A 230,686-nucleotide genomic window follows, 5' to 3' on the forward strand; every position below is an offset into this window, starting at 1 on the left:
CCGACTCAAATCACCATAAGCCAACACATAGCCTAAGGATGGCTGACCATGCTCTTCAGCCTTTAACCGCGTGCGGCCGAGACTACCACGCTGAGAGATGTGAATCGTATTGATTGGCGTAGCCTTTGCTTCAAGCTCACCCCATAGACCAAGACGGTCCAAGATCATGCGGCTGCCATATGAAAGTGCCAGCGCTCGTTGATCATCATGCGCAGCCCCTTGAGTACGGGCTTCCAGCATCGTCACGCCGATACCCTGCATCTGCAAGGCGAGTGCCAAGGTCGCTCCGACAGGGCCACCACCGACGATGACAATATCGTCACTCAAATTCATGACTGTGCCATCAATGCTTCAATATCCATAACAGATTTTGGCGCAGCGGCTGTAATCACTTCACAGCCTTGGCTCGTGACGACAGCATCATCTTCTATGCGAATACCAATATTCCAGAAATGCTCGGGCACATTCGCTGCAGGGCGCACATAACAACCAGGCTCAACCGTCAGCACCATACCGGGCCGTAAATGACGCCATTCTCCATGCTGTTTATACTCACCCACATCATGCACATCCAGCCCCAGCCAATGCCCTGTTCGGTGCATATAGAACTGACGATAATCGCCTGACTCAATTACGGCATCAACAGTGCCTTTACATAGGCCAAAATCTATAAAACCTCTAACCAAAGTGTGCAAAGCGGCTTCATGTGGTTCATTCCAGTGACATCCTGGCCGGACTTTTTCAATAGCAGCAAATTGCGCCGCCAGCACTAATTCATATAGGTCTTTTTGCGCGGCACTGAATTTTCCGCTCACAGGGAACGTACGGGTAATATCCGAAGCATATCCATGCAACTCACACCCTGCATCAATCAATAGAAGATCACCATCTTTCAGCACGGCATCATTGGCAATATAGTGCAACACGCAAGCATTAGAACCGCCTGCGACGATACTTGTGTAGGCTGGCGCACGACTGCCGTGCCGATAGAACTCATGCAGCAACTCTGCCTCGACTTCATACTCCATCATTCCGGGGCGAGTCACTTGCATCGCACGCTGATGTGCGCTGGCTGAGATTTCTGCAGCAGCACGCATAGCGCATAACTCATACTCCGTCTTGAATAAGCGCATTTCATCCAGCAACACACGAATATCAATCGTTTTATGCGGTGCGGTAATGCCACTTCGCGATTGGCTACGTACATCGTTTAACCAGCCTGCCACCCGTTGATCTAATGAGGTATCTGCACCTAGGCTATGAAACAACTGTGTCTGGTTTCCTAAAAACTTGGGCGCAAGCTCATCCAAACGAGAGATCGGATAGGTTTCATCGAAACCAAAAGTTGATAATGCCGTTTCAGGCCCGTAGCGAAAACCATCCCATATCTCACGTTCGATATCTTTATCTCGACAAAACAAGATACTTTTGGGATGCTTACCCGCGATCAATATGACAAACGCCTCAGGCTCCTGAAAACCTGTCAGATAGTAAAAGTAACTATCAAATCGATAGGGATAATGGCTATCGCGGTTGCGTGTCACTTCCGGTGCATTCGCGATGAATGCGACACCTTCTTCCATCTGTTCAATCAGCTGTTGTCTTCTTGCGCGAAACTGTTCCACTTCAAACATAGATAGCGTTTATTCCCTAGTTTGATAAATTAGTCTGATACATTATTTTGATGCATTTAATTGCCTATCCAGCTCGAAAAGACGCTGTGGGGTACCGATATCATGCCAGATACCTTGATAATGTGTGCCACTCATCAAATTCTGGCTAATAGCATCTTTAAGCAACGGTGCCAGCTTTGCTGGTTCACCAACGCCCACTTTAGCAAAAAGCTGGGGATGGTATACCCCGATACCTGAAAAAGTCAGCATGTGTTGGCCACTTAGGGAAAGTAACCCGTCATTAAAAGCAAAATCACCGTTTGGATGCTGAGGTGGATTATCCACTAAAACCAAATGGCCAAGATGGTCTCCGGTTATTCCGTTACTTAAGACTGAAAAATCATAATCCGTGAATACATCACCGTTCACAACGACAAAAGGTTCGTTTCCTAACAACGGCAATGCTTTTGCGATACCACCAGCGGTTTCAAGCGCAATCAATTCTGCGGAGTATTGAATAGACACGCCCCAAGCATTGCCGTTCCCCAGATAAGCCTCGATCAACGTGCCTTTGTAAGCATGATTAATCACAAGCTCGGTAAATCCGGCATTTGCCAGTCGCTCAATATGCCATACGATCAGGGGCTTGCCACCCACCTCAAGCAGGGGCTTGGGTTTATGGTCAGTCAGGGGTCGCATACGCTCCCCGCGACCAGCTGCAAGTATCATGGCTTTCATCAAAAAGTGTAGCCTGCCTGCTGCTGCTTATTCTCAAGCTGATCCAACAACCTGAGCAAAGGGATCAACTCCACATAGCGAGCGCATACCCGGCGCAGATAATCCATGACCAGCGGCATATCCTTCAAGTACCCACCTTTACCATCGCGATGATAAAGTCGTGCGAATATCCCTAAGACCTTGATATGGCGTTGCGCACCCATCCATTCAAAATCGCGGTAAAAATCAGCAAAATCCTCCTGTATTGGCAACCCTGCAGCTTTTGCTGATTGCCAATAGCGGATGGTCCAATCCAGCACTTGATCTTCATCCCAAACGATATAGGCATCTTTCAACAATGAAACCAGATCATAGGTAATCGGCCCATAGACAGCATCCTGAAAGTCAAGAATGCCGGGGTTGTCGTCACAAACCATCAGGTTGCGCGAGTGATAATCGCGATGCACATAGACTTTTCCCTGCGACAAAATATTGCGACTCAGTAATGCAAACGTCTTATCCAACACCGACCGCTGAGCATCGGTCAAATCAGCCCCCAGATGCTTGGCAATATACCAATCAGGAAGCAGCATCATTTCACGATGCAACAACGCCTCATCATATAACGGGAAAACACCTTGTCGGCTGGCAAGCTGTAGCTTGACCAATGCATTGCTCGCATCACTATAGAGGTCTGCAGCTGTATTCTCGTTAAGCGCACTTAAATAGGTTGTATCGCCCAAATCACTTAACAGCAAGAAACCTTGATCCAAATCCTGCTCAATCACACGAGGAACATTCAACCCTGCTTTTAGCAGTACCTCTGCAACTTGCACAAAAGGCGCGCAATTCTCCTGAGGTGGAGGCGCATCCATCGCAATCATTGTCTGACCATCTAACCCAATACGGAAATAACGACGAAAACTCGCATCCGCCGAAGCCGGCACGATATCGTATTCATGGCTATCGAATATATTTCCCAACCAGACATTAAGCTCTTGTAACCGCGTCACGATTTGCACCTATTCAAAATACTTAAAAATAAATCCTGTATCAATTTGCAGTCATAAAATAAATCTTATTAAGATTCAAAGACAAAGCATAAAGCACCTGATTTTATGGATTGCTTAAATAGCGAATTTATGCGATTTTATCACCCATAAAAGAAACACGCGCCTACACTTTAAAAGTCTGTAAAAATATTCATTGTGAAAATCCGTTTAATAAGTTTAAGCCTAGCATTCATCTCACTAGCTTACAGTTTGGCGCAGGCAGCAGAAGTCCCAGCTAAACCTCAGTCTTCGGAGAATATCGCCTCAACAAATTCATCTGATGAAGTTGTGATCGAAGGCGACAAGCTTCAAGTCCAACTGGATCGCAGATTCAAATCTATCGGCAATGCAGCCTTGCACCGTGAAAAACAGGATATATACGGTGACAGCATCGAATATGATGTTCAGAATCAGGAATTATTTGTCATTGGCAACGCACGTCTTGAGTTTCAGGGGAGCACGATTACAGGCCCAGCATTAAGAATGAAGCTTGATGACAATACAGGCGAAATGAAAGATGCATCCTTCAAGATGAAAAGTCAGTTCACCAATCTCCCGCAAATGGGCGTTGCCAAGGCAACCGATGCTTTAAACAAAGGCTATGTTGACCCGAATGATGCACTGGTAGGGGCAACACAACAGCTATCGAGCACGCAAGCACTGGATAATGATTCATACACGCCGAGTCTTGGCAGACAAACAGGTAACTCTCGTGGAAATGCAGAAGAGATTCTATTTGAGGGGCAAGATAGAAAGCACCTCAAGAACGCCCGTTATACAACATGCTCTGCCGACTCAGATGATTGGTACATCAAAGCCAAGGACTTAGAACTGGACGACTACACAAAAACAGGGACTGCAACCCATGCTCGGGTTGAATTCATGGGATTGCCCATCCTATATACACCATGGATCAACTTCTCTTTCGTTAATCAAAGAAAATCTGGCCTTTTAGCGCCAACTTGGGGAGCAACATCCCGAAGCGGTTTCGAAATATTGACACCGTTTTACTGGAATATCGCACCAGACATGGATGCAACATTTGCAACACGTTATCTAAGTAAGCGTGGCCTACAATACCAAGCAGAGTTACGGTACATTGGTGAAACATATAGTGGAATTAATAACGTCGAATATCTTGAAAAAGATATAAATACAGAAAGAGCACGTTATTACGCAAAACTGAAACACGACCAGAACTGGGGTAATGGCTGGACCGCTGGATACAATCTGGAAAAAGTATCCGATGATAAATACTTCTCTGAAATGACAACCAGAATCACGGCAACCAGCCGAGTAAACTTACCCCAAGCTGGTTTTGTAAGTTATACAGGTGATGTATGGCAATTCAATGCGTTAGTACAAAAATATCAACATTTACAGAATACCAGTTCCAGCGTGGTAACGAGTGCGCCTTATGAAAAGCTACCTCAACTGACATTATCAGGAAATGATGACTTTGGCCCATTCAATGCAAACCTATATACGCAATGGGTCAGCTTTGATAGAGATCAAAATAACCCGAAAGTAATTACTACCGACAATGGTGGCCTGCTCACGACAAGTGTGACTGGTAATCGCATGACCGCATATCCAAGCGTTAGCTTACCTATGGCGCAACCCTACGGCTATATCACTCCAAAAATTGGCGTGCATTACACCAGCTATGGGCTTGATAATCCCGAATATAATTTAAATGGCGTAAATGGTAGCTATCAACCTGATAACCGCACATTACCAATCATGAGCGTAGATAGTGGGCTGTTTTTTGATCGCAAAGTGCGTGTAGTGAAGAACTCTTACACACAAACGCTTGAGCCTAGGCTGTTTTATGTCTATATCCCCTATAAAGACCAGTCGATGCTACCGGTATTTGATACCGCGCAATCAGATCTCAGCATGAACACCCTGTTCCTAGAAAACCAATTTACCGGCAATGACAGGGTCAATAATGCCAACCAATTGAGCCTAGCAGTGACAAGCCGCATGATTGACAGCAGAACGGGCGAACAACGTATGGCAGCGACTGTAGGGCAACGCTTCTATTTTGCCGACCAAAAGGTTGGCGTTCCCGGTGCAACTCTAAGAACAGGTGACTCATCAGACATTATTACAGCAGTGACAGCACGCTTACTTAACAAGTGGAACATTGATGCTGCCTACCAATACAATACCGATACGGCAGAGACAATCAAATCGAACATTGGCGCACGATACAGCCCTGAGCTTGGCAAGGTATTCAACCTGAGTTATCGCTATACACAAACCCGCCTTGAGCAGATCAATGTATCTGGGCAGTGGCCTTTGGGTAGCGGATTCTATGGTCTTGGGCGGTGGAACTACTCGCTTAAAGAAGGTCAGCCAATTGAAGGTCTTGCAGGTTTGGAATATGATGCAGGTTGCTGGCAGGCACGCACCGTCATGCAACGCGTATCAACGGCGACTGCAAATGCCAACTATGCATTGTTTTTCCAGCTTGAACTAGGTGGTTTGGCTTCCATCGGCTCCAACCCCTTGACACTACTTAAACGCGGCATTCCCGGCTACACCAGTAGCGGATTAATTCCTGACAGTAATCAGCAACTATCTTACGAGTAACAAGTCCTAGCGCTATGCTTTCTAAATATTCTATTCCCCTATTTTTTTCATTGCTCGGCTTGATGAGTTTTGCGCATGCGCAAGTGAACGATACGGCAAAGATCGACCGCATCGTGGCCGTCGTCGACCAAGCCGTCATCACTGAGAATGAGCTCGCTGACCGTATTCGTGTTGTTAGTAACCAACTCGAAAAGCAAGGCACGCAGCTACCTCCGCATGCAATCCTTGAAAAACAGATACTCGAACGCTTAATCAACGACACCTTGCAATTGCAATATGCCGCGCAGACTGGATTGCGCGTGGATGATAACCAACTGGATAAAACCGTTGAGCGCATTGCCGAACAAAACAAGATGACCGTGCCAGAATTTCGTGAGGCACTTAGCAATGAAGGCATCACCTATCGTAAATTCCGTGAAGATATCCGCACCGAGATATTACTGGCACGCTTACGTGAGCGTGAGGTCGATAATCGGGTGAACGTCACAGAAACTGAGGTAGACAATTACTTTACGACACAGTCCTCACGTACGGATTCACAGGATGAATACGAAGTTTCTCATATATTGATTCGCGCCCGTGAAGAAAGCACCCCGGAAGAACTGCAAAAGCTAAAGACCAAAGCCGAGCAGGCGATGAAACAACTGCAAGCAGGAACAGATTTTGCGCAAGTCTCCGTCAGCTTTTCAGATGCCCCTAATGCTATCGAAGGCGGCAGTTTAGGGTGGAAAAAATCCGGGCAACTTCCCGCGTTATTCACCGAAGCATTGCAAAAATTACAACCGGGACAATTAACACCGATATTACGCAGCCCGAATGGTTTCCACATTTTGAAATTGACGAATCGTCGTGGAGGCACGTCCCCATTGGTTATCGACCAGACACATCCACGCCACATTCTTGTCAAATTAAGCGAAGTCGTATCCGAAAGTGATGCAAAACATAAAGTGGACAGTATTAAAGAGCGCTTAGATAATGGCGCGAATTTTTCCGAGTTGGCACGCCAATATTCCGAAGATGGTTCTGCAAATAATGGCGGTGATTTAGGCTGGGTCAACCCTGGCGATACCGTACCACAATTTGAACAAGCCATGAATGCGCTCAAAATCAACCAGATCAGCGATCCGATTCGCACGCCATTTGGCTGGCATATTATTCAGGTCGTGGAGCGGCGTACCCAAGACATGTCCAGAGAGTCTGCAAGAATGAAGGCACGTCAGGAGATTCGTTCTCGCAAAGCAGATGAAGCTTATCAGGACTGGGTGCGTGAACTCCGTGACCGTGCGTATGTTGAGCTGCGTCTGGAAGATAAATTCTAATCAGGATTCATCTTGATTAGTGCAAACCTCCCGCGCATTGCAATCACTGCAGGTGAACCCGGTGGCATTGGCTTAGACCTATGTGTAATGCTCGCTGCTCGCCCCATCAATGCGAAAATTGTGATCATTGCAGACCAACATGCCTTAACGCAACGCGCAGAGGCGCTAGGCCTGCATATTAATATTAAGCCAGTCAATATCACAGAGCCGTTGACCGAACATCTGGGCAATAATCAATTGCTCGTCATCCATGCACCGACAGATCAAGCCGTGATTGCCGGGAAACTGAACCCAGCCAATAGCGCTTATGTTCTAAAGACTTTATCCTTAGCGACCCAGAGCTGCCTCAATGGAAATTTTGATGCGATGGTGACGGCACCCGTCCATAAAGGCATCATCAATGAAGCGGGAATCGCATTTAGCGGGCATACCGAATTTCTGGCAGAGCAGACAAATACACAACATGTAGTGATGATGTTAGTAGGTGGCGGCATGCGTGTTGCGCTTGCGACTACTCACCTCCCACTGAAAAGCGTTAGCGCTGCCATCACACAAGAAAACCTCGAAAACACGATACGGATATTGCATCACGATCTAGTCGCTAAGTTTGGTATTGGTAACCCGAAAATTCTTATCGCAGGTCTTAACCCTCATGCCGGTGAAAGTGGCTACTTGGGGCGAGAGGAAATCGATGTCATTGCCCCTGTCATCGACAAGCTCAAAAAAGAGAATATGAATTTATCGGGTCCACTTCCTGCCGATACATTATTTACACCGCACCATCTACAGCATGCCGATGCTGTGCTTGCCATGTATCACGACCAAGGTCTACCTGTCCTTAAGCATGCAAGTTTTGGCGAGGGCGTAAACGTCACATTAGGATTGCCGATCATCCGCACCTCTGTCGATCATGGCACAGCACTCGACTTGGCAGGTAAAGGCAATATTGAAATAGGTAGCCTGATAGCGGCCATCAACCTTGCCATCGACTTGGCTCATACGAATAAACAATGATGAAGCATATAGCGAAAAAAAGATTCGGGCAGAATTTCCTGACTGATCAAGCGATTATTGGCAGTTTAGTGCAAGCGATATCCCCAAAACCAGAAGAGTTGCTGGTCGAGATTGGGCCAGGGTTAGGCGCGCTCACTAAGCCTCTATTGCAAAAAATCCCGCACCTGCATGTTGTAGAAATTGATCGTGACATTATCAGTTGGATGCAAAATCACTATGCACAAGCCAGTTTGACGATTCATAACACCGATGCCCTGAAATTCGATTTTTCCACCTTGGGTCAGCATATACGCGTTGTCGGCAACCTGCCATACAACATATCAACCCCCATTCTTTTCCACCTGTTAGACAATATTGCCAACATCATCGACATGCACTTCATGCTGCAAAAAGAGGTCGTCGAGCGCATGGTGGCAGTGCCATCTACTTCTGCATACGGTCGCTTATCCGTCATGTTGCAATATCGACTACAGATGGAATATCTCTTTACGGTGCCGCCAGAAGCATTCGACCCTGCACCCAAAGTAGAGTCTGCATTTGTCAGGGCGATACCGTATGCAACCTTACCGTATGTTGCAAAAGACGAATCGCTATTCGCAAGAGTTGTCACAAGTGCATTCGGTCAGCGCCGCAAGACCTTACGTAACACCCTGAAAGGTCTGCTGGATGACGCAGGTTTTGAGGCATTGGGCATCAATCCACAATTGCGTGCAGAAAATCTGTCCGTTGCCGAATTCGTTACCATTGCCAATCATTTAGCCTGATATAATTCTGGTTTTTATCAATCACGAACCCCGTTACATGCGAATCATCCTATTAGGCGCTCCTGGCGCTGGCAAAGGCACACAAGCCACGCACATCAAAGAAAAATTCAATATCCCCCAGATATCCACCGGCGACATGCTGAGGGCGGCGGTTAAAGCAGGCACACAGCTCGGGCTAGAAGCTAAGAAGTTCATGGATGCAGGCGGCTTGGTACCGGATGAAGTCATCATTGGCCTCGTTAAAGAGCGCATCAAAGATGAAGATTGCAAAGCCGGCTTCTTATTTGATGGCTTCCCCCGCACCATCCCGCAAGCGGAAGCGATGAAGCAAGCTGGTGTAGATATAGATTACGTTGTAGAGATCGATGTGCCTGATGAAGCGATTGTAGAGCGCATGAGTGGTCGGCGTTCACACCCGGCATCTGGCCGTACCTACCATGTGAAATTCAACCCGCCCAAAGTTGAGGGTAAAGATGATATTACGGGTGAAGACTTAGTTCAGCGTGAAGACGATAAAGAAGAAACTGTACAAAAACGCTTGCAGGTTTACCATGAACAGACCAAACAGCTGGTTGGTTACTATTCCAACTGGGCAAAATCAGGTGTAGGCGGCGCGCCAAAATATATCATGGTGAATGGCTTAGGTGAAATGGAAAAAATCCGCGACAACATATTTGCCGCCCTGAAGTAAAAAACTCAATAAAACACCAAGAAAAAGCCCGCAATGCGGGCTTTTTCTTTTGCGGCCTTTAGTGCATGTTTTTAGACGTTGTACTCAACATGCCCAGCCGCTTCAAGGTATAATTTTATCTTTATAAATCATTACAAAAGCACAATCGGTCATGCAGCAGCAGTATCCATTTCGTGAAATAGAACAACAAACGCAAGCGTTCTGGGAATCCAACAACACTTTCGCCGCTTCCGAATCAAGCACCAAGCCTAAATACTATTGCCTATCGATGTTTCCTTACCCTAGCGGCAAGCTACATATGGGGCATGTGCGTAACTATACGATAGGTGATGTGCTTAGCCGTTTTCACAGGATGCTAGGCTATAACGTCATGCAACCGATGGGCTGGGATGCCTTCGGCTTGCCTGCTGAAAATGCGGCGATCAAGAATGAAACTGCGCCTGCTGCCTGGACGTATAGCAATATCGAGCACATGAAGACGCAGCTCAAACAGCTTGGGCTAGCGGTAGATTGGCAACGTGAAATTGCGACATGCAAGCCTGAGTATTACCGCTGGGAACAATGGTTGTTCACTGAGCTTTTCAAAAAAGGCCTGATCTACAAAAAAACGGCTACCGTGAATTGGGATCCGGTCGATCAAACGGTACTGGCCAACGAACAAGTGATCGATGGTCGAGGATGGCGCTCTGGTGCTGTTGTCGAGAAAAGAGATATTCCGCAATACTTCATGAAGATCACGGCCTATGCCGATGAGCTGCTCGATGACTTAGATAAACTGGATGGTTGGCCTGATCAAGTCAAGACGATGCAGCGCAACTGGATAGGCAAAAGCTACGGCTGTGAAGTCGAGTTCCCTATCGTCGATGGCGAAGGCACACTCAAAGTCTATACCACGCGGCCTGATACTTTGATGGGGGCAACTTACGTAGCTATAGCTGCTGAGCATGCACTTGCCACTAAAGCAGCGGAGAATAATCCGGCACTGCAAGCATTTATCCAAGAGTGCAAAATGGGTAGTGTCGCAGAAGCTGATGTTGCAACAGCCGAAAAGAAAGGCATGGCAACGGGGTTATTCGTTAAACATCCACTCACTGACGAGCAATTACCTGTCTGGATCGCCAATTACGTATTGATCAGCTATGGCGAAGGCGCAGTGATGGCTGTACCCGCTCATGACGAGCGTGATTTTGAGTTTGCACAACGATATGAACTGCCAATCAAACCAGTTATCGTACCGACGGATTGGCCCACAACAGAAGTAGAGCTTGCTAGTGGAAAATTCTATAGTAATGATGGCACTGGAGAAAAGTCAGGTCCCGTTTTAACTGCTCCTGGTTTGGAGATTGGGGATGATGGCATCCCTAAAAGAGACCGAACGATTCAATGGGCCACATGGCAACCTAATCATAATCTGTATGGAAAATGCGTATTCAGTGGACCCCTAGATGGCCTAACAAGCGAGCAAGCATCAACTAAAGTTGCTGAATTACTAAACGCTCAAAACCTAGGCAAACGCCGTACGCAATATCGCCTACGCGATTGGGGAATATCACGCCAGCGTTACTGGGGCTGCCCTATTCCTATTATTCATTGCGCTAGCTGTGGGGAAGTCACTGTTTCTGCAGACCAGCTACCTGTGGTGTTACCCGAAGACGTAGTGATGGATGGTGTTGGCTCACCAATCAAGAAAGATCCATCGTTCTACGAAACGACTTGCCCGCAATGTGGTGGCAAGGCGACACGCGAGACAGATACACTGGATACCTTCTTTGAGTCATCCTGGTATTTCGCACGTTATGCCAGTTTTGACGCAGATAAAGCCATGTTGGATGAACGAGCCAATTATTGGCTGCCAGTCGATCAGTATATCGGCGGTATCGAGCATGCGATCCTGCATCTGCTCTATGCGCGGTTCTTCAATAAACTGATGCGAGATGCTGGTTTACTGAAGAATGATGAGCCTTTTACCAACTTGCTGACACAGGGCATGGTGCTAAAAGACGGCGCGAAGATGTCAAAATCCAAAGGCAATACGGTTGATCCGCAGGAGTTGATCGACCGTTATGGTGCAGATACTGCACGCCTGTTCATGATGTTCGCAGCGCCCCCAGAACAAAGCTTGGAATGGTCAGATGCAGGTGTCGAAGGCGCTCACCGATTCCTGCGCCGCTTATGGAAAGCTGTGGCTGACCATGTTGCGCTGGGTATCACAACCAATCAAGTCACAGGTGAGTTGAATACAGATTTGAAGAATCTACGTCGCCAGTTACATCAGACGATTGAAAAGATCACGGATGATTATGGTCGTCGCCATACGTTCAATACGGCAATCGCCTCCGTCATGGAACTGATGAATGCCTTAGCGAAGATCGAAGGTGTAGATGAAACAACGCGTGCCTTACGCCAAGAAACCCTTGAGGCCGCGGTGATATTGCTGTCACCTATCGTGCCGCATATCAGCCATACGCTATGGAGTGAGCTGTCACCAAATAACAGCTTGTTAGATGCAAGCTGGCCTGTTGCTGACAAAGCGGCAATGGTGCAAGACGAAATCGAGATGGTCATCCAAGTGAACGGGAAACTTCGCGGCAGTATTACGGTAGATGGCACGACGACAAAAGATGTGATTGAGAAACTGGCACTTGCGCAGCCTTTTGTTCAAAAATATCTCGAAGATGGCGCAAGTGTGCGTAAAATCATCGTGGTGCCAAACAAACTTATTAACGTAGTAGTGGGATAAGCAGATATGCCAATTTTCAGCTTTACGCGACTTTGCATTTTACTTTGCTTGCTTAGCCTAGCAGCTTGCGGCTTTCAGATGCGGGGGATCGAGAACCTCAAGTTCCATAACCTATACATTACGGGAAGCAAGCTTTCTATATCGAAAGACTTGAAAAAATCGCTCGCAATCAATGGCGTTACTGTAGTGACTGATCCTGCAAAAGCTGAGCTCATGTTAGAACTCATGAGCGAGTCTAAAGAGAAGCGCATTCTCTCATTGAGCGGTAGAGGTTTGGTACGTGAATTTGATCTCTACTATCGCCTCAATTTCCGTTTGCGCGACCCGAGTAGTGAAACATGGAAAGAAGTCCAAACCATAGAACAGCGACGCGATTTTTCATATGATGATAATGAGTTATTAGCTAAGCAAGGCGAAGAAATGCGTCTTTATGATGACATGAACAAAGAAGCAACCAAGGAGCTGATAAGACGCCTGATTGTACAGAAGCCTAAAGCCAAAAGAACCATCACTGAATAGACACATGCGTTTACAGCCACAACAACTAGCAAAACATCTTGAGAGTGGGTTAAAGCCACTGTATGTACTAGTTGGTGACGAACCATTGGCACAACGGGAAAGTCTGGATGCGATTCGTACAGCCGCACATAAATTTGCGATAGACGAACGTAACAGCATGACAGTCGAACGTAACTTCAACTGGCAACAGTTAGCAGCCTTTGGCCAATCCATCTCATTATTTGCCAGCCAACGTTTGCTTGAATTGAATATCCCTTCAGGAAAACCCGGGACTGAAGGCAGCAAAGCCTTACAGGCACTTGCAGAAAAACCTATTGTTGATACGGTAGTCATCATCATCCTGCCTAAGCTCGATCGTGATGGAAAAAATAGCGCATGGTTCTCAGCTATTGAAACTGCGGGTGTGACACTCCATTTACAAGAGATTGATGCGGCGCAGTTGCCACAATGGATTGCTGCCCGACTAGCGCTACAGAACCAGCGGACAGACGATGAGACCTTGGCTTTTTTGTCGCATCAGGTAGAAGGCAACCTGCTTGCAGCTCATCAAGAGATACAAAAATTAGGCTTACTTTATCCTGAAGGCGCGCTTGCCGGAGACGCTGTTCGTGAAGCCGTGTTAAATGTTTCGCGCTATGATGCTTTTCAATTAGGCGAAGCGGTACTCGCTGGGGATACAGACCGTACAGTCAGGATCTTGCAAGGTTTGCAAGATGAAGGTGCGCAGCCTATCGCCGTCATGAATCCATTGCTTTGGGTGATACGGCCCCTTGTCAGGATCAAGCAAGCAGAGGCGAATGGAGAGAATCTGGCGAATGCGATGCAGCAGGCAAGGATATATGGCGACAGGCAAAACTTGGTGCGGCGTGCCGTTGCGCGCCTAAGCTTACGCCAGTTACAGGCAGCTCAATTAAAACTGGCTGAAATCGACAAAACAGCAAAAGGTCTTCTACGTGGAGATGCATGGCTCGAGATATCAAGACTTTGTTTCGGCCTATCCAAAGTGAATAACCGCGCAAGAACGTAATGGAAAACATCATGGAAATCAAAGCGTATATGCAGACATTGGGTAAAGAAGCACGAAGCGCTTCTCGACTCATGGCAAAGGCTGACACCAATACCAAAAACTTGGCATTGCTGACGATCGCTCAGGCGATTCGCCGACATCAAGCTGCACTATTGGCTGCGAACCAGGCCGATATGGAAAATGCACGCGCCAATGGTTTAGACGCAGCGATGCTTGACCGACTCGCCTTGACAGAAAAATCCATCACTAATATGGCAGAAGGCTTGGAGCAGATTGCAGCGCTTTCTGACCCAATCGGCGAGATATCTGATTTGAAGTATCGCCCTTCTGGCATACAGGTCGGCAAGATGCGTGTACCACTCGGCGTCATCGGCATCATCTATGAAGCCCGGCCTAACGTGACCATTGATGCTGCCGGACTATGCATAAAATCCGGCAATGCGGCGATTTTGCGCGGTGGCTCAGAAGCTATCGAATGTAATCGCGTACTCGCCAAGATCGTGCATGAAGGTCTGCATACGGCAGGACTGCCAAGTGCGGCTATTCAAGTGGTTGAAACTACTGATCGTGCAGCGGTGGGTGAATTGATCACCATGAATCAGTACGTCGATGTCATCGTACCGCGCGGTGGCAAAGGTTTGATCGAGCGTATTTCAAAGGAAGCGCGCATTCCTGTGATCAAACACCTTGATGGTAATTGCCATGTCTATGTCGATGAAAGTGCAGATATGGAGAAAGCCGTACGTATTCTGGAAAACTCGAAGACGCAACGTTTAGGTACCTGCAATACGGCCGAGTCTTTATTAGTCGCACGCAACATAGCAAAAACAGCGTTGCCAAAACTTGCAAAAATGCTGCTAACAAAAGGCGTAGAGATTCGCGGTTGCGATGAAACACGCGCATTAGTGCCTGAGACAAAAACCGCGACAGAAGAAGATTACTACACCGAGTATTTGGACAATATCATCTCAGTGAAAGTCGTGACAGACGTAGATGAGGCGATTACGCACATCAATCAATATTCATCGCAACATACTGAAGCGATCGTCACAGAGAACTACACGCATGCGCACCGTTTTTTGCGTGAGGTTGATTCAAGCTCGGTACTCGTGAATGCATCCACCCGCTTTGCAGATGGGTTTGAATTCGGTCTAGGCGCGGAGATTGGCATCTCAACAGATAAATTGCATGCCCGTGGTCCAGTTGGTTTGGATGGACTGACTTCGCTTAAATATATCGTATTTGGCAATGGGGAAGTGCGAAGCTAAATTGGCAGCGATTGGCATTCTGGGTGGCACATTCGACCCTATCCATTTTGGTCACCTGCGCATGGCGCAGGAATTGGCTGACGCAGTATCGCTAGACCAAGTAAGATTCATCCCGAGCGGCAACCCGCCTCATCGATCACAACCACAAACCTCGGCAGAGCATAGGGCTGCGATGGTCAAGCTCGCCATCTCAGATAATCCACGATTTATGCTGGATGAACGCGAAATTCTACGCAATGGCACCTCTTACACGATAGACACCCTGATTGCTTTGCGCGAATCGTTGGAGGCAAACACTTCCATCAATTTTATGGTGGGTAGTGATGCATTCCTTAATATCGACACTTGGCATCGTTGGGAAGCGTTGCTGGATTATGCCAACCTTGTGGTGGCACATCGTCCGAATACACCGCCGAGCCGTGAGAAAATGTCGACAAGGTTAAGGTCTGTACTCGACCAAAAAATATCTCCTAGTGCTGAAACGTTAAAAAACCAACCTGCGGGACTCATCTGGTTACAAAACGTCACCTCCTTGGATATTTCAGCGTCTAAAATCCGCATGCTCCTCAATATGCAGACCTCCCCGAAATACCTAACACCAGACGCCGTGATTGACTATATCAAGTCAAACCAACTTTATGCCACCGCTCAGCTATAATACTTGCCCACCTTCGAACGCTATTTACAGTACCCATATACCATCCTGATGTTTTCAGGATATTCATTCCCATATAAGACCTGATATGACATCAAGTAATCAAACTGCATCCCAACCAAAATTCTTTTGGTCAGCGCTGGGCTGGCAATATTTGTTCTTCTGGTATTTTTCAGGCGTTACACAACTGATTATCCAACTAACAGGAGCTTCTGGTTTTGTAGGCTTTCGCCAAGCATCGGTCATGAGTTTGCTATGGCTTATCCCCACTTTGCTTTTTCCTCATCGTACTCGCGTAATATCTGCGGTAATCGGTATCGCTCTTTGGGCATTCTCTCTAGCGAGTTTAGGCTACCTGTTTATATATCATCAGGAGTTCTCCCAAAGTGTGATGTTTATCATGTTCGAGTCGAACATGGCAGAAGCTGGTGAGTACCTCTCCAATTATTTCAGTTGGTATCTGATACTTGGGATACTGATCTATAGCGCGGTCGCCTATCTGCTTTGGAAGCGCATACGTCCAGTCTATTTACCGTTAAATCGGTCGATCGCTGTAAGTGTTACCATATTAACGATATTGTTCATCTATCCAGTGTTCAGCCAGAAAATTTCAAAGAACCTATCTTTTGAACAAGCGATAGAGAAAGTTCAAGACCGCATGGAGCCAGCGGTACCTTGGCAGATAGTTGTGGGTTATCTAAATTATCGCCGACAACTCAGTAACATGGAGGTGTTGCTGGAAAAGAATGCCAAGATACCTCCCCTGAAAAACCTGACCAATGCAATGGCAGATACGCCCGCGACACTCATACTCGTCATCGGTGAATCAACCAATCGTCAACGCATGAGCCTGTATGGGTATGGCAGAAAAACCACGCCACATCTGGATAGTATGCGTGATGATCTCGCTGTGTTTACCGATGTGGTTTCGCCTCGTCCTTATACCATTGAGGTTTTGCAACAGGTACTGACTTTTGGCGATCAGGAACATCCCGATCTATACCTGACGCAGCCATCTTTACTTAACATGATGAAGCAGGCTGGCTACAAGACATACTGGATCACCAATCAGCAAACCATGACTAAACGCAATACCATGCTGACTACATTCTCCCAACAGACGGATGAACAATACTATTTGAATAACAACCGCAATCAGGATGCAAAACAATATGACGAATCGGTATTGGCTCCGCTAGAAAAAGTATTGCAACAGCCAGCCCCCCATAAATTTATCGTGGTGCATCTATTGGGCACGCACATGAATTACAAATACCGCTATCCAGACACCTACAAAAAATTCGAGGATAGAAACGGTGTACCGGAATGGGTAAAAGATGGCGATCAACTGGCGTTTTACAACAGTTATGATAATGCCGTTTTATATAATGATTTTGTTATTTCCAGCATCATCAAACAGCTTGCAGCAGATGCGCCTAATAGTTTGCTTCTCTATCTATCAGACCATGGGGAAGAAGTTTACGACACACTAGGACTTAATTTTCAAGGTAGAAACGAGGCCTCACCTTTAGCGACGATGTACACCATCCCCTTCATAATCTGGACATCGAAAGCGTGGAAAGAAAAACACCCTTTCAATGATCCGGCAATATTAAACCGCCCTTATGGCAGTGCAGATTTGATCTATACCTGGGCAGATTTGGTCGGTTTGAATTTTGAAGAGTTCGATGCCTCAAAAAGCATCATCAATAGCAAGTTCACGGAGCACCCGCGTCTGATCGGTGACCCTTACGCAAAGAAACCACTGGTAGACTTTAAGTCACTTGCTATGCCAAGCAACAATAAATAGGCTGCAGCAATAAGTTAGAGATTAAGCAACGTAGATACCGTGGCAGGCGCTATATCCAACTGCCACGGCACGAGCCCGATGCAAGGTGCATTGATACGCTGCTTGAGGGCTATGAGATTTTCTTCAAACACAGGCATTTCAGGGTCAAGCTGATTTGCAACCCAGCCAACCAAATTGAGCCCTCGGGATTCAATGGCTTGCACGGTAAGCATGGCATGATTGATACAGCCTAGCCGCATAGCGACGACCATGATCACCGGAAGGTTTAATTGAACTGCCAAATCCGCTGTGTCAGCATGCGCGTTCAATGGCACACAAAACCCGCCGACACCTTCAACTATAACCACATCTGCCTGCTGCTTTAACTGGTGATAGGCTGTGACGATGTTATCTAACGATATCTCGATGCCCGCATTTTCTGCGGCGATATGAGGCGCGATCGCTAGCGCAAAAGCGTATGGATTCACTTGGTCGATTGGCGCTTCAATATTACTGGCAGCTAATAGACTCGCCACATCTTCAGAAATCAGTCGTCCATCTTTTAGCTCACACCCGGCAGCCACTGGCTTCATGCCGACTGATTTTAACCCCTTCGCAGCAAACGCCATGACCAACGCAGACGATATAAGGGTTTTACCAACGCCTGTATCTGTACCGGTAATAAAATAGGATAACGTCATGTTCGTTTATAGAAAGTGACTGGCACAGCAGCATCCGTTGCCACCTTGGCCTCAGACTTCCAAGCATGGCCGTAGACAACTTCAAATGTGGCGGGCAATTTACCTTGAACCCTGAATTGCTCGTAAGCTGAGGTTAGTTTTTTCAAGAACCCTTTACCTTCAAGACCGCGTCTCCGGCCTTCAGTGGCGTTATGTGCCCCTATCGCTTTTAAATCGCGCATGACTCCCATGACATCATCATAGGTCAGCACATACCGCTCGACATCCAGCACCGGCGCCGAATACCCTGCACGGACAAGCGCATCCCCGATATCATGCATGTCGATGAACCGGCTGACATGTATATGCTCGGCATCCACATTAGATGCTGCGCGCAGCTCTTTCAGGGTATCAGGGCCAAAAGTGCTGAACATCAACAATCCACCTGGCTCCAGTACCCGCGACATCTCGCCAAATGCAAGATCGAGATCATTGCACCACTGCACGGCAAGGTTGGACCACACGAGGTCAACACTATGATCAGCAAGCGGCAAATGCTCGATATCGGCACAAATAGCCTCATGCGAGACCAGGCCCAGCATACGCTTAAATAATGATTGTCTGGACAACGTCTTTTTGAGCATGCTCATGGCGATATCCAGCGAAATGATACGGGCTTGCTTATAACGCTGGCCTAACTCGATACTTGCAGGGCCTGTTCCACAGCCAGCATCCAGAATCACATTGGGTGATATCTTGACGAGCTCCAGACGCTCGAACATACGTTCACGTACTTCTTTCTGTAGCACAGCCGCTGCATCATAACTATCAGCAGCACGGTCAAATGAAGCACGAACGCGCGCTTTATCTATTCGGTAAATATCGTTCATACTTAATCAACGACCACAGCTGCTGGCTCCAAAAACTGTACCAAAGCATCAACAAATTGTTCCGAATGAGAGAGAAAAGGCGCATGTGATGCACCTGCAATCACCCTCAACCGCCCAAACGGCAGACTTTGCGCAAGCCATTGTGCCGCTTGCAGTGGTGCCAAAGTATCGCGATCACCATGAATCAATAGCGTTGGTTTCTTTAATTCTTGCAGCTCGGTGCGTAAATCACTCTCCAGCAAAATACGTAAGGCTTTTTGCAATGAACCCAATGTTGGTACAGGACGCTCAGCGAATGTAGTGCGTAACTGCTTCACCGTAGCGCGCGCATCATCAGACCGCATGCACTGAAGTGTTAAGAACTTGATCAAGGTCGTTTGGTAATCTTGCCCGATATCAGCAGCAAACTTTCTAAAAACATCGGCATCCATACCATCATGCCAATCCTCGTCGTCCACAAATTTTGGGGTAGCGCCGATCAATATCAGGCGACGCAATCTATCTGGATGTGTAAGTGCGATACGCATGGCAATCAGGCCACCGAGCGACCAGCCACAGACATCTGCATTTTCAGGTAATACATTGGCTACCGCTTCTGCAACGCTATCCAAACCAGCCGGCTCGATCGGTCTGCTAAAACCCATACCCGGCAGATCAATCACATGGACACAAAAATATTTGGCGAGCTTTTTCACAATCGGTTGCCAAACACCACCATGCATGCCCCAGCCGTGAATCAACACAAGATTCGGTGCAGCTTCATTTTCCTGACCGAATTTTTCTACATATAAACTCATGCCGCCATCTCGCTTTCGGCATCGTTCAATGATTGAATCAACTGCGCAACGTCATGCTCGCTATGCGCTGCAGAGAGGGATATTCTCAAACGGGCTGTATCTTTAGGCACCGTTGGTGGTCGTATCGCAGGAACCAATATATTCTTTGTTAGCAAATACTCACTTAGCGCCAAAGCCTCTTCATTAGAGCCAACAATCAATGGTTGTATCGCAGTGACAGATTCTTCCAGCTTCCATCTTTTTAATTGCAAACCGGATTTAAGCAAGCTAATTAAGCCTTGTAAATGCACTCTTCTCGACTCATCTCGCTTGATGATTTCCAGCGCTTTGATCAATGTTGCAGATATTGCCGGAGGACTTGCCGTCGTATAGATATAAGTACGCGCATTCTGCAAAAGATAGTCGATGACGATCTGGTCGGCAGCGACAAAAGCGCCAAATACACCAGCAGCTTTACCTAGTGTCGCCATGTAGATGATGCGTGGTGAGGTCAGATTGAAATGACTTAAGGTACCGCGCCCTTCTTTACCCAATACACCAAACCCGTGTGCGTCATCCAACAACAGCAAAGCATCATACTTTTCACACAGGGCAAGCAAAGCTGGAACTGGTGTCAAATCTCCATCCATACTGAATACGGCATCTGCCACAACAAGTTTACGCGGCGCATTGCTTGTTTTAAGCATGGCTTCTAAGGCACTGAGATCATTATGTGGATATCGGTAGAGCTCAGCACGCGAGAGCACCGCCGCATCATTCAAGGAGGCATGATTTAAGCGATCGGCAAACACTGCATCCCCTCGACCGAGCAGCGCAGTCATGATGCCGAGATTCGCCATATAGCCAGTTGAGAAAAGCAAGGCAGCAGGCAATCCGATGAAATCTGCCAGCGCTTTTTCAAGCAACTCATGATAATGGTGGTGACCAGTAATCAAATGGGATGCGCCACTACCGACACCAGCAATATTCGCAGACTGTTGCCATGCATTGATAAGTTCAGGGTCGTTCGCCAACCCGAGATAGTCGTTACTACAGAAAGATAGTACCGTTTGGCCGTCACATTTGATGTGTACGCCCTGAGCGGTTTCAAGCAAACGGCGGCGGCGGGTCAACCCCGCTGCATCACGCTCTTGTAATTGAGCCGCTAGCCCGGCAAATAGTTTGTCTGACACTGAAACGTTTTAGGGAGAGACTTAAGCTGGGTGGATGCCCAGTTTGGCAAATAACTTCTTATCTGTCTCTGCCTCTGGATTACCTGTAGTCAGTAGCTTTTCACCGTAGAAGATCGAATTGGCACCCGCGATGAAACATAATGCCTGTATACCCTCATGCATGCTTTGTCGACCGGCTGACAAGCGCACATAGCTCTTCGGCATCGTGATACGTGCTGCCGCGATAGTACGCACGAACTCAAAAGGATCCAGCTCATCCGTACCATGTAATGGCGTACCCTCGACTTGGGTCAGCAGGTTGATCGGCACACTTTCTGGTGGGCGTTCCATATTGGCTAGTTGCGCAAGCAGGCCAGCACGTTGGTTGCGTGATTCCCCCATGCCGATGATACCGCCACAGCACACATTGATATCCGCATCGCGCACACGATCCAATGTATCCAAACGATCCTGATAAGTACGGGTGGTGATCACATCACCGTAGAACTCAGGCGCTGTATCCAGATTATGGTTGTAGTAATCAAGGCCAGCATCCTTTAACTGTTCGGCCTGACCATCTTTCAGCATGCCTAGCGTGGCACAGGTTTCTAGGCCCATGGCTTTGACTTCGGCGATCATCTTCAATACAGGTTCAAGATCCCGCTGTTTAGGGCTACGCCAAGCTGCACCCATACAGAAACGGCTAGCGCCATTTTCTTTCGCTGCACGAGCAGCACTTAATACTTCATCCAACGGCATCAAAGGCTCAGCCTCAACCTCTGTATGATAGCGAGCCGCTTGCGGGCAGTAGCCGCAATCTTCAGAACAGCCGCCAGTTTTGATTGAGAGTAGCGTACTTACCTGTACCGCGTTAGGATCAAAATGCTCACGATGCACCGTCTGTGCTTGATGTATCAGATCGCTAAAAGGCATTTCAAAAAGCCCCACGATCTCTTCTACACTCCACCGCTTCTCGATTTTAGATTCACGGATTGTACGTTCGATGCCTCGAATATCAATGACGGAATTAGCGACTTGCTCAAGCATGTATGATCTCCATTAATCAGTTTCTACCTGCATATCTTGCCAGGGTTCTCTTTTCGCACGCAAAATATCACGCACACCAAAAGGCACTACAATCAAAATACTTACAATCCATACGATCAATATCAAATTGAGCGTACCACCCGCTAACTTCGATAACTGCGAACTAAAATTAAGCAAAGCCACTAATCCGCCGACTACACCGTAAAAACGATATCCCGAATACTTTACGTAGTCGCAGATTTTTGCATTAGGATGGCAAGCCAAGGATGCATAGACAAAAATAGAAGCGGCGATCCATAAGAACATAGGAAAGATTGTCGGTAGTAAAATCACCGATACGCTGGAAAAAAAGGCAAAACTTTGTGCGGCATGCATTTGCTGCTTGGCAGTAATCGTTTTAGTCGCCATTATTTACCAACCTTAACTGGGCATTTTTGAGATGCCCTTATTGAGAATAGTGCTAATTATACCTTGTCAAACAGAAAGACAACAAATGGTTAACAAGTGGTTAAAATTTAATCAGTTGTTATTTCCACAAAAATGTATGTTGTGCGCAACAATGGATGGCGGCGCACTAGGTATATGCCAGCCATGCGGAGATGCATTGCCTTGGCACAACACCATACCCCAATGTCCGCAATGTGCTTTACCGTCTATAGACAGCAATGTATGTGGGCATTGCCTCACCGCTCCACCAGCATTTGATCGTATCCATGCGCTGTTCCGCTATGAGTATCCGATTGATGCGATGCTACAACGTTATAAATACCAGCATTTACTCACGATGGCCGCGTTATTTGGCGAAATGATGATGACTGAATTACCACGCGCCAATCTGCCCGACCTGATCATCCCCATGCCTTTACACCCGCAACGGCTGAAAGAGCGCAGCTTTAATCAATCCCTTGAAATTGCACGCATCATTGCCAATCGCTTAGATATCAGATTAGCTGCACAAAGTTGCTCACGCACGAGAAATACACCACCACAAGCCAGCCTGCCAATGAAAGAACGTACTAAAAACATGAAAGACGCTTTCGCTTGCAATGAAAACTTGAGCGGATTACATATCGCGGTCGTGGATGACGTGATGACAACAGGCGCAAGCCTGAATGCATTGGCAAAAACACTGAAAAAAGCAGGGGCGGCAAGTGTAGAATGCTGGGTTGTCGCAAGAACCTTACCCAGATAGCCCAAGCATGTTCGATATTATTCTTTATGAACCGGAAATCCCACCCAACACCGGGAATATCATCCGCCTGTGCGCCAATGCAGGGGCGGGACTTCACCTCGTCAAGCCTTTAGGGTTCTCACTAGAAGATAAACAACTGAAACGCGCCGGGCTTGATTACCATGAGTTCGCCACACTAAAGGTATATGAGAGTTGGGCAGAGTGCCGTCAGGCATTTATTGGCCGAAGGATGTTCGCGCTGACCACCAAAGGCAGTACACGGCATAGTGATATCCAATTCAAATCTGACGACGCTTTTCTATTCGGCCCTGAAACACGGGGATTGCCTGAAGAGATACGCACAGAATTCACACCCGAACATCGCGTACGTTTACCGATGCTGCCACACAGCCGCAGCCTGAATCTATCAAACTCGGCAGCTATTTTGCTTTATGAAGCATGGCGACAAACAGGATTTGTTGGCGGCGCATAATCTGGCGGGAGATGTTGATCGATCAACATCGATACAGGAATTAATTAGTTTTGAATTAAAAATTTTAAAGCTAAACAAATTCATCAATATGATTGCCAATATTGTGATCGCTGAGTCTTTTAGGCGTTTCAATCGATGAAGCATCCGGCTGATTTTTCTTCGCGGCATCTTGCTGTTTTGCAGCTTCTTGCGCTTGCTCTCGAACCAATTGATCAATTTGAGCTTGGACCAGTTGAATCTGCATTTGAATGAGTTTCGCTTTTTCTATGCTTTGCTCGTCTGGGGCACCTAGTACAGTCTTTAATTCTTTTACCAAAGCCATCAGTTTTTTCTTCAAACCAGCGATCGTATTGCTATTGCCTCCGCCACTGCTTGCATCTGAAGCCTGACTGACAACTGTCGCGCCACTTACTGAAACCGGACTGGCCATTTTATTTCCCTTAATTGCAGAGTCTTAACCTTTAACGGAAAACAAGCCACTTTTCTTAAGGAAATAACTTCTCGCGCATCAAAGATTATTTTTACCTACAATTAAACCGCTTCTGATTTTTGTTCTCGACTCAGTAGATTTTCAACCGCTGTTCTTGGTGACTTGCCATGAGAAAGTACTTGGTCTACTTCATAGGTGATCGGCATATCAACGCCTAATTGCTCGGCACGGCGAATCACTTCACGCGTGGTATTCACGCCCTCAGCGACATGCCCCAAGCTTTGCAGGATGTCACTTAAAGATTGGCCGGATGCCAGACGGATACCCACCTCGCGATTACGCGAATATTGCCCAGTACAGGTGAGAATCAAGTCGCCTGAACCAGCCAAACCCATGAATGTTTCTTTCTGACCGCCCAATGCCACCCCAAAACGTGTCATCTCAGCCAATCCGCGTGTGATCAGTGCTGCACGGGCATTGTTACCGAATTCCATCCCATCGCTGATACCAGAAGCAATCGCCATCACATTCTTCAGTGCGCCACCAACCGAGACACCAGCCACATCTGTACTGGTATAGACCCTAAAATTTCCACCATGCAACAACGCGCCTGCATCACGCGCAAAAACTTCATCATTGGCCGCCAAGGTAATGGCAGTAGGTAGCCCGCGCACTAGCTCAGCGGCAAAACTCGGGCCTGAAAGCGCACCCCAGTGGCGGCCATTTCCCAGCTCCTCCAAAGCAACTTCGTGCGGTAGCTTTGCTGTTTCAGGCTCTAGTCCCTTATTCGCCCAGATGACTGGCAATTGACTACCAAGCGCATTGATCTCTTTAAGGATGTTACGGAAACCTGCGGTTGGCACAACAGAGAGAATCAAATCCGCATCTTGCAGCGCCGCTTCAAGCTCACTCTCGATCGAAAGATGATCATTAAAACGGAAATCTCCAAGGTACAAAGGGTTGGAGCGCGCTTTACGCATACCGGATACATGCTCGGCATTACGCGCCCAAAGCGCCACTTGATGCCGCTGACTGATTTGCATGGCAAGTGCAGTACCCCATGCACCAGCACCTAATACGGCGATCTTCATAAATTCAGGATTTCATTCGAGGCTAGGAAAATTAAAGACTAACAAAATTCGAACAGGAAACTTAAAGTCCCCAAACAGAAGATGCAGGCACATAGCCGACTAGGCCATCACGATGGTGGACTTTTGCCCAGCCATTTGTCACTGGCTCCATCAAATCAAGCACTACATCTTTTTCAGCACGGAAGACGATCGCGGCGGCGGCATCACCAGACTGCCTAACCTCAGCTTGGTCGGCGATGACAATCACCGTGCGCTTGTTAGTGAGCTGCTTGGATTCTACCCAGTTCAAACCACCTTGACGGTCCCGTACTTTGATCCAGTCCCCCAAGTTAACGATAACTTCAACCGGATAACCCTGCCCTACTACAAATAGTTTTTTACCTTGTGCCGATGGCGCATCATAAAAAATCGCCTTAGGCACTGAGACAGCGCGATACTCAAGCGCCGAAGCCATTGCTGGCATCAGCGCAAGTAATACTGCGCCAATCACGAAATAGTAGAGGCGGATTTGAATCATTAATGTGTGATCGCGCCATTAGGCGCAACAGGCTCTTCTTGCTGCTGCTTTTGTTGGGCATAAAGTGCTTCGAAATTGATCGGGTTCAGCAATACAGGCGGGAAACCTGCACGGGTAACCGTGTCAGAAACTGCTTCACGTGCATAAGGGAAGATGATATTCGGACAAGTAACGCCAAGAATGATATCAAGATTCTCTTTTGGCACATTGCGTACTTGGAATATACCGGCCTGTGCCACTTCAACCAGGAACACGGTCTTATCTTCGATCTTGGAAGTCACGGTCACGGTGACCAGCACTTGATAGATACCCTCTTCAAGCTGTGTCGCTGTATTTGCCAGCTCAACGCTCACTTGTGGGGCTTCACGCTGGATGAAAATCTGTGGTGCATGTGGAATCTCTAAAGAAAGATCCTTGATGTAAATCTTCTCAATACCAAAAGCCGGTTGTTGATCCTGTGGTGCTACTTCGTTCTCTGCCATGTCTCTTCCTAATTGGCTGATGTTTGTACATCAGCTCGGTAATTAATTATTAATAAAAAGCGCCACTGGATTATCTGCAATCAGGGCGCTTTACTTCCTCTTACATATTCTAACTGCTTATGGCATGTTTTTAAACAACAAAGGTTCCAATTCACCAGCAACATCTAATGCGCGCAGCTCATCAAAACCGCCGATGTGTTTTTCATCGATATAAATCTGCGGCACTGTCCTGCGTCCGGTTTTTTCCATCATGGTGACACGCAGCTCGGGTTGAAGATCGACACGGATCTTATCGATATCGGTCACCCCTTTACGTAATAGTAGCCGTTCTGCATTCATGCAATAAGGGCAACTTGCTGTAGTGTACATCACGACATTCGCCATGTTTAGGCCTTCACGGTAGGTAATTTAGCTTCTATCCAAGCCTTTAAACCGCCGCGCAAGTTATATATCTTAGAGAACTCGTTTTTCTTGAGGATATCGCAAGCTTTCGCCGAACGAATACCACCCTGACAATTCACTAGGATTGGCTTTTCTCTATATTTGGCTAATTCTTTCAATCGCTCAGGTAGTTTAGCCAACGGAATGTGCTTGGCGCCCGTCACATGTCCGGCTGCGAACTCTGCGTCATCACGCACATCAAGCACAAGTGCATTCTCACGATTGATGAGCAGCACCGATTCGCCGGGGCTCAAGTCGACCACACCACCAGAGCTTTTCTTGAGTAAAGGCCAAAGCAATAGAAAACCAGACCCAACAGCGAGACCCAGCCAGATGACATTTTTTGCGATAAATTCCACTACTTGCCTTTCACACACACCAAATTAGGGATTTTACCCAGAAATGAAAGCGTACAGATGATTAATATACATAGACCAATATGAAGGCCTCTTAAGCATAATTCAAGTGGCACATATTTCAAGTTAGCAAACCGCATTAGAGACAAAAACCATCAAATCCACAAAGCGGTAAATTAAGAAGATTTATTAGTGAAATATCTCTAAAATATAAATCTAATAGATATTTACCAAAACCACCTGGAACAAAGCCAAAAATGAAAGTAACACCCGTCATATTGTTAATTCTGGATGGCTTCGGCTACCGCGAAGAAACCACGGATAATGCAATTGCTCAAGCGTATACACCAAACTGGGATCGATTGTGGAGTCAGTATCCTCATACGCTGATCAATGCATCGGAGAAGTTTGTCGGGCTACCTTGCGGGCAGATGGGTAATTCAGAAGTAGGTCACCTCACAATGGGGGCAGGCCGAGTGGTATATCAGGATTTTGAGCGCATCAATACCGCCATAGAAACGGGGACATTCTTTACCAACCCGACATTACTTGAGGCCGTAAACAAGGCCAAAAACGCAGGTAAGGCACTGCATATATTCGGCCTGCTATCGGATGGCGGCGTTCACAGTCACCAGGAACATATCTACGCCATGGTAGAAACAGCCGTCAAAGCTGGGTTAGACAAAATCTATGTGCATGCATTTCTGGATGGTCGCGATACGCCGCCCATCGGCGCGACTGCTTACATTCAAAAACTGGAAGAAACATTCGTAACATTAGGCGCGGGTAAGATCGCCTCTGTCACAGGCCGCTATTATGCGATGGACAGGGACAAACGTTGGGAACGTGTTGCACCAGCTTATAAAGTCATCACCGAAGGCATTGGTGAATATACGGCATCGACCGCACTTGATGCACTCAACGCGGCTTATGCGCGGGATGAAAAAGATGAGTTCGTAAAAGCGACTGCCATCGTCAACCCCGGCGAAACGCCTGTGACGATGGAAGATGGCGATGTCGTCGTATTTATGAATTTCCGCTCAGACCGTGCACGCCAAATTACACAAGCATTCCTAGAGCCGGATTTTGATGGTTTCGCACGCACAGTCGTGCCTAAACTCGGTGGCTATTACACACTGACGACTTATGACAAAAATGACAAAGTAGCCAAAGCGGTATTTGCGCCACAAAGTCTCTCCAATAGTCTAGGGCAATATTTATCCGCTCAGGGCATGACGCAGTTACGCATTGCCGAGACTGAAAAATATCCGCATGTCACTTTCTTCTTTAATGGTGGCGAGGAACAGGTTTTCCCTGGGGAAGATCGCATTCTTGTACCGTCACCCAAAGTAGCAACCTATGACCTGAAACCCGAAATGAGCGCCTTTGAGGTGACCGACAAACTGGAAGCCGCTATCCTGAGTCAAAAATATGATGCCATCATCTGCAACTATGCCAATTGCGATATGGTAGGTCATAGCGGAAAACTGGATGCTGCCATCAAGGCCGTAGAAGCAATCGATATCTGTATTGGGCGTGTCGTCAGCGCCATGCAGCAGATCGGGGGTGAGGTGATCGTTACAGCAGACCACGGCAACGTAGAGTTGATGCAGGACAGAACCAATAACCAACCACATACCCAGCACACGACAAATGTTGTACCGCTATTGTATGTTGGTCGCCCGGCAAAACTTGCAGCAGCTGGCACTGGCGCGCTATCAGACATATCACCCACCTTGCTTAAAATGATGGGCTTACCCCAGCCGACAGAAATGACCGGGCACACCCTAGTCAACTTTGAATCCAACACCATTGCCAACAATGCTTGATAAGAAGGGGGTTAGCTACAAGCTAGCCGTAACCCTTTTTGCTATGCTGATGACTTTTTCGCAAAGTACATCGGCTGCGACAAAGGTCGAGAAATCAAAAGATGACTTGAACCAGATTCATGAGCGCATTGAAAAACTCAAAAAAGAACTGGATAGCAATACCGAAGCTCATGCAGATGCGACCGATGCACTCAAAGAAAGCGAAAAGGCGATCAGTGAGACAAATCGCAAACTCTATGAGCTAAGCCTGCAACAGAAACAGAACCGGGCAAATTTGCAATCGCTGGAGCAACAGAAATCGGGCCTGGAATCGACGATACAACAGCAAAAGCAGCTACTCGGTGCGCAATTATATGAGCAATACCTGCATGGTCAGCAAAGCTATATTCAGGTGGTATTGCAGCAACAAGACCCGGGCGCGATTGCACGGCAACTGCAATACTTTGCCTATGTCTCACGGGCACGGGCGAAACTCATCGATGCCACCCAACAAAATCTGGGCAAGGTCGCAAAACTGAATGACCAGACAGCGGTCGCCCTGAAAGAAGTCACTGATCTTAAAGCCAATCAGGAAAAAGAGCGCCGTGAACTCCAATCGCAGAAAAACGAGCGCGGCACCTTACTCAAGAAACTATCCGCAAAGATCACAGCGCAACGTGGCGAAATCAATAAACTCAAGCGCGATGAAAAAAGTCTTTCGGATTTAGTTGAGCGTTTAGCGCGTGCCGCTGCCGCAACACCTCCGCCGAAACGCACACCACGCAAGACTGATAAAACGGACACATCAAAACCTCAAGTGCCAGTGGGGCGTAATGACACATTGCCGAGCAACGCATTCGATGGCAGCAATTTTGCAGCATTGAAAGGTAAGCTGAATCTACCTGTTCGAGGAGAGATCACGAATCGATTCGGCGCGGCAAGAGAAGATACCGGTATTTCCTGGAAAGGCTTGTTCATCAAATCAAGTGAGGGCTCGGACGTGAAATCGGTCGCTAGTGGGCGTATCGTATTCGCTGACTGGTTACGTGGTTTTGGCAACCTGATCATTGTGGATCACGGTAACGGCTATATGAGTTTGTATGGCAACAATCAGGCCTTGCTTAAAAAAGTGGGGGATACGGTCAGCGGTGGCGATACGGTCGCCGAGGTTGGCAATAGCGGTGGCAATGACGCGAATGGCGTGTATTTTGAACTACGCTACCAAAGTAAACCGTTTGACCCACTAAGTTGGAGCAGCATCAGATAGTACGTAGAATCACTCACCTATCAGGTGCAGGATAACGCGACGATTGCTTGCAACCAGCCGATGTTCATATAGAAATATACCCTGCCATTGCCCTAAAGCCGCGCGGCCTTCAATAAGTGGAATAGATAGATTGGTTTGCGTGAGCGCGGTTCTCACATGCGCGGGCATATCATCAGGACCTTCTACTGTATGGATAAATAGCGAATCACCATCAGGCACAAGGCGTGCGAAAAAACTTTCCATATCTACTAGCACATCTGAATCATAATTCTCGTTAATCAACAGGCTTGCAGAAGTATGCTGTATATAAAGCGTCAGCAAGCCTGTACTCAGCCCGCTATCGGCAGCCCAGCGGGTGACCTCGGATGTGATATCGTAAAGTCGACGCCCATTGGTTCTTACATTGATCTGGCTGGTACGTTGATTCATATCGCTTGATCCATTAGTTTCGATCCATCATTTTTAAAATTATAATGCTATTTATATTCAGTCACTTGATTTAAGTAATGGTAGGATTACTACCATTACTGAATCTATAAAAACAATACCCTCATGCTATTACGTTATTTCCGCCAAGATATAGAGCCCGCCCACTTGGCTTTGCTACGTGCGATACCTCTATTTGCCGACTTGAAAACGCATGAACTTGCCACGCTGGATGATGTGCTGCATCAGCGTACTTATGTAAAGAACGAGATCATCTTCGATCAGGATGAAGAAGGTCAGGCGGTCTATTTTATTGTCACTGGCAAAGTGCAGATAAGCCGTCATGGCATGGCGGAACCATTAGCCGAAATGGATGCGGGACAATTCTTCGGTGAGCGAGCGTTGCTCGAAGGCAGCCCGCGATCAGCGCAAGTCAAGGCCATTGAAGACTGTACGATAGCCGTGTTGTTTCGCGATGATTTTCTGGGCTTGATGCATACCCATCCGGATATTGCAGCCTCGATCACAGAACATTGCAGCCTCATCAACGCGCTCTATCGCGATATTGATACCACAGCGATCAACCCAGCCACATTGGCAACACATCGCGATATCCCCGGCCCGATCACTTGGGGTTGCATCATTGCGGCCACTTGTTTGCTGCTGCTGATATTCAAGAAAATACTCTGGCTGGTCTTGCCATTCCTGTTGGCACTCATGCTCTATTATTCGCTTGCACCGATAGCAAAAAAGATGGTGCAGTCAGGATTTAGCCATCGTCTTGCAGCAGTATCACTCAGTGGTGCCTTTCTGCTCGTAATCGGCATCGGGCTGATTCTGTTCTACCCATTGGCTATCGCACATGCAGAGAAATGGCAGGCTTCGCTGATGCATTATCTCTCTGGCGGGGTCACGCTGCTAGAAGAGATCATTCACGGATTACAGCATCGGTTTAAGTTTTTACAAAACTCGCAATTCGGTAACGACCTGTACCAGCAGTTCCGCGATTTCTCCGAACACTTTTCAGATAAATATATAGGCAGTATCGCATTAGGCGTCGCGGCTTGGTTACCCTCTCTATTGCTCGCCCCTATCATCAGTTTCTTTTTGCTGAAAGATGCAGCCTATCTGCGCAAAATGATCGGCGGAGCCGTGCCGAATGCGTTTTTTGAAAAAACGCTATACCTGATTCATGCCGTGGACCGTACCGCAAGATTGTATTTTGTTGGCCTGCTCAAGATCGCAGTGATAGATACTGTATTGGTATCCGCGGGCCTATGGGCACTAGGTGTATCACCTGCTTTTTTACTCGGCATACTGGTAGCCGTGCTTTGCTGGATACCTTACCTGGGCCCATTGCTTGGCTTTGCAATCGTCATGATGGTGGCAGCATCTGACTCACCGGGTAACCTGCCGCTATTTTATAGCATCATCGGTTTATTCATCACGATGCGCATACTGGATGACTTTCTATTCTTGCCTTTAATCGTTGGCAAGAGCCTGCGCATCCATCCATTACTCACAGTCATGATGTTCCTGATCGGTGAAGCGATCGCAGGCGTTGCAGGGTTGATGCTGGCGATCCCAATTCTCGGGGTAGTGATGGTATTGGGTGAAACGCTAGAGATCATCCTCACGGATAAACGGTTGCAGGCGCGCCACCGCTTCTCGCAAAAGCTGCGCTGGCGCTCAGCTAATCGAGACCTGACTCAAAGCTGAGCTTTCTTATACCTAAGTCTTACCAGCCGTACCCGTAACGAAAGCTTGGCCCATAGGGACGACGCCAAGCGGGACCATAGCTATAACCCCACCAAGGGTCATAATAAGGTTGTGAACGCCATAGATACTCGCGTTTCAGGCGCTCTTGCTCCAGTTTCTTTTCTTTTTCGCGCTTATTGATCTCATCAGCAAAGCCATCTCTCACTGCCTGCTCACGTGCGGCGTAAATAAAATCAAGCACCTTACCATCGACACCCTGCTTGCTTAAATCAACAGCTTGAGATGGCGTGATGTCATAGCGAGAGTTACTTGCCTTGATCTTTTCAATGATCTGGTCAGCAGGTACCTTTTGCTTGGACAGATTAACGATTTCATCCAATGTCAGGTTAGGCACCGGCTTGGGCATAATGCGCTCAAGCTCTTCTGGAGAGATGCGCTGTATCTGCGGCTCCTGCACCGTATTTGTGGCGCAGCCAGAGACGCTCACCAACAAACCAGCCACTATAATGATCGATAGCTTATGCATCTTCTCTCCGAGTCCGGGTGCATACCCGGTACAAATATAATCAAATTCAATCAGGATGAACCATTACCGATTATGACTGCTTATTTCGGTAAAGATTCATCCGTCGTACACTCTTTATCAGGCCTTGCTAAACAGCATCTTACCGCCTTTAAAATCTACTTTGATCGTATCTTTAGGGGCAAAAACACCACCCAGTATCTCGCGAGCCAGCGGATTTTCGATCTCCGACTGTATCGCACGTTTCAATGGGCGTGCACCATAGACGGGATCGAAGCCGGCATTGGCAATCTCGGCCAAAGCAGCATCTGTCACTTGCAATTTCATATCCATCGCAACAACACGTTTGGTCAGATTCTGTAATTGAATACCCGCAATCGACTTCACATGTGACTCGCCCAATGCATGAAAAACGACTACCTCATCGATTCGGTTGACAAACTCCGGACGAAAATTCGCTTTTACCTCGCCCATCACCGCAAGTTTGATGACCTGATAATCGTCACCGGTCATATTCTGGATCATCTGGCTGCCAAGATTGGAGGTCATGATGATGACCGTATTCTTGAAATCCACGGTGCGTCCCTGACCATCCGTCAAACGACCATCGTCCAGCACCTGCAACAATACGTTGAATACATCGGGGTGGGCCTTCTCAACTTCATCAAGCAGGATGACGCTATATGGCTTCCGGCGAACGGCCTCAGTCAAGGTACCACCTTCCTCGTATCCCACGTAACCAGGTGGCGCGCCGATCAAACGAGATACAGAATGCTTCTCCATGAACTCACTCATATCGATACGAACCAAATGATCTTCCGAATCAAACAAGAACCCTGCCAGCGCTTTAGTCAGTTCTGTTTTACCGACACCCGTAGGCCCCAAAAACAGGAATGAGCCATATGGGCGATTAGGATCTGACAAACCTGAGCGTGAACGGCGAATTGCATCAGATACCAAGCGCACTGCTTCATCCTGCCCAACCACGCGCTCATGCAACCGATCTTCCATGGTCAGCAATTTATCGCGTTCTCCCTGCAACATCTTGGAAACCGGGATGCCCGTTGCACGGCTGACGACTTCAGCGATCTCTTCTGCACCTACTTGCGTACGTAGCAATCGGTGCTTACCAACAGCGACTTCCTGACTTGAATCGGCACTTTTAAGTTGCGCTTCAAGCTGTGGCAATTTGCCATATTGGAGCTCGGAAACCTTTTGCCACTCACCTTTACGAGTAGCCTCTTCCATTTGTAATTTAAGCTTTTCTATGGCTTCGCGAATATGCGATGAACCCTGCAACTGGGCTTTTTCCGCTTTCCAGATTTCCTCAAGGTCAGCATATTCCTTACTTAAACGCGCAATCTCTTCCTCGATTAACTCAAAGCGTTTTTTGGAAGCTTCGTCTTTTTCACGACGCACAGCCTCACGCTCGATCTTCAACTGAATCAAACGACGATCAAGTTTATCCAGCACTTCTGGTTTTGAGTCGATCTCCATCTTGATGCGCGATGCAGCCTCATCAATCAAATCAATGGCTTTGTCAGGCAGGAATCGATCCGTAATATACCGATGAGATAACTCTGCCGCAGCCACAATGGCAGGGTCAGTGATATCCACGCCATGATGCAGCTCATATTTCTCCTGCAAACCACGTAGTATCGCAATGGTCGCCTCCACACTCGGCTCATCGACCATCACTTTTTGGAAACGGCGCTCAAGTGCTGCATCTTTTTCGATATATTTACGATATTCATCCAGTGTGGTCGCACCTACACAATGGAGCTCGCCACGCGCTAAAGCAGGTTTGAGCATATTGCCTGCATCCATCGCGCCTTCAGCTTTGCCAGCACCAACCATGGTATGCAGTTCATCGATAAAGACGATGGTCTGACCTTCATCCAATGCCAGCTCTTTTAATACATTCTTCAGCCGCTCTTCAAACTCACCTCGATACTTGGCACCTGCCAATAACGAGGCCATATCAAGCGAGAGCACTCGCTTGTTCTTGAGGCTATCCGGCACCTCACCATTGACGATACGTTGCGCAAGCCCTTCAACAATCGCAGTCTTACCAACCCCCGGCTCACCGATCAGCACAGGGTTATTCTTTGTCCTGCGCTGCAATACCTGAATCGCACGGCGAATCTCATCATCTCGACCAATCACAGGGTCGAGCTTACCGCTACGCGCCCTTTCAGTCAGGTCAAGCGTATATTTCTTAAGAGACTCACGATTACTTTCAGACTCTTGACTATTCACATGTTCACCACCACGCACAGCCTTGATAGCTGCCTCAAGTGCGCTCTTACTCAAGCCTGCCTTTTTAAGCAACTTGCCGGTTTCACCTTTATCTTCAGCCAGCACCAGCAAGAACACTTCGCTAGCAATAAAGCTATCGCCGCTTTTTTGTGCCTGTTTATCTGTGAGGTTAAGCAGGTTATTCAAATCACGTGAGATGCTGACATCGCCAGCATTATTCTCGACCTTGGGTAATTGATTGATGGCCAACTGCAATGAGGCCTTTAACGGCTCAAAATTAGCGCCCGCACGTGCCAGTAAAGACTGTGTACCGCCATCTTCCTGATTCAACAAAGCAGCCAAAAGATGTTGCGGCTCGATGCTTGGATTATCGTTGGCAACAGCCAAGCTCTGAGCATCATTCAGGGCTTGCTGGAATTTGGTTGTAAGTTTGTCAAAACGCATTGCGCTCTCCACATTAAAAAACTGGTTACCTCTAAGGTGGGGGAAGGCTTCAAGTATTTCAAGATTTATTACTTTTTGCCGATAATTTATTACCAACAAACCGAAATAAAATGGCATTATTTACAACTAGATATAAAGCAATCATCGCTAAGGCTGAATAAATTGGCGGGTTTATGCGGCATAAGGCTTTGTTGCGAGAATATCTCCTAGTAGAATTCGGGATGTTATGCCTTTGTACGTAACGCCAGATGTGAATAAGAATACGAAAAACGATCTCACGACCAAGGGAATGAGTACCAAAGCATATGCAGCCAAGCAATACATCATTAATGCAACGACTGGTCAACAGTCTCAAAGATGTTGCACTTATTGCTACTGATGCAAAACTTAATATTCATTACGCCAACCCCTACGCTTGCGAGTTATTCGGTTTATCCAATGCAGAGATCGAATCCGGAAAAGGCCATTTACCGGTCACCGTGGTCAAGCGAATATGGATAGAACTCAAAAAGTCTAATGAAACCTTCACCCTTCAATATGCAGTAGCGCGCAAACTCAAAACCCTCAAGATATTCATCTCCAATCTGGAAGATGTTCAGTTGGAAGGCAACATTCAAAAACTGGGTTATGTCATCCATGTGCATGACATCACTGACCACCAGATCACAGAAAGCACGCTGCATGACCGCAGTGCAATATTAGATGCGCTGATCTCTTGTGATTGGCTTTTGCACTCGGCCGAAGCCTGGCAAAAAGTAGCGCCGAGCGTTTTGGAACTCTTAAGTCTTGCATCACACTTTAGCCGCGCGACATTATTGAAAAACAATGTCATTGATAATGGCAAGGCACTGAACTCCATCATGCTGCATCAGTGGGTCAGCCCTGATCTAGTCGTGACCAATAGCAGCTATGAATCGATCAACTACCTGAAGAACGGTTGCAATCGTTGGGTAAGTACGCTTCGACAAGGCGAGGCGCTGTATGGTGATATAGACGAATTCCCCGCAGATGAACAAGCGTTTCTTAATCAGCACGGCACCCAATCTATCGCTGTAGTCCCTGTGTTTGCTGGCAACCAATGGTGGGGCGTCATCGTCATCGAGCGGAGTAAAGACCTGCCTGAGATATCATCCCACGAACTGGATGCACTCATGGCCATTGGCAGATCATTTGGTGTCGCGATCCAAAGAGAGTCAGCAGGCAATCGTTTACATCAAGCCAAGATAGCATTCGAAAGTGCTGTCGAGGGCATCATGATCACCGACGAGAATACGCGCATCATCGCCATCAACCAGAGCTTCACCGACATTACCGGTTATTCAGAAGAGGATGTCATCGGTAGCGTGCCTAACGTGCTGCATCATGAGACGCATGACTCAGAGTTCTACAAGGAGTTATGGGATACGCTGGCACAGGATGGTCGCTGGCGTGGGGAAATATGGAATACCCGCAAAGATGGCGAACAATATGCGGAATGGCTGACGCTGACATCAGTAAAAGATGAAGAAGGTCAGATCATCAACTACGTGGGCGTATTCGCCGACATATCTGAAATCAAGCACTCCCAGAATCGCCTCAACGAGTTGGTCAACCGCGACCCGCTCACAGGCCTACCCAATCGCCGTCTGCTCAATGAGCTATTAGATCACGCGATCAAACGTGCAGAGAGAGAGCAGAACCAGATCGCACTCCTGTTCGTTGATTTGGATCGATTCAAAGCCATTAATGACACCTTGGGACATCATGTCGGCGACCAACTTCTTTTTGAAGTTTCTAAACGCATCAGTCAGGCAGTCCGTGAAAGCGATGCCGTCGCCAGACTGGGAGGCGACGAGTTCCTAGTGATGATGGATCTGTTGCGCAAGAATGAAGATGCGGAAACCGTTGCAAGAAAGATCATCAACTCATTGCAAACTGAATTTGTCATTGATGGGCGCGAGCTCTTCATCGGGGCAAGTGTCGGCATTGCAATTTACCCCACTGATAGTACTGATGTAGAGGGACTAATCAAAGCCGCCGACATTGCGATGTATCACGTAAAAAGTCGCGGAAAGAATAATCTTTGCTTCTACTCAGCAGACCTGAGCAAAAATGCCGTTGAGCGTTTCACTTTAGAAAACCACTTGCGCAAGGCACTTGAACGCAACCAGTTTGAAGTTTATTATCAGCCGCAAGTATCAATCAAGACTGGCGACATCATCGGTGCAGAAGCACTGCTACGCTGGCAACACCCTGAATTAGGCATGGTTTCACCTGCGAAATTCATCCCGTTAGCAGAAGAGACCGGGCTGATCGTCCAGATCGGCGAATGGGTATTAAGACAATCGGCCCTACAAGCCGCCGCATGGGAAAATGCAGGGCTCGTGTTAAATCGGCTCTCGGTGAATGTCTCCGGCGTACAGATTCAACGCAGTAACTTTGCGGACACGGTATATGGCATACTGATTGAAACAGATTGCCAACCGAGTTTGCTAGAGCTTGAAATCACCGAAAGCACGGTGATGCATAATACCGAATACGTGATTAGCGTATTTGACCGTATTAAACGTTTAGGATTAAGGCTGGCGATCGATGACTTTGGTACCGGGTATTCATCGCTTTCTCATTTAAAACGGTTACCATTAGATAAAATAAAAATTGATCAATCGTTTGTTCGCGAACTACCCCACAACACTGACGATGCCGCGATTGCCAACGCAATCTACGCAATGGCAAACAGCCTAGGTTTTAAAGTCATCGCAGAGGGGGTGGAGACCACGGCACAGGCAGACTTTCTGCTCGACATGGGATGCGAAGAAGCACAGGGGTACTTATACAGCAGGCCAGTGAATGCATCTGATTTCACGCAATTACTGATCGCTGGTAAGTTGGGGAAAGAAAAAAATGCAAACTAAGCATCACTTTATCGATATCGACCAATTGCGCGTTGGTCTATATATCCATCTAGACTTGGGCTGGATGGATCATCCGTTCACTTTTAGCAATTTCAAACTCAAAGATGAAGGGCAGATTGCAAAAGTCCGCAAAATCGGATTGAAACAATTGCGTTATGACCCGAAGCGCAGCGACTGCGAACCCTTACCACTCAATGAAACCGTGAATAGCAGATCCGTCATCTCAAAAGCGCAAGCCAGTGCCGAGATCGCATTGCGTCAGGATAGCGAGAAAATATATACCGATAGGCTGAAAAAACTTCACGAAGCGATGGAAGAGAGCGAGAGAAAATTCATCCTCGCGTCAGATATCTCCAAAAAAGCCATCGCCAATATTGAAGATAATCCACAAGCATCCATCCATCAGGCAAAGCAAATGCTCGATGACATGGTGCATACCACATTGACTGAGCCAGATATCGCGATGCACGCCATCAATGGCAGCAATTCGGATGATAAACATCATCTGCACCCGCTCAATGTCACCGTGCTTTCACTCATGCTTTCAAAATCAATGAGCATGACAGCTGAAGATACCCATACCCTAGCGTTAGCAGCCCTGTTCCACGACACAGCCAAGGCAAACTATCCTGATATCCCACTGGAGGCAAGCCATCTCACTCCGGTTGCGTTACGCTTTACAGAACAACATACCGTCCATAGCGCAGAGATCGCGAAGAAGTCGGGATTATCGGAACATATCGAAAAAGTCATCCTGCAACACAATGAGTTCATCGACGGCTCCGGTTATCCTAGCAAGTTGAAGGATGGCACCATAGACCCGCTCGCCAGAATTGTTTCTGTTGTGAATGTGTATGACAGTCTTTGCAATCCGGCAGATCATGCGCACGCAATGACGCCCTATGAAGCGCTGAAATTCATGTTTAGCAATATGAAATCTAAATTTGATGAAGGCATCCTGAAACAATTCATCAAATGTCTCGGCGTCTATCCTCCGGGGAGTGTCGTCCAACTATCGAGCGGCATGCACGGCATTGTCGTCTCGGTGAACCCGGGCAAACCGCTTAAGCCCTTTGTGATGGTGCACGAACCCATTGCAAAAAGAGAGAAGCCATTAGTGCTTGATTTGCGTACTGAAGCTACTTTGACCATCGGCGCTTGCATCAGACCCCATCAATTACCACCAGAAGCATTGATCTACCTGAACCCGCGGCGACATGTCAGCTATTTTTTGGATACCGACCTAGCTAAAGACAAATAAGCCACTCACTTGTTAAGAGGCTGAGGTGTTTGCCAGCTTCTGCCTTCATCATCAGAGATAGCGGCATAGTGTTTGTCGTCATTCATATCCAGCCAGTTGATCGTTACTTTGCCAAGCTCAGCAACGAGTGCCACTTCGGCGATAGAGGAGACACTTAAACGCTTGACGGGAGAAGACACCCATGCATCACCATCCATGCGCGCATAATACAAGCCCGGCTTTTTGGCGGAACTCCACACCAGATGCCAGCCCCAATCACCGCCACGTGCAATGGCAAGGTTACTAAAATTGCACGCATGTCTTTCACCGCCGAAAGTCACGCGTTTTAAGGTCTGCGATTCAACACTTAATCCTTGTGTACTATCTTGCGCGTAGGCAATTGCCAAGTCATGCACACCATCTGCGAAAACATGCTCAAAAAATAATAATGTCTGCCCGTTATCAGCTTTAATTTGAGTCACTGGGCAATGATCATCCAACAGCTCCGCAAGTGCATCGCGTGGTAATAATGGGGATATTGTGAGGAAAATAACGAGTTTTAGAAAATTCAGTCGCATCGCAATCTTAAAAGTTACACATGTAAATTCTAGTTAAAAAAACCAGCTTACACTGCTATCATGCCGCATGGAATTTTTCAGGCAAAACCGTGGTGTATTATCGCAACGCTTTATCGCGTGGCTAAGCTGCTTTGCTATTCTACTTGGCTCCCTTGCTCCGGCAATTTCGCACGCGATAGCCAACATCAAAGGTCAGCCTGCCCCCTGGTCTGAGATATGTTCAACGTCTGGGAATAAATTCGTACCTTTCAATATCGCTCTAGCCGCGAGTAATAAAGAGTCAAACGACAATGACTCTCGACCCATGAAGATGGAACATTGCGCTTACTGTACGATGCATGCATCAACGTTTGCATTGAATGATCAGCGCCTGCTTGCGCTACAACCTGCCAATCTGTCTTACTCACTCCCCAAACTTTTCTATCAGGCGCCGTACCCACTATTTGCATGGGCATCGGCAAATCCACGCGCCCCGCCCTTAAACCCCTAATCGTTCAAAGCCATACGCCATTCATTGGCATTTATCGAACTTAAGAGCATCTGCAATGCAGCATACAGTGCTATCTGTAGCCGCTCTTAAAGCTATTAGGGAAATAACATGCAATTTAATTACAAAGCTATTTACATGTGCCTACTTGCCGCTTCGGCGAGTAATGCCTACGCGGACCATATCGAAAAAAACGAGACCCAAACATTGCCTACCGTGACGGTAACGGAAAAGAAAATAACTACGAGCGCATCTCTCACTCAAGCAGATATGCAGGAAGCAATAAAAGAGATTAATAAGACTGCTGGTGGTGTCACGGTGGTAGATGCCGAGAAAGTGCGTGAAGGTCGCGTTTCAAACTTCAACGACACACTGGGCATGGCAACGGGAGTCTTCGCACAGTCACGTTTCGGCGCTGAAGAATCTCGCCTATCGATCCGCGGTTCTGGTTTGCAGCGCACATTCCACGGACGTGGTATTCAATTGATGCAAGATGGCATCCCAGTTAATTTGGCAGATGGAAGTTTCGATTTTCAAGCAATAGAGCCTTTATCCACACGCTATATCGAAGTGTTCCGTGGTGCGAATGCGATGAAATTCGGTTCTAGCAATTTAGGTGGGGCAATTAATTTCGTCTCGCCTACAGGCTATGATGCTCCACAACTAGAAGCACGGGCAGAGTTTGGTAGTTTTGGTTATCGACGCTTTGGTCTTGCAACTGGAGGCGTAGTTGGCAATCTTGATTACTTCGTTAGCACCAGCACATTTGATCAAGATGGGTTTCGTGACAATGCCCAACAAAGTGCAGAACGGACGAATGCAAATATCGGCTACCGCTTTAATGAAAATGTAGAAACCCGCTTTTTCCTTGGTTACGCCAACAGCAATTCTGAACTACCAGGCAATCTCACAAAAGCTCAGCTTAAAGATGATCCTAGTCAGGCAATTCTTAGCGCAACTACTGGTCAACAAAGACGGAACATCGATGTATGGCGCATAGCCAACAAGACAACGATATTACTGGATAACGGCAGGCTAGAGTTAGGTGGATATTATTCAGATAAAACATTATTCCACCCTATATTCCAGATTCTGGATCAAGATAGCCAAGACTATGGCCTATCTGTGAGATTAGTACAGGAAGGCAAGCTGTTCGGATTACGCAATGAGTTCATCACTGGCTATACACCTAGCTATGGCGAAACCGAAGAAACTCGTTGGCAAAATCTGCAAGGCTCGCGTGGCGTGATGAGGAATAAAACAAAACAGGTCGCAAGCAACAATGTGCTGTATGCAGAGAATAGGCTGTTCGTGTTACCTGATTTAGCCCTTGTTACAGGCCTGCAATACACCAATAGTAAACGTGAGTTAAATGACAAATTTATTACTGGTACAGAGGGTGATGAAAGCTTCAACACCAGATATGTCCAGACAAGCCCTAAAATAGGCTTGCTCTATCAATACACGTCACAAATCCAAGTATATGGCAATGTTTCACGCAGCTATGAACCTCCTTCATTTGGCGAACTTGCTGGCGGTCTGCGCCCCAATATCGTCAGCGCCCAAGGCGGCACTACATTTGAGATTGGTTCTCGCGGAAACAGTACTAATGTAGATTGGGATATATCAGCTTATTACGCAAAATTACAAGATGAACTTCTGCAAACGGCTGTATTCGTTGCAGGTAATAGTGCGGCCCCGGCCTCACAAACAACTAATGCTTCGCATACTATACACGCGGGTATTGAGATGGGGATGACTGCTCGTTTACCCGGCAACCTAGAATGGCGACATAACCTTCTAATCAACGAATTTAGATTCGATAACGATGATGTATACGGCAATCGCAACTTGGCTGGCGTACCTAAGTCATTACTCAGAGGCGAGCTCTTGTATCGGAAGAATGGCTTTTATACAGGCCCGACTATCGAAACATCTCCGCAACGATATGCTGCCGATTTCGCAGAGACTATCTATGCGGATAGTTACACCATTTTTGGTTGGAAGATGGGTCAGCAAATCAACAAGCAAGTCTCTTGGTTTATTGAAGGGCGTAATCTTACAGATGTAAACTATGCGGCAACGACTGGTGTAGTACGCGCATTAAATACCACACCCGGCCCAAACAACAATGAGGCACTATTCCTTCCCGGAGATAGTCGCTCTGTTTATGCAGGCATGCAATGGCGTTATTAAAATAAATTAAACGTAAGCTACATCAAAAGCCCAAAGCCGTCATAAAATAACGGTCTTGGGCTTTTTCCATAATACCCATATTTTTTTTATGGGATTATGTTAGTATAGCGAAATGTTGATTAGGCAAAGCTTAGACCACATCAGATTCCTGAAAAACTCAGGGAAGATGGGGCGGCTTGCTGTTGAGATCACCATTATCCTGATCATCAAGATCATACTGATCTGGTTGCTTTGGTACTTCTGTTTTTCCCATCCAGTCAAAAAACCTGATCGCCAAGAAGCGGTTACCCGCATCATTTTGAATAATCCATCTGAATAGGCTCCATTCATATGCTTCCATCCGCAGAAGTCGTTGACCTTTCCCGACTACAATTTGGCGCTACGGCGCTTTACCACTTCCTGTTCGTGCCGCTAACGCTTGGCATGACGTGGATATTAGTCATCATGGAATCTGTCTACGTGATGACGGGCAAGCAAGTTTATAAGGACATGACCAAGTTCTGGGGCAAGCTATTCGGCATCAACTTCGCCATGGGGGTGACCACTGGCATCACGATGGAATTTCAATTCGGCACCAACTGGGCTTACTACTCACATTATGTGGGCGACATCTTCGGTGCACCGCTCGCGATTGAAGGCATGATGGCGTTCTTCCTCGAATCAACCTTTGTCGGGCTATTCTTTTTCGGCTGGAATCGCCTATCAAAAGAAAAACACTTGATGGTCACATTCCTAGTTGCGATCGGCTCGAATCTTTCGGCGCTATGGATATTGATCGCCAATGGCTGGATGCAAAATCCGGTGGGTGCTGAGTTCAACTATGAAACCATGCGCATGGAGCTGACCAATTTTGCCGAGGTGATCCTTAACCCTGTAGCGCAAGTCAAATTCGTACACACAGTAGCCGCAGGCTACACAACAGCGGCCATGTTCGTACTTGGCATCTCATCTTGGTATCTACTTAAAAAACGCGATACAGGCTTTGCTTTGCGCTCTATTGCCGTCGCCTCAGGTTTTGGTTTGGCTTCTGTCATCTCCGTCATCGTATTAGGGGATGAATCAGGTTATACCACTGGCGAAGTGCAGAAAGTAAAACTAGCCGCTGTAGAGGCGGAGTGGCATACCGAACCAGCACCGGCATCGTTCACAGTCATGGGCCTGCCAAACCGTGATGCCGAACGCACGGATTATGCGGTCAAGATCCCTTATGTCATGGGCATCATCGCAACGCGCTCGACCACTGAAGAGGTGATGGGGCTGATCGACATCAAGAATGAGAATGAGCAGCGCATCCGTAACGGCATGACGGCTTATGCTGATTTGCAAAGAATAAAAAGCGGTGATAAAAGTGACGAAGCCATCGCTGCATTTAAAAAATCCAAAGACGACCTAGGCTTTGGCTTACTACTGAAGAAATACACGCCGAATGTCACCGATGCAACTGAGGAAGATATCAAGCATGCCGCCAAAGATACGATCCCTAATGTGTTTGTGCTGTTCTGGTCTTTCCGCGTGATGGTCGCGATGGGTGTGTTGATGTTGTTTATCTTCGCAGCCTCGTTCTACTTCACGGCAAAACGCACGATCTCGAAACAAACATGGCTGCTTCGGCTGGCGTTATTCGCGATACCAGTGCCATGGATCGCGGCTGAAGCAGGCTGGATAGTGGCCGAGATGGGGCGTCAGCCATGGACGATCTCTGGCATATTGCCAACGCATCTTTCGACATCGTCTCTTGGTGCCGGGGAGCTCTACTTCAGTATCGCCGGTTTCATTGGTTTTTACACATTGCTGCTGATTGTCGAGATGTTCCTGATGTTCCGTTACGCACGACTTGGCCCTTCCAGCCTGCATACCGGCCGCTATTACTTCGAGAGAGCAGGCGCTCCTGCGGGATTAACGAGTCACTAAAAGAGATCCATCATGACATTTATTGATTATGAAACACTCAAGCTCATCTGGTGGTTATTCATCGGCGTATTGCTGATCGGCTTTGCCGTCATGGATGGCTTTGATATGGGCGTTACTACATGGCTACCTTTTCTGGGCAAAACCGACGATGAGCGTCGCGTCATCATCAACTCGGTCGGCCCGGTTTGGGAAGGCAATCAGACATGGTTCATCACGGCTGGCGGTGCCATCTTTGCTGCATGGCCATTCGTTTATGCAGCAGCATTCTCAGGGCTATATATCGCGTTGCTATTAGTATTATTTGCCCTGTTCTTCCGCCCTGTCGGTTTTGATTACCGCAGTAAGCTCGAAGACCCTCGCTGGCGCAATATGTGGGATTGGGGCTTATTCGTCGGCGGTGCCATTCCTGCAACCGTCTTCGGTGTAGCTTTTGGCAACCTGCTGCTTGGCCTACCTTTTCACTATGACGATACATTACGCTCTTTTTATACAGGCAGCTTCTGGGCATTGTTGAATCCATTCGCCTTACTTTGCGGGCTGACCAGTTTGAGCATGCTAATGATGCACGGTGCGATCTATCTCCAACTACGTACCGATGGTGAAGTACAGACGCGTGCAACTAAAGCAGCGGTGGCCGCCGGTATTATCTGCGCTGTATTGTTTGCCATCGCAGGTATCTGGATCGCATTCGGCATTGAGGGCTATCGCATCACGAGCATCCCCGATGTCAACAGTGCAGTGAACCCTTTAACAAAGACGGTCGAGAAATCCATCGGCGGCTGGCTATCCAATTACCATACATACCCATGGATGATGTTGGCGCCTGTGAGCGGTTTTGCAGGGATCGCGATTGCATTATGGGCGGGTAAACAAAAATATGAACGCACGGCATTCCTGTTTAGTAGCATCGCTATCGCTGGCATCATATTAACGGCAGGATTCTCCATGTTTCCATTCATCATGCCATCAAGTACTGATATGACAAGCAGCCTGACTTTATGGGATGCCGTATCAAGCTATAAAACCTTAGGCATTATGTTTATCGTGACATTGATATTCCTGCCGCTGATTACCGTTTATACCTCTTGGGTTTATCGTGTGATGCGCGGCAAGGTCACGATCCAGCAGATTCAAGATAACACGCATACTTCATATTAGGAGAACACAATGTGGTATTTCACATGGATTCTAGGTGTCGGCTTGGCACTCGCTTTTGGTATTATCAATGTCATGTGGCTTGAGGCTGAGTACCCTTTTGATGAGCAGGCGGAGAATTCAGAGACATAAATAAATGGTTGCTAACACCTAATTTATCTATCCTGTAAGGCTATACCCATCTACCCGCCATCCCTCAGATGGCGGGATTATTGTAATAACCATCTCGTTCGTCTTTCCCCTACAAGCGATGACTAAACGCTACTAACTCTACAGCACTGAGCGCATTAGGCTATAATTCCATCAAACTGTTTCTGTTGGACCACTCTCAGGCAACACTTATCAATGATTAAAAAACTGCTACAGCGCGTTTTTAAGACCTCTTCAAAATCAACACCCAATTCTGGCAAAAAAGCCAAGCCCTCTTATACGAATGCAAAACGCATTCATAGCAAGATTCATCGTATCGACCGAAAACTGCTGAGTACAGGGGCTCTTAAAACTACCGAAGGTTTACAAAAAGCGGGCTTCGAGGCATTTGTGGTCGGCGGTGCAGTACGTGATCTCTTATTAAAGAAGCGCCCCAAAGATTTTGATATCGCCACCAATGCCACCCCGGAACAAGTAAACCGGGTATTCAGGCGCTCACGCATCATCGGTCGCAGATTCAGGCTGGTACATGTGATGTTTGGCGATGAGACAGTAGAGGTCTCTACCTTTCGTGGCAGCCATATTGGGGACGACATCGATGCCAAGACGGCAGAGAGCGGGCGTATCCTGCGTGACAATGTATTCGGCAATCAGGAGGAGGACGCTGTAAGACGCGATTTCACTGCGAATGCGCTGTATTACGACCCTTCTACAGAAGAAATCCTTGATTTTCATGATGGTGTCGCCGACATACAGGCTGGCATCTTACGCATGATCGGCGACCCGCTTACACGTTATAAAGAAGACCCCGTCCGCATGCTACGGGCGATCAGGCTTTCAGCGAAACTAGGATTGACGATCGATAAATCGACAGAGGCTCCGATACCAAAACTTGCTGAAGCGCTTCACGATGTACCGGCTTCGCGCCTATTCGATGAGATGCTGAAACTATTTCTCTCTGGCCATGCCATTGAGAGTGTGAACTCACTACGCAAACATAAACTGCATCATGGCTTGCTGCCAATGCTGGATGTCGTACTCGAGCAACCTATGGGTGAACGATTCGTCAAGCTGGCATTAAAAAACACAGATGATCGCGTGCTGGCAGATAAACCCGTATCACCTAGCTTTCTATTTGCTACTTTGCTGTGGCATGAAGTACTTGTTGCATGGCAAAAAATCCAAGATCAAGGCGAAAACCCTATCCCGGCCTTACATATCGCCATGAACGATGTGTGCGACATACAAGCGGAGAAACTAGCGATTCATAAACGTTATAGCATCACGATGAAAGAGATTTGGGGCTTGCAACCGCGTTTTGAACAGCGCGCGGGCCGCCGCCCTTACGCTTTGCTGGAGCATCCCCGCTATCGTGCAGCTTATGATTTTTTATTGCTGCGCTGTGAGTCTGGCGAGATACCGAATGAGCTTGGTAAATGGTGGACCGATTTTGCCAATGTAGATGCTGACAAGCGACAAACGATGTTGCTACCCGATACTGCGCCGAAAAAACGTCGCCGCCGCACCCGCAAAAGATCCGCCAGCAGTAAGGCAACGGAGCAGGCATGAGTCGTGCCTACATCGCGTTGGGCAGCAACCTGAAATCACCTGAAGAACAAGTCTCCAATGCCCTCGCGGAATTAGATAGCATCACTGGCACCAAGTTAATCAAAGCATCATCACTCTATCGTACGGCACCCATAGGCTACGATAATCAGCCTGATTTCATTAATGCGGTCGCCGAGATCGAGACATCATTACCACCCTTGGATTTGTTACATGCTTTACTTGCGCTGGAAACGACTTATGGCCGTGAGCGGCCTTTTCCCAACGCGCCAAGGGTATTGGATCTAGATCTGCTGACCTATGAAGACATCGTGCTAAACAGTGAAACATTGACCCTGCCTCACCCGCGTATGCACGAACGCGGATTTGTCATGATACCGCTTGCCGAGATAGCACCTGACTTGGTCATCGGCCAACATGGTAAAATAACCAAGCTTGCCCAAGATTATGCCAATCAAGGTGTGGAAAGAATCTAGAGAACTTGGAACAGATAGAGAACTGGAACCGTCAGTAGCATGAGTATTTTTGACAAATTCCCCTACATTGTCGTTGAAGGCCCGATCGGCAGCGGAAAAACAACGCTAGTCCGTCAGTTGGCCGATATGTACTCGGCTAACGTGTTACTTGAAAATGCCGAAGCTAATCCATTCTTGCCGCGTTTTTATCAGGATGCGCCACGCTACGCGTTACCTACGCAGATATTCTTTTTGTTCCAGCGTGCAGAACAGATTCGTGAGCTGACACAGCGCGATATGTTCCACCACCACATCATTGCGGATTTTTTCCTTGAAAAAGATCCGTTATTTGCTCAACTGAACCTAGATGATGAGGAGTTCTCCCTTTATCGACAAATGTACAAACATCTACAGGTACAGGTTCCAAAACCAGACCTTGTCATTTACCTGCAAACGCCTGTAGATGCGCTTGTCGAGCGCGTGAACCAACGCAACATCCGCTATGAACAAGAGATTCCCAGAGAGTATCTGGCAAGATTGGCGGATGCCTATAGTGAGTTTTTCCACCAATATGATGGTGCGCCGGTATTGATTGTGAACAACGAAAAGCTCAATATCACCAGCGATGAAGAATCACTCAAACTACTCATTGAACGCATCATGCAGATTCGCGGACGCCGCGAGTTTTTTAACCCTAATTTCGAATAAACCATGAATCTCGTTAGTCTTCAGCAAATGGCCGTCAAAGGCGAAAAGATCGCTGTACTTACTGCATATGACGCAAGCTTTGCCACTTTATGCGATAACGCAGGCGTGGATGTCTTACTAGTGGGCGATTCCCTTGGGATGGTATTACAAGGCAACGACAGCACGCTATCGGTCACGATGTCGCAGATGGTGTATCACACAAAGTCCGTCGCAAAAGGCACAAAACAGGCTTACATCGTTGCTGACATGCCTTTTGGCAGCTACCAGCAAACCCCGCCACAGGCCTTACGCAATGCCAGCCGTTTAATGGCCGCTGGCGCGCACATGGTCAAATTGGAAGGCGGCGCAGTCATGGCGGATACCGTCAAATTCCTCGTTGATCGTGGCATCCCGGTATGCGGTCATTTGGGACTTACCCCACAATCTGTTCATCAACTTGGCGGCTATCGTGTGCAAGGTAAAGATGATGTCTCGGCACAACAATTGGTAGCTGACGCACAGGCACTGGAGAGCGCTGGTGCTGGCATGCTGGTCATCGAGATGGTACCTGCAAACCTTGCAAAGCAAGTAACCGAATCACTCGACATCCCTATCATTGGCATAGGCGCGGGTGCTGATTGTTCAGGTCAGGTATTGGTGCTGCAAGATATGCTGGGCATCTACCCCGGCAAATCCCCTCGTTTCGTCCGCAACTTTATGCAGGGTGCCAGCAGTATACAAGAAGCCGTAAAACACTATGTTGAAGCGGTAAAAACGGGGAGCTTCCCTACAACAGAGCATAGTTTCTAATGCAAATAATCCATACCATTGCCGAATTACGTGCACGGCTAGCACAAGAACCCAATATCGGGTTCGTGCCCACGATGGGTAATCTGCACGCAGGCCATATCCATCTGGTGAATTTAGCAAAACAGCAAAGCCAATGTGCAGTCGTGAGCATTTTCGTCAATCCATTGCAATTTGGCGTGAACGAAGATTTGTCCACATATCCACGCACGCTGGATGCCGACTGTAAAAAGCTAGAAGCCGCTGGTGCCGATATTGTTTTTGCGCCCTCCGTTGCCGAGATGTATCCCTCGCCACAAACGATGCTGATCTCGCCACCGCCGATTGCCGATGAGTTATGCGGTGAAGTACGCCCTAGTCATTTCGATGGCGTAGCAACCGTGGTAATGAAGCTATTTAACATCGTGCGCCCTCATATCGCGATATTTGGCAAAAAAGATTTTCAGCAGCTATTCATCATTCGTGAGCTGCTGAGGCAATTCAATCTCCCGATCAAGATTATCGCGGGCGAAACCGTGCGTGAAGAAGATGGCCTAGCCATGAGCTCACGCAACGGCTACCTGAACCCGGCGCAGCGCATTGAGGCAAAGCGCCTTCACCGTACCTTGCAGCAGATCGTGCAATCTGTACAAAAAGGGCAACGCGATTACCCTGCGATCGAATCGCAAACCACCCAATATCTGACACAATTAGGCTGGATAGTCGACTACATCTCCATCCGCTCAGCCAACAGTTTGCAACATGCAGCACCTGAAGATCGCGAACTTGTCGTACTTGGCGCGGCAAGGCAAGGCAACACACGCCTGATCGATAATATCGAATTCAACTTCTAAATCGGAGCAATGTCATGCGGTACGCACTGATGATTCTTACATCCCTGTTACTTCTGGGGTTTCAGCCAGTTCAGGCGGGCCCTTTATTGGATTTACTCGAAGGTGATGGTAGTGAAGTCTCCACGCCACTTAGTGCAAAAGACCTGCCAGAAGGCATCAAACTATTAAAAGATGTCAGTTATGGCAATGCCAAGCTACAAAGCATGGATGTGTATGTTCCCGTAAACGCTACAAATGCACCTATCATACTGATGGTGCATGGAGGCGGCTGGAAACATGGTGACAAAAACAATAGCCGAGTCGTGAAAAACAAAGTCGCTCGCTGGGTAAATAAAGGGTTTATCTTCATCTCAGTGAATTACCCCATGCTGCCTGAATCGATGGCACTACAACAAGCGCAAGATATCGCTCTGGCATTAGCCACCGTACAGAAAAAAGCCGTGGATTGGGGTGGTGATGCCAGCAAGCTTATATTGATGGGGCATTCCGCAGGGGCTCACCTTGTAAGCCTGATATCGTCGCAACCGTCGCTCGCTTCAAGTTTTGGTGCAAAACCCTGGCTTGGCACTATCTCGCTTGATAGTGCAGCTCTTGATGTGCCGTTGGTTATGAATAAACGCCATCTTGGTTTTTACGACGAGGCATTCGGTAAGGACATGGCTTATTGGAAAAGCACATCGCCCATCGACCAAGTGACAAAACAATCACTACCACTCTTGGCCGTGTGTTCTACAAAAAGAAGAGATAAACCGTGCATTCAGGCCTATGCCTATGTCGCAAAAGAAAAAGTATTGGGCATAAAAGCCGCAGTTTTGGAACAAGACCTAAGACACAGTGAAATCAACGAACAATTAGGCTTGGACAGTCCATACACTGCATCTGTAGAAGGCTTTATGGCCGAGCTGGATAGTACCGTTGCAGAAAAGCTGGCCGTAACCAAACATTGATAAGCCCAAGAAGTTTTATACAAATGCAGGTTTACTTTATAATTAGCTCTTTACTGAACTAAGGCGTACAAGCAATCATGCAAAGAACCATGCTCAAATCCAAATTGCATCGCGTGCGCGTAACGCACTCGGAGCTGGACTATGAGGGATCCTGTGCGATTGATGATGCATTGCTTGAGGCTGCTGATATCCGTGAATATCAACAGATTGACATCTACAACGTCAGCAATGGTGAGCGTTTTACCACCTATGCGATCCGTGCCCAACGCAACTCGGGCACGATATCGGTTAATGGTGCGGCCGCCCGCAAGGCCAGCCCTAATGATCTGCTGATTATTGCAAGTTACGCCAACTACACTGAAATAGAACTAGAGAAGTTCAAACCGCAATTAGTATATGTCGATACAGAGAACCGTATCAAAGCCCAACGCCAAGAGATTCCGGTACAAGCTGCATAATTGAATGTCTTTACGAATTCAGCTGCCCCATATATCGCCTTAGAATCAGGCATCTATAGAGAACTCAATGCTAGAACTTGAAGAAATTAAACTGGCCGTCATTGACGCGCTGGAAGATATTAAAGCCTTTGACATTACCGTCATGGATGTACGCAAGATGACCTCCATGACCAGTTACATGATCGTCGCCAGCGCCAACTCAAGCCGTCAGGCTAAAGCAGTCGCCGATAACGTACGTGAAAAGCTCAAGGAAAAAGGCGTCCCACTGCGTGGCACCGAAGGTGAAAAAGAAGGCGAATGGGTATTGGTAGACTTGGGTGATATCGTTGTGCATGTGATGTTGCCAACGACACGCGCCTATTACAACCTCGAACAGCTTTGGGGCGCAGCAGACGCTCGCCGCAAGACCCCAGGCGCTGCCACAGCCTAAACACCCCTTCAAGAAAAAATGAAGCTCCGTATACTCAGTGTTGGCCACAAAATGCCAAACTGGGTCGAAAGCGCTTGCAGCGAATACATCAAGCGCATGCCGCGCGAAATGGTCATCGAGATCGTCGAGATCAAACCGGATAAACGTGCCGCAGGTAAAAACGCACAGCAGGTACAAGAAGCTGAAAGTAAGAGAATTCTTGAAACCGCAGGCAAAGACTACCTAATTGCCTTAGATGAACATGGCGCCACCGTAACGACCATCCAACTGGCTGACCGTATGCAATCATGGCAACGTGAGGGGCGCGATGTCTCACTTGTTATCGGCGGCGCTGATGGATTGCATCCCGATATAAAAGCCCGTGCACATTGGATGTGGAGCCTTTCAGCCCTAACTATGCCTCATGGCATGGTACGCGTGATGCTCACCGAACAACTCTACCGTGCTTGGTCTGTCATCAAGAACCATCCTTATCATCGCGAGTAAATCGACTCATGCGACCAGATACGCAGACATCATTAGTATGGTTTCGTCGAGACTTACGCGACTATGACCATGCAGCGCTCTACCATGCACTTAAGAGTTCGACAGCAGTCCACTGCGCCTTTGTATTCGACACTGAAATTCTCGATTTACTTACAGACAAGGCAGACCGCCGTGTCGAATTCATCTGGGAAAGCGTACGTGAACTCAAAGAGGCGTTAATCAAGCAAGGTGGTGATCTCATTGTGTTACACGGCAAAGCGCGGGAAAAGATACCTGCACTGGCAAAATCTCTGGGCGCGTCCACCGTTTTCACCAACAGAGACTATGAACCACAGACGATTGCGCGAGATGCTGATGTAGCGACAGCATTGGTCAAAGAGAATATCGAATTTCAGCAATTCAAAGACCAAGTGATCTTCGAGCAGGATGAAGTGCTCACGCAAACCGGAAAACCTTATAGTGTCTACACACCCTATAAGAACGCACACCTTAAAAAACTCAATGATTTCTATCTTACAGCCTACCCAGTTGATAGATACATCGAAAATCTAGCCAAAACAAAATCTACAGCATTGCCCGATCTCAATACTTTTGGCTTTCAGCGTACGAATCTAAAAACACTCAAACTACCGACAGGCATGGCTGGCGGCTTGGCACTGTTCGATGATTTTAAAGATCGGGTGGCAAAATATAAAGATACACGCGACTTTCCTGCGATCAAAGGTCCTTCTTATCTCTCTGTACATCTAAGATTTGGCACCGTCTCAATCCGGCATTTAGCCCGAGTCACATGGCAAACAAATGGCTATGGCGCAGAAACCTGGTTGAATGAATTGATCTGGCGGGATTTTTATTTTCAGATACTGCACCATCACCCACATATCGCCCATGGCAAATCTTTCAAACCGGAATTTGATGCCTTACCATTCCCTAACAATGAAGCCTTATTCAAAGCATGGTGCGAAGGCCAAACTGGCTATCCGTTGATTGATGCCGGTATGCGACAATTGAACCAGACTGGCTATATGCACAACCGCTTACGCATGGTGGTCGCAAGTTTTCTGGTCAAGGATCTTTTAATTGATTGGCGCTGGGGAGAAGCCTATTTTGAAAAGCAACTCATCGACTTCGATTTCTCTGCCAATAATGGCGGCTGGCAATGGGCAGCCTCGACAGGCTGCGATGCCCAACCTTGGTTCAGGATTTTCAACCCGATCACGCAATCTGAGAAATTCGATGTGCATGGAAAATTCATACGGAAATATGTACCTGAACTTGCATCTTGCGATGACAAAGAAATCCATGCGCCTTGGCTGATACCTGCATTACGCCAGCAATCAATTGGTATCAACATCGGCACCGACTATCCCCAGCCAGTGGTAGACCACGCGACACAAAGAGAAAGAACCCTCGCCCTCTACAAGTCAGCGAATCAGTAGACTTAATTAGTCCTGTTGTTGGTGGTGATATGCCACCACGCGCTCGACCTCAACTTTTGAACCTAATATGACCCCCACTCGCTGATGCAGCGATAGCGGCTGGACACCCATCATCGGCTCATAACCCGTGGAGGCCAGCCCACCCGCCTGCTCTATAATAAAAGCCATTGGGTTAGCTTCATATAACAAACGCAGCCTGCCGCCGCGCTCACGTGTTTTTTCATCTACCGGATACATGAATATCCCACCACGTACCAATATTCGATGCACTTCTGCCACCATTGAAGCCACCCACCGCATATTAAAATCTTTGCCGCGCACACCTTCAACACCAGCCAGGCACTCAGCAATATATCGTTGCACTGGCAACTCCCAAAAACGCTGGTTCGACATATTGATAGCAAACTCTTTTGCCTCATGAGGAATAGCCATATCGGGATGGGTCAGCACAAATTCGCCCAACGCATCATCCAGCGTAAAGCCATTTACGCCCTGCCCTGTAGTGATGACCAACATTGTCGATGTTCCATACAAAGCATAGCCTGCGGCTACCTGCTGGCTACCTGGCTGTAAGAAGTCCTGAAGTGCCGGCACCTCAACACCATCAGGGCAGCGTAAGATAGAGAAAATGCTACCAACACTCAGGTTCAGGCTGATATTCGATGAGCCATCCAAAGGATCAAAGACCAGCAAATAACGGCCTTTTTGTTGGTGGTTTTCGATAAAAGGCTGCTCCATCTCTTCTGAAGCCATGCCTGCAATAAGCCCGCTGATTTGCCCCGCTTCCAGAAATATCCTGTTACTTTCCAGATCAAGCACCTGCTGTGTTTCACCGTGGGTATTCGTCGATGCTAAACTACCGGAAGTGCCTGCTAGTGCACCTAGCCTGACGATGGAGGATATCTTGATGCATGCACTCGCTACATCATTAAGCACACGCGGTAATCCATCATGATCGGCGGACGAAAAATACCGCTGCGTTTTAGCCAAAAATGTCGAGAATGTCTGGGCTTGCATAGTGCCCCTGCCTAATAAATAACGATTAAAATATAATACGTAGCTGATGATGCAAAAACACCCGCTCTTTACTTGTTTCCTTTTTACAACATGTCTTTAATATGTCAGAATTAGTGAAATGGGTCATAGACAATACCAAGTCGCTCAGTTAAAGTTCGGCTTACTGGCTTGCAGTTTAAGCTAAAAACTAAATAGCAATAAAAAATTTGGATCATTCATGTATAACAAGACATTAGGCTTAATTGCCACGATATTCTTAGCGCTTTCTATTACTGGTTGCGCTACGCAGAATAACAAAGACCCACTTGAAGGCTTTAACCGCGGGGTGTACAAATTCAACGACACTGCTGATAAAGCAGTGATCAAACCAGTTGCAGGCGCGTACAAGGCTGTATTACCTAGCCCGATTCGAACAGGTGTTGGCAACTTCTTCAGCAACTTGAATACATTCGTCTCTGCCATCAACAACTTGTTGCAAGGCAAAATTAATAACGCGACCAGTGAAGCTGGCCGTTTTGTGATCAATAGTACATTCGGTATCGCTGGTTTATTCGACCTTGCTTCTAAAGATGGTATCGAGAGACATCCTGAAGACTTCGGCCAAACACTAGGCTACTGGGGTGTTGGTAATGGCGCCTATCTGGTTCTACCGATTCTTGGCCCAAGTACTGTGCGTGACACAAGTGGCTTGGTCGTCGACACGATGGCATTTGACCCGATCAGTTATGTAGACAACCCAAGGGTTCGTAACTCATCAAGACTGCTGTTCCTGATTGATAAGCGCGCTCAGTATCTTCCAGCAAGTGATTTGCTTGATGAAGCCGCATTAGATCCATATGTATTCATGCGCGATGCTTACTTGCAACGCCGCGCCAATTTGGTAGCGGATGGCGTAGTGACAAAAGATGATTACGAAGATGACGTGCCTGCAAATAGCCCTCCTCCGTTGACTAAATAACAAGCAAGTTAGTCAGGAAAAAAAGCCTTAAATAAAAAAGCCTCGATATTCGAGGCTTTTTTATTTTCTAACTGCATAAAACACAGCGATATGATCAGTAACTAACCGGCTGCCACCGTCATGCGTTCGATCAAGATGGAGCCAGTCTGTTTGGAGCCTTGTACCAAGACATCGCTACCTACCGCAACAATCTGTTTAAGCATGTCTTTTAGATTGCCAGCGATCGTGATTTCTTCAACAGGGTAAGCAATCACCCCATTTTCAACCCAGAATCCTGCTGCACCGCGTGAATAATCACCAGTGACCATGTTTAACCCATGCCCTAACAACTCTGTAACGAGCAAACCAGTCCCCATCATTTTAAGCAGGCCGTTAAAATCTTCACTGCCATGGCTTATGATGAGATTATGATTACCGCCAGCATTACCCGTTGTCGTCATGCCCAGTTTGCGCGCCGAGTAGCTTGAAAGCATATAGCCTTGTAATACACCATCTTTGACCAAATCACGTGCATGCGTTGCCACACCCTCGTTATCAAATATGCTGCTGGCCAATCCGCGCTTCAAATGCGGCTCTTCATAGATGCTGATATTTGACGACATGACTTGCTTGCCTAAGCTATCAAGCAGGAATGAAGACTTACGGTATAAGCTGCCCCCGGAAATCGCAGATATCAGGTTAGAGATCAACCCTGAGGCTAGTGGCGCTTCGAATAATACAGGCACTTGTGCAGTCTTGATCGGGCGAGAACCAAGACGCCTAACCGTGCGCTCACCTGCTTTATGGCCGATCATCACGGGACTATCCAAGTCTTGAGATGATCGCGCACTGCTATACCAATAATCGCGCTGCATGGATTCGCCTTCTTCCGCGATCACCGAACAACTGATGCCGTGACGCGTACTTGGGTAGCCTCCAACAAAACCGTGACTATTCGCATAGGCGAAGATACCTTGCGATGTCGATACGGATGCCCCTTCAGAATTATTGATACGTGTATCTACTGCACGCGCAGCGGCTTCACATTCTTTTGCTAGCTCAATGGCTTGGTCAACCGATAGATTCCACGGATGATCAAGATCAAGATCAGGGAAGTCCTTTGCCATCAACGCACTGTCAGCCAAGCCACAGAAGGTATCTTTTGCTGTGTACTTTGCGATATTACAAGCAGCGGCAACGGTATCGTATAAAGCTTGCGGAGATAAATCCGAGGTGCTGGCATTACCCCTTTGCTGGCCGAAATAAACCGTGACCGACATGCCCTTATCACGGTTGTATTCAATGGTTTCGGTTTCACCTAAACGCACCGATACATTCTGCCCCACACCTAAACTAACATCGGCTTCGGCGGCACTGGCACCAGCGGCTTTGGCAAGCGCCAGCACTTTGGTACTGATGTCTTTTAATTCATCTAGGGAGTAGCTAAAATTTGAATCTGAATCACTCAATGACTTAGTCCTTTTAAGGGTGCTTGTTAAGGTACTTTTGGCAAAAACTGTTATCATACCTCAGCATGAAACCTAATGAGACAACCAAAGACGGCATTTCAGACGATCTGGAGCCCATCAGCAAAACCAAGCGCAAGGCGGAAATGGATGCGTTGCAAGATATTGGCGTTACGCTGGTCGGCTTGCCTAAAGATAAGCTGACAAAGCTTGCTCTGCCAGAAAGCCTGCTTGATGCAGTCAATGAAGCCAAACGTATTACTGCAAATGGGGCCACGCGTCGCCAAATGCAATACATAGGCCGATTGATGCGTGATATCGATACGGCGCCCATCGTCGACCAACTACAACGTTGGGAAGGCAAACACACTGCTGAGAATGCCCACTTCCATCAACTGGAACGCTGGCGTACCCGCCTGATCAATGATGAAGGCGCTATCGCCGAGTTCATGCAGGCATACCCGCATACAGACAGCCAGCAAGTGCGTGCTCTGATACGCAACGCAAGGCGCGAAGAAGCTGCAAGCAAACCACCCAAAAGCAGTCGCGAACTATTCAAGCTATTACGCGAGATCGTTGAAGCCGAATCAACGACTGAAGATGCAACTGACTAGATCAACACTAGCCTCTTGATAAATTCGAGAGGCTAATGATGACCTGCATCGGTTTCCTCAGCAGGGGCAACACTCGCTTTTGGTGGTAGAAAGAATCTAGCAGGCTCTTTGTATAGCCTTTTCACCAAGCTCACCAGCAGCCTGCGCCATTGCACTAACCCGACTTTTCTTGATTTCATCGCAACATACAGCGCGAGGCCAAAGCTGACCGTCAGGTTCACGAACCCGATCAATAAGACGCTTAATCCGGCCATGAAGCCTAGTTGCCATGTGATGTCAAAATCCAGCCCGACGAATGAAAAACCGACAAATGCTGAAGAGAACGCGATGTGGCGAATATCAATTGGCAAACCCAGCAATACGCCCAATGCGGACATACCACCTAACAGGCAGCCGAAATAGAAATTACCCGCCAACGCGCCCAAGTTGTTCTCTATATATCGCGCCACACGATCCAGACGCGGCGCACCCAGTAGTTTCTTAAGCCAGCCAAGCGCTCGTAATCGGGCAGGAATCTTGTTATAGACCGCAAGATTATCGTGATAGCCCGCAATCAATCCAGATAAGAACAAACATACGCCAGCAACACCAGCATAGATGAGCGCCGCACTTTGATAGGGGTGGATATCAGCTAACAGGTGATGTGCTTTATCTACCGAAACAAAATGCTCGCCAGTCGCCGTATAGATTAGCCAGCCAATTAGCATCGCAGTTGGCACAGCCAGACTGACGTTACCGATGATCGCAATGATCTGGCTTCGCACCGTCTGTGCAATGATCGCGATCAGGTTATCCATCTCCTTCGTCTTGCCATCACTCGCATCAATACTTGCTGCGATTGCGGCAGCGGTCATCGCAGGCTGTTTAGTGGCAACAGTAAAATGCAGAATGTGGATAAGCACAAATCCCAGACCATAATTGAGGCTGAATAATATGCCTTCAGTAAGTGGCGCGAAATGATGTTTGGCGGCAATAATCTTGATCATCGCCATCACGGCGATAATCAGCCCGGCACCCATCGCTGACCGCATCAAGGTAAAGTATTCGCTACGGGTTTCGGTGATGTAATGTTCGCCGGTGCGGCTGGCATTTTCGGTCACGCGTAATGCCAATAACTCCATATTGGAACGCCAATGCTGGCTGACATCATTCTTATGGCTTTCGGCAGAAACCAGCGTCTTGAATAAGCGGATGATGGAATCAGTTGCGTGCTCTTCCACACGAAAGCTCACAATGATGCTCAACAGGTTCTCAAGACGTTGTATCTGCTGCGTCATGCGTTGCAACAGGAATGTGAGGTGAATGCTGGTACCAGTCTGCGAACTATTGCGGCGTATCTTGGTAATGACCTGACGGCATTGATCCAGCATCACTAAAATATGTTTGGCATCTGGCACGATATCCGCAGGCGAGTTAAGGAAGACACCAAGCTCAATATTTTGCGTGATAAATGGGGAAGCGTGGTTCTCCAACTCAGGATGATTACGAATCAGCTCAGGCTCAAGGCCGGATGCTGAGAGCCGATATGAAAGCACTTGCACCGCATCCAGCAAGCCGCGCTGAGAAGCCGCGACCAATGCTTGATCTGAATCTTCAAACCGCAAGGCATCGATCAACTGCCACCAGACATCATCGGGCACAGCAAGCACCCACTGCTCATCACTTGCCTTAGGAAATATCAGCGAGAATAAATCTTTTAAATAAGCAGGATTGACCGCATCTGGCAATAATTTATGCCCGATACGCCGGGACATCTCAGTGAAAAAACCACTCCCAGGCTGAATGCCAGAATCAACAAATAGAGACACTGGCTTATGATCACCGAGCAGTTTGAGAATCGCCTGACGCAAGGTAACCACATACTCCGGATTTCCATGCAGCACATGGCAAAGTGCCTGAATAGCGTGGATGGCATATTCATCTTGGCTCACCTTGGGCGGACGAATATGACTTACCAGATCCGCCAGCAATCTGGCCGGATTATTTTGAAGCAATGCGTAATCCCGTAATACTTTTTCCATCATGCTCTTATTGGTTTTAATCGATTACCGATTTAATCACGGTTGGCCGGTAAATGCCAATCGTTAGCCATTAAGCGCTATATAGAACGCCAGAAATATCGCGTTTTACTCACTACTGATTCAATGTGATAGAAGTATCTCGAGAAACCCCAGCACGACTAAAACTCAAGGCAACCGTCTTACCAGCATACAGCTGTGCTGCGCTGGTTAGCTTTTCAGGCGCATCAAGCACCACATCACCAATCTTGGTGAGGATATCACCATTGGCAAGCCCGGCTTTATCGGCAGGTGAATGCTGGATAACGGCAAGAATAGGCAATCCGGCTTTCTCACTACCCGCTATTGGGCCATTCACATGTACACCGATGAGTGGTGGTGCTAACTTTATCCAATAGGATGCAAAATAAGCATAATGATGCGTATCCTGATCTATCACCTTGCCATCAGCAGTAAGTCGGGCATCACCGGCCCCAGTAGGGCTTAACGCACGCGCATTCGTTTTATCGACCTTCACTTTTGATACATTGGGATCACTCACATTGGTATAAACAAGCACCATATCTGCTTTGATCAACTTCGCCTGTTCTGCCGCCAGCTCAGGCGCTACATTACCAGCCTCAAAGCTAGAATAGCCGACCATATCGTAACCTTGCTGCAACATACTGTTATAGTCGTTCTCTTTGGTGGTGCCTCGGAATATCTTTGGCCCAGTAGGGTCAGGCTGCAAACGCACGCTAGGGGTTGTATGCAGCACAAATGTGTCTGTATAGGGATTTCCGATTCGGGCAAGCGTGTCTTTCGCGGGAATTGGTTTTGACTGATTATCCGCGCACGCGACAAGGCATAACATAAGTACCAAGCTGATTAAGATACGCATAACGATCCTCCATCTATTAAGCCTAATGCGAGCGCATCACATTTAGGGTGTTATGATTGAAATATGGTGTAATGATTTCATCCAAGCTTCTCAGTAGACAACGAACATGCCCGAACAATTCCTTAAAATCGGTTTAGTTTCAATCAGCGACCGCGCATCTTCAGGCGTTTATGAAGATAAAGGCATCCCCAATCTGGTCGATTGGCTGGAAAAAACCCTGATAACGCCTTGGGAAAAACAAGTACGCATCATCCCTGATGAGCAACCCGAGATCGAAGATGCATTGCGTGAGCTTGTCGATGAATTGCAGTGTGATCTTGTATTGACTACTGGTGGCACAGGCCCGGCACTGCGGGATGTCACACCGGAAGCTACGCTTGCGGTAGCGGACAAGGAAATGCCCGGCTTTGGCGAGCAAATGCGCCAGATCAGCCTCAATTTCGTGCCTACAGCGATTCTTTCAAGGCAAATCGCGGTTATCCGCAAAAAAAGTTTAATCATCAATTTACCCGGGCAACCAAAAGCAATCGCGCAAACATTGGAGGGCCTTAAAGATGAGGCTGGCAATACCATCGTGCATGGTATCTTTGCTGCCGTCCCCTATTGTTTGGACTTGATAGGTGCGCCATACATAGAGACCAATGAAGAGGTGGTCAAAGCATTCCGCCCGAAATCTGCTACTACTAGCAAATAGTCATTAAAGATGTCGCCAGAATTTAACCTGATCAAGCAATACTTCACCCGCCCTACAAACCACACCTTACTGGGCGTAGGAGATGATGCTGCATTGGTGCAAACCCAAGTAGGCATGCAACTGGCGATATCTGCCGATATGCTGGTTTCGGGGACACATTTTTTTGCCGATACCGATGCCTATAAGCTGGGCTGGAAAAGCCTAGCCGTGAATATATCGGACATGGCGGCGATGGGCGCGCAGCCAAAATGGGCAACGCTGGCAATCGCCCTGCCTGCAATCGATGAAAAGTGGCTCGCCGCATTTTCCCAAGGTTTTTTTGCATGTGCAGATACATTCAATGTCGACCTCATCGGTGGCGACACAACACGCGGCCCCTTAACCATCAGCGTACAAATCATGGGCGAAGCGGGTGTAGGTAAATCACTGCGTCGTGACCACGCAAAAGTCGGCGACCAGATATGGGTATCAGGTGAGCTAGGGACTGCTGCACTCGCATTAAATGCGTTGATGGATAAACTAACGCTTGATGAGAAACAACTTGAAACCTACCGCAAGTCACTTGAGCAACCCGAACCACGTGTCGCCTTAGGGTTGGCATTACGTGACATCGCAAACAGTGCCATCGATATTTCAGATGGCCTACTTTCAGACCTCGGACATATTCTCGAACAGTCAGAAGTCAGCGCTGAAATATACTTGAATGACATTCCCTGCAACGAGTATGTAAGTAGTCACTTGCATGAAGAGCCTGTCCAGAAGATGCTTCTAGCTGGTGGGGACGATTACGAACTCTGCTTTACAGCGCCTATCGAGATGCAATACAAGATCAAAGAACTTAGCAAACAACTCTCCCTGAAACTAACGCATATTGGTCACATAATCCCCCAGAAAGATGGCGCAAGCAAAGTAGTGGTGAGTGACGACAATGGCAATATCATCGAGATCAAGGAAACAGGATTTGATCATTTCGCCTGATTATAAATTCATGCTCAAACATCCCGCGCATATCCTCGCGTTAGGGTTTGGCAGCGGATTATCTCCAAAAGCACCGGGCACATTGGGTACTTTATTCGGCATCCCGTTGTTTATGGCATTGATGTACTTCCCCGAAATCTACCACTACTGGACGATTGGCATCCTTTTCATCATCGGCATTCCTATTTGCCATATCACAGGCCGTGCACTGGGCGTATCTGACCACGGCGGCATCGTCTGGGATGAGATCGTCGCATTCATGTTAGTGCTCGAATTCACACCATTATCTTGGACATGGTGGCTCGCAGCATTTCTGTTATTCAGGCTCTTTGATATCTGGAAGCCATTCCCCATCAAGCAAGCTGACGCCAAACTGAAGGGTGGTTTCGGAGTGATGTTTGATGATCTTTTGGCAGCAATCTATGCGATTGCATCACTGAAAGCCCTGCAATGGTTAATGATGCATTATTAGCATTGGCAAACACGCTCGCGAAAGTCCTCATAAGCAACAAGCGAGTGCTTACGCTAGCAGAATCTTGCACTGGCGGCCTTGCTAGTGGATTGCTAACTGCGCTTCCCGGTAGCTCAGCATGGTTTGATAGTGGCTATATCACCTACAGCAATCAAGCCAAGGTAGACATGCTGGGCGTGTCGAAAGATACCCTAGAAAAATTTGGCGCAGTCAGTGAAGAAACTGCGGCTGAAATGGCGATTGGTGCGCTAAATCACAGCACAGGCCGCGCAAATATCGCAGCATCTATCACAGGTATTGCGGGTCCATCAGGGGGAAGTAAGGAAAAACCTGTGGGTACAGTATGTTTTGCGTGGGCGATTAGCAATCAACCGGTCACCACCCAAACAAAACTATTTCAAGGGAACCGCCACGAGATCCGTCAACAGTCCATAGAGACACTACTCAATGGACTGCTCACTATTCAGAAAACCCTCTCTCAGGATTAACGCCACCCGTGGTGGAAGCCACGCGGGCCTGAATCATATCGACCAGAATCATGCCTATAGTAACCATGTGGCGCAGGTGCTTGACGGTAATATAGAGGTGGGGGGCCGTAATACATCACAGGCGGTGGCGCGTAGTAAACGACTGGTGGTGCATAATATCTCACGGGAGGTGGCGCTCTGTAATAACCTGGCCCACCGATATTGATGCCAAAGCTAAATGAGTCATGCGCATAAGCACTTGAGCTGGCCGCAATCATTAATCCTATTGTAAGCAGTATAGATTTTAATATTTTCATGATGCTCTCCTCTTCAACCGAACCTATCGGCATATCTCCATTAACGTACCCATTACAAATAAGATGACAAACATCTGAATTATTTTCTTTTACGCAACATTCGCCTTCGCCATCAAAACCAGAAAATAAACCCGTGCAATCCACACTTATGGCATGCATCAGGCTTACCTTAAGTACTGATTTATGAAATAATTAGTGGTTTACAAAGCATGTTGTATTTCCCGGCTTAAATAGTGTTTCCCACAAGAATATAAGCCCGATATACAGCGTGTTTCAGTTCATATTTTTAATACCCGCGATACTACACAAGGCACATTAATGGACGATAACAAAAGCAAGGCACTGGCAGCCGCCCTCTCACAGATCGAGAAGCAATTCGGCAAAGGCTCCATCATGCGTATGGGCGATACCGATGTCGCGAGCGACATTCAAGCCGTATCGACTGGTTCGCTGGGTCTTGATATTGCGCTTGGTATTGGTGGCTTACCCCGCGGTCGTGTCATTGAGATTTATGGCCCTGAGTCTTCAGGTAAAACCACATTGACCTTGTCAGTGATCGCCCAAATGCAAAAGCTTGGCGGCACCGCGGCCTTTATCGATGCTGAACACGCGCTTGATCCGCAATACGCGCAAAAGCTTGGCGTGAATGTTTCTGACCTCTTGATCTCACAACCAGATACTGGCGAGCAAGCATTAGAGATCGCTGACATGCTCGTGCGTTCCGGCTCTGTAGATATCGTCGTCGTCGACTCTGTTGCGGCATTGGTACCAAAAGCTGAGATCGAAGGCGAGATGGGCGACTCACACATGGGCCTGCAAGCCCGCCTGATGTCACAAGCGTTGCGTAAATTGACAGGTAACATCAAGCGCACCAACACCATGGTCATTTTCATCAACCAGATTCGCATGAAGATCGGCGTGATGTTCGGTAACCCGGAAACAACCACAGGCGGTAACGCATTGAAGTTCTATGCATCCGTACGTCTTGATATCCGCCGCACTGGTGCCATCAAAAAAGGTGATGAAGTCATCGGCTCAGAAACCCGCGTTAAGATCGTCAAGAACAAAGTCGCGCCGCCATTCAAACAGGCTGAATTCGATATTCTTTACGGCGAAGGTATCTCACGTGAGGGTGAGATTATCGAGATGGGCGCAAACCTGAAGTTGGTTGAAAAGGCCGGTGCTTGGTATAGCTATAAAGGCGAAAAGATCGGCCAAGGCAAAGACAATGCGCGTGAGTATCTACGTGAGCATCCAGAAGTCGCTGATGAGATCGATGCAAAGATTCGTGCGAATGCAAAAGGCAATCTGGACGCTATCGTGAAGACCATCGGCCCGGATGACGCAGCAGACTAAACGGTCAAAACCGAAAGCCCCAAGTCTTAGAGAAAAAGCGCTGGGTTATCTGGCCCGGCGCGAATACTCCTATCAGGAGTTGAAACGCAAGTTACGGTCACAACTCCCGATAGTCGATGACGGCACAGAAGTAGATATAGAAGCACATTACGCCGCGGTCGATGCAGTTCTTGAAGATTTCAAAAAGCGTGGCTGGCTTTCAGAAGAACGGTTTACCGAGCAGATTGTGCATGCGCGGCAGCACAAATTTGGCAGCCTGAAAATCGCCAATGAATTACGCGAAAAAGGCATAGACGAAACATTAGTCGAAAAAGCGATAGAAGAAGTAAAACAGAATGAGCTGGCAAATGCGCTGAGCATCTGCCGCAAGAAATACGATGCTCCACCAAGTACACGTGAAGAGTGGGCCAAACAGGCAAGATTCTTACAAAGCCGCGGTTTTGGTTTTGATGTGATTAAACGCGTATTAAAAAATAATCCTGATGAAGATATCTAATCAGGCATTTTGTTAAACCTAAGCAATAAAACGCTCGGTTTATAAGGTTGATTGAATGAAAAGCAAAGAAATCAGACAGCAGTTCTTGGACTTTTTTGCCTCCAAAGGGCATCAGGTCGTTGCGTCCAGCTCGCTGGTACCGCATGGCGACCCTACCCTGCTATTTACCAATGCAGGCATGAACCAATTCAAGGATGTCTTCCTCGGCTTTGATAAACGCCCTTATACGCGCGCGACCAGCAGCCAGAAATGTGTTCGCGCTGGCGGCAAACATAACGATCTTGAAAATGTCGGCTATACCGCTCGCCACCATACATTCTTCGAGATGTTAGGCAACTTCAGCTTTGGCGATTACTTCAAGCGCGATGCCATCACCTTTGCATGGGAATTGCTGACCGAAGTATTCAAACTGCCTAAAGATAAATTAATCGTCACTGTGTATGCAGAAGATGACGAAGCTTACGATATCTGGACCAAGGAAATGGGCGTACCACCAGAAAAAGTCATTCGTATCGGTGACAATAAAGGCGCACGCTACGCATCAGACAATTTCTGGATGATGGGCGACACTGGCCCATGCGGCCCCTGTACCGAGATATTCTACGATCACGGCGACCACATCTGGGGTGGCCCTCCGGGAAGTCCTGAAGAAGACGGCGACCGTTTTATCGAGATCTGGAACAACGTGTTCATGCAGTTCAATCGCGATGAAAATGGCGTGATGCATCCGCTACCCAAACCATCTGTAGATACAGGTATGGGGTTGGAGCGTATCTCCGCAGTATTGCAAGGTGTACATGCGAATTACGAGATCGATCTCTTTCAGAATCTGATCGCAGCAGCAGCGCGTGAAACCAGAACTACTGATCTGGATAGCCCCTCACTCAAAGTATTGGCAGACCATATCCGCGCCTGTGCTTTCCTGATCGCCGATGGCGTCATCCCGGGGAATGAAGGCCGTGGCTATGTGTTGCGCCGTATCATCCGCCGTGCCATACGTCATGGCTATAAACTGGGTGTTCGCAGTGCGTTCTTCCACAAAATCGTACCTGATCTCGTCTCCGAAATGGGCGAAGCTTATCCTGAGCTGATCATTGAACAATCACGCATCAAAGATATCTTGAAACTCGAAGAAGACCGCTTCTTTGAAACTATTGAAAACGGCATGGCGATTCTTGAGACCGAGCTATCCGTCATGGCGAATGCGGGCAATAAAGTGTTCAACGGTGAAACAGCATTTAAGCTGCATGACACTTACGGGTTCCCATTAGACCTCACGGCAGATATCTGCCGTGAACGCAGCTTTACTGTAGATGCAGATGCATTTGACGCTGTCATGGCATGTCAAAAAGATCAAGCACGTGCCGCTGGTAAGTTCAAGATGGCAAGCAATCTCGAATATGAAGGTCAAGCAACCACATTTCACGGTTATGACAAGCTGGAAACCAGCGCCAAGGTACTCGCACTTTATAAAGATGGCACTTCAGTCAATGAGTTGAATGAAGGTGATTTAGGTATTGTCGTGCTTGATGAAACCCCATTCTATGCAGAATCAGGTGGTCAAATCGGTGATAACGGTGAGTTACGCGGCAGTGATGGCATCTTTTCCGTAGAAGACACGCTCAAGATTCAAGCCAATGTATTCGGTCATCATGGCGTTGTAAAAACTGGAAAATTGAACGTAGGCAGCTCGCTCAGTGCACGTGTAAATACCCATGCACGTGCTGCTTCCAAGCGTAATCACTCAGCAACACATTTAATGCACAAAGCTCTACGCGAAGTATTAGGCCCACATGTGCAGCAAAAAGGCTCGCTGGTCGATACAGAAAAGACACGCTTCGACTTTGTTCACAACGCACCGATGACAGATGAAGAAATTCAACGCGTAGAGTCGATTGTAAATGCTGAAATTCTTGAGAATACTGCAACACAGGCCCGCATCATGGATATTGAGTCTGCGCAGCAAACAGGTGCCATGATGTTATTTGGCGAAAAGTATGGCGACGAGGTACGCGTACTTGATATCGGCACCAGCCGCGAATTATGCGGTGGTACTCACGTGAGCCGCACTGGCGATATCGGGCTATTCAAGATCACCTCAGAAAGTGGCGTCGCGGCAGGTGTTCGTCGCGTAGAAGCCACTACGGGTGAGAATGCACTAAAACTGGTTCAGTCACAACAAGCATTGCTGAACCAAGCGGCTGAAGAGCTGAAAGCCCCAGTATCCGAATTGCCGACCAAAATCTCGCAGATATTGGATAACGTCAAATCTCTCGAAAAAGAGCTGGCAAGATTGAAGTCCAAACTTGCGTCATCTCAAGGTGATGACCTAGTCAATCAAGCCTCTGATGTTTCAGGCATTAAAGTGCTAGCAGCAACGCTCGAAGGTGCAGATGCGAATACTCTACGCGAAACAATGGATAAGCTAAAAGACAAACTCAAATCAGCAGCTATCGTACTAGCTTCTTCCAGCGATGGAAAAGTCAGTATCGCCGCTGGTATCACCAATGACCTGATCACCAAGATAAAAGCTGGTGATCTCGTCAACCATGTAGCGAGCCAAGTGGGTGGTAAAGGCGGTGGTAAGCCAGATATGGCGATGGCTGGTGGTACGGAGCCTGCTAAGCTACCTGAAGCGCTCGCCAGTGTAGAAAACTGGGTAAAACAAAAGCTAGGTTAATCTTAATTAACTGACTCATTAATCAACTAATCAATTAAATCATGGCATTAATCGTACAAAAATACGGCGGCACATCCGTCGCAAACCCAGAACGCATCCGCAACCTTGCGCGCCGCGTCGCACGCTGGAAAGCAATGGGGCACCAGATCGTCGTCGTCGTTTCAGCGATGTCTGGCGAGACTAATCGTTTGATCGCATTAGCCAAAGAGATCATGCCAGAGCCTGATCCACGTGAGTTAGATGTGATGGTCTCCACTGGTGAGCAAGTGACCATCGGTCTAACAGCATTGGCATTGATGGATCTTGGCCTAAAAGCAAAAAGCTATACAGGCGCGCAAGTTCGCATCGTGACTGATAGCGCCTTCACAAAAGCACGTATCTTAAATATCGACGATGCTCGCATCAGGGCTGACCTCGATGCAGGCAATGTCGTGGTGGTTGCAGGCTTTCAAGGTGTAGATGAAGCAGGTAACATCACAACCCTTGGCCGCGGCGGCTCAGATACTACAGGTGTTGCACTAGCGGCTGCATTAAAAGCTGACGAATGCCAAATCTATACCGATGTAGATGGTGTTTACACGACAGACCCACGCGTTGTACCAGATGCAAGGCGCTTAAAGTCGATTACATTTGAAGAGATGCTTGAGCTTGCAAGCCAAGGCTCCAAGGTATTGCAGATTCGCTCTGTTGAATTTGCAGGTAAATATAAAGTAAAACTCCGTGTGCTATCCAGCTTTGAAGAAGAAGGCGAAGGCACACTGATCACATTCGAGGAAGATGACAACATGGAACAACCTATCATCTCTGGCATCGCATTCAACCGTGACGAGGCCAAAGTAACCGTACTCGGCGTACCTGACCGCCCTGGTATCGCTTATCAGATTCTAGGCCCTATCGCTGATGCAAATATCGATGTGGATGTCATTATCCAGAACGTCAGTGCTGACGGCACGACTGACTTCACATTTACTGTCCATAAGAACGAGCTAAACAAGACCTTAGCTCTCTTGCGCGAAAAAGTACAAGGCCATATCAACGCGCGTGAGATCGTCGGTGATGACAAGATCGCCAAGGTATCCGTAGTTGGCGTAGGCATGCGCTCCCACGTTGGCGTTGCGAGCCAGATGTTCCGTACGTTAGCTGAAGAAGGTATCAATATCCAGATGATCTCGACCTCTGAGATCAAGATTTCAGTCGTGATCGATGAGAAATACATGGAACTGGCAGTTCGCGTACTGCATAAAGCCTTTGAGCTTGAAGAAGCCTAAGACTTTGCATTGATTTTTATGGCGTAATCAAGTATTGTTACGCCCTCGTGCGGAGAGCTGGCCGAGTGGTCGAAGGCACTTCCCTGCTAAGGAAGCATACGGGCTTAAACCTGTATCGAGGGTTCGAATCCCTCGTTCTCCGCCATCTTTTACAGGCAATCGTTATAAACCCTAGATTTAAACTGGGAATTAAATCCCGCATCTAGTATAATGCACGCCTCACGCGCCCGTAGCTCAGCTGGATAGAGTACTTGGCTACGAACCAAGGGGTCAGGAGTTCGAATCTCTTCGGGCGCACCAAACATATCAAAGGGTTAGCTTAGGCTAGCCCTTTTTTATTTTATGACATGTAGGATCACGCGCCCCGCATTGTCGCAGGAACAAACCAGATAACCAATCTACAACACCACTAGATGTTCACTAATAAATGAGGCTTGAGTCAACTATGACCTGATTGTAGTTTTATTCTCCATCATCAACGTCAAAGTATTGTCGTAAATCAAGCTATCTTTTAAGACTTAATCTCAAAGCCTTACTAACTGTATTTATATTGCTCGGCTCTACACCGATATTTTTTGCAAGATTAGTCCATTTAGAAAACTCATCAATTACTTGATCTAAAATGAATGCTGGATTATTGATATCAAAATTAATTCCAGTATCCAAAATGAGCTTACGTGTAAAATCATCTGAATGGCCACCCAGTGTCATTTGATGACGCAAAGTGTATCCAGCCCCAGCTGCAAACGTTAAGTCATATGCAGGTGCTAATTCCCATTCTTTTGTCTCATTTTTCATTAAAAATGAGATGTTCTTAACATGGTCGTCTTGATTCCTACCTACTATATTAAAAATCATTCGTTTGTAAGCTTGCTCTAGAGATTGATACCCCAATTTAAGCTCAAGTATTAATCTGAACCAGGCCTCGTAACTATAAGATTGTGGACGATTGAAATCGACATGCGTCATTCCACCAAGACTATGCATATGATGTTGTTGAATACCTTCTCTATCAAATCGCTTAGTCATAAAGTGAAACAAACCCAAGTCATCTTCTTGATAGTCGACTTCAGCCATTTCAATCCCCAATGACTTTGCAATCGTCGCATAGGTATATTCGATGCGATTGTATGGCTTGGCTTTCATATCCAAAGTATTAGCCGATCCTATACCATCAAACTTTATTAACCAGGCCTCATCCGTCTTATTTGGCCTCGCATAACCGGATCTCACATTGTTGTTTTTCTTATCCCAAAGTATTAATGCTTTAGCACGCGCACCACCAGCAGAGCCGCCTACTCTCATGATTTCTTGTATTGCATCAGATGTATCGCCTTCAATCAACTTTCTGGCAGATTCGACCAACTCTTTTATTTCCAGCGCTTGCTCTTCTGCTGCAGTTTTTCTTTGAAGATGCGGGGAGTACTCTAGAGCACCCATTGCCCTGTTGCCCACATATAAAAGACGTTGCACAGGACTTAGAGCCTTATCTGGCTCGCCTTTAGCCTCAAAATAACTTCTAATTATGAGATTCCCAAATGAGTCTGGCAGGGAGTCGGCAAACACTCCTGGTAATCCTAAAAACGCATCTAATGAGCGAAGTTCTGGAAATTCAAATGTCCGCAACTCTAAAGGCAATTGCTTAGGGGATAGTGCGATACCGTTCTGAATGTATTCTTTGTTATACGAGAACCCAATACGCCCATTTTCATATTGGATCACATCGCCAACTGGATTACCCCATATGGCAACTTTTGCTTTTGAAGATATATCTTTGTCTGTTTTTTTTTGTTTTTTAACAACCATGCTTAACTCTTCAGTTTACGATACGCATTCTTACGAATCGTACCTCTAGTTGAAATTGCCTCGCCTGACGGCAAACTGTCTGGCAGCAAACCTTCCAATAAGCCAAGAAGGTTCATCACTCGCAGCACTTTAATAAAAGAAGATAGCCTTACATCTTTTCCAGATTCCATATCAAGTATCGTCTTCACATTCAATCCACTACGATTTGATATCCAAGCCGCGGTGAGATTCTGCTCAAGCCTCTTAGCTCGCAAGCGAGCTCCGATTACCTGAGCAATTTCGGTATTTGTCAAAAAATCCGCTATAGTGGTCATAATGAACATTATTAATTAAATTAAACCATTATAATAATAAAATTGAAATTTTCAATATGTTATTTCAATTAACCCTTTAATATGGATATATTGTATATATATCAGTCATTTTAACCATATAGATGGATATATTGATCATATTAATTAAAATTTAATAACTCTTAGTAAAGCTTAATATTAGAGATTTCTTCAAACTTAACTGATTGTTACTATAGGAAAAATGCAACACACGCCAAATCGCCCATCTTCCGCGACATATGAAAGCTCTTTCATAAATCTCGCTATTCCTCTTAAGGCCTCTCTAAATAACAAGCTCGGCGGATTTCTTGTGCGACTATTCTTACTTCGCTTTCAGCAGTTTTGACCTAGTGACCATTGGATAAATCAGAGATGATGAAATACACCACCATTTCTGGAGAATGTCATGAAAGCGAATATGAATAGTTTAAAAGAAAAAAATCATATGGGGCATGACCTAAGTGAAACGCACCCTGCCAAGTATTTGATGGGTAATCATGAATTGGTGAAAGAGCTATTTAAGGAGTACGGGATTCTTGCGGATAGAAATGTGACTGAAGGTAAGATGTTGGTTGCAAACCAAATATGTGCAGAATTAACAGTTCATACTGAAGCCGAGGAAGCGCTCATATATCCATTAGCCGAAACCGTGATCAATAACGAAACCGTACTTAAAGAAGCTAAAGTGATGCACTTGTCAGCGGGTGACTTGATCGCGCAGATTCAATCTATGGATCCTGAAGATCCGTTACTTGATGCCAAAGTATTTGTATTGGGTAAATACATCGAATATTGCTTTACCCAAGAAGAAAGAAGGGTTCTTCCAACAATACTAGAGACATCTGCCGTAGTAGAGCTTGGGATAGAGCTTAAAGCTAGGGAAGCGGCACTTCTAAATTCTCTCTCAGATGCTGATGGATCTACAGGCCCCAAGAAACTCAAAGCAGCCACAGCTAAAATGATTAAGCATTAAGCTAGGACTGATATGCGAGTGATAAAAGAAGGAAAACCTTACCCGAGGGGTGCAAGTTATGACGGCAAAGGGACAAATTTCGCCTTGTTCTCAGACCATGCAAAAAGCGTCACGCTTTGCTTATTTAGCGCAAATGGCAGTAAAGAAACTGAGCAAATAAAATTCAATGAATGTACGAATGGGGTCTGGCATGCATATCTTCCAGATATCAAGCCGGGTCAGCTTTATGGTTATCGTGTGGATGGCCCTTGGGCTCCATTGGAAGGACAGCGGTTCAATGCGAATAAATTGCTGCTAGATCCTTATGCAAGAAAGCTTGCAGGTCAGATAAAGTGGGATGATGCGCTTTATGGGTACACAATCAGTACAGATAAAGATGCCGATCTGCAAATGGATGAACGTGACAGTGCCGCATTTATACCCAAAGCTATCGTCGTAGACCCCGGCATTCTCGTTAAATCACCAAAGCCCAATATCCGCTGGCCTAAGACCATCATTTACGAAGCGCATGTCAAAGGCCTCACTATGCGGCACCCGCTGATTGCTAACGATATACGCGGGACTTTTGCTGCGCTTAGCGACTCAGCCATAATCAGTCATCTTCAAAAAATAGGGATTACCGCTATAGAGTTGTTACCTATCCATGCATTCTCTCAAGATCGTCATCTTGTAGAAAAAGGATTGGCCAATTACTGGGGATACAACACGCTATCTTATTTTGCCCCAGAACCTGCTTATTCCAGCTCCGGTGAGTTGGAAGAGATCGCCAAGACCATCGATACACTGCACGAGGCGGGCATTGAGGTGATTCTAGATGTGGTTTACAACCATACCTGTGAGGGTAGCCATCTAGGGCCTACTTTGTCATTCAGAGGCATTGATAACCTCAGCTACTACAGAGAACTGCCAGGCAACCCGCGGTATTACGATAACCTCACGGGCTGCGGCAATGCCTTGAATACCTCGCACCCTAAAGTACTACAAATGGTCATGGATAGCCTGCGCATGTGGGCCACTGTTTATGGAATAGATGGATTCAGGTTTGACTTGGCCTTGACCCTCGGGCGCAATGAAAATGGATTTAATCGCGATCATGCATTATTCCACGCCATGCTTCAGGACCCTGAACTGGCAAAATGCAAATTGATCGCTGAGCCATGGGATGTTGGCCCTGGAGGATTTCAGTTGGGCTCATTTCCACCAGGATTTTCTGAATGGAATGGTGATTATCGTGATGTCACACGCGAGTTCTGGACGGGCAAAGAGGGGTTGATTTCCAAATTTGCAAGTCGATTCGCAGCATCGAGTGATTTATTTAATGAAAGCCACCGTAGGCCTTGGTCGAGTGTTAATTTCATCACGGCGCACGATGGTTTTACATTGCATGATTTAGTCTCTTATAACGACAAACATAATGATGCTAACGGCGAAGATAACAATGATGGCGCAAACGATAATCGCAGTTGGAATTGCGGCGCTGAAGGTGAAACAGACTCAGAAGAGATCAATGGCTTAAGGCGGCAGCAAAAGAGGAATCTATTAGCGACGTTGTTCATGTCACAAGGTATTCCTATGGTGCTGGCCGGTGATGAGCTGAATAACTCCCAGTCAGGCAACAATAATACCTATTGTCAGGATAACGAGATCGGATGGGTGAATTGGGATAACGCTGATGATGGGCTGATTGACTTTGTGGGAAAGCTAGCCGCAATCCGTAAGACGCATAACGCGATATCCAGAGCTGAATTCGTCACCGGGAAGCTCAATGAACATGGCAACTCTGATGTGACGTGGTTCAATGTCAATGGCGAGATCATGTCGAGTGATCAGTGGAATGATGTAAACGCTAAGTCTATGGTGGTTAAGTTTATTTCCCCCAACAAAAGCGATACGGCCATCTTAGTTTTGCTCAATGCATCGCATGTAGCAGTACATTCAAAAATCCCTGCTTGCGACACATATAAATGGAAACAGATTTTGAATACGGTAGCAGACACTGTCATGGAAATAGCTGAAGACTCAATAGAGTTAGCGCCTAGATCTGTTTATATATTCCAAGGCACTTTTGTGCCGTCGAACAATTAATCAGCAAAACCTCATCAGGAAAACTCATATTATGAATGTCGTGACACTACTTCAAGTTGTTCCCTGGGTAGATCTAATTACCAACGCTCCCAAAATTGCACTCAAAGCAAAAGAGTTTTGGAATACGGTGCAAAACAAGCCAACTATTACGCCAGAAGGGGTAATCGAAAACAAATCAAGGTTCAATCTTGAAGCTCAGAAGACTTTTGCTTTTGAAGCCAGAATAGATGCGTTAGAGACTCAATTAGCAGAACAACATAAGGACATTCTCACATCAGCAGCTTTACTCAATGAACTCGCCACCCAAAATGCAGCGCAGGTTCAGCGTATCAATTTATATCAGACCAAATTAAAACATCTGGGTATATTGACTATTGTGATGAGCATTCTCGCTGTGACTAGTTTTATCATTGCAATAGCTAGTCATCTATAAAGCCAGATCATTACAAAGATTTGCCTCTAAGCAGTTTCAGCATATATTTTTCGACCTTATCCAGCTGCTCTTTATCGTCACCCTTATCAGTCGGTAAGATGTCTAATATTTTTCCCGCTAAATATGTTTCTATGATGGTGGGATGCACATAGCTTTTCTTACAGATAGCAGGCGTATTGCCTAATTTTTTCGCAGCAATGGCAATCGCTTGTACAAGGTTCTTTTTAGCTTCTGTTTCTGTAGAGAATGGCGCTAGCGCATTGAGTGTATGCAAAGTGCCCGCCCATGTACGAAAATTTTTGGCAGTAAAATCTTGTCCGCTGATTTCCTTTAAATATTCATTTACATCCGATGAGCCTATCGCATGACGGTTTCCATCTTCATCTAAATATTGAAAAAGATCTTGCCCTGGTAGCTCCTTGATCTTACGAATGATTTTAGCTAACCGTCTGTCATTCAGGCTGAGCTCATGCTCAATACCACTTTTGCCACGAAAGTGAAATTTGACTTCACTACCCTCAATGGCAACATGTCGATTACGAAACGTGGTTAAACCAAATGACCTATTCTTTTTGGCATACGCATCATTTCCGATTCGTATCATGGTGTGTTCGAGTAAGTAGATGATCGTAGCCAGGACTTTTTCTCTGCTTAATCCGGGTTTGGCTAAAGCTAAGTTTACTCTCTGCCGAATGGTAGGCAGGCTCAGACCAAACTCGATCATATTTTCGTATTTTTCTTTTCCCCGAGCAGTTTGCCATTGCTTATGATAGATGTATTGTTTTCTGCCTTTGGCATCGTTTCCTGTTGCCTGAATATGACCATTTGAGAAACTACATATCCACACTTGGCTCCACGCAGGAGGAATCTTTAATAACGTAATCCTTGCTAAATCATCTGAACTCTTCAATAGCTGTTGATCTCTATCCCTATATTGAAATTTTCCATTTACAACGTGTCTAGTAAACCCTATGCAGTCGGCATTGATGTGACGTAATTTAGTAGACTTCATTTAAAGGTTAATGACCTAGTGGGATAGGTAGGGGAAATCCCAAGTAAAGCTTTTAAACTTATCTATCGCCTCTTGCCCACGCTTTGTATTCATCGGCACTTGATTCGTTGATGCACAATCGGGGCAATTAATCGTGTTCTTTGATAAAGTTTTTTTGGATATGTTGTAGTGATTGATGCATCCACAATCGGTGCAAATATATAAATTGTATTGAAGTGAATTTTTCAAGATTCAATGCTTTCACTATAATTTTTCTTGAATTTTTGTTCTGGGAAAATTAGTCATTCTCACCACATATATTTGGACTTATGATCAAAGCCTTTACGTTGCATGAAGCATCCGAAATAGAACAAATAAAAACAATAGAAATAACGTTACCGTTGAAAGTGAGCTCAATAATTTTGATGAAAGCATCACACACGCCTTGAAAAGATAAATATGCCCTCAGAATAGCGGGGATTACATCGTTCTTTTATAGGCAATCGGCTTATTTATTTGTAGGAATGATTAACCGGAGGGGCTTTCCTATAAACAGATAGCTCTGAGGAAATAGAAATTTATTTTGATGTATATACCATTGTGTACGTAAGAGTACATACACGCCTTGAGATTGGGTATAAAGTTAACCCAGTTCCTCCCTCACTGTGTCTAAAGTCCTCCTTGAGTCAGGCCATTCAGATTCAAGAAGTCATTAAGCAAGGATTCCAATCATGGACGATGATATTCATCAACGTGATCAATTGGAAAATAGGGAGCTATTCCCAGTTTTTGACCGTTCGTCCCTTATTCTATTTGATTATTTTGTTTACGGTGCAATCGCAGTCTCTTTAATAGCTGGCGTATTGTTTTATTTCTTTTTTACGTAGTTTTGGTGTTGTAATCCAGTGTGGCTAATCACTGACATCAAGAAAAAAGGGGCTAAATGCCCCTTTTCCATGTTAAACGAACTCCAAAACTTTTCTTCTCGCAAATTCCATAACCCTAATCAGGCTATCGTCTACCCAACCGCCCGTAAAGCTGGTGCACTATCGTGACCACGCACGAGAGGCAAGACTTCTTCACCGACTCGATAGGCCTCTTCAAGATGCGGAGTACTTGCAAGAATAAATGCATCAGCGCCAAGTTTAACTAAATCATCCAAACGCTCGGCCACTTGCTCATAGCTACCGACGATACCTTGGGTTTGGCCACCACGCAGGAGACTTAAACCAGACCAGATATTAGGGTGGATGATGAAATTACGGTAATCATCGAAGCCTTTTGGTGTTGTGCCACGCTGGCGATTGGCGCCAACAGAATCTCCGCTAATACCTGTGAATTGCTTGTATCTTTCAATTGCTGCGGCATCCAGATTTTCAAATCCACGTCTCACTTCTCGCCATGCTTCTTCTTCTGTACGGCGTGCGATGATATCTACCCGCACTGCGCATTTGATCTTACGACCAAGTGCATCAGTACGTTCTTTTACGCGGTCGAATTTCTCGCGCAACTGCTCAAACGGTTCAAGCCATGAGAGGTAGTATTCTGCGTGTTTTGAGGCAGATGCCAAAGCTGCATCTGATGAGCCTGAGAAATATATCTCGGGAAATTCCTGACCTAGCAACTGCTCAGGCAACCCGCCATCTTCAATATGGTAGAACTTACCATGATGGGAGAATGAACCACCTTTCCATAAACCTCTCAATACATCGAGAAATTCTGTGGTGCGTGCGTATCGATCATCATGTGGCGCAACATCGCCCCACCATAGTTGCGCGGGGCCACCGCCACCAGTAATCACGTTATATAGTGCCCTGCCCCCTGTAGCCCTTTGCAGGCTAGCCGTCATGCGGGCAGCGACTACTGGATTCAGGAAGCCTGGTTGAAAGGCGATCATGAAACGAAAGGTTTTAGTCTCACGCGCAAGAAATGAGGATATCGCCCATGGCTCATCTGTCATCGGGAATGAAGGGATGAGGCCGCCATGAAAACCGGATATCTCGGCTGCTCGCGCAACTTCAGCAATGTAGTCAAGGCTGGTAAAGCCATCATCTCGACCACTGCTTAGGCCATGTTGAACGACATGATCGCCATGTTGCTGCGACCAGTCTCCACGGTGGTAGTCTTTGCTGCGTAATGAGCTTGGCTCACCGTGCGTTGGGATTCTCCAAAAAATATCAATCGCCATGATGTACTCCTAAATTTATGCGGCGCGCTGCTCGGCGCCTGAATGATTTGAACGGACGGCTGGCAGAATGTATTCGCCAACGCGATAAGCTTCTTCTAGGCTAGGCACTGCGCCGAGGATGAAATGCGTAATACCTGCACTTGCATAGTCAGATAACGCCTGAATCACTTGCTCGTAATTGCCGACTAAACTGGCATCGGCTCCCGTTTGATTGGTAGAAAGGCTCTTCCACAACAATGCACCACCGATAGCACTGGTATGACGACCAGACTGCTCGATAAAACGTTGCGCATCGAATCTTGCCTCTTCCTCTGTCTCGCGTGCCAGCACATCGATACGCAGGCCAACATCCAAAGATCTATTTTCGGTAGCAGCCAATGCTTTTAATTTGCTAACCTCTTTCGTGACGTCTTCTACTGGCTGGGCGGCTAGCACATGCACATCGCCTAGTCTGGCTGATAGCCGATACGTCTCATCACTATGACCGGAGAGATATACCGTAGGTACTTTTTGACCTGATAACGGGCCTCTGAAACCACCTTCTAGGACTTCAAAAAACTGCCCTTTGAAGCTGTATGCTGTTTTGGTGATGACATTACGTGAGACCGTTAAAAACTCTTCGATACGGGTTTGTATATCTTTGGCATCGATAAAGTCACCATCATGATGACGTTGTTTCTCGTCACCACCTGTACTGATCTGCCATGCAAACCGGCCACCACTAAAACGTTGGTAACTCACTGCATTTTTGGCAGCATAGACAGCTGATCCGCGTGATGCATCAAACTCGGTAATCACCGTTAGATATTTTGTACTACGGGTGAGATACCCAGCTACGATCCAGGATTCATCGCCTTGGGGATCATTAGGGATTTGTATGCCATCGAACTTGGCCAGTTCCGCTGCTTTTGCGATCTGATGCAAATGATCAAAATAGTTGTAGGTATTACCACGTGGGTCGGTCACACCAGCAGTGAAATACGCTGAATCAGTATGGTCGCGCTCCCCACGTTTGCGCTTGGCAGCATCCGCATAACGGCCATCACCACTTGTTGGCACTTGCCAGAAAAATTCAATCGCCATCGTTATCTCCTCAATATGTTAGCTGGCTTATCAACTTTGTATGGCAGAAATCGTGCCATTGCTTGCCATTACATCGATAAACAAAGATGAGTAAATATAGGCTTATGAATTTAAATGATTTATTTACCATGCGTAGACATTAATCTGTTTAATGATAATGTCTGTGAACAACAAAAATATTGCTCTAATGTTGCCAAAGCAACAGCAAACCCCAAGAAAATGCTGCTATAGCAACTACAACTTTTATTGCTGAATGGATACCTTATTTATATGATCATTTTCATTAGGTAATAATGGAATATCTGACAACAAAATATATCGTTCTGCAGATGTTGTCAGTGCAACATAAGTGAGAAAACCATACATGTCAGATGTTGGATTAAAAACATCTGCCTTCTTTTCTAGACATGGTCGTATAAATTATTTTTCATTTATAAACAATTACTTGAATTCCAAAAAACCCTAAAAACTTGATTGGCATAGTTCCTGCCATATAGCTACGAGCACCAAATGGTGAGTTGAAGCTTTTAAATCAAATCATAGGGAATACCATGTCTAGAAAAAAACTATATGAAAGCGGCGTTATACCAAACGCATCGCTTTTCATCAGGCGTCCACTAGTAACCGCAATCATCGGTACGCTGGCTGGCAGCCTGATAATGGGGAATGTATTGGCAGCAGAGGAAACTACCAAATCCACAGCCGCAACTACACAAGAAAAACCAACAGAAGACAAACCGGCCGAGAATGCTGCGACAGAAAAATCTGAAGCATCCGCAACGGCTGCAACCACTAATGCTACGCCAGCGAATGAGAACAAACTCAGCAGCGTAGTCGTTACCGCGCAAAAGCGTGAAGAAAGCGCGCAGACAGTGGCCACGGCTATTAGCGTGCTTGATGGCAAGGACTTACTCGATAGAGGGGCTGGACGTTCGGCAAGCGAGATATTGAACTATGTGCCTAATGCCTCTGCTGGCACACAGCAGCATGGCCGCCCTCGCTGGTGGATACGTGGCGTGGGTTCTGGTCAACAGCAGATCGATTTTCCTAGTCAGGTCGGCATATATCTTGATGATGTATACATCAGCAATGCAAGCGCTACTGGTGGCCCGCTTTTCGATATTGACCGTGTAGAAGTCTTGCGTGGCCCACAAGGCACACTGTGGGGTAAGAACACCACAGGCGGTGCGATCAATATCCTCTCCAAGAAGCCTACTTTTTCTGGCAATGATAATTATGTAAAAGCAGATTACGGTTCTTATAACGACCGTATCGTGCAAGGCGCGGTCGGCGGGGAGCTCGTCAGTGAACGAGTAGCCGGGCGTTTGTCATTCTACGATCAAGATTACGGCGGATCATTCAAGAATCTGTTCACCGGTAAAACAGATGGCGGTCTGACTGACTCAGGGATTCGTGGTCAATTATTGTTCGAGTTGACCCCTAATCTGGAAGCGTTGCTAAACGTGAATTACCGTAATTATAAAACCGAGGGAGCAATCTACACGGTACAAGGCACTGGGCCTGGTGGCGCCTATGTCAATGGATATAGACCCAGCAAAAGCAACCGCGATGTCAGCACCAATGCAGAAGATAGCAGCGAAAGCTCACAAAATGGCATCTCTCTTAACGTGAAATGGCAATTGGGTAAACTATCGTTAACATCGATCACTGCCTACCAAGATTGGAAATCAACCATATTGACGGATGGTGACTACACACCTCTGGAAATCAGCCGTAGCTACACCGATGCAGATAGCAAGCAGGTATCGCAGGAATTTCGTTTGGCTTCTCCACGTGAAGACCGCTGGAACTGGTTAACCGGTTTCCATTACTTCAAAGAAGATATCGATTCATACGCGGCAACGGCAAGATTACCTAATGGCACCGTGCCAGCCTTAGCTGGTAGCACCGCACCCACAAGTTACAACTACACAAACTTCTCTCACAAGGCCGAAAGCTATGCGATCTTTGGTAGTACGACTTTTAACTTCACTGAGAAGTTAGATTCTACGTTGGGTGCACGTTGGAGCACAGAAGAGAAGACCCTTGACCTGACCCGCCGTGTGGGCGCGGGACCTACATGGAGCAACCTGTCTTCATGGTGGGATTCATACAGCGGCGGCTTAGCTGCATTGGGAACAGCCGGATCATTCTCTAAAGACCTAACCAAGCGCTGGGATGCGTTTACTTATGACTTCACCCCGCAATACAAGATCAATGAGACCAATCGCGTTTATGCAAAATATGCGCACGGTATCAAATCAGGTGGGTTCAATAGTGCAGCTACGCTTACCGAAGCATTGATCGTCGTGAAACCTGAAACGCTGGATTCCTATGAACTTGGTTATAAGTCTGAATGGCTGGATGGCAGGTTGAATTTCAATACCGCCATTTTCTACTATGACTACCAAGATGTGCAGGTGAATGTGGTGGGTCTTGTACCTGGTACAGCAAGCTCTGCATCTTATCTGCGCAACGTAGATAAAGCTGCGGTCAAAGGTATTGAGTTTGAAGCAGAAGCTTTGCCTACTAACAGATTGCATCTGGTAGCGAATGTTGGATTGCAGGATAGTGAGTTCAAGAATTTCACTGTGGATACAGCAGGCGGTACGGTTGATTTATCAGGTAACGAGTTGGTACGTACGCCAAGATTCAATAGTTTTGTCGCAGCAGATTATCGTATTCCATTGGATAACGGTAAGAAAGTCGTGTTCGCGGCCGATTGGCGCTATGTAGGTGAACAGCACTATTTTGTGAATGCCCAAAACACTGCGCAGAACACGAACTACAAATTATTGGGAGAGGATGCTTACTCACTCGTCAATGCACGTGTCAGCTTTACCACCAAGGGTGACAAGGTAGAAGTGACGGGTTATGTGAACAACATCTTCGATAAAGAATATCTCAACCATGCATTACCGGGCGGAAGGTCTGGTGCACAGGTCGCAACCGGTACGGTAGCGCAGTGGGCGACACCAAGAACTGCTGGCGTAGCCCTTACTTTGCGTTTTTAATCTGTTATACCGATCCCACAAGGAGCGGTGTCACATTGGGCAACTTGGCAGATTACCTTCTGCCAAGTTGTTTTTCGTTTCACGCTACACATTGTTAACGATACTGATCATATGACTAAATCACACCCTTTACTTCGTTGTCTGGCTTTATACCGATTCATGCCTTATCAGTTCTCGGTGACGGCACTTTTATTTATCCTGGTGAATATCGGCGTGGCATGGCAGCTTTGGCTGGTCGGCAAGATCATTGATGATATTCGTCAAGATCGAGCCATCAGTAAACTAAGCGATGGCACTATTGATCTTTCACAGATCAAATACTGGCTTATTCTGTTGGTCATAGTAGCTTCCATACGTGGGGTTTTGCAGTACATCGGCGGCATTATGTCGCTGAGTATCGGCCAAAAACTACTCACTATCTTGCGAGACCGCATCTTGACCCAAGTGCAAAGGCTGGACTTGGCCTACCACTGGCAACATGGTATGGGCGAGATCATCACGCGCACTACCCGCGATGCAGATAAAGTGCGCGATGCGCTCATCAACTTCTGGCGTCAGGTGTTTGAAGCCAGCCTGTGGGTCATTATCTCAGTAGCATTACTGTCTTGGTACAACCCTTGGCTCGGAATCGGCACCCTACTATTCACCTTATTAGGTGTATCAATATTCGTCGCACAAACTGACCGACTGGTTCAACTTGACCGTGCTGTCGGAGATGCATACGACAAGGTCAATCAGGAACTAAGTGAAGGCGTAAATGGCGTGCGTGTCATCAAATCGTTTGGGCTTGAACAGCAACGCATCATCGTATTCACTGATTTGGTCACCGTGTTTGTAAATAATGCAAAGGCGGCTCTCGCCTATGCTTCTTCACGCATACCTGTCCCACAGATCGTCATCGCGTTTAGTTACGTATGGATATTGGCATTTGGCGCCTATCTCATCCAACAGGGAAAATTAAACGTAGGCGAACTTGTTGCAGCATTACTAGTTGCCAACACATTGGTTTTCCGCATCGAAGGGATTGGCCGTGTGATTCAAGTGTTTGCAGATGCGCGCTCATCAGCGGCGCGCATATGGGATCTATTAGACGAAAAACCCGGCATCATTTCAGGCAAACAATCCATTTCAGATGGCGCTCTAGGATTGCGCCTGAATAACGTCAGCGTCACTACGCCCAATAAGGGCAACACTATACTCCAGCATCTGGATTTTGAAGTATCCCCCGGCGAGATTGTCGCTATCGTTGGTGTTACAGGGTCTGGTAAAAGCACATTGGCAGGGCTGATACCCCGTCTATTAGAAGTGAACTATGGTGAGGTCTTGATAGGCTCAGCCTGGGCCGGCTGGAAGAATGTAAAACATCTTGAGTTGGATGCATTACGTAAAAAGGTCCATGTCGTACCACAGGAGAGTTTTTTATTCTCAGACACCCTAGAGGCCAACCTCAGACTGGCAAAACCCAATGCCACCGAGGCAGAGCTAAAACGCGCCATCGCGCTGGCTTCAGCAACTGAGGTCCTTGATAACCTAGCACATGGTCTACAAACAAAGATAGGTGATAGAGGCATCACTCTTTCAGGTGGGCAACGTCAGCGCATCAGCCTGGCTAGAGCTTTTCTGGCGGAGCCTGAGATTCTGATACTGGACGACTCGACCAGTGCACTTGATGCGATCACCGAAAGCCGTGTGTTGGAGAACATACGTACATTACGCAATGGCTCGGGGCAAGGTATCACTGTCATCCTTATCGCCAGCAAACTATCCACCATTCTCTTGGCAGACCGTGTCGCGATGCTGCACAACGGCAAGATACACGCACAAGGCACGCATGAGAATCTGGTCTCTAACAATGCAGAATACCGCGATCTAGTAGGAGTCGAACATGGCAAATGATATTCGCGGCCCAGCGCATCTTAATGATATAGAGATAGAGCAAGCTTTGGCCAAACAGAAGCTAGACCGCAATATGTTCTGGCGCATCTTGCCTTTATTGAATCAGGTAAAAGGCAAGATAGCCGCCGTCATATTGCTTGAAATCATTTTAGTCGGTGTGATCTTCATACGTCCATGGTTCCTGCGGGAGATCATCGATTATGGTTTCATCACTACAGCACAGGGCATTATCCTCAATACACCGCTCTTAACTTGGATGGCATTGGCTACTGCGCTCACGTGGGTGATACGCTTTGGTATCGCAGGCGGATCACAATACTTGGCCGGAAATGCGGCGATCACAATATTGAATGACCTACGGATAAAAGTGTTCAGCCATGTGCAAGCACTGAGCGTTAGGTATTTTGATCAGACCAAGGCTGGCCGCATCATCTCAAGAGCTGACCGCGATGTGGATATGCTCGAACCTCTATTGATACAAGGGCCACCAGAAGTACTTTCAGCAGTTCTACGCTTGGTCGTGGCTTCTGCTGCCTTATGGTGGATATCGCCAAAACTGTTTCTGGCACTTGCCAGCATCGTGCCATTTCTCGTGATTGGCACATGGCTATTCAAGCGCATATCAGAAAAGAATTGGGCAAAGGTCGCTGAAGCACGTGCGAGATTCACGGCACATCTGGTTGAGACTGTCTCCGGTGTGCGTATCATCAAACAAACCGTGAATGAAGCCGCGAATGCAAAACGATATCGCGTGTTGCTGGATGATTTCAATACCACGTTGATCAAGGGCAATATCCGCTCTAGCTGGTTCTTGCCTCTCACACAGGTACTCAGTGCTGTAGGCATGGCACTTTTACTGTTAGTTGGCAGCATAGGCATCGCATCACATGAGATGTCGATAGGGCAACTAGCGCAAAGTCTCTTCTATGTGCAGCTTTTTCTCGGCCCCCTACAGGAGTTAAATGACCTATTCGAGCGTTACTCATCGGGCGCATCTTCGGCACAACGTATATTTCTGCTGCTCGATACCAAACCTGAGATCAACGACCCTGATTATCCAAGTGAGCCCAAACAAACATCCGGTGAAGTGGAGTTCTCTAATGTGGTATTTGGTTATGGAGCCAATAGTGATAAACCGGTCATCAAGAATCTCAGCCTGCATATTCCCGCAGGTGAGGTTTTAGCGATTGTCGGGCCAACAGGCCATGGCAAAAGTACCTTGGTGCAGCTACTCACCAGATTCTACGAAGTGCAGGCTGGTAGCGTATTGATCGATCAACAGGATGTGCGCGAATATGCACAACAGACATTGCGGCGCAAAGTCGGTGTCGTATTGCAGGATAACGTACTGTTTTCAGGTAGCGTATTGCATAACCTGCGGATGGCAGCTCCTGATGCCAGTGATGATGCCTTAATTGCAGCAGCTCGTGAGCTTGGCGCAGATGAGGTACTTGAACGGCTATCAGATGGCTACCAGACAGAAGTAGGACCATTGGGTGCATTTTTAAGTCATGGACAGCGGCAACTGGTTTGCCTTGTCCGCGCTTATTTAGCCAACCCATCAGTATTAGTCCTGGATGAAGCGACATCTGCAGTAGACATCCATACGGAGCGGCGCATACAAGCTGCATTCCGACGACTATGCGAAGGGCGTACAGCAATCATTATCGCGCACAGATTGGCAACGATACGTGATGCAGATCGTATCGCCGTGATCTGGAATGGTGAAGTCGCTGAACTAGGCAACCATGATCAATTAATACGACAAGGCGGCGCATATTCAAGGTTGTATCAGGCCTATGAGGAAGCTTCTGTGTCAGCGCAACCAACATAGCCATCTACGTCAGATGTTTCAACGGCAACAGTGTCATTCATCTGGCATGTTGCCGTTGAAACAGCATTTACCTCAAAAGAATCTCAAGACAGATACTACCAAGATTAAGATATTGAATATAAACATATATTAATTAATCACCATGCCGCTCGTGATTGGCATGGAATCTGCCAAATATAAAGAGCTAGCCCGGTTGATACCGTGCAGAAAACCTACAATATTTCGGAGACTTCCATGTCAGAAAATACAAAAATCGAGAATCTTTGGTACACAAGATGCCCTGTACCGACACCACTAGGCCTTGCCGCACGTGAAGGCTGGATCGAAAAAGAATTCGCCCCCGATAACATCGGCATCAAGACGCTACAAGACACACAAGACCCTGAACTGCGCGAATCTCACTATGATCATCGTCTTCCCCACTCTTTCCGTCAGGGTGGTAATGTGCCTGCGATCTGGGCACGAGCCAACGGCACAGATACACGTGTTATCGGTCTTAACTGGGTTGATGAAGCACAACTTGTCGTTACTCTACCGAACTCTGGTATCTCACGGCCTGAAGACCTTAAAGGCAAAAAGATCGCACTGCCATTGAATGACATCAGTATCGACCATCAACGTGCTAGTGCATTGCGCGGCATTGTCGTCACACTTGAATCAGCAGGATTATCAGCCAAGCACGATGTCGAGTTGGTAGACCTACCAGTTCCTGTCAGTGAGATCGGATCTGGCTGGTCTTCTCAACGTGTGGCTTATGAAACAGAATTTACAGCACTCAAGAACGGAACAGTCGATGCGATCTATGTCAAAGGGGCACGTGGTGTAGAAGAAGCGTATAAACACGGTGTGACTATCGTTTACGATGTGCGCAACCATCCTGATCCTATCGCACGCTCAAATAACAGTGCTCCACGCCCGATCACGGTAGATGGCGCATTGCTTCGTGAGCGCCCTGATCTGGTCGCGCGTTTTCTTAGCCGGGTGTTAGATGTGAGCGACTGGGCAGCGAGCCATGAGGCTGAGACTGTGGCTTATATCGCACGTGAATCGCACTCACAAGATGAATGGGTGCGTAAGGCGTATGGCAACGACATCCATTTGAAACAGGGCACCGATCTCGATCAAAAATCGATCGCAGCGCTATCTGCTTATAAGGACTTTTTGCTTGAATGGGGATTCCTAAAAGCGGACTTCGACGTGTATGCATGGATCGATCCTAACCCGCTGAATGATCTACTGAAAGCACGCAATAAAAAAGCTGCTTAATCAAGCTTAAATGCTGCAGGCCTGCTTTAATAAGCGGGCCTGTTTTTTTGTTATCTTACAGAAGCTTTAACTCAATCCCTTATTTGTCTAGGTCTAGGCGATTCTTCTGACATTATCTTGCACAGCTTGTAGTGGGCGCGAATCGATCCATGACGCCGTATCAAAATCTTTGGGAATAAATTCATGTGCTAACAAGAAGTCTTTGGCTATATTTAAACCCTCTATCGACTCTTCAGCCAGATTAATCGTCATGTTGAGATGAAAATCCGCGCCTAGGACCCTTAGCAACCATGCTTCAGACCATCCTGTTTCACGCGCAATCAGCCTTAGACTTTCCTCCTGATTCTTTTTGGCCCACAACCCTGCTTCCACAACACGTTTAAGAAATCGATTGACGACATCGGGATGTTTTTCAAGCGTATCCGCATTGACGGTCAAGGGACGAGGTGCACAGTTGCTAATACGAACGTAAGTATCAGGATGAAACCCCAGGTTGAATATGACTTTTGCGCCTAACAGGTGTGTGATTTCGGCACCTCGGACATCTTTGACATAGATGGCATCCACTTCACCTCGCACTAAGGCATACACCTCGTTCACGTAACCATGCCGCGCCTGCCCCCATCCGCCTGGGCGAGCCACTTCATTGACCGTGATATAGGCAGAATCAGGGAGATCTACCAGCTCAATATCTTTAAGACCCAATCCATCATGCTCTAACGCAACATAGAACGCGCGAACGGCCGCAGCACGGTTATAGTCGTTGCTGACCTTTGCTTCATTATCATGTTGGGGTATACCGACCTTACGACCACGCAGGTCTTTGATGGTGTTGATGCCTGAATTAGGCAAACTGATGATGGCCTGAAACTCATCCGTCCAGGTTAGCCCAATCACACGTGTATCACTGCCATTCGACTTGGCCCAGATTGCAGGGGTATTACCACCCTGCCGGAACGAGTTAGGCAAGTGATGATCAAAATGTGAAAATAGCTCAGAAGGCTTATCTGACTCATGCAGTGATTTTATGGAGATAGCATCTGATTTGAACTCCTGTTCAATCAAGCCCAACTGAATCGCCAAACCTAAAGGCGTCGGCACGGGTGAACGTGTATAGATGAATGTCTCAGTTGTATGATTATTGCCACTCAACTGATTGCCGACTAATTTCATGCATGTCCCCTATGTTTTTATTATTAAACGTTGCGGTCTAAGCAGCACGAAGATTACGCCAGCGGAAAAGATGCCGCCCCACCCTGCTCAACAAGAGATTCATACCAAAACCAACGATACCGATAAGAATGGTAACAACGATCAGGATATCCATACGTGCTGCGACTTCTGCATTCATCATCATATTGCCTAACCCACTCCCCGCATTGAACAATATCTCACTGCCGATAGTAGATAGCCATGCGAAAGCCAGTGCAAAAGCGACACCGGTGAATATGTTGGGCAAGGCGGCGGGTAATAATATCCTGAAAAATAGCTGCACTCGTCCTAATTTCAGCACATCACCTACTTCACGATACTTGGTTTCAACCTGACGTAAACTCTCATAGGTAGCCAATACCAATGGGTAGAATGCTGCCAAACATACGATAAACAGTTTTGCCGTATCGCCATTACCCAGCCACAAACCAAACAGGGGAACCAGCCCCATGAGCGGCACTTGCCTGAATATGTGGTAGATAGGGCCAATAGATACATCGACGATCTTTGATGTAGCCATCAATGCGCCTATCGTAAATCCTAATACACCACCGATCGCTAAACCGGTCAGTGCGCGTAGCAAACTCGCTACCAGGCTAGTCTGCAATTCTTGCGTAGCGATAACTTCAAGTAGCGCGTGATACATCTGCTCAATGGATGCAAAGGCATAGGCATTCTCCACACTCTGACGCGACATATATTCCCAGAAAATCAGCAGCAATACAGGCACCACTGCACCTTTTGCGAGCTGAATCAGCTTTTCCTGATTCAATAGATTCTTATTGATAGATACTGACATCTGCTTCAACCCCAAACAATCATGCGACACGCCACGGGATAAGATTAGCCTCACCCCATTTGAATAAACGATCTATCGTAAAACCTATCGCGCCAGTCAGTACGACACCCACCAAAACGATATCAAGCCGGAACATATCACGCCCCATCTGCATCATCTGCCCGATACCGCTATCTGCCACCAATAATTCAGAGGCCACCAGAATAGTCCACGAGCGGGCAAAAGCGATACGCAACCCAGTCAACACAGGTGGCAATATCGCTGGGATAACAAGTTTTCTATACACCGTCAGTGTCGGCAATTGGTATGCCTGCGCTACCTCAAAATAAGGTTTAGGCACACCTTTTGTTGCTTCATATGAAGCAAGTGCCACAGCAAGAAAAGCCGCATTGATAACGATGGCGATCTTGAATATCTCATCGATACCGAGCAACAAGATAAAGATAGGAATAAGCGCGATGATAGGCACTTGCCTCACTGCCTGAAACAGGGGGTGAAAGTAATCTTCCACATTTTTAGATAATGCCATCAATATGCCAAATAGCAGCCCGGCAAATGCCCCTATCGAATAACCAAAAACCAGACGTGAAAGACTTTTAAGCAGATGCTCTTGCAGATCTCCCGATGCCACCAGCTCTTGAAAACTATCCAATATCTGCAACGGTGAAGCCAGAAGCTGAGGCGAGATCAACTGAAGGTGCGTAACCCAAGCCCAAACCAGCAGCAATATGATCGGCGAGATAAAGCTCACCAAACGCAACCTGTTGTAGATGACCTTGCCCGCCACGCGATTCAGTCCGATCGCTGCCCGTATTCCTATACTCACAATATCTCTTTCTCAGCGGCTTTTATTATTCAGCATTCGTGATCACAGCAAGCCTTGTAATGCCAGCCCGCTCAATAGCCGCCATAACTTTAGCCACCGTGCCGTAATTGACCGCTTCATCTGAGCTCAGGTGGAGTGTTAAATCAGGATTGGCCGCATGCAACGCTTTAAGTTCTGCTTCAACACTCGATACCGGTAACTCCTGCTTATCCAGATATACCTTGCCAGCAGCATCTACACTCACAGTCACCGGTTTTTTCGGTTCAGCCGGTTGTGTCGCTGCTGTCTTAGGCAAATTGACGGTAATCGCATTATTCAATACCGGGATCGTCACAATGAATGCCACCAGCAATACCAGCATCACATCGACAAGCGGCGTAATGTTGATCTCGCTCAGCACTTCATCACTATCATTACTGGAAGAGAAAGCCATTATGCGAACGCCTCTTTTTTGAGATTAACGACGGAAGGAGACTGATCCACCCCTTTATGGCGGAATGTCACTTTGCGTGATAGGTTGATCAAGTCTGCAGCAAGATCATCCAGATCACCACTGGCAAGCTTCAAGCGTCGAGTGAAGAAGTTATAAGCCAATACCGCAGGCACAGCCACTGCAATACCTAAACCAGTCGCCACAAGCGCTTCACCGATGGGGCCAGCTACGACTTCAAGACTAGCAGAACCAAGTTTGCCGATATCGGTAAGCGCATGCATGATGCCCCATACCGTACCGAACAAGCCAACGAATGGGGAAGTGCTGCCGATACTAGCAAGCACAGCTAAGCCACTCTCAAGACTACGACGCTCTTTAAGGATTTGCTGGCGCAATGAACGTTCCAGTAGATCTTGGCGATCACCGCTATGCTCAAGATCATGTGGGCCTTGAGTATCAGCATCACGCAATGCATTAAAGCCAGCAGTCGCAACGCGTGCAGCTGGACCATTGAATTCATTGATAGAAGATGCCGTCAATAGATCAGGTGCACTCCAGAATGCTTTTTTATAGCGCTTATTCTGATAACTGGCACGCAGATTCTGTATCCCCTTGACCAATAGCAGCGTCCAAGTCACGACAGAGAATGCGATCAGCGTCCACAAGACACTATCGACGATTAAAGAGGTTGAAGAAGTAATATTAGACATGATGATTTCCTTAAAAATAGTTATCTGGATAACCTGAATTCGATGGGTACGGTTGCCCATCCATCAACAGGCGTACTGCCACGTTTCGCAGGGGCGAATACCCAACCCTTAACGACCTCCAACGCTGCTTCATCCAACGTTTTTCGGCCACTTGATTCTTTGAGCTCTATAGTGCCGGGCTTGCCATTTGCCAACACACGCACACGCAATATCACTTTGCCCTCCCAGCCCTGCCGCTGTGCGAATGCAGGATATTCCGGTGCAGGATTATTCAAATAACCCGCATACCCTGAAGCCTCTGTCACAGGCTCCTCTTTCGGTGCAGGCGGTGCTGGTGGGGGCGTTGGTACCGCTGCTACAGGTTCGCTGGTCTTTTGAGCCGTTGTATTTTCGTGGACAGTCACATCCTGCGGTGTCACGGTTTCTGCTGGTGGTGTACGCAGCGCAGACACAGGTTTCGCTGGCTGGGGTTTAGCCTCAAGCTTCTGTGGCAATGGTTTTGGCGGTTCTATAGGTTGTGGCGGAACTACGACCGGCTTCACGAACTCAACGATCACTTCATTTTTCTTAGGCGGTGCAATGGGCTCCGATGATGAACGAAGATACCCTTCAACACCGGCAAAATGGGTTACGACAACAAGACCTATCAACACTGCGTAATCCCGTTTTTTCAACCCAGCAGTTTTGACTTCGCCCTCTACCTGCCTGTGTTTATAACTTTCAAATAAGTCCGTTGCGCTATAAATCGTTTTCGCCAAGGCTTGCTTAACTGGTGTAAAAGCCTCTCCGGAAAAATCCAGTGATGGGCTCAAGCCGGAACTCAGTCTTTGATTCAAAACACTAGACATGGCCTACCTCCTTCCAATCATTAAACTTATACATATAAAATCAAACGAAATCTGTCAGCAGATCTTCTTTGATGCACTGAAAATCTGGGTTCGAGCGTATACGTGGCCGCGCCAATCTCACTGGCACGATACGTTTAATACGACCAGGATGAGACTGCATGACCACCACGCGATCACCTAGAAAAACGGCTTCTTCTACATCATGAGTCACGAGTATCGTCGTCAGCCCTTCGTGCTCCCAAAGCCGCTCTAGCTCTTGTTGAAGCTTCAGGCGTGTCAATGCATCCAACGCTGCAAATGGTTCATCCAGCAGCAGCAATTGTGGTCTTAATACCAATGCCCGCGCGATAGCGACACGCTGCGACATCCCACCAGATATCTGGTGCGGATAAGCGTGCTCAAAACCGGTCAGCCCTACTAACTCGATCTGCGCCTTTACGCGTTCTTTTCTTTCCGCTTTCGGTACATTGGTCGATGCAAAAGCCAGCAGGATATTTGCCTCAACGGTCAACCAGGGAAATAATCGATGCTCCTGAAACACGATGCCACGGCTAAGGTCTGTACCTTCGATGCGCTTGCCTTGATATACAATCGCACCTTCATAACCAATATCCAAACCAGCAATCAAACGGAGCAATGTCGACTTTCCGCAACCACTAGCCCCCACAATAGAGATGAACTCACCAGACTGCACATCCAGATTAATCGCCTCAAGCACCTTTAATTCACTACCACTCAAAGCATAACTTTTAGCCACAGACTCTATTTTTAGTGCAACGGGTTTTGCATGCAGCTCAGGCACACTATTACCCTCAAAGACATTGCCTCGGGTAATCGCACTTTTCCTAAAATCCAACACAGTGTTCGATGAACTCATCATTTCCTTCTTTTCTACTTTTGGCAGTACTTATTTTGGTAGTACTTACGAATGGCAACTAAAAAAATCGATTACACAAATCAGATATGCATATCACCACTCATCATTAATCTGATTAGTTATATATTGGCAATAGCCGTGCCAGATTTAAAAATGATTTTTTATCAATTAAATTCAGCGATTTAATACATTTACACGGAATATTTAGGTTAACCTCTGTTGCTGATGCAACAACATCCGGCTTTTAAATTGCTGCACTTGCAACAGGGTGATGTACTTGCTTCTAATTCATGTGGCCGCTGTCATCCGATGACAACTAATGTTTTTCACCGGATGACAGGGTGATTGCTGAAACTACTTTTGAGCGGTAGCTACTTTCGCATCTGGTGCTTTAGAGGCTGCCCAGAAATTCTCAATATTCAGATCTTTGAGTGCCTGATTAACAAAACGTGGATTAAGCAGCTTTTGTACATCGACATCATTACGAATCAAACCTGAGCTCTTGGCATAAGCGATCGTGTGTTTATAGTGTTCGACCATGGCATCGTCATATAAAGGTGACCACCGATTCTTCCAAGACACCTCATCTGCTTCATAATCACGACGTATGACACTCTCAGGTTGTACTTTGCTTGCATAATCCCTAATGTATTGATCGCGGTTCTTATCTTGCGCTGTCCAGTAGCTGGTCTTCACATAAGCGTTAACGATCACCTGCGTAATCTCAGGATACTTTTGGACAAATTCATTGTTTGCCCATAATCCACCTCTTAGCTTCTGATCGGTTAATGCAGTTTTGGTTGACCAGATGATCTTGCCAACCCCTCTATCTTCAAGGTTATAAGCGTCATTCAAGCTAAAGAATGCATCCACGGTACCGCTAGCAAGCGCTGCCGAACCTACCTGAGGATTAACATTGACGATCTTGAAATCTTTTAATGTCAATCCATTCGCTTCCGCCAAACTGGCAAAGGTAGCTTCCCAAGGGCGGCCACGATGCAAGGCGACACGCTTACCTTTCAAGTCCAGAATAGTCTTGGCAGTAGAGTTCTTAGGCACCACAAGATAAGAGTTACCATTACTCCCCCAAGGTGCTACCAATTGTACGGTGGGCTGTGCCGAATTAAGAATGATGGGCGGCAAGTCACCATAAGCAGCAAAATCGATCGCTTTATTAACAAATGCCTCATTGATGATAGGCCCTACCGCAGCACCGGATGCAGGTACCCATTCGACCTTGATACCTTTTTTGGCGAGCGCTTCTTCCAAGCCACCTTGAGCGTTCAACGCATCAACACCCATATACGTTGTTTTACCCGCAATGTTATAAGACACTGCACCGATACGCACAACCTTAGGTTGCTCTTCAGCCGAATAGGCATTTGCCGCTAATACTCCTATTAACGCAAATACCCCGAGAAAAATTTTCTTAACCATATGCTACCTCTTCAAATAAATTAACGCTTTAAGCATCAAGTAGATCCAGATACTCAAAAGATCATGCAGCTTGCGCTTCTTCATGCAACCATCTGTTTGCTTCGTCCAATGCTGAGCTGTCGACCCATGCATCGAGATCGAAATCCCTATCCAGCAAGCCATGCACCAACATGAAATCCTTTTGCTGACGGAATAATTCGATACGTTCGGCAGACAATGTCGGCGCCAGATCCAGATGGAAATTATCCCCATAAGCGGTGGTCACTCCATCGGACCCTGCATAGGTCTCACTTTCCAATATCTCTCTCACACCGGTGACATTAGTCTTTGCCCACTCCGCTGCACGTAGTGTTTGGTATAAGAATCGCACAACTAGATCAAAGTGGTTTTCAAGCAAATGCTCATGCACAGTGATTGGTCTTGGCGTTCCATTATTCACACGAGATGACAAATCAGGATATTCATCGAGATTAATGCCGACGACTGCACCAAGTTGCTTTGCACGATCAACAGCCGACGCACCTTTCACATACACTGCATCGACTTTCCCCGATATCAGGTAATGAAGTCCTGACCAAAGACCACCCAGATCACGTCTGGCACCTTGGCCCGAGCCAACCTCAACAAGCTTTACATTATCCAAAGTCAGCCCCGCTACTTTTAAAGCCCCCTTGTATCCATGCAAGCTCATACCACGTGCAATACTGCTCCCACGCGTATGATCTTTTAATGGATGATCAACGAATGCCGGAAGTGCAAGCCTTAAGCCTTTCAAATGCTCGGGTTTTGTAATCCCTGAATCAGGACGCACAAGGATTGCCTGCCATTCATCGATCCATGTCAGACCAATCAAGCGCGTAGGTGCTGCCTGCGCACGTGCAGCAATTGCCAGCAGATTGCCACCCTCACGGATCAGGGTAGGTAATTGATGGTCATAATGATGGCGCGCCAGATCATTGTTATCTTGCAATGTCGAAAGCTTGATGCCATCTTTTGAGAACTCATCGCCCAACCAACCTAATTTATAGGCTATCCCCGTTGCTGTCGGCACCGGGCAACGGGTGAACCATATCTCATCTAATTTCGCTGGATTAGTCATTGTGTATCTATCAATAACTATCGTTAGCAGGCACTAGACCAAGTGCTTGAGCCTGATCATAGATCTTGGCCATCTTCCACTGCTGAGTCAGCACGCCAGGACCATAATCACGAGAACCCCCTAATGAGTCAGCAAGGTTCTGTATTAACGCACCCTCTTCCAACAGCAAAATAAATTCCGCCGTCTTACGCAAACCTTGTTTGCCCCAAACAGTAGAACCCCCGTTAGCTTCAAGAATCGCAGTGTTATGCGGATTCAATTTGATCTGATCGAGAATAAACTCTGCTTCTTGCTGGCGACGATCAATATAGATCGGTATTTCGCGGATCAGGTTATATCGCTGCACAGGTACATAGCGAATAGGCAATGGGCGATGCGCTTGTGCCCAAGCACCTAGGTAGGGTGAATGCACATGAGACACAGTGGTAATATCAGGATGTTGTTGGAATATCTTGATATACCGCGCAGAACCTGCGCCGCCACTACCTTGGTATACCGTGCCGTCAAACCCCACAACAGTGGCTTCAAGCTTTTTATGTTTATTGAACGGACCGGGATAATTCACAATCACTACTTTATCCTCACCCGGCACTCTTTCCACAAAACCAACAGTGCCGTTAGCTGTGATGGTATTGGTCTCTCTAAATACATCGAAGGCCAATTGTGATTCTTCCAGTACATTGGCAACAAAAGCATCCAGCCCGTTTTTTGCATCAATCGCAGTCACACTCATCTTTAACCCTTTCATCTTTATTTATATTGATTACGTATTCGCTTACCTACGTATAAAGATGACTTGGCAAAAGGTGTGCCAGCGCCATAAAAACACCATACCAAGAAATTAATAATTAAAAATCATAGTGTTAAGTTAACAACTGTTTATTTATAAATCTTAACCAATACGCTGAATGTTTCTAGCTAAACAGTTCTTACAGAATAACTGCTGATTTCAATTCAGTAGAATTGCCAAATAAGGGCTGCAAGCGTGGTATGCCACAGACGAAAACAAATATTTTAAAAAATGAATAAATGACGACAGCCTTTTATTACTTAATCATAAGACCTTATATTCAATAATAGAATATAAATATAATTTATTATTCATGGACGTTATAAAAACTATTCCGTATATTGCGTCGGCTTACACATAAGTAAATGAGTGACTTCCCAAATATGCGAACTCAACATTGGAATTATGATTACCATGATGATGATCACAGACATGCTGCCGAAAGTGCAGAGCATGTGATCACGCATCCCAATCCATCTGCCGTCAGCCTATCGATTCGGGCGAGCGCACTGGTATTTAGCGACCCCAAATCGCAAAACCTACTCAGCCTGATCGAGAAGATAGCCGCCAGCAATGCCACTGCATTAATCATTGGCGAGACGGGCACGGGCAAAGAGCTGATAGCTCGGCATATACACGCTTTAAGCAATCGCAAAAGCGGCCCATTTCAGGCAATCAATTGCGGCGCATTTTCTGAAACATTGGTAGAGAGTGAGCTGTTCGGCTATGAGCGCGGCGCGTTCACAGGTGCAACGCAATCTAAAATAGGCTGGTTTGAAACCGCGAATGGCGGCACACTGTTTCTTGATGAGATCGGCGACTTACCGCAATCCACACAAGTAAAGCTATTACGCGTGCTACAAGAAAGAGAAGTTGTGCGTGTTGGTGCTCGCAAGGCCACACCAATCGACGTGAGACTTATCGCCGCAACCAATGTCAATCTTGAAGAAGCCGTAAGAGCCGGGCGTTTCCGTGAAGACTTATACTATCGAATAAAAGTCATCCCAATCGACCTTCCACCGTTACGTGAGCGCCGTGGAGACATCTTACCGCTAGTAGAGCATTTCTTGACTGTCTATAAGAACAGGTTGCAGACATCAACGCCACAACTAGCGCCTGAGACTATCCGGTTGATGCTGGAATATCCATGGCCAGGCAATATTCGCGAACTGGAAAATGTAATCCACCGTGCCCTACTGGTGGCCACATCCTCTACGCTGCAACCACGCGACCTGAATTTGCCTGCGATATACAGCTTGCAGTCAAAAGAGGTCGCATCTGCCGAGACACCAGAAATTACCGTATCGGGCAGCAGCCAGAGTGCGACAACATCGCGGCTAGAGCATGTTTTGAACGACCTATTCGAGAATACGCCACCGAATCTCTACGAATTGATCAATGCCATCACCGTGCAAAAAGCGTATCAATTTTGCAATCACAACCAAGTCCATACCGCAAAGCTACTAGGCATTAGCCGCAATATCCTGCGCGCCCGCTTAAAAGAACTTAACCTAATCGCTTAAGGCTATGGCTGTGTTAATCCCACTGTTAAATCCACAGTGAGATTAAACACATCCCTTATGCCACCAATGCTTGCGATGTTTCCCTATTTAATAAATACACAGCCTGATCAACCGCAATATCGATACGAGCCTTGATCGCATCACTTGTAAGTTGATAATCAGTAAACTCCGTATCTTTTGCGTAAATCGCAGTCGGCACTGTGTAGATGCCAAAGAAACTAGCTAATGTTCGTAGTTGAAAATCCAACACCAGCGCATGCTGGTCACTCCCACCAGTTGCAGCAAGAATCGCCGTTTTACCAGCCAGACTTTTAGGGTCCAGCAAATCAAAAAAGTGTTTCAGCAATCCAGTATAGGAAGCCTTATATATCGGGCTGGCAATCACGATCAGATCAGCACTGAGCAGTTTTTTATACTCAACAGCCAGTGCCTCAGGAAATTGATTGTAAGAAGTCGTGCTACCCAGCACGGTAGCAATCTGCGCAATATCAATGATTTCTGCAGGCGCATGCAGTTTTTGCGAAGCCTTAGCAACGATAACTTCCACTAACGCTTTGGTGCGCGATGGTTGCGTGATGCTCCCCGAAACCCCAACAATATGTGTCATACATTATTCCTATTCATTATTGATTCTGGAGCTATATCAGCAAAAACAATGCCACGAAATAATATTTATATTAATCAATCAGTTATAATTTATTGGTGTAATAAAAACGGCGCATTGCCTGAATTAACATAGGTGATCTGCTGAACATCTGTTGCCAGAACAACAGTTGATACGGCATGATGAGTAAAGACGTTTTACCATCCGGCACTACACCATGCAGTACGGTAACCATACATGAGGAATATCGTTTGCAACTTACGCATGCTGCATTACATCTGGATCAGTTTTTAAACGCCATCATCACTCAATATGGCATGGCTATCTACGCCGTATTGTTTGTCATCGTAGTATGCGAAACAGCAGTCTTGGTCTTATTCTTTCTACCGGGAGACCCGTTAATTTTTATCAGCGGAGCCTTATGCGCAACCGGTGCGATCAATTTCTGGATAACGGCAGCGCTGATCTGTTTAGCAGGCATCATCGGCAGCAACATTAATTACTGGCTAGGCAATACACTTGGTAAAAAGATAGCCCTGAATGATTACCCGTGGCTTAACCGTTCATCACTTAATAGCGCCCACATTTTCTACGAGAAACATGGGGCAGTCACTTTCATCGTGTCTTTATTTATCCCGGTTATCCGTACTTTTGCGCCCTTCATTGCTGGGCTATCAAATATGACCTATCGAAAATTCCAGCTGTTTAGTACAGCGGGTGCCGCTCTTTGGACAATCACGTTGATTTCAGCAGGTTACTTCTTCGGCAATATCCCGGTCATTCGCGACCATTTGAATATGATTGTATTACTCGGTGTGGGATTAGGCGTGGCAATACCACTACTGAGCGGAGGACTCAGGTATATAAAGAAACGACAGCTGTGAATTGATACTTTAGTACTAGATTCGTTACCGAGTAGTACGGCGAGCGTATCGACAGTAAGGAGAAATAAAAAAAGCCCAATAAAGGGCTTTTTTTACGATATCTCGAGAGACTAAGCCTTCTGGATGTTAGAAGCTTGCTTGCCCTTAGGACCATCTGTAACATCGAATGTTACACGATCGTTCTCTTTCAAACTCTTGTAACCGCTATCTACGATTGCGGAGAAGTGTGCGAATAAGTCGTCACCACCTGCGTCAGGAGTAATGAAACCAAAACCCTTAGCATCGTTAAACCATTTTACTAGACCTGTTGCCATTATCTTACTTTCTTACTTAAAAAGGAGGCGCCCTAAAAATTTGACTTTTTAACATCTTATTAGTCTTAGAGACTTACAAATTTAAAAACTTCAAATGCCCGAAATAACGTTTTACTTACAATTAATCGTAGTGTCAAGCAATTCTTTTACATTGTTTTATATGGTGTTTCAAAAGCATTACTAATTAAGGTCATGTTTTATATTGCTAAATAACGTCTGAGAGGCTATAGTGCGTGTGCGCACGCAAGTGTATGCACCCTGCGTCACAAGCCTTCGCAACTATTCCCACGCTTTACAAGTGCTTCAACCTCCTTGAGATTGTCACTTCAATATGGGTCTCAAACTATTTAACGGAGAAGCAAACTTGGCTAAAGAAGAATTAATTGAAATGAATGGCGAAGTCATGGAAATACTGCCAGATTCACGCTTTCGTGTGACGCTGGATAATGGTCATAAGTTGATCGCCTATACTGGCGGCAAGATGAAAAAGAATCACATCCGCATTCTGGCAGGTGATAAAGTCACTTTAGAGTTATCCCCCTACGATATCAATAACGGCCGTATCACTTTCCGGCATATTGAATCAAAAGCATCTTATACCCCGAGAAAACGTACGTACTAGACACCCTAGCTCGTCGGAGTACCGAATAAATAATAGATAAGGCCCGAGATACTTAAACAAGTACTCGGGCCTTATCTTTTCAAGCTTGATGTATGCCAGTTAAATCAGTTAAAAATTAGAATTTTAAGAATAATTTAATACGGCGGGCGATGCGCCCGACCAACGTACCATCCAAATGGTAATGTTTATGCAATGGCTTACGTACATCCCATGTACATGTCATGCCCGCAGGGAATGTGACTAGATCGCCCTTTGCAAAAGTCACAGGAGCTCCACCACCATCGGGGGTGATCACAACCTCACCTTCAAGGATATAGGCGATCTCTTGCTCAGGGAAAACCCAAGGAAAGACTGAAACCTCTTTTGACCAAGTTGGCCATTTTGAAACGCCTAATTCCTTAAGGCGTGCCTCATCTGGATGATGGTCGATTACAATCGTACTCATAGATTTATAACTTTCATGAAAAAAATACATTAGCGCCGCCCATACTGCAGGGCGAGATGGTTAAAAAAATAAGGTTTAACTTAGCAAGAGTTAGCTTAGATTGTTGTTAGCCCTTGGATATCTTTAAATTCAAGCCCTCAGCAGGTGCTCGATGATTGATCTCGACAAGTTTAGGCCAACGATCATGAACCCACCCATAGTTCTCAGGAATCTGGTCAGTGACAATATACAGGCGTTTATGATTATTGACGGTAGCAATCACGGCCTCTATCGCATAGCCACGGGGAATATCGATCCAATTCTCTCTTTGCAGGGCATCTTTCACGGCAAATGCATTACCGGCAATGGATACGATTTCCGGGGAGTATTGATTCCACTTTCCTGCATTGATCGATGCATCACGCGCCCAACCTAATGGGAAAAAGCCTGGATCCACTTCATCGGGCCGCTTTCCCCATGTCATCCATTGAATATGGCCTTTGTCACGGCGAATAGGTAATGCCGCAAGTTTCTCCAAGAAAAGAATCGTTCTTTCCTTACCATCTGTCTCTTGATACTTAATACCCAAACACATCATGGCCCTCCTATATTTATTATCATCTTCTTGTAATAAATATTATTTATGGGGAATCAATACATATCAAGATATTTTTTAGCTTTTACCTACATCAATCAGAAATAAGGAATTGATTATGATCAGTCTTAATGTAAAAACGCCCATCTGGATCGATCTTAATTGCGCGTATTCGGTATCCATTCAATACGGGTTCGGCATAGACGATACGCTCACCTTCTTTTTTCATTCGGTATAAGGTCATGGAGGCCATACCAGCGACAAAAAAATCATTCTCCCAATATTCATTCCTGCCAGTTTTGGGATATTTTACTATCGGGCCAATGCCTATGGATGGCACAAAAGTGAAGATCGGTTTTTCATAACCTTCATGGTTATTGAATTTGTGCCCGTAGTAGTTACCCATGCCGTCGCGCTCATAAAGCGTGCCGTAGCTGACGATAGGCCAGCCATAGTTCTTGTCACGCTTGAGCAGATTCACTTCATCGCCACCTTTGGGTCCATGTTCTGACTCCCATAACTCGGCCGTATCTTTGTCAAAATACAAACCACCTGAGGGAGAGCGTAACCCAGTCGCATAAATCTCACTCTCAAGTGTCTTCAGGTTGATCTGAATGAGTTTACCCAGCGAGGTTGCCATATCCTGAACACCATCTGGCTTGGCAAAATCACCAACCGCAAGATAAAGCGTCTGGCTATTCTCACCGATCACCAAACGTCCGCCAGCCTGATGTCCAAGAAACGGCTCCTTGATTGCAGGTTTGCTCAGGAATATCTGGCGCTTAAAGGAAAGTTTAAGATTATCGCGGTCAAGATCAAACTCGCTAACCGCAAGTCGCGCGCCATTACTCTCGCTATCCCAGATCGTATGTGATACATACAAAACGTTATTTACAAGCAATGAGTCCTTAACGCCTGACATGTCTTTGCAATAGACGAGATCATCTGTCTCATCCTGCCCAGACACAGTATTTCTGACCAGACCTTTATCTCGATTGATTAGACGAAGATGATCATTCTCTAATTGCGTAAAATAGACACCGCCGCATTTGGTGATGAACAGGAAGCGATCATTGCCTAATATCTCGAATGGACCAGAGGGAAAGTCGTCATCACTTGGAATATCGAAGACTTTCAGATCAAGTGACCCGAAGACGGATAATATCTTCGCCGTTTTAGAGTCGGGAATCACCTCTTCCATATCCAGCGTATCAAAATAACCTTCGCCAAACGGCCAGAACTGCATCCTGTAATGGTTAGCGCCAATAAAAAACACCACAACTGCGATGATGATGGCGGCTAACCATTTAATGAATACACGAAGCTTTCCTGAAATGCTCATTACCCTATTTACCCAGATTTAATTAGTATCAGAAATCTTCACCAGCCATAAAGCAACGCGGACTTAATTTTGTCCGGTCGTCCTAATCTTTTGCAGAATGGTCGTTGCCAACTCTTCGATCGAACGACTTGTAGAATCTATCCAGGTAACGCCAGCACGCTCCATTAAAGACTCGGCAAGACGCACCTCTTCCCTGCAGTTCTCAATCGATGCGTAGAAGCTATCAGGACGGCGCTCGCTTCGTACTGAGTGCAAGCGCTCGGGATCAATCGTCAAACCATAGAGTTTCTCAGGATATTTATCGAGTACCGCAGGCAATGTCATGCGCTCGAAGTCTTCAGGAATCAATGGATAGTTGGCCGCTTTTACACCGAACTGCATCGCCAGATATAAACTAGTAGGCGTCTTACCGCAACGTGACACACCAATTAATATAACTTGCGCTTCTTCAAGACCTGAATTCGTCTGACCATCATCATGACCCAATGAGAAGTTAATGGCATCCATGCGCTCGTGGTAGCTATTGCCCAATACACCATGGGTGATACCAACTCCTAAGGAAGGTGGCATATCCAGCTCAGCGGATAAAGGATCGATAAATGCGCCAAACATATCAAGGCACAATGCATCAGTAGATTTTAGCAGTGTGCGAAATTCAGGCGTTACCAACGTCATCACAATGATGGGACGGGCATTATCTTCTTCTTTTGCCTGTTCGATACGTTGCACGACACCCTCGACTTTTTGAATCGAGTCGATAAAAGGGTAGCGAAACTGGCGAAAGGTCACATCGGGGAAATGGGCCAATAGATGACCGACGGCTTCAGCCGTGATGCCGGTACTATCTGATACGAAAAAAACGGTGCGTTGCTGCATGGCTTGCCTCTCTTCACTCGCTAAAAAACAAAAGCCATATCAAACGCAGAATTTCAATAGCATGCGTAAGATATGGCTGAGATATTTTTGTGCTTTAAGACTTACAGCTTTAATTTATTCAGACGTTGCCATGTAGTGACAACTGTATCAGGATTCAACGAAATAGACTGAATACCTTCAGCAACGAGCCATTCGGCGAAGTCTGGATGATCTGAAGGACCTTGACCACAGATACCGACATATTTACCAAGGCGGTTACAGGTTTGGATCGCCATACGCAACAATACCTTAACCGCATCGTTACGCTCATCAAAGCCATGTGCCATTAAGCCAGAGTCACGATCCATACCCAAAGTCAGCTGTGTTAAGTCATTTGACCCGATCGAGAAGCCATCAAAATACTCAAGGAACTCTTCAGCAAGTAAAGCGTTAGATGGAATCTCACACATCATGATCAGGCGCAAGCCATTCTCGCCGCGCTTCAGGCCATGCTCAGCAAGGATTTCAACAACCTGCCGTGCTTCATCGATGGTACGGACGAAAGGCACCATCAGCTCAACGTTAGTCAGACCAAGCTCGTCACGCACCTTGTGCATCGCGAGGCATTCAAGCTCGAAACAGTCCCTGAAGTCTTCTGCAATGTAACGTGCCGCGCCACGGAAGCCCAGCATCGGGTTTTCTTCATCAGGCTCATAGATATCGCCACCAACCAGTTTTTTGTACTCGTTAGATTTGAAGTCTGAAAGACGAACGATCACTGGTTTACCCCAGAAAGAAGCCGCGATCGTCGCAACGCCTTCTGCCAGCTTATCGATATAGAACTGGCGTGGATTGGCATAGCCTTGGGCACGCTTTGTGATCTCAGCCTGCATGTCAGCCGGAACGCTATCAAAATTCAGGATCGCTTTCGGGTGGATACCGATCATGTTATTGATCACGAACTCAAGACGCGCAAGACCGACACCGCTATTCTGAATCTGGGAGAAACTGAACGCCATGTCAGGGTTACCCACGTTCATCATGATCTTCACCGGTGCTGCCGGCAATGATGCAGCGGCTTGGCTAGTGACCTCATACTCCAAAGCCCCTGCGTATACGTTACCTGTTTCACCTTCAGCGCATGAAACGGTGACGATATCACCCTCTACCAAGACTTCTGTTGCGTTCACACTACCTACAATCGCTGGAATGCCAAGTTCACGTGCGATGATCGCAGCATGACAGGTACGGCCACCACGGTTAGTCACCAAGGCAGAAGCACGCTTCATCACTGGTTCCCAATTCGGGTCTGTCATATCGGCAACTAATACATCGCCTGGCTGCACACTATCCATTTGCGAAGGATCGCTCACGATACGCACACGACCGACACCGATCTTTTGTGTAACGGCACGACCCGTAATGATCGCGTCACCTGAGCCATTAAGCTTGAATTTCTCGATCGTGCTACCAGCCTGCGATTTCACAGTCTCTGGGCGTGCTTGAAGAATATACAACTTGCCATCTACACCATCTTTACCCCACTCGATATCCATCGGGCGAGCGTAATGTTTTTCGATGATGGTTGCATAACCTGCTAGCTCGAGTATTTCAGCATCGCTCAGTGAATAGCGATTACATTCAGATTTATCTACATTTTCAATCACCGTGCTCTTACCGGCTGCATTTGCATTGGTAAAGATCATCTTGATGAGTTTTGAACCCAAATTACGGCGAATGATCGCTGGGCGACCTTGTGCCAATAAAGGTTTATGCACATAGAATTCATCAGGGTTAACAGCGCCCTGCACAACGGTCTCGCCCAAGCCATAAGCTGAGGTGATGAATACAACATCATTAAAACCGGATTCGGTATCCATCGTGAACATCACACCAGAACTACCGATATCACTGCGCACCATACGCTGCACACCAGCAGACAAGGCAACATCGGCATGGATAAAGCCTTTGTGTACACGATAGGAAATCGCACGATCATTATAAAGCGAAGCAAAAACCTCTTTGATCGCATGCATGATGTTATCCAGCCCACGAATATTGAGGAAGCTCTCTTGCTGCCCAGCAAAAGATGCATCCGGCAAGTCTTCTGCTGTAGCGGATGACCGCACTGCAAAGCTCACTGCATCGCCCATCTGAGCGGTCAGTGTCTTGTAATGCTCAGCGATAGCATCTTGCAAAGCCTGAGGGAAAGGCGCCACCATGATCCACTCACGGATCATCGCACCACAGGCTGCTAGCGCGTTGACATTATCCACATCAAGTTTATCTAGTTCCGCATTGATGCGGTCAGCCAAGCCACCTTGTGCGAGAAACTCACGATAAGCATCGGCGGTTGTCGCAAACCCGGTTGGAACGCGCACACCTTTAGCGGTTAGTTGGCTGATCATCTCGCCTAGCGAGGCGTTCTTACCACCAACAGAAGGCACATCTGCGATGCGTAGTTTCTCAAAAGCAATGACGTATTCCGACATATTCTTCCCATCCGTTCATACACCCGTTATAAATGGGGCATGAATTTTATTTTCCAATGTATTTATAAAGCATGAAGGCGAAGGTTAAAGCCCGCAGACACTTCATCAATGTTTTTATACAGGCTTTTAAATCACCTTAAATAATGCTTAATCTCGATAGCAATCATGAAGTTACTCAGAGTGTCGGGTATCAAATACGCTTTACGCCGCCTTGAATATTGCCTGCGTAAGCTTTAAATTGAATCGCCCACTCAATCCAAGTTATTCTTCTTTTGAGGGCGTATTTTGATTAGTTTTGCTTAATTCTGTTAAACGTACCGCGCTGAATTAAATGTGAAATAATAAATCATGCGCCCACTAAAATCTACGCAAGATTCACTCTTTGCATCATTTTAGTTCATATTAGTTAGCGCAAATCGCATGCTTTATCAGGCCATTACCCTAAAAATAATATTTTCCCATGGCGAATCAATGCTATAGCCTTAATTCCGAAAAGCGCTATAAATCAGGCTTAGTCTATGGAATTGAATATTAGAAATGTTTGTCATGATGTTGTAAAACAGGTTGCGTAAAGTCGCCATCGGCTCAATATAGAAATTTGGCGTAAATCTTGCTAAAAATACCTTGTTAAGAACCCTTAACAGAATAGATGCAGCACAAAGTTATACCGAGACGAAAGGAGAAACCATGATACTGATATTTTTAGGTCTGTTATTAGCGTTAGTACCCCTGCTCTATACAACCTCACTATCTCATTTGATGCTGGTAAGCATATACGCAGGGCTTGCCCATATAGCCGCGTTTGCATGGGCACTATTCATCCTAACGATTATTGTACGTAGACAGCGAATAGCTGAATGGCGACATGCCAAGCTACGAAAAGCTCAGCCACTCACACGCCAATAGAAGTTGTGTCCGCAAAAATAAAGCCAGCATTGCTGGCTTTATTTTTTTACCATCCGTAACCGACGTTGAACATCAGGGTCGAATCCGCCTTTTCACGACCGGGAGCTGGCGATTTATCCCAATTAAGATTTAACTGAGTTGATGCATTCAAGCGGCTGGTTAGCGGGAAACGAAAACCCGTTTTTGAAAATACCAATATCTCATCGGTACGCGTCAGACCAACAAAAGCTTCATGCTCGTGAAAGAACTGGGTAAGCCCATTGAGCAGCATCTGGTCATACTTCACAGCCCAGCGCACAGATGGGTAACTTTCATCATCGGCCTCATAGTGGGTTTCGTTGATATAGTTCAAGCCGCCTTCAAGTGCCAGATTCAGATTAGGTGATTCAAACATCTGGTAACCGTTACCGCCACCGACCGTGGTACGTAGGCGAATATCCTGAAATCGATCCTGCGCTACCGAACTATTGGCATATAGATACCATTTTTCACTGACGAAGTGATCGTACTTCGCATAGCCACGACTATTGAATTGGGTGTTATCTCCACGGTCTTCTGCCCGATTGAACACGGCTCCTACGGTATAGCGATTTTGTAGGGTTCTTACGATGCTTTCCGCATCTGCTCTAAGTGCACGCGTCTCTGTATTACCTTGTGTCCAGGTGCCGCCCACATTGAAGCGGCCGGTCCATTTCATACCACCACGCACAAGTTCGGGAGAGGGATTGATATATTTCACCTTTTCGAGATCAGTTTCTGCCACTTCTTTTGCATCGGCCGCTTGAATGACGACTTTCCCCGACTCAGTTGGTGCCAAGGCGCCATTGAATTTTTTCCTGTCTTCTAACACGACAAATAAGGGATTATCCGATTTGATGCTGGCAACTTCCAGCCAATTGATATTGATGTCACCCGCATAGGATGTCCTGAATATCACGGTGTTGGTTTCTTTTTTAATGACTTGACCAGTGAGCACATCACCATTCTTTAATCTTATTTCGTCGGCTTGTGCTTGAGAAACCAGGCCAAACAAAGATAAAAACATCATGATGCTTACGCGATATATAGACCGCATAGTGAATCTCCTCTGAACATATAACACGCCGTTTGATACGCCACCGCGACCAATCAGATTTAACAACGACAATCAGCTTAAGTTGGGATGAAAAATCACAAAAAACGCTTACTTAACGATAGATTGAAAATAACTTAACGAATGGTGTTCTTGATGAATGACTACACAATAGGCAAAAAATTTCGTGACCAGGGCGATTTCAGAGCATATCCGCGAAAGAAATGTCTGACCTAATTGCGTTAAACCTACTCAAAATAGTTTTAAAGATCAAAACAACGCCACTAGCACACAACAGATTCCCGCCATTGAGATCATCCAAACAATAGTACGAACGACTGGAACACCAAAAGCATAGAGAGGAAAATAAATCACGCGCGCAATCAGGTATACAATCGCTCCTATATAAGTCAGTGTGCCGGTACGATCTGCAATCATGGCAATTAAAATGGCCACCGCGAATATTGGGAATGTCTCAAAAAAATTGGCTTGCGCGCGAAGCAAACGTGCCGGAAGCGGATTTAGCGGAGGCTGCTCGCCATCACGTGCGCTTACGTTCCACTTGGGTCCGTATTGATTAGTTCTCGCTTGTGCCGCCACTAGGATATGCACAAGGCCCAATATCAATGCATAGGTCAAACATTGGAGTTCAAAAGCCATGATTTATCCCTTAAAGTTTTTTATGAATATACACCAGCTTAATTAATAGCATGCGCGATATAAATGACTTAATTAACTTTCACTACTTTTTTACTACTTACTTTTCTGAGCGCAACCTCATTGACAGGCATATCCAAGGTCATAGTGGGATATGCGAATTCAGCATCAATGGCTTTGAATGCTTTGATCAGATATAGATTAATGGCTTGCTGGATATCCATATATAAATTGAAATCACTGCTATCAACAAAATAAACCACCTCAAAATCCAGTGAGCTTGCACCAAACTCTTTAAAGTGCGCTCTATCGAATCGGGTATGTTCAGATTGCTCGATGGCAGCTCTGACTATCTGCGGAATCTTTTCAATGGATTCTGCTTCTGTGGCATATGTCAGCCCAAACTTGAAAACGACCCTGCGATCAGCCATGCGCTTATAGTTATGAATGGTGTTCTTAAGCAACTCTGTATTGCTACACACGATTTGCTCTCCACTGATGCTTCGGATATGTGTCGTTTTAAGACCCACTCGCTCGATGCTACCAGCCACATCGCCAAAAACGATGAAATCGCCTATCACAAATGGCTTATCTAGCCCGATAGCGAGTGATGCAAATAGATCGCTTAAGATATTCTGAACGGCCAGTGCTACTGCTACTCCGCCCACGCCAAGACTTGCCACAAAAGCCGTAATGTTTACCCCGACATTAGCAAGCATGGTGAGCAGTACAACCGTCCAGACAATGGTTTTGAATATCCAGGAAAGCATCGCGGTGATGACAGGATTTTCAGCAGTTCCATCCACATGGACCAACTTTCCGCTAGACCAGATCGTAATACCTTTATTGAGCCACAGCGCTATCTGGACGCCAATAATCACGAATGAGACATGATCTAGCCTTGTTACCCATTTGTCCGGTAAGTCCAGAAAATGGATACCCATCAATACGGCAAACAATGCAATCGTAAAGCGGTTCGTTTCCCGCATCACTTCAAGCAGGATGTCATCTAGACGTGTTGAGGTTCTTTGCGATATATCGCTCAGTTTCCTGACGATGAACCCCAATAATGCAAAGATAAGTAAGTAGGCAATTGCGGCAACAAGTGCAGCATATATCCATTGCTCGATTGGCAATCCAAGAAATGTATCGAAATGAAGCCAGCTATTCATTGTTTGTCCTTTTTGATGGGAGAAGAATGACTAGTCGGTATTACACAAAACCTTAAGTACAGCGACGATTCAATAATTGAGTGACGATGATGAGACTAAGCCATTTCTCTAAAATAATTCTCAACCTTGTATTGTTAGGAACAGGAGACACTCTCGAAGTTCATTTGCTCTAAGTTCATTTGTAAGCTGAGACTTACTTAATCCATGTTGCAGTGCTAATCTGTGTCATCTGAATATTGGGGATATAGGATGCAATTGAACCGGGAAATTCTCAAAGAGGCCGAAGATAAAGGCTTGGTCTCTCACCAGCAGGCAGATGCGCTTTGGAATTTTCTATCTGATCGTTCAAGAGACCAGCCCAGCTTTCGATTCACCCACATTCTGTATTACTTCGGTGGCTTAATCGCGATAGGCGCAATGACGCTGTTCATGAACCTTGGTTGGGAACAATTCGGTGGATGGGGATTGTTTTTTATCGCCTTGGCCTATGCTGTGGCAGGTCTTGTACTGACGCACTATTTCCTCAACCTCACGCTGCCTATCCCCGCAGGCATCACTGCCACATTCGTGGTGGCACTTACACCCCTTGCGGTCTATGGCCTGCAAAGTGCCTTAGGATTATGGGCGGATGGTAAAGTCTACCGCGACTATCACGTCTATATTGACTGGCGCTGGATCTATATGGAACTCGCGACACTGGTAACCGGGACGATCATGCTATGGCGTTACCGATTGCCATTTCTGGTCATGCCAATTGCTGCCACCCTTTGGTATATGAGCATGGATCTCACGCCTTTTCTAATCGGAAATCCACATTACGACACAGATTTGTATGCCTTTGTCTCCTTATGGTTTGGTTTAGTGATCACGCTCTTGGGTTTTTGGGTAGACCTACGGACAAGGCACGATAAAGATTATGCGTTCTGGCTATATATATTCGGTGTCACCGCTTTTTGGGGTGGTATGTCGATGATGCATTCAGATAGCGAACTCAATAAGTTTATATACCTATGCATCAACTTACTCATGATTGCAGTGGGCTCTGTACTCTCGCGCAGAGTGTTTGCAGTATTCGGCGGGCTTGGCGCGGCAGGGTATCTAGGGCATCTCGCCTATGACGTTTTCAAGGACAGCATGTTCTTCCCGCTGGCTCTGACTATCATCGGTCTTGGTATGATATATCTCGGCATCGTTTGGCAAAAACATGAAGCCGTGGTCAGTCGCCAATTAAGAGCACTGTTGCCTATACAAATAAGGGAGCTAATCGAGAGGCGCCAATAAGTGACGCTCTTAAATATTTTAGTGTGAGACCATGCGTAGACATTCGTCCATACATGCATAACATGCTTTGGCACATTCCTGACAATGATCTGCGGGGTGTTTGATACATTCATCAGCGCATTCGCGGCAAATCTCTGCACAGTCTTCGCAGATCAGGTCAACAAATTCGCTTTCTCGCTGCATAAACCTAACCGCCATCCTACAGAACTCGGCACAATCTGTATCAAGCGAGACGCAGCGCTGCATCATGGGAGAGTGTCCTTCACTACGGCAAGCATCTGCGCAAACCTCTGATGCCAGAATCGCCTTTTTACAGGCATCAATACAGCGTTGATACTGTTCATTTACCATTGAAACTCTCCTCGATTAAGCGATTGATTAATGACTTTAATCACTTAATGTCCGAGCGCCAAGTAATATATTAGTTCATAAATATAAGGGTGCCCGGTATAAAGCGCTTCAATAGATCAGATGAAATCAGACAGGGTAAATACGCGGATGTATGGCAATTAAAGCTAGTGCCGAGCCTTAAGAGCATCGACTAATAGCTGAAAAAAATCATTGCCAATATTTGAGTAACTAATGACGCTCTTCAGCATTAGTTCACGATCAGGCGATTCATTTAATGATGCCGCAGTTTGAATCAGTTCAAACCCATTACCGGAGCAAGCAATAACCTTCTGGGCTTCATACGCATTCTGTATAAACTCGAGCGCTTGCGAATCACTGCAAAGGGCATCAATACCTAAACTTTGTGGGACAAAAACTGCATCAAATTCAAATGCCTCATTAAGCGGCAAGGGATAATCTACCATGATAGGCAGCCCCTGAGAGCTTGTGATTTCATCAGGATTAGGGGCAGCGACTCCAACTTTGGCAACTATATCTTTCAAGGCAAGCCGCACAGCGACGACGGAGTCAATATCCACCCCATCTGTCGTTAATATGATAACAATAGAGCCAGCAATATGATTCGATACAACAGCCACGTTGATATACCATTTCTTAGAGTTTTTATCATCACCAAAAGACTGATGACGGTCTTATCCAAGATAATTGCATACCCACATCGGATAAATCTGTCCGCTACCGTACAGATTGAGTCCATTCAGCTATTTAAGCAATGCATCAAGCTCCGTTTTTATGACCTGATAACATTCACACACCCGACTTTCAAGCGCCTCTCTATTCAGTACAGTCACACATCCGCGATGGTATTTTATATAACCCGCCCTAGCCAAGCTGGCTGATACTTCTGAAACACCAGCGCGCCTTACGCCAAGCAGGTCTGCAATACGCTGATGTGTCAAACTAATACGATTTGTACTCCACCTATCCAAACTCGTGAGTAAAAAACGACAGACCTGCTGGTCTATGTTATGAAAGCGATTGCACACCGCGAGTTGTGAAGACTGGACAAATAACGAGTGGATATATTGAAGCACTAATTCTCTGAAGTCAGCTTCTGCATCAAATAGCTTTTGTGCAGTAGTAGCTTTTACGCGATAGGCGAACCCTGCGCTCTGCACGATCACCTTATTGGTCAGTATGTCGGTGGAGCCCATAAACAAATTAGCCCCAACTAGCCCATCGTTACCAATCGCCGCCACCTCCGGCGAGGCCCCATTCTCTAACACCCGCACCATCGCGATAATGCTGCTAATAGGGAAATAAATGAAGTCGATTTTTTTCGTATGATGATAGATATCGCAATCTCTAGGCAGTGATACGATCTCCAGCTCCGGCAAAAGCTTTGCATAAAGCGACTCATTAAGCTTGGCAAGCAATCGGTTATTCTTCGGACTACGACGACCAATCGATTTAGTCTTTTCCATTGGTATTATTTCCCCTGTTTATCATTATCCGTTTTTTCGTACTACACTGATTGAGCCGTCAGATTCCAGCAGCATCTCTTTTACCTGTGAGAAGTCATCCATTCCCTCTTCGCGGAGTTTGCTTAACAAGTCGTCTTTGGTAATAAATTCACGCCTAAGATTACGCCACTGAAGCCGTCCATTTTTAACGAGCGGGATAATAGAAGCCTCGGCAAATTGGCGAACCAATGGAAAACGGTAACTCAAGTAATCCAATAGAAAATTCCAGAATACTAAGGTGCCCACCAACAACATCCCATCGGCCACATTTTTAGCATCACCACTCATAGCATTCTGCGAAGCATCCGCGACGATCACCACGAAGAGAAAATCGCCGATGCCCATACTGCCGACATCACGCCTTAATATGAACCGAAATATCAGAAAAAGAAACCAGTAGATAACAGACCCACGAAAAAATATTTCTAATGGCGGACTACTAAAATTGAATAAACCCAGTAAATCAAACATCATGATTTTTCTAAATATAACTATGATGATGCCAGTTTATCTATACTGGGTTCGATCATCATGTAGGCATGCCACCGAACTTAGTGTAGGAAAACAAGACAAGACAAGACAAGATATGCATGATATGTAGCAGTTATCCTACATAGAAATCAGATTTTTACTCTAATCAAAATGTAGATAATCCACTAAGATGACTACGTACAAACATAAGGAAAAATAAAATGGATCGTATAATTTACTTATTAATTCTGGCTTTAGATATTTTTGCCATTATTAAAATCATCCAAAGCTCAGCATCGGGCGTAGAAAAAATACTATGGATATTAGCCGTTCTGCTCTTCCCAGTCGTCGGCTTGATTATCTGGTTCTTTGCGGGGCCTGGCGGTAAAAAAGTATAACTAGGCATCGAAAATGAAAAATCCGGGTTACCTTAATATCTGGTCACCCGGATTCTCGTAAATCTTAACTACTCAGTAAGACCATCGTTTACTGATGCGGATGCCTCCCTGTTTTTTCTTAACTCCTCAATCACCTCTTCAATTGATGTATTCATCTCAAAGCGATTTTTCACTAGTTGTTCCTCGTCTACATTCAAAGGCTCGAGCCCCGTAGCCTGAATCTGTAGTTTAAGTTTATTTAGATTGATTATTAAGGTATCGGTAGATAAATCCATAGGAAGTTACCTTGATTTTATGTGCGGATAAAAGAAATACTGGCAGCTCCTGCAGCCGCCAGTATGTGCCAGCTTTTGGAGATTGAGATTTAACTCATGGCAGTGAATCAATTCTATATCTCTACTGATTGACTCACTATCAACGTTTGGCCTATTTAACCGTAGGATTACCCTTACATGCCCCAGCATTCTTCTCTAGGATTTTAGCTACATTCACTTCAGATTCGTCGAACTCTAAAAGCAATTCAATCAATATTAAGTCGGTTTAATTCCTACACGCCAATCGGACAAAATCGGATGAATATTCATCTCTCTTCGCTTTATTCTGAACGTACTGATTCATCTTAAGGTTGTAGTTAAATGTCAGGATTAAATCTTACGGAACTACAACTTGCTGCGCTAAATGATATCAATGAAGCTCAATTTAATCATTATGTAGAAGCCGATGTATCTCAGTCGATTCTTGAGGAGTTGGTAAGTAAAAAGCTTCTTCATTCGGATATGTTCGAAGGCTGGGTGCTCACGGCCAAGGCTTATGACTATCTAGAGAAGCTTAGACAAAAAAGGAAAGAAGATGAGAAAGCACGCGAATATGAACTACGAAAAAAACAGCCTTAGATTTTAGTAATCTTGAATTTTCAAAGTAATTGGATTGGAGCCATCATGAGACTAGCATTCACCAATAAAGAACATTACAACGCCATTATTAAAGATAATACTGAGATAGGCCGCTATGAATACAAAGCTGAAAAAGAAGGTGTAATTCTAAAACTACGATCGCAAGAGAAACTTGAAACCATAGACCATGTGTTTACCAATGAATATGACGTACAGAAATTTATCTACGAACATATCCACTCATAAAAATTGATACATTGATTAGGCTAAGCTAAAAAAGTGAGACGATCTGGAATCATCTAAAGAAATAAAATCAGAAAAGGTTATCTGAGTGGTATAAAGAAATCCTAAAGTTTGCTTTAGTCTACTATAGGACTACTAAAAATGAACAAGGGGCTACGATTTCTCGTAACCCCTTGATTTTATGGCGGCTGTTCGGGAATCGAACCCACGAAGAACGGATTAAAAGTTATCCCAATAGTCTGATTACTAAAATTAACACTCGCCATCACTCGCACATGATCGCCCAGAACTTAATATTACTGTCACATAGGCAACCGGACCTGGATTTTATGACCTCTATAAACTATCTACCCTAGTTCCGCATTTTTAAGAACAGCTGTGTACATGAATAAATAATCGCCTTCCTCAAGCAAGCCATGTTTGGATTTCATATGTACATTGAAATTCATTGGAGTACCACATCCTGAACTAACTCCAATTACTGAATTATCTGAATAGGGAGAGTTTATAAGATCTATACTAAATTTAGGGATAGATGCAAAAGCTGGAAGAAATTTCCCTGTTCCCGTTGCATACTTCATAGGACCAGTTAAATGAACGTTTAGAAATCCTGTTTGCTCATCTTTTTCAGAATCTAATACTTCCTGTGAAACTTCTATATGACTTTTGTCAAAAGTGTCTATTTTTGTATGTAAACTTACTTGAATGATTTCAGCAATTACATCATCACTTACTTCCGATTTAGATATTCGAGCTGACTCTTGAATAAACTTATCAACTGTATACATCCAAAACTTTTGTTTAGTCTCTTTATGAAATTCTTCTATCAATTCAGGTCTAGGACCTATAGTCCTTCCTGATTGCTCAGTCCACCAATCTTCTTTTTTATCATCAGTTATAAAAATAACAGGCTTTCCGAGAGATTTTGCTTGCTCAATGATCTGTAACCATAAAATTAAATCGCCATATTTTCTATAAGGGTCATCTACACCATCTTTTTTTCCATCTTTATATCCTGGAGGGACTTCATTTTGATATCTGATATCACCCAGCTTCGCAATTTCATCAAGCTTGGTATTGCTAAAAGGTCCCCCGGTTTTCCCTTCAAATAGAGTTTCAGCAAAATCCAAAACTTCATCATCCGTAAGTTTTTGCAATAGAGTGTGCTGCTGATTCTCAAGGGTTTTAACCAAATCTTGAGAGTATTTAGCGAAAGCTGGTAAGTCTGAATCAGGTAAAAAGGGATGCCTGTCATTACTTGATAAGTTTGCAAGTAAATCATTTATAGTTTTTATAGCTTTAGTGTATTCAGAAGCTTGTCCAGCAGTGACAGTAGATCTATTTTTTAAGAATTCTCTAGCAGCTTGGTGAGTAATAAAGGCTTTTTCTTTAACTGAAGTCAGAGCTTTTTCGAGTTCCTGCCGAGTATTAATGGAGTACCTGTAAAGGTTTAAGAGGACGTTGGCATCTATTGCGAAAATTGCCTCATTCCAGAGAATATTAAACTCATCGTTGGTTGGTCTAAAATGCCCAATGAATATCGATCTCATTCACATCCCCTTGTTATTGATTTTATAAGATCAAACTAAATTTAAATGCCTGATTTGAGTCTATTATCATGCTTACATAACATCTGACAGTTTGCAGAAATACTTTTTCCTCCTTCATGCCATGGAGTTAAATGATCTGCTTCCATTTCGTCTATTTCAAAAAATACTTTGCATTTCGTGCAAATCCCCTTTTGCCTTTCGTAGGCTTCCCTTTTATTTTTATCTGTAAAACCCCTTATACTAAGATATTTTTCTTTTCTAGTTAGTACATACTCATAAATCCCGGATTTTTTAGTTACATCCTCATCCATCATTAATTCAGTAATCTCGCTTTCCAACTTTTTAGAATCAAAATTTTGATCTTTAAAATTGTTATATAGAAGCCCTAGTGCTATCCCCTTCATTTCTTTCCGATAGTTCGGAAATACAACCTTCGTCCAATTAATGACACTTGTAAAATAAAGCCAAAGCTCATTTGCATTCGCGTCATGTTGATGAATTGCCATATATTCTTCAATATTTTGATGGCTTAACCAGTCAATAGCAGTTTCTAAATAGTCTTGCCTTATTGGCGAACCAACCATATATTGACTTGCTATGTGGTAAGCGGGACAAGAAGATTTACTAAAATATTTCTTAGCATCTGACAACCACGTGCCGGTGTAAATGGCATTCCGCAACTCTTGTTCATATAACTTCTCACCTGCAATGTTTATAGTTTTGAACCAATCAAGCTTTTCTTTATCGTTGCCCTCACAAAAATAAATCATCAATTTGTAGTCAAGCAGCTTATTTTTTTCAACCTCGGTTAGATTGTGAAAATACATTGCGTCAATAGAATAATTACCAATCACGTATTCACATATGCTTATAGTCCTTTGCTGGCCATCCAGAACCTCAAAAGATCCATCCTCATTTTTAACCCAATACATGACATTCAAAGGGAAGTTCTTCTTGATGGTTTCTATAACAGCATCTCGCTGCTTATCTTTATAAACAAATTCACGTTGATATTTAGGTCTGATATTGAGTAATCCACCGTAACCAATGACGCCTTCCTCATCATCATTAGAATATCCATTCGCGATATCTCTGATTAAAATTTCTTTGAGCTCAATGATCATATTTTTTATTTCTAATGAGAATTCGTTTAAATATTTTTCTTCCACCAATATAGATGGCTGAGCTTAAGGAATAGCCATCAGGAGCGTATGATCCAAGATTCCCAAGAATTTCAAATTGGTCAGGATTATATTTTTCAATAAATGTAATAGGTACACCCATAGGGCCCTCATAATCCATTGGGATATCTTTAGTTTTATCTACATTAATAGCATCAAAATTGTCATATTTTGGATATTCACTCTCATTACCTTGATATTTTTTGAATAAAATTAGGTCCTCGTGACGTTTCTTGGTTTCTATATTTGTAAACCAAGCTACACCTGAAACCCTGATCATCCCATCCTTGTGATCTGCATCTGAAGCATAGTCAACGTAATGTTTATTTACAAAATGCGCCATATTTCGGGTAAATCCGTACCCAAGCCAAAGCCTGTTATCTTTTATTAGTTTAAAAATTTCTTTGTAGGTAATTGAGTTCTGATTCCCAACAATAAGAAACTTTTTATCATATTCAATCAGCTGTGCTACATATTCTCGGAACAATGAAAACGGGGGATTGGTTACAACAATATCCGCACTTTTCAATAGTTCAATACATTCAGCACTCCTAAAGTCTCCATCACCCTTTAAATGAATAATCCCGATTTCCTCGGGATTTGGTATTTTGTCTCCATTTTTATCACCCGTGTATTCTAGATAAATGGCTTTTTCAGATGTGTTCTGAGTAAATAAGTCCATATTCTGATTTTTGTAGCAAGTCGCAATAAGTTTTCTCAACCCCAAGCTTTCAAAGTTATAGGAGAAATAGTGAAAGAAATTACTAACTCTCGGATCATCGCAATTACAAAAAACAACCTTATCTTTGAAGTTAGCTCTGTAATGCCTTAACTCTTTTTCGATATCTGATAATTGTGTATAAAACTCGTCATTTTTTTCCTTATTTGCTTTCTGCAAAACTTTATTTGAAGCTTTTTTAACCATCTAATTTGGACCTATGTAATATCTTAGAAATCTTATAAATCAACTCCAACTTCACTCAATTGGTAATTGCTTTGGCTTTTTTTACAATGATTTGATTATCGTAAATACTAATAGAGCCAGCCTCGGCAGAATCAGTTTTTTTCTTAGAAAGAGGAATTGCAATTTGATTGCTGGGGCTTTTCTTAAATCTTTCTAGGACTTCGCGTACAGCCGTGACTTCATCAATTGCGTTAATTTGTTCGATGTCACATAGCATCCTCGATCCCCATCTAGTCGAACCGACATGATTAATCAATGAATAGTCTTGATACGGAACAATTACAGTAAATCCATTCTCAGGTGCTGCAGGCTTAATAACTGGTTTTATTAGCATCAAAGGTAAAAAAGCACAAAAAATTGAAACCATTAACACTAAAAAATTTACAAAACGTTCTAGAGCTTCAGGCTGCCACTTTATGAATTCATTAATTTTTCCAGTTTTCCACGAATGTCTAATAGCTATGATGCTAAACAAAAGTAAGGCAAAATTTATTAATAAGAGAAACAAGATATGCGAAAACTCAATGAAATAATTAGAGTTTAAAGCAACTACGCCAGTCTGCATGTAAGTGACAATTGCCCAAGTGACAAAACTAAACAACCCCAAAGTCATGTCACCATGTACTTTTAAAAGATCATTAAAAGTTAAGTTGATCTTGCTTGAAGCTATTCCCGCAATGATACTTAAGAGCGCAAAAATAAAAGGAAGATATACGGGAAGATAAAAACTGAAATTTTCTGCGATGCTAAGAAACATACGTCCCCTCTTTATGATTTTTATTATTTATATAAACAATATGTTACAAATAATTCAAAAAAGCAATTTCTATTAGCTTTGTAAGGGATTTCCTTTCAAGTTCCTAATTAGTTTTAACCAAGAACCTAAGCATCTGCAGTCAACATGACCTCTATATCTATCAAACTTTCTGCTATCGAAAAATCATTAAATTTGTTTCTTAGAGAAGCTTCCGGTGTGCTATCTATGTTGCGTGAGACAAAGCCTGGGGATGGAATTTCTCTACGATTACGAAAACTGCTTATCCACTACAAAACAAGTGGCTGGGCTAAACACTACCTTGTTCCAGACGACTCATTTAAAGCCAAATTACTTACCTACATGCAACCTGACGAAATCAATGCGCTAGGTAAAGCATTTGAATCCATGTCATCGGTTGAACATCAAGAATGGGTTGATCAGCATATTAGTGAGATTGTTGAAGAAGCAGATTCAGATACTGATCCTTTGACCGAAGAAGAAATTGCAGCCTTAAGTGAGGATGAAAAAGCAGATTTATATAAGCGAGCTCAATTCGCCATCCACTTTTCGCTTGTAACACTTTTTAATCATTTTTCTTACGTTGCATATAAGAAACCCATCTATCAACTCGTAAATGAAGCTATTAAAGGCAATGATGAATCTTTCTTACAAGCCATACAAATTGATAAGACAGTTTTAGAATTCATTCCTTATTTCAATGAACGAAACCTGAGGGCAGCTACAGAATTGGATTTCAATTTCCAGCGGCGAATTAATACCTATCGAAACAAACCTATTCTTCAAAGCCGAATTAAGCATCATCAGTTATGGCTTGTATTTGCATACCTGGATGAAATGAATGTTTTAGATCAGTTTGAAAATTACAAAGAAGAATTGCTAGGCATCTGTCAACGCTTAGGCATCTACGGCCCACCGCCAGATAAAGATTTTGCTGACATAGACAATTTCAATAAACTTCTCAGCGAATTTAAGAAAAACCAATCCGGCATCATGCCTAAATACGGAAATTATGTCCTTGTCAATGACGTAACTTAGTCAAGGTGGCATCCGTGTTCTAAGTTCTCTCAATGCATAGTATCTGTGTCGCCCATTCAATTTTGGACGACACAGGGCAGTCGTCCTCCCACTTGGAGGATATTATGCAAACCAACCTTAAGCCAGATTCCGGCAATCAATCTCTTTCTGTAGACAACAAAAACGGTGACAGCCTATCCGTCCCCGCCCGCACGGCGCAGCCGGCGGACGGAGTCGGTGGGATGGAACCGGATGCGCCGCCTACTAACAGAGCATCCTATAACAGCAATCAAGTAGAAGATAGAACTGAGAACCCGAGTGATTGCAGGGATTATTTTCAGCCTTTAAGGTGGGGTGTTGATACGCTTTACCTCTCCTATCATGGCTCAATCCATAACACAGTCGATAACGAGCTTAAGGATTTAAAGGCCTTAGCCCAATCTCAAGACGATCAAGAACTAGCCCGCGCGCAATACGAGATAAATGACCATATCTTTGAAGTTAAAGATAAAGGCGCGGGACGTTTCCCCTACATCCTCGAGGACAAGTCCTTTCGGCTTCAGATAGCCCGTAAATTACTCCTTCCGCTGCTCTATGGCAGAGTTTCCAGCTATTTCCTAGCCCATGCCTCACCTCGGCAAGCAGAAGCCTCCCTACGCTCTATAGCAACTCATTTAGGCCAAGTCGAACCGGACGAAAGCACTAGCCGTATTGATCTGTACGTAGATTTTGTGTCATCTGTCCGTATGGATGGCTGGACGCGTGAAGCTTGGGTGACCCGTGCCAGTGCCATCGATAACTATTCACGGGATCAGAAATTCACGGGCTGGGCCATTGGTGCAGGTGGCAATATGATTGCAAGGCTTTATAACAAGACCGAAGAGATCAAAAAAAGCGGTAAGACCTATTTATTTGAATTATGGAAAGCCCAAGGCTGGGACGGTGAGTCCGATGTATGGCGATTGGAGTTTGAATTCAAGCGTGAAATATTAAGCCAGTTTCGATTGAGTACGCTGGACAGTGTCTTAAAGAACCTAAATGGCTTATGGAGCTATGCCACGACCGAATGGCTAAAGCTGACCGAGCCTAATCCCGACGACAAGACCAGATCACGCTGGCCTATCCATCCGTTATGGGCTTATCTGTCCACTATTGATTGGGAAACGGACGGAGGCGTACTGCTTAGAAAGTTTAACCACCAGCGCACACCTTCTGACGAATACCTGTTCGGTCACATGCAAGGTCTTTTAACGTCTTTTATGGCAAAGTCTGGTGTAGTTGACCTAGATGCCTGGCTAGATGAATATAAGCACTGCGAGGGATGGCGGGCTGGAAAGGAAACATTATGGCCCAACATCAAGAAGGACTCTACAAAAGGCCTGACTCTAGGTACTGGTGGATCAATGCAACCCTCCCGAACGGCAAACGAGTACGCGAGAGTGCTGGGACTGAAGACCGGATCGAAGCGGAAGCGTATCTAGCGAAGTTAAAACTGGATGCCTACCGTGAACATCACTTTGGGATTAAACAGCAACGCTCGTGGCAGGAAGCAGTCGTCAGGTTTCTTGCGGTCAAGGCAACACTGCGTGATGTGAAAGGGTATTACGGCATCTGCCGACGTCTGGATAACTACCTAGGCGACAAGATGCTAAACCAGATCAATGGCGACATTATCTGGAACATCATTCAGGGTGAAATGAAACGTGGCAATGCGATTGCAACTATTAACCGTCATCTGGCGGTGACTAGGGCAATTATGCGGATGGCACGCGATGAGTGGCAGTGGATTGATAGCATGCCCAAGATAAGACTGTTATCGGGTGAAGTAGAACGCGACCGCTGGCTGACTAGAGAAGAAGCAGACAAGCTCATTGCAGCAAGTCCGCCTCACTTGGCAGCGCTTATTAAATTTGCTTTGGCGACCGGATGCCGTGCGAGTGAGATCACTGGTCTGGAATGGAACCGTGTTGATCTGGAACGGCGGACAGCATGGCTAGACAAGACCAAGAACAAAACGCCGCGAGGTGTACCCCTGAACTCGGATGCCATTGAGGTATTGGAATCTGTAATGGGTCAAAGTACTCGTTATTGCTTCACGTACAAAGGTGAGCCGATTAAGCGGGCGATTACCAATCATGCTTGGTATGGTGCAGTGGAACGTGTTGGGCTGTCGGATTTACGATTTCATGATCTTAGGCACACATGGGCTTCATGGCACAGGCAGGCAGGAACCAGTTGTGATGAACTGAAAGATTTAGGCGGATGGAAGTCACGGCAAATGGTGGATCGTTACGCGAAATTTGCAACCGAGCATTTAACCGCTGCGGCCTCACGAATCGAGTCTGGGCGTGAAGGGAAAGTGATCAGTCTTGTCACGTTCAAGTCACGTTTAGATGAAACAAAGGCCTACGCATAATGCGTAAGCCTCTGTTTTTATTGGTGGGCTGTGCGGGGATCGAACCCACGACAAACGGATTAAAAGTCGGTCTCATTGCGTTACTAAAAATCACTGTCCGCGCCAGATAAGGCTCTTAGAGATGGTAGTACCACTAAGAAGTACTAAAAACGACTATTGCGTTGACACTTGGTTGACAGTTTTTTAGGCGTCTTTTTGATTCAATTCTTTAAATTCAAGAGGTCGATTGGGTTTATGTCGTTAGTAGGAAATAACGCAAAGAAATAGGTATCGATTATTCTAAATAACACATAAAAGAGAACCACAAACAACAATAATGTGACGATGAATCTCGTCAGTGACGATTTGCTTTTTCTGAATGTCTTTATCGTCTTTCACAATAAATCCTCCTGAATTTTTCAGAAGAATATCAAAAAATATATCGAATGTCAGCACGACTTATTAGAGTGGAAGCATTCCGGTAATTCGCTAAAATCGCAACGCGCTATAGATCATTACTTATCGATTTTCTTTGGCTCAGGGCAAGGATATGCCTCATGAAAAGCAGTTATAGCAAAGAAAATCGCAGGTTTTTGGTGTTGGTGAGGATTCATTTCAAGACCATCTTTGAGAACAGAAATTAAATCATCAAGCGGAGTCTTGGGAGGAATACAAAAATTGTATTTATTATTCATACCTCCCACATCTTGTATGACGGCAGAGAATTCAGAGAGGGCCCTAATATAAGCTGGCAACTTACCAAATACGATCGCTTCTTGAAGACTCCCCTTTCCGGTTTCTTTAACTCTCTTAAAAGTATAGATGTCACTTAATAAGTTAGCTCCTAAATAATCAGTCTGTATGTTTTCAGTAGGTTGAGGTTTGTTGGCTGATTGCTCTTCAGCGAATAGCATCGTAGGTGCTATCAAAATCAGTAAAAGCAAATACTTCATGATTATTCCCCTTTAAGTGGTTTTTGCTATGACCTAGTTTTTAACGAGACTTTATCACTTCATAGATACATTTCGGTAGTTCGCTAGAATCACAAAGCACAAATAGCATCAAGAGGCGGCATAAAGCCGCTTTGCTATTTATACGCCCGCTTGCAGCGGTTTCACTCTTGACCCTATTTCCACTTTGTTATGTGTGTCGGCCATGCCGTATGGCGAGGGCTGAACCCTTCTGGTTCGCCTTCCCATACAGCAGACCTTAAACGCATATAGGAGAAATTAGATGTTGAAGATCAGGAATGTGAACGATGAGACGAAGTGGAAAGACTACAGCAGGGTCGATTACGTTTGTAATCAGGCAAACGTCCGTATCACTGCGATCAGTGATGATCAGAAGCGAAGGGAGTATGCATTGAAGCAGATCAGGGCATTGGGATTCAAATGTCAGGTGATCTGGGAGAGAAAGGAGATACAGGTATTCAATCAGACTGTGGATGGAAAAAGGATTTTCATCTGCTCTATCGAAGATGAGAGGAGATGAGGATTTTATGTGACAGTGGATCAGATGATTAAGCCCCGAGAGGGGCTTTTAATTTGGTAGACTATATGAATATATCTGTGACTGAGACAATAAACCTGTATAGCATTATTTAACGAAAGTAACTCTATGCCAATTACAAAAAGCACCATTATCTTAGTTGTTGATGACTTTGAGTCTATGCGCAAGGTAACAAGGAGTCAGCTTGAAACGTTAGGGGCTGCCGCCAAAAATATTCTGCAAGCAAAAGATGGTGCTGAGGCTTTGCGTATTTTGCAAAATCACCTAGTTGATATAGTCATAACAGATTGGAATATGCCTGTAATGACAGGACTTGATTTGTTAATTGCTATGCGGGCGAATGCTAAGTTGAGCCGACTTCCCGTTCTAATGATTACAGCCGAAGCTGAGCGTGCCCGTGTTGAGCAAGCTATATCTTATGGCGTGAGCGGTCTTTTGGTTAAACCTTACACTCCCGGAGCCTTGCTTGACCGAATTGAACGAGCAATGACTTGGCGGCCTAGGAAAGTTGATGGAATTGAACCAGCTATTGATGCTCCCGTTTCTTTATCCAAAGAAGCTGTACGCTCTACGATTCTGGTAGTCGATGATACTCCAGACAATTTGCATCTTATATCGCAATTGTTTAAAGATGAGTACCGAGTGCGTATCGCTCATAATGGAGAGAAGGCTCTGGAAATATGCACTTCCAATAACCCTCCAGACATTGTGCTGCTTGATATTATGATGCCTGGGATTGATGGTTTTGAAGTGGCTAAGCGTATGCGAGAGCACCCTAACTCCGAGAATATCCCAGTAATTTTTGTGACGGCAATGACCGACCAAGATGCCAAGTTGAAGGGCATGGAACTTGGTGCTGTAGATTTTGTAACAAAACCTATTGACCCTACTGCACTAATACCGCGTGTACGCAACTTCATGCGCTTTGTAGAGCTACGTAAACAGTTACAAGCAGATTATGATGGTATGTTAGAAATGGCGCGCTTAAAAGAAGATGTTGAGCATATTACACGGCATGATTTGAAGGGGCCGCTGGCGGGGGTAATTGGACTAATTCAAGCGATGGAGGAGGATGACTCAACGAGTCGTAAACAATTTGAGCAGCTAAGGCTCGTAGAAGAAACAGCATTGCAATTGCTTAATATGATTAATCTTTCTTCAGAATTATTTAAAATTGAGACTGGCCGATTTAAGCTTGATGCTCAGCCCGTTAAAATTAGTGATATTTTGCGACGTATCGTTGAGGTTTCACGCACAACATATAATGAAAAGCATTTGACCATATCTGTAGATACCGATATTACGGTTGTTGGCGATAAACCGCTTCAGATACTAGGCGATTCAATGTTTTGTTATTCTTTGTTTCAGAATTTAGTTAAAAATGCATGTGAAGCTGCACCGGAAAAAACACGTGTCATTGTCTCGTTGGTTGATGAGGATCCGGTTCAAATTAAAATTCAGAATAAGGGTGCTGTCCCAATAGCAATTCGTAATAGTTTTTTTGAGAGGTTTGTGACGCAAGGTAAATCTGGTGGTACTGGCTTGGGCACTTATTCAGCAAGGTTGCTAGCAGAAGCGCAAAATGGACACATTTCGTTGGACGTATCAGATGAGGATAATCTAACCATTGTTACAGTCAGTCTACCTAGATTGTTAGAAGTCGATGCTAATGTGGTAGTTTAATAAAATATTTCTTTTAATACTTAAAAAATAAAAAAAGGCCCCTGACTGGGGCCTTCTTCACTGGCTGATGTGTATTCGTAGTTGATCAGGCACTTGAGTGTGTCTGGTCAGCTTCGAATAGAGCGCCTGCGGCATTGCACCGCGATGAACCAGTGGGAGGGGTGAACCGGTTGTGCATGCCCTACTCTCTCTTTATCGTCTTATCGCGATAGCCATGAGGTATAGGATCAGTGCGGTGAGGTAGGTGATCATCATGCTTATTTCCTGTAGCCATGTTTAGCCCCGAATCTGGGTTGGCCCTTCTCGTACTCGGGTAAGGTGTGGGTGACCCAGTGGATGTAATCCGCACCGGTCATGGCGTTAGTGGTTTGGGTGAGTTTCCCCATCTCGACCAGCTTGGCCCGTACCTTGTCGAAGGTCTCGGCACTCAATATGGTGGCCTGCGGATGCGGAGCCCGTCCGGTGTTGAACCTTAAGATGGCATTCATGACCGTGACCTGATTGTTGCGTCCGGTCTCGCTCTTCATCTGTGCCCTCACCCGCTCTCTTATCTTGTCGCCGTCGTACTGCATGCGTTTGTAGTAGAAGGCACGTGCATAGTCCTTCTGACGGCTGGCACTTAATAGTTCGTTGAAGTAATAGCCATCCATGTCGGCTGCGATGTCGTAGACACGGTCTATCTCCTGTTTACGCCAGCCTGTGATGGTTCGGGTCTGTATGATCTGCATAAGGTGTTCTCCTAAGAGGATAGGAACGAGAGGGATACCGGCATGTGTTCCAACTTATCGTGATGGAGCTGATGGCCGGTGTACTTGAATGAAGGTGGCAGGACGCCTTTGGGTAACTTGCCTTCACGGATGATCATATCGAGGACGGCCTTGGGGGAGCCTTCGATATCGAGCATGAGGTTGAGTGCGGGACCGCACTGGCGTTTGAGCCAGCGTTTGGTCCGCTCATAGGAGATCTGGGTGGTCTTTTGTATCGTGTGGATACGCTTCAGGTCATGACTGAAGGTGGCGAGTATCGGATAGGCGGCAGCGTAGTAGTCCTGCGGACGCTTCAATATGTCGAAGGGCACGATACGGTCGACGGATTTGAACTCGACTTCCATGCGTACCCATGGGGAGTTGGGGTCCCCTAGCTGCTTGCCCTTCTCATAGCCACGGAAGTAACGGCCGTTGTTACGGTTACCGATGTAGATGGTGCGGCCTTTGCCATTGGGTTTCTTCCAGTTGCCGCGATGTTCGATGTTGGGGTCACGGCCACCGTTATTGAACTTGCCATCGTCATAGGCTTTATCTAGGTCATCGACGGTATAGAGTTCACCCTTGATATCGTCATGGGCGAGGTCGATACGGGTGATACCGGCATTCATGGAGGATTCTAGGAAGTCAAAGAGTCTTCTTTCCCACCCTCTCCTTGCAGCGGCACAGCCTGAACCATTGAGGACGAAGTGGACGGTGTTGCGTTGGCCGCCGTAACAGACGAAGCCGTACTTGTCGCCTAGGTTATAAGAGGTACGGTAGAAGTGCATGCCCTTGTCACGCTTGGACGTGATACCGAAGCCGAAGATGGATTCACAGGCGAGGGATGCGGCCATCATGATCTCTTGGTCCACTACCCCACCCTCCAGTATCTGGAAGGTATCCTCATGGACGGTGAACTGGACCCAGTCCACAAAGCAGTGTTCAGAATCATAATGACTACGGGGAATGACCTGCTTTATCTTTCCGTCGTCACACACCAGTTCAATCTTTCCCCCCGTGTTACTAAGGGGGGCACAGCGACTGCGGTGCGTCCTCGCTCCGCTGCGGGCGCTCCTCGGCGCTGTGGTGTGGGCGTTGATGGCGTTGATATGATCGGGGACCGAAGCATCTATTGAGTCGAAGTCTTCAGGGGTGAGTCTGGCTCGGGCGAGCACATGGGCGTCGGCGTGGAGGTAGGGGCGTTTTTTCAAAGAAAGAACTCCTGCTCAAGGGCTAGCTTGTTGAGGAGTGCGAGGTTGATGAGGCGATGTTTGCCGATGAGTAATGTCGGCAGATATCCCCTGTTCATCCAGCCTTCGATGATGCCTTCACTCATCCCTATCATCTCTGCGAACTTCTGGCGCGAGATGACGGGTAATGACGGCATTTGACTTAAATCAATATGAGTGTCCATAATCCCTTTTATATGCGCCTCTGTGCCTCAAAGTAAGTCAATGTAAGTGTTCTTATAAAACTATACTTTTATACAAACACACTGAATGGAACTGTACTCGAATAAAAACACACATGTCAATATCTCAAGGAAAAAAAATCAGACTTATTCGCGAAAGTGCCGGTATGGGACGGCAGGCATTTAGCGATACAACAGGAATCCCTAAAGACAGTTTGATTGGTTACGAAATGGAACGAATCAAGCCAGGCGGAGAAGTGTTATCTGCAATTGCAGGAAAATGGCCAGAATACGCAGCCTATCTGCTAACAGATGAAACCGACGTTAAGCAGCGCAATCCAGAAGTGGAATCAGTAGCGCGAGAATTGGAAAATCAGAAAAAGGCGAGTTGATCGCTCGAAGCGTTTTAAAGCGGTGGTTTAAATAAGGGGAGTTATTGTTATGTACGAGAACTCAAGAAATAGTTTGTATAGAATGCAAATGCAGAACTGATGCGCGTGGCTACTTTGACCTTTTACGACATATTGGAATTAGCAACTAATAATTAGTTGCAATTATATAAACTTTAACTAATAATCCGATGTCCAAAACTAAAACCCATCTAGACCGATTAATATTAATCCCAACTGATTACAGGTGGGATGAAATGGTTGGCCTTTTGAAACTCTTAGGCTATGAGTCAAAAGCAGGTGGAAAAACAGGTGGTTCACGCAGAAAATTTATTAATGCTGATGGACACATAATCAGCTTGCACGAACCACATCCAAATAAAATCGTTAAGTGTTATGTTTTGCGACAAATAGTAATAACGTTCAAGGAAAGAGGAATATTGTAATGACACCAACCGTGATGACTTATCTAGGCTATCAAGGTACCGTCGAAGTTAGTCTGGAGGATAATTCCATACATGGAAAAATCCTTCACATAAACGATCTCATTACTTATGAGGCCGAAACACCCGCTCAAGTTGAAGCTGAGTTCAAGGCTGCTGTGGATGATTATCTTGAATTTTGTGCGGCTGAAGGAAGAGCAGCTGACAAGCCATATAAAGGCTCATTTAATATTCGAATTGGTGAAGATCTTCATAAGGAAGCTACTTTACTTGCAACCCAACTTGGCTGCGCACTTAATGATTTTGTTAAGGAAGCTATAAGGGATCGTGTTTGCCGTGGCGCAGGTAATGTGGCGCAAACTATAGTGCAGCATCAGCATGTGCAACATGTTAACCATTATTCTGTGCAAGCTGGATTCTCTGAATCTTATAGTGAGGAGGGGCAACAGTGGAATCAAAAAGCAGAAGCCGCAAAAGCAACCCTTCAATAACTCCACTGCGTCTTGTTCTTCAAGATGTAGCTATTATTAAATTTAAAGCGGAGCGCTACGTATCAAACGATGAAGCACCTAAGGGTACGCTCCAAAGTTTAATTGGTATGAATATTGCACCTGTTACTCAAACTAGCTCTAAGGGTGTAAATAGGTTTGGGATTAATGGTGAACTAAACGTCGTTGTTAAAGCAAAAAATATGAGTCCAAAGAAAGAGGGGATTGAGCATCTTCCCTTTGCTTTTATGATTGATATTACTATTGCAGGTATTTTTTACATCCCTAGCCTTAAAAAAGAAATTCTTCCAGATCAAATGGATGATTATGTTGCTACTGCTGCATTAGACTCACTATTCCCTGTAGCTGTAACCCATGTGAATCACTTTATTACATCTATGGGCTATAAGAATGCGAGGATGTCACTTAGTGGAATTGGACCACCAAAAGAAATTCTAGAGGAAGATTTCAAAGCCAAGAAATCGAAAACTGCTACTGGCTTAGGTTGAGGTCCGAGCCCTTTTCTGGGCATTTTTGTGACATTTCCAAAAACCACCCTTCATACAAAGTGATTTAAGCCATTATTTTAAGTCCGCCTATATAGCCGCGATGATTTTCCTTATGAAAACTTAGGGATTAATGAGCGCTATGGGTCGACAACGGCCATTTATATTAAGAACAAAGCATAAGTGGTTCAAGAAAAAGAAAGTGAATTAACTGTCAGAGTGTAGTCCTTTGGGACGGAATAAAGAGCAATAGGACTACATACAGGCTTTTCTTACAGGACTATGCTGGGGTCTCAATAGGAGAACCAATATATGACTACCTTAGAAAGCGATATCATCCAGTACTTGACCGACTATCAGCAGATCACTGCTTTTAAAGCTCATACATATGAGATGCAAGGTCGATTAACAAGATGCGAGAGCGCGAAGCATCAAGCCGAGTCCATAGCACATACACTCGTGGATTTTGAAACTCTTTGCGAGGTGAACAACCTTACGCATTAAGCTTTAGCTATCGACTATGATCAAAGGGCCTTTATGGGCCCTTTTGTTTTTATAGCGACTGGTTTTAAAATCGACGGGTCACATCATTTTAAAAACAATATGGCTATCAACAAGGGAAACAAGGGCTGGGTCGTAGATATCCAACCGGCAGGTAGGTATACCAAGCGATACCGTAAATCATTTGCTACGAAAGCGGAGGCGATGGCTTGGGAGGCTTGGTTAAAGACTCAGGTGAATACCTCACCTGAGTGGACTCCTGCTAAGCGTGATAGTCGGAAGTTATCTGATCTGGTGGAGATATGGTTCGAGAATCATGGCCGGAGTCTTAGATCAGGGATGGATACGCATGCGCGATTAGTCGCTTTGTGCCAGATGCTGGGAGATCCATTCGCTGATAAGTTCGAGACGAAGGCATTTACTGAGTACCGCAATGCGAGAGTGGCAGCAGGTGTATCTACTGCGACGATGAATCGTGAGCATGCTTATCTTAGAAGTGTGTTCAATGAGCTTAAGCGATTGGGCCAGTGGAAGGGTGAGAATCCTTTATCGCATGTGCGGCAGTTCAAAGAACGAGATATCGAGTTGAGTTATCTCTCTAAGGATGAGATCAGGATATTGTTATCTGCTTTGGAAGCATCAAAGAACATCGATGCTTTGTTGATAGCCAGGGTATGTCTATCAACAGGTGCACGATGGAGTGAAGCTGAGAGTCTTAGACCTTCTCAAGTGCGGGATGGCCAGATTCATTTTACGAATACGAAATCAGGTAAGAATCGTTCTGTGCCTATCGACCCGATATTGTTCGATGCGTTAAGTGATCAGATAAAAACCAGTAAGTTGTTTGGCCGATTGTTCCGGCCAGCGTATATGGCTTTTAGTGGTGCGTTGGATAGAGCTGGCATCGAGCTGCCTAAGGGGCAGATGACGCATGTATTGCGTCATACCTTTGCGAGTCACTTCATGATGAATGGCGGGAACATCCTTGCACTGCAAAGATTGCTCGGTCATAGCAATCTGACTATGACGATGCGTTATGCGCATCTGGCGCCTGATCATCTTCAGGAGGCAAGACGTCTTAATCCCCTTAGCAATCTGAATTGATTTTTTACGGCGTTGACACTTTGTTGACAGTTTGAATGAACAAGGGGCTACAATTTCTCGTAACCCCTTGATTTTATGGTGGGCTGTGCGGGGATCGAACCCACGACAAACGGATTAAAAGTCCGCTGCTCTACCAGCTGAGCTAACAGCCCGTGATGTATTTAGTTGTACATCGGAAAGCGCGCAATTATCCCGAAAAGGCACCTCTGCGTCAACCTAAAATGTCGACTGGGAAGATAAATAATCAGAAATGGTGCGGGTTTAGCGCAGGCCGGGGAATCTGCCTTGCATGGCGCGCATCATTTTGCTCATGCCGCCTTTTGAAAACATCTTCATCATCTTTTGCACTTCTTCGAACTGGTTAAGCAAGCGGTTGACTTCCTGTACCTGCACGCCTGCACCAATAGCGATACGGCGTTTGCGGGTGGCCTTGATGAGGTCTGGTTTACGGCGCTCTAATGGCGTCATGGAGTTGATGATACCTTCCATACGACGTACGGCTTTATCGCCTGCCTCACCGCTCATCTGGCCTGCCATACCTGCCATTTGCGCAGGCATTTTGTCCATTAATGCGCCCACGCCACCCATGTTACGCATCTGCTGTATCTGGGCTTTAAAATCTTCAAGATCAAAGCTCTTACCGGATTTGATTTTGTCGGCAAGTTTTTTGGCTTCATCGATATCGACACTTTTCTGTGCTTGCTCGATCAGGGATAACACATCACCCATGCCCAGCACACGAGAGGCCATGCGTTCAGGGTGAAATGGCTCGAGACCATCCACCTTTTCGCTTACGCCGATGAACTTGATCGGTTTGCCAGTGATATGGCGCACAGACAATGCTGCACCACCACGTGAGTCACCATCCAGCTTGGTTAATACGATGCCTGTCAGTGGCAAGGTCTCGCCGAAAGCGCGCGCCGTATTGATGGCATCCTGCCCTTGCATGGCATCTACTACAAAAAGTGTCTCAATCGGATTGAGCAGATCATGCAGATGCTTGATCTCAGCCATCATGGCCTCATCGATGCCAAGTCGGCCAGCAGTATCGAATATCATCACATCATAGAAATGACGTTTCGCATGATCGAGTGCATTGCGGGCGATGTCTTCTGGCTTTTGTGATGCATTGGAGTCGAAACAGTCGACCTCAAGGCTTTTCGCCAAGGTCTTAAGCTGCTCGATAGCCGCTGGACGATAGATATCAGCGCTCACCAGCAACACTTTTTTCTTTTGTGTCTTAAGTAGCCGCGCAAGCTTGGCGGATGTCGTTGTCTTACCAGAACCCTGAAGACCAGCCATCAGGATGATGGCTGGCGGATTAGTCGTCAGATTAATGCCAGCATTCTCGGTGCCCATCAACTTGGTCAGCTCTTCGTGCACAACCTGAATCACGGCTTGGCCCGGCGTCAGGCTCTGCAAGACTTCACGCCCTTGTGCACGCTCCTTTACCTGTGCGATGAAACCCTTGACCACCGGTAAGGCTACGTCAGCCTCAAGTAAAGCCATGCGCACTTCGCGCATCGCATCTGCGATATTATCTTCAGTAAGTCGCGCCTGACCGCGCAGGTTTTTAATAACCCCTTGAAGTCTTCCGCTTAAATTCTCTAACATCATCACTCCGAACTAACCGCATTGATATAACGTTGCAGAACGATATTGCAATATGAATATCGCCTACTGGCTGCATGTTATAGTATTGGAAACCTTAATTTTAACCCAAGTCACCGATCCGTATGTTTGAGTTTGCACCCTATTTCATTACTGCCTTGATTTATATTCTGGTAGCTGCTGATTTTTGGTTCGACACACCATCCAAAACATCTCAGCGTAAATTCAGATTACACTCGGCGCTGATCGCGAGCGGGTTGGTATTGCATGGCTGGCTACTCTACCATTCATTATTCACGGGCGGCTTGAATCTCGGCTTCTCTAACGCGCTCTCCGCAATCTTCTGGCTGACTGTACTGATCTACTGGCTGACCAACTTAAAACACCAGCTACATAGCTTGCAGGCCTTTGTATTGCCACCTGCTGCGTTCTTTGTCTTATTGCAATACATGATGCCGGAAGCGCACCTGCTTCCGTATGCAAATCAACCGTTATTTATGGCACATCTAATCATTGCCATGCTGGGATATAGCCTGCTGACTTTTGCGGCACTGCACTCATTACTCATGCTGGCAGCAGAACGGGCTTTGCACCAAAAGAAACCAGCACTGATTAAACTGCCAGACTTTCCGCCATTGTTATCGATGGAAACCCTGCTTTTTCGTGTAATCAAATTGGGGTTTCTATTGCTCACATTGACGCTGCTCAGCGGCATGATGTTCTCTGAGCTGATGTTCCACCAAGCCATGAAGTTCAATCATAAAAATATCTTTACGATACTTTCATGGTTTATTTTTGGCGGCTTACTGTGGGGTAGACATACCTACGGTTGGCGCGGCCGCACTGCAATCAGCTGGACACTCAGTGGATTTGTCGTCTTGTTGCTGGCTTATGTAGGTAGTAAATTCGTACTCGAAATACTGCTACACCGTTAAACCGCTTCTAACATGCCTGCGATACTCTACTCATACCGTCGCTGCCCTTATGCCATGCGCGCAAGAATGGCGCTGAGCTATAGTGGAGTCCGCGTTGAAATACGCGAAATATCGCTCAAGGATAAACCTGCACACATGCTGCAGATATCGCCTAAAGGTACCGTTCCCGTGCTTGCACTTGAAAATGGCACGGTGATTGATGAAAGCTTGGAGATCATGCACTGGGCATTGGCAAACAATGACCCGGATGACTGGCTGACGAGAGGCAACAAAATATCCATTGAGACAGCTCGGCAACTCATTTCGCAGAATGACCTCAGCTTCAAGAAAATACTGGATCGCTATAAGTATGCGATCCGCTTTCCAGAAATGTCTCAGGATGAATATAGAACCGAAGGTGAGCAGTTCTTGCAATCACTAGAACTTAGGCTTCACGAAAACACATACCTGCTAAGCGACTCACTTTCGATCGCAGATATCGCCATATTCCCTTTTATTCGGCAGTTTGCATCTGTTGATGAGGCATGGTTCGCTCGCGCACCTTATCCTGCATTACGACAATGGCTGGAGAGGCTAACCAATTCGCCTTTGTTTGTTGGTGTGATGCATAAATACCCAACCTGGTATGCATAAAAAAACGGGATAGATGCGTCAAGCATCTATCCCGTTCTTCATTTACTGGCTTTTAAGCTAGCCGAGCTTGTATTAACTAGCCTTTAATTACAAAGACTTAAATCAGCTTGCAAGATCAGCTTCAAGCGTTGGCGTCTTGGTATGCTTTTCATCAAATACCAACCTGACTTTCTCATGCTCGTCGATATCCACCTCAACATGCCCGCCACTAGCCAACCTGCCAAAGAGCAGTTCATCAGCAAGCGCACGACGGATCGTATCCTGAATCAGGCGCGCCATCGGACGAGCACCCATGAGTGGGTCGAACCCAGCTTTTGCAAGGTATGTCTTCAATGCATCGCTAAAGCTCACTTCAACCTTCTTCTCGTGCAACTGATCTTCAAGCTGCATCAGGAACTTGTCTACCACACGCATAATCACATCTTGCGATAGTGGCGCGAACGACACTGTCGCATCAAGGCGATTACGGAACTCAGGGCTGAACATACGCTTGATCTCAAGCAGATCATCATTCGCTGTACTACCCAGCGTGAAGCCGATACCTGTCTTGGAGATCGCTTCAGCACCTGCATTGGTCGTCATGATGATGGTGACATTACGGAAATCAGCTTTACGGCCGTTGTTATCCGTCAATGTGCCATGATCCATAACTTGTAGCAGGATATTGAAGATATCAGGATGTGCCTTTTCGATTTCATCCAATAACAATACGCAATATGGATGCTTATTGATCGCCTCCGTCATTAGGCCGCCCTGCTCAAAACCTACGTAGCCAGGTGGCGCACCGATCAAACGAGAAACCGCATGGCGCTCCATATATTCAGACATATCAAAACGAATCAGCTCAATACCCAGCGTATAGGCCAACTGACGCGCAACCTCAGTCTTACCGACACCTGTCGGGCCAGAGAACAGGAAGGCACCAATCGGCTTCTGCGTGCTACCCAAGCCGCTACGTGCCATCTTGATTGCTGAAGACAAGACCTCGATTGCTTTATCCTGCCCGAACACAACAGACTTAAGGTCACGATCCAATGTCTTCAACGCGCTACGATCATCGCTGGAAACACTCTTAGGTGGAATGCGTGCCACTTTTGCAACGATATCTTCGATTTCCTTGTTGCCAATCACTTTCTTCTGGCGAGACTTAGGCAATATGCGTTGAGCAGCGCCAGCCTCATCAATGATGTCGATCGCCTTATCAGGCAAGTGACGGTCATTGATATATTTAGCGGACAGCTCTGCGGCTGTACTCAGCGCAGCTGCCGTGTATTTCACACTATGATGCTGCTCGAAACGGGATTTAAGGCCTTTGAGAATCTCGATGGTTTCAGCGATACTAGGCTCAGCCACATCCACTTTCTGGAAGCGGCGTGACAACGCATGGTCTTTCTCGAAGATACCGCGATACTCTTGATAAGTAGTCGCACCGATGCATTTAAGCGAGCCATTAGAAAGCGCTGGTTTAAGTAGATTAGATGCATCAAGGGTACCGCCGCTGGCGGCACCTGCACCGATCAAGGTATGTATCTCATCAACGAAGAGGACGGAGTCTGGTTGCTCGGCCAATCGCTTCATTACCGCTTTTAAGCGCTGTTCAAAATCACCGCGATATTTAGTTCCCGCGAGCAACGCGCCCATATCCAATGAATAGATGACCGCATTAGACAATACATCCGGTACGTTACCTTCAACGATACGGCGTGCAAGCCCTTCTGCGATTGCAGTCTTACCCACGCCAGCCTCGCCTACCAGTAATGGATTATTCTTACGACGGCGGCATAATATCTGGATCACGCGCTCAAGCTCATGCTCACGACCGATTAACGGATCGATCTTGCCTGCCAGCACTTGCTGGTTAAGGTTAAGGGTATAGCTCTCCAATGCGCCACTTGGCGCAGCTTCCGTTTCAACTTCCTGCTCGCTTTCAGCACGTTTATTTGTCGCATCGGCGACCTTGGTCACCCCATGAGAGATAAAGTTAACGACATCAAGACGTGTAACAGCTTGCTGATGCAAGAAGAACACAGCATGAGAATCTTTCTCACCATAGATAGCTACCAGTACATTGGCACCTGTCACTTCTTTTTTACCGGAAGACTGCACATGCAGGATGGCACGCTGAATCACACGCTGGAAACCCAAGGTCGGCTGCGTATCGACTTCATCGTCGCCTTCGACCGTAGGCGTATGTTCTTCGATATAGTTATTCAACTCGCTACGCAAGTTATCGAGATTCGCCCCGCAGGAACGCAACACATCAGCTGCCGTAGGATTATCAATCATGGCAAGCAGAAGGTGTTCCACTGTAATCAGCTCATGGCGTTTTTGGCGCGCGTCCATAAAGGCCATGTGTAGTGATACTTCAAGTTCCTGGGCAATCATAATTTACGTTTCCTCAGACTTCTTCCATTGCGCATTGCAAAGGGTGGTGGTGTTCACGGGCGTGACCTAAAACCTGGTTCACTTTTGTTTCAGCAATACCATGTGGATAAACACCGCATATGCCTGCACCCTCAGTATGTACTTTGAGCATAATTTGCGTTGCTTGTTCACGCGTCTTGTTAAAAAAACGTTGTATCACTTCAACCACGAACTCCATTGGAGTGTAATCGTCATTCAACAACATAACTTTATACAGCGATGGCGGTTTCGGTTTATCTGTCTGGTTTTCTAGAACAGTATTTTCTCGGTGCTTGGTATTTGCCATATCTGTTATCTATTTTGAGCCGAATTAAGAATATTTCAAGCCTGAAATAAATGTGGGTAATCAGGTCTATTCATTTTTTAACGAATATTCGCACTAATTTCTCAAATTACCGGGTAAATACGCACACTTTTTACTAGCTGATCCTGTGTTTCAACGATTTCCAACACATAGCCTGCAAGCTTAAAACTGGTTCCGGGTTCAGGGATATCTTCAAAATGCTCTACTACCAGACCATTTAAAGTGCGTGGGCCATCTGTTGGCAGGCTCAAATTCAGGCTTTTGTTCAAATCCCGCAGATTACTCATGCCATCCACCAGCCAACTTTCATCCGGCATTTTCTGGTAAGTCAACACTGCTGAAGCAGACTGGGTACTGAAATCACCAAGTATCTCTTCTAATATATCTTCGAGTGTGACCAACCCTTTGAGTTCACCGTATTCATCCACGACCAGCGCAATATGTTGCTGCTTTTCCTGAAACTGCTGGATCTGGGTATAAAGCGAAGTGCCTAATGGTATGAAATATGGTTCTGAAACCACATTTTTCAAGCCCTCCAAGGTAAGGTTACCATCACGAAGTTGATCCAACACGCGCCGAATATGGATGATACCGATGATTTCTTCATTCGCTCCCTGACGTACAGGCAGGCGCGTGTGATGGCTAACTGATATTTGCTGAATGATATCTTCGATAGGGGCATCGAAATCAATCGTTTCTACGTGCATGTGGGCTGTCATGACATCATCAACCATCATCTTCTCAAGATCAAAAAGATTCAATAGGATCGCACGGTGTTTCTTAGGGATGTACCCACCAGCCTCTGAGACGATGCTACGCAACTCTTCCATGGAGATCGCGCGTGAAGTGTCATCAAGATTAACCTTGATACCCAGCAGGCTAATGACAGCCCTCACGAACAGGTTAATGAACCAGACGGCAGGATAAAGCAGTTTCAATAGCGGATAAAGGATATAGCTACAAGCGAACGCTAATTTTTCAGGATAAGCCGCAGCGATCATCTTGGGAGAGACTTCGCTAAATACCAAAATGGCAAAGGTGACAACGACAGTACCCACCATGAGCACCCATTGCCCCTCACCCAAAAGCTCGACGCTGATCAGCGTCATGAGCGTTGCGGCAGCGGCATTGGCAAAGTTATTACCAAGCAGGATAACGCCAAGCAACTCATCCGTTTTGCCTAAAAGTTTTGTAGTCAGCAACGCACCGCGATGCCCTTGGCTGGCGAGGTGCCGGAGCCGATACCGACTCAATGACATCAGGCTAGTTTCGGCGATAGAGAAAAATGCTGAGATCAGTAGCAGCACGGCCAAACTACCGAGCTGCCACGATAAGGGAATATCGTTCAAAGAGGATGTGTTTTGTAATGTGATGCCGCTAGTTTCTGCGGTAAGCGGTCATCTTGTCAAGGCAACGCGTCGACTGTCTCTTTCTTTTCGGAGCCGCTGATCAAGTTAGCACGTGAAACGCCTAACCACATCGCCACGGGGCTTGCCACCAATACAGAGGAATAGATACCGAAAAGAATACCGATCGTCAGTGCGAGTGAGAAGTTATGCAGGACCTCACCACCAAAGAACAACATAGAACAAACCATGGTCTGCGTCATCGCATGGGTGATGACAGTACGCGACATCGTCGCGGTGATGGCATTGTTAATGACGTCTGGCACACTCGCCTTACGCATCTTGCGGAAATTCTCACGCACGCGGTCAAACACGACAACGGATTCATTAACTGAGTAACCCAATACCGCAAGGATAGCAGCTAGCACCGTCAGGTTGAATTCCCATTGGAAGAAAGCAAAGAAGCCGAGAATAATCACCACGTCATGCATGTTGGCGATCACCGCCGCAACAGCAAAACGCCACTCGAAGCGCAAGGCAAGGTAAGCCATGATCCCGATCGAAACCAGTAGCAATGCCAATGCGCCGTTCTCATATAACTCTTGGCCCACTTGCGCACCGACTGACTCGACACGATTGACTTTAACGCTTGCATCTTTTGCTTCAAGTGTTTTCAATACTTGCTCGGAAAGCTTGGATATCGATAACTCAGGACGCAAAGGCAGGCGAATCAGCACATCCCGGCTTGTGCCAAAATTTTGCACCGTCACATCTTTAAGGCCAATGCTGGCAACCGCTTCGCGCACCTCTTCCAGGTTTGCTGCATGCGGATAGCTCACTTCCATCAAGGTGCCGCCAGTGAAATCTACACCGAGATTCAAACCGCGATGCGCGAGAAAGAAAATGGCCAGAAGGAAGGTAATCAGCGAAATAGACGTTGTTAGCCGTCCATAACTCATGAAAGGGATATCTTTTTTAAACTTGAAAATTTCCATGTGCTTTTACTCTTTAAATTTCGTATCTACAGGTTCTATTAGCGAGGCCTTAGTGTGCGGCATCAGCCAATAGCCAGCTTGGTAACTTTGCGACGATATCCGTAAATCAGGTTAACGATAGCGCGTGATATGAGCACGGCACTGAACATCGAGGTCAGTATGCCGAGCACGTGCACCACAGCAAAGCCTTTCACAGGCCCTGTGCCAAACATGAATAAGGCCATACCAGCAATCAATGTCGTCACGTTGGAATCCAGAATCGTGCCAAATGCACGGTCATAACCGGCGTGAATTGCGGCCTGCGGTGTATTGCCATTACGTAGCTCTTCACGGATACGTTCGTTGATCAACACGTTGGCATCAATCGCCATACCCAGCGTCAGCGCGATCGCAGCAAGACCTGGCAAGGTCAATGTGGCCTGCATCATGGAAAGTAAGGCAAGCAGTAACAGCAAATTGATGCCAAGCGCTAATACTGAAACCGTACCGAACACCATGTAATAAATGATCATGAAGATCGCAATCGCAACAAAACCCCATAAAGTTGAGTGCACACCACGCGTGATATTCTCTTCCCCCATGCTAGGGCCGACAGTACGTTCTTCAATGATATCCATTGGGGCCGCCAAGGCGCCAGCGCGCAACAGCAATGAAATGTCGGTGGCTTCTTGCGGATTGGTCATGCCTGATATTTGTACGCGCCCGCCACCGATCTCTTCATTGATCACAGGGGCAGTGATCACTTCCGCCTTACCTTTTTCGATCAACAGGATCGCCATGCGCTTTTTAACGTTTTCACGTGTTGCCTGCTGGAATATACGCGCGCCACGGCCATCAAGCGTCACATGCACCACAGATTGACCGCTCTGCTGATCAAAACCAGGCCCGGCATCGGTAATGTAATCGCCAGTCAGGGTCACATTCTTTTTCACTAATAGCGGGTTGCCATTGCGATCTACGTAATACTCGTCTCCGTATGGAACCTGACCCTTGCTTGCGTTCTCGAGCGTGGTGAAATCACTTTTCTCTTCATCCACCATACGAATTTCAAGGGTGGCGGTACGGCCCAATATCTCTTTTGCCTTGGCTGTATCTTGCACACCAGGTAACTGGACTACTACACGATCGGCGCCCTGTTGTTGAATCACGGGTTCAGCTACGCCAAGTTCGTTGATTCGATTATGTAATGTCTGAATATTCTGCTTGATAGCAAAATCCTGAATGCGTTTTTGCGAAGCCACACTTAAACTAGCCACTAGCAATTTTTCATTGCCATTATCAAAATCCTTGAGCGTCAGGTCAGGGTAGTCTTTTGATATGATTCGGCTGGCAGCATTCACGTCGCTTGCGTTATGGAAACGAATCTGCACCGATTGGCCTTCTCTTGTCACCCCGATATAGGCAATGCGCGCTGTACGTAATGCAGTACGGAAATCCCCCACATAACGGTCAGCCGCTTTATCCAAAGCGGCCTTCATATCCACTTGCAGCAGGAAGTGCACGCCACCGCGCAAATCCAGACCGAGATACATAGGCAATGCGCCAATGCTAGTGAGCCATGAAGGTGAACGTGATAAAAGGTTTAGTGCGACCACATAATCATTACCAAGATTTGCTAGTAATAGATCCTTAGTTTTTCCCTGCACATCCACATTGGCGAATGTGACCTTGAGACCTTTAGCATCCAAGAAGATATGGTCATATTGGATATTTGCCTGCTTGAGCGTACTTTCCACACGGTCTAATAATGCAGGGTCGAGCTTGATACTCGTTTTAGCAGTGGAAATCTGGACGGCAGGAGATTCGCCAAACAGATTGGGCAATGAATATACGATGCCTATCAACAAGGCAACTAATACGATCAGGTATTTCCACAACGGATAACGGTTCATAACACGACTCGCAATTCATTCCTGCCGTTCACTGGCATTCAACTTTTAGAAATCAGCAGGAATGTAAATAATTAATAATGATTAAATAGACTTGATCGTACCTTTAGGCAACAAGGTCTGAACGGTATGCTTCTGGATATTCACGACTGTGCCTTCAGCAATTTCTAGCGCAACGAAATTGTCAGTCACTTTAGTCACTTTGCCAACCAAGCCACCACCGGTCGTTACTTCATCGCCTTTTTGTAAAGCAGCGATCATATTGCGTTGTTCTTTCGCCTGCTTCATTTGCGGGCGAATCAGCATGAAATAGAACAATACGAAAATCACGATCAAAGGAAGGAAGCTTGTTAGATCCTGCATTCCACCAGATGCTGCATAAGCGTTACTTATAAACACGGTATTACCTTTCTTAAGAACTGACAGTTACGACTAAATAAATGGCGACTAATCGAATAAATCGGAAAATTCTAGCATAGAGTACTAGGCAGCCGCTTTAATTCCCTCGCGTTTTTGTGCGAACTCAGCGACAAATCCTGCGAAATTACCTTGCTCAATGGCTAAACGCATACCTGCCATCAGCTCCTGATAATAGTGCAGGTTATGGATCGTATTAAGACGCGCACCTAATATCTCACCTGTTCTAAACAGATGATGCAGGTAAGCGCGACTAAAATTGCGGCAAGTGTAACAGCTACAATCTGCATCCAGCGGACTTGTATCACTTCTGTGGCGTGCATTCTTCAACTTAACATCACCATGCTGCGTGAATAACCAGCCATTACGCGCATTTCTTGTTGGCATCACACAATCAAACATATCAACACCGCGGGAGACGGCAGCTACCAAATCCTCTGGGGTACCAACACCCATCAAATAGCGCGGCTTATCTTGCGGCATCTTGGGGGCGGTATGCGCAAGAATGCGTAGCATATCTTCTTTAGGCTCACCGACAGAGAGTCCACCGATGGCATAGCCATCAAAACCGATATCGACCAATCCTGCTAGTGATTCATCGCGCAAGTCTTCATACATGCCGCCTTGGATGATCCCAAAAAGCGCGTTAGGATTGCCAGCATGCGCCACCTTGCTACGAGCAGCCCAGCGCTTGCTCAAGCGCATAGAATCTTTTGCTTCATCATGCGTTGCTGGGTATGGCGTACACTCATCAAAGATCATGACGATATCGGAATTCAATACCTTCTGAATACGCATGGACTCTTCTGGTGTAAGAAAACAGCTATCGCCATTGATTGGCGAACGGAATTTGACCCCCTCTTCCGTTATCTTGCGTAGCTTTCCCAAACTCCAAACCTGAAATCCGCCTGAGTCGGTCAGGATAGGGCCATCCCACCCCATAAACTGATGCAACCCGCCATGCGCTTCAATCACATCCAACCCCGGACGCAGCCAAAGATGGAATGTATTACCTAATAGTATATGCGCGCCAATATCGCGAACTTCAACAGGAGAAAGCGTTTTGACCGAGCCATAAGTACCCACCGGCATAAAAGCAGGTGTCTGCACATCGCCATGCGCCAGACTGACCGTGCCGCGTCTAGCCGCACCATCTTGTTTAATTAACGTAAAATCCATAATAAATCAGTTTTAAATCAAGCCGCGATACTACCATAGTCAATCCTCTCAGCTTTGATATACTACGCATAGTTTATTCATAGAGATTCCACAACATGGCTGAAGCCACACCAAGAACACGTCGCAGAAAACCGTTGTTAGAGTCGGGGCTACGCGAGCGTAGTATCTACCTACTGCCCAACCTGTTCACGACAGCAGCCCTGTTTGCCGGCTTTTACGCGATTGTACAAGCGATGAGCGGGAAGTTTGAACACTCTGCAGTCGCGATCTTTATCGCCATGGTAATGGATGGATTGGATGGCCGCGTTGCTCGTATGACGAATACTCAAAGCGCATTCGGTGCAGAGTACGATAGCCTTTCAGACATGGTGTCTTTTGGCGTGGCACCTGCATTGGTGATGTACGTTTGGGCACTAAAACCACTGGGTAAGTTAGGCTGGATCGCAGCTTTTATCTATTGTGCATGTGCTGCCTTACGCTTGGCTCGTTTCAATACCAAGCTGGATGAAAGCGACAAACGTTACTTTCAGGGCTTGCCAAGCCCTGCTGCTGCTGCGCTACTTGCAGGGCTTGTTTGGGTATCTTTCGATAACGACGTTAGTGGCGGTTCGATCTTCTTCGCTTGGTTACAAATGAAATGGCTAGCCTGGACGATCACGCTACTTGCCGGATTATCAATGGTAAGCGACCTGCGTTATTACAGCGGTAAGGATATCAACCTGAGAAGCAGCGTACCTTTTGTTGTGATTTTGCTGATCGTCTTGGCATTTGTATTGATTTCGTACAGCCCCCCAGAAGTATTATTTGCCGTTTCATTGTTATATGGCGTTTCTGGCTACGCGCTTTGGGCACAAAGCAAACTTAAGAAAAACACAGCCTGATTACTCAGTCAGGCTGTTCATTTGATTCGATTAATTGAATAATTTCTATTGCATAAGCTTTTAAAAAATATTATATTTGCGCCCTATGTTTTTCAATCGTTACATCACTCTATCTCTTCCGCACTTCGGCCTACTACTGGCCGGTCTGCTGCTGCGCGGCGCGCGCTAAATACACATACCCCCTTTGGCAGTACCCGCAGCCTTGCCTATACACATAGCGCCGGGCAGAGATTAATAAGCATTAACGGAACCACAAAATGAAAAACAACCAGATTATTATTTTTGACACCACATTGCGCGACGGCGAACAAAGCCCGGGTGCTGCAATGACTAAAGAAGAAAAGATTCGCATCGCACGCCAGCTTGAAAAGCTTGGCGTGAATGTGATCGAAGCCGGTTTTGCCGCAGCAAGCCCCGGTGATTTCGATGCCATCCACTCTATCGCTGAAATTATTCAGGAATCGACTGTCTGTTCATTGGCACGCGCCAATGAAAATGATATCCGTCGTGCAGGCGAAGCAATCAAACCTGCTAAAAAAGGACGTATCCACACCTTTATCGCGACATCGCCCATCCACATGGAAAACAAGTTGCGCATGACGCCAGACCAAGTACTGGAACGTGCAGTACAAGCTGTGAAATGGGCTTTGGAATATACCGATGACGTGGAGTTCTCGGCAGAAGATGCCGTGCGTTCAGATATGGACTTCTTGATCAAAGTCTATAGCGCAGTGATCGAAGCCGGTGCTAAGACATTGAACGTTCCTGACACTGTAGGATATTCGATCCCTGCCGCATGGGGTGAGCGTATGCAACAATTGATCGAACGCGTACCTAATTCTGACAAGGTGATCTGGTCGACCCACTGCCATAACGACCTCGGCATGGCAGTTGCAAACTCGCTTGCTGCTGTGATGAACGGCGCACGCCAAGTTGAATGTACGATCAATGGCTTGGGTGAGCGCGCTGGCAATGCCAGCCTTGAAGAGATCGTCATGGCGATCAAGACTCGCCGTGACATCTTCAATCTTGAAACAAGTATCGACACGACGCAGATCGTCGCAACCTCAAAATTAGTCTCGACGATTACTGGTTATCCGGTACAGCCAAATAAGGCCATCGTTGGTGCGAATGCTTTCGCGCATGAATCCGGCATCCATCAGGATGGGGTACTTAAGCATCGCGAGACCTACGAGATCATGCGCGCTGAAGATGTAGGCTGGGGTACCAACAAGCTCACGCTTGGTAAATTATCCGGTCGCAATGCATTCCGCACACGCTTGACCGAATTAGGCATCACCTTGGAAAGTGAAGATGCATTGAATGCAGCCTTCGCCCGATTCAAGGAGTTAGCAGACAAGAAATCTGAGATATTCGATGAAGATTTACAAGCCTTAGTAAGCGACGAAGTACTCGGCGAAGCCAACGAGAATTTCAAGCTCGTGTATTTGCAAGTCTGCTCGCAAACTGGCGAAATACCGCACGCCATCGTGACTATTCAGGATAGCGGCACGGAAGTGCGTGCTGAATCTGATGGTGGCGGCCCGGTAGATGCCGCGTTCAAGGCAATCGAAAGCATCGTATCCAGTGGTGCCGAGTTACTCTTGTACTCCGTGAATAACATCACCAGTGGTACAGATGCACAAGGCGAAGTGACCGTACGGCTTGCTAAAGGTGGACGCATCGTCAATGGGCAAGGAGCTGACACGGATATCGTGATAGCCTCGACAAAAGCCTACCTCAATGGCTTGAATAAGCTTTACTCAAATATCGATCGCGCGCACCCACAAGTTTAAAAAGCGGCAAAATTGGATCTCATCAAGAAACAACGAGCGCTGCTTGTGGTTGCAGCGCTTACCACCCTATATTTTGTTTGGGGTTCTACGTTTCTTGCCATGCGCTTTGCTATCGAAAGCTTCCCGCCATTCATGATGGCGGCGATTCGCTTTACGGTCGCGGGCGGCATGTTATTTCTCATACTTCTCATTCGTGGCTATGCTTTTCCAACCTTGATCGAATGGCGTAACTCAGCGGTAGTCGGCATCATGTTGCTTTCCATCGGCAACGCAGGGGTGGCGTATGCTGAACAGTCTGTTTCATCTGGCGTTGCGGCACTCGCTATTGCCACCGTGCCATTATGGATGGCACTCTTTGGCAGCATTTGGCAAAAATCCCCGAATCAGCGTGAATGGCTAGGCATCTTGATCGGTACAGTAGGCATCGTGATATTGCACCTAGGACATACAATGCAGGCCAGCCCTTTCGGCGCAATGATATTGCTAGGTGCAGCCGCAAGTTGGGCATTGGGATCAACTTGGGGACGGCACTTAACCATGCCCACAGGTGCAATGGCGAGCGCTACGCAGATGCTGACGGGTGGTATCGCGCTTATCATCGCCAGTTTGATCGCAGGTGAGACATGGCCTTCACATCCATCAGAAAAATCGATCTATGCGATCATTTACCTGATCATATTCGGCTCATTCATCGCCTATAGTGCTTATCTGTTTCTGCTTGACCATGTTCGCCCGGCACTTGCCACCAGTTATGCTTTTGTGAATCCAGTCGTTGCATTGCTCTTAGGCGCCTGGCTGGCAAATGAAGTGATAGGTCGCGCCGAATTCATGGCATTGGCAATCATCATTGTCGGTGTTTTATTGGTGCTGCCATTGAAGCGAGATGCCCAACTTTAACGCCTGATTTTAAGATAGCGCTCATCGCTAAAAGTCATTAGCCAGTGCGGTCTAAAAGCGGTCATCAAGGTAACCGCCATGCCTGTAAGTAAAGCTTCTGACCACGCCATGAAGATGTAATAGGCGAGATAGTTTTGTCGCAAATAACTCAGTGGATAAACTCCACTTTCACTAAGAATGAACGTGGAAAAAAACCCACAAAGCGTAATAGCGATAGCTGCACACGCAAAACTGCTGATGAATATATAGATGAATAAGTGATTGGGTAGTTTGCGATCAACCCATCGGAAAAGTATGTAACTGAAGATAACGGGAATCGCCACCATCATCATAAAGTTCAGCCCCAAGGCTTCCCAACCGGCCATACCGAATAGCGTAATACAAAGCAACACAAGCAAAAGTGCAATGAGCGCCAATTGCCAGCCAAACATCAGGGTTAGGACTGTTGCGCCTAATAAATGGAAATTAAGCCCCGGCCTGATACCCGCTTTTACACTCCATATGAGCATCAACGATACGACGAAACCAAAGAAGACATGCAACAAGTCGTGCTGTTTTAAATGAGACCACGGCGCTGTTCTAGCTGCAACCACAAGCAGGAAGAATGTGAAGGCATTGGCGGCCCACATTAAATTTACCGGTAACAGCGAATCAGGGAAGTTCATACTAAAATGACCTTGTTTATCATCCAAGGTTCTCTTATACCTCATCTATAATTATGGCTCGTCTATAATATAGACTTTAGCAATTTTGTACCCAACGGAGAAGATTTTGCAGCTTGCCTTATTTGATTTGGATAACACACTTCTAGCTGGCGACAGCGATTACCAATGGGGGCAGTTTCTTATTGATGTCGGCGTACTTGACCGCGTAAAGCATACCGCGACTAATGATCAGTTCTATCAAGACTATAAACAAGGCAAACTCGATATCTACGCATTTCTGGAATTTCAGCTCAAGCCTTTAAGTAAATATCCACGCGAGCAATTGGATGCTTGGCATCAACAATATATGCAGCAAAAGATACTGCCGATGATCACTAATAAAGCACGCGCATTAGTAGAACATCACCGTAGTAGCGGTGATCTGATGATGATCATCACCGCAACCAATAGCTTTGTCACAGCACCGATCGCCAAGGAATTTGGTATTGAAAATTTGATTGGCACGACACCTGAAGAGATCGATGGGAAATTCACCGGTCGCGCAGCTGGCACACCAAGCTTTCAGGAAGGTAAAGTGACTCGTTTGAACGAATGGCTGAAAGCACAGGGTAAGTCGCTTAAAGATTTCGAAACTACATGGTTCTATAGTGACTCACATAACGATCTGCCACTGATGAAACTGGTCGACAAACCTATTGCCGTTGACCCTGACCCGATATTGCAAGCCTATGCTGAAGAGCATGCCTGGCCCATCATTAGTTTGCGTTAAAACTACCGATTTCTTTACACGCTTCTTGCACAAGGCCGGGGCCACGATAGATCAATCCACTGTAGATTTGGACGAGACTGGCACCGGCTTGCATCTTTTCAAGCGCATCCTGCGCGTTCAAAATACCGCCCACGCCAATAATAGGGATACGTCCTTGCAAACGCTGTGCAAGCTGACGAATCACCACTGTGGATTTATCTTTCACTGGCGCACCAGACAAGCCACCAGCTTCATCGGCATTATCCATGCCTTCCACTGCATCACGCGCAAGCGTTGTATTCGTTGCAATCACGCCATCGAAACCATGTTCCAAAAGCAGATCGGCGATTTTTTCAACCTGTTCTTCTTCAAGATCAGGTGCGATCTTCAGTGTGATCGGCACATATCGGCGATGCGCCTGAAACAGCTTTGCCTGCTCCTGCTTGAGCGCTGCAAGTAACAGAGAAAGCGCAGCAGTTTCCTGCAATTGCCGTAGATTTTTTGTATTCGGTGATGAGATATTCACTGTCACATAGCTGGCGAAGGCATATACCTTGCGCAGGCAAATCAGATAGTCTTCAACCGCACGCTCATTCGGCGTATCGAAATTCTTACCGATATTGATACCGATGATACCTTTAAACTTTGCGCGTTTAACATTCTCGACCAGCGCATCAACCCCAAGGTTATTGAACCCAAAACGATTGATGATGCCTTCTGCCTCAGTCACGCGAAATAGCCTTGGCTGTGCGTTACCTGGCTGTGGGCGTGGGGTCACGGTACCCACTTCGATAAACCCGAAATGCAGTGCGGCAAGCCCATCGATATAAGCCGCATTTTTATCTAAACCCGCAGCGAGCCCCACCGGATTAGGGAATGTAAGACCCATGACTGTTCGGGGTTGGGCACGCGGCATCTTTGCTAAAAAAGAGAGAATGCCTATTTTTTGTGCAAGCTTCAGGCTTTTAAGCGTGAAATTATGCGCAAGCTCTGCATCTAATTTAAAAAGGATTGGTTTAATAAGTGAGTAAATATCCATGACTGAATTTTACTAGATTTAAGCGATTTAAAATCAGAATCTGTTGCGGGAGTATTTAGAAAAATACGATGCGATATAATCAAAATACATTCTGCGAGAAGGAAAGACCTATGGCATGGCTTATTACAAAATATTGCATTACTGCGGCCATCGTCGTACTGGTTTCCGAGCTTGCCAAGCGGAGTGACAAATTAGGTGGGTTCGTGGCAGCACTGCCACTGATCACAATTTTAGCCCTTATTTGGCTGTATCTTGAGAAGCAATCTGCTGAAAAGATAGCCAATCACGCTTGGTATACATTCTGGTATGTCATACCGACTTTACCGATGTTTTTGGCATTTCCTTCGTTGCTGCAGCGCATAGGGTTCTGGCCAACGATATTAGCCAGTATATGCATCACCATTTGTTGCTTTAGTGTATTTGCGCTGATATTGCACAGATTTGGAATAGAGCTGCTGTAATCCAACAACTCTATTTTCACAATGGCTCCTCAGTTTGAGAGTGACGAGAGCACTCATCACCTAACAATCGAGAACGGTGATCTTTTCCGATAGGCGAATCATACGTTCTACAGGCGTGACCCAGACGATACCATCCCCGGCATGGCCGGTATGTCCGACCTCTACGAGTATCTGCAAAACACCTTCGACAAGGTCATCAGGTGCTACCATCTCGATATGCACTTTGGGGCTATAGTCGGTCAACTCTTCACGTACCCCGACAACAGGCTTGGCAAGATGGTGACCACAACCTTCTACCTTGCTCACTGTCATGCCGGGGAAGCCCTTCACGTTTCGTAAGGCGGAACGGATCTTGGGCAAACGGTGCGGCTGTACAATTGCTTTGATCTCTTTCATGATTCTTCTCCCATGCGTCTATGCGCAATCAATTTAAACATCATGCTTCAATTCTGGCTTCTTCGAACTTACGATACAGCGTAGGAACAACAACAAGGGTCAGCAATGTAGAAGTAATCAAGCCACCGATCACCACAATCGCCAGCGGGCGCTGAATTTCAGAGCCAGGCCCCGTAGCAAAAAGAAAAGGCACCAGCGCCAACATCGCCACTGTGGCGGTCATCATCACTGGCCTAAAACGCTGTTTGCAACCCTGCACGATGGCCTCCATCTGGCTCATGCCGTCATCCCTCAGACTACGGATATAAGAGACCAAGACCACACCATTCAGCACAGCGATCCCCCACAAGGCGATAAAACCAACAGATGCGGGGACGGACAAATATTCACCGGTGAGAAATAAGGCAAATATGCCTCCGATAGAAGCAAACGGCAGCACCATGATGATCATGGTGGCATATCGCACCGAGTTGAATAGCAGGAATAGCAGGAAGAAAATCGCGCCTATCGTAATAGGAATAATCACCGAGAGATGCCCTAGTGCACGCTCCATATTCTGGAATTGCCCACCATATTCCAGATAATACCCTTCTGGCAGCTTGAGCTTTTTATCAAGCACTTGCTGCAACTCTGCGACAAAGCCGCCTAGATCACGATCCTTAACATTGATACCGACCACAATGCGACGTTTTGCCAGCTCACGACTGATTTGTGCAGGACCATCACGAATCTCGATTCTACCAAGATCACGCAATGCTACCCGGGCACCATTGGGTGAAGTAATCAGGATATTGCTGATTGCCTCAACGTTATTGCGAAAACTTTCAGGATATCGAATAGCCGCAGTAAAACGGCGCTGACCTTCAAATATTTCAGTCGCCACCTTGCCGCCTATCGCTGTTTCTATCACATCATGAATATCCGATGCATTGATACCCTGACGCGCGATGGCTTGCCTGTCCACCACCATATTGAGATATTGCTGGCCTGAGACTTTTTCCACGCGCATGTCGGTGGCGCCCCTGATTTCACCTGCAAGTTTGGCGATTTCTTCAGCTTTGGCTTTAAGGGTGGCCATATCTTCACCAAACACCTTGACCGCCACATCTGAACGTACACCAGTGAGCAACTCATCGACACGGTCTGAAATAGGTTGCGCCATCACCACCTGCGCACCTGGCAGCACGCGCAATGCCTTCTGTATTTCGGCAGCAATCGTATCCTGCGTCCACCCCTCTGGCCATTCCTTACGTGGTTTGAGGCTGACAATCGGCGAAGACTCATTCTGGCTTTGCGGGTCAGCTGGACTTTCTCCACGCCCTAAACCTGAAACCGCTGATTTAACCCCAGGAATTTTAGAGATGATTTTCATGGCATCCATCTCCATACGCGTCGATTCTTCGAGTGAGATATTGGGCACACGAATAATATTCGGCACAATCGACCCCTCTTTCATCTCGGGGATAAAAGAAGTTCCAAGCAATGGAACGGTCAAGATAGCCAGAACAAAGACAGTCACCGCGGTAAGAATCGTTTTATTCTCGTTCTTCAATGCCCAGTTCAACATTGAAACATAGGGTTTCTTGATCGCTTGAATCAGGCGCGTATCCTCACCACTACCCCCTTTCAGCATATAGGAACACATCACGGGCGATAACGTCAGCGAGAGTATCAGCGACACGAACAACGCGATAGCAATGGTCAAGGCCAAAGGTGCGAACATCTTGCCTTCCATACCCTGCAAAGTCATCAGTGGCAGAAACACCAGGATGATAATACCTACCCCAAACAACACAGGCGTTGCCACTTCAGAAGCTGCCTCAAACACTACGCGGATTTTGCTTTCGTCTTTGCGGTGCCCCAATTGATGGAAAGTATTCTCTACCACCACCACCGAGCCGTCCACCATGAGTCCGATGGCAATCGCAAGACCACCAAGCGACATCAGGTTAGCCGAGATACCGTAATAGTTCATGGCCATGAAGGTAATCAGCGGCGTAAGAATCAGGGTGCCGACCACAATCAGGCTAGAGCGCACATCGCCCAAAAACAGGAAAAGAATGACGATGACAAGAATGATGCCCTCAATCAGCACCTTCACTACCGTAAACAGTGCCGCATCTACCAGCTCGCTACGATCATAGAAGGGAACGATCTTGAGACCCCCGGGTAGCATGCTTTTTTCGTTAATCTCTTTCACCCGCGTCTTGATTCGACTGACGACTTCTTTGGCATTACCGCCACGCATCATCATGACGATACCGCCCACGGCTTCAGTGTCACCGTTTTTGACTAGGGTACCCACACGCACTTCATGCCCTAGCTTCACTTCGGCAACATCACGCATATACACTGGTGTGCCGTTTTGTTCTTTCAATACAATACTTCTGATGTCATCCAAACTCTGGATCAAGCTCACACCACGCACCAGATACTGCTCGGCATATTGGGGCAGGATTCCGCCCCCACTGTTAGCATTATTATGTGCAAGCGCCATATAAATATCTTGCAGCTTGAGGCCGTAGTGATTCATACGATCCGGGTTGACCAAAGCTTGGTACTGCTTGACATACCCACCCTGCGAGTTGATCTCGGCCACCCCAGGAATGCCGCGCAACATAGGCCTGACTATCCAGTCTTCAACAGAACGGCGTTCGGTTAAGTCTTCTTCTGTAAGCCTTTTCGTGCCATCCGATGCTTTTTCCAGCGTGAATTGGTAGACTTCGCCCAAACCAGTAGAAACGGGTCCCAATATGGGCGTGACGCCCATGGGCATGCGGCTGGATACCTCCATCAAGCGCTCCATCACCAGTTGCCGCGCAAAATAAACATCCGTACTTTCGGTAAATACCAGAGTGATCAGGGAAAGTCCGTTTTTATTCAGGGAGCGCATCTCTGTCAAACCCGGCAAGCCTGTCATGGAAATCTCTAGCGGAACCGTGACAAATCGCTCGACCTCCTCTGGTGAACGACCTGTCGCTTCAGTAGCAATTAATACCTGCACGTTGGTCACATCAGGGAAAGCATCCACAGACAGATTCTGTACGGCAAAAAGACCTGCCACCATGAGCGCAAGCGCAATGACTACAACAACAAGACGTTGACTTAATGCGCTGCGGATAAGTGATTCAATCATGTTGTATTCCCGTGATCATGAACTGTGATTGACGATATTGCGGCCTATTCGATGACGGCGATATTATCTCGTTATCTCCTGCACAGAACACGCAATCGATAACTGGATTGCCCCATCATAGCAAATATATATGTAACAAAATGTTTTATGCTTTATTTGTGGGCATAAAAGATGTAAATCCAGAAAATAAACGGGCTCCCGCAGGAGCCCGTTTATTTCAATCATTTTTATCTAAAATAATGACTTACTTGATCACGGTAATTTGTTCTGAAAGTCTGATCATACGTTCAGCCGGTGTCACCCAGACAATACCATCGCCCACATGCCCAGTATGGCCGACCTCAACCAGTATCTGCAACAAACCTTCAACCATCTCTTCCGGCGCTACAATTTCGATCCTGACTTTAGGGCTGTAGTCCGTCAGCTCTTCTCGCACCCCCAACACCGGTTTTGCCATGTGATGACCGCAGCCATCCACCTTGCTGACGGTCATGCCAGGAAAACCCTTGATGTTACGCAAGGCAGAGCGAATCTTGGGAAGTCGATGAGGTTGTACTACCGCTTTGATTTCTTTCATGTCGTGCTCCTGTTATGCCTCGACTCTTTCTTCCTCAAACCAGCGATAAAGCGTAGGAAGAACAACCAGCGTTAGAATTGTAGAAGTAATCAAACCACCAATGACCACGATTGCCAATGGTCGCTGTACTTCAGAACCAGGCCCTGTAGCAAACAGGAATGGCACTAGGCCGAGCATTGCCACCGTCGCCGTCATCATGACTGGTCGGAAGCGTTGCGCGCAGCCTTGGGCAATGGCTTCTATCTGCGATTTGCCTTCATCACGCAAACTACGGATGTACGAAACCAGCACCACACCATTCAATACCGCAATACCCCATAGCGCAATAAACCCAACGGATGCAGGTACCGACAGGTATTCGCCTGTGACAAACAGCGCGATTACGCCGCCGATAGATGCAAATGGCAATACTAGAATAATCAGGCTGGCAAAGCGCACCGATTTAAACAACAGGAAAAGCAGGAAGAATATCGCGGCAATGGTAATCGGCACAATCACCATCAAATGCGCCATAGCGCGCTCCATATTCTGGAACTGTCCACCCCACACCAAGTAATAGCCCTCGGGTAGTTTGACTTTGCTTTGCACTTTCTCTTGTAACTCGGTCACAAAACCACCGAGATCGCGGTCTCGAACGTTGACCCCCACCACGATACGCCGTTTTGCCGATTCGCGATTGATCTGTGCCGGGCCATCTAGTACCCTGATTTTCGCTAGGTCAGCAAGCGCGACTCTTGAACCTCTGGAAGAGGTCATAAAAATACTCTTAATCGCGTCTTCATTGTCACGAAATTCCTCTGGAAAGCGCACTGCAGCCTGGAATCGGCGCTCGCCTTCGAAAATCTCAGTAGCCACTTTACCGCCGATGGCCGTTTCGATCACATCGTGGATATCAGCCACATTGATGCCGTGGCGGGCAATCGCTTCACGATCAATATCAATCACCAGATACTGTTGCCCAGTGACTTTATCTACGCGCATATCGGTTGCACCATCGATGCTACCCGCAACGCGTGCGATTTCATCGGCCTTGGCCTTAAGTACGGCAATATCCGAACCGAAAATCTTCACAGCCACGTCTGATTTAACGCCTGTGACCAGCTCTGCCACCCGAGCCGCAATCGGTTGCGACATGACCACTTGAATGCCCGGAATACCTTTGATTTTTTCACGGATAGCATCGGCAATCGAATCCTGATTCCATCCCTTAGGCCATTGATCACGCGGTAGCAAACTGACAATCGGCGTAGATTCATTCTGCCCTTGCGGATCAGCAGGACTTTCACCGCGCCCGATACCAGACACCACGCTCTTGACGCCTGGCACCTCAGTAATGGCTTTCATGGCAGCATTCTCAAGCTTGACAGATTCCTCCAGAGAAATATTGGGCAGGCGTACGACACTCGGCACAATGGAGCCCTCGCGCATTTCCGGAATAAAGGCCGTACCCAGAAAAGGAAACAGCAAGAGCGTCCCGACAAACACCATACCTGCAATCGATACGGTCTTTTTAGGGTTGCCCACCGCAGCATTCAATAACTTGAGGTAAGGCGTTTTCATCACTCGAATAAACTTCGTATCTTCGCCCGTACCACCTTTTAGCAGATAAGAACTCAAGGCCGGAGTCAGAGTCAGTGAAAGTACCAGTGATACAAATAGCGCAATGGCAATGGTATAAGCCATAGGCGCAAACATCTTGCCCTCCATGCCTTCCATGGTCATTAGCGGCAGGAACACCAGAATGATAATACCAACCCCAAATAGCACAGGCGTGGCCACTTCGGAAGCTGCTTCAAAGACCACGCGGATTTTGCTTTCACCTTTGCGGTGGCCTAAATGGTGGAATGCATTTTCCACCACCACCACAGAACCATCGACCATCAGCCCGATAGCAATGGCAAGACCGCCCAGCGACATCAGGTTAGCCGATATGCCATAGTAGTTCATGGCCATAAAGGTGATAGCAGGGGTAAGCACCAAAGTACCGACCACAATCAGGCTGGAGCGTACGTCTCCCAAAAACAGGAAGAGGATAATCACCACGAGGATGATACCTTCGATCAACACCTTAACGACCGTGTTCAGCGCCGCATCCACCAGCTCGCTACGATCATAGAAAGGTACGATCTTGAGGCCACTGGGCAACATGCCCTGCTCGTTGACTTCCTTGACCCGCGTTTTGATACGACCCACCACTTCTTTGGCATTACCGCCACGTATCATCATGACAATACCGCCAACCGACTCCGTATCCCCATTCTTGATCAGCGCACCCACACGCACTTCGTTACCGATCACAACCTCGGCCACATCGCGCATATATACAGGAACACCATCCTGTTCCTTCAAGACAATATTGCGTATATCAGCGACGCTTTTTACCAAACCTACGCCGCGTATCAGGTATTGCTCGGAGTAGTGGCGTAATATGCCACCGCCGCTATTGGCATTGTTGCGCTCCAGCGCGGTATAAATATCTTGCAACTTGAGGCCATAGTGATTCATACGGTCAGGGTTGACTAGGGCTTGGTACTGCTTGACATAACCACCCTGCGAATTGATTTCTGCTACGCCTGGAATACCACGCAGCAAGGGGCGAACGACCCAATCCTGTATGGCACGGCGCTCTTTAAGCTCATCTACTGTTAGCTCACGCTTGCCATCATCATCGCGCTCCAGCGTATATTGATACACTTCGCCCAGACCAGTTGAAACTGGCCCCAGTATAGGCGTCACGCCGTCAGGCATGCGCTCCATGACCTCCATCAGGCGCTCCATCACCAGTTGCCGCGCAAAATAGACATCGGTACTGTCGGTAAACACCAAGGTAATGATGGAAAGACCGTTCTTATTTAGCGAACGCATTTCAGTCAGGCCGGGTAAGCCTGTCATGGCCATTTCCAGCGGAACGGTAATAAAGCGTTCTACTTCTTCAGGTGATTTTCCAGTGGCTTGAGCAGCAATCTGCACCTGAATATTGGTGACATCGGGGAATGCATCTACCGATAATTTTTTGACAGCAAATACACCAGAGACTAACAATGCGACAGCCAATACCATCACAATGAGGCGCTGTTGCAGCGCCCCACGTATCAAAGACTCAATCATGGTTTACTCCAGTTCTTTGCGCTTGCGCTCGTTATTCACATGGAACGCACCTTCGCCCACCACAACTTCGCCTTCTGACAAGCCACTTGCGACCGCAACCACGCCATCATATTGCGGGCCAAGCGTTACTTCACGCAGACGATATTTATTGGGCGCAATCTGAACGAACACATAGTCGCGATCATCCTCACGCACAACAGATTGCAAAGGGATAGCCAGACGCGGGGTAGGAGAAGACCTAACCACCATTGAAACCAGCATGTCAGGCTTCAGGCTATGATTAGAATTAGCAAGGTCAGTGCGTACCATGACTGTGCGGGTCTGCGGATTGACGATATCGCCCACGTAAATCAATTTACCGGTGAATTGTTTATTGCTCAGCGCAGGAATCTCGATCGTCACTTCCTCGTCCTCTTCGATCAGCTCAGCCTGTTGCTCAGGCACCTCTGCCACTGCCCAGACGTGTGAAAGATCAGCGACGATAAATAACTCCTCTGCTGGCTGAACCACTTGCCCCAGATTCACTTTACGACTGATGACAGTACCAGCAAGGCGTGAAGAGACATTGCTGAAAGAAAGCAGGTCTCCCGATTTTTTGATTCTTGCGATACTCGCAGGCGCCATGCCAAGCACTGTCAGTTGGTCACGTGCAGCGCTCAGGTCGGCCTGGGCTGCGCTCAACTCTGCCTCACGCCGTTGCAACTCAGCCGCACTGATCACATCAGACTCTAGCAGCAAGCGAGCACGCTCAACGGCTTTAGTCTGCAGATCAATCTGCTGCAATGCCTTGATATATAGCAATTGGTGCTGCGCGAGTTCAGTACTGTTTAATCTGGCTAGTACCTGACCCTCTTTTACCTCTTGTCCAAGAATCACGTCTATATCCGTGATTCGGCCAGTAACAGAAGCGCCGATACGCGCAACACGCTGTTCATCTACCTGAATACTGCCAGGTACACGCAAAAGCTCACGGATATCAGAAACGGCAACAGTCGCGAGCTTCACTTGCGCCTGCAACTCTGGTGTCAAATCAACAATATTGGTATCGACCACTTCTTTCGCCGGTTGTGCTTCCTCTTTAGAACCACAGCCGACGAGCATACAGGCCAATAAGAGACTCAGTACAAACGACCTTCCAGAAGTATGGTTAGACGTTGATTCATTCATACGAAAATATTGTGCAAACATTAAGGTTTTACCTCCAAAAGTTCTGTTCCAAGTAGCCGCTCGATTTCGAGCATTGTGCTCACATAGTCATATCGTGCAGCCAGGTAATCTTTACGGACAGCACTAAACGTGCGTTGTGCATCCAGGTATTCAAGTATGCCGCGCTCCCCGAACCGGTAAGCATCTTCTGCCACTTTCAGGGTAGACTCGGATTGCTTCAACAATCCATTCTCAAAAGAGGCTACCTGATGCGATGCGATCAAATAGCGTTGATAAGCAGAATCGATATCGCGCTGTAGTCCAAGCTCTCGGTCACTCAAAATCGCATCGACCTGCCTCACACCTGCTGCGGCTTCTGCAATCTGACCTTGACGTTGACTCCAAAGCGGCAAAGGCACAGCAAGCCCAAAGCGCATACTAGTCAGATCAGGATCCTGCTCGATGCCGGCTTTCAGGGTCACACCTGGAAATCGCAAGCTCTGCTCGAGCCGTAGCCTTGCTTGGGCAGCCTCACGTGCAGCACGTGCCTGTGTCAATAATGGGCTTTGATCAATCTGCTGACGTAGCGAATCAAGCGAAGGCAAACTATTGCCTAAAGGTAGCTCGCCCTGCACATCAAAATCCATGGGCATGGATTGCCCGATCAATCCACGCAAATAACCTTTTGCCTCAGTGATGCGGACGATGGCTGCCTGATAGTCACGTTCTGCAGCCAGTGCCTCCGTATCCGCCTTGATCAACTCATAACGCGGAGATTCGCCTACATCAACCCTGAGTTTCACACGCTCACGAATCTGTTGCAGAAGGTTGCGGTCACCCTCGACCAGCTTGAGTACCGCCTGCCGTTGCAGTACATCATAAAACGCACTTTTCACCCGTGCTCGCAGTTCAATACGTGTTAATTCGGAACCAACACCAGTCACCTGAATATTAGATTCGGCAATTTCCCTGCGCGCTCTACGCACATCGAAAAACTCCAACGGCTGGGAAAGCGTCACCCCCCAGTTTTTTCCATCACCCTGACCGCCAGATCGGTAACGTGCAGGGCCTGAACCAGCCTCTATCTCAGGATTAAGGTAAGCCTTAGCAGTAGTTAGGCCTGCCTGTGCAGCATCTTCTTGCGCACGGGTAAGGCCAATGACCGGATTTTGCTGCATGGCAGCGCCAATGACGTCGGGAAGCGTATAGGTGGCAGCTTGGGCGTTCAATGCCATCATGCCAAATAACAAAAATAATGCCAGCGAATACCATTTGAATAGACGCACTTCTGGTATTGCGATAGTTCTTGCACCAAAACGGCGCATGTACAACGGATTATCTATATTCATATCATTCTACTGAGTAATTCAATTGACTGACACAGCACGATTGCTGGTACCAAAATTCGATACAGAGCTAGGTGCGTAGCCGGAATGAAACCTCATCTCCCCTTAATGAATCGGCGTTAACTTCACAACTATAGTGAACATATAACCACTTGTATTAGCAAAGGTCACGCCAACCCGGGAGAATCAGTTATGAATAGATAGCGCGCGGGGGCCTGAGAACAGGTGGTATAGAAGGCTGTAGATAAGAAACTTGTGATAGCGTAACTTTAGACTCTTTAGGTACGAAAGTTCGCGTGAAATGCTGGCAACACATGAGTGGATCATTGAAATCAACGTTACTATCCGCTTCGATCTGCGGTATATCCGCAAAGGTAGGCACGTCGTAGTCTATGGAATACGTATGCTCAGCTTGCTGAAATAGCAAACTAAAGCAAAGCATCAAGCTAAAAACGATAAATAATGATTTGCTGATCGACATTGGTTTAGATTATAGCCACAAATATCGCGTTGTTACAATTACACTCTGCATCACACCCTGCGCCAAGTGGTACCTTGCGCAGTGTCTTCGAGCACGATTCCTTTATCCAGTAAGGTTTTACGGAGACGATCAGCTTCTGCAAAATCTTTTTCCTGCCTAGCCTTAAGACGGCTGGCAATCATGCCATCGATCTCATCTGGGGTATATCCTTCAGCGGAAACATCCCCCTGCAAGAAGGTCTCAGGGTCGCGCTGTAATAAACCCAGTAAGCCAGCAAGCTTTTTAAGCAGTGCGGCGGATTCAAGTGATCCTGTTTTATTAATGTGGTTGGCGAGCTCAAACAAAACAGCCATGGCTTCAGGTGTATTGAAATCGTCATTCATCGCATCCTGAAATGCCGATGCCACCGGATGCTGCCAATCAATCGCTACATCCTCCACCGTCAAACTCCGCAAGGCCGTATATAAGCGTGACAATGCCTGCTTGGCATCATTCAGATGTAGATTGGAGTAATTCAGCGGGCTTCGATATTGGGCACGCAGGATAAAGAACCTGACGACTTCAGCATCATACTTTTCAAGCACTTCACGAATCGTGAAGAAATTGCCGAGCGACTTGGACATCTTTTCATCATCGACGCGCACGAATCCATTATGGATCCAGTAATTCACGAACGTACATTGATTAGCAGCTTCAGATTGCGCGATCTCATTCTCATGATGCGGGAACTGAAGATCCTGCCCACCGCCATGGATATCAAAGTGTTTGCCTAGGTGTTGCTCGCCCATAGCGGAACATTCAATATGCCATCCCGGACGCCCCTTGCCCCAAGGAGAATCCCAGCTCGGTTCATTCGGTTTAGCCGATTTCCAGAGTACAAAATCCATGGGATCGCGTTTATGCGTATCGACCTCGACTCGCTCTCCGGCACGTAAATCGTCCAGAGACTTACCCGATAATTTGCCATAGCCAGCAAAGCTATTCACTGAATAGAATACATCGCCGTTATCCGCAGGATAGGCATTGCCATTAGAGATCAACTTCGAAATCATCTCGACCATACTGACAATATAATTGGTCGCGCGCGGCTCGATATCAGGACGTATCACCCCCAGCTTGGCAGAGTCTTCATCCATCGCCGTGATGAATCTTGAAGTAAGCTCGCCAATAGACTCATTATTATCATTGGCACGCTTAATGATCTTGTCATCAATATCCGTAATATTGCGCACATACGTCACATCAAGGCCCGAAGCGCGTAACCAGCGATTGATCATGTCGAATACGACCATGACTCTGGCGTGCCCAAGATGGCAATAATCATAGACCGTCATGCCGCAGACATACATGCTGACTTTGCCCGCAACGATAGGAATGAACACCTGCTTTTCACGTGCAATACTGTTATAAATCTTGAGCATAATCGTTTAGTGCTTTACCAAAACATCACTAGATAAAAAGTTCTCAGCAGATAAAAGACCGCTGAAAATAACATTCAGGATGATTTTTTTACGTGATGTGCTAAATAAATGCTGGGAATCCATGATGAGCTATTGGAGGTTGAATAGGCTATTGATAGAATTGGGGGATAATTTAACAGCGAAAAAGTATAACATAATGCCCGCACCACGCTTCTCCTTGTTTACCCTGCTTTTTTGCGCGACCATCCTCTTTGCATCAAGTGTACACGCAGACGAAATCAAAGATATCACACAGCTTGCCAGCCAAGGCCAACAAGCTGCAGCGCTGAATCGCATCAACACTTATGTGAGCAATAACCCGCAAGATGTACAAGGCTTGTTTGTACGCGGCGTATTACTGACAGAGATGAATCGCCGTGACGAGGCGATCAAGGTCTTTACGGATATCACTGAAAAATTCCCCAGCCTGCCTGAACCATATAACAACCTTGCAGTGTTATATGCAGACCAAGGGCAATATGATAAAGCCCGCAAGGCATTGGAAAGTGCGATCAAAACCCATCCCAGCTATGCGACTGCGCATGAGAACTTAGGCGACATATACGCACGCATGGCCTCAGAAGCTTACGACAAAGCATTGCAGCTTGATAATAGCAACGAACGTGCGCAAGGCAAGCTCGCATTGATTAAAGATCTTTTCAGTACGAGCAGCAGACCAACGACTGTTGCAGCGAAGAATTCTGATACGGCAAAACCATCTGACCCGGTAAAATCAACACCAGTAACACCACCCGCCGTGAAACCGGCTGAACCAATCAAGCCTGCTGAAGCACCAAAACCTGTAGATCAGCCTAAAGTGACTGAACCTGCAAAACCTGTTGAACCTGCGGCCGTTACAGCGTCTAGCGAAGAGAAAAACATCAGCTCGGCCGTTGAACAATGGGCAAAAGCATGGTCCGACAAGAACACTGATCAATATCTGGCGCGTTACGCCGAGAACTTCTCAACTCCAAACGGTGAAAGCCGTGCAGAATGGGAGAAAGTCCGTCGTGAACGTATCAGCAAACCGGCTTCAATTAATGTGGGAATCTCGAACTTGCGAATCAAAATGGAAAATGCAACGACTGCAAAAGCGAGCTTCAGCCAGAACTATCGTGCTGGCACTGTATCAAAACGCACATCCAAGACATTGGTAATGCAAAAGGTACGTGGCAATTGGTTAATTACACAGGAGCTGACCGATCGCTGAGCGCCGGACATTTTAATAGCTCATGCGAATACTAAAAGTTTTACTCAATAGCGCGCTGCTAGCCAGCGCCTTCCTGCCTTGGAACGCCACGGCGATCGACCACGTAGACTTGAGCAAGCAGGTCGGCATATTTGGCACGAATAAATTCAGCCCGAACTATACCGAGAACCTACTTGTAAAAAGCCTGCTTGAGATCACGCAAGGCAAGACACAGCAAGCGCTCGATACCTTGGACCAGCTAATTCGCGATATGCCGAATTTCAAGCTGGCGTATCTGGTTCGTGGTGATTTGCTCATGGCAAAAGCGCAAAGACAACCATCATTTGGTAATGCGTCAATGGGCGCCCCTGACAAGATATCTGACTTCCGCGCTGAAGCGCGTATGCGTATAGAGCATTATCTTTCACAGCAAAATGCTGCGAATAAAATACCCGAGCCCATCTGGCAATTGGATGCGAGCCAAAAGAATGTCATCATCGTCGATGCAGATAAATCCCGTTTGTACCTTTACCGCAATCAAGGAGGTAGTCCGGAATATGTCACCGATTATTATGTGACTGTAGGCAAAAACGGTTACGAAAAAAGCACTGAAGGTGATAAACGCACACCATTAGGCATCTACTTTGCGAGCGGCAAACTAGATCGAAAACTGCCTGACTTCTATGGGGATGCTGCCTACCCGCTTAACTATCCTAACGAATGGGATAAGCATCAAGGCAAAAATGGCCATGGCATCTGGCTACATGGCACACCTGCTAGCACTTACAGCCGCCCTCCACGTGCGAGCGATGGCTGCGTTGTATTGACCAATCCAGATCTGAAATCGTTAGCCCCTATCCTGCAAACCGGCAAAACCTTGGTCATCATTGCCAATAACCTACAATGGCTTGATGCTAAACAAGCATCCATGCAAAAGAACGACCTCTCAAAAGCCATCGACCATTGGCGCAAGGATTGGGAATCACAAAATACGGACAGCTATCTTGCCTACTATTCTGACAAGTTTTTTACCCAAACCAGCGACTTAAGCACTTGGTCAAAAGACAAGCGCCGCATTCAGGCAACAAAATCCCAGATCGAGATCAAGCTATCCAACATGAGCATGTTCCGTTATCCTAACAGCCAATTTACCATGGTCGCAGTAAATTTTGATCAGGATTACAAGAGCAATAATCTTGATAGCAAGATGCGAAAACGTCAGCTCTGGATACTCGAAAATCAGCGTTGGAAAATCATATATGAAGGTGCAGCTTGATTGCTTTTTGCGATGAGGCTGGAGGAGATTCAAAATGCGTAGCATCATGTTTACAATACTGCTTTCGATCTTATGTGGCTCAAGCGCATATGCGTTAGAACCCGTTCTTACAGGCAAACCACAAGTAGAGATACAAACCAATAAAGGCAGCTTTGTTGTAGAGCTTTACCCTGAAAAAGCCCCGCAGACCGTCAATAACTTCCTCAAATACGTAGAGGCTGATTTTTACAAAGGCACCATCTTTCATCGCGTGATGAAAAACTTTATGGTGCAGGGTGGCGGATTAACTGTAGATCTAAAAGATAAGTCTACCTATAGCCCTATCATCAATGAATCCAACAACGGGCTGAAGAATGAAGTCGGAACGCTATCCATGGCACGCGCGTTTGCTTCAGACTCCGCAACATCCCAATTCTTTATCAATCTATCTGACAACAAATTCCTTAATTTCTACAAGCCTGACCCGCATTACATTGGTTATTGCGTATTTGGCAAGGTGGTTCGCGGGCTTGATATCATCCAACGCATTGGCACAGCACCCACGCAAGAGATCGGTCTGAACAAAAACGTACCAATAGAACCTGTTATCATTGAAAAAGTAACGTTATTGGAAGCGCCAATACCGATTGAAGAGCATCTGCTGGTGACACCGCCAGACGCTCCAAAGAAAAAACCCAGCAAAGCAAAACCGATTAAAACAGACGCTTCAAAAGCTACATCAAAAGGAAAAACACCGTGATTAAACTCTATACCAACTTTGGCGAAATTACTCTAGAACTGGATGCTGAGAAAGCACCGATTACCGTTGCCAACTTTATTGAATACGTAAACAAAGGCTTTTACACCAATGTCATTTTTCATCGTGTGATCCCTGGCTTTATGGTGCAAGGTGGTGGGTTTGATACTGACATGAAGCAAAAACCAACAGATGCGCCGATTAAAAATGAAGCAAACAATGGCCTCAAAAATGATAAATATACAGTCGCCATGGCACGTACACCGAACCCTGATTCAGCCAGCAGCCAGTTCTTTATCAATGTGAATGACAATGACTTCCTGAATTTCACCGCACCCACTTCTTCTGGCTGGGGATATGCTGTTTTCGGAAAAGTAACTGAAGGCACCGATATCGTAGATAAAATCACAAAAGTAAAGACTGGTAGCAAGCTTGGTCATCAGGATGTTCCTGTAGAACCAGTGATTATCGAACGTGCAGAAGTCATTTAGTACGTTACTAAATCGCTAAACCACTATGTCAGATATCGGGAATGTCAATAGTTTTAGTCTATTCATTTCCGATCTACATCTCTGCCATACTAGGCCCGCCATCACAGCGCAATTCATCGCGTTTCTAGCTTCAACCGCTAAGGATGCCGAAGCACTTTATATTCTGGGTGATTTTTTTGAATATTGGGCAGGAGATGATGATATTGCAGACGCACATCATCAACACATCATCGGCGCCTTAAAAGGCTTGAGTAGTTCCGGTACTAAGATATTTTTTATGCACGGCAATCGTGACTTTCTCATCGCAGATATCTTTGCCGCCTCCGCAGGGCTAACTCTGCTACCAGACCCCACTTTGCTAGAAGTTTACGGCAAACGTATATTGCTGAGTCATGGCGATACACTATGTACTGATGATCTGGATTACCAAGCCTTTCGTAAACAGGTTCGTGCACCTGCGTGGCAAAAGGCTTTTTTGGACCAGCCCCTTGCCACTAGGAAAGCGCAGATAGAGGCATTAAGGCAACGCAGTGAGTCCGAGAAGTCATATAAAAACGAAAGCATCATGGATGTAAATCCAGATGCCGTGCATACTTTACTTCGAGATTTTGATTACCCTGAAATCTTGATTCATGGGCATACACATCGCCCAGCACTTCATCAGCTGACGTATGATGGCCATACCAGTGAACGCTGGGTGTTAGGTGACTGGTACGAGCAAGGAAGCTGCCTTAGACTTGATAAAACAGGTTGCAAGAACATTGCGATCTAACAAAACCATGTGATGGTTAGCGATGGATGCCATGAAAAAAATCATTGTCTGCGTCAAATCACGTGCCAGCCAGCATCAACCTTCATGTGCTGCCAGAGGCAGTGAGGCTATTGCAGACCAATTAGAACAACTGATCATTAACAGTAAATTGGCAATTCAGATCGAGCGTTTTAAATGTTTGGGATGTTGTGAGCAAGGCCCGAATATGAGGCTGGCGCCGTTCGGAAAATTCTACCACCAGATGACACAGGATGACCTGCCAAGCCTGATGTTAGAACTGGCAGCGCTCTCCAAATAAGCTATTCAGCATTGGGGGTTGGGCTAAGGAATGTACCCAGGAATCGCCGCTTCGTCGACCTCATCAACCTGCTCTGGCTGTAAAAAATTCTCGGCATATCGCAGATAAACTTTTTCCCGCACGAAGATATCAAACAGATCCGGATCAATATGTTGATCCAATTTCATTTTGCCCAGAATAAAAAGTGATTCAGACAATGTCTTCGCTTTTTTATAGGGACGATCACGAGAAGTAAGCGCCTCAAAAATATCTGCGATTCCCATGATACGCGCGGGCACAGACATTTGCTCTCTAGTTAGCCCTCGCGGATAACCCTTGCCATCCATACGTTCATGGTGACCACCCGCATATTCAGGGACGCGCTTCAAGTCTTTAGGGTATGGCAGGGATTCCAGCATATTGATTGTCACATCAATATGGTTATTAATCACAGTACGCTCTTCTGTCGTTAATGTGCCTCTAGCAATATTCAGATTATAAATCTCATCCTTACTGAGGAAGTCCACACGCTTACCATCACTGCCATGCAACCTGTATCTGGCGATTTCATGCACACGTTGTTGATCTTCAGAGGTCATGAATTCACCACCGAAATTGGCATTACGTAAAAAATCGCGGTCTGCGTCAGCCTGCTGCTTAAAGGCATGAAGCTCTGATTCAAGAATATCAAAATCGGCTGGCTTGCCACTTTTAAGAAGATTCAACTGTTTACGCAACATGTCGTTTTCGGCTTGTTGCTTAAGCAGTTCAAAACGCTGATCCACCAAATGGATACGATCAAAAATCGTTGAGAGTTTGGTGGGTTTATCCATCACCGATTCAGGGGTGGTGACCTTGCCACAATCATGCAACCAAGCCGCGATACGGAGTTCGTATATCTCTTTCTCGCTGAGTGAGAATTCTTTCAATGGGCCTACATTATTCCTGCACACTGCATCGGCGAGTAGCATGGTCAGTTCTGGCACTCTGCGACAATGCCCCCCTGTATAGGGAGACTTTTCATCGATCGCATCTGCAATCAACTCTATGAATGACTCGAATAAATTCTTAAGACCTTCGATCAGATTATGATTAGTCAATGCCACAGCTGCTTGCGAAGCAAGGGATGCGACTAACTGCTGATTCTGCTCTGAGAACGCAATGATCTCATGTGTCACGGGATCAATGGCATTGATAAGCTGAAGTACACCAATGATCTCATTCTCATGATTTTTCATTGGGATAGTTAGAAAGGATTTGGAACGATAGCCTGTATTCTGGTCGAATTTACGCGTGCCGGAGAAATCAAAACCTTCTGCCTCATAAGCATCTTCGACATTGACCAAGCGATCCTCAAGAACCGCATAAGCCGCCACCATATTGATATTCGGTGTACCGTCTTCAAGATACAAAGGCAATGCCGGAAATTGGATCTCTTTACCGGTTGTCCCCCCAAGCGCAATGCCTAGGGTGTCAGTACGCACGATCTCAAACTTAAGGCGGTTATCTTCTGTAACGGTATAAAGGGTGCCGCCATCTGCATTGGTAATCTCTTTTGCACCAAGCAGTATCATCTCTAGCAAGCGCTGGTTATCCCGCTCAGCAGACAGCGCGATACCAATCGCATTCAAGCGTTCTAATTGCTTAAGTAGTTCTCGCTGGCCAGCCATTTAGCAGTTTCAGTGGCTATGCGATTGAGTCAAATTGCATGATCATACTGTTCCTATCACAACAGCAAGCGAGGGAAATAGCAATAAGACATCATGCAATCCCCAACAAGCTACACTACTAGACTAGCTAGCCCCTAAATAGAACTCCATTTTAACGCCGGCAATCTCAACAACATCATGATCATTCAGTGGATGCGCCTGTGCGCCTACCGAATTGCCATTGACCACAGGATGCGTCTGGCCTTCCACATGGGTAATAAAATACCCTTGAGGCCGCTTGGTAATAACCGCGACTTGCACACCCGGTTTACCTAAGGTAGTCAACGCTTTATTTAATACAAGCTCTTTACCCATGCTTGGACCATTCAAGACCTGCACACGCCCCACAATAGAAGACTCAGCCGCAGCTGGTTGTGCCGGTGCGGGGGATTGTGTAACAGGTTGCACGGGTTTAGGTGTATCAGCCACTGGCACTGCTGCTTTTGCTGACATGGGGCGAATGATCATGGTCTTCTCAAAATCTTCCGGACTACTTCCCATGCCGGTGCTGATCGCTTTGTCATTGATATATTTCAGCTGATATTTGCCGAACTCGATGAGGTCCGCATGTTGTAGCACATGCTTCTTGATGGCCTTGCCATTGACTAAAGTGCCGTTGGTGCTACCAAGATCTTCAAGAAACGAATCATTCCCGATCGTGACAATCGCAGCGTGCTCGCCACTCACCGCCAGGTTATCGATATGAATATCATTGGTCGATCTGCGACCGACCGTCATTCGATCTTTATCAAGCGGAAACTCGCCCAGAAAAGCCCCGTCCAAAGAAAAAATCAGCTTCGCCATGTTCTATCCTGCTTATTTTAACCAATTGAAAAAATTGTCATACCAAGTACGCTCAATTGCAAAGGGCTTGAGGATCTTAATCAGTATGACAGAAATATTGTCTTTGCCGCCCGCATCATTTGCCATTTGAATCAGTTGATTAGCCACTAACTCAAGATTAGCACTTAATGTGCCAATGGTTGAACTAATCTCTTCATCACTGACCAAATCCGTCAATCCATCAGAGCACAGCATATAGATGTCATTCACTTCTACGTCATGCTCATGAAGTTCTAAATCAACGCTTGGGTCTATTCCCAGCGCCCTTGTGACCAAGTTCTTATTATTTGAGAACTTGGCCTGCTCAGGCGTGATTAGGCCGGATTTAAGCTGCTCCTGCAATAAAGAGTGATCCTCAGTAATCTGCTGCAACTCGCCAGCACGCAGCCTGTACATACGCGAATCACCGATGTGCCCTGCTAGTAATTTGTTATTGGTGAATAAACCGACAACCAGCGTTGTACCCATACCCGCACATTGCGGTTGATCCTGCGAAACGTTATAGATGGATTCATTTGCCTTGGCGACGGCATCAATGATCAGCAGACTTTCGGCCTGCATGCCACTAACTGCATCTGTCTCACCGGGCTCAAGCTCCTGCATCGTTTCTTTAAGTTCAGCAACGATAGTCAATACAGCAATCTCGCTGGCAACCTCGCCAGCCTTGTAGCCGCCCATGCCATCAGCGAGGACAACCAAGCCAATCTCAGCATCACTCGCAATGGAATCTTCGTTATGTTCACGCCGCTGCCCAACATCTGTTAGACGCACGATTTCCAAATGATTAGTCAAATCCATATCAGCCTGCCTGACTCATTGCTTGACGAATATCAGCCGCGATCTCTGAGCCGCGCGCATAACGTTTATCGATATCTTTTTCCAGCATACGGTCAATGATGGCAGATAACGCTTCAGGTAGATTCGCATTCACTGTTCTGATCGGCTCATGCTCTTCATTAGCAATCTTGAACATCAAGCTCGCCATCGAATCACCAGTAAATGGTAATTGGCCCGTCGTCATCTGGTATAACATCACACCTAGAGAGAACAAATCTGAGCGGCCATCTACTTTCTTACCAGCGAGCTGTTCAGGCGACATGTAGCTTGGCGTACCTAATACCATCCCGGTTTTAGTCTTGGATGAATCAGTGATACGCGCAATACCAAAGTCAGTGACTTTCACGCTTCCCGTTTCTGGCTCGTACATGATGTTTGCAGGCTTGATATCGCGATGCACAACACTCTCTTTATGTGCATAATCAAGTGCATCTGCCGTTTTTGCTACGATATCCAATACTTTCTCAAGGGGTAGCAAGTTATCAGGCTTGGTATATGGCGCAAGATCCTTGCCCTTAAGAAATTCCATCGCGATAAAGGCAAGGTCATGTTCCTCACCAGCGTCATACATCGTAACGATATTCGGGTGATTCAAGCGACCAGCTGTCTCAGCCTCACGGAAAAAGCGCTCTTTAACTTCCTCAAGCTCATCCGGCTCGAATTCTTGCGCAAGGGCCATGGTCTTGATCGCCACGACACGGCCGATTTTTGGATCTTTACCCAGATACACAACGCCCATCGCGCCCTTGCCTAGTTCTTTTTCAACCTGATAACGGCCCAGCATAGGCTTCTCGACTGAGCCATCTTCCAAAATCATCGTGCTGGAGTTGCTACGTACACTGCCGGAACCGCCAAGAATGACTGTTTCAGCCATGGCGCGCGAGCGGGCAAGACGTTGTTCGAGATCTTTATATTTAGGATTGAAATCTGCCATATAGGCAAAAACCGATTCAGCTTTATTGAATTGACGCTTACGCTCAAAATCCAGTGCTAAATTGTAGAGTACATCCATCACGCTATCGTCCATCGGGCACTTGCGTAAGCGATCAAACGCCATATCCAGTTGTCCTTGGCTTTGGAACATCAGCGCCAAGTTACGATTACTTTCAGCAGATTCAGCCTCGGATCTAGCTTTGCCTTTTTCTGTCATCAAGAAGCGTTTAGTGGTCAATAAGGCATGACCAACAACTAACAGGGTTGCAGGAATCATCAGTTGCAGCCATAAACCATATTGCGTCATGAGCACGAAATGGGCGGCAACAAGTGTAACAAACAAGCCAATGGTAATCGCAGCAGCTGTACCCGCTTTTAGCTTATGCAAAAGTACTGTGAGGTATAGCGCAATGAGCAACCACGCAGCTTTCTCGACCCAGAAAGCCCAAGCAGGCGCGACAAAGAAATCTTCATTCAGAATACTGGCGACGGAGTGCGCCAATATCTCAATAGGACGCATATTGGCTGAGATTGGCGTTACTTGACTATCACCGACACCGGCAGCCGTTGCACCTATCAATACGATACGGTCACGATACTTTTCCAAAGGAATCTTACCGCTGTAGACGTCATAAAAAGAATCTACTGGGAATGCAGCATGGCCATCATGATCTGCATAAAAGAAGGTATTCATCTGTAAGAACGAATCAGTCGTGATATTGAGCTTTCCCAATTTGACACCTTCGCCCAAACGCACTTGAATATCCTTAACGGTCAGGTTCAGATATTTAGCAGCAATCTGCAAAGATAAAGCAGGGTAATACTGGTCGTAATAGGCCAAGACTAAAGGCTCTGAACGGATGGCGCCATCAACATCAGGACTAGCGTTAAGATGCCCGATAGCTGCGGCGCTCTCGCCAACCTGTGGAATAGGCGAGAATGCAGCAATCGTTGGGATCGGTAACATACCAGACTCTTCAGCACCGACTTTATCTATGATCTTAGACAAGCTGTTCTTGAGCACATAGTCAGGCAATGGCTTATCAGGATTGCCACGCGGCTCACCCACTACAAATGGCATCGCCACCACGACGTCCGTCGCATTTTTGAAACTCTCGGCCAATTTCGCATCAGCATCTAAGGCGGTCTTAGCATCTTTGATTAGCGCATCAAGCTCTGTGGTTTCAGGTAAAGCTGCAAAACTTGGGGTGTTGGTAACGTAGTCGGAAAGCTTGTTGATATAAGCCAAGCCAGGATCGAGTTGGGGTTCAATAAAGAAGACACTATTACCGATGACTTTGGCATGGGCTGTAGTCAGCATATCGGTCATTTTGGCATGCACATCGCGCGACCATGGCCAGCGACCTATATTTGAGATACTTTGATCATCAATCGCGATAATTGCGATCTTATCCCCGGGATTACGGGATGATGCTTTTACACCAAGATCATAAGCGATGCGTTCGAGGCTTTGCAGTAAAGCCGTGCCACCAGCGAAAAGGAATAACAGGGAGATCACTACCCCTGCAAACCAATCGGATTTCCAGAAGGTCTTTTTCAAACCTTGCTCCCCTTGTTTGATTTGAGATAACGCGTGTTTTAATTGATTATGCGTTCAACAAATCTGATATTACACGCGATTTTTTTCAAAAAGAAGAGATTAGCTCAAAAAGAAGCGATAATTTCTTGAAAACTCAAGATTTAATGCGAATGACAGGCCTAATGTGTGACGCGCTTCACTGCATTTGAACGCGCTTCATTTGGGCGTGCTTCGGCAGCGAGTTTATCCAGTACGCCATTCACATATTTGTGACCATCAGTACCACCATACAATTTTGCAAGCTCGACACCCTCGTTGATCGCAACACGATATGGAATGCTAGGATCGAAAATAAGCTCGTAAGCAGCAAGACAGAGTACTGCATGCTCGATTGGGCTTAGCTCCGCAACAGGACGATCAAGAAAACTCGATAGTCGTTGATCAAGCTCTTCACGTTTTTCAAGCACACCCTCGAGCAATTGGCGGAAATAATCCTCATCAGCTCTCGCCAAGTCTTCATCATCAGCAAGCACCAGCAGTACTTGCCTTAGAGGGGTCTGGTTCAAAAAGCTATGATACAAACCCTTTAATGCCAACTCTCTTGATTTACGACGATTCTTACCGGTTTTAGCGGGCTTTGCAGTTGCTGATTTTGTTTTATCTTCACTCATAGTTTTTTCAGCAGGTTGACCATTTCAATTGCTACAGAAGCCGCCTCAGCGCCTTTTACCGAGATTCGATCAAGCGCTTGCTCATCGTTCTCAGTAGTCAGGATAGCGTTAGCGACAGGGACACCCGTGTGAAGCTGAACTTCAGAAACACCGCGTGCAGATTCGTTTGATACTACTTCAAAATGGTAGGTTTCCCCACGGATGATGGCACCCAGTGCGATCAAAGCATCATATTGCCGACTGATCGCCATTTGCTGCAATACCACGGGAGTCTCCAGTGCGCCAGGCACTGTAGCTAAGGTGATATCGCTATCCGCCACACCCAGCTTGATTAACTCAGCCTTACATGCAGCAAGCAGCCCTTGTCCCACATCGCTATTGAAGCGAGAAAGGACGATGCCAATTCTCATGCCGGTGCCGTTTAAGTTAATTGAAATCTCGTTCACAACCACTCCAAAATTTGATGTCCCTCTCCGCCATATCGCTAGCGAAGCAAAGATTACGATGCGGCAATATGTACCACATGGAAAGTGGCCCATTATAACTGAGCAAGCCACTGAATTGAAATGAAGAATGTTACAGACTAGTCCGTACTGCTTTTGGCAAGTTCTTGATATCGAAAACAATTCGCAGCATGATCGTTGACCATGCCGATCGCCTGCATCATCGCATAGCAGATAGTTGAGCCGACAAAGCGAAAACCACGTTTTTTGAGGTCTTTGGATAATCGGTCGGAGATATCAGTTTTGGCGGGGATCGCCGCATGAGAATACCAATCATGTATTATCGGCTGGCCATCAACGAAGCGCCAGATATAAGCATCGAAACTACCGAATTCCTTCTGTACTTCAAGAAATCGCTGGGCGTTATTGATAGTTGAGGCTATTTTTAAACGATTACGAATAATGCCCGCATCGGCCATCAAGCTAGCCACTTTGTCATCTCGGTACAGAGCAACCAGTTTGGGGTCGAAATCATCAAATACTTTACGGTAATGTTCGCGCTTATTAAGCACAGTAGACCAACTAAGGCCTGCCTGCGCGCCTTCGAGCGTCAGAAATTCAAACAGCGTTCGGTCATCGTGCACAGGCACGCCCCACTCTTCATCATGATAAATAATATCAAGCGGGGATTTTGGCCATGCGCAGCGTGATGTCATTTAGTGGAAAAGTATCCAAGCTTTTTGCAAAGTACTCGAGATACCAAAACTGATGGGAATCAGCACCAATAGCCACATAACGACCGCCAATGATTTTCTGCCTCCGGTGCCGGCACCTGCCTCACCAGCCACTACCACTTTCTCGTGGGCGATTTTCTTTTCTTCAGCCAGCTCTTGGGCTGACATAAAGTATTTCGCGGCGACAGGCTTGACCAACATATTGGCAATAAACCCAATCACCAACATACCCGCCAGCACATAAAATACTGAAGAATACACCTGATCAAATGGCACGCCTGCCTCCAGCCTAACATCGTGCATATAATTCACTACGACTGGGCCGAGTACACCAGCTGTTGACCATGCAGTGAGCAAGCGCCCATGAATCGCACCAACAAACTGTGTGCCGAACAGATCAGCGAGATAAGCTGGAATCGTAGCAAAACCACCACCATACATCGAAGCAATAATACATAAGAATGCCGCGAACAAAGCAAGTGATTTCCATCCAGCGACGACCGCAAGCGCTGCATAAAGCAGTGCGCCAAGCACAAAGAAAATGAAGTAAGTCTGCTTGCGGCCAAGTTTGTCTGAGGAGGATGCCCAAGCGATACGACCAAAAATATTGAACAATGAAATCAGCCCAACGAACCCGGCACCCACTGCCGCGGCTGCCGCTGTCATGGCTTCATCTTTCTTAATATCTGCGAAACCCACATCAGGTTGGTCAATTAGCGCTCCGCCAAAAGTCTCCTGCAACATCGGGGCAGCAGCACCGATAATACCGATACTGGCTGACACATTCATACACAATACCAGCCATAGCAGCCAGAACTGTGGCGTGCGATGTGCGTTCTTAAGATGCACATGGTTTTGCGCAATCATGCTATTGCCACTAGGGGTTGGGGGTGTCCAGTTGGCAGGCTTCCAACCAGAAGGTGGCACGCGATAGCTAAGTGAGCCGAGCAACATAAATACGGTATAGATGACTGCAAGCGAAACGAATGTCTGCCAGATGCCCGCTGAGCCAGATGCAGAAAAATGCGCCATCAGTTTGGTAGCTAGCGGGGAGCCTATCATTGCACCGCCTCCAAAACCCATGATCGCCATACCAGTTGCCATGCCGCGCTTATCGGGAAACCATTTGATCAGGGTAGATACGGGGGAGATATAACCCAAACCCAAGCCGATGCCACCGATCACACCCGAGCCCAACCACATCATCCATAGCTGATGTACGTATATACCGTATGCTGAGATCAGCAAACCACCGCACCAGCAAAGGGTAGCGACTAAACCAGCTTTGCGCGGACCTGCTCGCTCAAGCCAACCACCCCATAGAGCAGCGGAACAACCAAGTACGACAAAGAATAAAGTGTACATCCAGCCTAGATCAAACTGTGTCCAATTACAGTCTGTAGCAGTCAATGCCCTTAGCGTACCTGCCAATTTTTCACCAAAAGTGGTTGCGCCAACCGCACAGCTAGCCAGCGCCTTACCATCTGCGCCAAGCAGTATATTACCTAGCGGTTTCCAGAAGACCGAAAAACCATAGGCCATACCAATACACAGATGCACAGCTAGTGCTGCTGGCGGTATCAACCAGCGATTGAAATTATGTCCAGCCGTGATTCTTTCTTTGGAAAAAAAACCTGCCATACCATTCTCCGTATTCTCTATCGTTTTTATGATGGGTCTTATTTGTAAAAAAATGTTACAGCCCGTGATATTCGTATAAAAAACTTAAAATGGCAATGCAAAAAGAAGACATTTATATGTTGTCATCAATCTGTCATATTAACGTCATATAGTGCACCACAAGCACATGACGCCAAGGAAAGAAAATGCCAGCAAATATTCTGGTTGTTGAAGATGAACCAGCGATACAAGAACTACTTGCCCTGAACCTCACGCAAGCGGGCCACAATGCAATGCGCGCCCTCAGTGTAGAGCAAGGCCAGATGTTGATTCGTGAAGCACTACCTGACCTGATTATCCTCGATTGGATGTTGCCGGGCATGAGCGGGATCGAATTCGCACGCAAGCTAAAATCCGATGAGCTGACTAAAGGCATCCCGATCATCATGTTGACAGCACGCGGAGAAGAAGCTGACAAAGTACGTGGCCTTGAAGTCGGTGCCGATGATTACGTGACGAAACCTTTTAGCCCCCGTGAATTGAATGCCCGCATCAAAGCCGTGTTGCGTAGACGTGCGCCGCAAATGACCGATGACCCTATCGAAGTGAGCGGATTACGTCTCGACCCTGTGACGCACCGCGTCACAGGCAACGGGGATGTATTGGATCTTGGCCCTACTGAATTCCGCCTGTTGCATTATTTAATGTCTAATCCTGAACGTGTGCATTCACGCACTCAAGTGCTGGATCGTGTATGGGGCGACCGCGTCTTCGTTGAAGATCGTACGGTTGATGTGCATATTCGTCGCCTAAGACTTGCGCTTGCCGGTTCAGGACATGAAGATTTAATTCAAACTGTACGCGGTGTCGGCTATCGTTTCTCAGCGCACTAGCTCATAATAAGCGCCTTTATTGGGTTGCCCGTGTAAAAAACTCAAACACGGTGCTTTATATATTCATGATGCATTGAGGATTATCCGCTAGTGCAAGATATTCGTTGGCGCGCCTTCTGGTTCGGCTTTGTATTAATTTTCATCAGCTTGGTCATCTGGGCGATGGATAACGCAATCACTGCGCTTAGTGTGTTCGCGGTCGGCAGCGTGCTTTATCTGATTAGCCATTTATATTGGCTACATCGCCTGCTCAAATGGTTCAAAAACCCGGAGTTGGCTTTCATGCCAGTTGGGCTGGGCGCTTGGGAAGAAGTATTTGCGGCCATCTATCACGAGCAACGTTTACACAATCGTAGCCAGACACAACTTACATCAGCGCTTGATCGCTTCAGACATGCCGCCAGCGCACTCCCTGATGGCGTTGTCTTGCTGAACGGCAATGACCAGATCGAATGGTGCAACCCTAAAGCAGAAAAACAGCTAGGGCTTTCAATGAAGACAGATGCAGGCCAACAGATCAGCTATCTGGTACGACACACCTCATTCATCGAATACCTGCAAGCCCAGCATTACCCAGAACCTATCAAACTGGAATCCCTAAGGCAGCCTGGAACCACATTAGAGATACAGATCGTGCCATTCGGGTTAAATCAAAAACTTCTGTTATGCCGCGATATTAGCCAATTAGAGAAACTTGAGCATATGCGTCGAGACTTTATCGCGAACGTCTCACATGAATTACGTACGCCCCTGACTGTCGTTGGAGGGTTCATCGAGACTTTGATTGATATGGATGGTGCCATCCCTGACAGCACGCGCGGTTACTTCGCCATGATGCAAGAACAGACCGGACGCATGCGTCATCTGATCGAAGATTTACTAACGCTTTCTCAACTAGAGAATGCGCAAACCATGCCAGAAGATAGCGAGATCGACGTTGTGGCCTTACTGCACATGGTCATGCATGAAGGGCAAAGCCTGAGTAATGGCAAGCACACACTTACCTTGGAGGCCGATTCGACTCTAGGTTTGATCGGTGCGACAGAAGAACTACACAGTGCTTTCGGCAATCTGGTCAGCAACGCCATCCGCTACACGCCCGAAGGTGGTGAGATTCATATATTCTGGAAAAGCCGCGGCCCTTATGGAATATTCGGCGTACGTGATAATGGTATCGGCATCGACCAGAAACATATTGATCGATTGACCGAACGCTTTTATCGTGTAGACCGTAGCCGCAGCCGCGAGACTGGTGGTACAGGATTAGGGCTATCCATCGTCAAACATATCCTCACGCGTCATCAGGCACGGCTTGAGATCGAAAGTGATCTAGGAAACGGCAGTACATTCAGTGCAGTCTTCCCTAAAGAACGCCTCACCCACAAACAGACGGCCTTATTCCAATAATCAATCGACGATTGGTTGTAGCGGCTTCTTATTGCCTGTACTGATGCTGGATTTTGGTAATGCGGGTTGCAGGCTAGGTGTGGTTTCTAATGATTTATTCCCACGAATCACTACTGGCGGGCTTTTTTCACTGGGCAACGGCACGACTAGCGTACGCGATTCCAGACTTTCAGGCGGTAGAACGATCACCGGTGACAATCTGTTTCTGGAGTTGATCTGATTCTGCGGCAGCACTGCGACGCCCGAGGTCGTGCTGTTCCCTGAGAGTCCTGAGATAGAACCCAAAGGATTTTCGTCCTCAGCTTGGGCGATCAAAGAAAAAAGTAAAACAATAGCTATCAGGATGAATCTCATGGTGCTCACCTCACCAATACATGAAGTTCTACTATACGCCGCTAGTAGAAGATGTAAACAAGCTCAACAGCGATGTCATTCTGCCTGAATTAGCATCTTCACCATCACGTATCAGACGCTGTAATCATGAAGGTTCCGTGATGAGAAATACATGGCTTGTGGATAATCACCTGTATTCTCCCCGCTTTCTCTTATGCTATAATCACGGGCTAATTTTTCATCCACTGATGCATTTCTTTAGGTAGATTATGGAATCAAATATTAAAGAATCTAGCCGGTTTTTATTGTTGGAAGGTGTTCACCAAAATGCGGTGAAAGTACTCAATGATGCTGGTTATACCAATATTGATTACGTGAAGACCGCGTTGGACGAAGACGCGTTAATCGAAAGAATCAAAGGCGCACGCTTTGTTGGTCTTCGCTCACGCACCCAAATCACCAAACGTGTACTGGAAGCTGCTGACAGACTCGCCGCAATTGGCTGTTTCTGCATCGGGACCAATCAGGTTGATCTGGATGCTGCGCGTGATCATGGCATTCCTGTTTTCAATGCCCCTTACTCCAATACACGCTCTGTTGCCGAACTGATGATTGGTCAAATCATTTTACTGCTGCGCGACATCCCTCAAAAAAGCGCAAGAGTGCACCAAGGCGCTTGGCCAAAAACAGCGGTTAATTCTAATGAAGCACGCGGCAAAACACTGGGCATCGTAGGTTATGGCAGCATCGGGTCACAATTATCCGTGTTGGCTGAAAGCCTAGGCATGAAGGTCATTTACTTTGATGTCATCACCAAGCTGCCATTGGGTAATGCCCGTCAAGTTGCCACAATGAAGGAGCTGCTCAATCTATCTGATGTCGTGTCATTACACGTGCCTGAGTTAGAGACCACCAAAAACATCATGTCGACCGCAGAGTTTAATGAAATGAAAACCGGCGCCATCTTCATGAATGCCGCACGCGGAACTTGTGTGGATATTGATGCGTTGGCCGTTGTAATGGCGAGTGGCAAACTACGTGGCGCAGCGATTGACGTGTTCCCGATAGAACCAGCATCGAACGATGAACCGCTGGAATCACCACTGCGCGGCATGGATAACGTGATTTTAACACCACACGTGGGTGGCTCAACCGAAGAAGCGCAAGCGAATATCGGGATTGAAGTAGCAGAAAAATTTGTGCATTTTGCAAATGCGGGCACTACTGTATCCGCAGTGAATTTCCCACAAATCAGCATGCAACAACAAGCTCATACACATCGATTGCTACATGTTCATCACAATCAGCCGGGTGTGCTTTCTAACATCAACCGCCTGTTTGCTGAACAGAACATCAACATCGTGGCTCAAAGCTTGATGACAAGTAATGATATTGGTTATTTAGTCATGGATGTTGCCGATGTGGATTCAAAATTAGCCTTTGAGCAGCTTGATAAAGTGGCTGGTACGATTAGACTAAGACTGCTTTACTAATCCCGTTCGACCTCTATCTAACAAAAAAGCCTTGCAATCTTGCAAGGCTTTTTTGTTGTGTTCATACCCTCAAAGAGCACGGCACTTTGTACCGATGGTGACCGCTATTTTCGTTCAGCCCAATGCTTAAGCTTACTCGTTTTACCAATCCCTGGATTAAAGCTATTGGTCGGATCCAGCGCCCGATAAAACTTCCGCAAGGGCTCTTTCGCAACATACTCATGACCAACATTGTGCTCAGCGGGATATTCAGCTCCACGTGCATCAAACGACGCTAATATTTTCTGCTTAAGCGCTTTGGCATCCACGCCTTGCTTAAGCACATAGTTTTGATGCATCACATGACAAAATAAATGCCCGTAATAAAATTTGGCTGCAATCAAGTCATTAATTTCCGGTGGTAATTCTTCAAACCATTGCGCTTCGTTTCTGCGCAGCGCCACGTCTACAGTCATCATGGCGCCCAGTGTCTCTTTATTTAACACGTGATAGCGACCTATCGCCCCACCCGCGACAAATCTATGCAGGATGGCTTTGTCGCCCTCTTCTTGCGTACATTCAAAATAATCACCCGCATGCGTCTCAAAGAAACGCTTTAAATATGCTCGCGCCTCTTCAATCCCGTCACCACTCATTTCTATGATCCAGTGGTGCTGATATTGCTGATGATACGCTTCCATGCGTTTAGGCAAGTGACTTGGCAGTGCGTAACTGAACCACTGCATGATCACTTCTGACAGCTTGGCTGGTAAGAACTTGAAGTTGCTGGCAATACGATCGACTGTGCGCTTCATGCCGAATAATCTGGGGATGAATTTCGATCCCAGCTTGTTAATCACCCAGAACATGTCTTTACCGTATTTTTTAGACACGGCATAACAATCACGATGTAAATATTCGCCGGACACCGGTAGTGTCTTAAATTGCGTCAAGATCTCACGTCGCATGGTTGCCAGCACTTGAGCATCATTTGTTCCCACATAGAACACTTGTTGCTTCTGAATAGGATAAGTATCCAAACGTACAGCAAACACAGCCAATTTCCCTGCACACCCAGATGACTCGTGCAAGCGGCGCCCGTCATTATTAAAGCGTGCCGGCGTATCCGCATCGACTTCGCGTACACGCGTGTGATATACGTTATCTGACGCCAACTTATCGGGATACTCGACATCGACTTGGGTGTAACGCTTATTTTGCAGATTCGTCAGTATCTCTTCCGGAGAGTCGCCTAATTGAATTCCCAGATGATTGACGAGCTGTAATACACCCTCTGCCGTGATTTGTGCATATAGCGACAGTTCGGTATATGCAGGGCCACGCTGAACCAGTGCACCACCGGAGTTATTGCACACCCCACCGATAATCGAGGCACCTATGCAGGATGACCCAATTACAGAATGGGGCTCACGCCCGAAAGGTTTTAAGGTTTCTTCCAGACCAAACAGCGTGCTGCCCGGCAAGCCTATGATCTGTTTGGCATCATCGATCAGGTGAATCTGACTAATCCGCATGGTATTGATGATGACAATCGGCCTGTCATACTCATTGCCATCAGGGGTTGAGCCTCCCGTCAAGCCGGTATTGGCTGCCTGCATAATCACCGCCACATCGGCTGCCACACAGACTTCTAACAACTCCCATATTTCCAACAACGTCGCAGGCCTCGCCACAGCCATGGCCTCACCTGCACCAAAGCGAAAGCCTTTGCTATAGGGCGCAATTTTTGCCGGATGAGTCAAAACATAAGCTTTGCCTGTGATGGCTTGCATTTGGCGTATAAGATCAATGTTGGCTGGATGTGACATAAAATGCACTGATGGGATTGTTATTGCTACGCTCGTTAATCTCGCGAATGCGATAATGCCAACGTAGAGAATGAGGTGTAGTTATAGGGGATTTCGCGTAATCGAGGAATCATGGATTTGGGTTACGGCTAAAAGTGTAATTCTATCATGTCGATGCCTTAGTAAAAACGACTTTACCCTTAAGGCTATCTAAATTCGGTAAGCCCAAAAGGAAATAGCATCAGTAGGACTTAAGATCATCACTTGAGTTCAAAAGTATCATTCGAAATGCAAGATGACAAAATACCAGAAAAACCTGACAATACAGCCACTTTCCCAGATACAGATACGATGAAATTATTTCATAAAGAATTCCGCAAAACGCTGGTTCCAATCGTCATCATTCTATTGATTGCCGCCTTGGCATTCGCTTTGATGAATAAGCCGAAAATCAGCGATTTCAGCTTTACCACTATCAATAATCAGGTAGTTGATACTGCCGCACTTGAAAGCAAAATCATACTGGTCAATTTCTGGGCCACCGATTGTCCCGGCTGCATCGCAGAGATGCCCGCGCTGATTGAAACCCACAAAAAATATCATGACAAAGGTTTTGAGGTCATTGCCGTGGCAATGCCTTATGACCCCATAGAGCAGGTCAAGGCATACAGCCTGAAGAATCAGTTACCATTTATCATCACGCATGATGATAAAGGTACGGCCGCCAGTCAGTTCGAGCAAGTACGGGTCACACCCACGACATTTATTCTTGATAAACAAAGACGCATCATCGGCAAAGTGATTGGTGTGCTGGATTTTGATTCTTTACATCAATTGCTCGATAAGCAACTCGCAGAAGGTAGCTAATCAAAATGCTCTGGATCAAGGCATGGCATATCATTTTCATGGTGACATGGTTCGCTGGCCTATTCTATCTGCCAAGGCTTTTTGTCTACCATGCAATGTCGGATGACAGCATCAGTAAAGAGCGCTTTAAGATCATGGAGCGCAAACTATTCTTTGGCATCATGACACCGGGCGCAATATTCACGATTGTCTTCGGCATGTGGCTTTGGCAAGGCTATCGATTTAGCGGTGGCTGGATACATGCCAAGCTCAGCTTAGTCGCCCTGCTCATCATCTACCATGTGTATTGCGGAAAACTACTATTCGATTTCAAGCACGACCGTAATCAGCATAGCCATGTTTACTATCGTTGGTTGAATGAAGTGCCTGTGGTGATGTTGATCGGCATCATTTTTCTCGTTGTACTTAAACCATTCTGAGTACTCGAACCATGCTAAGCACTGAAACCTAAGTACTTAAATATAGTGAAGAAGTCGGTCTTGCCGCCCCCTTCACTGCTCACCGTCAGTAATTTACTCGGATAATTTCTTCAGATTATCCAATCCGGAAGTAAAGATGCCAGTAATCGTATCTTTAGCCGTCTTATCATCCTGACCGACTTGAGGGGTGCTTGCAGGATCTTTGCGTTTGAACTTGCTTGTCCAAATAACGAGACTCTTGCCATCCCCCGCCGATTTAACAACGAGCTTTGCGCTGTACTCACGCAAAGGCAAAACACTCTCCGTGATTTCATAAGTCATCATCTTTGATGCATCTTCATGCGCTGTCAGCACTTCATTGATTGTGCCACCGCCTTTCAGTGTCAGTTGACGGCTGGCACCGACTTTGTTGTTCGTACCACCCGTGATATCTGTTTTTGCGATTGCGGGGTGCCAACTCATATCACCAAAATTGCCAATCTTCGCCCAGACCTCATTCGCTGGGGCATTAATCGTGATAGTCTTTTTTACCTTGATAGAATCACCTGCAATAGCGTTTGTGACCGATACTGCACTTAGACCAGCCAACATCAAAACTGCAAAAAACTTTCTCATCACTCATTCTCCTAAAATATTATTTTTTTAATTTCCCATTACAGGAAAAATGTAATTTACATGAATTATGAGCGCGCAATTACATTATTAATGCCCATTAACAAATGATCGGGAAAATCTCCCACATCAACAAACAAAACGTCTTAAATTACGACAACACTTGCTCACAATGTTCGCGCTCGCGATAATGTACATATTCGTCACATATATTAAGAAATTCAATGCAAACACTCATCTGCGGCTCATTAGCTTTTGACACCATCATGGTGTTTCCCGACCAGTTCAAGAACCATATCTTGCCGGATAAGATTCACATGCTGAATGTTGCATTTCTGGTGCCAGAGATGCGCCGCGAATTCGGCGGAACAGCGGGTAATATCGCCTATAACCTGCAACTACTTGATGGAAAACCACTGATCATGGCAACTGTAGGCAGTGATTTTGCAAGTTATGCGCAATGGATGGATAGCCACAAAATCAACAAAGCCCATATCAAGACTATTCAGAATAGCTATACCGCACAAGCATTCATCACAACAGATTTGAGTGATAATCAAATTACTGCATTTCACCCAGGGGCTATGAATCACTCACATGCAAATAGCGTCAAAGATGCCAAGAACGTCAGTATCGCCATCATTGCCCCTGATGGACGCGATGGCATGTTCCAACATGCGCGTGAATGTCACGAGTCAGGCATCCCTTATTTATTTGACCCTGGCCAAGGTCTGCCGATGTTTAACGGCGACGAGTTGATGCATTTTATCGATATGGCAGATTATCTCGCCGTAAACGACTATGAAGCGCAACTTTTACAGGAGAAAACAGGTCAATCGATTGAACAGATTGCAGAAAAGGTAAAAGCATTGATCGTCACCTTGGGTGCAAGTGGCTCAGTTATTTATGCTGCCGGTCAACGATTTGAGATTCCAAGCGTTGAAGCAACTGAGGTTGTTGATCCTACAGGTTGTGGAGATGCTTACCGTGCGGGATTACTCTATGGCATAGCAAAAGGTTGGGATTGGCCGACGAGCGGCAGATTAGCTTCGATCATGGGAGCAATCAAGATCGCTAGCCGTGGCGGCCAGAATCATAAGCCAAGCAAAGCGCATATAGAAAGTCTGTATGAAGCCGCATTTGGTAGTTCGATTACATTGAGTTAACAAGGAGTTTTATAAATGCGTAACGTAAAAATATTAGCAGTGCTGATGATCGCTAGCGTATTAGCCGCTTGCGCCAGCTCTAATTCTGGTAGCGTCTATAGCCGCGAAGAAGCACGCCGTGTGCAAACCGTTAAAACAGGTATCGTTGAAAGTGTACGACTGGTAAAACTTGAAGGCACGAAATCACCCATTGGTACTGCAACAGGTGCTGTGGTCGGTGGTGTAGCTGGTAGCACAGTAGGTCATGGTGCAGGTCAGGCATTGGCAACTGTCATCGGTGCAGTCGTTGGCGGCCTTGCAGGCTCCGCTGCTGAAGAAGGCATCACAAGTAAAGACGGTGTCGAAATCACAGTAAAACTTGATAGCGGCGGTTTAGTAGCTGTTGTGCAAGAAGCCGATGAACAATTCCACCCTGGCGACAAGGTACGCTTGGTTGAAAGTGGCAGTACCACTCGCGTTAGCCATTAAGCATCACGTTCACCTGCTTGGTGAGTCAACTGTGATTCACCAAGCTTTCACAATTTAGTCACTATTCCGTCATGTAAGATTCGTAAAGTTGCCCTGTCTAAAACTAGTCAGGGAAATTACGATGCTCGAAAAGCATTCCGCACTTGGCCTGCAGCAAGAGCCAAGCAAGTTAATGGTAAGCCTCGCCCGCAACGCTTCAGAAGTCGCTGAGGCGCAACGTTTACGCTATAAGGTATTCGCTGAAGAGATGGGCGCAAATCTGCCCAGCAATGACGGCTATGATCGTGATGGTTTCGATGCTTTCTGCGAACACTTGCTGGTGCGCAACGCCGCAGGTGAAGTTGTCGGCACATACCGTATACTTAATCCATTCATGGCAAATGAAGCTGGCGGATATTATTCCGCGGGTGAGTTTGACTTGAGTCGGTTGAATCACTTATTTGATCGCACTGTAGAAGTCGGGCGTGCTTGTGTGCATCCTGATTACCGTCATGGTGCGACTATTACCCTGTTATGGGCAGGTCTTGCAAAATACATGCAGACAAATCGCTATGAATTCATGATTGGTTGCGGCAGTATCGGCATGGCGGATGGTGGTCATATGGCAGCAAGCCTTTATACTTCGCTACAAAAAGACTATCTATCTCCAGCTGAGTATCGGGTGTTTCCACGTTGCCCATTACCACTTGATGCATTAAAAACCGATATGGAAGTCACCTGCCCACCGTTGATCAAAGGCTATTTGCGCTTAGGGGCTTATATCTGTGGTGAACCAGCATGGGATCCAGATTTTAATACCGCTGATATGCTGGTCATGTTACCTTTATCTCGCATCAACAAGCGATATGCTGCCCATTTCTTTAAGTAACGATATAGCTGATTTTGGATAAACAATACTCGTCAAAAGCAACGCGTACTTTACGTACCACGCGTCTCATCGTTCACACCCTTTATGGTGTGTTTATCGCAGGCCTTATCTTTCCCTTCATCAGGGAGAGGCAGCGTGAGATCATTATTAGTCGGTGGTCTAAGGGGCTCTTAGCGGTCATGAATATCCGGTTGATAGCACGGGGGATATTGCCGGATAGAAATGTGATGGGTACCTTATTTGTAGGGAATCACATCTCCTGGATCGATATTCATGCATTGAATAGCCTACGCGCTGTGCGCTTTGTTGCAAAATCAGAAGTTCGTGATTGGCCTGTATTCGGTTGGCTGGCGGCCAAAGCCAATACACTTTTTACAGAGCGTGAGAAAAAACAGGATGCGGGACGTATTGTTGAAACGATTACAACCAGCCTAAAAAACTCCGATTGCCTTTGTTATTTTCCTGAGGGCACGACCACTGATGGAACAGAACTCAAGCCATTCAAACGTAGCCTGATGCAGGCAGCGATCGATGCAAATACGCCGATCTGGCCTTTCAGCGTGAGCTATCCAAAAGCAAATGGAGAGCCTAATGTGGAGATGGCTTATTACGGTGATATGTCATTATTGAGATCTATCCAATTGATCTTGATGCAGCAGTCCCCTACTGTCATTTTGGATTTTTCATTGCCGATCAACCCTAAAGGGCATGACCGCAGAGGTTTGGCGATTATGGCAAGACAAGCGATCGCTAGTCGGCTTAACTTCCCCGAATCTTGATCTTTTGTGGCACATCCTGCGCATGACAAGGCACTTGAAACACTTCCCTATCCTCAAGCCTTAGTGCACTAAGCTTTCCGCCCCATAAGCAACCCGTATCGAGCGCGAATAGGTTTGGGCGCTGCTGCAAGCCTAAAGCAGACCAATGTCCAAAGATTATCGGGGTATCCGCAGATTGTCGATTAGACACATCAAACCAAGGTACATTACCTGTAGGAATATCCGGCAATTCACCCTTAAAATCGAAATCCATCACGCCGTCATGCGTGCAAACACGTAAACGAGTCATCGCATTGGTAATGAGTCGCAAGCGGTCGACTCCCTGCAATTCATGATGCCATTGGGTAGGAAAATTACCATACATCTGACCAAGAAAATCCCGATAGCCATCACTGCGCAACGCTGCCGAAACCTCTGCCCCTAAAGACAAAGCCTGCTCTGCACTCCATTGGGGGAGCAAGCCCGCATGCACCATCAGAAACTCATCATTGGCATGAATCAATGGCTGGTTACGCACCCAAGTCAGCAACACATCTCTATCGGGCGCATCTAATATCTCTTGCAAGGTATCACTACGGTGCGCTCGAACAAAGCCCTCCGCGACTGCCAACGCATGCAGGTCATGATTGCCGAGTACAACATTGATCGATGATTGATGCTGGTAAACCCAGCGCAATACCTCTAGCGATCCTGAACCTCGATTGATGATATCGCCAACCAGCCACAGGCGATCTTGCGCTGGATTAAATCCGACAGTATCGAGTAGGCTCAGAAAAGAATGATAGCAACCTTGAATGTCGCCTATGGCATAGGTCGCCATATGAAATGATTAAACCAGCCCGATGAAAATCAAGCTGGCTTGGGTATATCGATTACTTGAAATTCGCGCCACCCTGATTTGCCATGTAAACCACAGCGGCAGTCACTTCCGCATCGCTCAAACCAGGGTTTCCACCCTTGGCAGGCATCATGCGAACACCTTTTAACGCATGGGTCACCAATGTGTCGTGGCCTTGTGCAATGCGTGGTGCCCATGCTTCTTGATCACCGATCTTGGGCGCACCCATCAGGCCAACTGAATGGCACATTGAGCAGACAGCTTTAAAAACTTCCTCGCCGCTTTTTCCTGCTGGCTTGGCTTCAGCCTCAGGTTTTACTGCTGGTTCTTCTGTTTTTGCTACGGGTGCTACCGCGGCAACAGTCGCATCAGGCTCCGCCTTGGCTTTTGCTACAGGTGCCGGCTTGGCAGTCTCAACGACTGGTGCTACGGCAGCCGCTTTGGGCGCTTCCGGTTCTGGCGCTGGCTCTGCCACTTTTTCTTCTGCGGCAGGCGCTTCCTCAGCTGGTGCCTCTTCTTGTACGGTTGCTTCTGCCGCAGGTGCCTCAGGTTCGCTAGCTGGTACTGCAGCCTCTGTAGGCTCAGGTTCTTTCACAGGATCATCTAAGTGAGAAGCTTGAATACCGATGACGAGCTTAGCTACTAAAAATAACACTAACACTGGGGCAAATAAACCACCTAATGTAGCAAGCACCACCTCTTTACGTGTAGTCTTGGGGAAATCATGGTCGTGATCGTGGTTATGTTCACTCATTACAAATGTTCCTAAACGCGTGCGAAATGCGCTGATTATACTGACATACCCGCGTTAGGTAAAAGGATAATCAAGGACAAGCCAAGCCCCATTTGCTATAATCCACCGTTGATTTTGTAGTGCAATGCGCCCGTAGCTCAGTTGGATAGAGTGTTGGTTTCCGAAGCCAAAGGTCACAGGTTCGACTCCTGTCGGGCGCGCCATTCAATGACATTACCCTTTCAAACATTTACTTACGACCTCGAACACATCGCTGGAAAGGTTCGCTGAACCCATGATGGTTTCAAGCGCAGCTTTCATCTTTGTTTGTAGCTGAGGTGTATAACGCCGCCACTCTCTAAATGGGGTGACCTGACGAGATGCGATTTGTGGGTTAATCGCATTCAATTCAATAATCGCATCTCTTAGAATTGCATACCCTTGGCCACTTGGGTCGTGAAACTTCACAGGGTTATTGATGGCAAATGCTGAATAAAGTGAGCGCACGCGATTTGGGTTTTTAATATTAAACTCCGCATGGTTTCTCAATCTCGCAAAATCATTGAATATCTCATCTCTATTGGCGATTGCTTGTAGCGAGAACCATTTATCAATCACAAGTTGATAGTTTTTAAATCGATGGTAGAAATCAGTGAAGACTTCATCTCGTTCTGGCTGAGTGCTGTCGGATAGACAGGATAGCGCTGCAACACGGTCAGTCATGTTATCAGCTTGATCATAATGCGCCTTTGCACGCGCAGCACACCCGGTGCCATTGGTGACAGTCAATAACTCGAGCACTGTATTTTGCAATGACCTACGCCCCATGGCTTCTGGCAAGATCGAAAACTCACCCGTATTACGGTTATCTTCATACAAACCAACCAAGGCATCTTTATGTGCGCCTTTAATGGCTTTGAGGATTTGGGTACGTGCACTATCAATGGCGGCTGGATCAATCACGTTTTGCGCTTGGGCGATCACTGCGATAGATGGCAAAGATAAGGCACGAGCAAGTAGCGCTTTGTCACCATTTTTGGCAATCCCCTGACTAATCAAGATGCCAAAATCCTCGATAAATTGAGAGATATCGGTATCGGCGTCAGCGATGACCCGTTGGATAGTACGCAGTGCGATCGTTTGCCCTGCTTCCCATTTATTGAATCCATCAGTATCGCTCAGTTGCAATAGGCGCAGATCATCATCACTCAAGTCTGTTGTTAATTTCACAGGGGCAGAAAATCCGCGCAGGATAGATGGTATCGGGCGGGTATGAACGTTATCGAAAGTGAAGCTTTGTTCACGCTCGGTCATTTCAAGTATTTGTGTTGCATGCGTCTCGCTACCCTGCTCATTGAGCAATCCAACTGCGACGGGAATGAGAAGTGGTTTTTTATTGGTTTGGTCAGGTGTATCGGGTTGCGATTGTGTGAGCGTAAGGGTGAATTGATTCGCTTCCTTTTTATAGCTACTGGTAGCTTTTAGAGATGGTGTGCCTGCCTGCTTGTACCATAGGAAAAATTGCGACATATTGCGGCCTGATGCATCTGCCATGCACTGGACGAAATCATCACAGGTGACGGCATGCCCGTCATAACGTTCAAAGTACAAATCCGTTGCTTTGCGGTAGGTGTCTTCACCCAATAAAGTTTGTTGCATACGAATGAGCTCAGCCCCTTTTTCATACACTGTCATCGTATAGAAATTACTGATCTCGATGAAATTATCGGGTTGCACTGAATGGGCAAGCGGGCTGGCATCTTCGGGGAATTGAAATCGACGCAGGTGATCAACATCATCGATACGTTGCACATCACGGGAGTTCATATCAGCACTGAATTCATGGTCTCTAAATACGGTCAGGCCTTCTTTGAGCGAAAGCTGGAACCAGTCACGACAAGTCACACGATTGCCTGTCCAGTTATGGAAATACTCATGCGCGATCACACCCTCAACACTCATGAAATCTGTGTCGGTAGCTGTTTCTTGATGAGCCAGCACAAGCTTGGTATTAAAGATATTCAGCGACGTATTTTCCATCGCCCCCATATTGAAATCACTGACGGCTACGATGTTGAATAAATCGAGCTCATATTCACGGCCATATTTTTCTTCGTCCCACTGCATGGATTTTTTGAGGGATTGCATCGCGTGATCACATTGCCCCTCGTCACCCGATCGTACATAGATATGCAGATCAACATTACGCCCAGACATAGTCTTGAAGGTATCTTCTATACGAACAAGATCACCTGCAACCAATGCGAAAAGATAGCAAGGTTTGGGGAATGGGTCATTCCACGCGGTAAAGTGGCGGCCATTTTCTAGATCACCTGAATCAATCAAATTACCATTAGAAAGAAGCACCGGATATTGGCTTTTATCGCCTTCAATACGAACGGAGAAAGTGCTGAGCACATCTGGACGATCTTGAAAGAATGTAATGCGACGAAACCCTTCAGCCTCGCACTGGGTGCAAAATGTGCCTTGAGATTTATATAAACCTTCAAGGGTTGTGTTTGATTCAGGGTGAATTTCAGACGTGATCGTGAGATTGAATTTCTCACCCGCATCTTCGATGATCATTTTATGATCAGCTAGCGTGTAGCCAGCAAATGGTGCGTCATCTATCTCAACAGAAATAATGGTTTGATCCTGCCCATGTAATACCAAGCGATTAGCACCATCTCCCGATTTCTTACCCTCAGGGTTTTTAATGTAATGCGCCTCTGATTTCACAATCGTCTTGTCTTCAAACAATTCAAACGTGAGGTCTACATGCAAAGCCTTATAAGTAGCTGGCGTGTAGTCTTTGAGGTAAATCGTTTGCGGCGCAACTTCAGTATCTGGAAACATGAGCAGGATTTCTGTGTTTAATAGTGATAAACAGTATAAACGGGTGGTCGGTATTATTCAGTGAAATTCATATAATTAACGCGCAAAGAAATGGCGATGACTTTGATAGCCATCGCCATACTGATTACGTTGAGTAGATTATTGTTTAGGCTGAGTCTTATAGTTTTACGCTAATGGCTTAAGAAGTAATTAGCAGCGTTTACGAACGCATCATGATATTCAAACAATGACCCATGATTTGCATCTGGATACAGGATGAGTTGTGCGTTCTTGATCTCCTTAAACAGCGTGTATGAGTTTTTAGTCAGCAGCATCGTATCGTCACTCCCTTGTACGATGAGCACTGGCTGATTAATCGATTTCAGAAGCTTATTTGCATCATCTGTATTTGCCCATGTGATGATCGCTTTTGCTTGTGCATCTGCAATCTCCTTACCGCTTTCCGGGTCACGATCATTCACTCTTACTGCTGCACGTTTGATGAATTCCTTTGCTGCAAGCTGACCCTTCTCAGATTGACTAAAGAACAGATACTGACGAACATCGGTGATATCTTTCTTTGAGAATGCCTCACCCAATACTTTCAAAAGTGCCTCACCACCACCGTGATTCGACGTACCAGCCAGTATCACTTTATTAACAAGCTCAGGATGTTCAGCAGCTAATTCCTGGGCGATATAGCCACCCATCGAAAAACCTAAAATATCCACCTTTTTATACCCTAAGGCCTGAATGAACGCGTAGGCATCAGTCGTCATGTCTGCAATATTGTCGGATGCCACGCCATTTGTCTTACCTATACCGCGATTATTGAATACGATGACTTTGCGGTTTTTCGCTAATCCATTTACAACCGCAGGATCCCAATAATCCATCGTTCCAGTGAAGTGAATCAGCATGACTAATGGCGTGCCCGATGCGTTACCTATCGTACGATATGAGAACTTAATGCCATTCGCATCGATGTACTGCGTCTTTGCTGTTTCGAGCTTGTCATGCTCACCAGCATAACTAGGCGTCATGCCAGCTGTTAAAGTTAATAAAAAGAACATCATGCTTTTAAATATCTTATTCATTATCATCTCCTTGATTAGGTTTCATCGCCCAGAAAAATCCCGAGACGGATGCGTATTGTTGATTAGTTGAGGTAACGGCTAGCGGGAACAGCACGGGAAAGATTGGGCGTTAATACTTTACGGGCGGCATCTAATGCCTCCCACTCTTTGATGTCAGGCAAGGATGGGATTGTGATCAATTCGCCCTTATCGAAACCAGCAAGTGACGCATCAACCAAGTTTTCAGGCGTCATCACGATCTGGCTTGGCAGGTTATGGACTGGCAGACCTGATTTATCCCAGAAAGGCGTATCGATCGCGCCGGGAAGTACTGCCTGAACCTTGATGCCTTTATCACTAAGCTCGTGATGCATCGATTGCGTAAAATTCACGACGTAGGCTTTTGAACCACTATATGCACCATTCAACATCTCAGGCGCCAGTGCAACGATAGAGGCGATGTTGATCACCACACCATTACCACGTGCCACAAAACCTGGAACCACTGCACTTGAAAGTCTGGTTAAGGCAGTGACATTCAAGTAAATCATCTTTTCCAGATCGTCAGGGTCTGCATCGATCAGTTTTGCCGTAGCGCCTAATCCCGCGTTATTCACCAGCAATGAAATGGATTCATCACTACGCAAGCGTGCTTCAACTAAATGAAGATCTGCCTTTGCAGTTAGATCTGCTGAAATGATCTCTACACGATTGGCATATTTGGCTTTAATCGCATCTGCAACCGATTGCAGTTTGCTCTTATCTCGAGCGACCAAGATCAAGTCATAACCACGTTTTGCCAGTCGATCTGCATATACAGCGCCGATACCTGTAGATGCCCCAGTGATTAATGCTGTTCCTTTATTTGCTGTCGTCATTTTCTGCTCCTTATATATCGTTGATTAAAAGTGCTGCTGATTAATTAAACTGTGATGTGAATGAGTCCGCTGTCGCCTTACCTGAACTCCGCACCTCTGCTGTCACACGTTCATATCCACCAAAAATCGATGCGCCGAACACACCGAGAGATGCATCTGCGTCACGTTTATCGTTGGAGACGGCAGTGCTTTCTGTGCCGCTATTTGCTGGTTGCCATTTACCAAGAATGGTGCGGTTCACAAAATCTTGCTCAAACGTCGAGTCTTGCGCCAAAGCCGCAGTGCTCAGTGTTGCTGCTGTAAGAAGCAAAGCTGCTAATAGAGTGTTCTTTTTCATGATTAATACCTTTCGCTAATAAATAAACTAAAAAATCGTGGTTACAAGATCGTCCGCTTTGCTTGAAACTTACTTCTTGGAAACGAATAATAATGTAATATGAGTTACATTATTAACAAGCGATTTGCATTTGTCAACGAATTTATGTAATCTTTGTTATATTATTTTAGCAACAGAGAATTAAGGAGTTTTTATGCCCCCCGCAGGAAGACCAAGAACATTCGATAGAGATGCCGCCCTGACGAGAGCCATGCATGTCTTTTGGGAAAAAGGCTTTGAAGGTACGACGATGGCTGATCTCGTCAAGACGATCGGAGTAAAAGCGCCCAGCGTCTACGCAGCCTTTGGCAATAAGGACGCTATATTTAAAGAAGCTGTAGCCCTTTATAACGGCCTAGTTGCAGAAGGCCCTTTGAAAGAATTAAAGGCATCCACTATCTATGAAGCGGTCAAAAACTCACTACATAAGAATGTAGAGTTCTTTACCAACCCAGCTACTCCATCGAGCTGCCTAGTCATGAGTGCCGCAATCAACTGCGCACCTGAGAACAAGGGCCATGTCGATGATTTACGCCAGAATCGGGCATATTACAAAGATGCCTTCCGGCAAAGATTCGAACTAGCGATTAAAGATGGGCAACTGCTTGATGGTGCTGATGCAAAGTCACTAGCTGAGTATTTCACTACATTTGTACAAGGTATGGCGATTAGGGCCAAAGATGGTTCTACGAAATCAGATTTGATGACCTCTTGCGGATTCGCCTTGAGTGGTCTGGTGCCATTATTAAGAGATGCTGAAAAGTGAATCTTATGAAGTGGCGTCTTCCATCCTCCATCGCTTTTCCTGTACTAGCGCTGGTGCTATTTGGATACTTTTTTGCGGCGAGCGCGCCTTCTCCAGCGTTCGTCGTTCTTCAACATGAATGGCATTTCTCGGAATCACTATTAACCATCGCCTTCGGTGTCTATGCGATCGCCTTGTTGCTGTCTTTATTGATTGCCGGATCCTTATCAGATTTCATCGGTCGCCGACCGGTGATCTTTGTCGCACTCATCATTCAGGCCATTGCGATGGTAATGTTTTTATTGGCGGATAACATTATCAGCCTGATCGAGGCACGTATCGTACAAGGTGTTGCCACAGGGATTGCAAGCGGCGCTTTAGCGGCGGCTGTTGTTGAAGCCGCCCCTGAACATCAAAAACGATTTGGCGCCATGATCAGCAGCGTCTCGCCTTTGGCAGGTCTTGCCGTTGGTGCGTTTATCTCCGGCCTAGCCTTAAAAGAAATCGTACACCCTATAGACTGGGTGTTTGGCGCCTTGGCGTTTTTGTTCTCTGTCGGCGCAGTGGTGATGATATTCACCCCTGAAAGTGTGACCAAACGAGCGGGCGCATTAGCTTCTATGGTGCCGCACATCTTTATTCCTATCGTGGCGCGTACCGAATTCTTACGCGGCACCCCTGTTCTCATCACAACATGGGCAATGGGCGGGCTATATCTGGCTTTAGTGCCTTCTATGATTATCGATATATACGGTATAGAAAATGGCATCATCAATGGCTTAGCCATCACGACCTTGGCCGGAGTAGGCGCAATAGCCCCATCATTATTAAAGAAATTCGAGCCAGCTAAGGCTGCCATCATTGGCATGTGTGCAGTCATCACGGGTGTGCTACTGATCTTGATTTCGTTGGCATCACGATCACTTGCGCTATTTTTCTTAGCGACAGCAGTCAGTGGTATCGGATTCGGTGGTGCGTTTTCTGCCATCATTCAAGCATTGGCACCTATCGTTCAAAAGCATGAGCGGGCTGAACTGTTTGCCGCTATCTTCATAGTAAGCTACATTGCGTTGAGTGTGCCTGCGATGCTCGCAGGGTATTTAGTCAAGTCATTGGGGCTATTATGTACACTACAAGGATATCTGATGATATTGTTGATCACTGGAACGATAGGCATTTATCTACAGAGAAAGTCTCTGCAAAAACTTCCCTAGAGCATCAACCCTCTTAATTGCCACGGCATTATCATTTTATAAATCGTGACACTCAAAATGATAAGTAAAAATTATTGATATAATTTGAACAATTGATTTTTATAATAGATATTTCTTCTTTAGTATTACACCTGTGTTCCAGAACAAAACGTTCTAACCCATACTGCATGACTAACTAGAGGAAATATAAAATGACTACGACTGTTCCAACTAATGTTCCAGATATCATCTTTAAAACACGCGTTCGCGATGAGACTGTTGAAGGCCAAAACCCGTTCCGTTGGCAAGATGTAACGACTGATGACGTATTCAAAGGTAAGAAAATTGTCATCGTCGCTTTGCCAGGTGCGTTTACGCCAACCTGTTCAAGCACTCACTTGCCTGGCTTTGATGCAAAATATGATGAATTCAAGGCGCAAGGTGTTGATGAAATCTACTGCATCAGCGTAAACGATGCATTTACGATGTTCCAATGGGGTAAGCATCTTGGCGTTCAACATGTAAAAATGTTGCCTGATGGTAATGGTGAATTTACTCGCAAGATGGGCATGTTGGTCAAGAAAGAAAACCTTGGTTTTGGTGATCGTTCATGGCGCTATTCAATGTTGGTTGATGATAAAAAGATCATTAAGGTATTCGCAGAAGCAGGCAAGAGCGATAACCACCCTGAAGATCCTTTTGAAGTCAGCGATGTTGATACCATCTTGAATTTCATCAAACAAAAATAAGCACGAATCAATGAACGGTGTGGCATCCGTCGCACCGTTCATTGAATACCAAACGACTTTTCAGAATATAGAGCGAGAGATTAAAGTGGCAGACTACGATTATGATTTATTTGTGATTGGCGCAGGTTCGGGCGGTGTGCGTGCTGCACGCACTGCGGCTGGCCTAGGCGTTCGCGTTGCCGTTGCTGAAGATCGCTATTTTGGCGGCACCTGTGTCAACGTAGGCTGTGTGCCGAAAAAACTCTATGTCTATGCATCACAATTTAAAGATAGCTTTACGGCATCCGCTGGCTTTGGGTGGAAGCTTGGCGCTCAGGAATTCGACTGGTCCAAATTAGTTGCCAACAAAACCAAAGAGATCGATCGCTTACAAGGCGTCTATGATCGCTTATTGCAAGAAAGCGGCGTGACGATCATCAATGGTCGAGCCACAATCGTCGATGCGCATACAGTGATTGTGAATGATAAGAAATTCACGGCTTCACGCATATTAGTTGCAACTGGCGGCTGGCCATTTGTACCAGACATCATTGGTAAAGAGCATGCCATTACCTCGAATGAGGTATTCAATCTCCCTGCATTACCTAAACGCTTGGTCATCGTCGGTGGTGGTTATATTGCTGTGGAGTTTGCAGGCATATTGAATGGTCTTGGTGTCGAGGTATCGGTGCTTGAGCGCTCAGCTAAAGTATTAAATGGATTCGATGAAGATATACGCGAATTCTTGATAGAAGAAATGACCAAAAAAGGCGTCAACTTCTACTTCAATACCAATGTTGACCGCATCAGCAAGATTGAGGCTGGTTATATCGTCCATACGGCTGAAGGTCGGGATATTGAAACCGATTTGGTGATGTTTGCGACAGGTCGGGTGCCAAACACAAAAGGCATTGGCCTTGAAGCATTGGGGGTCGAGCTTGACCGTGTAGGTGCAGTGAAGGTGAATGATGATTACCAGACCAACGTACCATCAATCTATGCATTAGGCGATGTCACTAACCGTGTGAATTTAACACCTGTAGCAACAGCTGAAGCCATGGCATTCGTGAAAAAGTTATATGCGAATACGGTAGCAAAAGTCGACTATGACAACATACCGACCGCTGTATTCAGTCAGCCCAACATCGCAAGCGTTGGATTAACTGAAGAAAATGCCCGTGCAAAATATGATGATATTGACATCTACAAAACAGTTTTCAGGCCTTTGAAAAATACCTTAGCTGGTATTAATGAAAGGACGATGATGAAGATGATCGTTGTACGCAGTAGCGATAAAGTCGTCGGCATGCATATGGTTGGCCCGGATGCTGGCGAGATCATCCAAGGCATGGCGGTAGCGATTCGCGCAGGTGCTACAAAATCAGTATTCGACTCGACCATCGGGATACACCCGACGGCAGCTGAAGAGTTTGTCACCATGAGAAAGCCCGTTTAACGACATCTGATCTTACAAGGTGGATAATCCTGATTGCGATACGACTGTCATCAAATCGTAATAATCGCATCAGGATTATCAGTTAGACTGCATGGAAGCAGTCCATTGAATACAGGAGCTCTAAATGAAAACCAGTAATCCGACATATTTGGAGAAAGTGGCAACGCTGTCAGCAGATGAGCAGGAGCGTTTAATGTCGCGCATGGCAGGCAAGCTGCCGCGACGCCTTCAGAAAGACAAGCTAACAAAAGAAGAAGCCTTGGCCATTCAGTTAGAGATTGAAGATGACCAGCTACAGGAGTGGCGCGAAAAGATGCATTCGATCAGCGCTAAAACAAAATCAGAAGAAAAAACCAAATCTAAAAAATAATCTTTTTAATTGCGTACTCTAGAGTAATGAAACCACCCCTTCCAATCCAAAGTAGCCATTAGTTCTATTGAAAGTTGCCCCCTGTACCAAGGGATTGCCCAAAGTAAACGCTGATTGGATGTCTGTTGTCGACCCAAAGCAGACACTCATGAGGTCTAAAGGCTAGCAGAATACTTTAAGGCCATATGAATATAGATCCATTTGCTAAAGTAAGTTCCAGCGCTTCTGGACTAGTAAAGTCTTCATCCTTGAGACCAATATTTATGTGCTGCCCATTAGAAAAGCTGATGGTTATTATCTCAGGCATTTCGGTTACTTCTTTTACTTTCAAGCCTTTAAACTTAGAAATACTTTGATCTTTCTCACTTACGGCAAATCGATTATTAATATTTAGTATTGATTTATTATCAAAATGTAGCTGCACATAGTCATGTAGCTTTTCAGCTTGTTCCACTGTGGTATTAATAAGACTCTCCAGCAATTTCATATTTATTCCAAAGAAAAATGATTCTGGCTATTGGGAAGAGCTCGACCTGTATATGGGTCAACGCCTTGGCCTGAAGAGTTTTCGTATTTAATGTAACCTTTTGGATAATCTGAGTTAGCACCTTTTAGAGGTGCCGGATTCATTTTGCAAAATCTTATTTTTTAAAGAATTTGATTTCACACCAAATTATTAAGGCTAAGACCATCAATAGCCAAGGTAAACGTACAATTGAAAAAAACATTAATTGCCAGTCCCATTGAGTTTCATAGCCTTGCAAGTCGGGGGAGATCAATACCGTTGTAACATATAAGTAAGCATAAATTATGGTGATTAGAATCCAAGCTAGGGTTGTTAAAACAATTGTTTTTATCTGACTTATGGATGAACAGAACAAGAGCTATATCTACGCATAATTGAATTCAATTTGGGTTCACTAATAACTAAATCACCCTGCTCAAGCACGCCATTAGCATCTATTAATAATGATCTTCCATTTTCTATTATTTTCACACGCACTGTATTTGAATCAAACTTTATGGAACTAGCTTTGGATGAAGATTTTATAGCTGTCGTTAAGCCCATAGACTTTAATTTGCATGGCTTCACACTATTTTCGATGTCGAATGCAGGCTCATAGGGGTAAGTCTCTAGTTCCATATGCAATGGGATAAAGTAAACCAGATTCTTCTCTTTACCCATGACTGCAAAAGGCATGCAAAGCATAATGAAAATTAAGATTAAATAATTGGTTCTAATCATTACGGAGGTTTTATTGAGTTAAGGGTAAGTAGTGCGGGCAGGTTCGCCTAGATACTCACGTATAGGATTCTCATTCTGGATAACGTTATCCATTCTACCAACCCCAACGTCTTCTGTTCCCGTTGCCATATGGCCAATCTCATGCCCGAGTATTGATGAAGTAGAAGCTGGCAAAGGGCCTTTGGTCGTATTAACTATGGGATGAGCGGATGGGTCGATATAAAGAGTATTGGTATAGCGATCTCTGTAAGCTGGTTGACCTGTCAACGGGCCATACCTTGTATCAGTAATCGTATAATCAGTAGTAGATTTCTCAAGCGTCTCGCATAACTGTCTCCCTCTAGGGGTATTACGAACCTTGTTGTATGCATTTTTAAGTTTATTTGAAGAATTTTGATTGCCAGGGAAAGTGACTCTTAATCCATCAGGATCAACGTAACTTACTGGATTACCTTCCACGTAAGTATATGTATTCACACCACCATCGAGCCCAATCGGGTCAGATTCGATATAGCGAGCCGAGGAAAGGCTGCTATAACTCAAGAGAGTAATGAACAACAGATTCAGTACTAATTTAAATAGACGCACATCCATCCCCTTATTCTTGTTTGTTGCTTATTGATGCTTCCCTACCCGTTGCAAATAACTTTCATCATCGGCTTGCGAAGGTTCACGCCAGCCTAGTGTTTCAGCCTGTTGAAACCAATACTGGTTATTGTGTGCAAGCGACTCAAAAGCTGCACGTTGTTCCAGTGGTATCAGATTGGGCGTTGGATACTTACTTACATAACGCTCTTTTACCAGTCGACCGCTTGCCGTTCCCTTTAACACCATGGCATCGACTGATTTAGGAGCATATTCCAATACTAAGTCAGTGACGTCAATGACCTTTTCATATTCCTGTGTATCCATATAGTGCTCTGCCAATGTGAAAGTCATCGTAGCGACTGTTTCCTTCTTGCTTAGTGCTCTTAGATAGACGCCATTGGCAATGGCTTGATCTGTCATCGGATTGTTTTGGCGATACCATATATCTCTTGCTGGCTTGGCCCCACTGGTGGCTTCAATATTGATTAGGTTACCTGATGGATCACGATATTTGACAAGTATATGCTGAGGGGCATTTGCTGCTGTGACATCAAGCCCAAGCCGTTGCCCCAGAATAATGAACAGCAGCGGCATAGAAACACAATTGCCTTTGCGTGAGGCTATGTAGTTAATTAATAGTTTAGTACCGAGTCTGGTACCCAATGGATCATCAAAGTCATAGTTATATGCTCGATTGCTATTCCAAGAACCAGCATAATAGATGTAGGTTCGTAATGCATTCAGCTTGTCTTCATCGGTGGCATTGGCGGGAAGCATGCTACGTATGGTTGAAACCATAGAATCAATGGTCTTCAGGTTGACTCTGATATCGATTGAAGGATCGATGGTCTTATCAATAACCAGTTTTGCCCGGGCGAGATCGATCTTGTTGTCGGGGAGTTGGAGAATTGAGCGAAGAGGCTTTAGATCAAGAGGTGCATTATCTGCAAACGCCAAACCACAGCTACAAAGACAAATGAGCAAAAAAGCCTTACAGATTAGTTTGATTAATGTCATGGTCATCCACTCTCTAATACAACCTCAGTATAACCAGAAGAAATAGAAATGCATAAACAGCCAGAGACTGCTATTGGCCGTTTTCAGCCACTTCCTCAAAACAAAATTTAAGGCTGCTTTACCTTTAATCATTTGATCAATATTGTATTGTCTACTCTGGACTAAATGGCGAGGTTAGTTGAAATACTCATTTATCACTTCACTACAAGCAATACCTTGTCAAATCTGGCGAATAATTCCATTTTCAAATAATTGGTAATGTCTGTTCGTTATTAACTCTGCGTTTTCAAATTTAATTTTCCTTGTATTTATCTATGTAAGGTACATAGTGCGAATAAGCGATCATGCTTTTTTATCGGGGAAGATAAAAATGTCGGAAGCAACATACCCGTGTTATTGGCAAAAAGAGGATAGTCGAGGCTATTGGTTTTGGGTTTTCTATTCTAAGAAAGGAAACGAAATCGCCAGAAGTAGCAAGAGTTACGAAACAAGAGCGGATTGTGAATTTACGATCAATCTTCTTCAGAACTCATCCAAAGTACCGATATTTTTTGAAAAAGATGCTTAAAAATCTAAGCGGATCACGAGACTATTGCTGACTTAGTTATGCACTAGATGCGCTTAACGGTTTTATGTAATCAAAAGGCAACAGCTCCTCTACATCTTGGCTGTTTTTACAAAGTGCTTCCGTCTCTGTCATCTTGATAATGACCATAGGCAAGCCGCCATATACATGGATCACGTGATCGCCGACTTTGAACTCTCTAATCATCGTACATACAAGATAAGTGCTTCGTCCAGATATCGTGCATGCCGCACATTGTCATACTCATCCAGCCATTTGCATAATACTGAACCATCGATGGTTTCTGCCACCCGCATAGGGATTCCACCATGTTTTATTTCTACCAGATCACCATCTTCAAACTTGTTCATTAACATGCTCCTAAAGGTGACTTTATTATTATTGTGAGAAATACTGAAAGAAAAATACCACTATTTTTCTTTTGCAAAGACGATAGGTGATTTAGCCGATTTTTGAAGCTGGTCGATCGTAATCAGACAATCTGATTGGCTGGCATAGCTTCTACTACTTCTTGCCACTTCGGCCCCATTGCTTGAGTAGTAGACCCAAAACGAATCACCTTTGAAATCCTGCTTCACCGAATAACATGGATTGACTTGCTCTGACATTTTTCAAATTCTCGAATAAAGCAACATAGCCTTCTTCACTATGGCCTTTATCTGATGAAACACAAGGGTTATTAAATTTATCTCAAGCTGCACTACTTGAAATGAATCCGGTGAGTTAGCGATTTAAAGAGTATGCTGGTTTCTTGACCCCATCATTTGGAGCGATTCATGAGTAAAGAACAGAAGAGCAATAAAATGGATAAGAAGAAACCGCTAAAAACAGCTAAAGAGAAGAAAGCTGCAAAAAAGGCCAAAGATGAACCAAAACCTTTTACGCTGAGCAAAACAAATGATAAAGCGGGTTAAAACTCTAACCCCTGCATGCAGGATGAGCAAATAAGTTACATAAACAGCATCTAGCCGAAATCGAATCCGTCCACATTGAAGTGACTAAGTATTGAATCCTTAGTGACTGTCCCCGCCTTAAATAGCCACACTGCTTTTCCCCCTTCATCAACATTTACGTAGTCTTGGCTAAATACTTACGCTATTTGGTGAGTTTCTTATACAAGCACGTAAGCCACCGGAAAGCTATATATGATCGCTTATTTCATCTTGGTACATCGCTACCCAAATCAATTCAAAAGGCTATTTAAAGCCATATACGACCCTACGAACCATTATCTTATCCATGTGGATAAAAGATCAGGGTCTGAGTTGGCGATCGAAGTGCGTGAATTTTTGGTCGACTACCCTAATGTATCCATATTAGAGAGCAAGAAAATGCTCTGGGGTGGCTACAGCTTGGTCGATGCAGAATTAAGAGGCATCAAGCATTTATTGAAGATGGGATTGGAGTGGGATTTCTTTATCAATCTGAGCGGGCAGGATTTTCCATTAAAGACACAGTCTTATATAAAGCATTTTTTGAGCAAAAACATTGGCAGTGACTTTCTGAAGATTGCTGATCAGAACAAGATTCGCCCCGATACACTTCACCGCATAGAAGATTATGTCACCGAGCATGAAAATGAGATCACAACGAGCACCCCAGTGCAGAAACGACCATTTCTTTCAGGGGTAACGCCTTATATTGGCAATCAGTGGATGATTCTCAGCAGAAGTTTTTGCGAGTTTCTGACCAATAGTCAAGAAGTCGATCGATTCAGGGAGTTCTATCGAAATACGCTCATCGCAGATGAGGGTTTCTTTCAAACAGTCATCATGAATACAAGCTATTTACCCACAATAATCAATGATGACAAAAGAGCGATTGATTGGATACCTATGGGAACAATCAAATTGCGCCCAAGAGATTTTGTATCGGAAGATGCTGTCGATCTATTATCGAGCAAAGATCTATTCGCACGAAAATTCGATGAGTCGATTGATGGAAATATACTGACAACGCTTGAAGAATACCTATTACAAAAACCTGATGCGGCTATCGGCAGAAAACTGGTAGCGAACACTATTTAATCTCATGCCATCAAGGTGCTAGGGCACATGGTGTCTTTCACAGATTCTACGTTAGCGTAAATCAAGCGTTACGTAGAGTCACGCCCTTGCCATTCAACTCATTAAGCATCATTACCCTCGATGCGCTCTTTTCTTAGCTTGCGCTCCAAAGTCCGCTCAAGGCGTCCACCGAAAATCAATATGATGAATAACAAAGTGATAGAAATGCCTATCAATACCCAATAACCCAAGCCGCATAAAGCACCTAGCACGGCACAAACCCAGATAGTGGCAGCGGTTGTCAAACCTGAAACATGGCCTTGGGTATCTCTCATGATAACCCCTGCCCCTAGGAAACCAATGCCTGTGAGAATACCCTGCATAACACGACTAATGGCATCGATATTGGCATCTGCGCCACTACCTGATATATCTATCACCGCCATCGTAGCTAGTGCGGCGCCCAATGTCACAATCGCATGCGTGCGCATACCCGCGGTTTTATGATGCAAATCTCTATTCAATCCCAATAGTGCGCCAACGATCACTGCAACTAAAGGGCGCATGATGGTTTCTAACAGAGGTAACTGATCAATATTAAGCATGTAACCACTCTCAAAATAATATGGAGACAACGAAATGCAACAGACCGATAAAGACCGTATTTACAGTGAGCATCTAGAAGCGCTAAATCAGCATAAAGCTTTGCTGGAAAAGCTGCATGATAATGATGACAGTCTGGATGCCACCCATATTAAGCAATCGCTTGAACGAGTGGCACTCACATTAGAAGAATACTTCAAAATCATTGGAATTCCCTAACCATCCCATTCTTTAAACTTACTAAATAAGCCCGCACCAGCGGGTTTATTTACATTAAGTAGGGAAAAATTCCCAATCCAGGATGATCTTATCTTGATATATTGTAACAAATTGTAATATTTTCCTTGCCGCCCCTCATTCTCTTCTTGTACACTTTCAAAAACTATACAGACCTGTCTGTTTTAACGTACGCGCTTTAATATGCTTTAGTTAATCTGGTTTAGCTGTATTTTTAAACTTTGAATATTTAACGTAGGAAATCTTATGGATACCGCATCAACTGAAGTTCAACTAGCAGACTGGCGCAATCACGCGATCAAGCTTGAAAACGAAGTGAAGAAAGTGATTGTTGGACAGGATAAAGCGATACGCCAGATGAATATTGCCATCTTCGCTCGCGGTCATGTGCTGCTTGAGGGCGGCGTTGGTGTAGGTAAAACCACACTACTTCAATCTTTCGCTCGGGGCATAGGCGGCGCCTATGAACGTATCGAAGGTACGGTTGATCTGATGCCAAACGATTTGGTTTATCACACCTATCTTGGGCCTGATGGTCGCCCTCAAATAGATGAAGGCCCTTTGCTACGCGCAGGCGAGAATCTCTCTGTATTCTTCTTTAATGAGATCAACCGTGCAAGACCACAAGTGCATGCGCTAATGCTGAGAGTGATGGCGGAACGTAATCTGCATGCATTCAAAAAAGAATATCGACTGCCCCACATGACAGTATTTGCTGATCGCAACCAGGTAGAAAAGAACGAAACATTCGAGATACCTTCTGCGGCTCGTGACCGTTTCATGATGGAGATACCAATCGATATTCCTGAAGACCGGGAACTAAGAAAGTCACTCGTATTTAATACAAAATTCCAGCATGCAGAAAACCTGACAAAACAGGTTGAAGAAAACATTCTGCAATTCGATCAGCTGAATCACTTCTCAGAGACGTTGCAAAACCATATCCAATCCACAAATGTCATAGAAGAATATGTGCTTGATCTGTGGGAAGCAACACAAAATCCGGTGAAGTATGGCATCAAGCTGGACAATGTCGATGTGCACCGTCTGATACACGCTGGTGCTAGCCCACGTGGTATGGGCATGTTGCTAAAAGCGGCACGGGTACACGCGTGGCTGATGAATCGTGATAGCGTGTTCCCTGAAGATATCCATGCAGTATTCCATGAGATCATCGCACACAGGCTGGTGTTCAACTCTATGTATGAGAGCCGCCGGACAAGCCTTGCACGTGAACTGACATCGCACATTCTCAGCACTGTCGCTGTGCCTGCAAAAAGCTGACTGTAATGATTCCGTCTTACGTAAAACCTTTTACGTACCATATTCCATGGAAATCCAAGAGCCAACATCTTGGAGAACATCGCGGTACTGAGCGAGGTCTGGGATTTGAGTACAGAGGAAATGTGAATCTACTGGATTATCCAGATGCAAGACGTCTGGACCTGAGGGAGACACTGCGTAATCCTTACGAACAGATTCAAGTCCGACTTTTTAATCAAGACAACACGACACCGATATTCGCGCTATGTGATATGTCGAGCTCCATGCAATTTAAAGGTCGGCATCGTAAATTAGACAAGGCAATGGGCATCGCATCATCTATTGCTTATTCAGCATATCAAGCTAGCGACATCTTCAGTTTCATAGGTTATGACAAACATGTACTGGAGCATATGACTTCGCCTCTTAGTCATCACGTATATGAGGCATTCGATATCATCTCGCAACTGAGTACGCATAAGAAAATGCGTGTTGGGTCAGAAGGTATTCTTGAAGTATCCCAATACTTAAGCCAGAACAAAGGATTGGTATTCTGGATATCGGATTTCCATATGCCACTCACCTTGATCGAACAAGCGCTAAATATGATGTCGCAACACCAAGTAATTCCTATCGTACTTTGGGAAGACCAAGAATATCTGGCACTGCCAAAACTGGGGTTTGGCACGATGATCGACCCTGAGACCGGCATGAATAAAACGATCTTCTTTCGGGATGCGATTCGCGAAAAATTCATCACAGCGTTTGAAGAAAGAAAACAGGCACTAAATAATCTATTTCTCCGCTTTGAGAGTCCTGCACTTTACTTGAATGAAGAATTCACGCCTGAAGCACTCACCCAATATTTTGAACAGTATATGAATCTATGAAGATGCGAATGATAAAAGTAACGATTTTTGTGAGCCTACTGCTGGCTTCACTTCACATCTATGCAGAAGAAGATGCGGTGACTGTCATCAAGATAAGCGACCCAGCACAAAGTACAGGTATTCATATCGGCGATGTGTTGCATCGCTCAATAGCACTTGAGACAAAAGCCCCATACCAAATCGCCAAAGATAGCCTACCCATAAAAGGTACACGGACAAACGGTATCGAACTGGTGGATATCAAGATCAACTCCACAAAATCAGGTAGCAATACTCACTATGTAATCGATCTAAGCTATCAGGTATTTACTCAATCATCAGTGCCTGTCGTGATGCAATTGCCTGCCGAAAACTTTGCCATGACAGGCGGGCCATTAGCCATATCGACCAACCTGCCAACATGGAATTTCTGGTTCTCGCCATTGGTGCAAGGTGGTATCAGTACCGCAAAATCCAATATGCAGCCGCAGCAGAAACCATCATTACTTGATGTTAAGGCGCACCAGCTACGCCTGATATTCTGGGCTCTTTTATGTGTCTTCGGATTATTCGGCATCATCTATGTGAATGCCGATAGGCGATGGCTACCCTTCATGGGCGGCGTATTCGCCCAAGCACATCGCAAGATAAAGCGTCTATCCAGAACCAAGGGGAATGATAAAGAAGCATTAGTCATCCTGCATCAGGCATTCAACCGCGCTTATGGGCAAAACCTGTTCGCACAAGATATTGGATTATTTATAGAAAAGTATCCGCAATTCCATAAGGTAAGAGCCGATATCGAGAATTTCTTTATATATTCCAATGCCTCGCTATTTACGCAAGAGGGGAATACGACTGCACTTACTAAAGAACTACCTAAAGAATTAAGCGTATTCAGCAACCAGCTAAGAAATTGCGAGCGGGGCGTCTGATGACTTTTCTGAATCCATGGGCATTGCTTCTGCTGCCTATCGCATTAGCCCCCATCTGGCTCAAGAGTCATCAAGGCCAGATGTACTCATGGCTTGAGATCATGCCTGAAGATAGATTATCGGACATCATCAATAACGTGATCAAACTGTTCACCGCGATTATTCTCGCAAGCATTGTGATCGCCATCGCGTCGCCACAAGGGCAAGATCAGAAAGTGCAGAAAGTAGGCAAAGGTGCTCAGACGGTAATGGTGATTGACCGTAGTGTGAGTATGGATCACCCTTTTGCGGGCGATTCCACCAGTGGTCGCGCCGCCGAGATCAAGTCAGCCGCTGCGCGACGTTTGATCACCAAATTCATCGACTCAAGACCTGACGACATGATGGGTGTCGTCGCATTCACCAACTCTGCGCTATATGGCATCAAGATCACGACCAATCGCCATGCGATTCACGCGGCGATCAATGCAGCTACCAGTGCAGGTATCAATCAAACTAATATCGGCGCAGGCATTACACAGGCTGTTGTACTGTTTGATGACATTCAAAGTTCTGGTTCAAGAGCGATCATTCTATTATCTGACGGTGCAGGAAAACTCAGCCCGAAAGTAAAAGCAAAGATTCAGGAGCAATTGACCAAAAAGAACCTGAACCTTTATTGGATCGTATTGCGTGAACCCGATGACATCAGCATCTTTTCAAAGAATGAATATGAAGAAGGCATGGCACCTGCAGCGATCGAGTTAGATAAATTCTTCAAGTCGCTCAAAATAAAATACAAGGCTTATGAGGCAGACAACCCAACCGCACTGCAATCCGCAATTCAAGATATCGACGCTAGAGAGAAGAACATCATTCAGTACTCAGTCACCATCCCCGGCCACGACTATTCACGTGATCTGATCATATTGGCTTTGGTATTGAGCATATTCATATTAATCATCAAAAACTTTAAGGTGCACGCATGGAACGCCGCATAAAACGCAAGAACATGATATTGCTGGCGATGCTGATCACGGGTGTCGCAGGAACTGCTTTCGAGAGCTATCAGTTATGGCAGATTGATAAGATAAACCAGCAATTAGCATCAGGTAGTCTGATCACAGACAATCACTATCCTTTTGAGAAGAAATTCATGGAAGCCTACCAACAGGCGAATAATCAGGATTTCAAACATGCCGTACAGTCTTACGGGCAACTGTTGGAGCTTACGACATCGAATAGCCATCAGGCAAAAATACAGTTCAATATCGGTAACACTTTATTCTCATCAGGCCTGAACCGTAGAGTAAATGACGATGGCACGTTGAAAGACGAGGCTAAATACGATCTGTCACAATCAAGGATCGCCTATGAGCAATCATTAAGACTTAACCCTAACAATCGCCCTGCCAAATTCAACCTGAGCCTATTGCTTTCCATGTTGCCAAAAAATATTAGCGAGTTTCAGAAAGAGCAGTCTGGCATGGAACTTAGCAATATCCCTGTTGGCCTACCATGAGAAATCTCACCTCCCTGCTAGAACAACATTATGAATCCGCGCTCTTTCTAGGCGCGATTCTATTGCTATTACTGGCAATCGTTAAGCCGCAGATCCAACTCGAACAAGAGGTTCACAATTACCTGCTTTTAGCCGATGTATCGCAAAGCATGAATGCCGAGGATGTGAAAATCAACGGTAGTAATGTAAGCCGTATGGCATACACACGTCACTTGATGAAGAACGTTGTTAGCACATCTCCCTGCGGCACATATATCAGCGTAGGTGTTTTTGCCGCTGAAGATGTCGCACTGCTTTTCACACCGTTGGAAGTCTGCAGCAACTATGACGTGATCAGCGACGCCATCGACCATCTGGAATGGCGTATGTCGTGGCGCGGCAATAGTCGACTAAGCTTTGGCGTAAAAGCGGCAGCAACCGTATTTGATTCCCTCAATGCACCAGCGCAACTTCTCTTCTTTACAGATGGTGATGAAGCGCCAAAAGTGAATGCCATCAACAAGCTTGACCTGAGCGATGTCCAGATCGGCAAACATGTCATATTCGTAGGCATTGGCGGTCATGAATCCGTGCCTATTCCGAGATACAACTCCAATAACAAATGGGTCGGATATTGGTCATCTGATGCAAAAGAGAACTCTGCCGGTGCAGTCGGTGTTACCTACAGCGATACCAGCCGAGATGATCCTGATCCGGTCGTCGCCTATGCAGAATATGATCGCTACCTCTCGAAACTCGATGATGACTATCTGAAAGAGTTAGCCGACGAGATCAAAGGCAGCTATGTTGAAGGTATCGATAATGCTGAATTCTATGCTTTTGTACAAAAACAGAAACCTGCAGCCAACTTCGTCACTGCGTATTCCGTTCGATGGCTCTATTTATTGCTGGCGGCTCTGTTGATATTAGCAAGCTATATTCCGAACATCATCGCCCTATACAAAATACGATTCAGCCAATTGGATAATTTGTAACTAACATCTGGCATGGATAATATGGCATCAATAAAAAGACAGACCTGTCTTATTCCAGTAAGATATTGTTTGGCAATTAGATTCCGGGTTAACAAATGCATGCCTTAACATTCACCGTAGGTGGTGTTAAACAGAAAATAACACTTACTGGAAAATCGGCTTTTGAGCGCCTGCAATCATTAACAGATTGGGTACAGCAGGAGTCATTGCAAGCGGGCAATTCCGCAGGCAAGCAATACAAACTGAATAAAGAGAATATTGCGTTGTTAAGGCAGGCAATCCTCTCAGAGATTATAGATTCGGGGGTCGCGAACACAGAAGCAGCCACCGACCAGATACTATTTTTGATGATTGGGGCCTTCACGTATAAATCTGCAAAAGAAGCAGAAGACACATGGGGCTATGTCCGGCTAGCGATTGATAAACTGCTAGCTCCGGCAAAAGTAAGTCCACGCTTTAACAAACGCTGGATAGCTGCGACTAGCCTGCCTGTTTTTCTGTTATTGATGATCTCGCTCTTTGTTTGGCGGTCTCAAACGCACAGCATGATCCACATGAACGCAGGGCTGGAGCAGGATATTCCGATTGATATTGCAGGCCCTGCGGCATTAAGCGGTATTTATGATATCTACCTGAAGATGCGGGATGGTACGTGCCAGATACCACAAGCGATGATGTTGCCAGAAGAGCAAAGAGAAGTATTTTTATCATTCATCAATGACGGGCAGATCGATATTAAAGACATAGACCAATTGAAAATCGCCCTAGCGCATGTGAATTGCCTTTATCCGCAGCGATTGATGTACCGACCTTTATATTGATAAGCGTCGATCTATGCAAAGGAGTATGAAATGAGCATCTTAAATATGAGATCAAAGATTTTGGCAGTAGCCTCTGGACTGTTTGAGGAGAGAGGCATCCATGCATCGGGTGTCGATACGATCATCGCTGAATCAGGTATCGCAAAAGCAACCTTATATAAACACTTCCCTAGTAAGAACCAGTTGATCATGGCTTTTCTACAAGACAAGTCTGAGAAATTCTATGCATGGCTGGATGGCAAGTTGTCCAGTAAGAATGTTTCGCCTCGCGAAAGCCTGATAGAGCTTTGTGAGCTCATTGAACAATGGCTATCAAACCCTGATTCTCATGGCCTGCCTTTTCATATCGCTTCGGTTGAATTCCCTGCGCCAGAGCACCCCGTGAACCAATATTCCGTGACATTAGCGAAAGAGTTGCAGGCATATCTTGCAAAGATGGCTACCAATGCGGGCGTTAAAGATGCTGAAACTTTAAGTCAGCAACTCACGATCATCTTTGAAGGTGCGGCTTTAGTAGAACGACTCAGCCCTGGCAGTGGCGCTGCAAAACGCGCCAAAGAAGCGGCACTCACATTAGTTCGCGCTTCAGTAAAATAAGTCAGACACACCTAAAGTTTCAAACGCATCGGCACCATGGCTGATAAGGTAAAGCCATGTCTTTCATAAAACCGCTGTGCTGATTCATTGATACGATCAGTCAACAACGTGATCCTTTTGCATCCCTTTGCACGGGCATGCTCGATGGCTCCTTCAAGCAATCGTGAACCTAATCCAGCCCCTCTTGCATCAGGTAAGATCACCATGTCTTCCATCATGGCGACTTTCTCTCCCAATGCCGTAGATACGATATATAAAAGATTCACCATGCCCAGAATGACATCCTGATCTTTTATCACCAGAATATCCCCGACCTCTTCCCCCTCCATGATTTGGAAAAGACCACGGGCTTGTACATCAGCATTAGGAGAGAACTCTTCCTCCTGTCCGAAAAGCAAGCCAAGAAGGATAACTAATTGTGGGATATCGTCTTTTGTCGCAAGTGCGATATGCATAAATAATCCCCGATTGCAGACTGCATTCTTTAAATTTGCTTAAATATTATGTCATTATTAGTATATGGACATGGCTTACGCTACGCATTGAAATAAAAATAAAACCCATATAAGAAAATTCGATTTTCAAGCAAGTTTAGACTAGTGCTGTAACACAAGGGGGAATGATTAAAATGACATCGCCATTGCAGAGTGCCGTAGAAGATCCTTACGAAATCCTTGCCCGTGCTCAAGAAAAAATAGACAAGCTTCGCAACATCAAGCCATACCTGATCGATCTTTCATTGCGAGAAAATCCAGTCGGTTCACGGATAGGCCAAACCATCGCTGACAAACGATTTATCCTGCCAAGGGTTCGCGCCTTCGGGTTCGAGAATATATTGCTGGGTACCCTCGATTATTCAATGCCCGATGCGTTAGAGGTCGATGATGACTTCATGATGGAGCTTCGGGACCAAGGAGATAAGATGAAAGGCTGTTTTGCTTTCACTGACATTGGTCTTGTTGAAACTGAAGGTTGCCTTGAGGTATTTACGCCCTCTCCATCCCAAGTCAAGCTGAAAAACTACAAAGTTCCCAATACCATGCATGAGATCTACCTCAGCGATGCAGGCATGGATAATCAGTACACACTGGAAACCTTACGTATAAGTATACCTAAGAGCATCGAATGGCTAAATGACAACATCATTGGCGATGACGGTGGAAAACCTCGAATTATCATCAATATTGTCGATGGTTGCGACGCATTTGCCGAAAACCCTGCGCGGACATTCTCAATCTTGAGTTTACTTGCCGAGCAACCGATTGAAGGCATCAGCATTGAGGATGATAGAGGTACTTATATGCCTTTTCAGGTAGGTGCCTTCGTCGCTGCGGCGCGTACCATCATACCCAAAGAGATGAAACTGCTTGTGCATATGCATGCCGGGGGTGGCTTTGAAAACGCTTCCGTCATCGAAGCCTTACTGAATGGTGCGGATGGCGTATGGGGCGGCTTACCTAAGCGCGCAGCGATCATCGGCCATGCTTCATTGGGCGAGCTGATTGCCAATCTGGTACGTGTTGGCAATGAACATATGAAAGATTATCAACTTGAGAACCTGCTCACGCTGGCAACCACTTTTCAAGAGATTGATGACGATGAGCCTGTGCCGGATGACCTACCGATATTGGGCCATAATGCCTATCGCTTGCCCTTAAGTTTTTTTAGGCAAACGGCAGACAGGTTCATGGATCTGCCACCGGAGGCGATTGGCGGCAAATACCGCTATCGTATCTGCCCTGTAGTTAGCGACACGGCAGTGATTGCCGGTCGACTGGCAGAAGTGACAGGTAACCCAGCAACAGACTACAGTGAGGACGTGCTGAAACAGATGATTCGCCTGATGCGTCAAGACTTGCGGGATGGAACACGCATCGACTATGACGAACCTGATGAACTTTTAGAACTGCTTGCCCGCGCCTCAAAATAGTCGGATATGTAAGCAATTACCCATAAAGTCATGCAAGTGGAACATTTAATGCTTACGATTTACCTGCTACCTTAAGATAACTAGTTGCTAAGATGATGAATACCGTCATCATCCAGCATTAAAGTTGCCATTAGGTTGCTAATAGTCGATTGGGCCAAACAATGACTGATCATATAAATACGATAGAAACCGAAAATGCCGTCTATAAAACCTTGCTGGAATCGACCAAAGCGATTCCATGGAAAATAGACTGGGCAAGCATGACATTCGCCTATATCGGTCCGCAGATAGAACAGCTATTGGGGTGGACGCCAGCTAGCTGGGTAAGTGCCGAAGACTGGGCAACGAGAATGCACCCGGAAGACAGGGAATGGGTGGTGAATTTCTGCGTATCTCAATCAAAAGCCGGTATTGACCACGAAGCAGATTACCGTGCACTGACAAAAGATGGCAGCTACGTCTGGATTCGCGACGTGGTCCATGTTGTCCGCAAAGACGATGGAGAAGTCGACTCGCTCATCGGGTTCATGTTCGATATCAGTGATCGAAAGAAGACCGAAGAGAGATTGCTCAGCCTTCAGAAAGAACTCGAAGACCTTTCATTCAAAGACGGCTTAACGGGTGTTTCCAATCGACGAATGTTCGACTCCATTCTTGAAGCAGAATGGGCCAATGCACGACGCAATAATCAACCACTCTCTTTACTCATGATCGATATTGATTATTTCAAACAATATAACGATCATTACGGGCATATTCAGGGGGATAGTTGCTTAAAAATGGTTGGCGAAGTACTTGGTGCAGCAGCAACGCGTGCACGCGATTCATTTGCCAGATTCGGCGGTGAAGAGTTTGTGATGGTATTACCAGAAACCGATGCGCGATCGGCGGAAAAAGTGGCGGAAAGATGCCGTAAACTTATTTTCAAGAAACAGATTCCGCACGAAAAATCGCAAGTCAGTCACGTGCTGACTGTCAGCATCGGGGTCGGTACCATCATTCCAACACACAAGGATGAATCGACGGCATTTATTGAAATGGTCGATAAACGACTCTATCAGGCAAAACAAAACGGCAGAAACTGCATCGTGAACGGCAGTTAGCGCTCACTCAGTAGACGTCACGGCGGTATCGACCCGATGCCGTCAAGGTAGACAAGGTAGCTTCACCGAGAATCTCAAGCAACTCATTATGCACTGCGGGCGCCATACCGCTTGCACTTCCACAAACGTAGATGGCAGCACCGATTTCAACCCATTTTACGATATCGGGTGCGACTGATTTCAGAACATCCTGCACATAAATACGCTCGGCCTGATCTCGTGAAAAAGCGGTTTCAAGCCTGGTTAATACACCCTGATCCCGCCAAGTAGACAACTCATCTTTAAAGTAAAAATCATGCTCGGCGTTACGCTCACCGAATATAAGCCAATTATCACCTCGCCCTGATGCCACACGCATCTTAAGATGCGCTCTTAAGCCTGCTATCCCAGTACCATTGCCGATCAAGATCAAGGGTATATCATTCAGCGGTGGATGAAATGCGGTGTTCTCACGTATGCGTAAAGCAATATCACTATCCATCGCTGCATATTCCGTCAGCCACCCGGAGCCAATACCCAATCGGCCATCGGCATAATGCGTCTGGCGAACGACCAACTCGAGACCACCATCTTGCGGAATAGAGGCAATCGAATACTCACGATGCGGCAGTATGTTTAATGTTGATAAAATCGCATCGGCATCTAAATCAGCCAAGCCCTTAAAACCGATTTCATCATGCGGCAATAATTTGTCTAGCAATCCCTCATAAAAAGTCATGCCTCCAGATTCAATCTGGACTGATCCATCCACGCCAAGATAATTAAGAAACATATTCACTGACTTCGATGAATTGCGTGGTCCAACTTCTGCAATATCGCCTGCTTGCCAGCGCGTACCGTGTTTCTGTGTAGAAAATCTTAAGTGGTAGACTGGTGCTCCCACACTTCCTTTATTCAATAGCGTGCGGTCGGTGAGTTTCCACTGCTGATAATCCGGGGTCTTCCAATCCGCCATTTCGGTATCTTTTGCCAAGACACTCAACTGGTATTGCCAATGCCTTAATGCCCCATCATTGTTGCGGTCAACCTCCACAATGTCGAACAAAGGGGTGGCGTGCGTATGTTGCAACCATGCGTCAAGCGTGTGACCAAATCCGCAGAAATAAGTATAGCTAGCATCCCCTAAAGCCAAAATAGCATAGTTAAGATGAGCAAGGTTTGTATCTTGATGCATGCCCTTACGTAAGAAGTCGCTGGCATTATCCGGTGCATCGCCTTCTCCAGTGGTGCTGACGACAAATAACGCACGGGTAAAACTATGTAGCATCTTGGCATCGATGACTGAAAGCAGATGTATCTCGACGGCCAATCCTGCGGCATTTAGTGAGTCTGCTGTTTTTTGGGCGAGCTGTTCGGCATTGCCAGTTTGACTCGCATACGCCACGAGAATGCTATTCTCATCGCGCATATTTGTGTCTGAATTAACCCTATTCTTATCCAGCAAGGTTTTTGCAGTTCTTTTCTTGTACCTCCAGATAACCCATCCACAGAAAATGAGATATAAGGCAATAACGATTATTGCATTTGCAGTATGCGAGATGCCAATACTGCCTGCACCGATACTACCCGCATAAGAAAAATTAGAGATTAAAAGCCCCGCCACTACAGCTAGATATTTCATTCCAACATCGCCATGAGCTTGGGAGAAAGATACTCTTCAAAACCTTCTGCTTTTTGTTCGATCAATAACACCGCGATATCTTTCTTTTTTGCGTAGGCCAACGCAGCTTTGACACCCATGACAGTAAAAGCCGTCGCCAGCGCGTCTGCAACCATGCACTCAGCGTGTATCACGGTAACAGACACTAATGCATTGGATGCACGGTCGATCGGGAAACCAGTTCGGGGGTCAATAGTATGGGCATAATGCTGACCGTGATGTTCGAAAAATCGCCGATAATCTCCCGATGTTGCAACCGCTAAGCCATGTAGGGCCACAATCGATTCCGTGACAGACGCATCAGGCGAAGTCTCAAGGGCAATCCACCAAGGCTGCCCATCGGGTTTGATGCCAGTACCATATAGCTCTCCACCCACCTCTACCAGATAGCTCTCTACCCCGGCCTTTTTAAGTGCGCGGGCGATGCTATCAACGCTATACCCTTTTGCAATCCCTGAAAAATCAACATAGACATTCCCGGGTTGTAGCGCACGCATAGTCTCGCTATCCAGCTGGAGTTTTTGCCAGCCACAATAAGCATGCGCAGCTTTTACTTCAGCCTCATCAGGCGGGGATGTCCGCTTACCCTCAGGCCCAAAGCCCCATAGATTCACCAGGGGGCCAATCGTGGGATCAAAAGCCCCCTCCGTTTCTGCAGCCACCTTTAACGCACAATCCAGCACGTTAAAAAACGGGGTGGGTAATACATGCCATGTACCGGCTTCTGCACGATTGAAAATACTGACATTCGAGCCCTCTTCCCAGGTACTCATTTGCGCTACGACAAGATCAAGCTCATGCTCAATCAGCATTTGCACAGCAGCATCTGAGCATTGATCACTATTACTGGACAATGTATGGGTGATATACCGGACAGTCCAAGTTGTACCCATGGATTGTCCGGTGAGCATACGCTGCTCCCCTATCGGTAATTGCTCAGGTAGTGTTTGCAGGTTTTGCGGTATTAATACGCGACGCATCAGCTTATTGCGGCAGCACTTCCAGCGTCAGCACATAGGCAAGCGCACGCTCTTTAGCCAACTTGCTTGATACATTATTATCGGTGAAATCGGCATCAAGCCAGTACAAACCAGCCTCTGGCAAGGTCACACTGATCTTGCCATCTTTATCCGTTTTATACTTTTGCTCTTCCTTATTATTTCTATACCGTGTTTGGCCACGAATCATCACGACTTCAATACCTTCAGTCGGCTGCCCATCGACAAGGAACTCAAACTCCACAGGTTCGCCAGCTACTAAATCATTAGGGTGAGTACTCATGACCAGCTCAAGACCTTTACCCGTTGTCTTTAAAGTCGTTGGCGCACCAACGGTAACAAAAGTCTCCAGACGATTCACCGTCTCAGTGACTTGCAGCTCTTTAGCGCCATCTGGCACCTCTTTTGCCAATGCTTCTGCTGTGCCCATGAAACGCTTAGCTTTATCTCCCTCTTTCCAGTTTGCCCGGAAACCAGATCGCAACATCTCGAGACGATATGTGCCTTTCTGTTCAAGCTTGGCATCAAAGACCGTGCGCAGTTCACCCTTCATAAGATTGACCGGCAGGACTTTACTGCCATCCGGCGCGATAATAGATAACGAATCAACCACCAGTGGGCGATGATTAAATTGGAATGGATCATTCGATACCGCAGCATCGAATGTCACAAACTGAGGTGAAGATAATACGGTACTGGAAGGTACGACCCAATAACCGTGTGCATGCGCCACCGATGCAGACATGCTGATGGCTAACGATAACAAAGTGAATATATGTTTCATATTAGGGTTCCTACAAAGAATTTAAAATAATCAGGGTTTGAGTTCCAAAATGACATCGCCCAACTCTTGCTGACCCACGCCTTTAGCACGATCAATCTTCTGCACCGGCCAAGTGAATGGGATGCGAATCATCTCTCGATTACCCTTTTCCCGTGCAGCCTCAACCACAAGGTTATATTCACCAGCTGGCAGAGTGCCTAGCGGCTCCTTGCCCTCAGTGAAGTTAAGTGTCTGCTCACCCACTGGACGGGTTGCGCCAGACACACCATCAAGCGGCATAAACTGGTCACGACCACTCTTACGCCACCACTGGCGTAAATCTTTCAGCCATTTAGTACCTTCATCACCATTCGTGGCTTTCTTTTGGCTATACCAGACAGCCAGATTCTTCTCGACACTCTGATCAGGCTTTTCGATCCAGATTGCGACATAAGGCCGATGATATTCAGCAGTATTGATCTGGGGAATATTCACTTTCAGATTGATTTCACCCGCAATAGCTTGGTTAGCGAATACACCAGCGACTAAAGTAGGGATGAGTGCAGGAACCCATTTATGCATTTACGATATCTCCTAAAAACTCAATTAGTAACTCAATGAATAAATAAAATAACTAATACCAGTGGCAAGACGACACCCAAGCCAACCAAAGGCCATGTGGCCGGTCGATTACCTGCATGCATGCTTAACATGAAGAGGCCGGTGATGCAGAACACAAGTGCTGTAATGGAGAAAATATCCAGAAACCAGCTCCACGCCGTGCCTGTATTACGCCCTTTATGCAGGTCATTAAAATACGAAACCCAACCACGGTCAGTGCGCTCATAGTTAACTTCACCGCTAGCACGGTCTATGACCAACCAGGCATCACCACCCGGCCGTGGCAATGATAAATAAACTTCAGCATCCGACCACTCCCCCGAAACTCCGGCCAGCTCAACACCAATCGCATCACTGACCCAGTCCGATATCGCCTTGGGAAGTACGGCATTATCTGTTGCAGGCTCAGCTTTAATTTGTTTTAAAAGTGCATCAGGTACCGTAGCAGATTTTTTGGAGATCACCGGCACTGATTCTATGTGTGCGGCATTATTGAGCGTAATACCTGTAGATGCGAACAGAAGCATACCGATCAGGCAGGCAGCAGAACTGATCCAATGCCAGCGATAAAGATGTTTGAGCCAGAATGCCCGATTTTTCTGATCTTTTTGAATTTGTATATCTGGCTTGGTCTGCATATCTGGAGTTTTAATATGGTTTTGATATTCAACGCACGATAAGCAAATGGCGATGACACACTTCAAAAATAAATGAGAACTAATCGCATTGTATCAGAAAGAAATGCCTAGTCGCCCGCCTGCAAATGTAAAACTGGCATACAGCCTGCGCTAGCCAAGTCCGGTATAATTAAGGTCTAACTGGAAATGTACTTAGAAATATATTTAGTAAAGACAAAATATATTAGTAAAGATATAAGAATTTATGTCTTTTAGAGTATGTGTGGTGCCGGGGGGGGGACTCGAACCCCCACACCTTGCGGCGGCGGATTTTGAGTCCGCTGCGTCTACCAATTCCGCCACCCCGGCTAGGGAAGCCGAGATTATAACAAACACTGGCACTTATGCGAACCTCTGATTTTGATTTTGTATTACCCGAAGCACTCATCGCCCAGTTTCCTACCAATGAACGTAGCGGGAGCCGTCTCTTAAAACTGGATAGCAAAACAGGGGAGTTAAGCGACCATATGTTTCGTGAACTCCCAGCCTTCCTGCAAGCAGGCGACCTACTCATCTTCAATGATACGCGCGTGATCAAAGCAAGGCTTACAGGACAAAAATCCACGGGTGGCGCCATCGAAGTATTGATCGAGCGTGTGATTGATGACCATCGCGCGCTTGCTCACATACGCGCCTCAAGGTCACCAAAACCCGGCAGCAAAGTCTTGCTCGCAGGCGATATCGAAGCAGAGGTTACCGAGCGACAAGATGATCTTTTCATGCTGCGGTTTCCAGACAATACCAAGATTCTGGATTTTCTTGAGCAATATGGGGCGCTGCCTTTGCCTCCTTATATCACCCATACAGCAGATAACGCCGATGAAGAGCGATACCAGACCGTATACGCAAAATCACTGGGTGCCGTTGCGGCACCCACGGCGGGGTTGCATTTCGATACGGCGATGCTGGAGCAATTAAAAAACAACGGCATCCGAATCGCTTTTGTCACCTTGCATGTGGGGGCAGGCACCTTTCAGCCTGTGCGCGTAGATGAGATCAGTGAGCACAAGATGCATAGCGAGCTGTATTCAATACCAGAAGAAACTGTTGCATTAATCAAAGCAACGCAAGCGAATGGCGGAAAAGTCACGGCGATTGGCACAACCGCTTTACGTGCGTTGGAAAGCGCTGCCCGCACCGGAGAACTCATAGCAGGCGTGGGTGAAACCGATATTTTCATTACGCCGGGATATCAATTCCAGGTAGTAGAAAGATTGCTGACCAATTTTCATCTACCTAAAAGTACATTGATGATGCTGGTTTCCGCTTTTGCGGGCATTGAAAATATACGCCATGCCTATGCGCATGCAATCGCGCAGCAATACCGTTTCTTCAGCTATGGTGATGCCATGTTGCTGGATCGTCTTGATTAATCAAGCGATCGGATACGAACTTACATGGCAAGCCAAGCATTGAGTGAACTACAATCTAAATATCATTAAAGAGATTATGAGCATGCGATTTAACAAGATATTAGCTATCACCGTACTGGCCTACAGCGCATTCATACTAAACCTACAGTTAGCACATGCCCAAGTATTGCCTGACGCTGTTCTCAGCATCAAGATACCTTTAATTAGCGCCCCGACTTCACGCCCGATGACGGTTGCCTACATTGAGCGATATCAACGCTACTATGTCGCCGATGGAGGGTTGGGCCCTGTACCCGGCTCAGATGAACAGACATCAAAATCTCAGATGCATGTTTATGATGTGAATGGCGCTCATATCCAAACAGCAAGCCCCGGGTTTAACAATCGTTCGCTCTACTACAATCCAAACTCAAGGCAGCTGGAAACGATCACCTACAATATCTCTAGTGCCGCAGGATTTGCTCCGAATACAGGCTTATTCAGTATAGACACTGATGAAAAAGGCAACTTGCTTCAGTCATCCAAAGATATCTCAGGGCCAAATCCGGCATTTGGCGGTGCTGCTACCATGCCGACTTATGATGCGGCGAACAACCTCTACTATGCGAAACAAGAACGTAGCAATGTAGTGCGGGTCGTTGATTTAAAATCTCGCGAAAAAGTAGCAGAGATCAAAGTCGATATTGAATCTGCTGGCGCAAAATATGATGATATCAGCGACCATTTCATCGCCTATACAGGCATTTTGGGTGAAGAGTTAGCACTACTGGATGTCGATCATCGCGCGATTCTAGTATTCGATATCAAAGGAAAATTCGTAGGGAAAAGTGCTTTGCCAGCAGACTTGAAGCTATTCTCGAAGAACCATTACAACGGCTTGGGATATGCCAATGGCATGATGTTCGTGTATTACGACAGACTAGGTGAGTTTGGTACTTACTATGGATTCAGATTCTCAGATCAGATCAAGTAATTATCAAAGTCTGATCAAATCAATCGTCATTATCGATAAGACCAGTTCTTCTTCCAAGCACCAACTACCATATTAGGGTACTCCGGCTGGCCAAGACTGCCGTTGTAACGGCCTAATGCACGATAAAGATCGCCACCCTCAATATCAAGATAGTGTCTTAATATCGTACAACCGTAGCGCAGATTCAATCTCAGATGAAACAGGTTGTGATCCGGGTTACCGATACTACTTACCCAAAATGGCATTACTTGCATGAACCCGCGGGCGCCGACAGAAGACACGGCGTATTTCTTGAAGCCACTTTCTACTTGAATCAAACCCAGAACCAGCTGAGGGTCTAAGCCTGCCCGTGTCGCCTCATAGTGAACTGTGCGTAAGAAGTCTTCCCGCATATCCTGATCTGGAATACGTTTTTTCAAACGTTCAGACATATCTTTTAGCCAAAGCTCGCCTTCTACTTGGCTTGCAAAAATCAATTTGGGAACAGCCGTATCGCTAATCGATTTTTGCATCATAGAGCGCACACTATTCGATAGCGGTTCTTCTTTTTGCGCGCCTGCCAGCACGTTGGCCGATGATAGCAACGCAATGCTGAAAAATAGCAGCTTTAGGATGCTTTTTATCACAATACGGCTTTGACCTTATCTGCAATATCAGCTAAAGAAACAGTTTGCGCCTGGGCATCAGTACGCGCCTGATATTCCACATTGCCATCAGCTAAACCACGATCACCAATGACAATACGATGCGGAATACCGATAAGCTCCATATCAGCGAACATAACGCCGGGGCGCTCGCCACGATCATCCAACAATACGTCAACACATAGAGATTGTAGCTTTGCATACAATTCAAGTGTGGCGGTTTTCACGGCTTCACTTTTATCGAAACCGATAGGTGCGATCACCACAGAGAATGGCGCCATACTGGCAGGAAATATAATGCCGCGCTCATCATTACCTTGCTCGATCGCAGCACCGACGATACGCGAGACACCAATACCATAACAACCCATTTCCATGATTTGTTTCTGACCGTTTTCATCCAGATAAGTCGCATTCATCGCTTGCGCATACTTAGTGCGCAGCTGGAAAATATGACCGACTTCAATGCCGCGACATAATTCCAACACGCCCTTGCCATCCGGGCTGGCATCGCCATCGATCACGTTACGAATATCAGCGACCAAGCTTGGCTCAGGTAAATCACGCCCGAAATTCACATCTTTTAGATGATATTTAGGCTTGTTAGCGCCGCATATAAAATCGCTCATTGCAGCTACAGTCCTGTCTGCAATCACAGTGACCTGCTCGCTTATGCCAACAGGGCCGATAAAGCCTGGTGGGCAATTGAGATTGGCACGAATCTCTTCTTCAGTAGCAAAACGAAAATCTGCCAGACCTTCCAATTTGGCGACTTTGATCTCATTAAGATGATGGTCGCCACGAATCAGACATAAATAGAACTTGTCATTCGAGACTAACGCGATTGCTTTGACTGTACGTTCGACACCAACACCCAACAATGCGGCAACATCCGCACACGCAGTTTGTTTGGGCGTATCGACTTCCTGCATTTCAGCGGTTGCGGCGGCACGAGGATATCTTGGGGCTAAGGCTTCAGCTAATTCGACGTTTGCCGCAAAATCAGAAGTTGGACAATACGCCAAAGCATCCTCTCCAGAATCTGCCAACACATGGAATTCATGTGAGCCATCGCCGCCGATCGCGCCGGTATCGGCTCTAACCGCACGGAATTTCAACCCTAAACGATTAAATACATTGCTGTAGGCCTGATACATCGTTTGATAGGTCTGCTCCAAAGATGCCTGATTTGTATGGAATGAATACGCATCTTTCATCATGAACTCACGCGCACGCATGACACCGAATCGTGGGCGAATCTCATCACGGAACTTGGTTTGCACTTGATAAAAATTGAGCGGCAATTGTTTATAGCTCTTGATCTCACGGCGTGCAATATCAGTGATGACTTCTTCATGCGTTGGGCCAAAACAAAAATCACGCTCATGACGATCTGTGATCTTTAACATCTGGGGACCAAAAACAGCCCAACGACCCGTTTCTTCCCACAACTCTTTTGGTTGCACGGCTGGCATCAATAGCTCCAATGCGCCCGCTTTGTTCATTTCATCGCGGACAATCGCCTCGACCTTGCGTAACACACGTAAGCCAAGCGGCATCCACGTATAAAGCCCTGAACCTAGTCGCTTAATAAAACCTGCGCGAAGCATTAACTTATGGCTAGGGATCTCGGCCTCTTGCGGGGCTTCTTTTTGGGTGGCGATGAAAAACTGGGATGCGCGCATGCGTGACTCTTTTGATGACTAAAATTCAAGGTTGCGATTTTATAGAGAAAAGCTGATGAAGTCAGCTTTAACAAGGAATTAGCTTAGATTTACGCTAAAAATGAGATCGCAGTAATTAAAGTACGATAGGTCTATCAGGAAGTTCATTTGGGTTCTCCCCGCTCGCGGGGAAACAGCGCTGAAGCTCTTGGCTGATCTGCGCTATACCTAACAGGATGCCAGCCTCAAATTTCCCCTGCTTAAATTGCAACTCCATTTGATGGCAGATTTCTTCCCAACGCTCGGCACCAAGATGCGCATGTATACCGCGATCAGCGACGATCTCAACATCGTGGTCAGCAAGCAATAGATAGATCAATACACCATTATTGGCGGCAGTATCCCAGACACCCAATTGTGAGAATAGCTCGATAGCACGGTGCCTTGGCAATTTCCCCTGCACCACATGCAAAGGGTGAAGATCACTCTCGACTGCAAACCTGATCTCCCCTGTGTGCAATCGCTCACTTTCGCGGATAGCCGCTTCTATTCGATCAAGCGCTGACTGAGGAAAGTAGCGCTTCACGAGCCAAGGGGCGCTGAAGAGGTGTTTAACTAATCGTTTGAAACCGTGATATTTCATAGTTACCAATCCCCCGAAGCGCCACCGCCACCGAAGCCACCGCCACCACCGGAAAATCCACCAGATCCGCCGCCGAAACCACCGCTTCCGCCGCCAAACCCGCCTGAGCCAAAACTATTGGGGAAGATACCGGAGATCGAGATCAGGAATGCGATGACTGCAAGCACGATTGCAAATAAGACGCTTCCGCCAAGCACAAACACCAGAAAACCGATAATACCGCCATTGATCGCACTACCGAAAAAGCTCCCGAACATCATGCGCAGCATCCCGGCGAAGATCAACCCGAATATCAATAGAAATGGTAGCGCATGCATCCAGTCACCGGAGGCTTTGGCCTTTGGCGGTGGTAACTGCTCACCTGATATCAGATGAATGATCTGATCCGCGGCGGCATCAAGACCTCCATAAAAATCACCTTGCTTAAAATGCGGCGCCATGACTTCAGCAACGATTCTTTTCGCAATCGCATCGGGGATAACACCTTCAAGACCATAACCGACTTCGATGCGCATTTTTCGGTCACTCTTGGCGACCAATACGAGAATACCGTCATCGATCTTTTCACGACCGATCTTCCACTCATCAACGACACGAATAGAATATTGTGCGATATCTTCAGGCTGCGTAGTAGAAACAATCAGAATGGCGATCTGACTACCTTTTTCCTGCTCAAAAGCAGCAAGTTTGGATTCCAAGGCATATTGCTGCTCTTGGCTTAGGGTAGCAGTCAGGTCGGTGACGCGTGCTTTTAACGCTGGCATAGCCACCTCGTCACGCCCATCTGCCGCTATGCTCGACAAAGAACACAGCAACAGAAAGGTCGCTAAAGTTGACCTAAGAAACTCACGCATGAGGAAGTAGATTACTTACTATCAAAGTTGACCGTAGGTGCCTTAGATATCTCTTTTTCGTTCTCTACAGTGAAAGTAGGTTTAGCTTCGTAGTTGAACATCTTCGCTGTCAGATTGTTCGGGAATGAACGTACTGCTACGTTGTATTCCTGCACAGATTTAATGTAGCGATTACGTGCGACCGTGACACGATTCTCAGTACCTTCAAGTTGCGCTTGCAGATCACGAAAGCCTGCATCGGCTTTTAATTGAGGATAGTTCTCGGAAACCACCAACAATCTAGATAGCGCAGAGGTCAACTGACCTTGAGCAGCTTGGAATTTAGCAAAGGCTTGTGGATCATTCACCAACTCTGGCGTAGCTTGAATACTGCTTACTTTTGCACGCGCTTCGGTCACTTCAGTGAGCACACGTTCTTCATGCGACGCATAGCCCTTAACCGTATTGACCAAGTTAGGTACTAAATCTGCACGGCGTTGATATTGGTTGAGCACTTCTGACCAATCAGCCTTGACCTGCTCATCCAGACTTTGGAAAGTGTTATAGCCGCAACCGGTGAGACTCAATACCAATAGTAGCGTGCTAAGCGAAGCTAAGATTTTACGCATGTATATCTCCTAAAAAATCGTTATATTCTTGATTAAGATTGGGGTATATCAGCAGATTGCAAGCGCTGCAAAGTGGTTACAGCAAAACATAAGTCTTCCCATGCTTTGGATTTATCAGCCAGATTACGCAAGAGATAGGCAGGGTGATAAGTAACGATTACAGGTACGCCATGAAAATCGTGCGTTTTTCCACGTAATGAGGCGATGGTACTTTCTGAATTAAGGATAGATTGCGCCGCGAATTTACCAAGTGCCAAAATCAATTTAGGTTGTATGAGCTCTACTTGCCGCTTAAGGAAAGGATCGCACTTTACGACCTCTTCACCTTGCGGATCACGATTCTGTGGTGGGCGACACTTCAGCACATTGGCGATGAATACATTCTCACCACGCTTTAGTTTGATGGCTGCCAGCATGTTATCCAACAACTTGCCTGCCTGACCGACAAAGGGCTCACCCTTGCGATCTTCCTCTGCACCGGGGGCTTCACCGATAATGAGCCACTCGGCATTTGGATCCCCGACCCCAAAGACTGTCTGCATCCTTGTATCGGCAAGCCCACAGGCATGGCATTCGGCCACGGCATGCTGGAGACTATCCCAATCCATCTTCATGATCGCCGCACGACGATCTGGGCTGAACTCTATGGTCTGGGGTAATAGCTCACCTTCTGTTTCAGTGGCTGCTGATTCAGAAGATAGATTGGAAATGACCTCTACGGGCACTGGTACAGCTTGAGGTGTCTCTTCCACTACAATCGGAGCTACGACTTCAACGGCCACGACAGGACTTTCAACAGCTTCAATAGCTGGTAGAGGTTCCACGACAGTTCGTTGCGCAGGCTGGCGTAATTGCCACGCAGGCAATAACTCCAATTCGCGCAACATATCTTCGCGCGCCAAGCTCATAGTGCCATACCCATCAAGATCGCATCCTCACGCCCATTCTTTGCGGGATAATAATTACGGCGAATCGCCATTTCATTGAATCCCATATTTTCATACAAACCAATAGCCGCTAGATTCGATACCCGCACTTCAAGAAACATGTTGAGCGCATTATATTGTCGAGCCACTTGCATCATATGCACGAGCAGCTCACGGCCTAAACCACGGCCCTGGTATTCGGCTGCGATACTGATATTGAGTAGATGCGCTTCATCTAGCACTAGCATCAACACACCGTAACCGATCATCACATTCCTTTGCTCGGCTATCCAGCAACTATACCCTGCATTAAGCGAGTCACTAAAATTACCACGCGACCAAGGATAAGGGAATATTGTCGGCTCGATCTGCATGATTGCATCAAGGTCGGCCATCTGCATGGGACGAAAACTGATGCTGCTAGTTTGAATCTCGGCATTCATATACAAGGCTAGCGCTCAGAAATCTTAAGGGCGACTTTATTACGTATATAGACTGGCGCCGCTTCTGCCGCAGGTACGCCTCGCCCAGCCGAAAATTCCGGCAACGCGAGTGCAGCAATGGCGATAGCATGCGGGAATATATCAGGTGATGTATTGCTGAGTTGTCCGGCATAAGCAGCATGCAATGCATCAGAAAAAGTAGCCCAACCACTACCAACACCTACCCAGTCATTACCTAAAATAGCAGGAACCGCATCTGGCTTATATAAACCGGGCGCTCCTTCCTCCTGCCAGCCTATGGACGTTTTTATATAGGCGGCGTGATACACCTCACCCATACGCGCATCTAGGCAGGCAATGACTTTCGGGCTTCCCGCACTTTCAGCAAGCGCCATCAATGTGCCAATCCCCACTACAGGCAAATTAGCACCAAACGCCAACCCTTGTGCAATACCGCATCCGATACGCAAGCCAGTGAATGACCCTGGCCCAGCACCAAAAGCGATGCCGTCTAGATCAGTTAGCGCAACTTTTGCTTCATCTAGCAACTCACGCAATAAAGGTAATACATGTTGCGAGTGGCTTTGCCCTGCAAGTAGCTCTCGCACGAAAACCTTACCCTGCAATGACAATGCGAGGGATAGGTACTCAGTGGAGGTATCAAGGGCGAGAATATTCATTTGAAGTCTATTTTGGTTGCCGCGCCATTATAGAATGACTCGGCGCGCATCCAAAACGGCTTATAGTGAAGATGCCTTATGCAAACCGCGAAAGTGGTAATCCGGCATCTCGACGTGAAGCCAATGAGAGTGCAGACCAATCTTTATCCGAACGTCCTTCTGCGATGCCACTCAGCATGCGCTGCTGCACGATACTCAAGAACGGCATAGGCGTTGCACTTTTGAGTGCGACGGCTTGCGCGAGATTCATATCCTTGAATGCAAGGGCCATCTTGAAGCCGGGTTCAAAATCCTGCTTGAGCACGATCTCGCCATAACGTTGATACATCGGGCAAGCAAAGATGGTGGATGTAAGCATACCGAGCACAGCTTCAGGTGCGATTCCATTTTTTTCAGCGAGCGTAGCGACTTCGCCAAGCGTCTCCATACAGGAGGCAATCATAAAATTACCACTCAGTTTAACAATATTCGCCGCACCGGGGTCATCTCCAAAAGCGAAGATCCCTTGACTCATCGCCTCTTGCACTGGGCGCACTTTTTCGATGGCTTGCGCATCACCAGAAGTACATATCCATAGCTTCTTTGCTGCTGCCATCTCGGGACGGCCAAATACTGGTGACGTCACATAGTGCGTGCCCTTTTCAACATGTAGTTGTGCAAGGCGACGAGAGATATCAGGTGACACAGTACTGGCTGATAGGTGAATAGCGTCTTTTTTCATTCCAGCCAAAACGCCCTCTTCACCTAATGTGATTTCTTCCAGAACTGCATCATTAGAAAGCATGGTGATGATGACATCGGCACCTGTTGCAGCAAGCTTTGGTGTTGCACTTGCAATCGCACCTTTGGCAACCAGTGGTGCGACTTTGTCTGCGCTGCGGTTATATATTTGCACAGAAAACCCCGCTGCCAGCAAGTTGGAAGCCATTCCCTCCCCCATTGCACCAAGCCCAACGAAACCGATCAACATACTGCATTCCTCAATTAATGCCCATCAAGCTTCAATTAGAACACTCAGTGGTTTGAATGTCACTTTATACGGCGCGTGATTGAACTGTTAATGCAACAAGACGCATTACCAGAGGACGAACAATTAATACACAAACGAATGCCACAGGCATCGCCAATTGATAAGCATGCATCACCCTTGCAGCATATCCGTTACTAATACCACTATTGGCAGCTACGATCACTAGACACATCAACATCGCCATGATGCCAGACATAAAAAAGGCAAAAACTACTGGTGTATAGCGTACAGGTACCTTGCGAATGATTTGGTGCTGAGATTGGTATGAAGTCATGTTGTTTTCCTATCTATTTTTTTAAATAATATGCGCACTTTATCCAAATAAATACCTCATGAATAGATAAGCAATCCTTGATTCAGTCGTAATATAATATTATTAATATGATTACTTATTAAATAGCATGTCTATGGATACTTTACGCAGTATCGAAAGCTTTGTGAAAGCAGTGGAAGGTGGCAGTATCGCGGCTGGAGCACGCCAGATTGGCATAACAGCAGCCGCAGCCAGCCAGAACATCAATCGTTTAGAAAAAACATTGGGTACAAGGTTACTAAATCGTTCCACACGCAGCCTATCGTTGACGGATAGTGGCGAACTTTATTATCGGCAGGTAAAAAGCATCATTCATGATTTGGAAGTCGCTAAATCTGCGGTGATGGAAATACAAGGTGAGCCACAGGGGAAACTTCGTATCGCCTCATCAGGTGCTTTTGGGCGGCATGTGTTAGCACCATTGATTCCTGCTTTTACTAAAGCCTACCCACGCATCTCGATCGAATTGATTATGGCCGACCACGGAATCGATCATATCAAAGAAGATATCGACATCAGCATACGCTTTAAACAACAGCTGGAGTTGGGGATGGTTGCTAGACGGATCATCACTGCACCGATGATATTGTGCGCATCACCCGCCTACCTTGCGCGTGCAGGAAGACCTAAGGAACCGGAAGACCTGCGGCATCATGATTGCCTGATATTCAGATTACCGCAGGATGGGAAACTACTGCGATGGGGATTCATCCGTCAGGGATTACGTTTTGAACCTGAGTTAAATGCATCCATCATCAGTAACGATATCGATGCCATTGCACATTTGGCGGTTGCGGGCGCAGGCATTGCACGCTTGGGGGCATTCTTAGCTGAGCCGCTTATTCAGCGCGGTGAACTAGAGGCATTGTTTCTACCAAAGAAAGACCATAAAGAATCTGTTACCGCCGATATTGAACCGCTGGATT

The 230,686-nt window shown here is 46.2% G+C and carries 236 protein-coding genes and 5 tRNA genes (2 of these 241 only partly in view); 117 read left to right on the forward strand and 124 right to left on the reverse strand.

Translation table 11 applies throughout. The annotated features are described in order from the left end of the window. The 4 genes in view from A7981_RS07915 to A7981_RS07930 are tightly spaced (at most 42 nt apart) and all read right to left on the reverse strand, a layout consistent with a single transcriptional unit that may run on beyond the window. A protein-coding gene (locus tag A7981_RS07915; RefSeq protein WP_067266841.1) for an FAD-dependent monooxygenase crosses the window boundary here: on the reverse strand, positions 1 to 333 show its start. The gene continues 840 nt to the left of window position 1, outside the view; 333 of the gene's 1,173 nt are visible here — the first part of the coding sequence; it begins with the start codon at positions 331 to 333; its stop codon lies off the left edge, out of view. Next, entirely contained in the window at positions 330 to 1,634 is a 1,305-nt protein-coding gene (gene pepP / locus A7981_RS07920; protein WP_067266844.1) for a Xaa-Pro aminopeptidase, read from the reverse strand. Before pepP ends, A7981_RS07915 begins: the two co-directional genes overlap by 4 nt. A 42-nt stretch (positions 1,635 to 1,676) precedes the next feature. Then, positions 1,677 to 2,351, reverse strand: a complete 675-nt coding sequence (murU, locus tag A7981_RS07925) for an N-acetylmuramate alpha-1-phosphate uridylyltransferase MurU (RefSeq protein ID WP_067266846.1) — start codon at positions 2,349 to 2,351, stop codon at positions 1,677 to 1,679. Continuing rightward, on the reverse strand, positions 2,351 to 3,343 hold the full coding sequence (locus tag A7981_RS07930) for an aminoglycoside phosphotransferase family protein (protein ID WP_067267818.1): 993 nt from the start codon (positions 3,341 to 3,343) through the stop codon (positions 2,351 to 2,353). Before A7981_RS07930 ends, murU begins: the two co-directional genes overlap by 1 nt. Before the next feature lie 195 nt (positions 3,344 to 3,538). Between A7981_RS07930 and A7981_RS07935 the strand changes: the two genes are divergently transcribed. The 11 genes from A7981_RS07935 (at position 3,539) to cptA (ending at position 17,787) form a co-directional block, all read left to right on the forward strand. Then, positions 3,539 to 5,980 carry an LPS-assembly protein LptD gene (locus A7981_RS07935; RefSeq protein ID WP_067266849.1) on the forward strand — a complete coding sequence of 814 codons (2,442 nt, stop codon included), beginning with the start codon at positions 3,539 to 3,541 and terminating at the stop codon, positions 5,978 to 5,980. 14 nt (positions 5,981 to 5,994) lie between these two features. Beyond that, positions 5,995 to 7,299, forward strand: coding sequence for a peptidylprolyl isomerase (locus tag A7981_RS07940; protein ID WP_067266851.1), 1,305 nt, complete (start codon positions 5,995 to 5,997; stop codon positions 7,297 to 7,299). Between the two features lie 15 nt (positions 7,300 to 7,314). Next, a complete protein-coding gene (gene pdxA, locus A7981_RS07945; protein WP_067267824.1) occupies positions 7,315 to 8,313 on the forward strand; it encodes a 4-hydroxythreonine-4-phosphate dehydrogenase PdxA in 999 nt (332 codons plus the stop codon). Beyond that, entirely contained in the window at positions 8,313 to 9,077 is a 765-nt protein-coding gene (gene rsmA, locus A7981_RS07950; RefSeq protein WP_067267821.1) for a 16S rRNA (adenine(1518)-N(6)/adenine(1519)-N(6))-dimethyltransferase RsmA, read from the forward strand. Before pdxA ends, rsmA begins: the two co-directional genes overlap by 1 nt. A gap of 37 nt (positions 9,078 to 9,114) precedes the next feature. Continuing rightward, on the forward strand, positions 9,115 to 9,768 hold the full coding sequence (adk, locus tag A7981_RS07955; protein ID WP_067266853.1) for an adenylate kinase: 654 nt from the start codon (positions 9,115 to 9,117) through the stop codon (positions 9,766 to 9,768). A gap of 151 nt (positions 9,769 to 9,919) precedes the next feature. Next, a complete protein-coding gene (leuS, locus tag A7981_RS07960; protein WP_067266856.1) occupies positions 9,920 to 12,508 on the forward strand; it encodes a leucine--tRNA ligase in 2,589 nt (862 codons plus the stop codon). A 6-nt stretch (positions 12,509 to 12,514) separates the two neighbouring features. Next, on the forward strand, positions 12,515 to 13,027 hold the full coding sequence (lptE, locus tag A7981_RS07965; protein WP_067266858.1) for an LPS assembly lipoprotein LptE: 513 nt from the start codon (positions 12,515 to 12,517) through the stop codon (positions 13,025 to 13,027). Between the two features lie 4 nt (positions 13,028 to 13,031). Next, entirely contained in the window at positions 13,032 to 14,054 is a 1,023-nt protein-coding gene (gene holA / locus A7981_RS07970; protein ID WP_067266861.1) for a DNA polymerase III subunit delta, read from the forward strand. An 11-nt stretch (positions 14,055 to 14,065) separates the two neighbouring features. Further along, entirely contained in the window at positions 14,066 to 15,322 is a 1,257-nt protein-coding gene (locus tag A7981_RS07975; RefSeq protein ID WP_067267826.1) for a glutamate-5-semialdehyde dehydrogenase, read from the forward strand. Continuing rightward, positions 15,303 to 15,980 (forward strand): nicotinate-nucleotide adenylyltransferase, encoded by a 678-nt coding sequence (gene nadD, locus A7981_RS07980; RefSeq protein WP_067266863.1) that lies wholly within the window; start codon positions 15,303 to 15,305, stop codon positions 15,978 to 15,980. Before A7981_RS07975 ends, nadD begins: the two co-directional genes overlap by 20 nt. A gap of 85 nt (positions 15,981 to 16,065) precedes the next feature. Further along, a complete protein-coding gene (gene cptA / locus A7981_RS07985; protein WP_067266867.1) occupies positions 16,066 to 17,787 on the forward strand; it encodes a phosphoethanolamine transferase CptA in 1,722 nt (573 codons plus the stop codon). A gap of 14 nt (positions 17,788 to 17,801) precedes the next feature. Here cptA and bioD read toward each other — a convergent pair whose 3' ends face one another. Genes bioD through A7981_RS08015 form a run of 6 tightly spaced genes read right to left on the reverse strand, consistent with a single transcriptional unit; the run spans position 17,802 to position 22,739 of the window. Beyond that, on the reverse strand, positions 17,802 to 18,467 hold the full coding sequence (gene bioD, locus A7981_RS07990) for a dethiobiotin synthase (protein ID WP_067266870.1): 666 nt from the start codon (positions 18,465 to 18,467) through the stop codon (positions 17,802 to 17,804). Beyond that, positions 18,464 to 19,336, reverse strand: a complete 873-nt coding sequence (gene bioC, locus A7981_RS07995; RefSeq protein WP_067266872.1) for a malonyl-ACP O-methyltransferase BioC — start codon at positions 19,334 to 19,336, stop codon at positions 18,464 to 18,466. The genes bioD and bioC overlap by 4 nt, the downstream gene beginning before the upstream one ends. A 2-nt stretch (positions 19,337 to 19,338) precedes the next feature. After that, positions 19,339 to 20,133, reverse strand: coding sequence for a pimeloyl-ACP methyl ester esterase BioH (gene bioH / locus A7981_RS08000; protein ID WP_067266874.1), 795 nt, complete (start codon positions 20,131 to 20,133; stop codon positions 19,339 to 19,341). Continuing rightward, on the reverse strand, positions 20,130 to 21,305 hold the full coding sequence (gene bioF / locus A7981_RS08005) for an 8-amino-7-oxononanoate synthase (RefSeq protein ID WP_067266876.1): 1,176 nt from the start codon (positions 21,303 to 21,305) through the stop codon (positions 20,130 to 20,132). The genes bioH and bioF overlap by 4 nt, the downstream gene beginning before the upstream one ends. A gap of 21 nt (positions 21,306 to 21,326) precedes the next feature. After that, positions 21,327 to 22,331, reverse strand: coding sequence for a biotin synthase BioB (gene bioB, locus A7981_RS08010; protein WP_067266878.1), 1,005 nt, complete (start codon positions 22,329 to 22,331; stop codon positions 21,327 to 21,329). A 12-nt stretch (positions 22,332 to 22,343) separates the two neighbouring features. Beyond that, positions 22,344 to 22,739, reverse strand: a complete 396-nt coding sequence (locus A7981_RS08015; RefSeq protein WP_067266881.1) for a hypothetical protein — start codon at positions 22,737 to 22,739, stop codon at positions 22,344 to 22,346. An 85-nt stretch (positions 22,740 to 22,824) separates the two neighbouring features. Between A7981_RS08015 and A7981_RS08020 the strand changes: the two genes are divergently transcribed. After that, positions 22,825 to 23,523, forward strand: coding sequence for a ComF family protein (locus A7981_RS08020; RefSeq protein ID WP_067266883.1), 699 nt, complete (start codon positions 22,825 to 22,827; stop codon positions 23,521 to 23,523). Between the two features lie 7 nt (positions 23,524 to 23,530). Beyond that, positions 23,531 to 23,995 (forward strand): tRNA (uridine(34)/cytosine(34)/5-carboxymethylaminomethyluridine(34)-2'-O)-methyltransferase TrmL, encoded by a 465-nt coding sequence (gene trmL / locus A7981_RS08025; RefSeq protein WP_067266885.1) that lies wholly within the window; start codon positions 23,531 to 23,533, stop codon positions 23,993 to 23,995. 70 nt (positions 23,996 to 24,065) lie between these two features. On the opposite strand, the gene A7981_RS08030 is transcribed toward trmL, so the two are convergent. The 6 genes from A7981_RS08030 to A7981_RS08055 all read right to left on the reverse strand — a co-directional run bounded on the left by A7981_RS08030 (position 24,066) and on the right by A7981_RS08055 (position 27,315). After that, positions 24,066 to 24,425: a FlxA-like family protein gene (locus A7981_RS08030; protein WP_067266887.1), complete on the reverse strand. Its 360-nt coding sequence runs from the start codon at positions 24,423 to 24,425 to the stop codon at positions 24,066 to 24,068. A gap of 101 nt (positions 24,426 to 24,526) precedes the next feature. Then, the gene (locus A7981_RS08035; RefSeq protein ID WP_067266888.1) at positions 24,527 to 25,516 is read right to left on the reverse strand and encodes an NAD(P)H-dependent glycerol-3-phosphate dehydrogenase; all 990 of its coding nucleotides are present in this window, start codon (positions 25,514 to 25,516) and stop codon (positions 24,527 to 24,529) included. A 61-nt stretch (positions 25,517 to 25,577) separates the two neighbouring features. Further along, positions 25,578 to 26,033, reverse strand: coding sequence for an SH3 domain-containing protein (locus tag A7981_RS08040; RefSeq protein WP_067266889.1), 456 nt, complete (start codon positions 26,031 to 26,033; stop codon positions 25,578 to 25,580). Continuing rightward, positions 26,033 to 26,515: a protein-export chaperone SecB gene (secB, locus tag A7981_RS08045; protein ID WP_067266891.1), complete on the reverse strand. Its 483-nt coding sequence runs from the start codon at positions 26,513 to 26,515 to the stop codon at positions 26,033 to 26,035. The genes A7981_RS08040 and secB overlap by 1 nt, the downstream gene beginning before the upstream one ends. Positions 26,516 to 26,632: 117 nt before the next feature. Beyond that, complete coding sequence (grxC, locus tag A7981_RS08050) at positions 26,633 to 26,899, reverse strand: glutaredoxin 3 (protein WP_067266894.1); 267 nt, start codon at positions 26,897 to 26,899, stop codon at positions 26,633 to 26,635. A 2-nt stretch (positions 26,900 to 26,901) separates the two neighbouring features. Beyond that, a complete protein-coding gene (locus A7981_RS08055; protein ID WP_067266896.1) occupies positions 26,902 to 27,315 on the reverse strand; it encodes a rhodanese-like domain-containing protein in 414 nt (137 codons plus the stop codon). A 254-nt stretch (positions 27,316 to 27,569) separates the two neighbouring features. Between A7981_RS08055 and gpmI the strand changes: the two genes are divergently transcribed. Both gpmI and A7981_RS08065 read left to right on the forward strand, forming a co-directional pair. Next, on the forward strand, positions 27,570 to 29,141 hold the full coding sequence (gene gpmI / locus A7981_RS08060) for a 2,3-bisphosphoglycerate-independent phosphoglycerate mutase (RefSeq protein WP_067266898.1): 1,572 nt from the start codon (positions 27,570 to 27,572) through the stop codon (positions 29,139 to 29,141). Beyond that, on the forward strand, positions 29,134 to 30,387 hold the full coding sequence (locus tag A7981_RS08065) for a murein hydrolase activator EnvC (protein WP_067266900.1): 1,254 nt from the start codon (positions 29,134 to 29,136) through the stop codon (positions 30,385 to 30,387). Before gpmI ends, A7981_RS08065 begins: the two co-directional genes overlap by 8 nt. 9 nt (positions 30,388 to 30,396) lie before the next feature. Here the strand turns inward: A7981_RS08065 and A7981_RS08070 are convergent, their stop codons facing one another. Next, entirely contained in the window at positions 30,397 to 30,816 is a 420-nt protein-coding gene (locus tag A7981_RS08070; RefSeq protein WP_067266903.1) for a secondary thiamine-phosphate synthase enzyme YjbQ, read from the reverse strand. A gap of 123 nt (positions 30,817 to 30,939) precedes the next feature. Here A7981_RS08070 and A7981_RS08075 point away from each other — a divergent pair, with 123 nt between their 5' ends. Beyond that, a complete protein-coding gene (locus A7981_RS08075; RefSeq protein ID WP_082889272.1) occupies positions 30,940 to 32,532 on the forward strand; it encodes an AI-2E family transporter in 1,593 nt (530 codons plus the stop codon). Positions 32,533 to 32,551: 19 nt separating this feature from the next. Here the strand turns inward: A7981_RS08075 and A7981_RS08080 are convergent, their stop codons facing one another. Both A7981_RS08080 and clpB read right to left on the reverse strand, forming a co-directional pair. Continuing rightward, positions 32,552 to 33,058, reverse strand: a complete 507-nt coding sequence (locus tag A7981_RS08080; protein ID WP_067266906.1) for a DUF3824 domain-containing protein — start codon at positions 33,056 to 33,058, stop codon at positions 32,552 to 32,554. A gap of 117 nt (positions 33,059 to 33,175) precedes the next feature. Beyond that, the gene (clpB, locus tag A7981_RS08085; protein WP_067266908.1) at positions 33,176 to 35,758 is read right to left on the reverse strand and encodes an ATP-dependent chaperone ClpB; all 2,583 of its coding nucleotides are present in this window, start codon (positions 35,756 to 35,758) and stop codon (positions 33,176 to 33,178) included. A 305-nt stretch (positions 35,759 to 36,063) separates the two neighbouring features. Here clpB and A7981_RS08090 point away from each other — a divergent pair, with 305 nt between their 5' ends. Together A7981_RS08090 and A7981_RS08095 are read left to right on the forward strand one after the other, a co-directional pair. Further along, positions 36,064 to 38,652, forward strand: a complete 2,589-nt coding sequence (locus A7981_RS08090) for an EAL domain-containing protein (protein ID WP_067266910.1) — start codon at positions 36,064 to 36,066, stop codon at positions 38,650 to 38,652. Then, complete coding sequence (locus tag A7981_RS08095; protein WP_067266911.1) at positions 38,642 to 39,913, forward strand: HD domain-containing phosphohydrolase; 1,272 nt, start codon at positions 38,642 to 38,644, stop codon at positions 39,911 to 39,913. Before A7981_RS08090 ends, A7981_RS08095 begins: the two co-directional genes overlap by 11 nt. Before the next feature lie 5 nt (positions 39,914 to 39,918). Here A7981_RS08095 and A7981_RS08100 read toward each other — a convergent pair whose 3' ends face one another. After that, positions 39,919 to 40,470 (reverse strand): hypothetical protein, encoded by a 552-nt coding sequence (locus A7981_RS08100; protein ID WP_067266912.1) that lies wholly within the window; start codon positions 40,468 to 40,470, stop codon positions 39,919 to 39,921. Positions 40,471 to 40,537: 67 nt separating this feature from the next. Here A7981_RS08100 and A7981_RS08105 point away from each other — a divergent pair, with 67 nt between their 5' ends. The 16 genes from A7981_RS08105 to A7981_RS08180 all read left to right on the forward strand — a co-directional run bounded on the left by A7981_RS08105 (position 40,538) and on the right by A7981_RS08180 (position 54,477). Beyond that, entirely contained in the window at positions 40,538 to 40,960 is a 423-nt protein-coding gene (locus tag A7981_RS08105) for a DUF2946 domain-containing protein (RefSeq protein ID WP_067266913.1), read from the forward strand. A gap of 108 nt (positions 40,961 to 41,068) precedes the next feature. Then, positions 41,069 to 43,153, forward strand: coding sequence for a TonB-dependent receptor domain-containing protein (locus A7981_RS08110; RefSeq protein WP_067266914.1), 2,085 nt, complete (start codon positions 41,069 to 41,071; stop codon positions 43,151 to 43,153). Between the two features lie 112 nt (positions 43,154 to 43,265). Beyond that, the gene (gene cydP, locus A7981_RS08115; RefSeq protein WP_067266915.1) at positions 43,266 to 43,472 is read left to right on the forward strand and encodes a cytochrome oxidase putative small subunit CydP; all 207 of its coding nucleotides are present in this window, start codon (positions 43,266 to 43,268) and stop codon (positions 43,470 to 43,472) included. Between the two features lie 11 nt (positions 43,473 to 43,483). Continuing rightward, entirely contained in the window at positions 43,484 to 45,064 is a 1,581-nt protein-coding gene (locus A7981_RS08120) for a cytochrome ubiquinol oxidase subunit I (RefSeq protein ID WP_067266916.1), read from the forward strand. 12 nt (positions 45,065 to 45,076) lie between these two features. Beyond that, positions 45,077 to 46,222 (forward strand): cytochrome d ubiquinol oxidase subunit II, encoded by a 1,146-nt coding sequence (gene cydB / locus A7981_RS08125; RefSeq protein ID WP_067266917.1) that lies wholly within the window; start codon positions 45,077 to 45,079, stop codon positions 46,220 to 46,222. A 9-nt stretch (positions 46,223 to 46,231) separates the two neighbouring features. Further along, positions 46,232 to 46,351, forward strand: coding sequence for a cytochrome bd-I oxidase subunit CydX (gene cydX / locus A7981_RS08130; protein WP_067266919.1), 120 nt, complete (start codon positions 46,232 to 46,234; stop codon positions 46,349 to 46,351). A 213-nt stretch (positions 46,352 to 46,564) separates the two neighbouring features. Next, positions 46,565 to 47,938, forward strand: coding sequence for a polynucleotide adenylyltransferase PcnB (pcnB, locus tag A7981_RS08135; protein ID WP_067266921.1), 1,374 nt, complete (start codon positions 46,565 to 46,567; stop codon positions 47,936 to 47,938). Further along, positions 47,935 to 48,411, forward strand: a complete 477-nt coding sequence (folK, locus tag A7981_RS08140; RefSeq protein WP_067266923.1) for a 2-amino-4-hydroxy-6-hydroxymethyldihydropteridine diphosphokinase — start codon at positions 47,935 to 47,937, stop codon at positions 48,409 to 48,411. The genes pcnB and folK overlap by 4 nt, the downstream gene beginning before the upstream one ends. Positions 48,412 to 48,450: 39 nt before the next feature. Continuing rightward, complete coding sequence (locus A7981_RS08145; protein WP_067266926.1) at positions 48,451 to 49,098, forward strand: deoxynucleoside kinase; 648 nt, start codon at positions 48,451 to 48,453, stop codon at positions 49,096 to 49,098. Positions 49,099 to 49,101: 3 nt separating this feature from the next. Further along, entirely contained in the window at positions 49,102 to 49,887 is a 786-nt protein-coding gene (gene panB / locus A7981_RS08150) for a 3-methyl-2-oxobutanoate hydroxymethyltransferase (protein ID WP_067266928.1), read from the forward strand. Beyond that, entirely contained in the window at positions 49,887 to 50,717 is an 831-nt protein-coding gene (gene panC, locus A7981_RS08155) for a pantoate--beta-alanine ligase (RefSeq protein ID WP_067266930.1), read from the forward strand. Before panB ends, panC begins: the two co-directional genes overlap by 1 nt. Positions 50,718 to 50,731: 14 nt before the next feature. Continuing rightward, on the forward strand, positions 50,732 to 51,664 hold the full coding sequence (locus A7981_RS08160; RefSeq protein WP_067266932.1) for an alpha/beta hydrolase: 933 nt from the start codon (positions 50,732 to 50,734) through the stop codon (positions 51,662 to 51,664). A 77-nt stretch (positions 51,665 to 51,741) separates the two neighbouring features. After that, positions 51,742 to 52,122, forward strand: a complete 381-nt coding sequence (panD, locus tag A7981_RS08165) for an aspartate 1-decarboxylase (RefSeq protein ID WP_067266934.1) — start codon at positions 51,742 to 51,744, stop codon at positions 52,120 to 52,122. A 67-nt stretch (positions 52,123 to 52,189) separates the two neighbouring features. After that, complete coding sequence (gene rsfS / locus A7981_RS08170) at positions 52,190 to 52,552, forward strand: ribosome silencing factor (RefSeq protein WP_067266936.1); 363 nt, start codon at positions 52,190 to 52,192, stop codon at positions 52,550 to 52,552. 18 nt (positions 52,553 to 52,570) lie between these two features. Then, the gene (gene rlmH, locus A7981_RS08175; protein ID WP_067266939.1) at positions 52,571 to 53,038 is read left to right on the forward strand and encodes a 23S rRNA (pseudouridine(1915)-N(3))-methyltransferase RlmH; all 468 of its coding nucleotides are present in this window, start codon (positions 52,571 to 52,573) and stop codon (positions 53,036 to 53,038) included. Between the two features lie 8 nt (positions 53,039 to 53,046). Continuing rightward, on the forward strand, positions 53,047 to 54,477 hold the full coding sequence (locus A7981_RS08180) for a deoxyribodipyrimidine photo-lyase (protein WP_067266942.1): 1,431 nt from the start codon (positions 53,047 to 53,049) through the stop codon (positions 54,475 to 54,477). A gap of 6 nt (positions 54,478 to 54,483) precedes the next feature. Here A7981_RS08180 and A7981_RS08185 read toward each other — a convergent pair whose 3' ends face one another. After that, positions 54,484 to 55,494, reverse strand: a complete 1,011-nt coding sequence (locus A7981_RS08185) for a class 1 fructose-bisphosphatase (protein ID WP_067266944.1) — start codon at positions 55,492 to 55,494, stop codon at positions 54,484 to 54,486. A gap of 217 nt (positions 55,495 to 55,711) precedes the next feature. Between A7981_RS08185 and A7981_RS08190 the strand changes: the two genes are divergently transcribed. Continuing rightward, positions 55,712 to 56,452 carry a VacJ family lipoprotein gene (locus A7981_RS08190; RefSeq protein WP_067266947.1) on the forward strand — a complete coding sequence of 247 codons (741 nt, stop codon included), beginning with the start codon at positions 55,712 to 55,714 and terminating at the stop codon, positions 56,450 to 56,452. 101 nt (positions 56,453 to 56,553) lie between these two features. Here A7981_RS08190 and pmbA read toward each other — a convergent pair whose 3' ends face one another. Continuing rightward, on the reverse strand, positions 56,554 to 57,900 hold the full coding sequence (gene pmbA, locus A7981_RS08195; RefSeq protein WP_067266949.1) for a metalloprotease PmbA: 1,347 nt from the start codon (positions 57,898 to 57,900) through the stop codon (positions 56,554 to 56,556). 65 nt (positions 57,901 to 57,965) lie between these two features. On the opposite strand from pmbA, the gene yjgA reads away from it, so the two are divergent. Then, positions 57,966 to 58,511 (forward strand): ribosome biogenesis factor YjgA, encoded by a 546-nt coding sequence (gene yjgA, locus A7981_RS08200; protein WP_067266951.1) that lies wholly within the window; start codon positions 57,966 to 57,968, stop codon positions 58,509 to 58,511. A gap of 32 nt (positions 58,512 to 58,543) precedes the next feature. Here yjgA and A7981_RS08205 read toward each other — a convergent pair whose 3' ends face one another. Both A7981_RS08205 and A7981_RS08210 read right to left on the reverse strand, forming a co-directional pair. Further along, on the reverse strand, positions 58,544 to 60,535 hold the full coding sequence (locus A7981_RS08205; RefSeq protein WP_067266953.1) for a site-specific recombinase: 1,992 nt from the start codon (positions 60,533 to 60,535) through the stop codon (positions 58,544 to 58,546). Positions 60,536 to 60,644: 109 nt separating this feature from the next. Beyond that, positions 60,645 to 61,409: a PDZ domain-containing protein gene (locus tag A7981_RS08210; RefSeq protein WP_067266955.1), complete on the reverse strand. Its 765-nt coding sequence runs from the start codon at positions 61,407 to 61,409 to the stop codon at positions 60,645 to 60,647. Between the two features lie 106 nt (positions 61,410 to 61,515). Between A7981_RS08210 and mog the strand changes: the two genes are divergently transcribed. Genes mog through A7981_RS08230 form a run of 4 tightly spaced genes read left to right on the forward strand, consistent with a single transcriptional unit; the run spans position 61,516 to position 64,041 of the window. Next, on the forward strand, positions 61,516 to 62,103 hold the full coding sequence (gene mog / locus A7981_RS08215) for a molybdopterin adenylyltransferase (RefSeq protein ID WP_067266957.1): 588 nt from the start codon (positions 61,516 to 61,518) through the stop codon (positions 62,101 to 62,103). A 9-nt stretch (positions 62,104 to 62,112) separates the two neighbouring features. Beyond that, entirely contained in the window at positions 62,113 to 63,081 is a 969-nt protein-coding gene (gene thiL / locus A7981_RS08220) for a thiamine-phosphate kinase (RefSeq protein WP_067266959.1), read from the forward strand. Further along, positions 63,032 to 63,553, forward strand: coding sequence for a phosphatidylglycerophosphatase A (locus tag A7981_RS08225; RefSeq protein WP_067266962.1), 522 nt, complete (start codon positions 63,032 to 63,034; stop codon positions 63,551 to 63,553). The genes thiL and A7981_RS08225 overlap by 50 nt, the downstream gene beginning before the upstream one ends. Continuing rightward, a complete protein-coding gene (locus tag A7981_RS08230) occupies positions 63,532 to 64,041 on the forward strand; it encodes a CinA family protein (RefSeq protein ID WP_067266965.1) in 510 nt (169 codons plus the stop codon). The genes A7981_RS08225 and A7981_RS08230 overlap by 22 nt, the downstream gene beginning before the upstream one ends. On the opposite strand, the gene A7981_RS08235 is transcribed toward A7981_RS08230, so the two are convergent. Then, positions 64,038 to 64,337: a hypothetical protein gene (locus tag A7981_RS08235; RefSeq protein ID WP_067267831.1), complete on the reverse strand. Its 300-nt coding sequence runs from the start codon at positions 64,335 to 64,337 to the stop codon at positions 64,038 to 64,040. The genes A7981_RS08230 and A7981_RS08235 overlap by 4 nt on opposite strands. 318 nt (positions 64,338 to 64,655) lie before the next feature. Between A7981_RS08235 and recA the strand changes: the two genes are divergently transcribed. The 6 genes from recA (at position 64,656) to A7981_RS08265 (ending at position 70,437) form a co-directional block, all read left to right on the forward strand. Beyond that, positions 64,656 to 65,693, forward strand: coding sequence for a recombinase RecA (gene recA, locus A7981_RS08240; protein WP_067266967.1), 1,038 nt, complete (start codon positions 64,656 to 64,658; stop codon positions 65,691 to 65,693). Beyond that, the gene (gene recX, locus A7981_RS08245; protein ID WP_067266970.1) at positions 65,677 to 66,189 is read left to right on the forward strand and encodes a recombination regulator RecX; all 513 of its coding nucleotides are present in this window, start codon (positions 65,677 to 65,679) and stop codon (positions 66,187 to 66,189) included. Before recA ends, recX begins: the two co-directional genes overlap by 17 nt. Before the next feature lie 55 nt (positions 66,190 to 66,244). After that, positions 66,245 to 68,869, forward strand: coding sequence for an alanine--tRNA ligase (gene alaS, locus A7981_RS08250; protein WP_067266972.1), 2,625 nt, complete (start codon positions 66,245 to 66,247; stop codon positions 68,867 to 68,869). Between the two features lie 41 nt (positions 68,870 to 68,910). Beyond that, on the forward strand, positions 68,911 to 70,137 hold the full coding sequence (locus tag A7981_RS08255) for an aspartate kinase (protein ID WP_067266974.1): 1,227 nt from the start codon (positions 68,911 to 68,913) through the stop codon (positions 70,135 to 70,137). Positions 70,138 to 70,188: 51 nt separating this feature from the next. After that, positions 70,189 to 70,282, forward strand: a tRNA-Ser gene (locus A7981_RS08260). 78 nt (positions 70,283 to 70,360) lie between these two features. Beyond that, positions 70,361 to 70,437, forward strand: a tRNA-Arg gene (locus A7981_RS08265). Positions 70,438 to 70,641: 204 nt separating this feature from the next. On the opposite strand, the gene A7981_RS08270 is transcribed toward A7981_RS08265, so the two are convergent. Both A7981_RS08270 and A7981_RS08275 read right to left on the reverse strand, forming a co-directional pair. Continuing rightward, positions 70,642 to 71,943 (reverse strand): type II toxin-antitoxin system HipA family toxin, encoded by a 1,302-nt coding sequence (locus A7981_RS08270; protein WP_067266977.1) that lies wholly within the window; start codon positions 71,941 to 71,943, stop codon positions 70,642 to 70,644. A 2-nt stretch (positions 71,944 to 71,945) separates the two neighbouring features. Continuing rightward, the gene (locus A7981_RS08275; protein ID WP_165595548.1) at positions 71,946 to 72,197 is read right to left on the reverse strand and encodes an XRE family transcriptional regulator; all 252 of its coding nucleotides are present in this window, start codon (positions 72,195 to 72,197) and stop codon (positions 71,946 to 71,948) included. Positions 72,198 to 72,681: 484 nt separating this feature from the next. On the opposite strand from A7981_RS08275, the gene A7981_RS08280 reads away from it, so the two are divergent. From A7981_RS08280 to A7981_RS08290, 3 genes are read left to right on the forward strand one after another with little or no spacing between them, the layout of a single operon-like run. Beyond that, the gene (locus tag A7981_RS08280) at positions 72,682 to 73,248 is read left to right on the forward strand and encodes a hemerythrin domain-containing protein (protein WP_082889275.1); all 567 of its coding nucleotides are present in this window, start codon (positions 72,682 to 72,684) and stop codon (positions 73,246 to 73,248) included. A gap of 12 nt (positions 73,249 to 73,260) precedes the next feature. Beyond that, positions 73,261 to 75,333, forward strand: a complete 2,073-nt coding sequence (gene glgX, locus A7981_RS08285; protein WP_067266979.1) for a glycogen debranching protein GlgX — start codon at positions 73,261 to 73,263, stop codon at positions 75,331 to 75,333. Between the two features lie 31 nt (positions 75,334 to 75,364). Beyond that, positions 75,365 to 75,766, forward strand: coding sequence for a hypothetical protein (locus tag A7981_RS08290; RefSeq protein ID WP_067266981.1), 402 nt, complete (start codon positions 75,365 to 75,367; stop codon positions 75,764 to 75,766). Between the two features lie 10 nt (positions 75,767 to 75,776). On the opposite strand, the gene A7981_RS08295 is transcribed toward A7981_RS08290, so the two are convergent. Beyond that, on the reverse strand, positions 75,777 to 76,778 hold the full coding sequence (locus A7981_RS08295; protein ID WP_067266983.1) for a DNA topoisomerase IB: 1,002 nt from the start codon (positions 76,776 to 76,778) through the stop codon (positions 75,777 to 75,779). A gap of 710 nt (positions 76,779 to 77,488) precedes the next feature. Here A7981_RS08295 and A7981_RS12140 point away from each other — a divergent pair. After that, on the forward strand, positions 77,489 to 77,644 hold the full coding sequence (locus tag A7981_RS12140; protein WP_165595549.1) for a hypothetical protein: 156 nt from the start codon (positions 77,489 to 77,491) through the stop codon (positions 77,642 to 77,644). Between the two features lie 131 nt (positions 77,645 to 77,775). Here the strand turns inward: A7981_RS12140 and A7981_RS08300 are convergent, their stop codons facing one another. Then, entirely contained in the window at positions 77,776 to 78,945 is a 1,170-nt protein-coding gene (locus tag A7981_RS08300; RefSeq protein WP_067266985.1) for an LLM class flavin-dependent oxidoreductase, read from the reverse strand. Between the two features lie 15 nt (positions 78,946 to 78,960). Continuing rightward, entirely contained in the window at positions 78,961 to 80,028 is a 1,068-nt protein-coding gene (locus A7981_RS08305; protein ID WP_067266988.1) for an LLM class flavin-dependent oxidoreductase, read from the reverse strand. 551 nt (positions 80,029 to 80,579) lie between these two features. Here A7981_RS08305 and A7981_RS08310 point away from each other — a divergent pair. The 4 genes from A7981_RS08310 to A7981_RS08325 all read left to right on the forward strand — a co-directional run bounded on the left by A7981_RS08310 (position 80,580) and on the right by A7981_RS08325 (position 88,038). Next, positions 80,580 to 83,042, forward strand: a complete 2,463-nt coding sequence (locus A7981_RS08310) for a TonB-dependent receptor (RefSeq protein WP_067266990.1) — start codon at positions 80,580 to 80,582, stop codon at positions 83,040 to 83,042. Positions 83,043 to 83,153: 111 nt separating this feature from the next. Further along, positions 83,154 to 84,938: an ABC transporter ATP-binding protein gene (locus tag A7981_RS08315; RefSeq protein WP_067267838.1), complete on the forward strand. Its 1,785-nt coding sequence runs from the start codon at positions 83,154 to 83,156 to the stop codon at positions 84,936 to 84,938. Beyond that, complete coding sequence (locus A7981_RS08320) at positions 84,928 to 86,772, forward strand: ABC transporter ATP-binding protein (RefSeq protein WP_067266992.1); 1,845 nt, start codon at positions 84,928 to 84,930, stop codon at positions 86,770 to 86,772. Before A7981_RS08315 ends, A7981_RS08320 begins: the two co-directional genes overlap by 11 nt. Before the next feature lie 234 nt (positions 86,773 to 87,006). Then, positions 87,007 to 88,038, forward strand: coding sequence for an ABC transporter substrate-binding protein (locus tag A7981_RS08325; protein WP_067266993.1), 1,032 nt, complete (start codon positions 87,007 to 87,009; stop codon positions 88,036 to 88,038). Between the two features lie 93 nt (positions 88,039 to 88,131). On the opposite strand, the gene A7981_RS08330 is transcribed toward A7981_RS08325, so the two are convergent. The 10 genes from A7981_RS08330 to A7981_RS08375 form a co-directional block, all read right to left on the reverse strand. Beyond that, entirely contained in the window at positions 88,132 to 89,211 is a 1,080-nt protein-coding gene (locus A7981_RS08330; RefSeq protein WP_067266995.1) for an ABC transporter substrate-binding protein, read from the reverse strand. Between the two features lie 37 nt (positions 89,212 to 89,248). Further along, positions 89,249 to 90,049 (reverse strand): ABC transporter permease, encoded by an 801-nt coding sequence (locus A7981_RS08335; RefSeq protein ID WP_067266997.1) that lies wholly within the window; start codon positions 90,047 to 90,049, stop codon positions 89,249 to 89,251. Positions 90,050 to 90,068: 19 nt separating this feature from the next. Next, positions 90,069 to 90,875 (reverse strand): ABC transporter permease, encoded by an 807-nt coding sequence (locus A7981_RS08340; protein WP_082889276.1) that lies wholly within the window; start codon positions 90,873 to 90,875, stop codon positions 90,069 to 90,071. A 25-nt stretch (positions 90,876 to 90,900) separates the two neighbouring features. Next, the gene (locus A7981_RS08345) at positions 90,901 to 91,308 is read right to left on the reverse strand and encodes a biopolymer transporter ExbD (RefSeq protein WP_067266999.1); all 408 of its coding nucleotides are present in this window, start codon (positions 91,306 to 91,308) and stop codon (positions 90,901 to 90,903) included. Beyond that, the gene (locus A7981_RS08350; RefSeq protein WP_067267001.1) at positions 91,308 to 92,018 is read right to left on the reverse strand and encodes a MotA/TolQ/ExbB proton channel family protein; all 711 of its coding nucleotides are present in this window, start codon (positions 92,016 to 92,018) and stop codon (positions 91,308 to 91,310) included. The genes A7981_RS08345 and A7981_RS08350 overlap by 1 nt, the downstream gene beginning before the upstream one ends. Positions 92,019 to 92,038: 20 nt before the next feature. Next, a complete protein-coding gene (locus A7981_RS08355) occupies positions 92,039 to 92,866 on the reverse strand; it encodes an energy transducer TonB (protein WP_067267004.1) in 828 nt (275 codons plus the stop codon). A gap of 40 nt (positions 92,867 to 92,906) precedes the next feature. After that, positions 92,907 to 93,746 carry an ABC transporter ATP-binding protein gene (locus tag A7981_RS08360; protein ID WP_254258541.1) on the reverse strand — a complete coding sequence of 280 codons (840 nt, stop codon included), beginning with the start codon at positions 93,744 to 93,746 and terminating at the stop codon, positions 92,907 to 92,909. Positions 93,747 to 94,097: 351 nt separating this feature from the next. Next, entirely contained in the window at positions 94,098 to 95,180 is a 1,083-nt protein-coding gene (locus A7981_RS08365) for an ABC transporter substrate-binding protein (RefSeq protein WP_082889277.1), read from the reverse strand. 61 nt (positions 95,181 to 95,241) lie between these two features. Then, positions 95,242 to 96,279: an ABC transporter substrate-binding protein gene (locus tag A7981_RS08370; protein WP_067267008.1), complete on the reverse strand. Its 1,038-nt coding sequence runs from the start codon at positions 96,277 to 96,279 to the stop codon at positions 95,242 to 95,244. Positions 96,280 to 96,289: 10 nt separating this feature from the next. Beyond that, complete coding sequence (locus A7981_RS08375; RefSeq protein WP_067267010.1) at positions 96,290 to 97,012, reverse strand: class II aldolase/adducin family protein; 723 nt, start codon at positions 97,010 to 97,012, stop codon at positions 96,290 to 96,292. A 440-nt stretch (positions 97,013 to 97,452) separates the two neighbouring features. On the opposite strand from A7981_RS08375, the gene A7981_RS08380 reads away from it, so the two are divergent. Further along, positions 97,453 to 98,592 (forward strand): sigma-54-dependent Fis family transcriptional regulator, encoded by a 1,140-nt coding sequence (locus A7981_RS08380; RefSeq protein WP_067267012.1) that lies wholly within the window; start codon positions 97,453 to 97,455, stop codon positions 98,590 to 98,592. Between the two features lie 55 nt (positions 98,593 to 98,647). On the opposite strand, the gene A7981_RS08385 is transcribed toward A7981_RS08380, so the two are convergent. Next, positions 98,648 to 99,199 (reverse strand): NADPH-dependent FMN reductase, encoded by a 552-nt coding sequence (locus tag A7981_RS08385; RefSeq protein ID WP_067267014.1) that lies wholly within the window; start codon positions 99,197 to 99,199, stop codon positions 98,648 to 98,650. A gap of 176 nt (positions 99,200 to 99,375) precedes the next feature. Here A7981_RS08385 and A7981_RS08390 point away from each other — a divergent pair, with 176 nt between their 5' ends. Beyond that, on the forward strand, positions 99,376 to 100,080 hold the full coding sequence (locus A7981_RS08390) for a VTT domain-containing protein (RefSeq protein WP_217234089.1): 705 nt from the start codon (positions 99,376 to 99,378) through the stop codon (positions 100,078 to 100,080). A gap of 110 nt (positions 100,081 to 100,190) precedes the next feature. Here the strand turns inward: A7981_RS08390 and A7981_RS08395 are convergent, their stop codons facing one another. Beyond that, positions 100,191 to 100,394 (reverse strand): cold-shock protein, encoded by a 204-nt coding sequence (locus tag A7981_RS08395; RefSeq protein ID WP_067267020.1) that lies wholly within the window; start codon positions 100,392 to 100,394, stop codon positions 100,191 to 100,193. A gap of 364 nt (positions 100,395 to 100,758) precedes the next feature. Here A7981_RS08395 and infA point away from each other — a divergent pair, with 364 nt between their 5' ends. Then, on the forward strand, positions 100,759 to 101,016 hold the full coding sequence (gene infA, locus A7981_RS08400) for a translation initiation factor IF-1 (RefSeq protein WP_067267846.1): 258 nt from the start codon (positions 100,759 to 100,761) through the stop codon (positions 101,014 to 101,016). Between the two features lie 115 nt (positions 101,017 to 101,131). On the opposite strand, the gene A7981_RS08405 is transcribed toward infA, so the two are convergent. The 5 genes from A7981_RS08405 to ppsA all read right to left on the reverse strand — a co-directional run bounded on the left by A7981_RS08405 (position 101,132) and on the right by ppsA (position 106,724). Beyond that, complete coding sequence (locus tag A7981_RS08405; protein ID WP_067267848.1) at positions 101,132 to 101,461, reverse strand: cupin domain-containing protein; 330 nt, start codon at positions 101,459 to 101,461, stop codon at positions 101,132 to 101,134. Positions 101,462 to 101,567: 106 nt separating this feature from the next. Further along, positions 101,568 to 102,035, reverse strand: coding sequence for a hypothetical protein (locus A7981_RS11820; protein WP_082889278.1), 468 nt, complete (start codon positions 102,033 to 102,035; stop codon positions 101,568 to 101,570). Between the two features lie 94 nt (positions 102,036 to 102,129). After that, on the reverse strand, positions 102,130 to 103,377 hold the full coding sequence (locus tag A7981_RS08415) for a PQQ-dependent sugar dehydrogenase (RefSeq protein ID WP_067267022.1): 1,248 nt from the start codon (positions 103,375 to 103,377) through the stop codon (positions 102,130 to 102,132). Positions 103,378 to 103,440: 63 nt separating this feature from the next. Then, complete coding sequence (locus tag A7981_RS08420; protein WP_067267024.1) at positions 103,441 to 104,253, reverse strand: pyruvate, water dikinase regulatory protein; 813 nt, start codon at positions 104,251 to 104,253, stop codon at positions 103,441 to 103,443. Positions 104,254 to 104,354: 101 nt separating this feature from the next. Next, positions 104,355 to 106,724: a phosphoenolpyruvate synthase gene (gene ppsA, locus A7981_RS08425; RefSeq protein ID WP_082889279.1), complete on the reverse strand. Its 2,370-nt coding sequence runs from the start codon at positions 106,722 to 106,724 to the stop codon at positions 104,355 to 104,357. A 687-nt stretch (positions 106,725 to 107,411) separates the two neighbouring features. Here ppsA and A7981_RS08430 point away from each other — a divergent pair. Further along, positions 107,412 to 107,630: a hypothetical protein gene (locus A7981_RS08430; RefSeq protein WP_067267026.1), complete on the forward strand. Its 219-nt coding sequence runs from the start codon at positions 107,412 to 107,414 to the stop codon at positions 107,628 to 107,630. Positions 107,631 to 107,676: 46 nt separating this feature from the next. On the opposite strand, the gene A7981_RS08435 is transcribed toward A7981_RS08430, so the two are convergent. The 3 genes from A7981_RS08435 to A7981_RS08445 all read right to left on the reverse strand — a co-directional run bounded on the left by A7981_RS08435 (position 107,677) and on the right by A7981_RS08445 (position 110,531). Continuing rightward, positions 107,677 to 108,705 carry a YdiY family protein gene (locus A7981_RS08435; protein ID WP_067267028.1) on the reverse strand — a complete coding sequence of 343 codons (1,029 nt, stop codon included), beginning with the start codon at positions 108,703 to 108,705 and terminating at the stop codon, positions 107,677 to 107,679. Between the two features lie 267 nt (positions 108,706 to 108,972). Then, positions 108,973 to 109,362 carry an MAPEG family protein gene (locus A7981_RS08440; RefSeq protein ID WP_067267029.1) on the reverse strand — a complete coding sequence of 130 codons (390 nt, stop codon included), beginning with the start codon at positions 109,360 to 109,362 and terminating at the stop codon, positions 108,973 to 108,975. Positions 109,363 to 109,430: 68 nt separating this feature from the next. Next, positions 109,431 to 110,531 carry a mechanosensitive ion channel family protein gene (locus A7981_RS08445; protein ID WP_067267031.1) on the reverse strand — a complete coding sequence of 367 codons (1,101 nt, stop codon included), beginning with the start codon at positions 110,529 to 110,531 and terminating at the stop codon, positions 109,431 to 109,433. 249 nt (positions 110,532 to 110,780) lie between these two features. Between A7981_RS08445 and A7981_RS08450 the strand changes: the two genes are divergently transcribed. Then, a complete protein-coding gene (locus A7981_RS08450) occupies positions 110,781 to 111,812 on the forward strand; it encodes a DUF2157 domain-containing protein (RefSeq protein ID WP_067267034.1) in 1,032 nt (343 codons plus the stop codon). Between the two features lie 18 nt (positions 111,813 to 111,830). Here A7981_RS08450 and A7981_RS11825 read toward each other — a convergent pair whose 3' ends face one another. The 4 genes from A7981_RS11825 to A7981_RS08465 form a co-directional block, all read right to left on the reverse strand. Further along, positions 111,831 to 112,163 (reverse strand): four-helix bundle copper-binding protein, encoded by a 333-nt coding sequence (locus tag A7981_RS11825; RefSeq protein ID WP_082889280.1) that lies wholly within the window; start codon positions 112,161 to 112,163, stop codon positions 111,831 to 111,833. A 164-nt stretch (positions 112,164 to 112,327) separates the two neighbouring features. Next, on the reverse strand, positions 112,328 to 112,801 hold the full coding sequence (locus A7981_RS08455) for a hypothetical protein (protein ID WP_067267036.1): 474 nt from the start codon (positions 112,799 to 112,801) through the stop codon (positions 112,328 to 112,330). A gap of 123 nt (positions 112,802 to 112,924) precedes the next feature. Then, complete coding sequence (locus tag A7981_RS08460) at positions 112,925 to 113,647, reverse strand: Crp/Fnr family transcriptional regulator (protein ID WP_067267038.1); 723 nt, start codon at positions 113,645 to 113,647, stop codon at positions 112,925 to 112,927. Between the two features lie 24 nt (positions 113,648 to 113,671). Next, positions 113,672 to 114,160 (reverse strand): DUF421 domain-containing protein, encoded by a 489-nt coding sequence (locus A7981_RS08465; protein WP_067267041.1) that lies wholly within the window; start codon positions 114,158 to 114,160, stop codon positions 113,672 to 113,674. A gap of 218 nt (positions 114,161 to 114,378) precedes the next feature. Here A7981_RS08465 and A7981_RS11830 point away from each other — a divergent pair, with 218 nt between their 5' ends. Beyond that, the gene (locus A7981_RS11830) at positions 114,379 to 114,555 is read left to right on the forward strand and encodes a PLDc N-terminal domain-containing protein (RefSeq protein ID WP_082889281.1); all 177 of its coding nucleotides are present in this window, start codon (positions 114,379 to 114,381) and stop codon (positions 114,553 to 114,555) included. Between the two features lie 68 nt (positions 114,556 to 114,623). On the opposite strand, the gene A7981_RS08470 is transcribed toward A7981_RS11830, so the two are convergent. Further along, the gene (locus A7981_RS08470) at positions 114,624 to 114,830 is read right to left on the reverse strand and encodes a hypothetical protein (RefSeq protein ID WP_067267044.1); all 207 of its coding nucleotides are present in this window, start codon (positions 114,828 to 114,830) and stop codon (positions 114,624 to 114,626) included. A 360-nt stretch (positions 114,831 to 115,190) separates the two neighbouring features. Between A7981_RS08470 and A7981_RS08475 the strand changes: the two genes are divergently transcribed. Then, positions 115,191 to 115,448 (forward strand): hypothetical protein, encoded by a 258-nt coding sequence (locus tag A7981_RS08475; protein ID WP_067267046.1) that lies wholly within the window; start codon positions 115,191 to 115,193, stop codon positions 115,446 to 115,448. Between the two features lie 45 nt (positions 115,449 to 115,493). Beyond that, positions 115,494 to 115,694, forward strand: a complete 201-nt coding sequence (locus A7981_RS08480) for a hypothetical protein (RefSeq protein WP_067267048.1) — start codon at positions 115,494 to 115,496, stop codon at positions 115,692 to 115,694. Between the two features lie 344 nt (positions 115,695 to 116,038). Here the strand turns inward: A7981_RS08480 and A7981_RS08485 are convergent, their stop codons facing one another. The 4 genes from A7981_RS08485 to A7981_RS08500 are packed head-to-tail and all read right to left on the reverse strand — an operon-like array spanning position 116,039 to position 120,143. Continuing rightward, positions 116,039 to 117,241: a PIN-like domain-containing protein gene (locus tag A7981_RS08485; protein WP_067267051.1), complete on the reverse strand. Its 1,203-nt coding sequence runs from the start codon at positions 117,239 to 117,241 to the stop codon at positions 116,039 to 116,041. Positions 117,242 to 117,282: 41 nt separating this feature from the next. Next, a complete protein-coding gene (locus tag A7981_RS08490; RefSeq protein ID WP_067267054.1) occupies positions 117,283 to 118,365 on the reverse strand; it encodes a DUF262 domain-containing protein in 1,083 nt (360 codons plus the stop codon). Further along, positions 118,355 to 119,347, reverse strand: a complete 993-nt coding sequence (locus A7981_RS08495) for an adenine-specific methyltransferase EcoRI family protein (RefSeq protein ID WP_067267056.1) — start codon at positions 119,345 to 119,347, stop codon at positions 118,355 to 118,357. The genes A7981_RS08490 and A7981_RS08495 overlap by 11 nt, the downstream gene beginning before the upstream one ends. Before the next feature lie 55 nt (positions 119,348 to 119,402). Then, entirely contained in the window at positions 119,403 to 120,143 is a 741-nt protein-coding gene (locus A7981_RS08500) for a hypothetical protein (protein ID WP_067267059.1), read from the reverse strand. A 144-nt stretch (positions 120,144 to 120,287) separates the two neighbouring features. Here A7981_RS08500 and A7981_RS08505 point away from each other — a divergent pair, with 144 nt between their 5' ends. The 3 genes from A7981_RS08505 to A7981_RS08510 all read left to right on the forward strand — a co-directional run bounded on the left by A7981_RS08505 (position 120,288) and on the right by A7981_RS08510 (position 123,594). Continuing rightward, on the forward strand, positions 120,288 to 121,199 hold the full coding sequence (locus A7981_RS08505) for a hypothetical protein (RefSeq protein WP_067267060.1): 912 nt from the start codon (positions 120,288 to 120,290) through the stop codon (positions 121,197 to 121,199). A gap of 221 nt (positions 121,200 to 121,420) precedes the next feature. Then, positions 121,421 to 122,659, forward strand: coding sequence for a replication initiation factor (locus A7981_RS12285; RefSeq protein ID WP_254258542.1), 1,239 nt, complete (start codon positions 121,421 to 121,423; stop codon positions 122,657 to 122,659). Continuing rightward, positions 122,578 to 123,594 (forward strand): site-specific integrase, encoded by a 1,017-nt coding sequence (locus A7981_RS08510; RefSeq protein ID WP_254258557.1) that lies wholly within the window; start codon positions 122,578 to 122,580, stop codon positions 123,592 to 123,594. Before A7981_RS12285 ends, A7981_RS08510 begins: the two co-directional genes overlap by 82 nt. Before the next feature lie 494 nt (positions 123,595 to 124,088). On the opposite strand, the gene A7981_RS08515 is transcribed toward A7981_RS08510, so the two are convergent. Then, positions 124,089 to 124,526: a Rap1a/Tai family immunity protein gene (locus tag A7981_RS08515; RefSeq protein WP_067267066.1), complete on the reverse strand. Its 438-nt coding sequence runs from the start codon at positions 124,524 to 124,526 to the stop codon at positions 124,089 to 124,091. A 280-nt stretch (positions 124,527 to 124,806) separates the two neighbouring features. On the opposite strand from A7981_RS08515, the gene A7981_RS08520 reads away from it, so the two are divergent. Beyond that, entirely contained in the window at positions 124,807 to 125,064 is a 258-nt protein-coding gene (locus A7981_RS08520) for a hypothetical protein (RefSeq protein WP_067267068.1), read from the forward strand. A 126-nt stretch (positions 125,065 to 125,190) separates the two neighbouring features. Next, positions 125,191 to 126,765 carry a hybrid sensor histidine kinase/response regulator gene (locus tag A7981_RS08525; RefSeq protein ID WP_082889282.1) on the forward strand — a complete coding sequence of 525 codons (1,575 nt, stop codon included), beginning with the start codon at positions 125,191 to 125,193 and terminating at the stop codon, positions 126,763 to 126,765. Positions 126,766 to 127,022: 257 nt separating this feature from the next. Here the strand turns inward: A7981_RS08525 and A7981_RS08530 are convergent, their stop codons facing one another. The 3 genes from A7981_RS08530 to A7981_RS08540 are packed head-to-tail and all read right to left on the reverse strand — an operon-like array spanning position 127,023 to position 128,925. Then, on the reverse strand, positions 127,023 to 127,493 hold the full coding sequence (locus tag A7981_RS08530; RefSeq protein ID WP_067267072.1) for a hypothetical protein: 471 nt from the start codon (positions 127,491 to 127,493) through the stop codon (positions 127,023 to 127,025). Between the two features lie 11 nt (positions 127,494 to 127,504). Beyond that, a complete protein-coding gene (locus A7981_RS08535) occupies positions 127,505 to 128,722 on the reverse strand; it encodes a replication initiation factor domain-containing protein (RefSeq protein WP_067267074.1) in 1,218 nt (405 codons plus the stop codon). Beyond that, complete coding sequence (locus tag A7981_RS08540) at positions 128,719 to 128,925, reverse strand: hypothetical protein (protein WP_067267077.1); 207 nt, start codon at positions 128,923 to 128,925, stop codon at positions 128,719 to 128,721. Before A7981_RS08540 ends, A7981_RS08535 begins: the two co-directional genes overlap by 4 nt. Before the next feature lie 113 nt (positions 128,926 to 129,038). Between A7981_RS08540 and A7981_RS08545 the strand changes: the two genes are divergently transcribed. From A7981_RS08545 to A7981_RS12290, 5 genes are all read left to right on the forward strand, one after another. Continuing rightward, positions 129,039 to 129,314, forward strand: coding sequence for a helix-turn-helix transcriptional regulator (locus A7981_RS08545; protein WP_082889283.1), 276 nt, complete (start codon positions 129,039 to 129,041; stop codon positions 129,312 to 129,314). Positions 129,315 to 129,568: 254 nt separating this feature from the next. Continuing rightward, positions 129,569 to 129,757, forward strand: a complete 189-nt coding sequence (locus A7981_RS12405; protein ID WP_371440358.1) for a type II toxin-antitoxin system HicA family toxin — start codon at positions 129,569 to 129,571, stop codon at positions 129,755 to 129,757. Next, positions 129,757 to 130,245, forward strand: coding sequence for a type II toxin-antitoxin system HicB family antitoxin (locus tag A7981_RS08555; protein WP_067267084.1), 489 nt, complete (start codon positions 129,757 to 129,759; stop codon positions 130,243 to 130,245). The genes A7981_RS12405 and A7981_RS08555 overlap by 1 nt, the downstream gene beginning before the upstream one ends. Further along, a complete protein-coding gene (locus A7981_RS08560; protein ID WP_131800955.1) occupies positions 130,203 to 130,751 on the forward strand; it encodes a hypothetical protein in 549 nt (182 codons plus the stop codon). Before A7981_RS08555 ends, A7981_RS08560 begins: the two co-directional genes overlap by 43 nt. Before the next feature lie 600 nt (positions 130,752 to 131,351). Then, positions 131,352 to 132,353 (forward strand): tyrosine-type recombinase/integrase, encoded by a 1,002-nt coding sequence (locus A7981_RS12290; RefSeq protein ID WP_067267855.1) that lies wholly within the window; start codon positions 131,352 to 131,354, stop codon positions 132,351 to 132,353. Positions 132,354 to 132,429: 76 nt separating this feature from the next. Here A7981_RS12290 and A7981_RS08575 read toward each other — a convergent pair. Then, positions 132,430 to 132,505 (reverse strand) — tRNA-Lys (locus A7981_RS08575). A 109-nt stretch (positions 132,506 to 132,614) separates the two neighbouring features. Continuing rightward, on the reverse strand, positions 132,615 to 133,967 hold the full coding sequence (gene ffh, locus A7981_RS08580) for a signal recognition particle protein (RefSeq protein ID WP_067267092.1): 1,353 nt from the start codon (positions 133,965 to 133,967) through the stop codon (positions 132,615 to 132,617). Between the two features lie 122 nt (positions 133,968 to 134,089). On the opposite strand from ffh, the gene A7981_RS08585 reads away from it, so the two are divergent. Both A7981_RS08585 and A7981_RS08590 read left to right on the forward strand, forming a co-directional pair. After that, positions 134,090 to 134,899: an inner membrane protein YpjD gene (locus A7981_RS08585; RefSeq protein ID WP_067267094.1), complete on the forward strand. Its 810-nt coding sequence runs from the start codon at positions 134,090 to 134,092 to the stop codon at positions 134,897 to 134,899. A 12-nt stretch (positions 134,900 to 134,911) separates the two neighbouring features. Then, entirely contained in the window at positions 134,912 to 135,532 is a 621-nt protein-coding gene (locus A7981_RS08590; RefSeq protein WP_067267096.1) for a glutathione S-transferase, read from the forward strand. Positions 135,533 to 135,634: 102 nt separating this feature from the next. Here the strand turns inward: A7981_RS08590 and clpA are convergent, their stop codons facing one another. The 7 genes from clpA to tgt all read right to left on the reverse strand — a co-directional run bounded on the left by clpA (position 135,635) and on the right by tgt (position 144,086). After that, on the reverse strand, positions 135,635 to 137,917 hold the full coding sequence (clpA, locus tag A7981_RS08595; protein ID WP_067267098.1) for an ATP-dependent Clp protease ATP-binding subunit ClpA: 2,283 nt from the start codon (positions 137,915 to 137,917) through the stop codon (positions 135,635 to 135,637). 13 nt (positions 137,918 to 137,930) lie between these two features. After that, positions 137,931 to 138,242 (reverse strand): ATP-dependent Clp protease adapter ClpS, encoded by a 312-nt coding sequence (clpS, locus tag A7981_RS08600; RefSeq protein ID WP_067267099.1) that lies wholly within the window; start codon positions 138,240 to 138,242, stop codon positions 137,931 to 137,933. 101 nt (positions 138,243 to 138,343) lie between these two features. Continuing rightward, a complete protein-coding gene (locus A7981_RS08605) occupies positions 138,344 to 139,609 on the reverse strand; it encodes an HlyC/CorC family transporter (protein WP_067267100.1) in 1,266 nt (421 codons plus the stop codon). A gap of 56 nt (positions 139,610 to 139,665) precedes the next feature. Further along, complete coding sequence (gene secF / locus A7981_RS08610) at positions 139,666 to 140,601, reverse strand: protein translocase subunit SecF (protein WP_067267101.1); 936 nt, start codon at positions 140,599 to 140,601, stop codon at positions 139,666 to 139,668. 62 nt (positions 140,602 to 140,663) lie between these two features. After that, positions 140,664 to 142,493, reverse strand: a complete 1,830-nt coding sequence (gene secD, locus A7981_RS08615) for a protein translocase subunit SecD (RefSeq protein ID WP_067267102.1) — start codon at positions 142,491 to 142,493, stop codon at positions 140,664 to 140,666. Between the two features lie 81 nt (positions 142,494 to 142,574). Further along, positions 142,575 to 142,889, reverse strand: a complete 315-nt coding sequence (yajC, locus tag A7981_RS08620) for a preprotein translocase subunit YajC (protein ID WP_067267103.1) — start codon at positions 142,887 to 142,889, stop codon at positions 142,575 to 142,577. An 84-nt stretch (positions 142,890 to 142,973) separates the two neighbouring features. Next, positions 142,974 to 144,086 (reverse strand): tRNA guanosine(34) transglycosylase Tgt, encoded by a 1,113-nt coding sequence (tgt, locus tag A7981_RS08625; RefSeq protein ID WP_067267104.1) that lies wholly within the window; start codon positions 144,084 to 144,086, stop codon positions 142,974 to 142,976. A 95-nt stretch (positions 144,087 to 144,181) separates the two neighbouring features. Here tgt and pssA point away from each other — a divergent pair, with 95 nt between their 5' ends. From pssA to yedA, 3 genes are all read left to right on the forward strand, one after another. After that, positions 144,182 to 144,967 (forward strand): CDP-diacylglycerol--serine O-phosphatidyltransferase, encoded by a 786-nt coding sequence (gene pssA / locus A7981_RS08630; protein WP_067267105.1) that lies wholly within the window; start codon positions 144,182 to 144,184, stop codon positions 144,965 to 144,967. Between the two features lie 257 nt (positions 144,968 to 145,224). Then, on the forward strand, positions 145,225 to 146,763 hold the full coding sequence (locus A7981_RS08635) for a 2-isopropylmalate synthase (RefSeq protein WP_067267106.1): 1,539 nt from the start codon (positions 145,225 to 145,227) through the stop codon (positions 146,761 to 146,763). Between the two features lie 12 nt (positions 146,764 to 146,775). Beyond that, on the forward strand, positions 146,776 to 147,660 hold the full coding sequence (yedA, locus tag A7981_RS08640) for a drug/metabolite exporter YedA (protein ID WP_067267108.1): 885 nt from the start codon (positions 146,776 to 146,778) through the stop codon (positions 147,658 to 147,660). Here the strand turns inward: yedA and A7981_RS08645 are convergent. Continuing rightward, complete coding sequence (locus A7981_RS08645; protein ID WP_254258543.1) at positions 147,657 to 148,370, reverse strand: energy-coupling factor ABC transporter permease; 714 nt, start codon at positions 148,368 to 148,370, stop codon at positions 147,657 to 147,659. The two genes, yedA and A7981_RS08645, sit on opposite strands and share 4 nt — an antisense overlap. Positions 148,371 to 148,431: 61 nt before the next feature. Between A7981_RS08645 and A7981_RS08650 the strand changes: the two genes are divergently transcribed. Further along, complete coding sequence (locus A7981_RS08650; RefSeq protein ID WP_067267862.1) at positions 148,432 to 149,094, forward strand: HAD family phosphatase; 663 nt, start codon at positions 148,432 to 148,434, stop codon at positions 149,092 to 149,094. Here A7981_RS08650 and A7981_RS08655 read toward each other — a convergent pair. Beyond that, positions 149,081 to 150,112 carry a quinone-dependent dihydroorotate dehydrogenase gene (locus A7981_RS08655; protein ID WP_067267109.1) on the reverse strand — a complete coding sequence of 344 codons (1,032 nt, stop codon included), beginning with the start codon at positions 150,110 to 150,112 and terminating at the stop codon, positions 149,081 to 149,083. The two genes, A7981_RS08650 and A7981_RS08655, sit on opposite strands and share 14 nt — an antisense overlap. A 110-nt stretch (positions 150,113 to 150,222) precedes the next feature. Here A7981_RS08655 and A7981_RS08660 point away from each other — a divergent pair, with 110 nt between their 5' ends. Next, positions 150,223 to 150,573 carry a DUF3147 family protein gene (locus A7981_RS08660; protein WP_067267111.1) on the forward strand — a complete coding sequence of 117 codons (351 nt, stop codon included), beginning with the start codon at positions 150,223 to 150,225 and terminating at the stop codon, positions 150,571 to 150,573. A 60-nt stretch (positions 150,574 to 150,633) separates the two neighbouring features. Here A7981_RS08660 and A7981_RS08665 read toward each other — a convergent pair whose 3' ends face one another. The 8 genes from A7981_RS08665 to cysS all read right to left on the reverse strand — a co-directional run bounded on the left by A7981_RS08665 (position 150,634) and on the right by cysS (position 162,184). Further along, on the reverse strand, positions 150,634 to 150,969 hold the full coding sequence (locus tag A7981_RS08665; protein ID WP_067267113.1) for a P-II family nitrogen regulator: 336 nt from the start codon (positions 150,967 to 150,969) through the stop codon (positions 150,634 to 150,636). A gap of 40 nt (positions 150,970 to 151,009) precedes the next feature. Next, entirely contained in the window at positions 151,010 to 154,105 is a 3,096-nt protein-coding gene (locus tag A7981_RS08670; protein WP_067267114.1) for an efflux RND transporter permease subunit, read from the reverse strand. 244 nt (positions 154,106 to 154,349) lie between these two features. Further along, entirely contained in the window at positions 154,350 to 154,682 is a 333-nt protein-coding gene (locus A7981_RS08675; RefSeq protein ID WP_067267116.1) for a P-II family nitrogen regulator, read from the reverse strand. A gap of 12 nt (positions 154,683 to 154,694) precedes the next feature. Further along, entirely contained in the window at positions 154,695 to 157,790 is a 3,096-nt protein-coding gene (locus tag A7981_RS08680) for an efflux RND transporter permease subunit (RefSeq protein WP_067267118.1), read from the reverse strand. 3 nt (positions 157,791 to 157,793) lie between these two features. Further along, on the reverse strand, positions 157,794 to 158,978 hold the full coding sequence (locus tag A7981_RS08685; protein WP_254258544.1) for an efflux RND transporter periplasmic adaptor subunit: 1,185 nt from the start codon (positions 158,976 to 158,978) through the stop codon (positions 157,794 to 157,796). After that, positions 158,978 to 160,285 (reverse strand): TolC family protein, encoded by a 1,308-nt coding sequence (locus A7981_RS08690; protein ID WP_082889284.1) that lies wholly within the window; start codon positions 160,283 to 160,285, stop codon positions 158,978 to 158,980. Before A7981_RS08690 ends, A7981_RS08685 begins: the two co-directional genes overlap by 1 nt. A 187-nt stretch (positions 160,286 to 160,472) precedes the next feature. Further along, on the reverse strand, positions 160,473 to 160,763 hold the full coding sequence (locus A7981_RS08695) for a hypothetical protein (protein WP_067267119.1): 291 nt from the start codon (positions 160,761 to 160,763) through the stop codon (positions 160,473 to 160,475). A 50-nt stretch (positions 160,764 to 160,813) separates the two neighbouring features. Beyond that, positions 160,814 to 162,184 (reverse strand): cysteine--tRNA ligase, encoded by a 1,371-nt coding sequence (gene cysS / locus A7981_RS08700; RefSeq protein WP_067267121.1) that lies wholly within the window; start codon positions 162,182 to 162,184, stop codon positions 160,814 to 160,816. A gap of 196 nt (positions 162,185 to 162,380) precedes the next feature. On the opposite strand from cysS, the gene A7981_RS08705 reads away from it, so the two are divergent. Genes A7981_RS08705 through A7981_RS08730 form a run of 6 tightly spaced genes read left to right on the forward strand, consistent with a single transcriptional unit; the run spans position 162,381 to position 166,985 of the window. Continuing rightward, on the forward strand, positions 162,381 to 163,433 hold the full coding sequence (locus A7981_RS08705) for a tetratricopeptide repeat protein (protein WP_067267871.1): 1,053 nt from the start codon (positions 162,381 to 162,383) through the stop codon (positions 163,431 to 163,433). 22 nt (positions 163,434 to 163,455) lie between these two features. Beyond that, complete coding sequence (locus tag A7981_RS08710) at positions 163,456 to 164,688, forward strand: murein L,D-transpeptidase family protein (protein WP_067267123.1); 1,233 nt, start codon at positions 163,456 to 163,458, stop codon at positions 164,686 to 164,688. A gap of 34 nt (positions 164,689 to 164,722) precedes the next feature. After that, the gene (locus tag A7981_RS08715; protein ID WP_067267125.1) at positions 164,723 to 165,427 is read left to right on the forward strand and encodes a peptidylprolyl isomerase; all 705 of its coding nucleotides are present in this window, start codon (positions 164,723 to 164,725) and stop codon (positions 165,425 to 165,427) included. Beyond that, positions 165,424 to 165,915 carry a peptidylprolyl isomerase gene (locus A7981_RS08720; RefSeq protein WP_067267127.1) on the forward strand — a complete coding sequence of 164 codons (492 nt, stop codon included), beginning with the start codon at positions 165,424 to 165,426 and terminating at the stop codon, positions 165,913 to 165,915. Before A7981_RS08715 ends, A7981_RS08720 begins: the two co-directional genes overlap by 4 nt. 25 nt (positions 165,916 to 165,940) lie before the next feature. Then, a complete protein-coding gene (locus A7981_RS08725) occupies positions 165,941 to 166,687 on the forward strand; it encodes a UDP-2,3-diacylglucosamine diphosphatase (RefSeq protein ID WP_067267129.1) in 747 nt (248 codons plus the stop codon). A 31-nt stretch (positions 166,688 to 166,718) separates the two neighbouring features. Next, the gene (locus A7981_RS08730) at positions 166,719 to 166,985 is read left to right on the forward strand and encodes a (2Fe-2S) ferredoxin domain-containing protein (protein ID WP_067267872.1); all 267 of its coding nucleotides are present in this window, start codon (positions 166,719 to 166,721) and stop codon (positions 166,983 to 166,985) included. A gap of 23 nt (positions 166,986 to 167,008) precedes the next feature. Here A7981_RS08730 and A7981_RS08735 read toward each other — a convergent pair whose 3' ends face one another. From A7981_RS08735 to A7981_RS08770, 8 genes are all read right to left on the reverse strand, one after another. After that, a complete protein-coding gene (locus A7981_RS08735; RefSeq protein WP_067267131.1) occupies positions 167,009 to 168,634 on the reverse strand; it encodes an HD family phosphohydrolase in 1,626 nt (541 codons plus the stop codon). 123 nt (positions 168,635 to 168,757) lie between these two features. Next, a complete protein-coding gene (locus A7981_RS08740) occupies positions 168,758 to 169,477 on the reverse strand; it encodes an FHA domain-containing protein (RefSeq protein ID WP_067267133.1) in 720 nt (239 codons plus the stop codon). Between the two features lie 12 nt (positions 169,478 to 169,489). Beyond that, positions 169,490 to 170,314: a Stp1/IreP family PP2C-type Ser/Thr phosphatase gene (locus A7981_RS08745; RefSeq protein ID WP_067267134.1), complete on the reverse strand. Its 825-nt coding sequence runs from the start codon at positions 170,312 to 170,314 to the stop codon at positions 169,490 to 169,492. A gap of 1 nt (position 170,315) precedes the next feature. After that, positions 170,316 to 172,847 (reverse strand): CHASE2 domain-containing serine/threonine-protein kinase, encoded by a 2,532-nt coding sequence (locus tag A7981_RS08750; protein WP_067267137.1) that lies wholly within the window; start codon positions 172,845 to 172,847, stop codon positions 170,316 to 170,318. 158 nt (positions 172,848 to 173,005) lie between these two features. Then, positions 173,006 to 173,497, reverse strand: coding sequence for a transcription antitermination factor NusB (nusB, locus tag A7981_RS08755; RefSeq protein ID WP_067267139.1), 492 nt, complete (start codon positions 173,495 to 173,497; stop codon positions 173,006 to 173,008). Continuing rightward, positions 173,494 to 173,943, reverse strand: coding sequence for a 6,7-dimethyl-8-ribityllumazine synthase (gene ribH, locus A7981_RS08760; protein ID WP_067267141.1), 450 nt, complete (start codon positions 173,941 to 173,943; stop codon positions 173,494 to 173,496). Before ribH ends, nusB begins: the two co-directional genes overlap by 4 nt. A 137-nt stretch (positions 173,944 to 174,080) precedes the next feature. Then, complete coding sequence (locus A7981_RS08765; RefSeq protein WP_067267142.1) at positions 174,081 to 174,656, reverse strand: DNA-3-methyladenine glycosylase I; 576 nt, start codon at positions 174,654 to 174,656, stop codon at positions 174,081 to 174,083. Next, positions 174,657 to 176,315: an OFA family MFS transporter gene (locus tag A7981_RS08770; RefSeq protein ID WP_067267145.1), complete on the reverse strand. Its 1,659-nt coding sequence runs from the start codon at positions 176,313 to 176,315 to the stop codon at positions 174,657 to 174,659. A 185-nt stretch (positions 176,316 to 176,500) separates the two neighbouring features. Here A7981_RS08770 and phoB point away from each other — a divergent pair, with 185 nt between their 5' ends. Together phoB and phoR are read left to right on the forward strand one after the other, a co-directional pair. Continuing rightward, entirely contained in the window at positions 176,501 to 177,187 is a 687-nt protein-coding gene (gene phoB / locus A7981_RS08775; protein ID WP_067267147.1) for a phosphate regulon transcriptional regulator PhoB, read from the forward strand. 90 nt (positions 177,188 to 177,277) lie between these two features. After that, the gene (gene phoR, locus A7981_RS08780; protein ID WP_082889286.1) at positions 177,278 to 178,594 is read left to right on the forward strand and encodes a phosphate regulon sensor histidine kinase PhoR; all 1,317 of its coding nucleotides are present in this window, start codon (positions 177,278 to 177,280) and stop codon (positions 178,592 to 178,594) included. On the opposite strand, the gene A7981_RS08785 is transcribed toward phoR, so the two are convergent. Continuing rightward, positions 178,595 to 178,948: a hypothetical protein gene (locus A7981_RS08785; protein WP_067267150.1), complete on the reverse strand. Its 354-nt coding sequence runs from the start codon at positions 178,946 to 178,948 to the stop codon at positions 178,595 to 178,597. It lies immediately after the preceding gene. Positions 178,949 to 179,196: 248 nt separating this feature from the next. On the opposite strand from A7981_RS08785, the gene serA reads away from it, so the two are divergent. Then, a complete protein-coding gene (serA, locus tag A7981_RS08790) occupies positions 179,197 to 180,420 on the forward strand; it encodes a phosphoglycerate dehydrogenase (protein WP_067267152.1) in 1,224 nt (407 codons plus the stop codon). A 104-nt stretch (positions 180,421 to 180,524) separates the two neighbouring features. Here serA and dld read toward each other — a convergent pair whose 3' ends face one another. Then, a complete protein-coding gene (gene dld / locus A7981_RS08795) occupies positions 180,525 to 182,228 on the reverse strand; it encodes a D-lactate dehydrogenase (RefSeq protein WP_067267154.1) in 1,704 nt (567 codons plus the stop codon). Between the two features lie 243 nt (positions 182,229 to 182,471). On the opposite strand from dld, the gene A7981_RS08800 reads away from it, so the two are divergent. Continuing rightward, positions 182,472 to 183,074, forward strand: a complete 603-nt coding sequence (locus A7981_RS08800) for a TlpA disulfide reductase family protein (protein ID WP_254258545.1) — start codon at positions 182,472 to 182,474, stop codon at positions 183,072 to 183,074. A gap of 5 nt (positions 183,075 to 183,079) precedes the next feature. Next, positions 183,080 to 183,493, forward strand: coding sequence for a protoporphyrinogen oxidase HemJ (hemJ, locus tag A7981_RS08805; protein WP_067267156.1), 414 nt, complete (start codon positions 183,080 to 183,082; stop codon positions 183,491 to 183,493). A gap of 93 nt (positions 183,494 to 183,586) precedes the next feature. Here the strand turns inward: hemJ and A7981_RS08810 are convergent, their stop codons facing one another. Next, a complete protein-coding gene (locus tag A7981_RS08810) occupies positions 183,587 to 184,108 on the reverse strand; it encodes an SRPBCC family protein (RefSeq protein WP_067267158.1) in 522 nt (173 codons plus the stop codon). 221 nt (positions 184,109 to 184,329) lie between these two features. Here A7981_RS08810 and A7981_RS08815 point away from each other — a divergent pair, with 221 nt between their 5' ends. The 4 genes from A7981_RS08815 to A7981_RS08830 all read left to right on the forward strand — a co-directional run bounded on the left by A7981_RS08815 (position 184,330) and on the right by A7981_RS08830 (position 187,386). Beyond that, the gene (locus A7981_RS08815; RefSeq protein ID WP_067267160.1) at positions 184,330 to 185,271 is read left to right on the forward strand and encodes a carbohydrate kinase family protein; all 942 of its coding nucleotides are present in this window, start codon (positions 184,330 to 184,332) and stop codon (positions 185,269 to 185,271) included. 15 nt (positions 185,272 to 185,286) lie between these two features. Then, positions 185,287 to 185,739: a glycine zipper 2TM domain-containing protein gene (locus tag A7981_RS08820; protein WP_067267162.1), complete on the forward strand. Its 453-nt coding sequence runs from the start codon at positions 185,287 to 185,289 to the stop codon at positions 185,737 to 185,739. A 121-nt stretch (positions 185,740 to 185,860) separates the two neighbouring features. Then, positions 185,861 to 186,607 (forward strand): GNAT family N-acetyltransferase, encoded by a 747-nt coding sequence (locus A7981_RS08825; RefSeq protein ID WP_067267164.1) that lies wholly within the window; start codon positions 185,861 to 185,863, stop codon positions 186,605 to 186,607. Positions 186,608 to 186,621: 14 nt separating this feature from the next. Further along, positions 186,622 to 187,386, forward strand: coding sequence for a 1-acyl-sn-glycerol-3-phosphate acyltransferase (locus tag A7981_RS08830; protein ID WP_067267166.1), 765 nt, complete (start codon positions 186,622 to 186,624; stop codon positions 187,384 to 187,386). Here the strand turns inward: A7981_RS08830 and A7981_RS08835 are convergent. Together A7981_RS08835 and A7981_RS08840 are read right to left on the reverse strand one after the other, a co-directional pair. Then, complete coding sequence (locus A7981_RS08835; RefSeq protein ID WP_067267167.1) at positions 187,367 to 188,206, reverse strand: symmetrical bis(5'-nucleosyl)-tetraphosphatase; 840 nt, start codon at positions 188,204 to 188,206, stop codon at positions 187,367 to 187,369. The genes A7981_RS08830 and A7981_RS08835 overlap by 20 nt on opposite strands. 52 nt (positions 188,207 to 188,258) lie before the next feature. After that, positions 188,259 to 188,978: a cytochrome c5 family protein gene (locus tag A7981_RS08840; protein WP_067267169.1), complete on the reverse strand. Its 720-nt coding sequence runs from the start codon at positions 188,976 to 188,978 to the stop codon at positions 188,259 to 188,261. A gap of 126 nt (positions 188,979 to 189,104) precedes the next feature. Between A7981_RS08840 and A7981_RS08845 the strand changes: the two genes are divergently transcribed. After that, a tRNA-Arg gene (locus A7981_RS08845) sits at positions 189,105 to 189,181 on the forward strand. A 10-nt stretch (positions 189,182 to 189,191) separates the two neighbouring features. On the opposite strand, the gene pepN is transcribed toward A7981_RS08845, so the two are convergent. The 4 genes from pepN to A7981_RS08865 all read right to left on the reverse strand — a co-directional run bounded on the left by pepN (position 189,192) and on the right by A7981_RS08865 (position 194,083). Further along, on the reverse strand, positions 189,192 to 191,813 hold the full coding sequence (gene pepN / locus A7981_RS08850) for an aminopeptidase N (RefSeq protein ID WP_067267171.1): 2,622 nt from the start codon (positions 191,811 to 191,813) through the stop codon (positions 189,192 to 189,194). A gap of 170 nt (positions 191,814 to 191,983) precedes the next feature. Next, the gene (locus A7981_RS08855; protein WP_067267173.1) at positions 191,984 to 192,889 is read right to left on the reverse strand and encodes an alpha/beta fold hydrolase; all 906 of its coding nucleotides are present in this window, start codon (positions 192,887 to 192,889) and stop codon (positions 191,984 to 191,986) included. Positions 192,890 to 192,951: 62 nt separating this feature from the next. Continuing rightward, complete coding sequence (locus A7981_RS08860) at positions 192,952 to 193,746, reverse strand: SDR family oxidoreductase (RefSeq protein WP_067267175.1); 795 nt, start codon at positions 193,744 to 193,746, stop codon at positions 192,952 to 192,954. A gap of 40 nt (positions 193,747 to 193,786) precedes the next feature. Continuing rightward, a complete protein-coding gene (locus A7981_RS08865; protein ID WP_067267177.1) occupies positions 193,787 to 194,083 on the reverse strand; it encodes a hypothetical protein in 297 nt (98 codons plus the stop codon). Positions 194,084 to 194,276: 193 nt separating this feature from the next. Between A7981_RS08865 and A7981_RS08870 the strand changes: the two genes are divergently transcribed. The 5 genes from A7981_RS08870 to A7981_RS08890 all read left to right on the forward strand — a co-directional run bounded on the left by A7981_RS08870 (position 194,277) and on the right by A7981_RS08890 (position 198,614). Then, on the forward strand, positions 194,277 to 194,888 hold the full coding sequence (locus A7981_RS08870; protein WP_067267179.1) for a TetR/AcrR family transcriptional regulator: 612 nt from the start codon (positions 194,277 to 194,279) through the stop codon (positions 194,886 to 194,888). Between the two features lie 5 nt (positions 194,889 to 194,893). Beyond that, entirely contained in the window at positions 194,894 to 196,081 is a 1,188-nt protein-coding gene (locus tag A7981_RS08875) for an MFS transporter (protein WP_067267181.1), read from the forward strand. A 191-nt stretch (positions 196,082 to 196,272) separates the two neighbouring features. Then, the gene (locus tag A7981_RS08880; protein WP_067267183.1) at positions 196,273 to 196,809 is read left to right on the forward strand and encodes a peroxiredoxin; all 537 of its coding nucleotides are present in this window, start codon (positions 196,273 to 196,275) and stop codon (positions 196,807 to 196,809) included. Between the two features lie 10 nt (positions 196,810 to 196,819). Continuing rightward, positions 196,820 to 198,244, forward strand: coding sequence for a glutathione-disulfide reductase (gor, locus tag A7981_RS08885; protein ID WP_082889287.1), 1,425 nt, complete (start codon positions 196,820 to 196,822; stop codon positions 198,242 to 198,244). Positions 198,245 to 198,368: 124 nt separating this feature from the next. Then, positions 198,369 to 198,614, forward strand: a complete 246-nt coding sequence (locus tag A7981_RS08890; protein WP_067267185.1) for a hypothetical protein — start codon at positions 198,369 to 198,371, stop codon at positions 198,612 to 198,614. 175 nt (positions 198,615 to 198,789) lie between these two features. Here A7981_RS08890 and A7981_RS08895 read toward each other — a convergent pair whose 3' ends face one another. From A7981_RS08895 to A7981_RS08910, 4 genes are all read right to left on the reverse strand, one after another. Beyond that, complete coding sequence (locus tag A7981_RS08895) at positions 198,790 to 199,101, reverse strand: hypothetical protein (RefSeq protein WP_067267187.1); 312 nt, start codon at positions 199,099 to 199,101, stop codon at positions 198,790 to 198,792. 375 nt (positions 199,102 to 199,476) lie between these two features. Beyond that, positions 199,477 to 199,860 carry a hypothetical protein gene (locus A7981_RS08900; RefSeq protein WP_131800956.1) on the reverse strand — a complete coding sequence of 128 codons (384 nt, stop codon included), beginning with the start codon at positions 199,858 to 199,860 and terminating at the stop codon, positions 199,477 to 199,479. 18 nt (positions 199,861 to 199,878) lie between these two features. Continuing rightward, on the reverse strand, positions 199,879 to 200,448 hold the full coding sequence (locus tag A7981_RS08905; protein ID WP_165595550.1) for an RHS repeat-associated core domain-containing protein: 570 nt from the start codon (positions 200,446 to 200,448) through the stop codon (positions 199,879 to 199,881). Positions 200,449 to 200,475: 27 nt separating this feature from the next. Then, on the reverse strand, positions 200,476 to 201,465 hold the full coding sequence (locus tag A7981_RS08910) for a transglutaminase family protein (protein WP_165595551.1): 990 nt from the start codon (positions 201,463 to 201,465) through the stop codon (positions 200,476 to 200,478). Positions 201,466 to 201,835: 370 nt separating this feature from the next. On the opposite strand from A7981_RS08910, the gene A7981_RS12410 reads away from it, so the two are divergent. Further along, positions 201,836 to 202,033 carry a DUF1508 domain-containing protein gene (locus tag A7981_RS12410; protein ID WP_131800957.1) on the forward strand — a complete coding sequence of 66 codons (198 nt, stop codon included), beginning with the start codon at positions 201,836 to 201,838 and terminating at the stop codon, positions 202,031 to 202,033. Positions 202,034 to 202,069: 36 nt separating this feature from the next. Here the strand turns inward: A7981_RS12410 and A7981_RS12145 are convergent, their stop codons facing one another. The 3 genes from A7981_RS12145 to A7981_RS08915 are packed head-to-tail and all read right to left on the reverse strand — an operon-like array spanning position 202,070 to position 202,659. Then, positions 202,070 to 202,237 (reverse strand): hypothetical protein, encoded by a 168-nt coding sequence (locus A7981_RS12145; protein WP_165595552.1) that lies wholly within the window; start codon positions 202,235 to 202,237, stop codon positions 202,070 to 202,072. Next, positions 202,234 to 202,401, reverse strand: coding sequence for a DUF2158 domain-containing protein (locus A7981_RS12025; protein WP_165595553.1), 168 nt, complete (start codon positions 202,399 to 202,401; stop codon positions 202,234 to 202,236). Before A7981_RS12025 ends, A7981_RS12145 begins: the two co-directional genes overlap by 4 nt. Before the next feature lie 60 nt (positions 202,402 to 202,461). Next, positions 202,462 to 202,659, reverse strand: a complete 198-nt coding sequence (locus tag A7981_RS08915; RefSeq protein ID WP_067267197.1) for a hypothetical protein — start codon at positions 202,657 to 202,659, stop codon at positions 202,462 to 202,464. Positions 202,660 to 202,827: 168 nt separating this feature from the next. Between A7981_RS08915 and A7981_RS12150 the strand changes: the two genes are divergently transcribed. Both A7981_RS12150 and A7981_RS08920 read left to right on the forward strand, forming a co-directional pair. After that, on the forward strand, positions 202,828 to 202,965 hold the full coding sequence (locus tag A7981_RS12150; RefSeq protein WP_165595554.1) for a hypothetical protein: 138 nt from the start codon (positions 202,828 to 202,830) through the stop codon (positions 202,963 to 202,965). A gap of 231 nt (positions 202,966 to 203,196) precedes the next feature. Next, the gene (locus A7981_RS08920; RefSeq protein ID WP_067267199.1) at positions 203,197 to 204,078 is read left to right on the forward strand and encodes a beta-1,6-N-acetylglucosaminyltransferase; all 882 of its coding nucleotides are present in this window, start codon (positions 203,197 to 203,199) and stop codon (positions 204,076 to 204,078) included. A 101-nt stretch (positions 204,079 to 204,179) separates the two neighbouring features. Here the strand turns inward: A7981_RS08920 and A7981_RS08925 are convergent, their stop codons facing one another. After that, the gene (locus A7981_RS08925) at positions 204,180 to 204,662 is read right to left on the reverse strand and encodes an MgtC/SapB family protein (protein WP_067267201.1); all 483 of its coding nucleotides are present in this window, start codon (positions 204,660 to 204,662) and stop codon (positions 204,180 to 204,182) included. Between the two features lie 34 nt (positions 204,663 to 204,696). Between A7981_RS08925 and A7981_RS08930 the strand changes: the two genes are divergently transcribed. From A7981_RS08930 to A7981_RS08970, 9 genes are all read left to right on the forward strand, one after another. Next, positions 204,697 to 204,879 (forward strand): hypothetical protein, encoded by a 183-nt coding sequence (locus tag A7981_RS08930; protein WP_067267204.1) that lies wholly within the window; start codon positions 204,697 to 204,699, stop codon positions 204,877 to 204,879. 264 nt (positions 204,880 to 205,143) lie between these two features. Continuing rightward, positions 205,144 to 206,181, forward strand: a complete 1,038-nt coding sequence (locus A7981_RS08935; RefSeq protein ID WP_067267206.1) for a MoxR family ATPase — start codon at positions 205,144 to 205,146, stop codon at positions 206,179 to 206,181. A gap of 5 nt (positions 206,182 to 206,186) precedes the next feature. After that, positions 206,187 to 207,050, forward strand: a complete 864-nt coding sequence (locus A7981_RS08940; RefSeq protein WP_067267208.1) for a DUF58 domain-containing protein — start codon at positions 206,187 to 206,189, stop codon at positions 207,048 to 207,050. Between the two features lie 8 nt (positions 207,051 to 207,058). Beyond that, positions 207,059 to 207,964, forward strand: a complete 906-nt coding sequence (locus A7981_RS08945; RefSeq protein ID WP_131800959.1) for a nonribosomal peptide synthetase MxaA — start codon at positions 207,059 to 207,061, stop codon at positions 207,962 to 207,964. After that, entirely contained in the window at positions 207,964 to 208,944 is a 981-nt protein-coding gene (locus tag A7981_RS08950; protein WP_067267212.1) for a VWA domain-containing protein, read from the forward strand. The genes A7981_RS08945 and A7981_RS08950 overlap by 1 nt, the downstream gene beginning before the upstream one ends. Further along, positions 208,929 to 209,465 carry a hypothetical protein gene (locus tag A7981_RS08955; RefSeq protein ID WP_067267213.1) on the forward strand — a complete coding sequence of 179 codons (537 nt, stop codon included), beginning with the start codon at positions 208,929 to 208,931 and terminating at the stop codon, positions 209,463 to 209,465. Before A7981_RS08950 ends, A7981_RS08955 begins: the two co-directional genes overlap by 16 nt. Beyond that, positions 209,462 to 210,439, forward strand: coding sequence for a VWA domain-containing protein (locus A7981_RS08960; protein WP_067267215.1), 978 nt, complete (start codon positions 209,462 to 209,464; stop codon positions 210,437 to 210,439). Before A7981_RS08955 ends, A7981_RS08960 begins: the two co-directional genes overlap by 4 nt. Before the next feature lie 95 nt (positions 210,440 to 210,534). Beyond that, entirely contained in the window at positions 210,535 to 211,260 is a 726-nt protein-coding gene (locus tag A7981_RS08965) for a hypothetical protein (protein ID WP_067267217.1), read from the forward strand. 30 nt (positions 211,261 to 211,290) lie between these two features. Next, positions 211,291 to 211,857, forward strand: coding sequence for a TetR/AcrR family transcriptional regulator (locus tag A7981_RS08970; RefSeq protein ID WP_067267218.1), 567 nt, complete (start codon positions 211,291 to 211,293; stop codon positions 211,855 to 211,857). An 11-nt stretch (positions 211,858 to 211,868) separates the two neighbouring features. Here the strand turns inward: A7981_RS08970 and A7981_RS08975 are convergent, their stop codons facing one another. After that, positions 211,869 to 212,312 carry a GNAT family N-acetyltransferase gene (locus A7981_RS08975; protein WP_067267220.1) on the reverse strand — a complete coding sequence of 148 codons (444 nt, stop codon included), beginning with the start codon at positions 212,310 to 212,312 and terminating at the stop codon, positions 211,869 to 211,871. A gap of 173 nt (positions 212,313 to 212,485) precedes the next feature. On the opposite strand from A7981_RS08975, the gene A7981_RS08980 reads away from it, so the two are divergent. Together A7981_RS08980 and A7981_RS08985 are read left to right on the forward strand one after the other, a co-directional pair. Beyond that, the gene (locus A7981_RS08980; RefSeq protein WP_082889288.1) at positions 212,486 to 213,787 is read left to right on the forward strand and encodes a homocitrate synthase; all 1,302 of its coding nucleotides are present in this window, start codon (positions 212,486 to 212,488) and stop codon (positions 213,785 to 213,787) included. A gap of 161 nt (positions 213,788 to 213,948) precedes the next feature. Further along, positions 213,949 to 214,890 (forward strand): sensor domain-containing diguanylate cyclase, encoded by a 942-nt coding sequence (locus A7981_RS08985; protein WP_067267225.1) that lies wholly within the window; start codon positions 213,949 to 213,951, stop codon positions 214,888 to 214,890. Positions 214,891 to 214,897: 7 nt separating this feature from the next. Here the strand turns inward: A7981_RS08985 and A7981_RS08990 are convergent, their stop codons facing one another. From A7981_RS08990 to A7981_RS09015, 6 genes are all read right to left on the reverse strand, one after another. Beyond that, a complete protein-coding gene (locus A7981_RS08990) occupies positions 214,898 to 216,511 on the reverse strand; it encodes a sulfite reductase subunit alpha (RefSeq protein WP_067267227.1) in 1,614 nt (537 codons plus the stop codon). Then, positions 216,508 to 217,530: an FAD:protein FMN transferase gene (locus A7981_RS08995; protein WP_067267229.1), complete on the reverse strand. Its 1,023-nt coding sequence runs from the start codon at positions 217,528 to 217,530 to the stop codon at positions 216,508 to 216,510. The genes A7981_RS08990 and A7981_RS08995 overlap by 4 nt, the downstream gene beginning before the upstream one ends. A gap of 4 nt (positions 217,531 to 217,534) precedes the next feature. Then, complete coding sequence (locus tag A7981_RS09000; protein WP_067267231.1) at positions 217,535 to 218,332, reverse strand: DUF4198 domain-containing protein; 798 nt, start codon at positions 218,330 to 218,332, stop codon at positions 217,535 to 217,537. A 30-nt stretch (positions 218,333 to 218,362) separates the two neighbouring features. Next, the gene (locus A7981_RS09005; protein ID WP_067267233.1) at positions 218,363 to 218,893 is read right to left on the reverse strand and encodes a DUF2271 domain-containing protein; all 531 of its coding nucleotides are present in this window, start codon (positions 218,891 to 218,893) and stop codon (positions 218,363 to 218,365) included. A gap of 32 nt (positions 218,894 to 218,925) precedes the next feature. Beyond that, a complete protein-coding gene (locus tag A7981_RS09010) occupies positions 218,926 to 219,570 on the reverse strand; it encodes a PepSY-associated TM helix domain-containing protein (RefSeq protein WP_174545157.1) in 645 nt (214 codons plus the stop codon). 263 nt (positions 219,571 to 219,833) lie between these two features. Next, positions 219,834 to 219,918, reverse strand: a tRNA-Leu gene (locus A7981_RS09015). A 35-nt stretch (positions 219,919 to 219,953) separates the two neighbouring features. Between A7981_RS09015 and queA the strand changes: the two genes are divergently transcribed. Next, on the forward strand, positions 219,954 to 220,982 hold the full coding sequence (gene queA / locus A7981_RS09020; RefSeq protein ID WP_067267235.1) for a tRNA preQ1(34) S-adenosylmethionine ribosyltransferase-isomerase QueA: 1,029 nt from the start codon (positions 219,954 to 219,956) through the stop codon (positions 220,980 to 220,982). Positions 220,983 to 221,064: 82 nt separating this feature from the next. After that, entirely contained in the window at positions 221,065 to 221,955 is an 891-nt protein-coding gene (locus A7981_RS09025) for a hypothetical protein (RefSeq protein ID WP_067267883.1), read from the forward strand. Positions 221,956 to 221,984: 29 nt separating this feature from the next. Here the strand turns inward: A7981_RS09025 and A7981_RS09030 are convergent, their stop codons facing one another. The 10 genes from A7981_RS09030 to A7981_RS09075 form a co-directional block, all read right to left on the reverse strand. Continuing rightward, a complete protein-coding gene (locus A7981_RS09030; protein WP_067267885.1) occupies positions 221,985 to 222,569 on the reverse strand; it encodes a lytic transglycosylase domain-containing protein in 585 nt (194 codons plus the stop codon). Between the two features lie 8 nt (positions 222,570 to 222,577). After that, positions 222,578 to 224,284 carry a proline--tRNA ligase gene (locus tag A7981_RS09035; protein WP_067267237.1) on the reverse strand — a complete coding sequence of 569 codons (1,707 nt, stop codon included), beginning with the start codon at positions 224,282 to 224,284 and terminating at the stop codon, positions 222,578 to 222,580. A 115-nt stretch (positions 224,285 to 224,399) separates the two neighbouring features. Next, positions 224,400 to 224,906 carry a TPM domain-containing protein gene (locus A7981_RS09040; protein WP_067267239.1) on the reverse strand — a complete coding sequence of 169 codons (507 nt, stop codon included), beginning with the start codon at positions 224,904 to 224,906 and terminating at the stop codon, positions 224,400 to 224,402. Positions 224,907 to 224,908: 2 nt separating this feature from the next. After that, positions 224,909 to 225,760 carry a YgcG family protein gene (locus tag A7981_RS09045; protein ID WP_067267242.1) on the reverse strand — a complete coding sequence of 284 codons (852 nt, stop codon included), beginning with the start codon at positions 225,758 to 225,760 and terminating at the stop codon, positions 224,909 to 224,911. A gap of 11 nt (positions 225,761 to 225,771) precedes the next feature. Next, positions 225,772 to 226,368: a LemA family protein gene (locus A7981_RS09050; protein WP_067267244.1), complete on the reverse strand. Its 597-nt coding sequence runs from the start codon at positions 226,366 to 226,368 to the stop codon at positions 225,772 to 225,774. A 32-nt stretch (positions 226,369 to 226,400) separates the two neighbouring features. Further along, positions 226,401 to 227,276 carry a uracil-DNA glycosylase family protein gene (locus A7981_RS09055; protein WP_067267246.1) on the reverse strand — a complete coding sequence of 292 codons (876 nt, stop codon included), beginning with the start codon at positions 227,274 to 227,276 and terminating at the stop codon, positions 226,401 to 226,403. Then, positions 227,273 to 227,737: a ribosomal protein S18-alanine N-acetyltransferase gene (gene rimI, locus A7981_RS09060; protein ID WP_067267248.1), complete on the reverse strand. Its 465-nt coding sequence runs from the start codon at positions 227,735 to 227,737 to the stop codon at positions 227,273 to 227,275. The genes A7981_RS09055 and rimI overlap by 4 nt, the downstream gene beginning before the upstream one ends. A gap of 8 nt (positions 227,738 to 227,745) precedes the next feature. Continuing rightward, complete coding sequence (gene tsaB / locus A7981_RS09065; protein WP_067267250.1) at positions 227,746 to 228,417, reverse strand: tRNA (adenosine(37)-N6)-threonylcarbamoyltransferase complex dimerization subunit type 1 TsaB; 672 nt, start codon at positions 228,415 to 228,417, stop codon at positions 227,746 to 227,748. Between the two features lie 76 nt (positions 228,418 to 228,493). After that, complete coding sequence (locus A7981_RS09070; RefSeq protein WP_067267252.1) at positions 228,494 to 229,387, reverse strand: NAD(P)-dependent oxidoreductase; 894 nt, start codon at positions 229,385 to 229,387, stop codon at positions 228,494 to 228,496. Positions 229,388 to 229,451: 64 nt separating this feature from the next. Continuing rightward, a complete protein-coding gene (locus tag A7981_RS09075; protein WP_067267254.1) occupies positions 229,452 to 229,721 on the reverse strand; it encodes a DUF2798 domain-containing protein in 270 nt (89 codons plus the stop codon). 133 nt (positions 229,722 to 229,854) lie between these two features. Here A7981_RS09075 and A7981_RS09080 point away from each other — a divergent pair, with 133 nt between their 5' ends. Beyond that, positions 229,855 to 230,686 carry the 5' portion of a LysR family transcriptional regulator gene (locus tag A7981_RS09080; protein WP_067267258.1) on the forward strand. It continues 110 nt past the right edge of the window, so the window shows 832 of its 942 coding nt (coding positions 1-832); the start codon lies at positions 229,855 to 229,857; its stop codon lies off the right edge, out of view.

This window comes from Methylovorus sp. MM2, from assembly GCF_001648895.1.
GTDB lineage: Bacteria > Pseudomonadota > Gammaproteobacteria > Burkholderiales > Methylophilaceae > MM1.

What these genes read in the sequence shown, in the direction of transcription:
- pepP (WP_067266844.1), bottom strand. Translation starts at nt 1,634, where the DNA reads ATGTTTGAAGTGGAACAGTTTCGCGCAAGAAGACAACAGCTGATTGAA.
- murU (WP_067266846.1), bottom strand. Translation starts at nt 2,351, where the DNA reads ATGAAAGCCATGATACTTGCAGCTGGTCGCGGGGAGCGTATGCGACCC.
- A7981_RS07940 (WP_067266851.1), top strand. Translation starts at nt 5,995, where the DNA reads ATGCTTTCTAAATATTCTATTCCCCTATTTTTTTCATTGCTCGGCTTG.
- rsmA (WP_067267821.1), top strand. Translation starts at nt 8,313, where the DNA reads ATGAAGCATATAGCGAAAAAAAGATTCGGGCAGAATTTCCTGACTGAT.
- adk (WP_067266853.1), top strand. Translation starts at nt 9,115, where the DNA reads ATGCGAATCATCCTATTAGGCGCTCCTGGCGCTGGCAAAGGCACACAA.
- leuS (WP_067266856.1), top strand. Translation starts at nt 9,920, where the DNA reads ATGCAGCAGCAGTATCCATTTCGTGAAATAGAACAACAAACGCAAGCG.
- lptE (WP_067266858.1), top strand. Translation starts at nt 12,515, where the DNA reads ATGCCAATTTTCAGCTTTACGCGACTTTGCATTTTACTTTGCTTGCTT.
- holA (WP_067266861.1), top strand. Translation starts at nt 13,032, where the DNA reads ATGCGTTTACAGCCACAACAACTAGCAAAACATCTTGAGAGTGGGTTA.
- A7981_RS07975 (WP_067267826.1), top strand. Translation starts at nt 14,066, where the DNA reads ATGGAAATCAAAGCGTATATGCAGACATTGGGTAAAGAAGCACGAAGC.
- nadD (WP_067266863.1), top strand. Translation starts at nt 15,303, where the DNA reads ATGGGGAAGTGCGAAGCTAAATTGGCAGCGATTGGCATTCTGGGTGGC.
- cptA (WP_067266867.1), top strand. Translation starts at nt 16,066, where the DNA reads ATGACATCAAGTAATCAAACTGCATCCCAACCAAAATTCTTTTGGTCA.
- bioD (WP_067266870.1), bottom strand. Translation starts at nt 18,467, where the DNA reads ATGACGTTATCCTATTTTATTACCGGTACAGATACAGGCGTTGGTAAA.
- bioC (WP_067266872.1), bottom strand. Translation starts at nt 19,336, where the DNA reads ATGAACGATATTTACCGAATAGATAAAGCGCGCGTTCGTGCTTCATTT.
- bioH (WP_067266874.1), bottom strand. Translation starts at nt 20,133, where the DNA reads ATGAGTTTATATGTAGAAAAATTCGGTCAGGAAAATGAAGCTGCACCG.
- bioB (WP_067266878.1), bottom strand. Translation starts at nt 22,331, where the DNA reads ATGCTTGAGCAAGTCGCTAATTCCGTCATTGATATTCGAGGCATCGAA.
- A7981_RS08015 (WP_067266881.1), bottom strand. Translation starts at nt 22,739, where the DNA reads ATGGCGACTAAAACGATTACTGCCAAGCAGCAAATGCATGCCGCACAA.
- A7981_RS08020 (WP_067266883.1), top strand. Translation starts at nt 22,825, where the DNA reads ATGGTTAACAAGTGGTTAAAATTTAATCAGTTGTTATTTCCACAAAAA.
- trmL (WP_067266885.1), top strand. Translation starts at nt 23,531, where the DNA reads ATGTTCGATATTATTCTTTATGAACCGGAAATCCCACCCAACACCGGG.
- A7981_RS08030 (WP_067266887.1), bottom strand. Translation starts at nt 24,425, where the DNA reads ATGGCCAGTCCGGTTTCAGTAAGTGGCGCGACAGTTGTCAGTCAGGCT.
- A7981_RS08035 (WP_067266888.1), bottom strand. Translation starts at nt 25,516, where the DNA reads ATGAAGATCGCCGTATTAGGTGCTGGTGCATGGGGTACTGCACTTGCC.
- A7981_RS08040 (WP_067266889.1), bottom strand. Translation starts at nt 26,033, where the DNA reads ATGATTCAAATCCGCCTCTACTATTTCGTGATTGGCGCAGTATTACTT.
- secB (WP_067266891.1), bottom strand. Translation starts at nt 26,515, where the DNA reads ATGGCAGAGAACGAAGTAGCACCACAGGATCAACAACCGGCTTTTGGT.
- grxC (WP_067266894.1), bottom strand. Translation starts at nt 26,899, where the DNA reads ATGGCGAATGTCGTGATGTACACTACAGCAAGTTGCCCTTATTGCATG.
- gpmI (WP_067266898.1), top strand. Translation starts at nt 27,570, where the DNA reads ATGAAAGTAACACCCGTCATATTGTTAATTCTGGATGGCTTCGGCTAC.
- A7981_RS08065 (WP_067266900.1), top strand. Translation starts at nt 29,134, where the DNA reads ATGCTTGATAAGAAGGGGGTTAGCTACAAGCTAGCCGTAACCCTTTTT.
- A7981_RS08070 (WP_067266903.1), bottom strand. Translation starts at nt 30,816, where the DNA reads ATGAATCAACGTACCAGCCAGATCAATGTAAGAACCAATGGGCGTCGA.
- A7981_RS08075 (WP_082889272.1), top strand. Translation starts at nt 30,940, where the DNA reads ATGCTATTACGTTATTTCCGCCAAGATATAGAGCCCGCCCACTTGGCT.
- A7981_RS08080 (WP_067266906.1), bottom strand. Translation starts at nt 33,058, where the DNA reads ATGCATAAGCTATCGATCATTATAGTGGCTGGTTTGTTGGTGAGCGTC.
- clpB (WP_067266908.1), bottom strand. Translation starts at nt 35,758, where the DNA reads ATGCGTTTTGACAAACTTACAACCAAATTCCAGCAAGCCCTGAATGAT.
- A7981_RS08090 (WP_067266910.1), top strand. Translation starts at nt 36,064, where the DNA reads ATGCAGCCAAGCAATACATCATTAATGCAACGACTGGTCAACAGTCTC.
- A7981_RS08095 (WP_067266911.1), top strand. Translation starts at nt 38,642, where the DNA reads ATGCAAACTAAGCATCACTTTATCGATATCGACCAATTGCGCGTTGGT.
- A7981_RS08100 (WP_067266912.1), bottom strand. Translation starts at nt 40,470, where the DNA reads ATGCGACTGAATTTTCTAAAACTCGTTATTTTCCTCACAATATCCCCA.
- A7981_RS08105 (WP_067266913.1), top strand. Translation starts at nt 40,538, where the DNA reads ATGGAATTTTTCAGGCAAAACCGTGGTGTATTATCGCAACGCTTTATC.
- A7981_RS08110 (WP_067266914.1), top strand. Translation starts at nt 41,069, where the DNA reads ATGCAATTTAATTACAAAGCTATTTACATGTGCCTACTTGCCGCTTCG.
- cydP (WP_067266915.1), top strand. Translation starts at nt 43,266, where the DNA reads ATGTTGATTAGGCAAAGCTTAGACCACATCAGATTCCTGAAAAACTCA.
- A7981_RS08120 (WP_067266916.1), top strand. Translation starts at nt 43,484, where the DNA reads ATGCTTCCATCCGCAGAAGTCGTTGACCTTTCCCGACTACAATTTGGC.
- cydB (WP_067266917.1), top strand. Translation starts at nt 45,077, where the DNA reads ATGACATTTATTGATTATGAAACACTCAAGCTCATCTGGTGGTTATTC.
- cydX (WP_067266919.1), top strand. Translation starts at nt 46,232, where the DNA reads ATGTGGTATTTCACATGGATTCTAGGTGTCGGCTTGGCACTCGCTTTT.
- pcnB (WP_067266921.1), top strand. Translation starts at nt 46,565, where the DNA reads ATGATTAAAAAACTGCTACAGCGCGTTTTTAAGACCTCTTCAAAATCA.
- folK (WP_067266923.1), top strand. Translation starts at nt 47,935, where the DNA reads ATGAGTCGTGCCTACATCGCGTTGGGCAGCAACCTGAAATCACCTGAA.
- A7981_RS08145 (WP_067266926.1), top strand. Translation starts at nt 48,451, where the DNA reads ATGAGTATTTTTGACAAATTCCCCTACATTGTCGTTGAAGGCCCGATC.
- panB (WP_067266928.1), top strand. Translation starts at nt 49,102, where the DNA reads ATGAATCTCGTTAGTCTTCAGCAAATGGCCGTCAAAGGCGAAAAGATC.
- panC (WP_067266930.1), top strand. Translation starts at nt 49,887, where the DNA reads ATGCAAATAATCCATACCATTGCCGAATTACGTGCACGGCTAGCACAA.
- A7981_RS08160 (WP_067266932.1), top strand. Translation starts at nt 50,732, where the DNA reads ATGCGGTACGCACTGATGATTCTTACATCCCTGTTACTTCTGGGGTTT.
- panD (WP_067266934.1), top strand. Translation starts at nt 51,742, where the DNA reads ATGCAAAGAACCATGCTCAAATCCAAATTGCATCGCGTGCGCGTAACG.
- rsfS (WP_067266936.1), top strand. Translation starts at nt 52,190, where the DNA reads ATGCTAGAACTTGAAGAAATTAAACTGGCCGTCATTGACGCGCTGGAA.
- rlmH (WP_067266939.1), top strand. Translation starts at nt 52,571, where the DNA reads ATGAAGCTCCGTATACTCAGTGTTGGCCACAAAATGCCAAACTGGGTC.
- A7981_RS08180 (WP_067266942.1), top strand. Translation starts at nt 53,047, where the DNA reads ATGCGACCAGATACGCAGACATCATTAGTATGGTTTCGTCGAGACTTA.
- A7981_RS08185 (WP_067266944.1), bottom strand. Translation starts at nt 55,494, where the DNA reads ATGCAAGCCCAGACATTCTCGACATTTTTGGCTAAAACGCAGCGGTAT.
- A7981_RS08190 (WP_067266947.1), top strand. Translation starts at nt 55,712, where the DNA reads ATGTATAACAAGACATTAGGCTTAATTGCCACGATATTCTTAGCGCTT.
- yjgA (WP_067266951.1), top strand. Translation starts at nt 57,966, where the DNA reads ATGAAACCTAATGAGACAACCAAAGACGGCATTTCAGACGATCTGGAG.
- A7981_RS08205 (WP_067266953.1), bottom strand. Translation starts at nt 60,535, where the DNA reads ATGATGGAAAAAGTATTACGGGATTACGCATTGCTTCAAAATAATCCG.
- A7981_RS08210 (WP_067266955.1), bottom strand. Translation starts at nt 61,409, where the DNA reads ATGCGTATCTTAATCAGCTTGGTACTTATGTTATGCCTTGTCGCGTGC.
- mog (WP_067266957.1), top strand. Translation starts at nt 61,516, where the DNA reads ATGCCCGAACAATTCCTTAAAATCGGTTTAGTTTCAATCAGCGACCGC.
- thiL (WP_067266959.1), top strand. Translation starts at nt 62,113, where the DNA reads ATGTCGCCAGAATTTAACCTGATCAAGCAATACTTCACCCGCCCTACA.
- A7981_RS08225 (WP_067266962.1), top strand. Translation starts at nt 63,032, where the DNA reads ATGGCAATATCATCGAGATCAAGGAAACAGGATTTGATCATTTCGCCT.
- A7981_RS08230 (WP_067266965.1), top strand. Translation starts at nt 63,532, where the DNA reads ATGGTTAATGATGCATTATTAGCATTGGCAAACACGCTCGCGAAAGTC.
- A7981_RS08235 (WP_067267831.1), bottom strand. Translation starts at nt 64,337, where the DNA reads ATGAAAATATTAAAATCTATACTGCTTACAATAGGATTAATGATTGCG.
- recA (WP_067266967.1), top strand. Translation starts at nt 64,656, where the DNA reads ATGGACGATAACAAAAGCAAGGCACTGGCAGCCGCCCTCTCACAGATC.
- recX (WP_067266970.1), top strand. Translation starts at nt 65,677, where the DNA reads ATGACGCAGCAGACTAAACGGTCAAAACCGAAAGCCCCAAGTCTTAGA.
- alaS (WP_067266972.1), top strand. Translation starts at nt 66,245, where the DNA reads ATGAAAAGCAAAGAAATCAGACAGCAGTTCTTGGACTTTTTTGCCTCC.
- A7981_RS08255 (WP_067266974.1), top strand. Translation starts at nt 68,911, where the DNA reads ATGGCATTAATCGTACAAAAATACGGCGGCACATCCGTCGCAAACCCA.
- A7981_RS08270 (WP_067266977.1), bottom strand. Translation starts at nt 71,943, where the DNA reads ATGGTTGTTAAAAAACAAAAAAAAACAGACAAAGATATATCTTCAAAA.
- A7981_RS08280 (WP_082889275.1), top strand. Translation starts at nt 72,682, where the DNA reads ATGAAAGCGAATATGAATAGTTTAAAAGAAAAAAATCATATGGGGCAT.
- glgX (WP_067266979.1), top strand. Translation starts at nt 73,261, where the DNA reads ATGCGAGTGATAAAAGAAGGAAAACCTTACCCGAGGGGTGCAAGTTAT.
- A7981_RS08290 (WP_067266981.1), top strand. Translation starts at nt 75,365, where the DNA reads ATGAATGTCGTGACACTACTTCAAGTTGTTCCCTGGGTAGATCTAATT.
- A7981_RS08295 (WP_067266983.1), bottom strand. Translation starts at nt 76,778, where the DNA reads ATGAAGTCTACTAAATTACGTCACATCAATGCCGACTGCATAGGGTTT.
- A7981_RS12140 (WP_165595549.1), top strand. Translation starts at nt 77,489, where the DNA reads ATGGACGATGATATTCATCAACGTGATCAATTGGAAAATAGGGAGCTA.
- A7981_RS08300 (WP_067266985.1), bottom strand. Translation starts at nt 78,945, where the DNA reads ATGGCGATTGATATTTTTTGGAGAATCCCAACGCACGGTGAGCCAAGC.
- A7981_RS08305 (WP_067266988.1), bottom strand. Translation starts at nt 80,028, where the DNA reads ATGGCGATTGAATTTTTCTGGCAAGTGCCAACAAGTGGTGATGGCCGT.
- A7981_RS08310 (WP_067266990.1), top strand. Translation starts at nt 80,580, where the DNA reads ATGTCTAGAAAAAAACTATATGAAAGCGGCGTTATACCAAACGCATCG.
- A7981_RS08315 (WP_067267838.1), top strand. Translation starts at nt 83,154, where the DNA reads ATGACTAAATCACACCCTTTACTTCGTTGTCTGGCTTTATACCGATTC.
- A7981_RS08320 (WP_067266992.1), top strand. Translation starts at nt 84,928, where the DNA reads ATGGCAAATGATATTCGCGGCCCAGCGCATCTTAATGATATAGAGATA.
- A7981_RS08325 (WP_067266993.1), top strand. Translation starts at nt 87,007, where the DNA reads ATGTCAGAAAATACAAAAATCGAGAATCTTTGGTACACAAGATGCCCT.
- A7981_RS08330 (WP_067266995.1), bottom strand. Translation starts at nt 89,211, where the DNA reads ATGAAATTAGTCGGCAATCAGTTGAGTGGCAATAATCATACAACTGAG.
- A7981_RS08335 (WP_067266997.1), bottom strand. Translation starts at nt 90,049, where the DNA reads ATGTCAGTATCTATCAATAAGAATCTATTGAATCAGGAAAAGCTGATT.
- A7981_RS08345 (WP_067266999.1), bottom strand. Translation starts at nt 91,308, where the DNA reads ATGGCTTTCTCTTCCAGTAATGATAGTGATGAAGTGCTGAGCGAGATC.
- A7981_RS08350 (WP_067267001.1), bottom strand. Translation starts at nt 92,018, where the DNA reads ATGTCTAATATTACTTCTTCAACCTCTTTAATCGTCGATAGTGTCTTG.
- A7981_RS08355 (WP_067267004.1), bottom strand. Translation starts at nt 92,866, where the DNA reads ATGTCTAGTGTTTTGAATCAAAGACTGAGTTCCGGCTTGAGCCCATCA.
- A7981_RS08360 (WP_254258541.1), bottom strand. Translation starts at nt 93,746, where the DNA reads ATGATGAGTTCATCGAACACTGTGTTGGATTTTAGGAAAAGTGCGATT.
- A7981_RS08365 (WP_082889277.1), bottom strand. Translation starts at nt 95,180, where the DNA reads ATGGTTAAGAAAATTTTTCTCGGGGTATTTGCGTTAATAGGAGTATTA.
- A7981_RS08370 (WP_067267008.1), bottom strand. Translation starts at nt 96,279, where the DNA reads ATGACTAATCCAGCGAAATTAGATGAGATATGGTTCACCCGTTGCCCG.
- A7981_RS08375 (WP_067267010.1), bottom strand. Translation starts at nt 97,012, where the DNA reads ATGAGTGTGACTGCGATTGATGCAAAAAACGGGCTGGATGCTTTTGTT.
- A7981_RS08380 (WP_067267012.1), top strand. Translation starts at nt 97,453, where the DNA reads ATGCGAACTCAACATTGGAATTATGATTACCATGATGATGATCACAGA.
- A7981_RS08385 (WP_067267014.1), bottom strand. Translation starts at nt 99,199, where the DNA reads ATGACACATATTGTTGGGGTTTCGGGGAGCATCACGCAACCATCGCGC.
- A7981_RS08390 (WP_217234089.1), top strand. Translation starts at nt 99,376, where the DNA reads ATGATGAGTAAAGACGTTTTACCATCCGGCACTACACCATGCAGTACG.
- A7981_RS08395 (WP_067267020.1), bottom strand. Translation starts at nt 100,394, where the DNA reads ATGGCAACAGGTCTAGTAAAATGGTTTAACGATGCTAAGGGTTTTGGT.
- A7981_RS08405 (WP_067267848.1), bottom strand. Translation starts at nt 101,461, where the DNA reads ATGAGTACGATTGTAATCGACCATCATCCAGATGAGGCACGCCTTAAG.
- A7981_RS11820 (WP_082889278.1), bottom strand. Translation starts at nt 102,035, where the DNA reads ATGTGTTTGGGTATTAAGTATCAAGAGACAGATGGTAAGGAAAGAACG.
- A7981_RS08415 (WP_067267022.1), bottom strand. Translation starts at nt 103,377, where the DNA reads ATGAGCATTTCAGGAAAGCTTCGTGTATTCATTAAATGGTTAGCCGCC.
- A7981_RS08420 (WP_067267024.1), bottom strand. Translation starts at nt 104,253, where the DNA reads ATGCAGCAACGCACCGTTTTTTTCGTATCAGATAGTACCGGCATCACG.
- ppsA (WP_082889279.1), bottom strand. Translation starts at nt 106,724, where the DNA reads ATGTCGGAATACGTCATTGCTTTTGAGAAACTACGCATCGCAGATGTG.
- A7981_RS08430 (WP_067267026.1), top strand. Translation starts at nt 107,412, where the DNA reads ATGATACTGATATTTTTAGGTCTGTTATTAGCGTTAGTACCCCTGCTC.
- A7981_RS08435 (WP_067267028.1), bottom strand. Translation starts at nt 108,705, where the DNA reads ATGCGGTCTATATATCGCGTAAGCATCATGATGTTTTTATCTTTGTTT.
- A7981_RS08440 (WP_067267029.1), bottom strand. Translation starts at nt 109,362, where the DNA reads ATGGCTTTTGAACTCCAATGTTTGACCTATGCATTGATATTGGGCCTT.
- A7981_RS08445 (WP_067267031.1), bottom strand. Translation starts at nt 110,531, where the DNA reads ATGAATAGCTGGCTTCATTTCGATACATTTCTTGGATTGCCAATCGAG.
- A7981_RS08450 (WP_067267034.1), top strand. Translation starts at nt 110,781, where the DNA reads ATGCAATTGAACCGGGAAATTCTCAAAGAGGCCGAAGATAAAGGCTTG.
- A7981_RS11825 (WP_082889280.1), bottom strand. Translation starts at nt 112,163, where the DNA reads ATGGTAAATGAACAGTATCAACGCTGTATTGATGCCTGTAAAAAGGCG.
- A7981_RS08460 (WP_067267038.1), bottom strand. Translation starts at nt 113,647, where the DNA reads ATGGAAAAGACTAAATCGATTGGTCGTCGTAGTCCGAAGAATAACCGA.
- A7981_RS08465 (WP_067267041.1), bottom strand. Translation starts at nt 114,160, where the DNA reads ATGATGTTTGATTTACTGGGTTTATTCAATTTTAGTAGTCCGCCATTA.
- A7981_RS11830 (WP_082889281.1), top strand. Translation starts at nt 114,379, where the DNA reads ATGGATCGTATAATTTACTTATTAATTCTGGCTTTAGATATTTTTGCC.
- A7981_RS08470 (WP_067267044.1), bottom strand. Translation starts at nt 114,830, where the DNA reads ATGGATTTATCTACCGATACCTTAATAATCAATCTAAATAAACTTAAA.
- A7981_RS08475 (WP_067267046.1), top strand. Translation starts at nt 115,191, where the DNA reads ATGTCAGGATTAAATCTTACGGAACTACAACTTGCTGCGCTAAATGAT.
- A7981_RS08480 (WP_067267048.1), top strand. Translation starts at nt 115,494, where the DNA reads ATGAGACTAGCATTCACCAATAAAGAACATTACAACGCCATTATTAAA.
- A7981_RS08485 (WP_067267051.1), bottom strand. Translation starts at nt 117,241, where the DNA reads ATGAGATCGATATTCATTGGGCATTTTAGACCAACCAACGATGAGTTT.
- A7981_RS08490 (WP_067267054.1), bottom strand. Translation starts at nt 118,365, where the DNA reads ATGATCATTGAGCTCAAAGAAATTTTAATCAGAGATATCGCGAATGGA.
- A7981_RS08495 (WP_067267056.1), bottom strand. Translation starts at nt 119,347, where the DNA reads ATGGTTAAAAAAGCTTCAAATAAAGTTTTGCAGAAAGCAAATAAGGAA.
- A7981_RS08500 (WP_067267059.1), bottom strand. Translation starts at nt 120,143, where the DNA reads ATGTTTCTTAGCATCGCAGAAAATTTCAGTTTTTATCTTCCCGTATAT.
- A7981_RS08505 (WP_067267060.1), top strand. Translation starts at nt 120,288, where the DNA reads ATGACCTCTATATCTATCAAACTTTCTGCTATCGAAAAATCATTAAAT.
- A7981_RS12285 (WP_254258542.1), top strand. Translation starts at nt 121,421, where the DNA reads ATGGAACCGGATGCGCCGCCTACTAACAGAGCATCCTATAACAGCAAT.
- A7981_RS08515 (WP_067267066.1), bottom strand. Translation starts at nt 124,526, where the DNA reads ATGAAGTATTTGCTTTTACTGATTTTGATAGCACCTACGATGCTATTC.
- A7981_RS08520 (WP_067267068.1), top strand. Translation starts at nt 124,807, where the DNA reads ATGTTGAAGATCAGGAATGTGAACGATGAGACGAAGTGGAAAGACTAC.
- A7981_RS08525 (WP_082889282.1), top strand. Translation starts at nt 125,191, where the DNA reads ATGCCAATTACAAAAAGCACCATTATCTTAGTTGTTGATGACTTTGAG.
- A7981_RS08530 (WP_067267072.1), bottom strand. Translation starts at nt 127,493, where the DNA reads ATGCAGATCATACAGACCCGAACCATCACAGGCTGGCGTAAACAGGAG.
- A7981_RS08540 (WP_067267077.1), bottom strand. Translation starts at nt 128,925, where the DNA reads ATGGACACTCATATTGATTTAAGTCAAATGCCGTCATTACCCGTCATC.
- A7981_RS08545 (WP_082889283.1), top strand. Translation starts at nt 129,039, where the DNA reads ATGTCAATATCTCAAGGAAAAAAAATCAGACTTATTCGCGAAAGTGCC.
- A7981_RS12405 (WP_371440358.1), top strand. Translation starts at nt 129,569, where the DNA reads ATGGTTGGCCTTTTGAAACTCTTAGGCTATGAGTCAAAAGCAGGTGGA.
- A7981_RS08555 (WP_067267084.1), top strand. Translation starts at nt 129,757, where the DNA reads ATGACACCAACCGTGATGACTTATCTAGGCTATCAAGGTACCGTCGAA.
- A7981_RS12290 (WP_067267855.1), top strand. Translation starts at nt 131,352, where the DNA reads ATGGCTATCAACAAGGGAAACAAGGGCTGGGTCGTAGATATCCAACCG.
- ffh (WP_067267092.1), bottom strand. Translation starts at nt 133,967, where the DNA reads ATGTTAGAGAATTTAAGCGGAAGACTTCAAGGGGTTATTAAAAACCTG.
- A7981_RS08585 (WP_067267094.1), top strand. Translation starts at nt 134,090, where the DNA reads ATGTTTGAGTTTGCACCCTATTTCATTACTGCCTTGATTTATATTCTG.
- A7981_RS08590 (WP_067267096.1), top strand. Translation starts at nt 134,912, where the DNA reads ATGCCTGCGATACTCTACTCATACCGTCGCTGCCCTTATGCCATGCGC.
- clpA (WP_067267098.1), bottom strand. Translation starts at nt 137,917, where the DNA reads ATGATTGCCCAGGAACTTGAAGTATCACTACACATGGCCTTTATGGAC.
- clpS (WP_067267099.1), bottom strand. Translation starts at nt 138,242, where the DNA reads ATGGCAAATACCAAGCACCGAGAAAATACTGTTCTAGAAAACCAGACA.
- secF (WP_067267101.1), bottom strand. Translation starts at nt 140,601, where the DNA reads ATGGAAATTTTCAAGTTTAAAAAAGATATCCCTTTCATGAGTTATGGA.
- secD (WP_067267102.1), bottom strand. Translation starts at nt 142,493, where the DNA reads ATGAACCGTTATCCGTTGTGGAAATACCTGATCGTATTAGTTGCCTTG.
- tgt (WP_067267104.1), bottom strand. Translation starts at nt 144,086, where the DNA reads ATGGATTTTACGTTAATTAAACAAGATGGTGCGGCTAGACGCGGCACG.
- pssA (WP_067267105.1), top strand. Translation starts at nt 144,182, where the DNA reads ATGGCTGAAGCCACACCAAGAACACGTCGCAGAAAACCGTTGTTAGAG.
- A7981_RS08635 (WP_067267106.1), top strand. Translation starts at nt 145,225, where the DNA reads ATGAAAAACAACCAGATTATTATTTTTGACACCACATTGCGCGACGGC.
- A7981_RS08645 (WP_254258543.1), bottom strand. Translation starts at nt 148,370, where the DNA reads ATGAGGTATAAGAGAACCTTGGATGATAAACAAGGTCATTTTAGTATG.
- A7981_RS08655 (WP_067267109.1), bottom strand. Translation starts at nt 150,112, where the DNA reads ATGGATATTTACTCACTTATTAAACCAATCCTTTTTAAATTAGATGCA.
- A7981_RS08660 (WP_067267111.1), top strand. Translation starts at nt 150,223, where the DNA reads ATGGCATGGCTTATTACAAAATATTGCATTACTGCGGCCATCGTCGTA.
- A7981_RS08665 (WP_067267113.1), bottom strand. Translation starts at nt 150,969, where the DNA reads ATGAAAGAGATCAAAGCAATTGTACAGCCGCACCGTTTGCCCAAGATC.
- A7981_RS08670 (WP_067267114.1), bottom strand. Translation starts at nt 154,105, where the DNA reads ATGATTGAATCACTTATCCGCAGCGCATTAAGTCAACGTCTTGTTGTT.
- A7981_RS08675 (WP_067267116.1), bottom strand. Translation starts at nt 154,682, where the DNA reads ATGAAAGAAATCAAAGCGGTAGTACAACCTCATCGACTTCCCAAGATT.
- A7981_RS08680 (WP_067267118.1), bottom strand. Translation starts at nt 157,790, where the DNA reads ATGATTGAGTCTTTGATACGTGGGGCGCTGCAACAGCGCCTCATTGTG.
- A7981_RS08685 (WP_254258544.1), bottom strand. Translation starts at nt 158,978, where the DNA reads ATGTTTGCACAATATTTTCGTATGAATGAATCAACGTCTAACCATACT.
- A7981_RS08690 (WP_082889284.1), bottom strand. Translation starts at nt 160,285, where the DNA reads ATGAATATAGATAATCCGTTGTACATGCGCCGTTTTGGTGCAAGAACT.
- A7981_RS08695 (WP_067267119.1), bottom strand. Translation starts at nt 160,763, where the DNA reads ATGTCGATCAGCAAATCATTATTTATCGTTTTTAGCTTGATGCTTTGC.
- cysS (WP_067267121.1), bottom strand. Translation starts at nt 162,184, where the DNA reads ATGCTCAAGATTTATAACAGTATTGCACGTGAAAAGCAGGTGTTCATT.
- A7981_RS08705 (WP_067267871.1), top strand. Translation starts at nt 162,381, where the DNA reads ATGCCCGCACCACGCTTCTCCTTGTTTACCCTGCTTTTTTGCGCGACC.
- A7981_RS08710 (WP_067267123.1), top strand. Translation starts at nt 163,456, where the DNA reads ATGCGAATACTAAAAGTTTTACTCAATAGCGCGCTGCTAGCCAGCGCC.
- A7981_RS08715 (WP_067267125.1), top strand. Translation starts at nt 164,723, where the DNA reads ATGCGTAGCATCATGTTTACAATACTGCTTTCGATCTTATGTGGCTCA.
- A7981_RS08725 (WP_067267129.1), top strand. Translation starts at nt 165,941, where the DNA reads ATGTCAGATATCGGGAATGTCAATAGTTTTAGTCTATTCATTTCCGAT.
- A7981_RS08730 (WP_067267872.1), top strand. Translation starts at nt 166,719, where the DNA reads ATGAAAAAAATCATTGTCTGCGTCAAATCACGTGCCAGCCAGCATCAA.
- A7981_RS08735 (WP_067267131.1), bottom strand. Translation starts at nt 168,634, where the DNA reads ATGGCTGGCCAGCGAGAACTACTTAAGCAATTAGAACGCTTGAATGCG.
- A7981_RS08740 (WP_067267133.1), bottom strand. Translation starts at nt 169,477, where the DNA reads ATGGCGAAGCTGATTTTTTCTTTGGACGGGGCTTTTCTGGGCGAGTTT.
- A7981_RS08745 (WP_067267134.1), bottom strand. Translation starts at nt 170,314, where the DNA reads ATGGATTTGACTAATCATTTGGAAATCGTGCGTCTAACAGATGTTGGG.
- nusB (WP_067267139.1), bottom strand. Translation starts at nt 173,497, where the DNA reads ATGAGTGAAGATAAAACAAAATCAGCAACTGCAAAGCCCGCTAAAACC.
- A7981_RS08765 (WP_067267142.1), bottom strand. Translation starts at nt 174,656, where the DNA reads ATGACATCACGCTGCGCATGGCCAAAATCCCCGCTTGATATTATTTAT.
- A7981_RS08770 (WP_067267145.1), bottom strand. Translation starts at nt 176,315, where the DNA reads ATGGCAGGTTTTTTTTCCAAAGAAAGAATCACGGCTGGACATAATTTC.
- phoB (WP_067267147.1), top strand. Translation starts at nt 176,501, where the DNA reads ATGCCAGCAAATATTCTGGTTGTTGAAGATGAACCAGCGATACAAGAA.
- A7981_RS08785 (WP_067267150.1), bottom strand. Translation starts at nt 178,948, where the DNA reads ATGAGATTCATCCTGATAGCTATTGTTTTACTTTTTTCTTTGATCGCC.
- serA (WP_067267152.1), top strand. Translation starts at nt 179,197, where the DNA reads ATGGAATCAAATATTAAAGAATCTAGCCGGTTTTTATTGTTGGAAGGT.
- dld (WP_067267154.1), bottom strand. Translation starts at nt 182,228, where the DNA reads ATGTCACATCCAGCCAACATTGATCTTATACGCCAAATGCAAGCCATC.
- hemJ (WP_067267156.1), top strand. Translation starts at nt 183,080, where the DNA reads ATGCTCTGGATCAAGGCATGGCATATCATTTTCATGGTGACATGGTTC.
- A7981_RS08810 (WP_067267158.1), bottom strand. Translation starts at nt 184,108, where the DNA reads ATGAGAAAGTTTTTTGCAGTTTTGATGTTGGCTGGTCTAAGTGCAGTA.
- A7981_RS08815 (WP_067267160.1), top strand. Translation starts at nt 184,330, where the DNA reads ATGCAAACACTCATCTGCGGCTCATTAGCTTTTGACACCATCATGGTG.
- A7981_RS08820 (WP_067267162.1), top strand. Translation starts at nt 185,287, where the DNA reads ATGCGTAACGTAAAAATATTAGCAGTGCTGATGATCGCTAGCGTATTA.
- A7981_RS08825 (WP_067267164.1), top strand. Translation starts at nt 185,861, where the DNA reads ATGCTCGAAAAGCATTCCGCACTTGGCCTGCAGCAAGAGCCAAGCAAG.
- A7981_RS08835 (WP_067267167.1), bottom strand. Translation starts at nt 188,206, where the DNA reads ATGGCGACCTATGCCATAGGCGACATTCAAGGTTGCTATCATTCTTTT.
- A7981_RS08840 (WP_067267169.1), bottom strand. Translation starts at nt 188,978, where the DNA reads ATGAGTGAACATAACCACGATCACGACCATGATTTCCCCAAGACTACA.
- pepN (WP_067267171.1), bottom strand. Translation starts at nt 191,813, where the DNA reads ATGTTTCCAGATACTGAAGTTGCGCCGCAAACGATTTACCTCAAAGAC.
- A7981_RS08855 (WP_067267173.1), bottom strand. Translation starts at nt 192,889, where the DNA reads ATGAATAAGATATTTAAAAGCATGATGTTCTTTTTATTAACTTTAACA.
- A7981_RS08860 (WP_067267175.1), bottom strand. Translation starts at nt 193,746, where the DNA reads ATGACGACAGCAAATAAAGGAACAGCATTAATCACTGGGGCATCTACA.
- A7981_RS08865 (WP_067267177.1), bottom strand. Translation starts at nt 194,083, where the DNA reads ATGAAAAAGAACACTCTATTAGCAGCTTTGCTTCTTACAGCAGCAACA.
- A7981_RS08870 (WP_067267179.1), top strand. Translation starts at nt 194,277, where the DNA reads ATGCCCCCCGCAGGAAGACCAAGAACATTCGATAGAGATGCCGCCCTG.
- A7981_RS08875 (WP_067267181.1), top strand. Translation starts at nt 194,894, where the DNA reads ATGAAGTGGCGTCTTCCATCCTCCATCGCTTTTCCTGTACTAGCGCTG.
- A7981_RS08880 (WP_067267183.1), top strand. Translation starts at nt 196,273, where the DNA reads ATGACTACGACTGTTCCAACTAATGTTCCAGATATCATCTTTAAAACA.
- gor (WP_082889287.1), top strand. Translation starts at nt 196,820, where the DNA reads ATGAACGGTGTGGCATCCGTCGCACCGTTCATTGAATACCAAACGACT.
- A7981_RS08890 (WP_067267185.1), top strand. Translation starts at nt 198,369, where the DNA reads ATGAAAACCAGTAATCCGACATATTTGGAGAAAGTGGCAACGCTGTCA.
- A7981_RS08895 (WP_067267187.1), bottom strand. Translation starts at nt 199,101, where the DNA reads ATGAAATTGCTGGAGAGTCTTATTAATACCACAGTGGAACAAGCTGAA.
- A7981_RS08900 (WP_131800956.1), bottom strand. Translation starts at nt 199,860, where the DNA reads ATGATTAGAACCAATTATTTAATCTTAATTTTCATTATGCTTTGCATG.
- A7981_RS08910 (WP_165595551.1), bottom strand. Translation starts at nt 201,465, where the DNA reads ATGACATTAATCAAACTAATCTGTAAGGCTTTTTTGCTCATTTGTCTT.
- A7981_RS12410 (WP_131800957.1), top strand. Translation starts at nt 201,836, where the DNA reads ATGTCGGAAGCAACATACCCGTGTTATTGGCAAAAAGAGGATAGTCGA.
- A7981_RS12145 (WP_165595552.1), bottom strand. Translation starts at nt 202,237, where the DNA reads ATGATTAGAGAGTTCAAAGTCGGCGATCACGTGATCCATGTATATGGC.
- A7981_RS12025 (WP_165595553.1), bottom strand. Translation starts at nt 202,401, where the DNA reads ATGAACAAGTTTGAAGATGGTGATCTGGTAGAAATAAAACATGGTGGA.
- A7981_RS08915 (WP_067267197.1), bottom strand. Translation starts at nt 202,659, where the DNA reads ATGTCAGAGCAAGTCAATCCATGTTATTCGGTGAAGCAGGATTTCAAA.
- A7981_RS12150 (WP_165595554.1), top strand. Translation starts at nt 202,828, where the DNA reads ATGAGTAAAGAACAGAAGAGCAATAAAATGGATAAGAAGAAACCGCTA.
- A7981_RS08920 (WP_067267199.1), top strand. Translation starts at nt 203,197, where the DNA reads ATGATCGCTTATTTCATCTTGGTACATCGCTACCCAAATCAATTCAAA.
- A7981_RS08925 (WP_067267201.1), bottom strand. Translation starts at nt 204,662, where the DNA reads ATGCTTAATATTGATCAGTTACCTCTGTTAGAAACCATCATGCGCCCT.
- A7981_RS08930 (WP_067267204.1), top strand. Translation starts at nt 204,697, where the DNA reads ATGCAACAGACCGATAAAGACCGTATTTACAGTGAGCATCTAGAAGCG.
- A7981_RS08935 (WP_067267206.1), top strand. Translation starts at nt 205,144, where the DNA reads ATGGATACCGCATCAACTGAAGTTCAACTAGCAGACTGGCGCAATCAC.
- A7981_RS08940 (WP_067267208.1), top strand. Translation starts at nt 206,187, where the DNA reads ATGATTCCGTCTTACGTAAAACCTTTTACGTACCATATTCCATGGAAA.
- A7981_RS08945 (WP_131800959.1), top strand. Translation starts at nt 207,059, where the DNA reads ATGATAAAAGTAACGATTTTTGTGAGCCTACTGCTGGCTTCACTTCAC.
- A7981_RS08950 (WP_067267212.1), top strand. Translation starts at nt 207,964, where the DNA reads ATGACTTTTCTGAATCCATGGGCATTGCTTCTGCTGCCTATCGCATTA.
- A7981_RS08955 (WP_067267213.1), top strand. Translation starts at nt 208,929, where the DNA reads ATGGAACGCCGCATAAAACGCAAGAACATGATATTGCTGGCGATGCTG.
- A7981_RS08960 (WP_067267215.1), top strand. Translation starts at nt 209,462, where the DNA reads ATGAGAAATCTCACCTCCCTGCTAGAACAACATTATGAATCCGCGCTC.
- A7981_RS08965 (WP_067267217.1), top strand. Translation starts at nt 210,535, where the DNA reads ATGCATGCCTTAACATTCACCGTAGGTGGTGTTAAACAGAAAATAACA.
- A7981_RS08970 (WP_067267218.1), top strand. Translation starts at nt 211,291, where the DNA reads ATGAGCATCTTAAATATGAGATCAAAGATTTTGGCAGTAGCCTCTGGA.
- A7981_RS08975 (WP_067267220.1), bottom strand. Translation starts at nt 212,312, where the DNA reads ATGCATATCGCACTTGCGACAAAAGACGATATCCCACAATTAGTTATC.
- A7981_RS08980 (WP_082889288.1), top strand. Translation starts at nt 212,486, where the DNA reads ATGACATCGCCATTGCAGAGTGCCGTAGAAGATCCTTACGAAATCCTT.
- A7981_RS08985 (WP_067267225.1), top strand. Translation starts at nt 213,949, where the DNA reads ATGACTGATCATATAAATACGATAGAAACCGAAAATGCCGTCTATAAA.
- A7981_RS08990 (WP_067267227.1), bottom strand. Translation starts at nt 216,511, where the DNA reads ATGAAATATCTAGCTGTAGTGGCGGGGCTTTTAATCTCTAATTTTTCT.
- A7981_RS08995 (WP_067267229.1), bottom strand. Translation starts at nt 217,530, where the DNA reads ATGCGTCGCGTATTAATACCGCAAAACCTGCAAACACTACCTGAGCAA.
- A7981_RS09000 (WP_067267231.1), bottom strand. Translation starts at nt 218,332, where the DNA reads ATGAAACATATATTCACTTTGTTATCGTTAGCCATCAGCATGTCTGCA.
- A7981_RS09005 (WP_067267233.1), bottom strand. Translation starts at nt 218,893, where the DNA reads ATGCATAAATGGGTTCCTGCACTCATCCCTACTTTAGTCGCTGGTGTA.
- A7981_RS09010 (WP_174545157.1), bottom strand. Translation starts at nt 219,570, where the DNA reads ATGCAGACCAAGCCAGATATACAAATTCAAAAAGATCAGAAAAATCGG.
- queA (WP_067267235.1), top strand. Translation starts at nt 219,954, where the DNA reads ATGCGAACCTCTGATTTTGATTTTGTATTACCCGAAGCACTCATCGCC.
- A7981_RS09025 (WP_067267883.1), top strand. Translation starts at nt 221,065, where the DNA reads ATGCGATTTAACAAGATATTAGCTATCACCGTACTGGCCTACAGCGCA.
- A7981_RS09035 (WP_067267237.1), bottom strand. Translation starts at nt 224,284, where the DNA reads ATGCGCGCATCCCAGTTTTTCATCGCCACCCAAAAAGAAGCCCCGCAA.
- A7981_RS09040 (WP_067267239.1), bottom strand. Translation starts at nt 224,906, where the DNA reads ATGAAATATCACGGTTTCAAACGATTAGTTAAACACCTCTTCAGCGCC.
- A7981_RS09045 (WP_067267242.1), bottom strand. Translation starts at nt 225,760, where the DNA reads ATGCGTGAGTTTCTTAGGTCAACTTTAGCGACCTTTCTGTTGCTGTGT.
- A7981_RS09050 (WP_067267244.1), bottom strand. Translation starts at nt 226,368, where the DNA reads ATGCGTAAAATCTTAGCTTCGCTTAGCACGCTACTATTGGTATTGAGT.
- A7981_RS09055 (WP_067267246.1), bottom strand. Translation starts at nt 227,276, where the DNA reads ATGAGCTTGGCGCGCGAAGATATGTTGCGCGAATTGGAGTTATTGCCT.
- rimI (WP_067267248.1), bottom strand. Translation starts at nt 227,737, where the DNA reads ATGAATGCCGAGATTCAAACTAGCAGCATCAGTTTTCGTCCCATGCAG.
- tsaB (WP_067267250.1), bottom strand. Translation starts at nt 228,417, where the DNA reads ATGAATATTCTCGCCCTTGATACCTCCACTGAGTACCTATCCCTCGCA.
- A7981_RS09070 (WP_067267252.1), bottom strand. Translation starts at nt 229,387, where the DNA reads ATGTTGATCGGTTTCGTTGGGCTTGGTGCAATGGGGGAGGGAATGGCT.
- A7981_RS09075 (WP_067267254.1), bottom strand. Translation starts at nt 229,721, where the DNA reads ATGACTTCATACCAATCTCAGCACCAAATCATTCGCAAGGTACCTGTA.